This is a genomic window from Bacteroides sp. MSK.20.82, from assembly GCF_019052485.1.
GTDB classification, from domain to species: domain Bacteria; phylum Bacteroidota; class Bacteroidia; order Bacteroidales; family Bacteroidaceae; genus Bacteroides; species Bacteroides thetaiotaomicron.
In genome coordinates this window covers 56,886-287,571 of the sequence record NZ_JAHQUN010000003.1, presented here as the reverse complement: position 1 = coordinate 287,571, position 230,686 = coordinate 56,886, and the positions used below count along the sequence as shown (strand labels likewise).

The window sequence follows — 230,686 nt, the reverse complement described above, 5'->3', positions numbered from 1 at the left end:
ATATTCGGGCTGTTGTTCGTACCGTAGCCGAAAGCATAAACCTCGTTGGCCGTAATCTTCAGCACGTCGGGGGTGTCAGCAGCCGTACGTGCCAGATAGAGGTCGATGTTGTCACTGGTGAAATTGCTCGTGCCGTACTTGGCATCCAGAAGGGCGAAACGATTACGCACGAAATATTCACGGTGCGCACGGTTACTGCCCTGAAGGGCGTAGATGAACGGCCACACCTTGCCGTACATCTCCTGCGTGGCGGGCAGGATGTACTTCAGCTCGCCGCTCTTGTTATAGGCACGGTCGCACCAGTTGCCCGCCTGCTCCACGTTCAGCATGTCCAGGACACGGCTGGTGGTAAGTACACCGCGAAGAGCCTGCGCCTGTGTCTTCAGGTCAGCGTCCAGGTTGGCCAGAACGAGGTTCCAAAGCCAGCTGTCACGGCCTTCAAAGGCATATTTCCCGGCCTCGGCATCATAAGTGTCGCGGTCGGTGGTGTAGTCATACACCAGGAAACAGTCGTTGCGTTTTCCCATCTGGGTATCACCGTCGTAGTAGGTGATGTACCATATCAGGCCGTCCCACGTGCGCAGCATCATGTTCTTCGCACGCTGGTCAACGGCAAGGAAATAGTCCGTCCAGAGGTAATACGTCAGCAGGAAAGCCTTGTCGAAATAGTCACTTATCTCGTCCCTGAACTTCTCGCTCTTAAAAGTGGAGAGGTCGGCGCTCGTCGCACCGTCCGGAACACACGAGCGTATCCATGCGTACAACCGTTTCACGGCCGTACGCTGCGACTCGTCAAGGCCCGCCCATTTCACATCATCCGGAACGTTGGTCTCGGCACCGGCATCAAACACCTCCTCCAGATGAGCGTCACTTGTGGTCTTGAAAAGGCACATGGCCTCGGTATTGTTCAGCATTTCCAGAGTGAGGGGACAGGCAGGATCGTAACCCTCCACGCCACTAAGGCCGAACAGGTCGCCGCTCTTGCTTTTCTCGTTGTTGAAGTTGTACTGCCCCACATAGTCGTTCTCACCGTCCTCCGCAGCCGCCACAAACATGTCGATAGGCACACCGTCGATAGCGGTACGCACGGTGACCGCGTTCAAATCGCTGCCGCCCGTCTCGTACTGGTAACGCTGCGGAGGGGTGAGAAGCCCCATCTCCTTCAGCACGTCGTTGAACAGTTTGGCACCGCCTGTATTCAGCGACATGGACGAGTCGGAATAATCACTCTTCAGACAGATCAGGTTCATGGCGATGCCACCGGGACGGACGGGATATTTCTTTTCCGCCTGCTCCTTGCCGCCAACGGTGAAGCTAAGGTTCGTGCCGCCCTTGCTGATATAGATACGGATGTTCTTGCTCGGATATTTCGTGGAACTGGTACCCTGAATACGGATATAACAGTCACGAAGCACGAAGTCGTATTCGGATCCGAAAGGGGAGTAATAGAAGATATCCGCCGAAAAGTCCGTCTTCTTGTTGTTCTCGGCATACACGTCATCGAGTTTGTTCTGGCGCACGATACGCAGCACCCCCTTGCCCTTGGCACGCAGCTTGTCCATATCCACAGTGTCGGTATCACCCAGGATATCGTTCTCCTCGTACAGCGCGATCATCTCCTCACCGTCCGCACTGTCCACCATCCGGTTCTCCAGTTCCTCGTCGTCACTCAACCGGCGGGTATAGATACGCACGCTCTTTACCTCCACGTCCGCCCCGGCGCTGTCAATGGTGATATATTTCGGATTGTCCTGGCGGAAGCTGAAGGCGTTGTCGTAGATGTCGGCACCGGTACGGTTGCCGTCCACATAAAGCTCCATCAGACGGCTCTCATTGCGGGTACCCACCATGAGGGCCACCTTGATCCACCGGTCTTCCACATAATTCGTGCCCAGCTTGATCTCACGCTCCACCAGCTCGTCGTCCTCGTTGGTATAGGACACTTTCTCACCGGTCTTGAAACTCGCTTCCGAAGGGGTGATATAAAGCCCCTTGCCACTGTCGAGACAGTCCACAACTGCGGTATCGCTGTCAGTGGGATTGCTTACCCGGAGGGTCAGTTCAATGGTCAGTCCCGTACTTTTCACATCGGTGGCAAAGGGCCGGTAGCCGATGACGGCTTTCGCACCGTTGGTCAGCTTCAGCGCCTCACCCGTCCAGCCGTTGCTGCTCCAGTCAAAACCCTCGAACGTGGTCTCCACGCCGTTCGACTCCCATGTTCCGGGGTTACTCTCCCCGTTGCTGCGGCCCGCCGCGTCAAGCTTGACCGCCAGGCCGTAGGTGGCCTCGCTGATATCGATACCGCTCTCACCCACGTCGATGCGCAAAGTGTACCCGGTCGGACCGGCTTTCAGGACAAGCGTCTGCGTGCCTTCCTCGGTAAACCGGTTACTGTAGGTCATCATGCTGCGGGGAGCGCTCACGGTACTGCTCTTGACGCCGTTTTTCCAGAACTCCACTTCAGCGGGCACACGGTCGGGATCATAGGCCACCCAGTCGAAAGTGAGCTTCTCGTAGCGGCCGGCTTCAAGGACCGGCTCCAGATGCTCGTCCCGTCCGAGGATATGCCCGTCGGCATGAATGAGCTTCAAACCGATGAAGGGCGCGCCGGTTCCGGCCTTCAGCAGGTCGATATGGATGCTCTCGCTTTTCAGCGTGAGGTCGTCAGTTTCCATCTCGGCCACCAGCTGGGCGGTATGCCGCCCCACGGACAGGCCGGTCATGGAAACCTCGAAACTGCCGTTCGTCGTGCCGCTGCGGGTGACCGTATGCGCGTTCTGCTGTACACCGTCCACGTACAGGCTGACGGTTTTCGTGCCGGTACCGCTCACGGCGTAGGGTATACTCGCGGAATCATAGGTACCGTAACCGCCGTTCTGGATGGTGGCCGCCAGGTTGTAACCGCAGGAAAGGGACAGGGTGACGCTCTTCACGCTCACGTACGCCTGCTTCTTCTGCGCCTTGCCCGTGGTGGGATCGGTAGTCTCGGCAATGACGTAGATGTCGCTCGTGCCCACCAGCAGGTATTTGGTCAGGTCAAGGGTATAGGTACCCTTGCTCACTTCCTTCAGCGAGGAGGAATAAGTGGTGGTCGTCCCGCGCTTCACCTGGATGGTGACGGTCGCTTTCTGTCCGGTACTGCTACCCTTGTCATCACCGCCGGCAACCTGGTGGTCATAGGTATAGGTAAGTTTCACCGCTCCGCCTTCCTTCACGGTTTTCTTGTCGGTCTCGGCAAGCAGCACGATCTTGGTGGTGGAGGACTCACCGCCGCCACCGCTGCCGGCCGGGATGTCAACGCTCGCGATCTCCGCCCCGCTCTTGTTGGTCAGCGCAAGGCGGACACTGCTCTCGTCGTCGCTCACTTCCGCGCTCATGCCGAACACGGTACCGGCTTCCACCTCCTGGAATTTGGCGGCGACGGTCCTGTTCTGGACGGGATTGGTACTGTCAGCATCCAGGCTCTCGTCCACTTCCAGCTTGTCGATGGTCAGATCCACGTTGCCCTCGCTGTCGGGAACTTTCTTCTCGCCGTTCACCGTCAGGCTCTTCATCGTTCCGGCACCGCCGAAGTCCTCCCAGCTCGCCTCCTGCTCCCAGCTCGACAGACTTGTCCCCACGAACTGTTTGGTCTCCCATTTGCCCTGCGAGACTTCATAGGTGATGCAACGGCCCTTGTAACGGTATTTCTCATCCACGGCACCGATCGCGGAGGAAAGGACATAATAACCGCTCTCCAAAGGGACTTCCGCCGTCACATTATACGTGTTACCGCCACCGCCCGTACCACCGGGAATATCAACGGAGGCAATCTCCGTCCCGGTCTTCCCCAGCAGGGTGAGTTTCACCGTGTCGTTCTCCTCATCAGGGACGGCCGTCATGCCACCGACCAAGCCGTCGTTCACACCGGCGGCGGCATCCTCCGCCTGTTTCGCAGCCGCGGATGCCGCTGCCGCGGCGGAATTTGCAGTTTCAGCAGCCTGATTGGCGGTACCGGCCGCATCAGACGCCATACCCGCAGCTTTATTCGCCAAAGCCGCAGCATTATCCGCTTTCGTGGCAGACGCATTCGCCGTGGCAGCGGCATCATCGGCCGGTTTACGCAAAAGGGTAAGCGGAGCACTCACCAGCTCACTGCCGCGAAGGGCGGGGAGACTTTTGATATTGTCAAGGGAGCTGACCTCCACAAGTTCATCAACGCTCTGGCTCTCGGCCTTGATAGCGTTCAGGATCTCCTGTTTTTCCGCATTTGTCATGGCTAATCCTCCATTACCCTTCTATCTGTTTCACTATTTGGGAATAACAGCCCGGAGTAAGACCGGTGACAGCTTCCTTTATCAAAACCGCATCCTCCGATGTCAGATCCACATCCGCATCGGAACCCATAATCCTCATGCAAAGACTGTAAGCATGTAATTTCTTTTCATTATCCGTCTGAATATTACCGCTCGGACGGAAACCGGTACCGTTGAACAGGCACTGGGAGACTATGACTCCCATACACTGGGGTTTCTTATCAATCAACAGCACGCTACCGTCGAAATCCTTAAAATACACATTAAAATTTACTTTCATATCCTTTATTTTTAGATATATGTCATCTTAACGACAATTCCATTAACAACCTCAAGGGTATAGTTATAAGTTATAAAATCACTCTTTACAGCCCACTGGAAGGTACCTGAAACACCCTTTCGGTAACTGTATGTCCCATCGCTGGCCAGGCTCCATCCCGTACCGTAATTGTTCGACAGGATATCACCACAATACACCGCCCCGTTCACATGCACACCACCGTCAAAATAGCCGGCATAAGTATTGGCACTGATAGGATAGCTCTGACCAGAGGACTTGCTGGAGGCATAGATAGCGGCACCACCCAGATTCGAGCCTACGGCCTTGACACCGAACCGTCCCTGCGTGGCGGCATTAAAGGACACATCCACAATACCCTCCATGTCCGTTTGTGAGACACCAAGTTTCAGACTGCGGGAATCATTGCCGAAATAATCACCGGCTTTCCAGTACAACCGTCCGGAATCAATCGTAAAACCGCCGATTTTACCCTCATAGGCATACACTGTACCATAAATCTTGGCGTTGCGCGTCTCAATACTACCGTCTTCCAGAATCTTGAAATTATCATTAGCCGTAACAAGCCCCTCCAACGTGATATTATCGCCCTTGATTTTTACGCCGTCACCCCCAACACCTACAAGGGATTTCAAATTTCCATCACCGTCAATGGCATACAACCCGGAATATTTGGAAGTAACCATCAGGCCGGTCTCTTCCAGCAGGTTCTCGTCTTTGTCGAACACCGCCGCCGAAATCTTTACCAGACGCTCCGACTGCTCGAAAAGGGTTTTATAACGGTGTGTCAGGGATTCAACACGGTCGGTGCTCAATATGAGCATATACAGGTAAATATCACCGGTAAAACTCAATTTAAAATCACCTGTACCGTTCCAGAGTCCGCTACAGGTGTACTGTACGTACCCGTCGGTCGCGGACAGTTCTTCCTCCACCTCCATGCTGTTGAAATTGGCAAAGCCTGTCTTATCCACACCCACAAACTCCACACGCAGCGTGCCGGCCTTGGCACAGCGGTAAAAGAAAGTCAGGAACACCGGGACGGCTTCCTTCTCCCCACTGTCATTTTCAGGCATGGAGGGAATACTTTTCAGGTTCTCACGTTTCTGGAGGATGTACTTGTTACGAATCCGGACAACCGTACGGCCGTCATCCTCGGTCACGCTCGCGCTGTCACCCTTCCTCGTCAAGACGTTACCGTTCGCCCAGATCCACCGGTTGCCCACAAGGAAGAACACGGTCTCGTTCTCCGTGTTCCACTTCATAAGGCCGTCATCAAAGGCGGGGTTATTCAGGTAGCCGCGCTCGGTGGCGAAGTCATTCCGCAGGGCGGTGACGGAACTGACGATTTTCCCCTCGACTATCTCGAACTTCGTCTTGATATCCTCGCCCGTTACCAGAAGGAACGTACCACGCAGGTAGGCGTTGTCGCTGTACAGGCCATCACCGTGAGGCTGGTTGTCTGAAGGGAACCAGTCGTCACTGATACCGTCAAGGTTGCCCAGACGGGCACGCAGGCAGCCGGTGAAGTTCTTCGCCTTCACCACGTCCATCACGTCCACACGGGGCTGCCCGTCCTCGGTGGCGGAGATCAGGATCAGGTTCTGGCGCAACGGATTCTCCGTGTTGCCCATCAGCACGCACTCGTCACCAGACTCCGGAAGAGAAGCGCCGAACTCGTCCTCGCCCACGAGGATGGAACCACCCTCCACGCCGGCCACCTCAACCCAATAGCTTTTCAAATTCCCGCCGCTGAAGGTCTGGCAGCGCATGAGGTCATGGGCCACGAAAGTGTTCTCCTGCTCGAAGGTGATCCTCCAGTAACCGCCCTCAAGAACAGCGGTCTTTATTTTCCCGTTGGCGGCACTGACACAAAGCTGGCCGCCGACGCTGCGTACCTTCTCGATAAGCAGCTCCAATACTACCATGACCTGGCGTACCGTCAGCTTGTCGATGGTCAGATGGGACAAAGCGTCCTCCATCCAGAGCCGCCAGCCCTCACCGAAAAGACCGTCCACGAATTTCGGACTGCGAAGAAGCTCACGCACGACAAGGGTCAGCAGCCCGGCATTGCCCTTGTCATCAATACCCGCATTATCCTCCTGTCCGAAAGAGGCTCCCGCTTCGAAGGTGATCTTCCCCTTTGCACGGTCATTCTTTTTTTTGCTGATGTGTTCCGCCTGACTTCTCCGCGCGGAAAAAAGATTGTTGTCCGTAGGCAGTGTCTTGTCCCAGCTACGGATAATGTCAGGAAGCGCGGCACCCTCCGCCTTTGACTTCGTATAGTTTTTCAGTTCCCCGATACTGTCATTCACCCGTTCAAACGCACCACTATGCAGGGCATCGCTGATCTCGATGTCCATCTCCCCGGGTTGGTTCACCTTCCGGGTAATTTTCGTGATGCGGCTGCTGCGATAACCGGTTTCGGGGAAATACTCCTCGCTTTCAAGTCTCACACGGCGGCCTACGGACAGGGAAACACCGTTCTCCTCAATCCACACATGGTCGGTCGGGGCCTTGTAAACGGCAAGATCCTGCCAGCATTCGGTATTGAACTGTTCCACCGCCGTAAGAAACTCCTCCTCGGCAAGCGGGTAATATTCGTCCGGCATACGGATATTCCAGAGAATATAACGGTCACCGGATTTCGGAATAAGTTTGCCGCCGGGGAGTTGCGTGTCATCATCATAGGGCCATATCGTAATAATCTCGAACTCACGGGTGGCACTGTTGAAATTCACCTCGAAATAGTGGTCCTCACCCTGCCCCAGTCCGGAAAGGTCACCGTCCTGGAACGATACACGTTTGGTCTCGTCGGGCAGCTCGTAATCGTTCGGATCGAAGTTCAGGCTGTCGTCCCTGAAATAATAGACCGTGAAAGGGTTGCCGTCGTCATCTTTCACATCTTCGCTGCGCACACTGCTGACAGCCCCGATCCTGCGGGGATAAATGCCGCTGAAGGCGTCTTGCTCGTAACGGTCATAGATGCCGTACTCCTCCGTATGTATCTCGACATATTGCCTGCCCCCCGGAAGCATCAGGCGGCTATGCCCGTATTTTGACGGATCTATGTTCCGCGTGCTGCCTACCGGGAACAACCGGGTATAAAAATTGTCGGTACCCGTCGTGTCGCGTTCGATTCCGGTCAGTCCCTTCCCGTAGCCCAGCGTTATTTCCTCGCCATGCTCACACCGGCACACGTTCACGGTCTGGCCTTCCACCCACCATTCAGCCTGCCCGCCGACCGCTTCGGCTATCTCTTTCAGGGCTTCGTTGCAGTACTTCCCCTCGTAATCGATGACGATAAGGTCCGTACCGTCCACCCGCCCCACTTTCCAGTCGGTGGTGTGGTTCATTCCGTCATTGATACACTTCACGATCATGGCCACGTGTTCACGCGGAGTCGCTGTCAGCGTGAACACAGGCTCGGTGTTCCCGTCGGTGGTTTCCAGCACAAGAAAACGTCTCACCAGGCTCTCGATACCGTAAAACTTCAAATCATATACCCACTCCTGGCCGCTCTTCTGCTTCGGGGTGTACCGTTCGGTCAGCCAGTAGCGCTCACCCTCAAAGTCCACCCGGTCATTCACGTCCAGGGCGATATATTCGTAATGCGTGAAAGAGAGTGTCAGGACATTGTCACCCTGCACCTCCTTCACCTGGGTGGAGCTGTCGCCCGCCTCGATATCGGTCCGTCTGTTGCCGTTGCTGTCATAGATGGTCAGCATGTCTGTATCTTGTTTAAACGTCGTTTGAATAGGGTTTGAATCACATTTATATGACCGGGACAGGTTCCCGGAACTTCACCTTGAACTTGCCGGCGTGCACGCCTTCCTTCCAGAGATAGGTCAGAGGCTGGAACTTGCTGCAATCCGTATATTTCACACGGAGAGTCAGGGCAAGTTGGGGAAAGGAAATCTCAAGCCACCCGTCACGGCCTTTCTTCAGGAAATTGATGAACTCGAAATACTTCTTCAGCCAGCCGGCCTGCGTTTTGCCAAACAGGGCGAAATGAAGCGTCACGTCACGGGCCTCGTTCCTGGGCGTCAGCACGGAGGAATATTTCTCCCCGTCCTCCTCCCGGATATTCACAGCCGTGTCCGTTTTCGTCTTGCTCGGGGTCAGGATGGCGGTCAGGTTATCCATCCCGCCGCGCTTGTCCTCAACGAGGAACACCCCGTATGTACTCCAGATGTCGGTACCGTTGACAAGTACCAGACCGCCTAATATCTTTTCCATATCATTTGCATTTTACTCCGTCACGATTGATTTTACGAATCTCTTCCTCTATTTTGCCAAGGTGCGACGCGCTCGTGCCGGTGTTCTCCTCGATACGGGCAAGATGCCCCTCGGCGGTGTTCATCTTGTCGATGACGCTCTCCATCTTCTCATCGATGCTCGACCAGTGTTGCAACCCGCTGGTGAACATGCCGTCCAGTTTTGTACCCTGGTCCTGTGTCATGGCTGAAAAACCGCCGGTTTTGGCGCTCTGGCTCGTACCGCCCGAGTTATCGTACCCGGTGGCCGCGGCAAGATTGTCACGAAGAGCGACGGCTTCCTCGACATACTTCATGTACTCGTCCTGGAGGGCCTTACGCTCGGCTTCTGTAAGGTCATTGTCTTCCATCGCCTTGCCGAATTTCTCCCACCAGCCTTTCAGCTTGTCGGAATACAGCTCACCGATCTTGTTTGACAGCATCGCACGCATGAAATACTCGGATATGTCCTCCGCCGCGGCTGCGGCATCATACTTCATATCCATCAGGTTATCCACGAAACTGCTGTACATGCTGTCGAAGGAAATACCGGTGAGACCTTCATACAGCTGGTCGGTAAGTTCCTCCAGCTTGCCCGCCTGGTCGATATAGTCATCCAGCTTCTCGGTCAGACGACCTCCATATCCGCCCTTGCCGGTATCCTGGATCTGCGTCCACATGTCCACGTTACTGCGCAACTTCTTCATTTCCTCCGGACTTAGGTTCCAGATGTCACCGTTCCAGCTACGCCCGATCTGACCGCTCAAACGGTCAATCTGTTCCTGTGAGAAACCGCCCCAGTAATAATTCCAGCTGTGATGCGAACCGTGATAGCCGGCCTGCGACATGGCCATGTCCAGATAGTTCGAGTTCGTCTCCTGCTGGAGCCTGTAGGCATCCCGGTAGGCGGCCACGGACTTTGTACCCTTGCTCGCCTTGATCTCCTCCGTCAGGTCCTCGATAGCCGTCTGCAAGGTCTCGTTGCGCTCGGTCAGCCGGTCGATGGTTTCCTGGACCTCTTTGGCATTGCTTGAAGTCGTCCAGGAGGAAAATCCGCCCCAGGTCAATGCGTCGAATATCTTGCCCACACCGGAAAGCAGCGATTTTCCGATAGTCACAAAAAGATCACCGGAAAGCACATCGTCAAGAATACCGCTCACGGCATTGAACACCGCGTCGAGCAGGCCACCGATGACCACACTCAAACCATCCTTGAAAAGGTCTATAATACTTACAATCCAGCCGACAACAGGCACATCCTCAAGTGTTTCGGAAACCTTTCCGAAAGCCTCGCCCAGTTTGCCGTCCACTTCCTTGGCACCTTTGCCGAGTGTGATCAGGCCATTATACGCCCCGCTGATACTGCCGGAGGCAATCTGCTGCAATCCGTCCCTCACATTCTCCATACTGGCCTTCAGACCGGAGGCAGTATTCGAGAGGGACTGCCGGGCACTGTCAGCCGTTTCCTGCAAGGCGTTTATATTCTCACTCGCGGCATCGGCATTGGCCTGCGCCGTTTCCAGGGCTTGCCGGGCGGACTCCTTCTCCTGTTCGGTTCCGGACTGTTGCGCCTCAATGTATGATTTCTGGGCGGCAATGAGTGCCGTATAGGTGTCCGCATACACCGCCTGTGCCTCCTTCAGGTCTGAAAGGGCTTTCTGGTAGGCAGTAACCTCGGCACCCAGTTTCTTGAAACTGACCTTGCCGGAACCGCCCAAAGCCCTCTCCATCTGCTGGACGGCAGAGACAAGCGCGTCCTGGCTGGCATGGTCGGCATTTCGGAACTCGTCAGTGAGCATGTATTTTCTGGCATCCGCCAATACAGGCTTTATCATATCGGAAAACATCCCGCCGAATTCACCGAAGACAGTACCCCAGTCAATACGGGCTTTCAGTTCCTGCACTTCGATGCCGGCAAGTTTGCTGTCACGTTCAACACCGAGAGAGAGCTTCTCGCTGCCGGATGTCGTCTTTTGTATCTTTTCCGCATATTCGGTCGCGATGGCGAGTTTCTGCTGCTGGAAGGTGCCGTAGGCCTGCAAATATTCCTGCATCACTCCGAACTCTTCCCGATAAGCTTCCGCTATTTTTTTCTGTCGGCCGGACTCGTTCAGCTCACGGGCCTTGTCTATTTCGGACTGCTGATCTTCCGACAGCGAACCGGACTGCCCCGCTTTCGCGTTGTCACGTTTCCAACCGGCTTCCTGCCTGGCTATTTCATCCTTGCGTGCCTGGTATTCATTGTCTATCTGGCGCAGCTTCTTCTCCAGCCCCTCGGTCATCATCTCAATCTCCGCCTCGTCATTCTTCCTTTGCAGCCCGGCGAGTTCCTGGCCCAGCTTTTCAGAAACCTGTTTGCGGCGTTGGGCTTCTTTCTCCGCCTTGTCCGCCTTCTTCCGTTCGGCCTCGGAATCCTTATCCTCACCGGGCTTGACCTTGTCGTACTCCTTTTTGGCGGTATCAACGGCATCCTTCAGTTCTTTCGCCTTCTTCTCAAACTCCTCACGGGAAAGGCTGTTGGACGTTTCCTGAAGAAAGGCGTTATAAGCCTTGAGCGCGTCCTGGTATTTCTCTTTTGCCGCAGCCACCCAGTCAGTGCTTGAATCCGTGGGCAGGTTACGCCGGTTTTGTTCCGAAACCAGTTTGTTCAGCTGATACTTCAGTTCGTCACGGGAATAAGTTCCGGTAAGATTTTCGTCACCCTGCGTAATCTTTCCGTATTCCTTCTCCTGGACAGACATCCGGGCAAGCAGGGTTCTACGCTGCTTTATCTGCTGTGCAAGGGTCTCGTTACTCACACCGGTCAGGTTTTCGAAATAGGCATTTACCTCGTCCTTGCGGATTTGTCCGTTCAGGCTCTTGCGTTTTCCGTACAGATTCTGAAGCTCTGCCTCCTCATCCCTTGAACGTGCGGATTTCTGGACATATCGGGCTCTTTGCCGCCCGTAGCTGTCCTGGTAATATTCGGTTGCCAACCGGGTCTTGCCTTCAAGTTCTTTTATCCTGTCATCCACACGTTTCAATTCATTGGCGGGATTGGATATGGACTCACCGGCTTCCAATCGGGCTATCTCTTCCTTGATTTTCTTGATATTCTTCAGTTTCTCATACTCGGTGTCGTATTTGAAGAATATATCCGGATATTTCTGTTCCAGCTTGTTTAGCGCCTCACGCCGGGCATCCGTGGACACGGCTTCATCCCCGGCAATGGAACACAGTTCCTCTATTTTGCGCCTGTGCTCTTCCTCGGCCTCTATGGTTTTCTGCTTCTGCTGCTGATACCTTTCCTCGGATTCCTGCAAACGTTCGATTTCCGTCTTCATGGAGATCAGTGCCACGGCAACACCGGCAAGCAGGGTCGCAACCAGCACATAGGGATTGGAAAGCATGGTCCGGTTGAGCATTTTCTGCGCTTTCTCAACCAGCAGGAGCCAGTTGTAATGCAACGCCTCCGCAGCCACCGCCCAGCCTTTCACGGCCGTGACTGTCATGACGGCAGTCCGGTACACACCATACGTGCCGACAAGCCCGAGCAGGATACGGCCGAAACGTTCGTAATGCTCCACCATGTAGGAAACACCGGAAAGCGTGGTGTTGATGACACCTTCCGACTGCTGCCCGATTTCATTGAACATCATTGAAACGGCATCCTCTATATTGGAGATCTGTCCGGTTATCGTTTTGGATTGTGCCTCCATCAGACCACCGAATTTTCCGCCCTCGTCCGTCAGGCTCTCTATGACCTTCTGCACTTCGGGAAAACCGACCTTGCCTTCCTCCACAAGCTCCTTCACCTTGCTTTCAGCCACGCCGAACTGCTTGGCCAGTTCGGCGATCATAGGGATGCCCCGGCCGGTGAACTGGTTCAGGTCCTGTGTATAAAGCCGTCCCTGGGACATGGTGGTGCCGTAAAGATAGACCAGATCGTTCAAAGGGATGGAAAGTCCGGCAGCGATGTCACCCAAGCGGATCAGCGTCTCGTTCACTTTCTCCGCTTCAAACCCGTAGGCAAGAAGCTGCTTGGCACCCTGCGCGACATCCTCCAGGCCGAAAGGAGTGGTCGCGGCCGTATGTACCAACTGCTGCATCAGGGTGTCGGCCTTCTCCGCACTGCCGAGCATGGTCTGAAACGACACCTCCAGCTGCTGGAACTCGCCACGTACCTTGGTGATGTTCGACACCAGCTCCTTGATAGTAAAGGCGGCCGCCAGCTTGCCGACGGTGTTGTTCAACAGGGAACCGCTCCTGTCAAGTTCCCGGATCTGTCTGTTGGCGGACGATGCCTGCTGGGACATCCGCTCGATCTTGCCCACGGCCTTGTCAAGACGGGCGCTCAAATGGTCCACCATAAGGAATTCTATTTGTACCGGTTTCATCTATTTTAGCTTGCTTTGAAAAAATCCTACTATTCCATCCGCTTCATCCTCGGCGCTCCGCTCATCCGCAGGACCGGAAGATCCGGACTTGTCACGGACATACCGGGGAGCGTCACTAAGCATCATGATCAGGGTCTGGTAATTCACCTTGTTCAGTATATAGTCCACGCTCCAGCCGGTGGCACTGGCAATCTGCCACACAAAACCGAAAGGGCTATGGGAGCCTTCATAACGGCTCTTTAACTCCCCTTCTTTCTTTGGCTCAGTCTCAAGCTCATCGGATTCGTCCGCTCGGCTGATCTGATAATAGGTATAAAAGGGTCGGTACCCATCAGGCTGACAAAACGCTTGATCGCACCCACCAGATAACGCTGTTCCATGAAGTTCCTTATGAGCCATGCCACCGGGCGCAAAAGCACGCGGCGGCTGAAAGGGCCACGACAAAGGGTATAGGCCACCATACGGCTCACCGCCTTGCCGTGAGAGGCCAGAAACTGCATTTCCTCCTCCTTGCTGAACCCCCACATCTCCTCACTGGTGATCCCCATCGACAAATATGTCCGGGCAAAAAGAATCTGACCGGACATATAAGGCCGCCTCATGGTCACGCGCAGCTCCAGCGGGGATTTCCTGAAAGGGATATGAAACGCTTTCAGCGGGACGCTCACACCGATATCCAGCAGCGCGTCCGCACCCTCACGCTGGATCTGCTTGATGACAGCTTCGTCCATACGCTACTCCTCGGCCGGGTTAGTGGAAGCAGCAGCGGCAGATTCAGCAGGAGGCAGTTTATACTGTTTCCACTCTTCCGGGATAGAATCCGTATTGAATACGCCATGGGGCTGGGAGCCGTCTTCCGGCATGGCCACTTCCAGCGTGCATTCGATTTTCGCCGTTTCTGTCAGGGTCAGCTTGCCGCCGAGATTGGAAAGTAGCGTGCCATTGGGAATCAGGATGCTCTGCCCCGAAACAAGGGCTATTTCCCACGGACCGGTCAGCAACACGGCTGCCGTTGGGGCCGTCCAACCAATCGGGGTTTTCTTTTCCGAGTCCTCTTCCTTGTAGTGCATGGTACCACCCAGCAAGCTATGCAGGTTTTCGTAGTTCAGCTGGATAACGTTGAACGTGGGGGCGATGCTGCCATTCGACTGGGGAATGATAAGCACCGGGGTTCCCGGCACCTGCTCCGCCTCGATTTTGGCGGATTCGGGTTTCTGCCCGCCCATGTCAAACGAATTCTTCTCTATGTAACCCACCACAAAGTCCTTGTATTTCACGGCACCGACGCCGTACATGAAATTCTTATTCATTGTTTCTTGATTTTGAAAGTTAATACTATGCCGGCAACACATCCGGTTATAAAAGCGGCCAGCGCTATTTTAACGGGACTAAAGCGACGTTCAAATTCCGTTTCAACTGTGAATGAGTCCTCATGTGTCTCATTACGGATACGGGTCAGTTCCTCCTCATAACACAGTACCAGCCGCTGGAGGCTGTCGCAGGATGCCTCCGCTATGATATTGCCGGTCGCATCGCTCTTCACCGTCAGGCCCGCCTGCCCGTTCCTGGAATGGTAGGACGAACCGGAGGGAAGTTTACGGAGGCTGTCCGGAGGAATCATCAGGCTCACCGCCGATTTCGGAATCCCCGTCATCAACAACCCCCGCCTCACGTTTGACACGTTGTCGGCGCTTGACGACAGGCTGCTGTTCCGGTTCACCTCCGTCCTGCTCTTTCGAGTACTCGCGCATCCCGTAAAGAACAGGACAATCATCATGATGCCTGCAACTGTTGGCAGTATCAATGGCTTTCCGGAGGCGTGCCATTTCACGCCGGGTCGCCTGCAAAGCTTTCCTGTTTTCATTCAGTTCCTCTTTTAAGGGTTCTACAATATTCTCGATCAGGATACGGGTGGCATGTTCGGTATTGTCAATCCGTACCGTCTCGGCTTCGGCGGTAGCCTTCTCCGCTTTCGCCCTCGCTTCCCTGACCGTTGATTTCAGGGTGATGATGGCTATTATCGTGGCTACCAGACCACCGCCCAGCACCAGATTCATGACAGCACTGAAGTCCATACGCACACTGGTCTTTCAGGTCAAAGCCTATTTACCGGCATCCTTACCCGCAAACAGTCCGATGAGCCACTGGACAAATCCCGTATCGGCAACACCATTGGACACAAGGGACGCACCGAACCCGTAACACAACGCGATATACCACGTGGCATCAGCGACAAAGCCCGCATCCAGCCACCATAAAAGCATGGCGGCCACAATGCCCACACACCAGCTGACAATCTGTGTCGCCAAGCCCTGCATTTTTGGAAACAGAGCCTTGATCCCTTCCGTGAGCAACACCACGCCACCGACAAAACCGGCAAAGGTGGTGATCATCGCGCTATAATCGACTTCCGGTACTGTACCGGTCTGGGCAAAAGTTGCTGACACGAATCCGAGTATCAGCACAAAGAATAAAAGAAATCTTTTCATGTTGTTGTTGATTTATTGAGTTATACCTATTTGTTTAAGCCATCTCTGTACATCAAAACTGGGGCAGGCTTTGGCCGCCAGTTCATTGTGACCGACGATTCTCACATCGGGAAAACGACGATGGAAATCCTTCACGTACTTCTCAAGCGCCTTTTTCTGCCAGGAGGTACGGGTGTCCGCAGGCGTTTTACCATCCTTTGCACACCCGCCGGCATAGACGATATGGCGGCTCACGGAATTGTAACCGGCCACGCCGTTGGTCACTTCCCACGGGTCCACATTCGCGTCCTCGTTATTGTTCACCAGGCGTTCCACTCCGCCGTTCAAATGGAACAGGTCGGTATAGCCCACCTGCTTCCAGCCGCGGCCGCCCTTTGAGACGGGGTTCGTATGCCAGGCGCGAATCTCCGCACCGCTTACCTCACGCCCTTCAGGAGTGGCCGTGCAATGGATGACAAGATACTTCAGCTTTCCCATCACTCACCGCCTTCCTCTTCATCAACGGCCGCCTGGGACAGTGCTATCTCCACCTTCTTCTCCGGATCGGCGTCCAGGCCCAGTACAAGTGTGCCGGATACCGCCTTGCCGCTACTGTTCACACCGGCGGTGACCGTCAGAGAGCCATCGGTACCGACTGCCGTGAAACCGGCAGGAATGGAAACCACGCTGTAATCACCGGAGGCAGTGACCTTCACCTCCTTGCTCTCACCGGCGGCCTTGAAGGAAAGAGCGGCCGGGTCGGCAGAAATGCTGCGTTCCACTGCCTTGAACACCGGAGTCTCACGGGTGTCAAGCACCACGAACTCCTCGCCGAAGGCGATTTCCGTATCGGCCTTCATCAGCAGCTTGAAGAAGTACAGCTCGCTGGAGTTCATCCACTTGTCAATCTGGATCACCTCCTCGTCGTCCTGGAGGTTCACACCGGCAAAAAGGTTGCCGTCAGCGCTCATCGAGCAGAGCGTGGCTACGATAAGGCCATCAGGCCAGGAATTCAGCGTCTCGATGGTGATGCCCTTGTAACGCTTCTTGTTGATGTCCGTCTCGCTCGTGTTCTTGTACTCGCGTTCGGTCAGCTCGTCATCGTACTTGTCGAAGTCGTCAATACTCATCAGGATACGCAGGTTCGGATTCTCACGCAGGGCTTTTGGAATAGCCTTGCGGACAGCCTTCAACTTGCCGATCATGGAAGTATCGGAAGGAGCCGGAACCACGATCACATCCGGATCTTTAGCCGCCTGGGTCAGGATACCGTTGAAAAGGTGGTCGTCGTCCGAACCGAACTCGCCGTTCAGGTAATGCCAGCCCAGCTCGAACTTCACACTCTTGCTAAGTTCATCCAGAAGCGTGTTCTGCGCTTCGGGGGGAAGTTCGGCAAACACGAGGTTGCCCTTCGGCTGCCACTTGCGCCAAACATGCTCGAAGGCACGGGGATTGAAAGTCGTGAACGCCATGAAGTCCTCCGGATCCAGTGATTTCTCCGAGTAATTGAAATTGCCTTTCGAGTCTTCCAAAGTCGGGTTCTCCTTACGCTTCTGGAGCATCTTGCCGGTCTTGATACGCGGCAGGCTGATTTTTTTCTCCACACCGGGGATCACCATGATCAGACCTTTTTCTACAAGGTCATTCCCGGTGGTGGCCAGGACCAGTATTTTCTCCAGTACCTCGCCGTTGTAATTCGTGTTTCTTACTACTATTGCCATGGCAAATGTTTTATTTATGGTTCAACTTGTCCTTAATCTCGCTCATGCGCTTGTTCCAGGGGCTTTCACCCGTCGGATTCACACGAAGGTCGGTCATGACACTACGTTTGGGGGAAAGCTTCTCCAATGCCTTTTCCCCGTTCTCCCGGTCTTTTGCCAGAAGGTTCTCATAGATGGGGCGGGTGGCGGCATCGATACGGCCGTCCTGTTCCGCATCATCAAGCAGTTTCTTACGCGCGGCAGCGTCATCCGCATCCGCCTTGTCCTGGAACACCTTCAGTTCGCCCTTCAGGCGGGTGACCTCGGCATCAAGGGCCGGGACTTTGCCAGCCTCCGTTTCCAGCAGTCCGATTTCACGCAGGAAATCGTCATCCGTCGCACAGTTCTTGAACCGCGGACGTCTCTTGAGTTCGTCTAAATTCATGCTATTCTCGTTTTGTGGCTTGTGCAGCCGGTTATTGAATATTTGAAATACTTGTTCGGGGGTACTGTCCTCCGGTACCGGGTCAGCGTCATAAATACCGTCGATAAGCCCCAGCGCCAGCGCCTCGTCGGCACGCAGCCAGTGATCCTTGCCGTCAAAATACATCGCGCGGATTTCCTCCTTGTCCTTGCCCATACGGGTGGCATACATCTCGCAAAGGGTATCCTCAAGCGCCTCGATCTCACGGATGCAGTCCTTCATCTCATCCTTGTTGCCGTAACAGCCGCCCTGGACACTGTGAAGCATCAGACGGGCATAACGGCTCATCTGCACGGGCTTGCCGCAAAGGGCGATGACGGAGGCCATGCTGGCGGCGATGCCGTCCACGTAGATGGTAATGTCGGCCTTGCTGTTCTTCAAGGCATTGAAAATGGCGATGCCCGAATAAACCTCGCCGCCGTTGCTGTTGATACGCACGTCCACCTTCCCGGTCAGGGCTTCCGCTTCCAGAAGTTCACGGGCAATATCACCGCTGCGCACGTTATCATCGTACTCACCGATGTCACCGTAAAGAAGGATGCAACAGGCATCGGTTCCGGGTATCATATTGAAAAATCTACTCATGTCACTATCGTTTTGGCAGGTCCTTCCCTGCAAAGTTTACGGTGCGAAATTAGGGGGATTAAAAGCCTTTTTCAAACCGCGTTTTCATCATGGAGACTTTAAAGGATTGCCATGACGCTTTAAAATGTCATCATGCGGAGCGCGTTTTTTTTCGCTCCTTTTCCTTATCAATTTTGCACGTAAAAAAGGAGGTAATATGGCCGAACTTACAAACGAGCAGAAAAAGGCATGGGCGAAAACGCTCTACACCCGCGAAACGCTCACGCAGGCGGAAATAGCCGAGCGTGTGGGGGTTTCACGGGTGACTGTGAACAACTGGATAGGCAAAGGAAACTGGGAGCAGCTGAAGGCTTCCATAACCATCACACGGGAGGAGCAGCTGAAGAACCTGTACCGGCAGCTGGCGGAACTCAACAACGCCATCATGGGAAAGCCGGAAGGGGAACGGTTCCCGAACGCCGCGGAAGCGGACACCATTTCCAAACTGTCGAACGCCATCAAGAAACTGGAAACGGAAGTGGGGCTGGCGGACATCATCTCCGTGTTCTCCGACCTGCTCAAATGGGTGCGGACCTACGATTCCACGCAGGCGAAGGAGATCACCCCGCTTCTGGACGCGTTTGTCAAATCAAAATTATCCTGACATGGCAAAGAAAAGACTCACACCCCAGGACAGGATCGCACTGGACAACTGGAACGAGCTGGTGGCATCCGTGCGAGAACATTCGGACATCAACCCCACGGACACGGAAACGGAAATCAGGCAGAGGCGGGAAAGGCTGGAGAAGAACGACGAGGAGTGGTTCAAATACTACTTCGCCATGTATTGCACCTGCGAGTCCGCCGCCTTCCACAAAAAAGCCACCGGGCGGCTGATGAGGAACAACCGCTGGTACGAGGTAAGGGCCTGGTCACGCGAGCTGGCGAAATCCGCACGCTCCATGATGGAGATATCCAAACTGGCACTGACAAAAAAGATACGCAACGTGCTGCTGATCTCCAACTCGGCTGACAATGCGGAAAGGCTACTGCTGCCGTTCATGGCGAACTTCGAGGAGAACCAGCGGATCATACAGGACTACGGACAGCAGAAAAAACCGGGAGCGTGGGAAACCGGGGAGTTCACCTGCATGTCCGGATGCTCCTTCCGCGCCATCGGAGCCGGGCAGTCACCGCGCGGTACGCGTAACAAGAACTTCCGGCCGGACTTCATTCTGGTGGACGATATAGACACCGACGAGGAGTGCCGGAATCCGGAACGGATCAAAACCAAATGGAAATGGCTGGAGGAGGCGCTGATACCGACCATGTCCGTATCGGGAAACTACCGCATCCTGTTCAACGGAAACATCATCGCGCCGGACTGCTGCATCAAAAGGGCCATCGAAAAGGCCACCGAACTGAAAGCGAAAGGAATCGGGCACGTGGATATCATCAACATCCGGGGAAAGGACGGACTGTCCGTATGGCCCGAAAAGAACTCCGAGGAGGATATCGACCTCTTCCTTTCACTGGTGAGCGCGGCGGCGGCACAGAAAGAGTTCTTCAACAACCCGGTGGTGGACGGCGGCGTGTTCGCGGAAATCACCTACGGGAAAGTGCCGGCACTCTCCAGGTTCAAGTTCCTGGTGATATACGGGGACCCCGCACCGGGAGAGAACAAGACGAAAAAAAGTTCCACCAAAACGGTGTGCCTGCTCGGGAAACTCGCGGGAAGGCTTTATCTGATAAAAACGTTCCTGGACAGGGGGCTGAACGCGGAATTTGTAGAGTGGTACATCAAGCTGCTGGAGTTCGTGGGCGGAAAAACCACCGTGTACTGTTACATGGAGAACAACAAATTACAGGATCCTTTTTTCCAGCAGGTATTCCAGCCCATCGTGCGGCGGATACGCAGGGAAAGGAAAATATCACTGTACATCACCGGAGACGAGGAGAAGAAAACCGACAAGGCCACACGTATCGAGGCGAACCTGGAACCGCTCAACCGGGAGGGGAACCTGATACTCAACGAGGCCGAAAAGGACAACCCGCACATGAAACGGATGGCGGAACAGTTCAAGCTGTTCAACCTGCAACTGACCTATCCGGCAGACGGACCCGACTGCGTGGAGGGGGGAAACAGAATTATAGACCGCAAGGCCAGACAGTCGGAAAAGCCCGTCATTGTCACAAGGAAAAGCACGCGGTCACAAAACAAATACAGAGTGTAAACTTCAATACCTATCATTATGAGCAAATTTATCGAACTTTCAGACTACGACGCGAGCATACACCGCGAGATTCTGGACGCACTGACAAGGGAGGACGACGCCGTCGTGGAGATATGCGAGGACCGCGCCGTCGCCGAGATGCGCTGCTACCTTTCCAGACGTTACGACTGTGACAAAATATTCACGGCAACCGGTGACAAACGCAACCAGCTTGTCCTGATGATGGCCATCGACATAGCCGTGTACCACATTTTCTGCATACATAACCCGAGGAACCTGTCACCGCTGCGGAAGGAACGCCACGAAAGGGCGGTTGAATGGCTGAAAGCCGTGGCGGCCGAGGAGATATCGGTGGACGGCCTGCCCCTGCTGTCCGAAGAGACGAGGGCGGCAAAATCCAATTTCCTTATCAAAAGCAACCGTAAACGTGTAAACCATTGGTAATATGAGCAAAAGAAAGAAAGGGGCCGGAAAGATAACCCAAAGCGGGAACCTGCCGAGGCCCGGGCAGAAAGGACCCGCAACCATCATACTGACACAGCCCAGAAGGTTCGGTATAGACATAGCGGACTACATGCTCGCGGTAAGGGCTTTCGAGAATGTGGACTACTCCAGACGCTTCAGGCTGTACGACCTGTTCAGCGACATACTCATGGATACGCACCTGACAAGTGTCATAGAGAAACGGAAGAATGCCGCACTGGCATCTTCCATAGAATTCCGCAGGAACGGGAAGCCGGACGAGAAGGTGAACAAGCAGATCAGGTCCCCATGGTTCCGGAAGTTCATAGGGGACATCCTGGACGCCAAATTCTGGGGGTTCTCACTCGTGCAGTTCTACCGCAAGGGGGAATGGGTGAACTACGACCTGATACCGCGCAAACACGTCGATCCCGTGCGCAGGCTCATACTGCGGCACCAGACGGACACCACCGGGACGTCCTGGGACGAGTACCCCGACCTGTTGTTCATCGGTTCACCCGACGATCCCGGACTGCTGGTGAAAGCAGCCATCTGGGTGATATACAAACGTAACGACGTGGCGGACTGGGCACAGTTCGCGGAAGTGTTCGGAGCGCCCATCAGGGAGTACACGTATCCCACGGATGACGACGAGGCACGGCAGAAGGCGCTGGACGACGCGGACAGCACCGGAAGCCTGTCGGTTTTCGTGCACGCGGAGGATACGGTGCTCAAGCTCGTGGAAGCCGCGAACAAGACAGGGAGCGCGGACCTCTACGACAAGCTCTGCGAGCGCTGCAACAACGAAATCTCAAAGCTATTCCTCGGAAACACGCTCACCACCGAAGCCTCCGACAAGGGCACACAGGCACTGGGAACCGTACACAAGGACGTGGAGGAGAAAGTGACGCTCTCCGACAGGCAGGACATCCTCGACGTGCTCAACTATGACATGGCCGACATATTCGCAATGCTCGGAATAGACACCACAGGCGGGGAGTTCTGCTATCCGGAAAAGAAGCTTATCGAACCGGAGAAAAAGATGTCCATCCTCACACAGCTGCGCACGAACTTCAACCTGCCGGTAGGTGACGACTACCTCTACGAGGAATTCGGGATCGAGAAACCGGCAAACTATGACGAGCTGAAGAAACGCCAGGAGGAGAAAGCGGCGGAAATCGAGGCGGCGAAGGCCCGAAAGACCGAAAAGGCGGAAGAGGATGAACCGGATCCGGAAGAAGAACCGGAACTGGAAAAGCACGGTAAAGGAACACCCAAAGAAAAGAAAAATGCCCTTAAAAACGCATACAACTGGCTGAAACGTTTTTTCGGGAAAGCCCCGGGGAGAGACGGGGCAGCTTTAGAATGGTGATGAACGACCTCTACAGAATGGAGGACAAACAGGTGGAAACTTTATTCTCGTTCGATGAAGAGGTACTGAAGAAAGCCCTGAAGAACATATACAGCAAAGATTTCCATCCAATGACCGACATCGAGGAGAACCTGTTCGAGGCCACGTGGAAAACGATGAACAAAGCCACCGACAAGGGGTTTGGGACACGGAAAACCGATGATCCGGATTATGACTTCTACCGTGAAATCCGAATGAACAACGCCGTGTTCGCAGCTTTCAAGGTACACAGGGCACAGAACGACATGGCAGCGCTGCTGCTGGACAAAAACGGAAGTTTAAAGCCGTTTGAACAGTGGGTGAAGGAAGCCATGCCCATAGCCGACCACCAGATGATCCATTGGCTGCGTACAGAATACGACACGGCCGTCATACGGGCACACCAGGCCGCGGACTGGAGACAGTTCGAAAGGGAAAAGGACATATTGCCGAATCTCAAATGGATGCCGTCCACATCCATACATCCGGGAGCCGACCACAGAATATTCTGGGGAACCATACGCCCCGTCGATGATCCGTTCTGGAACGAGCACAGACCGGGGGACCGGTGGAACTGCAAGTGCACGCTCTCATCAACGGATGAAGCGCCGACAGCGGTACCGGACGAAAACGGGCAGAACAAGGCACATGACGGTCTGGAAAACAATCCGGGAAAAGACGGCAAACTGTTTTCAGACAAACACCCCTACGTTACTGAAGCGCATCCGGGAGCAAGAAAAGCCGTGGACGCACTGACCAGGCGCATCAACGAAATGATAGCCGAAATGCCGGACAACCTGACGCTGGAGGAAAAAACCGACATCGCCCGCAACAATCTCAAGATAGAAAAGGCACTCGGCGTTACCAAAGGCAAGCCGATGACATACGAACAGGCGAACAAGGGAAAGGAGAACCCTAAATTCGGAAAAGAGGAAGGATACCGCGTGAATTGCCAGACCTGCACCGTGACACACATGCTCAGAAGGTTGGGGTTTGACATCGAGGCAAAACCCAACATCAGACAAAGCGCATACAATGAAATGGCAAAACAAGGTATCACATGGGAAGAACGTTTCCTGAACCGGGACGGAACAAAGCCGGATTATGACTATACCTATAAATGGCAGGTCAGAAAGGGATATCAAGTAATGAATGCAAACCGGCTGAAGGAATACTTCAGGGAAAAATTCAGAGAGGATGGAATATACGAGATATATTGTGCCTGGAAAGGCGGCTCCGCACACGTGTTCTGCGCGGAGGTGACTGAAGGAAAGACAAGGTTCTTCGACCCGCAAACCGGAAAGGATGATGCAAGCAATTACATACAGAGCATGAAAGCGGGCCGTGTGGGAGTGATAAGAATAGACAACAAACTGGTAAATCCCAAAATCATGGGACTATTCATCACCAAATAAACGGGAAGAAAGTGCCAGCCCCTCCTCACCGTCCACCAGACGGCAGGACTGGCCGTCGAACAGAATAAAGGCGGGAAGACCGACAGGCAACTCAAAACCATCCCCGTCAACACAGCCCACGGAATAGATGCTTCCTTCAGGGGAACTGGCTGATAAGACAACGGAGTTGTAACCGCTACTGTTTGCTAATTCCGACACTTGTTTAGGTATTTCCATAACGCAAAAAGGCACATAAAAAACGCCTTGCTGCAAAAGTATAAAATTATTTTTTAATTCAGTCATTCATGGACATAAAAGAATATTCAAAGCTGCTAAAAGCCAAACGGAAAGAACTGGATGGACTAATGAAACGGAAGATGCCGGTTATCGCCGGACGAATGGCAAAAGACCATTTCCAGGACAATTTCCGGCAGGGAGGATTCGTAAACGGGGGATTACACCCGTGGCCGAAAGCGAAAAGGCTGTCCTCGGGACGGACCGATGCGGCAGGGAACTACGGGACGCTGCTCTCCGGAAGGAACCATCTCTTCAGCTCCGTCAAATACATGCCGGGAGAATACCGGGTGAGGGTGGCAAACGAACTCGTCTATGCGCCGGTCAATAACTGGGGAGGAGAAGTGCATCCGACCGTTACGCCCCAAATGCGGCGTTTTGCATGGGCGAAGTATTACCAGGCTTCAGGCAAGGCTAAAAAAGCCGCCACGGGCAAAAGAAAAGGCAAAAAGAAGGGTTCTGCCGCAAACAATGAACCGCAGGAAAATCAGGAAGCGCTGAAATGGAAAAGGCTGGCGCTGACCAAAAAGAAAAAGCTCCGGATAAAAATACCGCAACGCCAGTTTATCGGGGAAAGCCGGGAACTGTCCGAAAAGATAGACCGGAAAATGGAGAATGAAATCAGAAATATTTTAAACTTATAACAACATGGAAGAAATTTTTATCGCAATCATGGAACGCATCGCCGAAAAGATACCTGAACTGTCATACATTGACGAGGACTACGGACAGCTTGAAGCCGGGGCGGAGGAGGACCACTACCCGGTAACCTTCCCCTGCGTGCTCATCGGGAACGCCGAATCGGACTGGAATGACCTCGGTTACGGGGTACAGAAAAGCGAGTCACTCATCACCATACGACTGGCCATTGACTGCTACGATGACACCCACTACACCTCCGGAACCTATGACAAGGTAAGGGAACGCCAGCTCAAGGCTAAAGAGCTGTACAAGGCCTTACAGGAGTTCCAGTGCACGGAAGAGACCAGCCCGCTGGTCAGGGTAAAGAGCCGGGACTATTCGCTGCCGGGAAACATCAAGGTGTACGAGACGGTTTATTCCTTCACGCTGCATGACGAGTCGGCCATGCAGTAAGGGGAAGGTTCATTCCCCCGTGAACAGGGAAAGCTGGACGGCTGTCAGGCGGGGTTTCTTAACCTTCGGGACGGGCTTCACCTCCAAGTCCTTCAGTTCCCGACACTTGCGCCGGATAATGGACATGATCCGCTCCTCGGAAATGAAAAACTCCTGCCGGGACAACACTTTCAGGGCATCATCAAAACGCAGGCGCTGCACCTCCGTCCAGTAATAGTAACGGCGGCACAAGGCTTCATCACGGAGTTCTATCAGGTTCTTGTCTCGTCCTTTGGCCATAAGTTCAGGTATATGCTGCAAAATTAGGCATTTAACCGGGGATGTTAATAAAAAAACGCCGCATCGTGTATGAATGCGGCGTTTTTCTGTTTAGAGTGTGAACAAAATCACATGGTCATCAGTTCGGTGTCATCCTCACCCGGGACAAACGGCTCGATGCGGGTGATCACCTTGCTCTGTACCTTCACCCGTCCGCTGCCATTACAGACCGGACATTTTGCGGATAAAGGAGCTCCTCCCTGGTCCAGGTAAAAGATACGTCCCTTGCCTTCACAACGCTTGCAGGCCATGACGTGCGGCGCGATGTTCTTCGTCTTTTCCATAACTACAACCGGCAGAATGAAGGCTCGATACGGCGCCAGACACCGTTCTCGTCACGTTTATGAAAATAGTAGTTCACCGCGGTCTTGTACACCACATTGCTCTCACGGAAGAGGTCCATGATCTCCGTGTATTCGCTGTCGAAACGGTCCTCCAGCTCATACAGCTTGCTCACCGACTTGTAGTCCAGATCACCCTGGCGGTTACGCTCGATCATGGTCATACCGAGCTGGTACATCGGATCATCGGTACCGAGTTCCCGGCTCATGGCGTAACGCTTCAGGTAATCCACCAGACGCTCGGCGGCGAGGTTGGCACGCTCGTCGAAGCTCTTCACCTTGTTACTCCTCACTTCCAGCTTCATGTCACCGTCCACGATGGTGAAACTCGCCTGGTCATCCTTGCGAAGTTGCCCATAGTCACGCATCAGGTCACGGAAAGAGGCGGCTTCCTTCTCTACCCAGTCACGGAAGGCCTTCACGTCATCCACAACTGGAAACAGCCTGTTCTTCACTTCAAGCATGAACTGCGCACGAAGCCCTTCGTAGGCATCGCGACGATTGCGCTTGTTTTCCTTCTCTTCCTGCTGGAGCTGTTTCAAAAGCTCCTTTCTGTCCTGGACGGACAGGCTTTTTAATTGTTCTTTCAAGTCCATAACTAAAAAATTAAATGGTTATTACTGTTGTTTATTCTCACGTTTGCGGCGGATGGCGCGCAGCTTCACCTGCAACGTGTCCAACGCCTCACAGTCAAGTTCACGGAACTCCATACCAGCGATACGGCTGTCCAGGCAGAAAGCGTTCACCTTGTCCCAGTCGGCCGTATTGATGCCCAGCAGCTGCATCTGGTGCAGTACCGCGGAACGCTTCTGACGGAGAATCTTCCGGAGTTCTTCCTGGTGAGTGGGCGGCACCAGCTTACGCATCCCGGCTATGGCCGCACTGTATTCCTTCAGTGTCATGTCGCGCAGACTCGTGGTACGTCCGTCCGTGTACTGGGAAACTACGCTTTCCTTCAAAGCATCGCGGTCAGATGTCGGAAGGCGGTTCAAAAGACTATAAAACACCGCATAATTCTCGGGTTTATTTAACTGCTTGCGGCTGTTGATGTCTATCTGCATGGCTATGCTGTTTTTTTTTGTTTATTTTAAGGTCATTAATTTCCTTAATCACTCTCTTTACTCTGATAGTACACAAATAATCAAGAAGATGCTCTTTTTCATTTTTTGTACACTTATACTGGTCGAAAAATTCAAGTATGCCCATTCTATTCAGATTTTCATTAACTCAAACTATTCATACCACATCAGCACAACTCTATTATTTCACCCACGGCAGCCTGCAAAAGGGTACGCAAGACCGAAGGGTTTCCGCTATCATAGATGACTTCCACACAACACTCATGGCGTGCGTTACGTGACACAACCAGCTCGCAAGTCATATTCTCACAGAGCCATTTTTCCACTACTTTACGGACACCAACGGCGGTGACCACAATTACCATTTTTTTACTCATAATATTGACCGTGCTGTATGTTATTCAACTCTTATCCTCCCGGTGTACTGGTTTCCCCGAAACTTCATCCCCTTGGTGAAGCCGCCCGGATATCCCAGTTCCTTGCTTCTCGCGTTTGCCAGCAACAAATGTTCCCGGCTAAGGGAGGCTACAAAACTTTTGTCCTTTTCCAGTCCCATCTCTCGGGCCTTCCGGGTGACGCTGCGTTCGGAAACACCGAGCATTTCAGCCAGCTCCCGGTTGAGGGTATTGTGATAGTGGCGCCGCATGATGGAAAGCATATTACCGTTCCAAAAGATACGGGTGGAATATCCCTTATGCTCGACGAGCCGTCCCAGTGTCCGGTGCATGAAAGTACCGTCAGCAACCTTCCGGTGCTTGCGGTACTGTTCACGCTTGTACGCCAGCACACATTCATGACACCAGGAACTCCGTCCCCCATTCTTCAACGGATAGAACTCACGCATCCACAACTTTCGGCCGCAATGCGGACAGACACGTTTACGTTTCTGCTTGTTGTTATTTTCACTCATAGCTGTTTATGCTACATTCATCAGTTCATATTCAAATTTTCACCGAACGGAATAGTATTAATGTCAGTCTTTCTCGTGTAGGCCTGCATGAGTGCCATGGAAAGTAGCATATAAACACGGCTGTCGGCCTTGACAGTCCCCGAAATGGCGCCGACAACATACTCACCCTTGCCGGTGATGATCGAGCCGGTCATCTGTTCAAGACCATCCGGATGGTCCTCACTGGCCGTAACGCTCATAAAGGCGCTAAGGTCGTTCTCCTTACAAAAGTTCTCCACATACCGGCAAAGTTCCTGTACTGCCTCTTTCTGTTTTTCTGTAATCATTTCAGTAAAATTTTAAACGTTAATAATTATATGTTGAAATAGCGAAATCTCTTTTTGAGCACTGCTCGAACATCGTCTCCTCCCAGTCCGGCTCATCATCCTGGGGAAGATCGTCCTCATCAAGTTCCACCTCCCCCCGGTAAATCAGGTACCGCGCCTCCAGGAAGAAGAGGACCACGCGGCGCAGGAACTCACGGGCCGAGGCGATGCCGTGCCTTTCCATGAAGACGGCGATACGCTCCGGGCCGATGGTGTTCGTGCGGATGTTCACCAGACGCTGCCGGCGGAAGTCCTTCAGCGTGCTGCCCTTTATTCCGAGCACGCTGTCAGCGATACGACCGAGGTTCTCCGGGATATGGTAACCGGAACCGTCATCATCCGTCCCCACCAGCAGTTCGGCGGCGGCCGTCAGCATACCCTCCACGCTCATGCGCTGGGCGGCGGCCGTCTCCTTCAGGAACACGTACTGGTAGTTGCTCACGTAGGTATGTATGAGGTAGCCTTCCGGGCGGCGGAACACCTCTTCGGAGGCAAGCTCCATCGAAAGGTTGTTCAACGTCACACCGGCACCGCAACAGAAGGCGCACACCAGGCGGACGGCAAGACGCTGGCGGTTGCCCCAACCGCCGGCGATGATGGCACGCTGCAGGCTGCCGGCAACGGCCGGATCCATCTCGAAGAACAGCACCGACTTCTCCTGACGGCGGAAGAAGAACGACATGTCCGGAATACGGTCCATGCAGAGGAGGATGCGCCGGGTGGCCGTGGAGACCCTGCCACCATCCGTCATGCGGATGTAGGACTTCACCAGGTGGTTCATCACTACCGTCATGTCGGAAAAATGATAGTCGGCAACCTTCCCGCGGAACAGTTCATGAAGCAGAACGGGCAGCTTCACAACGTAGTTGTAATACTCCTTTCTCATGGCTCACTTGCTTGAAGGTTTCCAGTCCACTGTTATAATCGCATCCAGCTCACCGCTGCCGCCACACACCGGGCAGGACACATGCACGTCCTCGCGGCTGCCCTCTTCCGTTCCCCAGAACCAGCCGTTGCCCTTGCAGTAACCACACTTGTGGCCGGTACTGACGAAGTTCTCACGGTTAGGCCCCTTACACATATAGGCGGGAGGACAAATCTCCAGCTGTTTCTTTATCCTGCTCATGCCTGGCCTCCTTTCTGTTTCGGTCCCGCCACATTCCAATAGTCATAGGCGCCCTTCTCCCAGATTGTGTATTCACCAGTGGCCCCCTGATAACGTCCCTTACTGAAGGCGACGTAGCCCTCTACCCATATCTTCAGGTCGGCATCATACATCACGCTCGTGGCCGCATCACCTTTAGGATTCTTGCCGCGGGCATGGCTGATGAAAACAAACAGCTTGTCCGGAAACTCCTCCTTCAGCTGGATATAGTCACGATACGTCATCTGTGTGTATTGGAAGCTGTCAATGATCACGATGTTGAAACTCTTATGACGCCGGAGCCTGATCTTCAAGGTGGGGATGTCCTCCTTGATGAACGCCAAATGGCGGCTTACCTCGGCCATACCAAAGCGCCGCAGGTTATTTTGGACTGTCAGAGAAGTTCCTTCCTCCAGGGAGTTGAACGCCACACGGTCATACTTGCAAAGTTCCTTGCAGAGCTGCATCACGAAAGAGGTCTTGCCGTTACCACTGTTGCCCCACACGAACCAGCAGCCCCGGACTTCCGGAGTGTCGAAGGCATCCTTCCATTTCCCCTCAAAAGGGAATACGTCATACTTCTTGTTCAGAATGTCCCTGACATTCAAGGCACGTCTCATGCCCGCTTTTTTATTATCCTTTTTCTCTTCTTCCATGGTCAGAACAGTTTTAGTTGTCGGATATTGTCTATTTGATCAAGCACGGCCTGCCGTGCGGCACCCCGCAGTTTCTCGTGGCAGAGCATCCTGCCGAGCGCCCACAGAAGGGCATTCTCACGGGTGGAGAACTGTCCCCATTTACGTCCCGGGTTGAAACCGCCACCGGAACCGCCCACCTCCATGTGAACGCCGGCAACCCACCAGCCGTCCTGCTGTCCCACAAGGGCGTCCAGGTAGTCGCGACCATTCCGGTAAACGGTCACCGTCTCGTATTCCCTCAAGACTGGGTAATCGCTCCAGGGAGCAGGAAGCTGCTCGCGACCGTCGATCTTTAAGTATTCAAATTTGTTTTCCATATCCTTAAAATTACGTTTGAACGGTATTTGAACGGGAGTCATTCCCCCACCATGCGTTTCACCTTGTGAATGGACTTCCTCACACGCCGCAAATCAAAGTCACATGTCGAAGCCTCCTTTATCACCTTATCGATGTCTTTCTTGTCAGTCACACCGTTGGCGGAACAGATCGCGAACACGTCGTTCACGTCTGTAGGCTCCAGCTCATAAAATTTCCGTCCGATACGGCTGTAGAACTCCTTGTAGCCGGGCTTCTGGTATCGCAGACCATTGCTGATGCGTTTGGCAATATAATCGGTACTCAAAAACACGACGCCGCATTTCTCCTCCAGTTTGTTGTACAGGCTGATGAAGTAGTGGAACACCGGTTCGGTCAGCTTGTCCGCCTCGTCGAACACCAGCAGGGGCGCGTCCATCTGGATGATGTCATCCAAAATAAGTCCCCACACCTCACGGATATTATACCCTTCGGTCCGGATTCCGACCGTACGGGCGATCTCGCGGACAAAGTCGCCCTTCTTCATGTCCTCCGAGCAGAGGATATAGAAAACCTCCCTGTGCTCCTGAAGGTAAACACGGGCGGTGGTGCTCTTGCCGCAGCCGGCCTCGCCGGTCACCCAGGTGACGTTACGCCAGCGCTGCGCGTCGGAGAGTACAGCCGTGATCTCCTGGTAAGCACCGGTCTCCACGATCTGCCAGCCGGTAGCGCTTACACCACCGACCTGCGAGGCGACATTACGGAACATCTCGTCGCTGATATTCTCATAACGGCCATTCAGGATATTGCTAACAGTACCTACACTAACCCCCTTCAGGCTGCCAGCAGCCTTCGTCTGGCTCGGGTATTTCGCCACGTAAGCCCGGAGGCTTTCACTGATGGCGTCCTTTTCTTTCATTGTAATTTCCATAATCAATATTTTTTATCTTGTTATAAATCTGTTCCTTATAATTTCCCGACCACCTTGCGGATGCTCACTTCCTTCTTCTCAAAGCTGTCCCATGTCACGTTGCTGATGACTTTCATGTCTCGGCCGATGGAAGGACGGGCCGGCTGGCTGTATTTTCTTGTGCGACGGTCAATCTGGCGTTGCGCCTCCTTTCCGAGACCTTTCAGGTCAGGGGTACGCAGACCGTTCTGTTCCGGTGCGACACCATGTTCGTACTCGATGTCCTTGGCAACGACCTGGCGGTTTATACGCTCGTTGATGACGGCCTCCTGCTGGGCGCGGATGAAACGTTTCTCGGCTTCCGTCTGCTCCTGCTGGGCACGGTGGATCATCAGCGGGAACGAAGCCACACACTCAAAGCGCATCGCTCCGCCCTTATCCTTGTACAGCAGACGTACGCTGCTCATGTCATAAGGATCGTACTGGACATAGAACTTCTTGTAGGTGTTACGTCGGCGCCATTCCAGATCAGGCTCACCGGGAGCGGAGAAAACCTCGTAAGGGTATTTCTTTCCCTGTACCGTGATCTCGATACCGTTGGCGGTGAACAGCGACGGTTTCTCGGTCGTGTACCAGAACATCTCCACCATATCCGACACACTTACCGCATCGGTAGCCTCGTTCACGCTGGTATTGTACATCTCAATCCGGGAGATGCCGGTGGCAGGGTGTTTCATTGAATTCCACTGCTCACGGGCGGCGGCATACTGTTCCTTCAATTCCTCCAATGTGGGGAGGGAGTCGATGTTCGCGTTGATGAATTCCAAATTCGGACGGCTTGTATCTCTCTTTGCCGTAATATTCTGCCCGGTGAAACCGAAACATTTCTTCAATACCTGGCTCTGGAAGCGGTAGAAAATGTTCTCAATCGTCTTAGATTCGCCATTATACGGAGCTGTCGGGCGGTGGATACGGCTGATCTTCGAGAAAAGGCCCAGCGCCGCGTTCTTCTTATGACCGCCCTGGTTGTCGCACACGATCTCGTAGGGTTTGTGCCGGCTCGTCTGGATAGCCATGCGGAAAGCATGGTACTGGGCGATATAGTCCTCGTTGTCGCTGATGTAATAACCGAGCAGGACTTCACTATAGGCATCCACCACCTCGTACACGCTTGTAGTGCACTTGTTTCCGTTCTCGTCACGATAGTAGAGGTTCAGCTTCGTGCCGTCGCCATACCAGAGGCTGTCACGACGGCCCGGAAGGATGGTCCGGTGCTTGCGGTCATAACGCTGGTGTGCCTTCATTTCCCCATAAACGGCATCGTACCACAGAGGTTCGACACGCGGGCTGTTGAACCATTCGCGGAGGCTGCGGGGACTCTTCAGGGGCTTCCAGCCACGTTCCGGAGCGACACGGTTGTACTCCTCGAAGATCTCCATGTCAGTATAAACCGGAACGCGGCTGCGTTTCAATGCAACAAGGTAACGCCCGCCGTCCTCCTCGATCTTCAGCGTGTTGCTGTTGCCGTATTTACCGCTCACAAGCACACCGTAGTTGTCGGGACGGAACTTGTTTATCAGGGCTTTCAAACGCCCCACACTGCCCGGAAGACTGTGCCCGTACACCGGACGCCATTCCTCACTCGTGACAAGCAGAAGTTCCCAAAGGTTACGGCGGAAACCAGTCAGCTTGTTATTGGATGAACTCAAGCGTTTGAACTCTTCCATCAGCGCGTTCAGCACCGAAGCGTTCCAGGTGTATTCCTTCTTCACATCCTCGGGAAGAGCGACCATCTCACCGTTCTTGTCGTAACGGTAATCCTCGAAAAAGTTCTCGGCCTTCTCGTCTTTCTTCACTATGTTACGGATCATTTCCTGTCTCATTTGTTTCTCGGGTTCGCCATGACGCTCAACCCAACGTTTCTTGTATTTCTCGGGAAGGGAGGAATAGGCATACAGAGCCGGATTATTTTCACCACCGCCACGGGAAACGACATCCAGTTTTTCTCGGGACAGCTGGCTATTCAAAGTGCCTTTGGGCATTATATCCAGCAACTCTTTGTAAGTTACACACAATATATTATCAAAGTATTCCATCTCCCAGCTTGATTATCAATCCTCTAAATCATTCAAAGGGACATGCTTCTTCAGCAGCCGCACGGAGATCCCGAAATTCAACACTACGAGAAGTTCCAGCAGCGGATTAATAAAAAAAATAGAGAGCAGGATCCCGAAACTCATACAGAAGTAAAGCACGCAAAAGCGCTGTTTTCGTTTCAGACGAGCAAACCAGTGCAGCTGGTCGCTGAACAATGTCATCAAATCATTTTTCATGGCTACTTGTATTTTGAGGATTACCACCTACTTTGGATCCACCGCGCTCAATGGCGAGCTTACGAATGGAACGGGCCAGTTTGCTGTTCTTACGGAAGGCAAGCGCATGACTCACCATCACGTTTGTACAGCCCATCAGTTCGGCAATTTTATTCACCTCACCGTATTCTACAACTATTCGTTCTTTCATACTATCTAATATTTAAATTATCGTAGTGGGCAGTCGCGGATTCGAACCGCGGACCATAACCTCTCCACTATAGGAGTTTAGTTTGTTCTACCAGCTGAACTAACTGCCCGAGAAAATTATTAAAGCTCCTTTATCGCATCCTCCGGAACACATATTACAGTCCAAACCTGACCATTTTTCATATAATCGATATTATATTCCCGCACGAACGTACAAATGTTATAATCCCAGTCACGAACTATACCATCAATGATCTCACCATTTCTCTTGGTGATTCTCACACTTTGTCCCTTTTTAAATTTTACTTCCATTTTGCTTCTTTTTAAATTCTCATTGTTACCTCAAGCCTTTTTTGTAGCTTTGGGGCGTGTTTAAACTTTAATCACGTGGCAAATATAGTCTAAGTTTCTTAGACAACAAAGTATTAATCCAAATAATTTAGATTTATGAGCGTTTTTTCTAAGAATCTTAGATATTTAAGGGAGAGTAGGGGACTTAAATTAGATGAATTTGAGTTTCTGGGCATCAAAAAAGGTACAATGTCAAACTATGAACTGGGTAATACAGAACCTAAATTGAGTTTGTTATGTGAAATATCTAAGTTTTTTAGAATATCAATCGACGACTTTCTTTTAAAAGATATAGAAGCCGAAAAAATTACACCAGTAGTAACGGAAACAGCTCCTCCAGAAACAGCTAACAATAATTTTAGGGAGCTTCTGGATGTTTTAAGGGAAAAAGACTCCACCATTCGAGAAATGGCAGAGGAAATAGGGATGCTCAAACAGACAATTACACAACTTAAACAGGACAAGTCGGGGCGTGTTTCGGATGCAAGCGATTCTACGGTTGCCAATGCCATCTAAAACGTGTTTTATGGGGAAAGGGAGGTAAAAACAGTTAAATCACTATTTTACAGCAGAATATATAAAAATACAGGGGAGTAAATAAATATTATCTATATACAATTTACCCCCTACAATATTATAAAAACCGATGAATACCAAATAAAAAAAAGATATTTCCCCGTTTTATTAGAACAAAATAGGCACAAAAATGAATAACCAAATGAATAAGCAATCAAAACATTTCGTTTTTGTAATAGCTTAAATGAATAACCAAATGAATAAGCAAGTGAATAACCTTTCCACTTTTTAAGACGTTCAAAGCGTTCAAACGGATAAATACAGCCTTCCATCATAGTTTGACACTTATAAGGGCAAAAAAAGCCGCTTTTGCGGCTTTTAATTGCGTTCTAAGGCATTTTATCCCTTTCTGGTACATGTTATCAAGCGAGACTGAATAATCATTGCACGTTTCGTGTATTTGGCAATGTCATCAACCAGTCCAGCATGTAAAAGACTACTCTTAGTGATTCCGACCTGTTTCTCCGTCAGAGTTTCAAAAATGGCCGATATACTACCAAAGTAGATGTTCTTTTTCTCAAAAATCAAATGTACATGGATAACTTTACTCATGATATATAGTATTTATTTCACTGCAAATATACCAAATATCAGCTATATGGAATAATTTCAATAAATAAAAATAGGAGAGAAGCGAAGCGCTCCCCTACTCCACTTGCATAAATCACACCATTTGGTTATCTTTGTATATGGAAGTATGGCCTGGGCAAAGCATCGGAGTGAAATAATACCATACTGCCTGAATTCTCCCCTACTCCACTCCTAATGTAAAGAGATTCATTTGAACGGCGTTCAAACAAGGTTCAAATGTAAGCTCGATGTAAAGCGATGTAAACGCTTCGTTTTTCCACCCAGCTCACTCCTACCCCGTTCTAACGCTTTGAAAACCAAAGCAATCAGATATTTTCAGACCGACCAAACTTTGACACGCATCGTTTCTTCCCCCTTATTTGCCGGACGATTCGCCGGAGCTATATATCTTGGAGTAGAATCCCATCCCGGAGCTACAGCCGGAACATAAGGAATATCAAACTGACCATGATGTTCATCCCATAACTTAAAAGCCACATCAGCTGCCACTGTTCCATAATCCGGCAATTCGATTTCTTTGGGTTGGAAGCGACCTGCAATCCAATCCATCGGATTATAAGAGCCTACAGTATCATATCCCTCTTCTTTCATATTTCCACAACTGAAACCTGTCACATGAAAATGCAAACCTTTATGTCCCAGTTTTTTTGCATAATCCGTCAACTCCGCAAATAACTGTTTCACTCCTGCTATTCCCAATTTAGATTCCAAACGCCGTGCATCCCAAATACAAATCACCGGCTTATCATCAATTCTCCAATAATTCTCCAAATGGCAATAGCGTGAAATCATATAAGAAAGGCTTTTCCAACACTCTTCTTTAGAGAAATCGGGAGCATCAAAACTTGGAGGATAAGCATTACTTCCATCAGTACGCTTCGTTGGATACAATACATACCAAGGATGATTGGTCCACATACAAGCAAACTTTACGTCTTTTGTATTACTAGCTTCCAGAAAACCATTTTCCAATGCTTCATGCAGACATGGTTTACCATCATACCAATACCAATCCCAAATCAAAACATCAATGCCACTTTGTTTGCAAAGCTTGTTATATGTCTCCCAAGTAGAAGGCTTACTCTCATCAAGCTCCCCTAACAAGGGCGTACGTGGCTGTTGATGCCCTTCAAACCAAGGACGAGCGCTACGAATCAAATTATATTCAGTCCAGCCCTGAGAATATATTTTATTATGCAAAGCCGAAGCATGATAATTAGGAAAAGCATAAGCAGCCACCGTTAATCCTTCCGGTTTCTTTAACAAAGCAGGATCACCTGCCAATGTTTCAAGATCATCAGGCAAACGATAAATCTTCTCTTTACTTTTTTTCTGTGCATAAACAGGCAATACACCTATTATCAACAATAAAAACAATAACTGACTAATACATTTAACAAACTGGTTTTTCATTTTCTTTCTTATTTAAAGTTCAACAAATTCAATATTAAAAAAATCCATGTATCTGATGGTTATCAGACTTTCCCACGGCTTCAGCAAGCGCATCAAGCATTCCATATCCAAATCGGTTATCCGGCAATAAGTAATGCCCTTCAGTCCATTCATTAAAACAGGCAATAGTGAGGATCGGAGGAACATCCTTATGCTTATTCAAATACGCAAAAGCCGACTGAACAAGTGCTTTGAAAGATGCAGGATTTTCATTATCCAAAATAACGCAATTAGGCCATGCATCGCGATTGGGTTGATCCGGTCTGCTCACCGGCGGAATATATCTGGGAGTAGAGTCCCACCCTGGCGAAAGAGATGGAAGATACGGTATGGCAAAGTCATCATGATGTTTAGGCCATAATTTGAAAGCCACATCAGCAGCAGCCACTCCATAATCCGGCAGTTCGATATTCTTGGGCTGGTAATTATCAGCTACCCAAGTAAACGGATTGTAAGAACCGGCAGTATTATAACCAACCTCTTTCGAATTAGGAGAATAAAAACCTGAAGAATGGAAATGTAACCCTTTATGTCCCAACTTACGGGCAAATTCCGTTAATTCAGCAAACAACTGTTTAACCCCGTCAACCCCAATATTCTTCTCCAAACGATTAGGGTCCCAAATACATACCACAGGCTTGTCATCAATCCTCCAATAATTTTCCAAATGACAATATCTGGAAATGATATAGGACAAACTCTGCCAGCACTCTTTCAAGCTACCATCTGCCGGTGCAAAACTTGGAGGATAAGCTTTATATCCATTGGGTAATAAAGTTGGATACAATACATACCAAGGGTGGTTGGTCCACATACAGGCAAACTTCACATCATTACGGTTTGAAGCTCTCAAAAAGCCATTCTCAAGAGCTTCATGCAAACATGGCTCATTATTATACCAGTACCAATCCCAAATCAGCACATCAATACCACTCTGCTTGCACAGCTCATTATATTTTTCCCAAGTACCCGGCTTACTTTCATCCATCTCCCCAAGCAAGGGACCTCTAGGCTGAGCATGCCCCTGGAACCAAGGACGGGCGCTTCTCACCAAATTATATTCCGTCCAACCCGGCCCATAAATCTTATCATGCAATGCAGAAGCATGATAATTCGGAAAAGTATAGCAGGCAACTGTCAGGTTATCAGGTTTTCTCAACAAAGAACTATCTTTTACAAGCTCTTGTAAATCTTCCGGTAACCGTTTCGCTTTTGGAGCATTCCGCTTTCCTGACGCAACATCAGAAGCCCCTATGCTCTCCGCTGCATGAAGCATTTCAGTACCCACAGCAGAAGCTGTAACAATGGCAGTACCTTTCATACTCGCAGATTTAAGAAAAGTTCTTCTATCCATAATATTATAGTATTTAGTTATCACTTAAAAATTTAGTTATTATCTTATTGTTGATTATTCAACTACTTTCCCCGATACGACAAATCTGTCAACCTCTATATGACCGGATACTACTTTTACAAAAGGTTTTCCGGAACGAAGTTCTATATTACCAAATCCAGACTCCGTACTGATAAAGCTAATAAAGTCTCCTATTTTTGAATTAATATACAGTGTTTTATCTACAGCATCATATCGGACTCCTGTCAATCCTTGAAGTAAGCCATAACTGGATAACGCTCGTCCGTACCAATGTCCACACTCATACTCATTAAAAGGGTTACGGACGCTTCCATCATAACGTTGCCTACAGGCACGTACGATCTCAAGGCCTTTTTCTACTTCTCCCTGTAGCATCAAATGTGAAGCTACTTGATATTCTATTCCTGTCCAGACTTCATTACTATAGACAAAAGGTAATGACAACTTGCCCCCTTTAGGCCAACTTCCTAATAATAAGCCTCCTTCTTTGCCTAAAGCGTAAGGGGAACGTTGAGGATTGGCGTGATCAGTCAGATCTTTCTTAAAATTATATCGATGTACTGATAATAAATGGCTCTTCACTTTTTCTGTATTCAGAGTTTCTTCCATCCCACACATTCGGGAGAGCCACGACCCCAAAACTCCATCAGACAGACAACCGTTCCCATACTGATACTTAGGACCTTCCTTCTCCAGTATTTCTTTCGCTTCGGGAGAATAAGAACTATGGAAACTTTGTGCAACAGTCGGATCTTTTGCATTCAATCCCCTCCACTCTATCTTTTGGATAAAATACTCACCATTAAACAAGCCTGTTTCAGTAAATTTTCGTCCTTTTTTCAATAGTTTCTTATATTCAGTAACGTCTTTATCGAGAAACTCACTCATACGAATGAAAGCTGATAAAGCTCCATAATAGAAACTATTATGCATACCATCCGGCCCCCAGAACTCAATATCATAAGTATTATGGTGTGGTTCTTCAATACTTCCTACCCTACGAGGATCCCAAGTTGAGATACAGTAGTCCAAACTCTTTTTTACTTTTGGATACATAGAGATAAGGAACTCATTTTCACCTGAAATTCTCCACTCACGATATACTTTCATTATACCTCCCAATTGCCCGTCAGCAGCTGAGTGAAAATTGTGCCGGGTAGGACGAATCGGTAAATTGACACGAAACACTTGATGGCCTTTCAAATCTTGCCCTTCTTCAAATTCTGTATGCCTTAACGAACGTTCCAAAGAAGGAAATAAGTGTGGAATAGCCTGTGCATAATTCCAGACGTGAGTACATGAGCCATGACACGATCCCCAATTATCGGCACATCCCTCCCAAGTCCATAAGCGTCCGTCATATTGCCGCATCACCGTTGGAGACTTTAAAATACTTAAGTTAGCAGAAACAGCTTCAATCACTTCAGGCGGTAAGGTAGAACGATAAAAAGAGTCTGTGAACCTTTCTGTCTGATTGCGCAAAATCTTATAATGAGACAGAAAATAATCAATAACCTCATTTACTCCTGTAAAGCGGCTACTATACCAAGGTTTATAATTACCCTTATCTGCCTTTTCTACAGCTAGTCTTGCGGAGTCAACATTATTGTCATTCCAGTCTTCCGGTTCCTCTCCAAGCCTCAAAGTCGAGTTAGGAACATACCATGCCGTATAAATCCTGATTGTTTTCTTTTCCCCTGGCATCAATGTTACCGGGACAAACATAGAAGCTCCTGGTGCACCTTTCTCTATTGCTGGACATTGTGGCATTAAACCTGCCTCAATAGCGTTCCAGACCATCGTAAGACTATCAAACCATCCTCCACGAAACCAACAATAATTAATCTTTAAAGAATCCTGATCCGTAAAGATAGCAAAATCACCCTGCAAATGAGGCTCCGTTTCTGTACCTGACTGTGAAAGGATAAACCCATGAGGCATCGTTTTTATAGCATCCAATCCTTTACCCCAACTCAGAAAGTTACGAGCATGGTAGGAGAAAATAGTTTCCTGAACCTCTTTACTAGTATTCTCTAAACTATATTCCAATCCTCCTACCGGTAAACTGGAATTATCCGGATCACCCGGAATAAAAGGACTCCACCCCAAAATGGTTACCTTAACGGGAATATCTTTATCTGTTAATGAAACCTTGGCAAACGGAAAACGTGCTTCAAATTCGACTGTATCAAAACGGGGAAGTCCTAATATTGATCCCATACTACCTCCTGTTCCGTAATTGGGCATTCCAAATTTTCTCCAATCAGATACAGGTCCTTCAAGTACCTTAGCCCCATTACATACCCCCTTCACATACAGAGCAGCAAACATTCCCGGTTCATGAAAAACTTCCGGTCGATGCCATACTGACATATGAGATATATAGCCTGTTCCTTCCAGACAATACATACCTGTACCAATTCCCCCTATAGGAAAAGCGATTCGATTATTATATTTCCCACTATAAGAACTATTGTATATACGGTTCCTTTCGTCATCGATGTCATTTGCCGACACCCATCTATTGGAAATAGCCAGAATCGAAATCATAAACAAAAGAGAATACTTCAACTTTTCCATAAAAAGAGTTTTAAAGCATTATTCAACTACTATTATTGGAATATCCAGAAGAAATGCCAGTTTCTTCAGTTCAGAGACTTTATGTCCAATGCCAATCGCACAATGATGTGAAGGTCCCGCTTTACTCCATTGATCCATAAACCGACGAGCACCACACGGAAAGCGATAACGACTATTTGTATTGCCAATATGTAGAGTTTCTCCTTGTACAGCCTCTCCCTCAGCAGCAAGTAGAAAGACTCCGTCTCTTCCCTCACATACCGACAAAAGTGTAACATCACCTGGTTTAACACTCATCTGGATGGACAGACCTTTACCCGGTTTACCGTGATATAATGGAAGAGGCACTAGTTTCACTTTCTCTTCGGCGATTGCAAAATGTGCCGGGCCATCATGTCCTAGTAATACAATATCATCCTTAAAATCCATTGCATAAAATTCAGAGAAAGAACCACCAGCTTTTAATAGTGACATAATTTTCATCGCCTGTGCATTTTTCACTTCACATTCTCCGGCAACGGGTATTCCATATCCTGTCAACAACGTATTACCTGCAATAACAGAAGTTACAATATTCTCATAATCATTCCCACAGAATCCTTCGTAATAATAAGCCATCGCTCCCAGTTGATGCACATTCACTAATTTATCCAAAGCCACAGAAGTACGTGCAGCCCTCACTAGCTCTTCCGAACTACATGATGCTTCCACATTAAACTTATCATAAAATTCGTCCAGTTTTCGCTTCAGTTCCCCATCGCTAACTTCTTCTCTATAAGCTTTTAGCTCACACATCTCCAGCAACTCTATATGAGTACCAAACACTGCGCTCTGCTTCATAAGATCAGTATATACATCTAGCATACCACAATAGTAATGCCCCAAAACTCCCAAACGGCTTGTGCGCATTCCATACATTACACGTACAGCGTCAACCCAAGAGGCTATTTCCTCCCAAACATAATCTTCTGATAAATAGCCGGTGATAATATCATATCGCACACCGGCTCTATTCAAAACACTCGCAAACTCCGGAACAGAACATGCCTGACAATGTGCCAACCATTCACCTGTCATTCTTCCTCTATCCCCCATTGAATTGAGTTTTTGATAATCTATTGCTGATGCAGGCTGTATATTTAATATAATAATAGGCTTGCCTACTTGTTGAGCTACAGGTAGTATCGTAGAAGAAAGAGCATAAGTAGAAATAAACAGAAAAACCAATTCTACATCAGCTTGTTTTAATTGTAGGACACATTCATTAGCTTTTAGAGGCGAATCCACCATCCCCGTATTGATAACTTGTACGTCCATTGCCTCTATTTTGGCAGCTATTTCATCCTGATAAGTTAACAGACGGGGAAGAAGCCCTTCAAATTGTCCCCAATAAGTATCCAATCCGACTCCTAAAAGTCCCACTCTTACTTTTTGTTGTATCATAGCATTATTCATTTTTTAATTATGATACAAACTTAGTCATCTTAAAAGAGAAAGACTTTCGATAATTGCCAGAACACTATCATTATTTGATACGAAATTCTTCTCGATATTCTATAGGTGATTTTCCTGTTTGTTTCTTGAACCGGGCAGAGAAATAAGCCGGGGATTCAAAATCGAGCCTATATGCTATCTCTTTTACCGGAATAGTAGTAGTAGTAGTCAACAACTCTATGGCTTTCTGTATTTTCAGATTCTGGAAATATTGCACAGGTGCATAATTCTTCTGTTCCTTAAACAACTTTCGAAAAAGAGAATATCCCATACCTGCTTTTTTGGCAATCTCTTGCATAGAAACTGGTTGATCTATCAATTCCTTCATGAGCACACAAGCATAATCTATTTTAGAAGAGAAATCATCATTCTCTACCTGAAGGTTCTTATCGATACTACACATTAGTGCTACCAGATAGGTCACCAATCCACTCAATACGCGTTGATATAAAGTAGGTTCTTCGTTAGCAACATCAATAGCTTTTCTGAATAAAGAAACGATCTCATCATTGATACCGACCTTAAATACAGGACTTTCTTTCGAACAATACTCATTCGTCATCCAGCTATCAACTTCCGGACCGCAAAAGCCGATCCAATAATGACTCCAACCTGTTTGATAATTAGGATAATAGGTGTGCCATTCGCCCGGAAAAAGAACAAAAATCATACCTCGCTTGATAGTAAACACTCCCCCACTTCTTGTTTCAAGCACTCCTTCTCCCTCTGTAATATAAATCAGTTGATACTCCGTCAGTATACGTCCTTTATCCGGATTAAAATAATAACCGGCAGAATGATTCAAAGTCGGATAAGAAGTATTTGGGGGAATTTCTTCAAAGCCGACTGAAGAAATGTTCCGGTCTGGTCCCAAACTATTATTATTCACGAAATATTTAATGGACATGCGTTCCATAGCAACTAGTATTTAGAAAAAGTAGGGCGGAAAGTTATCAAGAAAATCCTAAAACTGCAAGAAAGAAAGAAAAAACATGGTTTCCCAATACTTCTTTTTCATAGTAGATCTCTTCCAATAGCATTCTTCCACTCCTACGCCATGTCCTTCTATTGTAAGATAACATATAAAGATACACACTCTTTCTTTATATCAGAGTCATATTAATCTATATAAATAGATATCCCCACATGTACGACTCGGTAATACCAAGATGTACAACTGGGTAATACCCACATGTACTACTGAGTATTACCGAGATGTACGGCTGAAACGTATTATTTATATATGTTATTGCATTTATGTTAGTAGCTTATAGGCCAATACACTGCATAACGTTCAAAATGTACTTTATAAAACGGTTCTACAACTACATTATCAAATTCCTTCAAATCTATTTTAAATTTTAATGTATCTGTAGAAATTGATTTCACATAAGCAGGAATCTGCTTAAGTGGCATCCTAAATACCGGAATCTTGTTCAAATCGATCTTATTCATTGCCGTATTGTTCATCTTTCCCCAAAAAGTAGTAGGCAAATTCTCAGTTCCCATGCGCCCGGCAAGTACGTATGGACCATATAGTAATGCAGCATAACGGTCAGAACCCATCAAACTTTCGACATATACATGCATCGGAAGTTGCAATATGATTTTATTCTTTCGTGCCCAAGTTCTGTTAACCACCCAATATCCATCCTTATCAAGGATAGGATATTCTACTTTTCCATTAATAATGAAAGTTACTTTATCCGCCCAATCCGGTTTACGAATACGAAGTATCAATTCTTGCTTTTTCTTTAAATTCAGCATAAAGCTCACTTGCTCCGATTCAGGGAGTCGGTTTTGCTGAATAAGTTCTATTCCTTTTTCTTTCCAGAAAAGAATAGAAGGTATAAACAAATTGACTCTAATATCAGGATCTCCATCAATAATTCTCTTTGAATGACTATAAATAAACTTGCTAAGTTTTGCCGGACTCTCCAGACCAGTATGTCCACAGCACCAAAAAGAACTGTCACGTGAAGCATAAATTCTATAATGCCCCGGACGCATAGAGGTGAAATAGCAACACATGCCCTTTTCTGGATCGTAGGCTGACAAAATATGATTAAACAATACCCGCTCATAATAACTTGCTTTGGCTGCATCAGGATACTGACAGAAAAGAGATTCAGTCAAACGTAGCATATTCACTGAGTTACAAGTTTCCGGACCTCCTACCAAAAGTACCCGATCAGCGAACTCCTCTTTCGGAAAAAAATGTTCCCCAGTACTGTTTCCCCCTATTACCCATGTATGATTCTGAGTTACAATATTCCAAAAATTAGTTGCTGCTGTCAGGAAACGTTCATCACCCGTAAACTGATAATACTTATGAAATCCTGTAAACTTTGGAATCTGCGTGTTAGCATGCCATCCAAAAAGAATATCCTTCCCCTCAGACAGAGGACCCCACATCGCATGGTCGTTCAACCGACGCGCCCAATCAAGAAAACGCTTCTCTCCGGTTAGTTCATAAGCCTCCACATAAGATTCATTGATAGAGCCATGTTCGCAGATAAGCAACCGCTGAATCTGATCATCTGTCAGTTTGTCCAACACTTGATATCCAAACCAATCAGCCAATCGGATTAATATAGGTAATGCCTCTTCCATTTGACATTGCGTATAGGCAGCAGAAAGCCCAAGAAGCATTTTATTAATCAGATAAACCGGAGCCCATGCACCGTTTACTGTAGGATTATTTGTTTTTATCTTTCCAGAAGCAACTTCAGCAAATAGCTTTCTACCATCTTTGAGCCCTAGTAAGAAACCATCCTTCCCTGCTTTTTGGCATAGTTCAAGCTCTTTCAGTACATACTTTAAACGTTTTAATAACCTTTTATCATCGGTTGACTGATACATCATAGATACAGAAGAAAGATAGAATCCTAAGAAACCTCCGCGCAAAGGTCCGGCACCCCATACATCTTGTGATTCCCAACCTGCATAGGGTGCAGCTTTTGAAGGTAATCCTGCCTCTATTCGATAAAAATGCAATAATGAATCAGGATTCAACCATAGAAGATATTCCTTTCCTTTTCGTTGTAAATCAAGAAAAGGACTGTCCAGCAAACGTACTTCTCTTAATGGAAAATAAGATTCAAAAGTGACATCTGCAGGTTTACTCCCTCCATATGACGCAGATACAACAGGCTCAAATGATCCAATAAGCAATAATAAGCTCAAAAGAACTTTTATAGATGTCTTTGTCAATACACCTTTGCGCATAAATATATCAATTATTTTAATTCTATCTTCTTTGCAAAAACTAATCGGACAGGGCCTATCAAACCCGATTCCAGCAAAGGTGAATCTTTCCGATAATGTTTCCAGGTAGTGAATGCTACTCTTCCCCCTTTCGGCTTATTCACACCATTCTTATACCAATCCGGTAATTTTTTGATAGCACCACGACTCAATGCGGCAATACCATTTATACCACCTCCAGGTACATATTCATTCTCTTCCGGTAGTTGTTCATCACCAATCAAACGATTAGTCCACTGATTGGTTACTTTTATTTCCAATGTATTTTTGCCCGGCTTTAATACATCAGTAACATCAATCGAATACGGACGAGCCCACAAAATCCCTTTATTCACTCCATTGACAATCACTTCTGCCATCACCTCTACCGCTCCCAAATCAAGAAAGACAACTTTTTCATCAGACAATATAGAAGCCTTTATAACAAAGTCCGTCATATAGGTAGCTGTACCTGAGAAATACTTAACTCCTTCGTCTTCGTGTTTATGCAGAGAAAATAGTTTAGGCAGAGTAATCTTCTCTGGTGCCCCACAACCATCAGGAAAAGTAATCTCCCATTTCTGATTGAGCATTACGGGAGTTCCAACTTTTTCAACCTTTATTTTCTTCTTTACACCATCCGATGTTATAAAATCATAGTTTCCATCATGCCAAGCCAGCAGAAAACGATTATCTGCGTAAGGCACCCAATTCAAGGCTCGTTCATCTGCCTTTTTTACATATCCTTCAGCTGCCAAACGGGAAATTTCCTTGTTCGATAACACTCTCTGAAATAATACCGGAACAGACATATCTCCATTATAATAAGAGGCTCCTTCTTTCAAAGTAGTAGGATTCAACCCCGGATGAATTGTCTGCAGAGATCTCGTTTTATAAGTTACATACTCACCATTTATATAAATATGCGGAGCACCCTCTTTATATACCAAGCAAATATGGCTCCACCCGGAAATCGGCTTCTCTACTGCCATCTTAAACTCAGGGTATCCTTTTGCATTCTCCCACACAGCAACTCCGTTTCTACCTATAGCCATTCCACAAGTAGCATGTCCTGTGCCATATAGCAATTCCCCATGCGACGGATAGATAGCATAATATTCTGTCCAGGGATATGATATATATCCCATTGGATTATCCGTATTCAACATAGCATCCGATTCCGGTTTTACCCATAATGATATCGAGAAATCATCTTTTACACCAAAATATTTAGCCTGTTCCTGCTCTTCGACAGAAACAACTGAAGCATCCACCAGACACTCACTATCTTTATAAATAGAACGAATAGCTGTCTGTTCAGGAAGATCTGAACGAAATACAACAAAAACAGAACCGTATTCATCCAACTGGATAGGAACAGAGGTCATTCCTTCATTTTTCTGATATACCAAAGCACGTGACCTTTCGCCTGTTAGAGGATTCCAGAATTCCGGAACTTTTCCTTCTACACGAAAGTTACAAATTATGTCTTCCGGAGTCCGTCTCTGATTAGTTACAAAGTAGACATCCGTATCTCCTATTTGTCTATGAATATACCGTATCGGAGCACTATTCGGATTATCTCCAACTTCAAAGTCTGGTTTTAACTGAATCTGCCTGAATACCTGATTCAAATTCAAAGAGATTTCCCAAAATACTCTACCTTTTCCAATATTACGGTCTATCATTGTAGCCATATTCTTTCCCCATAATTCATCACAAAGCTGTTCGAATTCTTTTTCCTCTGTAATAGAATAAGACTGCAATCCCACAGTCTGATGAGGACGGGCACCAACAATAACCAAGCCCTGCTCTACCATCTCCCGAAGTTTCCTCAACAAACCCAATGTAATATACGACTGTTCTTGTAGAACAAGAATGCGGTAACTCATCCCATCCGGAAGTCTTAACCGTCCCTGTTCTATCCATGCTCTATTCAGCAGGGTTTCCGTATTCATCAGATCATAGTCATATCCTTCCGGTGGCACCGGGTTCAATTCATTACGGTGTACTTTAGTATAGCCCACAACATTATCCCCCGTAAAGTATGCCAGATCAGCAACAAATAAGCCTTCTTGCAAGAGAGTTTGACAACGATTCAGATAATCCATCCAAGCGCGCGCCGGTTCCCACCAAGTGTTCGTCCGGTCGAAGTGTATTCCCCAAGGTCCTAAAGTCATAGCAGGAACAGCATTTGAATGAGGCTGCATCGCGTAACGATGAACTACCATCCGGTTAATTCCCTCTGTAAACGCCTTATCACCAACAGCCTTCAATGCAAACGGATATTCCTGCCATCGCCCCGATTCCGGTTCAGAAGTATATGCCTCGGCACCTACTACTTTCTGTCCATTGATATGGGCAATAGAAGATGCCAATTTAGCGGTACGACGCATCATCAAATTGTTTTGGAAAATAGCGGATAGCCCATTCCAAAACTCTCCCATCACTCCATCCACTCGCGAACCTATCTGTAATTCTTCCATCGGTCCGCGATCATAAGGCTCACAATACGATACCAAACCATATTGATTACATAAACTCCTGAACTCACCATAATAGTTATCAGCCAGTAAATCAGCCTGTATACGACGAATATCCCATAAAAAGCGTTCTGTTATCTCTTTACTTCCTACAATTTTACCAGTCATAGCCGGCAAATATCTAATCAAATCGTATCCGGTTCTCTCACAGAATTCATCCTCAAATCCCGATGTCCAGTTCTGCATACCGACCTCCCAACTATCTATTTCCAAACCGATCTGAATTTGATGAACATATGGTTTGATTAATGGATATAACAGGTCCATCATCTTATTAAAATGAAGTTGAATAGCCTGCTTACTAAATTTATCACATTCAAGTCCCACACCTGTATCCGGAGCCGCACAATTCTTTCTTCCCGTAGAAGTATGTCCCATACGAATGATCGTCCAATTTCCCGAAGGTGCTTCCCAACTCAAACATCCGTTTGAATCAACCTGTTTAGTTAAATCAATCACATCCTCCGGATGAATAACTTGTTCTTTATCATACTCCCGTATATCAATCAGACCTTTATGATTGAAAACACTATTATTTAGTAATTGCCAATCAGAAAAACCTATTGGCTTTCCATTCCTAAAAGAAGGAAAAGCCAATATAGCAACATCTTTATAATATCCTAACTCCATAGCAGGCTGAGGCAACAAAGTATCTATCTGCTCTCCTCCCACCACTTCTATCTCACTCCAAGTTAATTTCTGCATTGAATATTCAGGAGTAATCCAAGGTCCTCCACTCGATGACCATCCCGGACAATTATGCATCACATAATCGATCCCCAAACGAGCAGCTTCTTTTACGGCATGTGCTTTTAACTCTGACCATTCCGAACTCAAATAAGTAACAGCCCCCTTCGGAATACCTGTGCCTCCTTCTAAATTAAAGACACCTCCTACTCCGATACGATGCATAGCCTCTAAGTCTTTGGTAATACCTTCCTTTGTTATATTTCCATTCATCCAGAACCAATATGTATAAGGACGGGCAGTCGAAGAAAGCTCAGTAAAGTCTTTTTCAAGATCAACCATTGATTTAGCTTTCACTAAATGAGTAGTCCCCGAAGGTAAAGGTAGTTTCTCGCCTACCGAGACAGGTTTACCGAAACAAGGAACACCAGATGCATCAAAAGTGAACTTCTGTAGACGGATATCACGTTTCCAACCAGGTGTTTTCTCTCTTTTCGAATGATAACAGATATAATATTCCCTATCATCAGGTGAAGTTGTAAAGCTAGCATGTCCAACTCCAAGCACTTGATTAGTTCCCTCAAATGCCGGCTTCTCACTCTTAATCCAACTCTCTGGGTCTAAGAGGTCTGCATCCGAATCTTTCAGACGCAAATAAGATAGTTTATATGTATCCAGCCACGACTGACCACACGAATAAACAATAAATACATCTTTCTCATGCTTCAATATTTGCGGTCCCTCATTCAATGGCAGTTCTCCCTGTTCATAATAACGATCCGGTGAAGATATTTTCACTCTTCCGGAGGCCATAGTCCAGGGATTTAGCATTTTGGCTATGTAAAGGTGTTGCTGAGTTTTGTCAGTTAATTCATTACCTTCCCAACCAGACCAGACTGCATATAGTTGTCCTTTATGATCCAACAAAGTCATATCAATCGCCCATCGATTATTTTCCCAATCCCCTAGAGCATCACCTGTAAACAGCATTCCTTTATCAACATACTTCCCCATTGCATCTGATGTAACGGATTCCAACACACCTGCTTTCTGATGAATGAAAGGAGGACCACTATATCCTGCGGCATAATAGATATACCATTTACCTTTCCAAAAATGAAGTTCAGGCGCCCAAACACAAGTTGAGTTCCATTGTCCTTTCTCTGGTACCTTCCATACACGCACTGGAGGATTTATCTTATGAAGATCACGCGAACGAGATACTCCTATACCACCCGGGACCCCACTACAATAATAATACCATCCTTCATGCTTTATCACCCAGGGATCAGCACCCGAAGATAGGATCGGATTTGTATAATCACCATCATGTTCTTGTCCATAGACCATCGTCGAACAGATAATCATTATTATCCAAAAAGATAATCTTTGTATCATTTAAAATAAGATTTTCAATTCAGCTTTTCTTTTAAAATATCTCTTTTATAGCGCACTAAAGCCTCAACATAATAATAATCGGCATAGGTTAATGGTACATCAACTTCTGCCTTACCTGGATTATTACCTACAGAATGCTTTAGGATAAAATTGCAATTTGTGCCAGGCTCCGCCAAATATTCCGGCGAAGAAAGGGTTTTCAACTGTGTTTCTGCAACAGAGAGACATTGCTTCGAAAAATCCCCTTCTGTATACAGACTGAGTTCAATAAAAGCAGAAGCCATCAATGCACCAGCAGAGGCATCGCGAAGTTCATTAGGTATATTAGGAGCATCAAAATCCCAATATGGAATCTTATCTTCAGGCAAACGGGGATGATTTATTATGAATTTAGCAACATTGATGGCATGCCGCAAATACTTCTCCTGCCCTGTTTCACGATACATCATAGTATAGCCATACAATGCCCAACCTTGCCCACGCGCCCAACATGACTCATGTGCATATCCCTGACAAGTATTCTTCTTTTCCGGTAAACCGGAAATAGTATCATAAGAAATTACATGATATGAGCTATAATCTGATCGGAAATGATATTTCATCGTCACATCCGCATGTGACTTAGCTATTTCCTCAAATTTAGGATCATCAGAGTTCTTGGAAGCCCACATTAACATCTCCAGATTCATCAAATTATCAATAATTACCGGATACTCCCACACCTTCTGATTCCAGTCCCAAGAACGAATGCAACCCACCTGTGGACGAAAACGGGTACTCAACGATTCAGACCCCTGCAATAATGTCTTTCTATAATCATCATTACCTGTCAAGCGTAATCCATTACCAAAGCTACAATACAACATAAATCCCACATCATGATTATCAGTAGTATATTTCTGGTTTTCTATCCGTTTTGTATAGTTCTCAGCATACATTTTCAAAGAATCATTGCCATTCACCTCGTACAGATACCATAATACACCGGGAAAAAAGCCACTTGTCCACCAATTGGATTTTGATGTCATCAACTTACCATCCTTGCCGATTGTACGAGGTAGTTTTCCTTCTTCATTCAATAAATCCTCAGCCATAAGCTTTGACTGTACAGTTGCCGTTTGTAAACTGTTATTCACGAGAGTACTCATTTCGCTTTTCGGAGTTGAACAACTACAAACTGTCAAAAGCAAAAGAGATGCAATGATAGATGAACTTACTTTCATTTATATATTCTTTTAAATTATTTCTATAATTGAGATTTCCGGATCTTAATCTGAGCCTCAAGTTTATCTCTTTCTCTACTCAAATATGGGCAATGCACCTTGTTTTCATTCTCCGATGCATCCAATTGGCGATCAAATATCATCCGGGCTACAACCGAATCTCCTTGCAGCCATATAGTGCTACTATATTGCTCCGAAACAATATTATACCCACCTTTCCACTGAATAAAGGCGTATTGTTTTGTCTTTTTCCCACTGTCTTGCAAAATAGGCACAAAACTCTTTCCCTGTAATTGGTCCTTAGGCATTGGCACTCCACACAACTCGCACAAAGTTGGATAAATATCGACAAATTCTACAATTCCTTTTGCTTTGCCACCTCTACAATGAGGAACACGAACAATCAACGGAGCACGAGTTGCATGATTCATTAGATTATGTTTTCCCCAGAATCCATGTTCCCCTAAATGCCAACCATGGTCACCTAATATTACCACTATTGTGTTCTCAGACAGTCCCAAACGATCAAGTTCGTCAAGTATCAGACCAATCTGTGCATCAATATAACTCACACATGCATAATAGCCATGCTTAGCTTCTCGCTGGAAAGTCTCATCTTTAGTTGTAACAAATTTCCCATACCCACGAATTTCACCGGAAGAAGTAACCTGTTTAGGTAAAGCTTTCGGTCTATAAGGATTTTGGGCGAGGTGTATTTCTTCTCGCCGATATAAATCCCAGTATTTTTTGGGAGCATTGAAAGGCAAATGCGGTTTCCAAAAACCGCATGCAAGAAAAAACGGTTTTTCCTTTTTATGCAAACGCCTTAAATCCGCAATTGTCTTTTGCGCCACTCTACCGTCTATGTAAGTTGTATCAGCAACATCAGCCGACTCACAGAAAGGACCTCGTAAAGTTTTAGGATGAACATAACGGGAAGACTCTTCATTCTGCCATAATTCCCACTTGTTATATTCAGCCCAATCCTTACCATATCCATCAGGATGCACTCTCCATGGAGCTTCCGACCAACTATCAGCATGATCCGTTATATTATGAAATACTTTTCCATTAGAAACGACATAATATCCGTTCTTCTTAAAGCATTCCGGAAGTGAAAGAGCCTCCGGACAATCTTTCTCCGCACTGGCATCAAACGCAGTAAAACGATTCGGGTAACGAGGATACATTCCTGTAAACAGACTTGCCCTGGAAGCCCCGCTTACAGGAATGTTACAATATGCATTCTGAAAGACCGTAGCATACCTTGCCAAGCTATCCAGACGGGGAGTCACAATATCTTCTATTCCATAACATCCCAATTCAGGACGCATATCATCGGCAATAATAAGCAAAACATTCATCTTATTATTCTGTCCATGGAGATAAACAGAAGACGACAAAACAATCACACTTACAAAACAAAAAGATTGAGTGTATTTCATAGCCACATCCTCCAGAATACTAAAACTATATCATTTAAAGTTTACCCCTTCGAAAGAGAATTTATTTTTAACATCATTCTTATATTCCTTCAGATAGGGAGAATAAGTTTTTACTCTGACTTGCTGTTTCTTCACGTCTATATCCACAATACGCAAGAAACCGGTTTGCCCTCTGTTCGTCCCTTTCACTCCATCTTGAAAATTGGCTAACATCTGAAACACTTTATTACCATGATCACCTATACTGACTAAGGTCCCAACACCGCTATTCAGTACATGCCCACTGAATACAAAAAGAATATTAGGATATTTACTAACCAACTTATCCCACATTTGCTCACCGTTATTCACCGCATTTTCACCGGTATCTTTGCCTAAACCGTATTTCTGCGGCAGCCAACGATCGCCTTCTCCCATACGTGTATCATCCGAGTACATATATGCATGCGTATTGATAATCACCTTATGATGCGGATGTTTCTTCACAATCTCACCTGCCCAGTCAAGCACACTAGTACGAGGTCCAAATTCCAAACAAAGAATCAGCCATTTCAATCCGGCAGCCTTGAAAGTATACCACACATTATCCATTTTCCCTTCTTCAAATGCACCACCGAAATTTCTCGTCTTACTGTATTTATCATAAGGAAAATATCGATTGAAGAGTTCCGAATCTCTTTTATTCGAATTTTTACCTAAATCGTGATTTCCCATTACAAAAGCATAAGGAACTTGGTTGTCCATAGTATTCAAAGCGGCAGCTGCAACCTCCCACTCCTTATCGACATTGTGATCAGTCATGTCCCCCTGTTGCAAAACAAAGTCAATACTATCTGCATGATCTATTGCCCATTGAGTTTGCGATTTTAAAATATCGGGATAAAGCCGTGAATAAGTTTGTATATCCGGCAACAAAACCAGTCTGACCTGTTTTTGTGTTTTACAACCCGAGAAAATAAAAACTGCCGTAGTCAATAAAGCTATCCATTTCATTTGATTTTTCATCTGTTTCTACTCTTTATTCAACTTTCTCAGAAGTTTATTTAGTTACATCTACTTTCTTTTCAATACTTCCCTAAGATTTAATCCTAGTTTTTAATAGAACCGTCCTTCTTTATATCTCGGCTCCCACTCCATATTTTGACTGAGGACCATTCTTCAGGTTTGGCCGTCCAAAACTCATCATCCGCTTGCAAACCTAAAGGTAGAAAAATAAACGTACACAGATAATTACTGCCTGTGGATACATATCTATCGGCTATCTCCGGTTGATGTCCACAGAATCCCAAGTTCAACCATCCGTCTTTATCAAATGTTCCCTTAATTAACTGTCTTTTCATCACCTTAGTCAATGCACAGCGTACCTGTGCTGGTTTGATATGTTCCGGTAATAATTTCATCCAGGAAACTTGAGCTAATACCTGAAAAGCCCCAAAACGATATCCCATCGACCTGCCCAACACAGGATAAGTACCTTCCGGAGAGATCATCTTTTCTTGTTGATCGGCATAACGGATCAATCGTTGTAACTGTACATCATAAAAATCGGCTCCTTCAACTTCATGCTTCTTCATAACTGACAATACATCTATCAACATAGGCTGGATCACATAACTATTATAATAATCCAGATGGAAGTTGCGTCCGTCACCATACCAGCCATCTCCTTTGTACCATTCTTTATGTCTTTTTAATGCATAATGAATCGGGTTCAATTCACATTCACCTGTAAATTCCAATAGAGCAGCCTCAATTGTAGCAGAAAACATCAACCAGTTAGATTCTGAGGCTTTGATTCTACGGGAAGCTTTCAGTTCTTTGATAATTCTCTCCTGAGTCACTTTATCCAACTTCGGCCAGATCTGATCCTTCGAACGTAATAACCCCTGTGCAAAAAAAGCCGCATCTACCAATGGTTGTCCACCAGGTCCATCAAAACGCATATAATCCGAAGAATCCGGATTCACAGCATTGGATATAGATTTCACCACCAGGTCAGTATATTTAGCACGGAGTTGTCCTTCTTTTGTGCCATCAGGAGGTAAGTTTAACCAAGCAGAAATGCCATTAAAGGAACGCCCTAAAGCTTCCAAATGTGTTACATTCTTTCTAGTATTGCCATTATTCAATCCATCAAAGGTTTCAACAGGCATGTTCTTTCTCAGAGTATTCTGACTCAAGTTTGTATAAAAAGGATCAATGATTTTAATCATTGTCTTCACCCAGTATTCACGGTCCTTGCCCGGTTTTGCCTGAGCAAAACCGGTAAACAATAACTGGACCAAATATAATAATATTACTACTTTACGCATTCTTTCTATCCTCTTTATTTAATTTCAAATTCATCCGATTCACTATAGAAATAATCGATAGCAGTTTCTTCCGGCAAATAAACAGAACGATAAATAATACGATCGCCTGCAAAATCATCTATCTTAATCTGCGTCTCGGGTGCTTTCAGAATCACCGTTTTATCCCCTCCATCAATGCTCGTATAAGTAATTTCGGAACCAAAGAAAGTCGGTTCAAGCGAAGCTGCAAAAGTAATGGTCAACACATCGTTTTTTAAAACTGCCGTCTTTACTTTTGTATTAAACAACAACTTCTCATAAACATCACCATATACAGTACAAGGAACTTCTGACATAATAGAAGAATTACCATGAGTATCATATGTGCAAACTTCAAATACATACGAACCTTCCGCCAAATCCTTCACTATAACCTGTGTTAGACCAGCCTTATCAGTTAATTGTAATTCAGTGGACCTCGTTCTGTTTTCCCAGAAGATTTTAGCTGTTTTAGCACGTGGATCAAGCAACTTCTGCCACTCAAGCATAGCTCGGTTACGTCCGGCATACGCTTTCAACGAATCCACTTTTCCTATATAAACAATAGGTCCTTCTTCAATAAACTCTTTATATGTTGCATCCATGCCATCACAAGACGCCAAAGTACCTATAAATAAAAATACAAGAGCAAAATTCTTAAATAGTCTCATAGCATTATTTCTTTTTACTTATTACTAATTATGCTTTGCACCGAAGAATGTTAGTTCGTGAAGATGCATGTAGCGTGTATTTCCCCAAGTGTTATTCGTCCTGAAACGAATGTAACGAACAGCAGGAGCATTATCCGGAATAATAAAATTCTCACCATTCTTTGCAGCTTCCTGATCTTCAGCTGTTAGAGCATCATTAACACCACCACCTGAAGGTTTCACTGATTCATATTCTGATAGCAATACCCACGAATCATCAAAGCTTCCATCCGGATTCGGATTAATACTTCCCCAAATTTCAAAATGTTTCGGATGACCAGCCTTGAACGTATTGCCATATTTACCCGGATAATAACGTGAAACCATCACAAAACGACTTAATTTATAATTCTCTCCCATATCAAAAGTAAACCATTGAGGCATTACCGTTGTCGTCTTAGTCTGAAAGCAGGGGTCTGCATCTGTTATTCCATCCCAAAGTCGTGTCATATCATTCCCTTTTGTGACCTCATTCCATGAATGGCATTCATAAGAGTCGGTCGGTAAAGCCATCTTTCTGAACAAAGACTTATCACATTGTTCTTCATAAAGAGGAGTTTCAGTTACATACAATGTATCCGAAAGGTGCCCCCATCTATCCCTGACAAATATACCAAAATCTGTAGTAACAGCATCAAGACCACGTACATAAAAATCTCCACCTTTAGCTTCAGTATAATGCATATATACCTGTGTCCAAATACCCTCTGCTTGTTTTTTTATAACGCCCAGTCCAAGTTTCGCTTTTTCCGGATTATCAAAATTCACTCTGATACCGCCAAATGTTTCGGCAGAAACCAATGTTCCACGAACTTTCTGATAAGGAGGTGTATCAGGATTCACTTTCACGACTAACGGAGAAGACACAACCTCACCATAACTAACAGAATAAAGCTCAATATCATATTCCCCCTTAGTCGGGAAACCTTCCACTACCAAAGAATCTGTGTAGAAAGAAGCATTAACTGTGCGGACCATGTTATCAACCTTATAACTGGCCCTAACATATTTCAGATTCTGATCATCCGGTAAGTCATAATAGATAATTGCCGCACCAGGCAGATTCTTTACCGTTGCGTTCAACACCTGTGCCGGAGGCGTTGTACTTCCTGCCGGTTCATTCAAATCAGCATTATCAGCACAAGCAGCTAAAGCCACTCCTATATAAAGCAAACCATATTTATATAATTTCTTCTTCATAACGTCTTAAATTTAAAGTTTACCACCCATAATTCTGTACCAGATTTTTATTCGAATATAATTCTTTATCTAATATCGGCCAGAAATAGTTTCTTATTCTGAATTCTTGAGCATAAATCAATTGTTCTGTATAGTAATCCTCATTTGTACTATATTGAGTATTCCATCCTGTAATAGGCTTATTTTGTTCCTGATATGCCAACTTCCATCGACGCAAATCCCAGAACCTCTGAGCTTCAAAGGCTAACTCAATACCCCGTTCTTGCTGGATAATCTCACGTCTGCCGTCTACTGTTTCATATTTCTTGTTATTCGTGTATGTATCCCAACTCTCTTCTACTCCTTCCAAACCTGCTCTTTCTCTGATCAAGTCGACCCAGGTCAGAACATCTGTTTTAGAAGCACCACTCTCATTCAAAGCCTCGGCATACAACAAGTATAAGTTTCCTAATCTCATCACTGGGAATGGATAAGTAATCTTGGTAAACCCACTAGTCTGTCCTACAACACTTTTAAAGTGAACTAGTTTTTTAGGCCATATACCAGTTTCATTCCATGAGTTTGATATCTGATTAGCAGCAGACTGTCCTTGCTTACATTGTACATAAATCGGCTTCGTTTCATCCGTTACACCCTGACCGAACCAAACTGCACCGTCAAATCCTAAACTTGCATAGTAGCGAACTTCTCTGTCAAAATTGATACTGGCTGTTGTATATCCTTCTTTTATAAAGTATTTATCATCAGATGTTGCCTTTCTCAATTCTAAGCGATCATCATAGTTCCAGGTTTTATCTTCCGTGATAGGTACTCCATTTTTTGTGTAGAATAAATCAGCTATTTTCAGAGGAACAGCCAGATTACCACCAACACTTGCATTCCCTTCTTTTCCTGGTTCCAAACCGCGTGGAATCGCATGATCCTGCAATTGACCGATAATACTATTTGAATTAGCCCAGATAATTTCCTGATTCCATTTCTCTGTTACAATATTACGGATATTCATTTTTGCCCGTGTCTGATCAGATATAGTGTACTCAAGAGAAGTATATTTATATAAATCATGTCCCTGAGCCTTTAAAAATTCAATAGCTTGTTTACATGCTTCTGCTGCATCTATCCAACGTTGCTTCTTATCTTGTTCCGATTTGTTAGGATTAAAGATCTCAATGCCCCTTGAATCGGTATATCCTTTATAATCCGCGTTTCCATTAAATAAAGGACTGGCAGCAGTTACCATCACCTCTGCTCTTATAGCCATTGCAATTCCTTGAGTAATTCGTCCCAGTTCTTCCGCCTCATTCATTATCTTATCTGGTAAATGGTTGCTGTCGATAATTTCAGTCAATGTGTTAATCACATAATCAAAACATTCATCTATTGTATTTCTAAAGACCTTTACCTCTTCTTCACCAGCATTCACCGGAATATTCTGGTCCATAATAGGAATCGGACCATACATCCTGATCAACCAATAATGATAATAGGCTTTCAGAAAACGCACTTCAGCCGCCCAACGATCCTTTTCAGCCTGTGTCATATCAGGCACCTTCTGGATATTCTCTAAAAAAATATTACAGTCACTGATTCCCTGATATAAAGACTTGTTGTTTTGCTGATCGGCTCCCGTCCAGTAATCACAACGCGGTCTTGCCGAACTTTGCATATTATGTGAAATATACCAGGCATGCACGTGTGCTGCACTACGGAAAGACTCCGTAATATACAATTCATCACCACCGGCAATCGCAGGATTTGCCTCCAATAGTCCATGAGCTGGAAGATAGTAATAACAGGTAAACAGATATTTCTCTGCTTGCGCTCTCATTGTAAATGCATTATCGATTGTGGCGATATCATCCGGAACGATATCCAGAAATGAATCACAGGAGGATAAAACGATAATCAAACAATTCAATATTAATAATTGTAATTTTTTCATTTTATATCAGATTTAGAATGTTAAATTTAGTCCAACATTATATACTCTCTGCACAGGGTAACCTAAACCGGCACCTGCCATTTCAGGATCCCAAAGTTTAAACTTGCTGAAGCACAATAAGTTGTTTCCTGTAACATAGAATCGAAGATTCTTAATACCGACTTTATTAGTTACCTTTTCAGGAATCGTATATCCGATTTCTAACTGTTTCAGACGCAAGAACGAACCATCACGCATGAACCATGTGCTCGTTTTACTATTATTTTCAATAGAAGTCGGGCTTAATCTCGGCCACACAGCATACGCATCTCTATTATCTTCCGACCAATGACTATCTGCAATAAACTTAGCAAGTGCATTATGGCCTACCCTATTTCCTACAACTTTCGTATCAACTGTATTAAAATACGGAGAAACATTATTATAGTCAATCCAGAATGATTCTCTGGCCAATCCTTGGAAGAATACAGATATATCCCAATTCTTATATCCATAAGATGCACCAAAACCATATACAATTTCCGGCTCTTTCGGATATCCGATAGGTACTTGGTCGAGATCAGTAATCTTTCCGTCCTTATTTACGTCACGATATTTAATATCACCCGCACCATATTCTCCGAATTGTACAGGAGAGTTAGCCACTTCGTTATCGTCTACAAACAAACCTTCTGCAATATATCCCCAAGTTTGATTGGTAGGATAACCGACTTTTTGTTTCCACCATGCTCCCGGATATTCATAGTCTTCGTACACCATATATTCGCTAGTTGCATAAGTAAAGTTTCCTCTCAACTGCAACCATGATTTGTTTGCAAAATATTTATTATAGTCCAGTGATAAGTCAACGCCACTTCCTTTAGCTTCACCTAAGTTTGCATAAGGCTGCACCCAAAGTCCCATAGATGCCGGAATAGAAGCGCGTTGCTGCAAAATACTCTTACGGCGTTCTGTATAGTACTCGGCTGTCACATTCAAGTCATCAAACAGAGTAAATTCAAGTGCAAAGTTGGTCTTAGCAGATTTTTCCCATGTAATTTCAGGATCAGAATAACGTTTCACTGAGATACCATCACGATGATAATCAAAGTTATATCCGAAATTTGCTCCATATTTACTATCATTCATGTTAATATCGGACAGATACAAGAAACGCCCACTTCCGATAGCATCATTACCGACTATACCATAAGAAGCTCTCAACTTCAATTTTGACACAACACTTTTAAACGGGTCCCAAAAAGATTCATTAGAAACAACCCATGCCAGACCAGCAGAAGGGAAGAAGCCAAATCGTTTACTTTTATGAAAGCGTTCAGAACCATTATAACCAAAGTTGAACTCTGCAAAATAACGATTATTATATGCATAAGTGAAACGACCGGATAAACCGACATTGCGATAAGGCAAAGATGCCTGAAGCGAGCCTGCATTTGGCTGAAGATTATTTCTCAACTGATAAACCAACAATCCGCCTACTCCGTGTTTTCCAAAGTCACGATTATAATTCAATGCTGCTTCAATATACATATTGGCTGTAATGCTTTTGCCTCCCGGATCATAAATCAAATACTCCGAACCTTCATCCGGATTGATAATATCAATAGCATAATCACCAGTCAGATAATCATAATTAGTCATCTTATAATAATACGGATTCAGCTTACGTGAAACATCATAACTGGAAATACGGGAAGTATTGAACAATAAGCGGGCGGATAAACCTTCTGTCAAGAATTTCAAGTCTTGCTTTACTTCAAACTGTGCACTCAAGTTAGAACGTCCTGATTCTTTATATCCTCTTACCATTTCTGCATATGGATTCAGATACTGTCCATTTTCAGCATTACCAAACAAAGTATGCTTAGTGTATGCATGAGCCTCATCTTTGGGATATTTGGCAGGAAACAATACCGGGTTACTTTTCATAATCAGATTATACATAGCAGAACCACCATACAATGGACCATTATAATCATCAAATACACCACTTAAACGAACAATCAATTCTGTAGTTTTAGTAGCATTAATATTCACATTAGAGCGAAGAGTATAAACTCTCTGTTTAATATTATTATTAAAATTACTATTCTTATCAACCTCCAGAATACCATTATCCTGACTATAGGAAGCTGCCACATAATAACGTGCCACATCGCCACCACCTGTAATATTCAAGTTTACACGCTGGTTCATCGTAAAGTCCTTCAATAATTCCTTTCTCCAGTCCGTAGCCGGATAAATCACAGAACCGGAGCCAGATACAGTATTGTCTATTTTCTCTTCGGAGTACATCAACGGCGCTAACGGATTACGTGTCAAATAGGCCTCATTGTGCAGACGCATATAAGTAACAGGATCTGCCAACTCAATCTCCTGAGTTGGAGCAGATATTGAATTCTCAACTCTCAAGCTTAATCGCGCCTTACCTTTCTGACCTTCTTTTGTCTTGACCAAGATAACTCCATTCGCACCACGAGCACCGTAAAGCGCTGTAGCAGTAGCATCCTTCATAATAGAAAAACTAGCGATATCATCAGGCTGCAAACGGGCTAAGTCAGTAGAAGTCAATTCAATACCATCAATTAAGATTAAAGGGTCCTTTTTATAACCGAAAGTAGTAACACCACGAACGAAGAAAGAAGCATCATCTACACCGGGTTCACCTGTTCTTTGATAAGAAATCACACCAGCAATACGTCCGGCAAGTGCATTGGTCAAGTTACTCGACGGAGTTTTCAGTTCTGCAACTTTTACCGTTGAAATAGCTCCGATAACGCTTTCCTTTTTCTGTGTACCGAAAGCCACAACCTCAACTCCCTCCAGCATCTGGGAATCTTCATACAAGATTGCATTTATCGTTGTTTCACTCCCTACTGTTTTAGTCAGTTTCACATAACCGACATAACTAAATTCCAGAATAGCGCCTTTAGAAACGTTAGCTAATGTATAATTACCATCCAAATCAGTCACGACTCCGGTAGTCGATCCCTTCACCAATACAGACGCACCAATAATAGGTTCTCCATCTGTACCCAAAACCTTACCTTTAATCGTCATTCCTTTCTTTTGCTGCTGAACAGTCTGGATATCGTCAGCTGCATACACAACAGATACAGAAAGAAAAGAAAAAGCTGCCAGACATACGCCGGCGATCCATAGCCGCCTTTTCAGGCATGCACTTAAATCTCTTGTTTTTGTTTTCATAATTATTAATAAAAAGGTTATTTCATTTTCAACATTTCAATACCAGCCATCAGAAATGCACCAACACCATACACTTCGGTCATGTCTTTAGTGACTTGTTCGGGAGCAGCGCTGACAGGCTGAACATATCCAAGCATACCATCCTCATGAACATAGCTCTTCAATGCTTTCCATCCCTTTTGAGCAGCTTTCTTGTACTTCTTACCTTTCAGTATCCCCTGATTAATTCCCCATCCCAAACCATAGACAAAGAACCCGGAAGCACTGTTTTCCGGCGAGGGATACGATTCAGGATCAAGCATACTCGCATGCCAAGAACCATTCTTATCCTGGCATTTGATGACGGATGAAGCCATCTCTTTGTAGATATTCAGATAATAATTATAAGTCGGATGCTCTTTGGGAAGTGTTTGTAATAACAAAGGCAGTCCGGCAAATACCCAACCATTACCTCTACCCCAAAACACTTTCTCACCATTCTTCTCCTTTTTCGGGATGTACCTTCTGTCACGGTAGTACAATCCTGCATCAGCGTCATATAAGGAATCTGTAGCTTCTCTAAACTCACGGTCCATAAAATCCAAATAGTTTTTTTCAGGATGCAGTTTGTTCAACTGTCCATAGACAGGAGGAGCCATAAATAAAGCATCACACCATGACCAACGCTCCGACCAGTTTTTTGCACCCAACCATAAACGAGCTTTCGAAGGCTTAGCCACTATCGAATCTACACGTGCGATAGTAGGCTGAATCATTACCGGATCATGATACTTCTCATACATACGGATATACATCTGTGCTATCACAAGATCATCCGCATGGTAGAGCCTTTTCAAGAATCCCCAACGATGCTTTTTCCCAATCTGCATCAGAAAGTCATAATAGCGGGAATCTTGTGTGTAGTCTGCCCATTCCACCATGCCACGAAACAAAACGCCATTAGTCCATGCAAGATCATGATGCTTTACTTTCGTCTGATGATCGATCTGCCACATGGCAACTTTGTCGATTAATGCGCGGTCCTGGTCTTTCTTACTTCTAGCATCAACAGTCGTAAAGACTGCAAACAAGGTTAAAATCAAAATTAGTGTCTTTCTCATAAGTATAATATATAGTTTTGCTATTTAGTTGTTATTTTAAAGAATTGCAAATCTCTGTGTTCATCTTCTTCAATTTTGACTCATCGAGTTTTATCACTTTACGGTCATAAGTCATTAAACCATTTACTTCAACTTCAACATCAGTAGTTTGTGTATAGACAGCTGCAGAAAATCCACGGGAAATCATATCTTTCAGTATTCCGGCATATTTCAGATATTCTGCTGTAGCTTCTGCGGAAGTATTGAACTGGATATATCCCCAATTACGATTCGGCTCCCAGAGATGATCTTTCAACACCAGGCCGATACCTCCGTATTCGCCTAAAACAGTAGCCCTTTGCGCATCATACAGAAACATTTCCGGTCCCGGATAGTGATGCAGATCAAGCATATCACCACATGTATAATGATTGCCTCCACTTGCCGGATTTACCAACCGGGAAGGGTCATATTGCTTTGTCCATTCGGCAATTTCCCGTGTCTTGAATTGTCCCCATGCTTCATTGAAAGGTACCCAAGTACCAATACAAGGATAAGAATAAAGACAATCAATCACTTCCTTCCATTCTTTACGATACGTCTCTTCCGATTCAGCAGAACGAGTCAACTCCGTTCCCTCAAAATATTTTCGGTTTTGCCACTCCGGGCTTTTATCTCCACTAGGCATATCCTGCCATACGATAAGCCCTATCTGGTCACAGTAAGTATACCAACGTGCAGGTTCTACTTTGATATGTTTACGAATCATATTGAAACCAAAATCCTTAGTTTTCTCAATGTCATAGCGTAGAGCTTCATCTGTAGGAGCCGTATATAATCCGTCCGGCCACCAGCCCTGATCTAAAGGACCAAACTGGAACAAGTCTTTATTATTCAACTGTAAACGCACAATACCATGTTCATCTCTTTTCATCGAATACTTGCGCATAGCAACATAGCTTTTTATTTGATCCACCAGTTTCCCCGCAGAAATCAAAGATACTTCCATCTGATACAGAAAAGGACTATCCGGCGACCAGAGCTTTGCATCAGCAGGCATGGGAATCTCAACCGGCAAACCATTTATAGAGGTTCCCATAGCCACCAGATGCTTTCCATCAAACACTTTTACCTCCAGCCTATCCGACTGTCTATTGCTATCCGTTTCAACTTTTACCTTTATCTTATTTGTATCTATGTCGGGAGTTGTCTTTACACCTGCAATATAATGCTCGGACACCGGTTCCAGCCACACAGTCTGCCATATACCGCTTACCGGAGTATACCAGATGCCACGAGGGTTACTAACTTGCTTTCCCCGAGGTTGAAATCCTTTATCTGTAGGGTCCCAGACTTTAACCGTCAGGGTATTCGTTGATTTCTCCAAAGCTTCAGTCACATCAAAAGTAAACGGAGTAAAACCACCGGTATGTTCACCTACTTTTATATTGTTTACCCACACTTCAGTTTTCCAATCTACTGCGCCAAAATGGAGCAATACTCTCTTGCCTCTCCAACTGGAAGGAATATTAAATACACGTTGGTACCATAATTCTTTTTCCATCCCCAAAGTTTTTCCTACACCGGAAAGACTTGATTCAATAGCAAAAGGAACTAATATCTTTCCATCAAACGTAGTCGGAGCAGATTGTCCTAAAGGTAATACGGCATAGTTCCATAGCCCATTCAGATTCTGCCAATCCGAACGTTCCATAATAGGACGCGGATATTCCGGCAATACATTATTCACATCGACCTTTTCTGCCCAAAAAGTTCTGATTTTATCTCCCGCAGGTTTCCACTGCGCCAATAAAATTTGAGAAGAGAATAAAAGAACTGTACCCAAAAGTGTTAAATGTTTGATCATATATAATTAGATTATTGTTTCGACTGATTGACACAGGCAAAATTAGCGGATGAGATAGTTTTTGGGTAATATAAATATCCCAATAAATCGCAATAATGTCTCAAATAGAAGAAAGAATAGCAAATCTATACCAAATGAAACAGGAATGAGATAATTGTTTCATATACCACATAAAAGCACATAAAATATTGCAATAAAAAAAGAGGCAGATAAGCTATATATACGCAATATGCAGGATCTATATGCCCTGTACATTGTGTATATATGCGCAATGCAACGGGGATATATATCCTGCATGTACGAGATACTATCTAACCGGCAAAGTCTTTCGGCAATACTCCAAACTGTTTCTGGAAACATTTAGAAAAATAGGAAGGCGAGTTAAAACCTACCATATAACAAATCTCATTCACACGCCCATTCCCCTCTTTCAATAATTGGGCAGCTCGTTTCAACCTTTCCAGCCGCAAGTATTCATTCGGGCTCAGATCAAGTACTCCTTTTATTTTCCGATAAAAATTAGAGCGACTCATATTCAATGAATCGACTATATCATCCATACTAAAATCAGGATTATGAAAGTTACCCTGAATGATTTCATTTAGTTTTTTCATAAATTCTTCATCAGCTTTTGTCAAAGCCATCGTATTGGCCGCAACAAAAGGCGATTGTGCAAAAGCCTGACGCAGTTTCTCACGACTATTAATCAGATTGGCGATGCAAGCCTGTAGATATTCAACAGAGAAAGGTTTTTCAATATACGCATCCGCCCCTAATTCCAATCCCTCTATCTTAGATTGAATATTTGTTTTAGCAGTAAGCAGAATCACCGGAATATGACTATAATCCAGTTTAGACTTAACCACCTTGCACAACTCAAATCCATCCATACGAGGCATTACAACATCACTTACCACCAATGTGACTTCCTGATTATCCAGCACTTCCAATGCTTCCAATCCATCTTTTGCAGTCAAAACGATGTAATTATCTTCCAATTGACGAACAACAAAAGACAGCATATCCTGATTATCATCCGCTACCAGTATTACAGGCCTATTTGTCTTACTTTCCCCCTGTTCTATCCGACGTTCTACCGTTTTACTCTCTTCCACAGATTTATGTTCTGAAGCTAGTTTTATCACACTATCCTGTTCTACAGGCAGCGACAAACAAAAAACGTTGGCTTCTTCACTTTCCAACATCGTCAAGTTTCCCCGATGCAATTCAGCCAATGAACGCGAAAGAGCCAATCCAATTCCCGTTCCGGTAGTAACTTTACCATCTTCCTTCTCATTGAAGCGAACAAAAGGTTTAAAAATCTCTTCCTTCATTTCATTCGGGATAATAACTCCGTCATTCACAGAACGAATATAAAACATCTTATTTTCTCCCGTCCCATTTATTTCCAAGTACACATGCACATACGTTTCTGCATATTTCACAGCATTATTCAGCAGATTACTAACAATTTTAGTAAATGCCTCCTTATTTACATGAGCATAGAAATCCTGTACCGGTACATTTAGAATGAAATCCAATTCTCTTTGCTTCGCCAAAGAAGTAAAACGTTTATGAGTTTCTTTCAATACCTCCGTAATATTACATTCAGCAAAGTTCAATCGGAAACCCTGACTCTCCGTCTTGCGGAAATCCAACAATTGGTTCGTCAGACTTAGTAGCCGTTCTGTGTTCTGCTTCATTATATTCAAGTCTTCACGCGTCTCCGAGTCCACTGACTTTTTCAAAAGAATATTTTCCAACGGACCATTAATCAACGTCAAAGGAGTACGTATCTCGTGTGCTACATTAGTGAAAAAATCTATTTTGGCATTATACACTTCCCGTTCCTTTTCCTGCTCAAATTTCTCCATTTGACGACGATGTTTTCTATTGGTGCGACGCTTAAAATAAAGAACCAAATAGACAGAACATCCAATAATCAAAAGTACATAAATGCAATAAGCCCAAACAGAAAGATAAAAAGGAGGTAGAATCTGGATACTTAACGAGATTTCATTACTATTCCATACACCATTGCTATTGGCGGCCTTTACCCGAAATATATAATGACCATAACGCAGATTAGAATAAGTTATCAGCGGGCTTTCGCCTACAGATAGCCACTCATCGTCAAATCCTTCTAATTTATACTTCAATTTATTCATTCTCGGAGCTTGATATCCTAGAGCTGAAATACGAAAAGAGAAGGAGTTCTGATCAGCCCGAAGTACTATCTTATCAGAGAAAGTTATACTCTTTTCCAAAGGAGAATTTGGTTCATCTGCATACACTTCCTTATTAAACAACAGAAAATCAGTTATTACTACTGTAGGAAGATTCTTATTCTCTGAGAAATCTTTAGGATTAAAAGCGATAAAACCGTCAATCCCCCCAAAGTAAATCATTCCATTCTCATCTTCAAAACTAGAGCGATAGTTGAACTGATCTCCCAACAAGCCATTCGCAGTAGTATACACTTTCATAGCCTCAGTATTTGGCTGGAAACAAACCAGACCATTATTGGTTGTCAGCCATAGCTGCCCTTCTTTATCTTCTACAATCTGATAAACAACATCACTAGGCAATCCATTAGTAGAGTTATAACTCGTAAAAGTCTCCGACTCCGGATGAAATATACAGAATCCTCCCCCTTGAGTCGTCAACCAGATTTGACGATGGGAATCTTCAAAAACACTCGATACTTTATTATACGGAAGACTTGTATTATCTTTATCATCATGCACATAGTTCTTCCATTTCCGATCGTTCACATTATAACAATATACTCCGTTAGCATAAGTTGCCAACCAGATATTACCGGCAGAATCTTCTTTTATATCATATATAAATTTCCCGTTTAGTTCCGGTATGCGATCAAAGTCATCCGATTGCTTATTGTATCGTACCAACCCAAACATAGTTCCCAAATAAATATCACCTGTAGCTGTTTTACAGATTGCAAAAATGCTATTATCAATCAAAGAACGGGGAGAATCATTTTTTTGATATGTTTTTAAAACAACACCTGAACGGGTGTCTATCACCTTTAGCCCCTTAGAGAATGTACCTACCCAAAGTTTATCATCCACTAAACAAAGCCCATGTATATTCGTAAATCCTGCACTAGGAGCAAAAAAAGAAAAGTCTTTCGTTTTCAGATTGAAACGATTTAATCCACCATCCTCAGTACCAATCCATAATATACCTTGACTATCCCGACAAAATTCACGTACCCGCTTACCATGCAGACTATTTTCTATTCCTTTCGGATAATACTTCTCAAAATAAGTATACGAACGAGGATAGTAATTTACTCCTCCAAAATATGAACCAATCCATATCCCATCTTCACGGTCCTTACAAAACGAATAAATAGCATTGTCTGATAAAGAATAAGGATCATATTCGGAACTACGCAAATGCGTATACTTTTCCGTACGAAGATTATAAATATAAACACCTGATTCCGTCCCTATCCACAACTCATTATCAGTATAGACAAGTAGAGTCCGACAATAAATAGCCTCATTATTCTCATCTTTCAGCAACAGGTCCCTCAATTTGCCCGAAGTCAAATTCAGTTCTTTCACCCCTCCTTTTAAGGAACTGATATATAAACAATTGTATGCCCCTAATACTATTTTACTAACAACATCATCATTATAAGTTTCTTCATTATCAACAGGTGACAGATAGGGGTGAAGAGTTTTCAAATTATCTTTCGAATAAAATAGTCCATCTCCGTAGAATCCAATCCATATAGTACCGCTATTATCAACTGTCAAACATTTCACGTTAGTAGAGACCAATGAATGTTCTGTCAAAATATAGTTCCGTAAACTTTGTTCTTTTAAGTCATAACAAAATAGATTTTGCGCCTCCGAAGCTATCCAGATACGTCCTTGCCTGTCCCCTGAAATCATGGCAACAGCGCGTTCTATCCTTGTATTTCTATCACTTAATTCTACAAAATGACGAAAAGTATCTTTTTCAGGATAGTAGATATATACTCCTACGTCTGTCCCTATCCATATATTTCCCTCAACATCTTCATAAAGAGAAGTCACAAAATTATTACCGAGACTTCGCGGATTGGTTCTATCATATTTAAAATGCCGGAACGATACACCATCATATCTGTCCAATCCATCTTTTGTACCAAACCACATAAAGCCTTTCGAATCCTGCAAGATAGCACTTACTGTATTTTGCGACAATCCATTCTGGCTACTAAGACTCTTAAAATAATAATTCTCATCTACGGTCTGTGCACGGCAAATAAGACCAATTATTAAGGCAACAAACGTTATAATATTTTTTTTCATATATTCAGTTTTATAAGGCTCCTTTATTCAACTAATCAAATGTAGACAAAATAACAACTGAATAATAGAAAATATGTCCCAATGAATAGAAAAATAGTCCTATTTTTCTATTCGGATACGCGCATCCACCGCTATAACCGCCTTCTCAGTGGCCAGGAGCGGGTTTATATCCATTTCTTTAATTTCTGTTGCAAACCGGAGCAAGGTAGACAAACGAACGATAATCTCAGCAAATTTATCCTCGTTTACTCCTTTTTGTCCACGTGTTCCCTGGATAATTTTATAGGCACGCAAGGAGCGAATCATTGAATAAGCCTCTTCATAAGAAAGGGGCGCCAAGCCGGAAGATACATCTTTCAAAACTTCCACAAAAATGCCCCCCAAACCGCAAAGTACCACGTGCCCGAACTTTTCTTCATATTTTGCACCAATAAAAAGTTCCGTGCCTTTGAGCATAGGTTGAACCATGATCGCTTTTGCATCGGGAATCTGCATCATACGGTCAAATTCAAGTGCCAGATGCTGTTCCCCTTTAATGTTCAGTACTACGCCGCCGACATCCGATTTATGTACAGGACCTACTACTTTGGCTACTACCGGGAATCCACATCGACGGGCAAAATCCACGACTTCCTCCTTTTTATTGGAAACAAATTCATCGACCAATGAAATACCGGCTGCGTGCAGCAATGCCTGCACATAATGAGGTTCGATGTATCCATTCTCCGGGATGGAATCAATGATACGACGGATTCTCGGTACATCGACTCCGAACAGTTCAATCTCAGGCACCGCCGGCTTCGGGGCGTTGACAATACGGGACAGTGCAGTTCCCAAAGTCACTTCGTCGGAAAAGTTCACGTGTCCTTTGGCAAGGAATGCCGCCACTTCCGCTCCTGCTGTATTGATGGAGGGAAGAACAGGGAATATAGGCTTATGACAGGTCTGCATCTTTTCATGAAGGACATCGTACATTTCAAACATGGTCACCAGTCCGGGGGTGCCGAAGATAGCCAGGATAGCATCTATATTGTCTAATTTTTCTTCGCAATAGTCGATGCAGATACGCAAATGATCCGGTGTACCGGTGGCAAGGATGTCAATCGGATTTCCTACGGAAGCTCCGGGAAAGAGTTGGGCTTTCAGTTCTTCCGCCAGTTCACCTTCCAGCTTAGGGACATTCAGTCCGCCTTTGCTCAAAGCATCCGTCAGCATTACTCCCGGACCTCCGGCATGAGTAATGATGGCAAAGTTCTTCCCTTTCAGTTCGGGGAGGGTGAAGATACAACCAACGGTAGTCAGCTCTTCGCGGGAAAAGCAACGCACGATTCCGGCTTTACGGAACAGCGCCTCTACAGCCGAATCGGAACTGGCAATCGCTCCTGTATGTGAAGAAGCCGCCCGACTTCCGCTTTCCGAACTTCCTGCTTTTATCGCTGCAATCTTACAACCTTTCCTTATTAATGAAGAGGCATGGAAGAGCAATCTGTCCGGATTGTGAATACTTTCAATATAGAGTAACTTGATACGGGAATCTTTCTCCGGATCAAAATTCTCGTCCATAAATTGCAGCACATCTTCCACACCAATCTGCTTGGCATTTCCTACCGACCAGACAGAATTGAACTGCAATCCTTTTGTCACCGCACTTTCAAGAATAAAGACCGCCGTAGCACCGGAGCTGGAGATCAGATCGACTCCTTTTGAGTTCAAGTTCGGAATAGGCTGGCTGAAGACGCTATGATGCCATGTATTCATCAGTCCGATGCAGTTCGGACCAATCAGTGAAGCACCGTATTTGTTGACAGTTTCCAGTATACGTTCTTCCAACAGCGCTCCTTCGCGTGTCTCTTCACCAAATCCGGCAGAGAGTATGATAAATGCCCGCGTCTGCTTCTCGCTTGCCAGTGTCTCTACTATATCTGGACACATCACAGCCGGAACAGCCAACACAGCCAAATCGGTATCAGGCAATTCTTTTACATCTGCAAAGGCAGGAACTCCCTGCACTTCTGTCTCCTTCGGGTTCACAGCCCGGAGTTCTCCCTGATAACCTCCGTTTATCAGATTCTTCAATATAGCGCCACCCGGCTTATGTACATTATTCGAAGCCCCTACTACAACTATACTCTCGGGACGAAGCAACTGGGTTGTTATCATATCATACACTGGTTTTCGTTTAAACTAGGATACAAATATATTCTTTCCTGCGAGAAAAAAGAAAGAAAAAGAGGAGAATTATGGGTGGAAGTTTTTAGAAACAGAAGAAAACATTTGGGTTATGCTATCATAAGCTAACTTTTTGGTCAGTTCATGTTCATTCACTACAATCCTGTTATTTCCATAGCTCTATCTTGATATCAATCAATTACTGTTTTTTTCTAAAAGAAAAGAAGACAATATCAAGGTTCAATATAGTTGTTATTAAAATGAAAGACAGCACTAGTAGAATTAACTGAAATGCCCTAATATAGTTAACTTTATTTAGCCAATCCATATCAGGGCAAACAGAAACGGCATAAACTTTACTTATACAAATACGATTGAGGCAAATTAGTAACAAATTGAATCATTTGCAGATTTCGGTTTAAAAGAAAAGTATCCAAAGCACATCCTAGTTCTTTAAGGTAAATATTTTCCTTAATCTTATTTTTCGAGGGATAATATAGCTGATATCCTTTAATTCTATCAAATCTCAGGAGACACGTGTGAAATTCACTCCACAATTAGTATCTGGTACGCATTTATCACGTACTTCCTTTCTTATTTTTTGAAAATCTTCTTCATAGTCAAAATCCAGACTGTAATTGCCTTGTGTATCATAGAAGTAAGCAAACTTATAACCATTATCAGCTATCATCTCACCTAAATCAAACTCAATTTTAAACCATTTTTATTCTTCCAAAAAACAAACATTGCTCCTTTCTTAAATTGGAACGAAATTTCCTTTTTATATAAAGATAAATGCTGCAAAAACTCTTCCCGACCTGATACATTTTTATATGCCGCCTTATCAAAGTCATCAAATGATAAAAATGTGTCATCATTAACTTCATTCGTTATTTTCCAACAATAGTTCCAAAGTTCATTCACAGTAGGGTACTTCAAATTCGCACGAAAATACATCTTTACTTGACTGTATAAATCAAATTTAAAGTCATAATCAGTAGAAGTATCATATAAAGCTATACTTTTACAACTATATAGGACTAATAATAGTACGATTAATAAAATCCTAATTATCGGTTTCATTTATGATATAAATTAAAGATTTATAGGAATATTGCAAAATCTAATATACTCTCACTAAAAATCTTCTTCAGTTGTTGCTTCGCACTATTCTTCAAACCATTTATAGCGATGCTTATCCATCGCATATCCAGCTACTTCACCATTAGGATATATGTCGTATATACTGTCATTTACAAAAAAATGATACCAGCTACCAAAAGGGAAATATGCTGTAAATTCTTTATTCCAAACAATCCCTTGAATAGTATCAGGCATTTGAATAGTAGGTGCAGGCACATAACAAATGGAGTCGTAAAATAAATCATATAATTTGTGAACATATTCATGTGGAGACGTATCTTTCAATTTAATAGGTTGTTGTGCAGTGCTAAGATAAAAACTCATTCTTCCATGAGGAGCAATGAAATATAAACCGGGAGAATATTCATGAAATTCACCAAAATACCTATTGACTTCTACATCTGCCATAAGTGGCATTGAATATTCTCCGTTTTTTATTATAAAGCTACCATATAAATCAGGATTCAATCCTATCAAAAGACTAGAATCCGATTTATTATAGACAGACATATTTAATGAAATCTTATCAGGCGAAGAAAACTTTTCAGACTTCCCTTTTTCTCCATGAACACTTATATCATAAATTGCAATATCAATTACAGCGGAATCTTTATCTCCACCATTAAAATATCGTAAATTAGGATATTCCCAAATTTTAGTTCCATATTCAATTTGCTCAAAAGCAGATTTACCCGATTCCTTGTCTTTTACATATATCCAAATCCGTTGATCAATTTCGCGAGAATCAGGCATATCATCCTGAGACGATATGCCTAATAGTCTACTAATTTCCTTTTCACTTAGTCTCTTTTTACCTTCCAGATAAAAAAGAATATATTTATCTTTATATCTCATAGCATTTGTAGGCAAAATTAACCTAAGTTCATCCCCATTTTGACCAGTATCAAACCAAAAGCCACTTTGCTTAGGCCACATACTATATACATGAGTTTTTCTAGAATCAAACTGAGAAACTTTTAAAGTCTTCCCACAATCAGGATAGAAATCTATCACTGATTTTACATGTTCCAAAAGTATAGGATCTATACTATCGTCATTTGCCCCCTGACAGGCAACTGCCAGGGGAATAGTCAATACTATTGATACATATATCAAAGAAATAATCACTTTTTTTCTCATTATCATCTTAATTGTTGAAATATATATCGCATTAAATCATTCATGGAATTAACTTTAATAGAATATGTGCTATTGTTTTGATCAGTATAATTAATAATATTATCTTTATAATAAATACCATATCGTATATCTCTCAGCAATCTAGCATTATCCATATCCTCAGGTGAAGCAAAGGGATTATAAGGATGAGAATGGATATCTATTATTGGTATAAAGGTAGGAAATAAAGCCTCTTGCACTTTAGTTAATCCATACATACTTGAAACTCTATTCCTATTGTTATTTGTACCTAATATAAATGTTCTCTTTCCATCCATATAACCTCCCTTAAGAGTCCATTCCACACTTGTATTATCCGCAACAAATAAAAAAACATTAGCAGCATTATATACCGAGTTTGTCGTAGTGTAAAGCTTACGATCCCAATAGTCTCTCCCCTTTTCCCCTTTACTCGCCGTTAATCCCTGCAACATAGATTTATCAAACACCCGAATACTTTTCCAATTTGGATCAGGCTGCGTCGCTTTTTGAGAGGAATTAATACCACTTGCATATAAAACATCTACTATCCTATCAGTCTTACGCATCAAGTAAACTGCTCCATTTGCATTTACAACATAATCATCTTTTCCATCAGGGTCAATTCGTATTATTGGACTATTTTTACAGTAAGCATATAACCCCAAAGCAGGATATTTTTCTCCTGAAGGATCTACTGCATGCCATCTTCCCAACGAAGCATCATACATTCTCGCCCCATAATCATACCAATCCAAACCATTATCTCTGTTCAGTTCCTTGCCGTTATACTTATAAGGCTGAACATTATTAGACAATGATGAAGAAAGCAACCCTCCGAATGGATAATAGTCATTCACTTCCTCCACCGTACCATTTTGAGCGACAACCACACGATTATTACCTTGATGATCCTGAATAAAGTAATGAAATTGATTATTCGAAACGGTAATGTAACCATCTTCTGTCAACACCTTTATCAACACACCATTTTCATAGATCGCATTGCCACAATAGTCTGTTATGGTAGTGGCGTTTCCTGTCTTATACGTAGTACGGAGTTTTGTTCCATCAGCCGCGTAGAGGTAAGAAATACTGTTACCACCTTCAAACTGCACCTTCTCCGGCAAATTTAAACAATTGTATTGAATGTCAGCTATCTTTTTATTCAAATCTTTCGTCAAATTACCATTTACATCGTATTCATATTCTATCTCTTTACTTGCGCCATCCTTGAATTCCATACCGTTACCGAATACATGGCCCGTAGCATTGTCGTTGACAGACTCCAATTGGTTACCGTTGTAAACCAAGTTTAAGTTATCAATCAAGCCATAGCTCATTGTATTGGTTTGCCCGTAGCGGAGTAAACCGAGGATGTTTCCGTTCTTGTCATAACCCGTTACCTGTTCATTGAAACGATTCAAATTATTGCTTAATTGCTCTCCTTCACCGTAAATGGCATCTTTCAAGCGAGAAAAGCCGTCATATGTAAACTTATAGCCACGTAATCCGGCCTCACTTCCCGAATGCCAGATCATACTACTGATATTGCCATTATAACAGGGAACACCTACTCCATCAACATAGTGTAACGTTTGAGAAAAGTGCTGACTTTCGATTCCAGTCAGCCAGCCACGGATATTATAGGATAAACTCTCAGACACCTTATCACCATAATTCCTGCCAGTCAGACGCCCCAATGCATCGTATACATAAGTGATTTTATCGGTAAAACGCCCGTTCCAAGTATTGGCTTTCGTTAGTAACCTTGCACGATCATCGTACGTATAAACGGTTTCAAGGATATCCGTACCAATGTTATCCTGCTTTCTCAAGACATTACCTGTGAAATCATAAGCTGTATGACGATATCGCAAACCCTTTTCAGGATAATGACAGAGCGTTTGAATGACACGGCTACGATCATCGTAGTAGATTGTCTCTGTCAGCCAGTCATCTGTGCCAAGCAAACGTGTTTTCGTACTTGTGGTCAACCCCGAAGGATACAGAGTATACGGCGTATCATAGCCAACGGCTGCTACAAACGGATGAGCAGTCACATTCTCCGTTGGTTTGTAATTGTCATATACCGTATATTGCAATGGAGTGCGAGTTCCCGAAGGAAGATAATGCTCATTTTCCCAAGCGGCCAATTGCAGTTCGCCGCACGTTTGCTCTGCCGATAAAAGTATTTCACCGCTTTCTATTACACGATCATGAGAATCATAGAGAAAATAGCTCCATTTTTTTGTATCGGCAGTCCGGCGTGTTCCGTCCTGGCTCAAAACCAGACGGTCACGACAGTCATAAACCATATAAATGGGAGCGCAACCCGGGAGACGTTTGGAAATCATCCGGTTCAGTTTATCATATTCATAGCTGTATGCTAAGCTATGCAGCACGGAGATATCCGTCGTACCGGCCTCCGCCAGCCGATGGCTGGCTTCTGGAGGCAGTACATAACGGAGACAATTGCGGTCATCGTACACATAGTAGGTTGCCAAGCTATCTTCACCGTTGACAGATACAGTCAGAAGAGTTCGTTCATTGGAGTCGGTATAGGTTTTACTCCGATGCCCATCTTCGTCTGTTTCAACAATGACTTCCAGTTTCCCCGCTCCATAGAATCCTGAAGCGATCAATGAGCCGCTGGAAGAAACCTTATAGCACCTTACCTCATTTGTACTGTTCATCCCGTAAGTCACACGGACACTCTTATCACTGGTATGCCACGCCTTGCCTGGTCCCATCTTCCGGGAAACACGCATCAGTGGACTATCCTCATATTGAGTCAGATTATAAGCATATGCCTGTTCTCCCGTACCGTAGACACTCCAACGCTCCGGGGAAAACTTATCAAAGGCACCGTTGTTACCGGTCTTTGCATACGGAAGGTATTCCTTCTCTACTTGACCCATCATATTGTAGGTATAAGAAAGTACCAGATCCGCATTACCCCCAGGACTGCCGCCTACCTGTATCTCCTGTTCTTTACGGCCAAAACAGTCGGTATAGACAATATCACTGACAATTCGTGCCCCACCGCTACCCGTTTGGCTACTCGCATCCATATAAGTTCGCTCTGCCGTATAATTACGTGTTTTCGTATAACCTGTCGCTTGCTGCCCGTTCATGAAAAGGGAAAACGACAGCAGACAGAGTATTGACAAAGTTCGTTTCATCTCTATTGTTTTCATATTCTGTATCTTGTTTTATTAGTTATTAAGCTTGTTGTACTCATACGTTTTTAAAATATTACCATATTGGTCTTCCACTTTGATAACTCGTCCGGCAGCATCGTAAGTGTAATACTCTACATTTCCGCTCTGGTCAAATCGGGCATACACCGTACCGTCAGGATTATAAGAAGTGGCCTTAAAATTTGCTCCTTCAGGGACCAATGCCATATAAGAACCTTGAGTATTGGCAGTTACAGAGGTTATGTCTGTGTATTTACTTAGGTCAATATCATATATTTTCAATTTAGAAGAAGAAACGCTCTCAACGGTATATGGAACCTCACTTCCTGCATGGGTGATGCTTCCTGAAGCAGTTGCATTTCCGTCCAAAATATACAATCGCAAGTTTTTCATACCGGAAGCCGGAGTTAATTTGGGGAGATAAGCAAATTTGTATTTATCTACTTCACCATACAATCCGTACAAGTAATCGAATAATGATAGTCCATCAAATTGCATCATTGCCTCCATTGCACTTATAAATTGTCTCAAAATCTCAAACTTTGGATAGAGTCCTATCATCCGTTCATATTCTTGTTTAAACACATTAAATAAATCATAACATACAATATGTTCATAATAATATCTCGCCTGACTCAAATCCGGCTTACTTTTCACTATTTCTTCAGCAAATGAAGCTATAAAGGAATGGTCTTGCGAGTTCAGAAAGCGAAGAAAATGCTGATTATCCACTTCTTCTTTAAGTACTTCTATTCCTGACGCAAAAGTCCGTTGTTGTTTTCTCAAATAATTGATAGCAAATTTAAGATCAGCCTCATCTATCGCCTTTCCCACTCCCTTATATTTATCACTTGCCGTAGTTCCTATTACATCACACTCCAGTAACAGTTTCCCATAGCTGTCGTAAACACGGCTCTTCCGTTCTGTCCTCCCGTTGGTTTCCACCCACATCTTTGAGGCATATCGATAAGAAGCTTCTGTAGTATAGTTACTTTCCCCATGACTAAACAGTATTGTATCAACTACGCTCTGAGCATAAGCTTCCGGCATATCAGGAACATAAGTCAATACCTCAACTGGAGCTATGAAACCAATTTTTGATTCTCTGTCAACCTGATAGCGACACACAGTCTCATGTACTAATTTTTCATCAACAAGGATAAGTGACTTCACAACAGGCGAAAGAAAATTGGCTTCTTTCATCATAACAAAGACAGAATCTGCAGTGTCTGCCATATCCATCGCACGCTTCAGAACTTCAGTCCGTTCAATACCATCAGAGCCAATACGAATGACACAGGTGGGATACATCGACATCGGATTATCATAATAATATTTCGTCCGAGAATACGGAATATTTTCGTCACTTCTGTATTCTACTTCTTCTTTTAGAGCAGTTCTCCAGCCATATTGCAGATTGTAGAACTTGTCAGTATTAGTAGGAGATAATCGTGGTTTGATATTATACTCATAAATCTCTTTTCCTGTAAGATACGAAGTTCCCTGATTTCTATAAAAAGATTCCAAAGACTTCCCATCTAAATAAAAATCAGAGGGTTGCATTTGCGGAAGTTTATCTTCATAGTTGACATCAGTTTCATAAATGTATTGAATTTTCTTTAGCATCTCTCCATTAGTATCATACACTGCTTTCTCCCTCAACAAACCATTCTCCCAATATGGATAATCAGATTCGTTCACTGACGTAGGAGGAGATACTTGATAACTATAGACAGTAGAACCCCTACCGGATATAGTCTCCGTCACACATGAATAGTAAAGACCGTTATTACCCATATTTATCACCGGATAACCTTCCTGTATCACTCTGCTATACTCAATCCAGTCCGTGCATTCTGGATAAGAGATACTGACAACATTAGATAAAGGCTTATACACACTCACGCCTACTCTCGGATAACCGTAAGAAATGGTATCACTACGTCCATTTAATTCGTTACTGAATACCAATGACTTCAAACGAATTCCTCCGACTATACCCTTTCTCCCATAGTTTCTTTCATATTTGACTTCGATTTTCCCTCCATCCGATAAGACTATATTTTTCAGCGAGTTAAGAGTAGCATATATCTCATAATCTGTACACTCTTCATCCTCATCCTCCGCATAAGGATATCCCCACAAATCTACTCCTGTCTCCTTCCAAACTGGAAAATCAGACTTTTCATAATAATTGAATTCAATACCGGATGTTTTCTTGCCGTTTTTATCACAGAAAGCCAATCCTCTCGCTAATGCTCCTCCCGTGGACGAAACAGACGAAATTAGTTCCATATTTCGGTTGTACAAACTGATAGCAGATAAGCTAGAGGAAGACGAAAAATAGGCAAATTTTACAATATATTCAGGAAATACGATTCTGTTGAGCAATGGAGAATGAACTTTATAGCTTTTTCCTCCCCATATCTCTTTTGTTTTAACGTATTTAACCTCAGATAAACAGGCGTATATATAGTCTGCTGCTTCCTCCAAATACGAACCAGCCATATCCGCATTAAATCCGCCTATACGTTTACAATATGCAGCGAAACCTCTCAGACTTTCTCCCAATTCTTTTGATACACCATTCATTTTCGAAATGTTGGACAATACACCGACAATTCGATTGTTAGTTTTTATATATTCACTTTGTAGAGGTTGAATATTTATCCGGCTATATCTTTCAAAATCTTTTATTTTAGAGTCCACATTTTTAAAATCCAGCAAAAGAGAACACATATTCAAATAGTTTTGGGCTACCTCAATAGCAGAATAAAACCGAGATTTATACTGGTCAAAATCAAACGGTTGTTCTTTCACAGATTGACCATAGTGGTAAATCATCTTATATGAATCATAGATTTTCATAGTATGGATACTATCTAATGATAGATTTCCAAAATCTAAATCCATTACATCACCTTTATAGCAGAAATCAATCGGTGCTCCATTGTATGGAAGAATACGGGTAAGATGCCATGCCGAGGTATAACCGGAATCTGAAATAGCATTGGAAGTGGAAACATCCACATACTCAACATCTGCACATATTTCTCTCTGCCGGTAGATATAACGGTCACCATTATTATCTGTAATAGTCCAGCCTGTTATCTCTGTGGAAGTCCCTTCACACTCAATGCGAACATCTGTCTGTCCCAACGGCAAAGCATATATCTGTCTTTTTTCATTCATACGGATGATAAAATCCACCTTCTTCCCATTGAACACGACAGTAAAAATATCGCTTTCCCCATCCCGTTTACGAAGCCCCACAGTCCTTGCATCCTGTTCCAATGGAGTAACAGCATTTTCTGTCCACAGGTAGCCGTAACCTGATTTCTCATCGGCAAATCCACCACGCATTGTTCGGGTAACTATACCACCAACGTTAAGTGTCCAATTTTGACCTATTAAACCTTCAGGATCACTCACCTTCACTCCCTTTGCAATATAATCCAATGAAATAGGTAATTCATAATCACCTGACTTTAATTGATACAGAGGTACGGTGTAGTGGAACAATCCTGTTGCATAGTCCACCGTTACGTTCTTTCTTTCGGTCAGGTTCTGGGCTTCCGGACCAGGATTGAAATCCTGTGCCTTTCCGGATATAGTCACCAATAAAAAAATAATAATGTATATAGTTTTTCTTTCATAATCATTTGTATTTAATATCTCTAGTTTAGTTTTTCCGTTTGCCGGATCGCTAATCGATACCGGCAAACGGATAGTAGCTGCCTTACAAACTCATCGCATTAGCCCCCAAAACGCCTGCTACAGCCGACGCCACCGCGATAACCACCTTTAGGATCATATCCCATACTGATTTCTTCATTGCCATCATTTACCTCCTTTCTCGTTCTTTAAATAGTTTAGTTTACTCTGTGTTCCTACCGTATTTTCCTCCGGAGAAAGCGTACGATTCCCCTGCGTGGCGGAACAATGCACCACGATCAAATTGATAGTTCTCATGTTAATTGATAATTCTCTGTTTAGTTGATTGTCTTATTAAAGTCCTAGTCTTTAACCAATTATCATTAGTTAGTCTTTTGCTGGTTATCCTTAGTTAGCTCTAGTTTGTTTCTTGTTTCTTTATTTTTCTGTTTTACAGTTACAGTTCAGTCGTTAGTCTTATATTTCTTCCCGCGAAGCAAGAAACAAATTATACTGTCGGGTCCGGTGCTTCTCCATCATCTCCGCCATCGCTGCCACCACCAGGCTTGTCATTCGGATCATCAACCGATCCGCCGTCACCAGGCGCGGAGACCAGCTTGTCATAGCGGGCACACTTGGCACCCGTCACCATAGAACGGGTAGCGGTGGTACGGTCCAGATTCTTCGTCGTGGTAGGCTGGAAGCGGACGGTAAGCGTAGCCTGTGCAGCACTCACCTCATCGGCGGTCTCAACACCCCGGCCACGGGCACTCATCACCATGCGGAACGTTCCCAAGCCATCCACACTGACGCTTTCGGACGACTGAAGATGCTGCGCCATCACCGTCACCAGATTGTCAAGCGTATTTTTTACATCACCCGGAGAAAGGGAAGAATATGCGGCAATCTCTTTGGAAAGCTGTGCGGAATTGATATTTCCTGTACGAACTACATGGGGATAAAACAGTTTCTTCCCACTTTTCTTATCTTCCAGATTAGACTGGAAAGGTTTATATAATACTGGCATAATTGTAATAGTTTTTAGTTATTAATCTTTTTGTTAGTTTCTGTCGTTAAGCTTATTGACACTGCAAATATAAGGGCTTATTCTCAGCTATACAAGCGATTTCGGAAATGTGCGTTAATAAGTTAGTTAATACAAGAAATAAGCATATAACATATTGATATACATATATTTATCAAATTCATATTATTTATTCAGCACACTCAGCAAATAATGTCCCGGCAGTTTAATCTTCCCACCGCTTCCACGAATGACGCTAAAGCCTTTCCATATATCACCACCGATTTCACCGTAATTACTTTTCAGCACTATAGCATACTGTTCAGCAGGAGGAACACGAAAGAGTCGGAGATTCTCCAGCAGACCGGAAAAATTGCGGGGACATCCGTCCGGGGGAACCTGCATCCGGTCGATATCTTCCTGCGTCAGATTCCGTTTCCTCGTGGCAGATCGCTGATCGCATTCTTCTCTCATCCCGCCTCCGGCTCCTTCAGCTACTTTCTCTCCTTCACTCCCTTCTTCTTCTTCATCCCCTCCTTTTGCGAAAGGAGGGTTAGGGAGGATGTTTTCTTTCTTTTCTTTTTCTTTTCTTTTTATGAGAGCTGTTTTTGTTGCAGTATCCCGGGATGCCGTTGCAATATTCGGGGATACTGCAACATTTTCCCCTGTTGCGGCAACAGTATCCGGCTGCTCATCCGTTGTTTTCCCTTCCGGCAGCAGACAATAATCCGGACAGATATGGTGACGACTGCGACGTTTGGTGATGAAGAGATACTGCCGCTGGACATCCTCAGAAGTCAGAATGCTGTAACGCTCATAAAGCGCAGAGTCAAAAAGCCCGTATTCAAGAAACAGACGGATGACACGGCGGACGGTATCGTTGTCCGTACTGAAAAGCTGATCGGAAAGTTCGTCACAGAAATCGGTGTCGGCACGGACATAGTAGCCCTCGCCCGAATAAAGATAAGACATAATATAGATTAAAACGGTGAAAGCGGAATCGCCCTCACGCTTCATGACACGACGAACGATACGGTCGTGCATGAAGTCGGTGCTCAGGGGAAAGTAGTCCAGTCCCTGTTTGATTCTTCCCATAGTTGTATTGTTTTTATAAATAGTTTATCAGTCAGTTTTTTCATTTTGTTAATCAGTCAGTTCCGCTTCCACTTCACAAAGTTTCTGCTTTTTCCGCTTGATACTTGCCCTTACAGTCTGCAGGGCGGACAGAATCAGTTTCTGACGAAGATCGGGGTCTTTCGTAGAGGTGATAACGGGATAAGGTTCACGGTCATCACGTGCCAGCGTGCGCTTCTCGGTCTTCCTGTATTTCCGGCTGGCAGATTTGCGGCATTCCTTGCAGTAGTTGTTTGAAAGGCCGGTTTTCTTATCTACGTAAAAGGCTTCTGAAGGAAGCGTGTGTTTGCAACAGCCGCAAACGTAAAGTGTTTGTTTTTGTAATGTTTCCATTCCGGTTATTCTTTTTGATATACTTGATATGTTTTCAGATAAAAGGTAAGGCAGCCTGCGCACAGGAGGTTCACATCCTACACAATGATCATTGGCAACTTGCCCGTCAGATGTTAACAGCCATCACGTCAGCTGTTAATACCCAATATGACAACTGTTAACTCCTGACAAATCAACTATTAACAGCTGACAGCTCTCTTTTCGAAGGGGGAGAATGCGGTTTTTGAAAGTATTTCGCATCTTTTTCTTGTTTTCTCATGGTTTATCTAATTTTTATTTCTAATTTTGAAATCAAATATTCATTTCGAATACCACAAAGGTATAGAAAGTCGCATATATAAAACAAATGATTTTAGATATTAACGCTGAATTATTTTACAAAAGACTGTATATGAGGCGATAAGACAAGAATAAATATTAACATATAAAAAAGTAAGCAAAAACATGAATGAGAAACAAGCGGATACACTGCTGAATGTACCGGAAATCGTAAAGCGGGCGAAAATAGCGTTGAATCTGAAACGGGACAGTGAACTTGCATCATATTTAGGAGTAGCCAGAGCGACACTTTCCAATTGGTGCGCGCGAAACAGCATAGACTTTCCCTTACTGCTGAACAAGCTGCATCATGTAGACTATAACTGGTTGCTGACCGGAAAAGGAAGTCCGCTGCACGACCCGAAGTCTTTTGACAACGGAAAGATACGGGGAGAAGTAGAGACTATTCACAATTCAAAAACCACAGAAGCCATAGACGACCGGAGTGTGACGCTCTATGACATCACTGCCGCCGCCAATTTAAGAACCCTGCTTTCCGACAAGCGCCAATATGCGCTAGGCAAAATACTGATTCCGAGCATACCCGCGTGTGACGGAGCCATCTTTGTCAACGGAGACAGCATGTATCCCATTCTCAAATCGGGAGATATCGTAGGGTTCAAGGGGATCAACAATTTCAGCAACGTCATTTACGGAGAAATGTACATCGTGGCGTTCCACCTCGACGGAGACCAGTATCTGACGGTGAAATACGTCAACCGCTCGGAGAAGGAAGGGTACGTCAAACTCGTCAGCTACAATCCGCACCACGAGCCGATGGACTTGCCTGTAGACACCATTCAGGATATGGCAATAGTGAAGTTCTCCATCAGAAAGAATATGATGATGTAAAAACGGCACAGGCTAAACAAGCCTTTTCCACAGATTTCCTGTCACATTTCTTCCTGAAATCTGTGGAAAGCATTATCTTTGCACGTTGCAAACCGTATCTTTGCACATTGCAAGCAGTAAAATCATAAAATCACTCTATATCAATGGAAAAGAAATTCAAGAGAACCACCGTCACATCGGCACTGCCGTATGCGAACGGACCTGTACACATCGGTCACCTGGCCGGCGTATATGTACCGGCAGATATCTATGTGCGCTATCTGCGACTGAAGAAAGAAGATGTATTGTTTATCGGAGGTTCGGACGAACACGGAGTACCTATCACGATTCGTGCAAAGAAAGAAGGAGTCACTCCGCAGGATGTAGTAGACCGTTACCACTATCTGATCAAGAAATCGTTCGAAGAATTCGGCGTTTCGTTCGATGTATACAGCCGCACCACTTCGAAGACGCATCATGAGCTGGCTTCGGATTTCTTTAAGACGCTATACAACAAAGGAGAGTTTATCGAAAAAACATCCGAACAATATTACGACGAAGAAGCGAAAACATTCCTCGCCGACCGCTACATCACCGGTGAGTGTCCTCACTGCCATTCGGAAGGTGCCTATGGCGACCAATGCGAGAAATGCGGAACCTCCCTGTCGCCCACCGATCTGATCAACCCGAAGAGCGCCATCAGCGGCAGCAAACCTGTGATGAAGGAGACCAAGCACTGGTATCTTCCCCTCGACAAACACGAAGGATGGTTGCGCCAATGGATTCTGGAAGACCACAAGGAATGGCGCCCCAACGTATACGGACAGTGCAAGAGCTGGCTCGACATGGGATTGCAGCCGCGTGCCGTCAGCCGTGACCTCGACTGGGGTATCCCTGTGCCCGTAGAAGGTGCGGAAGGAAAGGTGCTGTACGTGTGGTTCGATGCTCCTATCGGATACATTTCCAATACCAAGGAATTGCTTCCCGACAGTTGGGAGACATGGTGGAAAGACCCCGAAACGCGTCTGCTCCACTTCATCGGAAAGGACAATATCGTATTCCACTGCATCGTATTCCCCGCCATGCTGAAAGCGGAAGGAAGCTATATCCTGCCGGACAACGTGCCGAGCAACGAATTCCTGAATCTGGAAGGAGACAAGATTTCGACTTCCCGCAACTGGGCGGTATGGCTGCACGAATATCTGGAAGACTTCCCCGGCAAACAGGACGTACTCCGCTACGTACTGACCGCCAATGCTCCGGAAACGAAGGACAACGACTTCACATGGAAAGACTTCCAGGCACGCAACAACAATGAGCTGGTAGCCGTATACGGCAACTTCGTGAACCGTGCAATGGTGTTGACTCAGAAATACTTCGACAGCAAAGTACCCGCCTGCGCAGAACTGACGGATTACGACAAAGAAACCCTGAAAGAATTTGCCAACGTAAAGGCAGAAGTAGAAAAGCTGCTCGACGTATTCAAATTCCGCGACGCGCAGAAAGAGGCGATGAACCTGGCACGCATCGGCAACAAATACCTTGCCGACACCGAACCCTGGAAACTGGCAAAGACCGACATGGAACGTGTAGGCACCATCCTGAACATCTCTCTGCAACTGGTTGCCAACCTTGCCATCGCTTTCGAACCGTTCCTGCCTTTCAGCTCGGAGAAACTCCGCAAGATGCTGAACATGGAAAGCTTCGAATGGTCGGAACTGGGAAGGAACGACCTGCTCCCGGTAGGACATCAGCTGAACAAGCCGGAACTGCTGTTCGAAAAAATAGAAGACAGCGTAATCGAGGCACAGGTACAGAAGTTGCTCGACACGAAGAAGGCCAACGAAGAAGCCAACTATAAGGCAAACCCGATTCGTCCGAACATCGAATTTGATGATTTCACGAAACTCGACATCCGTGTTGGTACCATCCTTGAATGTCAGAAAGTGCCGAAAGCCGACAAGCTGCTGCAATTCAAGATTGACGACGGACTGGAAACACGTACTATCGTATCGGGCATCGCAAAGCACTACCAGCCGGAAGAACTGGTAGGCAAACAGGTTTGCTTTATCGCCAATCTCGCACCGCGCAAGCTGAAAGGTATCGTCAGCGAAGGTATGATTCTGAGTGCCGAAAACAACGACGGTAGCCTGGCAGTTATCATGCCTCAGAAAGAGGTGAAGCCGGGCAGCGAAGTGAAATAAGCAATAAGCTAATAAGCCATCAACAAATGAGGAATGGAAGGATGGGGTGTCAAAATAGTAACTAAACTCTCCTCCTTCAGGAAGGAGGAGTACCCGCAGGGGGAGGTGGTAGGTGAATACATCAACTGATGATATTCACTTGTGCAGTACACCTACCACCCCGGCTTTCAGCCACCCCTCCTTCCTGAAGGAGGGGAATTTAGTTACTACTGACTTTTGACACACTCTCCTTCACCGATTATAATAATATGAGTGAAGAACAGTCACTGAAACAAAAAACAGCAAAAGGGCTATTTTGGGGAGGCCTCAGCAGCAGTGTACAACAGCTGTTAGGACTTCTTTTCGGAGTAGTGTTAGGAAGATTACTGGACCCTGCCGATTACGGTATGATCGGTATGCTGGCTATCTTTCCGGCCATTGCTTCCGCCCTGCAGGAAAGCGGATTTGTCGCAGCACTCGCCAATCGCGAGAAAGTCAGCGATAAAGACTATAACGCTGTATTCTGGTTCAGTATCTCTTTTAGTGCTGTTCTTTATATTTTGCTCTATTCTTCAGCTCCGCTGATTGCTAAATTTTACGATACTCCGGAGTTAACGTCGCTCGCCCGTTTCTCTTTCCTCAGTTTCTTTATAGCCAGTTTCGGGATAGCTCCGCGAGCTCTTCTCTTCCGTAATCTCAAAGTGAAGGAGAATACCATCATTTCTCTTTCAAGCCTGTTTCTATCCGGTATTGTGGGGATTATTCTTGCCGCAAACGGATTTGCCTATTGGGGTCTGGCTATACAGACAATGACCTTTGTCGTCATAGGCACGGCACTCAACTGGTACTTTGCCCACTGGAAACCCAGTTTCCGCATTGACTTCTCTCCCATCAGGGAGATGTTCGGATTCAGCAGTAAAATGCTGATTACGCAAGTCTTTATTATTATCAACCAAAACCTGTTCTCCGTCCTGCTGGGTAAATTCTACACTAAACAGGAAGTCGGAGACTTCAGCCAGGCCAACAACTGGAACAATAAGGGACACGCCCTCATCACCGGAATGATCAACGGAGTCACCCAGCCCGTACTGGCAAGTGTAGCTAATGACCCGCAGCGTCAGGCGGCCGTGTTTCATAAAATGCTGCGTTTCACGGCTTTTATTTCTTTCCCTGCCATGTTCGGGCTCAGCCTCATTTCCAGAGAGTTTATTCTGATTGCCATCACGGACAAATGGCTCGCTTCCGCACGGATCATGCAATTACTTTGTATATGGGGAGCCTTTATTCCGATCAACAATCTGTTCTCTTTATTGCTGGTCAGCCGCGGACGGTCTTCCATCTTTATGTTCAACAGTATCGCACTGAGCGTGTTGCAGCTGATCACTGCCTGTATCAGTTATCCATACGGCATCACCACCATGATTTATCTGTTTGTCGCTATCAATATACTTTGGCTGTTTGTCTGGTACTGCTTTGCCCGGAGAGAGATTCCGCTGACGCTGTTCAGCATACTGAAAGATATCGCTCCTTATTTTCTGCTGGCAGCTTCGCTGACAATCGCAGCCCATTACATAACGTCGGGCATCACTAATCTGTATTTGTCACTTACCATCAAAGTGTTTTTCGTGGCTTCTCTATATGCACTTGTTTTGTGGAAAATGCAATCAGTCATTTTCAAGGAATGTATTCAGTTCATTAAAAAGAAAAAGATATCATGACGACACCTACCAATTACATAGCGACCTGGTTCTACAAGGAATCCAAAGAAGATGCCAGTTTCTATCCGCAGGCAGGCAAACGGGGAGATTCCGCCCTCGTCCATTCCATTTATATGCAGATACAAGTGCCGTTCTTTACCACTTTCAGGCATTATCATCCGGATGACAAGTTGCTTTTCTTCAGCAATCTGGATCAGTTTCCCGATTATCTGGAACGATTATTCAAGGAGTTACGGATTGAGACTGTTACCCTGCCTTATCTCTGCATCCCTCCCAAAGGATGGTACGGGGCATGGAGAAATCAATTCTACCTGTATGATATCCTGCGCTATATGGAGAAAAGGATGCAAGCGGACGATACGTTGCTCATCTGCGATGCGGACTGTCTCTGTATGCGTCCGTTGGAGCAACTATTCAGCGACACACGGAAATACGGTTCCGCCCTGTACGATGCATCCGACCGACCGGACCTCAAAGTGAACGGAATCACACTAAAGGAGATGACAGATATCTATAATGACTGTTACGGAGAAAAAGAGAAGAGAGAAAAAGAGAAGGAGGCAACGAAGAAAACAGAAGCGGAAAAGGAAGAAGCAGAGCAGCAAGATACGAAAAACGGAGTCACAAGAACAGAGCTTGTCCATTATTACGGGGGAGAATTTATCTCGCTGCGTGGTGATGTAGTGGCACGAATCAACGAAGCGTATCCTGCTTTATGGAATTATAATCTGGAACGTTTTGCCGCCAATCAGCCCAAACTGAACGAAGAAGCCCACTTCCTGAGCGTAGTGGCTACGAGGCTCAACATCCACAACAATATCGCCAATCAATACGTCAAACGCCTCTGGACCTACCCCAAATACAATACGGTAGAAAAAGGAGACGAGCAACTGGCGGTATGGCATCTTCCCTACGAGAAGAAAAGAGGATTGTATCTGCTGTACAAACACTTTGTGAACCACCCCACTTTCGACGATGAAGAGGCCTTCCGCAAGAAAGCCTCCGCCTACACCGGTGTGCCGACCGTTACTTTCGGCAAACGCATCCGCGATTTCATCACCATTCTTTCTCTAAAAATAAAAGACAAATGCATATACTGATACTTCCAATGTACTATCCTGAGAAGGACTCCTCCCCGCACCGGGGATATATGTTCTTCGAGCAGGCTATGCAACTGGCTAAATCAGGCTGCAAGGTAGGACTTGCCTTCACGGAGCAAAGACCTCTGAAGAACTTCACATGGAAACGGTTCCGCAAAGAGAGTCATTTTCAGATATCGGCAGAAGATAACGGCAGTTTCGTCACCATGCGCCTGCACGCATGGAACCCGAAACTAAGCACCCGCGCGGGAGGAATCATCTGGTCTCTGCTGACCGTCTTGTTAGTACGGAAGTATATCCGCACTTACGGTCGCCCCGACCTGATTCATGCGCACTTCGGCACATGGGCAGGGTATGCCGCCCGACTGGTTTATAAATGGTATAAGGTTCCCTATGTCATCACAGAGCACGCCTCTTCCATCAACGGCAATCAGACGACACCGTCACAGGCAGTGATACTGAAGAAGGCATACAGCGAGGCACGCAAGATCATCTGTGTCGGCACGAAACTGAAACGGAGCCTGTGCGCATACGTCAGTGACCCGGATAAAGTGACCGTCATACCGAACTTTGTAGATACGAACACCTTTGCATTCAGTCCTCACCGGACAGAGAAAAAGAAACATTTTACTTTCATCAGCATCGGAAACCTGAATAAGCGCAAAGGATTCTGGGATTTGCTGACTGCTTTTCACTGGGCATTCAAGGATATGCCGCACGTCTCTTTGATCATTGCTGGAGACGGGGAAGAAATGCAGCCACTCAAAAAGTTAATTCAGTCTCTCCACCTGCAAGAGCAGGTAAAACTGACCGGCCGCCTGTCACGGGAAGAATTGTCCGGGTTGCTGGGTACTTGCGATGCTTTTGTACTGGCCTCCTTTGCGGAGACATTCGGCATCGTATTCATCGAAGCAATGGCAACAGGCTTGCCCGCCATCGGCACCATATGCGGAGGACCGGAGGACATCATCACTCCCGAAAGCGGCTTCCTCATCCGACCGGGAGATGTGGATGCGCTCGCCGCTAAGATGAAAACATTGTACGATACCTACGAGTCGTTCGACAAAGAGAAAATCCGCCAGTCCATCGTCAGCCGTTTCGACTTTCAGTTGGCAGGGCAGAAGTTACGGCAAGTTTATTCAGAAGCATTAGAAATGTCCAAGCCCCCAAAAGCATCGGAATCATGAAAGTTACAGTCATAGATTGTTCAGTATCAGGCCATCGGGAAACGTATTATAAACAGTTTGCTCAGACATGGGCGGGCATGGGGTACGAAACGTCGCTCATCGCTCCCGACGGGAAAGGCATACAGGAGGCCGTTGCCTTTCAGCCTGTCTCAGCGCTTCCGCTACTGCCGCTTCCTGCCGGAAAACCGTTGCAGAAAAAGCTGGTTGTACTGCGCAATGCAGTGATTCGACTGCGAAATCTGTACAGGCTGCGCCGGAGTCTTCAACGGCTGAATCCCGATCTGGTCTTCTTTGCCTGCCTCGACGATATGCTGCCTACATTGGCTCCCTTATGGCTGTTCAATCTTTTGCTGCCCTATCAGTGGAGCGGCCTGCTGGTTCAGTCCGCCCTGCCGCCTTACCACCGAGGGATGCCCGACACCCGCCCTTTCCTGCGAAGCAAGAACTGCGTAGGAGTAGGCATACTGAACGAATATTCAGCGAAAGGCCTGGAAACATTTCAGCGCCACATTCTGCTGTTTCCCGACTTTGCCGATCTTTCGGCTCCCGCCACAAACTACCCGTTGCTGCGCAAACTGAAGGAGAGAGCCAGAGGAAGGAAGGTGATATCCCTGCTCGGTTCCATCAATTTCCGCAAGGGGATAAAGTTACTGTTAGAGAGTATCCCTTTATTGCCAAAGGATGAATATTTCTTCCTCATTGCGGGGAAATCATCTCTCACCGCACAACAGGAAAACGACCTGCGGGCGTTCGGGGAGTCAAGGAATAACTGTCTGTTCTCATTGGAGAAGATTCCCGATGAAAGCTGTTTCAATGCCCTGATAGCGGAGAGCGACCTTATTTTTGCCGCATACAAGCAGTTCACCGGCAGCAGCAACCTCCTGACCAAAGCTGCCGCCTTCCGCAAACCGGTCATAGTCAGCCGCGGCCTCTGCATGGGCCGGAGGGTAGAGCAGTACGGAACAGGCCAAACCACCGGAGAAGACAACGCCGGAGAATGCAGCGCAGCTATCCGCTCGCTGTGTACCGAAACAAGGATGGACACTCAGGCTTTCGCCCGGTACGCCCACGAACACGAAGTGGAGAAACTAATCACATGTTTTAATCAAATCAGCAAGCATATACAATGAAAGTACTTTTTACATTCGGAGGAATCCCCCACTACCTGAATGCCATGCTCAACAGGCTACAGGCAAAAGGAGTAGAAATAACCGTTGTCAGCCCGAAGAAAGGGAATACGACCATCGGCAAAGGGGTGAAAATGGTAGAAGGAGGAACCTACAAGCATCTGACCACACCGGAGAAAAAGATGTTCTACGGAAAAAGCGCTTTCCCCGCCCTTCCCGAAATCATTGCGGAAGAAAAACCGGATATAGTGGTAGTGGGATGGCCCTACTTCCTGCAAGTATTCTTTCAGCCCGCACTGAGAAAGGCTATGAAGTCCTGCAACGCCAAGCTGGTGATTCGTGAAATCCCCTTCCAGACTCCTCCCTACGGAAAGATCAAGGAATATTTCAAAGCCAATCCGATGCACGACGAAGGTATGCGCCTGCTCAGCAAGGGTATCGGCTTCTATCTGCGCCAATGGATAACGGCAAGGATACGGAAATACTGCTACGCCCAAGCCGCCGGAACGCTGAACTACTCGACAGCCGCCTACGACATCCTCCCCTCTTACGGAGTAAAGAAGGAGCAGATACACGTCACCTACAACTCGACCGATACGGAAGCACTTCTCAAAGAAAAAGAATCCGTACTGGCTTCCCCCTCCATCCTTCCCCCGTGCGACCGTCGCCTGCTGCACATCGGACGGCTCGTAAAATGGAAACGGGTAGATTTATTGATAGAGGCTTTCCGGAAGGTAGCCACCGACTATCCGGAAGCGGAACTGGTGATCGTAGGAGACGGACCGGAACTGGACAACCTCAGACAACAGGCAAACGACCTGCAACTGGCAGACAGCATCCGCTTTATCGGAGCCGTCTATGACCCGAAGACACTGGGCGCCTATATGAACGAATCGAGTATCTATGTGCTTGCCGGCATGGGAGGGCTTTCGATCAATGATGCCATGACGTATGGTATGCCCGTCCTTTGTGCCGTATGCGACAGTACGGAACGCGACCTGGTCATGGAAGGCAAGAACGGCTATTTCTTCAAGGACGGAGACGCCGATAGCCTGGCAGGTAGAATCAGAGAGATGTTCGAATCTCCCGAACGCTGCAAGGAGATGGGAAAAGAATCGGAACGGATGATCCGGGAAAAGATCAATATGGAGACGGTCAGCGAACGCTACCTGAAGGCTTTTCAAGAGATTCTTCGTCTCACTCATCTTCGCGATTCCGGTAATTAGCCGGTGAAGTCCCCAAATGCATCTTTACGTACTTCCCGAAAAAGGACTGGTTGGGGAAGTTGAACTCTTCCGCTATTTCCTTGACGGACTTGTCCGAACGTTTCAGCCGGTACTTGATATGTTCTATCGTCGTTTCATTGATCAAGTCCAGCGGAGTCCTGCCACACGCTTGCTTGATGACTTTCGAAAAATGCTTCGGAGTGTAGCAGAGCGCATCCGCATAATAACTCACAGAACGGTGCATACCCTTGTCTTTCGATAATAGCTCCACGAATTTCCGCAGGGTATAATCCGCCTGTTTGATGCCTTCTTTCGGACTGTCCCCCTTGTCGGGAGCATCGATTTCCTTGTGAAGCTGTCCCAGCATCTCACAAAAAAGGGCGGAGAAGAGATGCTGCATCACTTCCCTGTGATAATAATGAGGTTCATCATTGATCTTCGCCACAATCAAATCCCGATAAAACCTGAAAACAGGATCATCCCCGCCTTCGCTGATAGACTTCACCGGATTGTTGTGGATATGAGCAGCGGTATTCCACGTTTTCTTCTCCATTTTAATAATGCGTTGCAGAAAACGGGTAGAGAATCCCGCCAGCCTTATCTTATATTTAGGACTCAGCATCGTACGACTGATCAGTGTATTGGGAAGACCGAGCAGCAAGTCGCCCGCCTGCAACTGATACGTCCGGTAGTTGATATCCAGCTGGATACACCCTTCTGCACAGACAGCAATAAGGAAACAGTTCAGCCGGACTGTATCATTACTATACGGAATCCCGTCCAGACTGTTGACTATCGCAAAGTCATCGTCTATATAATCAAGGATATGCTGACTCTTCTTAAAGTCTTCTATATCTACTGTCATAATGTTCTCTTTTTCCATAATCTCTCCTTTTTTACTTTTTGCAAAGTTGGTAAATAATAGGGAAAACAGAATGTCCCAAACTCCTTTATAATTGTTTGATATATCGTTTATACGCAAATAGTTAGCCACAAAAAGCACAAATAACGAAAACAGGACATTCATAGAGAAAAATCGGTCACCATTGACTTGTTCTTTTCTCCTACTTTTGTTCTGATTTTAATAAAAGACAAAAAGAGTAAGTATGATTACAGTGAACAAAAAATGGATACGGCTGATAGGGATTGTCGGTTGTACAGTGTGGATGGCATCGTGCAAGCAGGCACCGGATGCAGGAGTGAAATCTTCTTATGCAGTCATGCAGATAGAACCAACGGACAAAGAACTTTCTTCCTCCTATTCGGCGACCATACGCGGGCGACAGGATATTGATATCTATCCGCAGGTGTCGGGAACAATCGAGAAACTCTGCGTGACCGAAGGTCAGAAAGTACGCCGGGGACAGTTGCTTTTCATCATCGACCAGGTACCTTACAGGGCCGCGCTCAAAACCGCCACCGCCAATGTGGAAGCGGCACGCGCTGCTACGAGCACCGCCGAACTGACTTACAAGAGCAACAAGGAACTGTATGCACAGAAAGTCGTTTCAGAATTTAGCCTGAAGACTGCCGAAAACTCTTATCTCACCGCCAAGGCACAACTGGCACAGGCTGAAGCTCAGGAAATAAGCGCACGCAACAACCTCTCTTATACCGAAGTGAAAAGTCCCAGTGACGGAGTTGTAGGCGCATTGCCCTATCGTGCAGGCGCATTGGTAAGCGCCAACATTCCTTATCCGCTCACTACGGTCAGTGACAATTCGGATATGTACGTCTATTTCTCGATGACCGAAAACCAACTGCTCGCCCTTACCCGACAGTACGGCGACATGGACGAAGCGTTAAAGAATATGCCGGAAGTGGAACTGATTCTGAACGACAACTCAGTCTATCAGAAGAAAGGTACCATCGAATCCATCAGTGGAGTGATCGACCGTCAGACAGGGACCGTAGTGGCACGCGTAGTGTTCCCCAACGAATCACGGCTGCTTCATAGCGGAGCATCGGGCACGGTAGTAGTGCCGAGCATCTACAAGAACTGCATCGCTATCCCCCAAACAGCCACCGTGCGGATGCAGGACAAGACGATTGTATATAAGGTAGTGGATGGCAAAGCAGTCTCCACCCTGATCACCGTAGCCGGAATCAACGACGGACGCGAATATGTAGTGCTGGACGGCCTGAAAGCCGGTGACGAAATTGTATCGGAAGGCGCCGGACTGGTGCGCGAAGGCACACAGGTTAAATAAGAAGGAGACTGATTATGAAAGGAAATATATTTATCAAACGGCCGGTGATGGCTATCTCCATCTCCGTGCTGATTCTCGCCATAGGGCTTATCTCGCTCTTCACCCTGCCGGTGGAGCAATATCCCGACATCGCGCCTCCCACGGTCTATGTATCCGCCAGCTATACGGGCGCCGATGCCGAAGCTGTGATGAACAGCGTCATCATGCCGCTGGAAGAGAGCATCAACGGGGTGGAAGACATGATGTATATCACGTCCAGCGCCTCCAATGCAGGTCTGGCTATCATACAGGTTTACTTCAAGCAAGGCACCGACCCCGACATGGCGGCTGTCAACGTACAGAACCGTGTAGCCAAAGCACAGGGACTGCTGCCCGCCGAAGTAACGAAAGTCGGCGTAAGCACGATGAAACGCCAGACCAGCTTCCTGCAAATCGGCGCGCTGGTCTGCACCGACGGTCGCTACGACCAGACCTTCCTTGCCAATTATCTGGACATCAACGTCATCCCGCAGATCAAGCGTATCGAGGGAGTAGGAGACGTCATGGAGCTGGGCGATACCTACAGTATGCGTATCTGGCTGAAACCGGAACGGATGGCACAATACGGGCTGGTGCCTTCGGACATCACCGGCGTGCTGGGCGAGCAGAACATTGAAGCCCCTACCGGCTCACTGGGCGAGAGTTCGCAGAACGTCTTCCAGTTCACGATGAAATATCGCGGAAGACTGAAGAGCGTGGAAGAGTTTCAGAACACCGTTGTCCGCTCTCGTGAAGACGGCTCGATACTCCGTCTGAAAGATGTGGCGGATGTGGAACTGGGCACTATGACTTATAGTTTCCGCAGTGAGATGGACAGCCAGCCTGCCGTGCTCTATATGATCTTCCAGACAGCGGGTTCCAATGCGACCGCTGTCAATAAAGAAATTACCGCCCAGATGGAGCGGATGGAGAAAAACCTTCCGGAAGGAACGGAGTTCGTCACCATGATGAGTTCGAACGACTTCCTCTTCGCTTCCATACACAACGTGGTGGAAACACTGATTATCGCCATCATTCTGGTCATCCTCGTGGTATACTTCTTCTTGCAGGACCTGAAAAGTACACTCATCCCGTCTATCTCCATCATCGTGTCACTGGTAGGTACGTTTGCCTGTCTGGTAGCTGCGGGATTCAGTCTGAACATCCTGACCCTGTTTGCCCTGGTGCTTGCCATCGGTACGGTGGTGGATGATGCCATTGTAGTAGTAGAAGCGGTGCAGTCCAAGTTTGATGCCGGATACAAGTCGCCCTACCTTGCCACCAAAGATGCGATGGGCGACGTGACGATGGCTATCGTCTCCTGTACCTGTGTCTTCATGGCCGTATTTATCCCCGTCACCTTCATGGGAGGTACTTCGGGCGTGTTCTATACCCAATTCGGTATCACGATGGCAACTGCCGTAGGTATCTCCATGATCTCGGCTCTGACCCTGTGTCCCGCCCTGTGCGCCATCATGATGCGTCCGTCGGACGGAACCAAGAGCGCCAAGAGTATCAACGGACGGGTACGCGCAGCTTACAACGCTTCGTTCAATGCCGTGCTGGGCAAGTATAAGAAAGGGGTGATGTACTTCATCCGCCATCGCTGGATGGTATGGACTTCACTGGCTGCTACCATCGTCCTGCTGGTTTATCTGATGAGCACGACCAAGACGGGACTCGTGCCGCAGGAAGACCAGGGCGTTATCATGGTGAATGTCAGCATCTCACCGGGAAGCACGCTCGAAGAGACAACGAAAGTAATGGACCGGCTGGAAAACATTCTGAAAGATACGCCCGAAATAGAACACTACGCCCGCGTAGCAGGATACGGTCTGATCTCCGGTCAGGGAACTTCTTACGGTACGATCATTGTCCGCCTGAAAGACTGGAGCGAACGAAAAGGAAAGGAACACGGTTCGGATGCCGTAGCTTCCCGCCTCAACGCACAATTCCAGTCCATCAAGGAAGCGCAGATATTCAGTTTCCAGCCCGCCATGATTCCGGGATACGGTATGGGTAACTCCCTCGAACTGAACCTTCAGGATATGACAGGCGGTGATCTTGCTACGTTCTATGACGCGTCCACACAGTTCCTCAATGCCTTGAACCAGCGCCCGGAAGTGGCTATGGCTTATACATCCTACGCCATCAACTTCCCGCAGCTCTCGGTAGAAGTGGATGCCGCCAAATGTAAGCGTGCAGGAATTTCGCCAAGCGCGGTACTCGATGCGGTAGGCAGTTATTGCGGTGGAGCATATATCTCCAACTACAACCAATACGGTAAGGTATATCGTGTAATGATGCAGGCATCGCCCGAATATCGTCTGGACGAGCAGGCATTGAACAATATGTTTGTGCGCAACGGTACGGAAATGGCTCCGGTGAGCCAGTTCGTTACACTGAAGCAGGTACTGGGACCGGAAACGGCCAACCGTTTCAATCTCTACAGCACCATCACAGCCAATGTGAATCCTGCCGACGGTTACTCTTCGGGTGAAGTGCAGAAAGTGATTGAAGAAGTGGCCGCAGAATCGCTTCCGATAGGCTACGGATACGAATATGGCGGTATGGCACGCGAAGAAGCAAGCAGCGGTGGTGCGCAGACGGTTTTCATCTACGCCATCTGCATCTTCCTGATCTATCTGATTCTGGCTTGTCTCTACGAAAGTTTCCTCGTACCGTTTGCCGTTATCTTCTCCGTACCGTTCGGATTGATGGGCTCGTTCCTGTTCGCCAAGATACTCGGACTGGAGAATAACATCTATTTGCAGACGGGTGTGATCATGCTGATCGGCTTGCTGGCCAAGACGGCTATTCTGATTACGGAGTACGCCATCGAACGCCGCCGCAAAGGGATGGGCATCGTAGAATCGGCCTACTCTGCCGCACAAGTCCGCCTGCGTCCTATCCTGATGACGGTGCTGACAATGATCTTCGGTATGCTTCCGCTGATGTTCTCTTCCGGTGCGGGTGCTAATGGCAACAGTTCGCTGGGTACGGGTGTCGTAGGCGGTATGGCTGTCGGAACGGTGGCATTGCTCTTTGTCGTTCCGGTCTTCTACATCATCTTTGAGTACTTGCAGGAGAAAATCCGCAAACCGATGGAAGAAGAAGCAGATGTACAAGTGCTTTTAGAAAAAGAGAAAAGTGAAGCTGAACGTGAACGTTAATAAATAAAAGAAAGAATGAAGAAAAATATCATCCTGTTAGTTGCCATGAGTCTGACGCTGAGCGGTTGTGGCATCTATACCAAATACAAGCCCGCCACTTCCGTCCCCGACGATCTTTACGGCGGGGAAGTGGTGACGGAAGACACTGCCGGTCTGGGGAATATGGACTGGCGGGAACTCTTCACCGACCCTCATCTGCAGTCCCTCATCGAGACAGGGTTGCGGACCAATACCGACTACCAGTCCGCCCAGCTTTGTGTAGAAGAAGCTCAGGCAGTGCTGATGTCCGCCAAACTTGCTTTCCTGCCCGCCTTTGCGCTTTCCCCGCAGGGGACAGTGAGCAGCTTCGATACGAACAAAGCTACGCAGGGTTATTCGCTACCCGTTACCGCCAGTTGGGAACTGGACGTATTCGGCCGTATGCGCAACTCCAAGAAGCAGGCGAAAGCGCTGTATGCACAAAGTGAAGATTACCGTCAAGCAGTCCGCACGCAGCTGATAGCCGGTATAGCCAATACTTATTACACGCTGCTGATGCTGGACGAACAGCTCATCATCTCCCGACAGACGGAGGAGGCATGGAAAGAAACCGTAGCCTCTACCCGTTCCCTGATGAACGCCGGACTGGCGAACGAATCGGCTGTATCGCAGATGGAAGCGACTTATTATCAGGTACAGGGTTCTGTGCTCGATTTGCAGCAGCAGATCAATCAGGTGGAGAACAGTCTTGCTTTATTATTGGCAGAGACGCCCCGCAACTACGAACGCGGAACGTTGGCAGACCAACAGTTTCCTACGGACTTTGCCGTAGGAATCCCTGTCCGGATGCTTGCCGCCCGCCCCGATGTCCGCTCGGCCGAGCGGACACTGGAAGCAGCGTTCTATGGCACCAATGCGGCACGTTCGGCTTTCTATCCTTCCATTACTTTAAGCGGAAGTGCCGGATGGACGAACTCCATCGGGTCTATGATTCTCAATCCGGGCAAGTTCCTGGCATCGGCAGTAGGTTCGCTCACGCAGCCGCTCTTTAATAAAGGGCAGGTGGTGGCTCAGTATCGTATCGCCCGTGCGCAGCAGGAAGAAGCGGCTCTCGGCTTTCAGCAAACATTGCTCAACGCCGGCAGCGAAGTGAATGATGCGCTGACTGCCTATCAGACCAGTCAGGGGAAAAGGCTGTTGCTGGACAAGCAGGTCACTTCCCTGCAAACGGCCCTGCGAAGTACTTCCCTGCTGATGGAACATACGAATACAACCTATCTGGAAGTACTTACCGCCCGACAGTCATTGCTCAGTGCACAACTGTCACAAACGGCCAATCATTTTACCGAAATACAAAGTTTAATTAACCTATACCGTGCTTTAGGGGGAGGTCAGGAATAAAGAATATCATACTTCCTCTGTTTTTTTGATCCTAATGAAGAAGGGCTGCCGGAGAAGTGATTCTCTGACAGCCCGTTTTTCGTTAGAGGGCATTCCCGATTTGAATCAATAACAGACCAGGAACGGAAAATACATTCCTGATGTGCATTATAGCCTGTATGCTATTCATAAACAGAAAACATATTGCAAACCGAATTGGCCAAATGCCGCAACCCTTCTCCGCCGGGCAACTGAAATAAAGTCATACACCAATTATCGTTTCCTTCCAACATATAAGGACCGGTTTCGGTTATCGCAACATCCCATCCGATACTTCTCACTTTCGGAATTCTCATAGCAGCTTGTTTGGCTAATGCTATTGCCTGATCGTAATATGGGATTATGCAACCTGTTATTTTTTCACCACTGACAGGATGTATATGAAACCGTTCTCCTGACGGATGTTTTATTATAGCAGGTTGACAGACGACACCCCGATGATCAACAAGGGCGGCAATTCCTCCTGTAGCAAAGTTGTCTGTGCAAGCCTTTATTCCTATACGTAAAACAACACTCCACACATCGACCTTATTTATACTTTCATCATAATATGTCACAATTCTCAATGTGTTGAGACTTGACGGATTCAGTTTATTCAGGGCGCTATGTTGGATAATACGTTCTTCGTACAAATATTCATCCGGCTTTTTTACAGTAGAAATAACATAGTCATGTAGTTGTCGCAATGATGTAAAGTTTTGCATCGGAAAAATAATCCCTTGACCGGCTTGTCCTTTTATGGGTTTAATGACGACCTCATTTATGGATATGGAGTAAGGATCATGCATTTGCCTTTTTATCTCATCAAACGTCATTACCCGGCGCCCTAGAATGTCCTCAAAAACTTCGGAAAAACGCACTTTATCTTTTAACACTAACGCTTCACAGGGATCGTTTACTTGACGTGTCAATTCATGACGTAACGAAGAAGTGAGATACTGCCGACATTCTGTTCTGCTTTTCTTAAAGAACTGCAACTCGTAGTAGTTTTCGAATGATGCACCGTACATCCAACTATGTGACAATAGCTCAAGGAACATCAGTTTCCTTTTTCCGAATACGTAATGATTATATTCTCTCAGCTTTCGAAAATCTGCAATTCGTATATGGTACAATAAATTTCTTATCTTTGACTTTAACTTGAAAGCATTATTACTGTTTTTTGTAATTGAACGGGCAGGAACTCCGGCAACAGTAGTATGGCTGTCGATATTTCGCGTCACTACAGCGCCTGCACCTATTTTGCAGTCAGCACCGACAATGACATCAGGAAGTATTACCGCATTAGCACCTATCTCCGTCCTGTCACCGATAATGGCACGTCCCAAGATTTTTGCACCGGGAGATACTTCACAATATCGTCCAATACGGACGTCATGACTGATAACAGTGCTTTTATTGATAAATGTCCCCTGCCCTATACTTACATTACAAGTAATAGTTGCCCCCGAAAGAATCACAACACCTGGTTCGATAGTATTGTCATACCCGCCCACAAGGGCTTTTTGGGAGATAAAAGTGGTCAATACTCCTCCAAGACAGGCAATCTTTCGTGCCAGTACCTCTCTACGCTGTCCACCTCCGACACCAATAATAACCTTACTGTCTGTTTTCAGATGTTGCTCCAGTTCATTCCAGGATTTAATAATGGGAAAGTCATAATATGCATCGCTAATATCTGTATTTATATTGTCAAACAAAGATACAGTTTCTTCTACATTATCCCACTTGAGCGCTGTCAAAATCTCCTTAGCACATCCTTTACTCCCGATTATTACCATTTTACACTTTTCTATTTTCGACGATATTCAGCCAAGACCATGTCAATTTGATTAATTTCATCATCTTTTAAATCCACGTGCACCGGCAGACAAAGCATCTTCTCAGCATTCATCCCTATTTTGTAATAGAGCGGCTTTCTAAAAATGACACTACAAAATAAAACCATTTATAGCGAATAAACACTATCAAAAAGTACGATAATATCCTCCTTTCATACAGCACTGATATTTCTTTTTAGAAATTTCATATCTCAGCTTGATAACAGTCTATTAATTGCTTTGGAATATATTGAAATTGTTACTGCCTAATAAACCGACTGATATGACAATATACGAATAGTTCATAATAACAGAATTATGGAGGTTTGTATGTTATATGCGGATAAAGTGAAATGTCTTTCTATAAGGTGAAAGCGATGAAAGCGGAAAAATGGGGCAAAAGCAGAAAAGGTTCGCCCTATATTACTTTATATATCGGCACTTATGATAGTAAAATAAACCAATAATAAAAAAACAATAATAGTGGGAAGTGTATGTGATTAACAATGCTTCTTAGATCTCGTTTCAAGCATTATTAGATGTCACAGCAAGCATTGCTAACCAGCTTCTCAAGTATTAATACCTAACTTCTCAGATATTAATACCTATCATATCAAATGTAATACCTGACTACTCATGTGTTAACATCTGAGCGCAGCTATGATTCTTTCGCAAGCCTGTCCGTCACCGTAAGGGTTATGCGTTTCGGACATCCGCTTATACATTTCTTTATCAAGGAGCAGGGCAGTGACATTACTGACAATTGCCTCCGCATTCGTGCCGACCAGCTTCACCGTACCCGCCTCAACAGCTTCCGGACGCTCGGTCGTATCCCGCATCACCAGCACGGGTTTGCCCAATGAAGGGGCTTCTTCCTGCACACCGCCGCTATCCGTCAGCAGCAGAGTAGAATGTTGCATGGCATAGATGAAGGGCAGGTAATCCAGAGGAGAGATCAGATAGACATTGCTCAGACCGGAAAGCAGTTCATACACTGGCTTCTGCACATTAGGATTCAGATGAACGGGATAGACAATGTCCATTTCCGGGTGAAGAGCCGCCAGTTCTTTGATCGCTTTGCAGATATGCAGGAAACCATCTCCGAAGTTCTCGCGACGATGTCCGGTGACGAGGATATACTCACGATCACCTACCGTGTAGCCTTTCTCCTGAAGTTCCTTCGCCATCTTTTCTTTCACACCGGCGGTGGTGGAAATGATATCGACCGCCATCAGCAGGGCATCGATCACCGTATTTCCGGTAATAAAGATTTTCTTCGCATCTATATTCTCTTGCAGCAGATTTGCCCTTGACTGTTCCGTCGGTGCAAAGTAGTAAGTGCAGATACGGTCTGTCACCTGACGGTTCATTTCTTCCGGCCAGGGAGACAACATATTATAGGTACGCAACCCGGCTTCCACGTGCCCCACAGGTATCTGCATATAGAATGCCGCAAGGGATGCCGCCATCGAGGTAGTCGTATCTCCATGCACCAATACGGTATCGGGACGGAAGTCCTTCAGCACTTCGCGCAGTCCAAGGAGTACCTTAGCGGTAATGTCATACAAGTCCTGATTGGGAGCCATGATATTCAGGTCATATTCGGGAGTGATGCCGAACACTTCCAATACCTGATCCAACATCTGCCGGTGCTGTGCCGTAACGCAGACACGTGTCTCAAAATGTTCCGTATCTTTCTGGAGCGCCTTTACAAGCGGAGCCATCTTTATCGCTTCGGGACGGGTACCGAAAACGAGCAATATCTTTTTCATCTGCTTTATTTAATAGAGTCTATACAACCTCTTCGCAATTAAACTACATTTTATCGTCTCACGCCGCAGAAGTCCAGTTCTATCTTTCCTTCTTCTTTGGGCAATGCAAGGAAGACATCGTGGCGAACCAGCCAGACGATAATATCCGCTTTCTCGTATGCTTCCCGATAATCTGTCAGATGGAAGCTCTTATGAGTGCTTATATTAGGCTCGATAATCAGCACGTCCGCTCTCGATTCGGAGATGATGCGGGAAGCGATATATTTGGCGGGAGATTCCCGTAAGTCATCGATATTCGGTTTGAAAGCCAGTCCCATGCAGGCAACGACCGGTTCGTGCTCGTTCTGTTCCACAAACTTCTGACAGGTTTCCAATACTTTGTTCGCACACCAGTCCGCTTTGTAATCGTTCGTTTCACGGGCACGCTTAATGAGCTGCGCCTGTTCCGGATAGTCGGATACGATGAACCAAGGGTCTACCGCAATGCAGTGACCGCCTACTCCGCAGCCCGGTTGAAGGATATTCACACGCGGATGCTTGTTGGCAAGTTCGATCAGTTCCCATACATTGATTCCGGCTTTGTCGCAGATCATGGAGAGTTCGTTGGCAAAGGCGATCTGTGAGTCGCGGGAGGAGTTCTCCGTCAGTTTGCACATCTCTGCCGTGCGGGCATTGGTGCCGTGCAGTTTGCCTTGTACGAAAGCGGAATAAAACTCAATGGCTTTTTCGGTGGATGCCGGATCGATGCCGCCTATCACGCGATCGTTGTGCACCAGTTCGTATAATGTATTTCCCGGCAATACGCGTTCGGGACAATAAGCGATATGTATCTTCCCTTTCAGTTCGGGACGTTCTTTATAGATCACTTCCGCCATACGTTCGGTGGTATATACCGGAGAAGTGGATTCGATGACAAACAGGTTACCCTCCTGCAGATAAGGGATCACGGAACGGGTGGCCGCCTCCACATAGGTGATGTCCGCCCGATGGTTCTGCTTGAATGGGGTAGGCACTACGATAAAGAAAGCATCCGCCGCTTCCGGCTTGCATACTGCCCGTAACTTTCCACTCTGCACTACGTCCCTGACTACCTGACCCAGTTCAGGTTCTACAATATGTATCTTTCCCTGGTTGATCGTTTCCACCACAGAAGGATTGACATCTACTCCTATGACTTCGAAACCGTGAGCGGCAGCAACGGCTGCCGTAGGAAGGCCGATATACCCTAATCCTAAAAACACAACCTTTTTCATGTTCAATATCTCCTTATTAATAAGTGTGGCAAAAGTACAAATAATATGTGACTTTGTACGGATTTTCACTGAAAACCACTACTTTTGTGCAAACATTTTGAAAGCATGAGGGTACTAATCATCAATACTTCCGAACGAATAGGTGGTGCGGCTGTCGCTGCCGGACGACTGATGGAATCGCTTAAGAACAACGGCATCAAGGCGAAAATGTTGGTACGTGACAAACAAACAGACCAAATCAGCGTCGTCGGCCTAAAGCGCAGTTGGCTGCACGTATGGAAATTCATGTGGGAACGCATCGTCATCTGGAAAGCCAACCGTTTCAAGAAGAATGATCTCTTCGCCGTAGATATCGCCAATACCGGTACGGACATCACTTCGCTTCCCGAATTTCAGCAGGCAGATGTCATCCATCTGCACTGGATCAACCAAGGGATGCTGTCACTCAACACCATCCGCAAGATTCTGACTTCCGGCAAACCTGTAGTATGGACCATGCACGATATGTGGCCCTGCACCGGCATCTGCCATTATGCACGCGAATGCAGAAACTACGAACAGGAATGCCACCACTGCCCTTACATCTACGGAGGAGGAGGCAAGAAGGACTTATCTACCCGAATCTTCCGGAAGAAGAAAGAAATTTATAGTCAGGCATCCATCACGTTTGTAGGCTGTAGCCGCTGGCTGGCGGAGAAGGCCAAAGTCAGCGGACTGCTCACCGGACAAACGGTTATCAGTATCCCGAACGCCATCAACACGAATCTGTTCAAGCCTCACAATAAGCAGGAAGCCCGCAGAAAATGCAGGCTGCCGCAGGAAGGGAAGCTCATTCTTTTCGGTTCTGTCAAGATCACAGACAAGCGAAAGGGTATCGACTATCTGATTGAAGCCTGCAAACTGCTGGCAGAGAAACATCCGGAATGGAAAGACTCATTGGGCGTGGTTGTTTTCGGCAACCAGTCGCAGCAGTTGCAAGACCTGATTCCTTTCCGCGTCTATCCGCTTCCTTATATTAAGAATGAGCATGAGTTGGTGGATATATACAATGCCGTAGACCTCTTCGCCATCCCTTCTCTCGAAGAGAATCTGCCGAATATGGTGATGGAAGCAATGTCCTGCGGTGTGCCCTGCGTCGGTTTCAACACCGGAGGCATACCGGAAATGATCGATCATCTGCACAACGGATACGTAGCTCAGCGCAAGTCTTCCGAAGATCTGGCCAACGGCATCCATTGGGTACTGACGGAACCCGAATATGCGGAACTTTCCGCACAAGCCTGCCGCAAAGCCATAGGCAACTATTCGGAAAGTATCATAGCGAAGAAGTACACGGACGTTTACAACAAAATAACAGGGAAATATGCATAGTGTCCATCCTACTCCCAAGTTCTCGATTATCACGGTGACCTACAATGCCGAGAAAGTACTGGAAGATACCATCCAAAGTGTTATCTCGCAGACTTACCACCACGTAGAATACATCATTGTGGACGGAGCCTCCAAAGACGGTACTCTCTCTATCATCGACAGATACCGCTCACGGATAACTACCGTCGTCAGCGAACCGGACAAAGGATTGTACGATGCCATGAACAAGGCGATCTCCCTTGCCAGCGGCGACTATCTCTGTTTCCTGAATGCGGGCGACTGCTTTCACGAAGACGACACCTTGCAGCAAATGGTGCACAGCATTCATGGGAGTGTTCTCCCCGACGTCATCTACGGGGAAACTGCGATTGTTGACAAAGACAGGCACTTTCTGCATATGCGCCGCCTTTCCACGCCCAAAAAGCTGGACTGGAAGAGTTTCAAACAAGGAATGTTAGTCTGCCATCAGGCTTTCTTTGCCAGACATACGCTGATGGAACCTTATGACTTAAACTACCGGTACTCCGCTGATTTCGACTGGTGCATCCGCATCATGAAAAAGGCGCGTACCCTGCACAATACGCACCTGACAATCATCGACTATCTGGATGAAGGAATGACTACGCAGAACCGGAAGGCTTCTCTTAAAGAACGGTTCCGCATTATGGCAAAACATTATGGATGGATAAGTACCGCAGCACATCACGCTTGGTTTGTACTGCGGTTGATTATCAAGCCGGGACAATAAACAGTGTATTTCAGACTGACTGACCCAGCCAGTCTGAAACTATAAAATATAGAATTATATCTAATTCACCTCATAAAGCATTACCTGATCCAGTATCACTCCCTCATCCAATGCCTTGATGACCAATTGATGTGATTTCCTGCCCAGAACGGGAAGTACGATTTTCCGGATTGCCTGATTACGAAGCACGTTCTCTTTCCATTCCTCGCTGCGCCCCTTCGTTTCGTACGCTATCACTTCAGGCTCGGCACCATCCAGAGAAACCGAGAAACGCAACTTATCGTCCTGCACCGGATGATTGGGAAGTAACCGGATATCCACCTCTACCGAGTCCGTTTTCAGATTACCGAAAGAGAAAGTCAGCGCATCGCCTTTTCTTATCTCTGCGGCTTTGCCTTCATATCCCAAACCTTCGCAGACAATAGCGTTGCCCTTCTTTGCCTCCGCCCCATTCCATTGACAGGCTGCTTTACGGTCCGCTGTCATCGGAGCAGTAGCCGCATTTCTTTCCACACGGTTGAATACAGGGAGCTTGCGGGGTTTGAAGTCCATCATGCGATTCCATTTCCCATTCTCCAATGAGTTATAATGTTGAGTCAGTGCAGCAATGCTGTCGTAAGCGGCATCACTCTTTTCCCAGTCTTCCTTATCGTGGCGTGCCAATTGGGCGTATAACAGTTTGCGATTCATTTGTGTCGCAGCCTGTACGGGATATTTCACCAGTTCGAAGTAAGCGCTCTGTCTGTCGGCGGGTACTTTAGAAGCAGCTTTCTCTACCATTTCCGAAAGTTGGCTGTAAGCATTCAGACGTTCGTTTATCTCCCTTTCGCTCCACGGCAAGTCTTTCACTTCCCGATAGACCGGATTCTTTTCTTCCTCCCGTGTATTTCCCATAAATTCGGGTTTGCGGATATGTGCCAAGCGATAATGTTCCTGCATAACGGGAAGGATGGCCTTTGCACAAGAGGTTCCCAGTTCCCGTTCCAGCCAATGTTTCAGATGTGCGGTCACTCCTTCGGAAGATACCTTATCCAGATTCCATGCCATATCCATGAACAGCTCAATCTGATACTCGGCAGGTTTGATGTCGCCGACGTTCAGTATCCACATTTTTTGTATTCCCTGATCGTAAGCCTGCTTCATCTGTTGATAAATGAGCGATGGACTCATGGTGCTCAACCATAAATGATCGTGCGGGCGTCCCCAGTAGGAAACATGATAATAGACTCCGTTGCCGCCTTTACGGGCACGCTCTTCGGCAGTGGGGAAATGGCGGATATAGCCGTAGTTATCATCACACCACATCAAGGTCACGTCTTCGGGTACTTGCAGCCCCGCATGATAAATATCGAGCACTTCCTTATAAGGAATAAAGACCTGCGGCACTTGTGTTACGTCTTTATTCACGTACTTTTCGAGCAAGCCGCGCTGGTCAACAAACACCCGGTCCAGGACGGCTTTCTGTTCTTCTACCGTCTTGGCTCCCTGCATCTTTCCATCGTGAACGCCACGCATACCCAGCGTGTAAAGTATCTCTTGTCCGGCAACTTCTTTCACACGATCTTCCCAAAACTGATAAACGGCCGGACTGTTATTCACGTAATCGTATGCTCCTTTTCCACGTATTCTCCATTCGCCGGCAGCACTGCACGCCATCGGTTCGCAGTGGGAAGCTCCCATAAAGATGCCATACTTTTTCGCTGCTTCCCGATTGCCCTTCGTCAGAAAGAAAGGAAGGGTACACTCGTGCATGGCAGGCCAGTAGGTATTGGCCCGCAAGCGAAGCAGCAATTCAAAAATACGTTCGTTGGTACGCGGTCCGATTTCTCCTTTCACGTCCGACGGTTCGTAAGTCTTGTTACTCCAAGGCATCAGTCCCCAGTCTTCATCATTAATAAAGATGCCCCGATACTCCACAGAAGGAGACTGCAACTCTCTAAACTTGCCCGAAAGGCGGAATGTCTCTTTTTTCTCCGGAGTCACATCCGCCCACCATTCCCAAGGGGAAACGCCTAGCAAACGGGATATTTCAAGTATGCCGTAGGCTGTACCGTGACTGTCGCTGCCGGCTACTACCAGCTTTCCATCTTCTGAGACGGTGAGCAGGAAAGCCTGCTTTTTGTTTTTTAATGCGGAAATATCGATACCTGCCTGCTCAATCAGCTTGCTCTGTCCGATCGTTCCTACTATGATGTTTCCGGTGTTTGTGTCTACATGGGCAGTTGCCGACAATACAGTCTGAAGGTCACGGGACAACAAATCCAGCGAAGTATGCACCACCGGTGCTTCCGAACCGCTGCAAGCTATCACAACCGGTTGACCGGACTGCAAGACAAAATCTTTTTGTTTACCTTGAGCGAACAAGGTCACTGCTACCAAAGCAAAGACGGAAAATAAGATTCTATTTTTCATAAATATTACAATTTTACAATATCAGTAATGGTCACAAAGCAATCGTCGCTGCCATAAATTCTCTTCGTTTTATCAGTCCATGTGGGGCTGATGCCCGTAACTTCAATCACTAGTGTATATTCTCCTTTTGCCAATTGGGGAGTCATAAAACGCATTGCATGATCATTCGCCTTACTATAGAAATCGACCAGTGAAGAATATATTTTCTCCCCTTTCTTATCGAGGATATTCATACGCGCATATCCGCTATGACAGTTCGTTTCGCCCATAACAGCCACACAAGAGCCACTGAAGGGAATACTCAGCGTACTTCCTTTTACATTGGAAGATATTCTTCCTTCCTCCACTTTCCAGTCAGCTTCTTTACTGAACGTTATCTGCTTTAAATCGACGGTTTTTCCTTTGCGCAGAGGATTTACGGGTTTCAACTTATCAATGTCCCAGGAAGGCCAGTATTCCGGAATAGAAAGTTTTGTGCCATCCACCTGCATAGGCATCCACACATAGGTGGCGGCCGAAGCCTGATGCGGATAAGACCAGCGGTCGCCCATAAACATCGGAATCGTATCTTCGCCACACTTTAAAGGAAACACAAAAGTGGTCTGTGAATTATAGGTCAGGCTTCCTTCGGGAGCAAACAAACCTTGTCTGGTCCACGGCCCTTTGACGGAAGGGGCTGTAAAGTAGAAATTATCATTCTTTTCCCAGCTGGTCAGATTGGAGAACAAGAAGAAATATGTACCGTCTTTTTTAAACATTGCCGGAGACTCTCCGTGAGAACCGCCCACTCCCGATACCACTTTTTCCTCTGCCGTACGGTAGTCTTTACTCAAACGATAGACAATTCCTCCGTGCAACAGCAAATATCCGGTACCGTCCGCATCCTGATAAGTCCCCATATCCCAGCGGCGAATGGGCTTGCCTTCATACAACAGAGGTCCGTGAAGTTTATATTCACCTGCTATAGTGCTGCAGGTAGCATAGCCGATATGGGGATCTTTATAGTTCATATCGTCCGCATGCATATACATCACATACTCGCCGGTAGAAGGGCATTTCATGACTTTCACACGCTCGCCTACACGATTAGGGCCAAGAATTCCGCTTGGCTGCACCGGCAGAACAACACGTTCGAACTTCCAGTTCACCAGGTCATCAGACGAATAGCAACTGAAACCCGGAAAAGCATTGCTTTTGTCCGACTTATATTCTCCGAAAAGATAATATCTGCCATTCTCTTCCACAATGCAGGCACCGTGCGCATTGACAATCTCTCCCCTGTCGTCAAACCAGGGAATTCCGTTATTTACTACTTTTTCCGTTTTCCGGGCCATGCCCGTTCCGTAAGATACCCACAAAAAGGCAAACAATAACATCCAGTATTTCATGATATTCTTCTATAAATTCTTATAAAAAATATAAGGCACAATCAAATTACAAATTTACGCTTAACTATCTATATTCCTATGGAGAATAGTACAACAAGCATGGAATATTGTACTATTCTTCTTCAAAACAACATCCCGCAAAGCAGCCACGCACTTTTCACCTCCGCCGTGCATATCATGCAGCATACTTCATCATTAAAAAGAATAAGAATATTTAATGCACAAAAATAGAGAGAAGAGCACAATGAGACAGGAGGTAAATCGGGCAGATATAGGGGGTAAATCGGGCAATAAGGTAAAAGATTATTGTGTTACAATAATTCGCAGTATGCAGAGTCAAATAAAAGAAAACTCTCTACGGCCTCTTCTGACGTATAGAAAACTTTTTACCCTTAATACTAAAATCGCAGTTGAGTTTATAATAAATAGTTTCATCGTTTATAATAAACGGTCCCCCCGTTTATTATAAACTCAAATACGCCTTTTAAGCATATATCTTTTGATTTTATGCAACAAAAAAGGCTGCAAACCCTATAAAAGGTTGCAGCCTTAAGCTTAGCAGCGGTTCACAGATATGCTGATTTGCATAAGATCCCCTGTGTATTTTGTTATAATATCACACTATTTCTCCTGTTTGGTTTCGATGATTGACATGGTACATTTTGTTTTATTTCTTTATGGGTTGTTACTTTATAGTCTGTATGACACCTGCAAATATACAACAAAAAAAAGCCTTTGTCAAGTCCTGCGGAAATTTGATGTTAATATAGTAGTTCGAACCAATCGTATAATGCCTGATTTCCGGAAACGTCCCCATTGCTCGTGGCATACATACCTACACAGGTACCATTGAACTTATTGAATTTGTTGTCCGCTACAGGAACCAGACTTTGCCCGCCACCAATGGTGGTCAATGTATCTGGTGTTTCACCAAAGCTGAATACGGCTTCCATCCCCCTGACTGTGATTTTCAGGCAAACTGCCTTCTGATCGTACGGCATCTCCGCAACGATCTCTTTCTTTCCAAGATGCTTCTTCACCAGGCGAATGCCTGCCTTTGTCCTTAGCAAAGAATAGTAACCGTTTGCCGTGCGGTAGAGCACCAGTCCGGCAGATTCGTTTTCCTTCTTCGCCTTAAATTCCAGTCGGGTCATTGCTACATAATCCGGTTGTTCTACACGGCGAACTATCATGGCAGCATTCGTCAGACTATCGATTACTTGCGGACGCAGAGATAATGCCAGTCTGCCTTTCTTCAACTGATAAAACCTGGTCGACGGAATCCGCACAAAATGCCATTTCATATCCAAAGAATCGGCATCGAACTCATCTCTAGGGTGCGTGGGAGCTACGGGCGTCCAAGGCAGATCGGGGCGCTGTAATTCGCTTACATCACTTCCTTTCCCCGGATTAAAAATGGGGGTCTGTCCGTCAAACTTCACTTTGCACAGGAATGTCTCACGAGCTAACGGAAAAAAACCGTCAATGTTACGGTTACCCAGAAACACTGCCCACCATTCGCCGTTCTGCGTCTGTACCAAGTCGGCATGCCCGAAATTCTGATAACAGTATTCGCTCCCCATGTGGCGCGTGGTAAGCACCGGATTGACAAGTCCGGCAACATACGGCCCCATTACCGACTTGCTATGATGCACTGTCAAGGCGTGGTTACGCCCCGATCCACCTTCGGACATCAGCAACAGATACTGTCCGTTAATCTTATAGAGATGAGGTCCCTCCGCATACTGGGCATTATAGGCATGTCCGGTAGAAAGAATCTTCATCGGACCTGTCAGCCTCCCTTCTTTCAGATCCAGTTCCTGTGTCCACACAGAACATTGCGCCGGCCAGTTATTTTTGAGATCCCAGCGGTTGCCAGTATAGTAGCACCGGCCGTCGTCATCCCAAAAGAGTGACGGATCTATACCGGGGGCTTCTTTCAGCCACACTGGATCGGACCACGGACCGTGCGGATCCGTAGCTGTGATATAGAAATTCCCGCCACAGTGATAAGCTGTAGTAATCAGATAGAACTTGCCATCATGATAACGTAAAGTAGGCGCCCAGATGCCATCGTTATCATTTATCCCGCTGAAATCGATCCAATCGGGGCGATTGAGGGCATAGCTGATCAGTTCCCAATTGACCAAGTCTTTGCTATGATAAACGGGAAGCCCTGGATAGCAGACAAAAGAAGAAGTGACCAGATAATAGTCATCACCTACCCGACAAACTGAGGGATCGGGATTAAAACCCGGCAGAACGGGATTCCTGAATGTATAAGGAGCTTCCTGCCCATATACATTCAGAAAAAACAGACTCAAAAAGAATAACCAAAGTAACTTTTTAAATTTTATCATATACAAATTAGTTGTTTTTAAAACAGACCGTTCGGACAATGAAGTCTTTTAATTTTCAGAAGTCTCCAATGTCACAGAAACATACATTTCCTTATTGCTACTATTGATATAATTATACTCTATCACATATCTCCGTGTATTGATTCCGTAGTTTCCCGATATGACTTGATAGGTACCACTTCCGCTATTTTCTACAACTGGCAAACTCTTCCAAGGTCTGACACTCACTTTTCCGGTGCTCTTATCCACCGTCAGAGTAATACCGTTATCATCCAGATTGGGCATTTCTTCGTTGACCGACTTATGGAAGAAACGAACCGTGTTTTCATCCACTGCTGTCAGAGTCCGGGCTATTTCTATCGGAGTCCCGCTTAACAAATCTGGAGTTCCATTTTTCATCGGATACTCGGTGCCCTTCATCATATAATTGCCCGAATAGTCATTGATCATTTTCACCTTCACCAGCAACACTGTGTCAGCCTGTTCGTTCACAGGATAAGGGCTTGAGTCTACGATCTTCAAAGGAATCAAATACCGTGCATCTGTATCTATTTTTTCGGTATCTACACGTACGGGGAACCGCACATAACGTTCGCCGGCCTTAATGACGCTTGTGTAGGAAGGAATCGTATACCAGTCTTTAGGCAGCGCCACATATTCGATTTCGCCTTCCAGCACGTTTTTATAGTTGTAATTATCGATGTTACTTTGATCTGCTTCTCCCAAAGTCACTGTCACGTCATCTTCGTGCATCTTTGTTCCGCCACAATAGACGGTAACGAAGAACTCTCCGTCACTTCCATATTTTACCTCTTTCTCCTGCAACTCATCTTGTGCACCTACTAAAGTCAACTTTTTAGTATATTGCTCGTCAGCCAAAGGGTCGCTCACGCAAGCCGACACGAACAAACATAAAAGTCCACCCAGCATCAGTCGAATAAAGTCATTATTATATTGTTTCATATCTTTTATTCTATTTGAATTATCTTTTCTTGAATCACTTCTCTGTTTTCATTTAATAACCTTGATTCTGGTCTATCCGCGGATTCTTGTCGATAATACCTTGACGAATAGGATAGAAATTCATCCGTTGGGTTATATTGAACTTGGAGAACTTACAATCCGACTCAGTGACAATCGTACGCATATAGTAGTTCTTACGATCTTTCTTCATCGCCTTTATATTCATACCGGTAAAGGGCCTGCTTGTCGCTTTTACCAAATCTCCCCAACGGCGGAGGTCGTATGCGCGCCGTCCTTCAAATGCCAGTTCTATTCGTCTTTCGCGCTTGATGGCCTCTCTCATCTTTTCAGGATTATCCAGTTCTTCGTCGGTGATGCCCGGCTGACCGGAACGATAACGTATCATATTGAAATATTTACGCATTTCTTCCTTATTGCGTGACACAGATATTCCGGTCGTTTCGTCAGTGTAGTTATCACCATCTCCCATCTCATTCATCGCTTCTACATAATTCAGCAGGATTTCAGCATAGCGGATAAGCGGAAAACTTTTAGATAATACTTTCCCGCTTCCTGCGGGGGAATCCATTTCATTGACATACTTCACGCAAGTATAGCCGGTGACACAGACCGTCTCTTTTTGGTATTGATCGGGTTTGCCCGTTCCATCGCTATAATAAGTCACTTTCAACGCTTTTTTATTCGCCGGGTCAGGACCATTGTAAGAAGAAGCCGGCCATATTCTATGGTTGAATCCTATCGTAGCATAATAACGCATCTCACGGTTGTAATCCATCTGTGCCATTTCAGGATCCAGGTCGAATCCTGAGAAGGAGGTTCCCAGCAAGGTTTTCTGTGCATCATCCAGATTACTGATGGGTTGCCATGCCTTTTCTTCCGTTGGATAAGGATATTCAGCACTGGAAGCATTGATATCCCGTCCGTCTATCATGCGGTATGCATCCGCCAACTCTCCATTCACACTGATAGCATTCGTACCGTCCATCGCATAAGGGAAAACAAGTCTGGTATTGTTTTCCGTCTGACTCTTGGTCCAGATAAATTCGGAGATGCTGAATCCCTCTTCTTCTCCCGTGAACATATCCCTGTAAGATTTAAGCGGATCTATACCATGAGGGCCTTCCGGGAATTTATTGTTTTTGTTATTGAATTTGAGGTCATAAGTATTGGCCGGCAATTCAGGTGTGTATGCCGTACTGCGAACTGTGTAAAGGTTGTACAAATTCAAATCAATCACTCTTTTGGCGGCAACTGCTGCGACAGCCCACTTATGCGAGTCATAATTCTGAGGGAAATAGGGCTGATTGTCCGAGCTTCTCAGGAAGTCATAATAGTATTTATTTCCATTGAACCAGGGGCTTGCCGCTTCAAGCCGTACACGTGACATCAGAGCTAATGCAGCTCCGGACGTAGGGATGCGATAGGTTGACGCATCGCGTTCGTCCGCTGCCTTCAGCAAAGAAGCTGCCTGCTCGAAATCACTGCATATCTTTTCCACACATTCGGTGTAAGTAGCTCTCGGATAAGACATCTGATCTACACTCGCATTGGTAGGAAAAGCCTGATCGGGAACGATAGGCACAGGACCATACTGCATCACCAGAGTGTAATAGCTATAAGCACGGATAAAGTAAGCACGGCCCAGGAAGTCACGTCTTTCAAAATCTGTAATATCCGTACACTCTCCGATCCGGGCAATCACAATATTCGCCATTCGGATAGATACATAGAGTTCTCCCCAACGGAAAAAGTCGTTGCTATATTTGTCTACCATCTGCCCCATCGCAAAAAAGAGACCTTTCCATGAATCCTTTTCACTTTCCTTGATAGATGCGAACGCTTCATCGGATGCGAATCCCAAAGGCAATGGAGTCGATTTCCATACGTTGTCAAAAGCAGGGAAGTTATTGGCTGCAGCACTGATATACTTCTCAAGCTGACTCTTTCTCGTAAAAATAGAGTCAAGGCTCGTCATATCATATACATATTCATCAATATCCAGGAAAGACTCACAAGATGTGAAAGTGGTTGAAATCGCAGACGCCATAAAAACACCCGCCATCATTATATTCCTTAATTTCATAATTCGTTCAATTTTAAAAGTTCAAACTCAATTGCATTGAATAAGTGCGCTGAATAGGATAAGCAGCACCGTTCGCAGATGCCTGTCCCGGGTCCCACAGCTTGATGCTGTCCCATGTACAAATATTATGCATAATGAACGACAGGCTCATTGAACTGACACCCAGTACATTCTGCAGCCAGGGGTTGCGATAGGTATAGCGTATATTCAGTTCTTTGAAACGCAAATAGCTGTTGTCTGCCAACCAATATGTTGATGCCTGATTATTGTTCTTATTACTGCCATAAGTCATACGCGGGAAACGAGCATTCGGATTCTCTGTGGCTGCCGTACCCGATATTTCACGCGGAGTCCAGCGGTTATTCTGATCTGCCACGATTGTCAGCAGGTTTCCTGTCGAACCGCCACTGAAAGGGTAATAGCCTGTACCTCCCAAAAAGTAAGTACTATGTCCTGTTCCTTCGAACAGCATTCCGAGAGTCAGGTTTTTCCAGCTCACTTCTCCGGCAAAACCGTATTGAATCTCCGGTACATTAGAGAAAGACAAAGGTACTCTATCGTCCACATCAATCACACCATCAGCATTTACATCCACATACTTGATATCGCCCGGATATACTTTACTCTCAAAGTTTTGCTTAGGACTGGACTCTATATCTTCCCAGTCTCTGAACAAGCCTTCGGCTATATATCCCCTCTGTACTCCGCTCGGATATCCGATTCTCGATTGATAAGGATAGTGTATATCAGACTCCTCGTAATGCAATACCTTGTTGCGCGAGAAAGTAAAGTTACCACGTATGGTAGCCCGCCAGTTTTTTCCAAAATCCTGTTTGAAACTGAAGTTTCCATCCATACCCCAGCTTTCCATCGAACCTGTATTGGCCCACGGCATAGAGATGAAACCGGCTTCTTCCGGTACAGTGACACGCTGCTGGAAAATGTCAGTACGGCGATCTTTAAAGTAGTCAACAGTCAGCGAGAATTTATTATTGAACAGGTTGATATCCACACCGACATCAAACTTCTTCGCTTTTTCCCAGACAAGTCCGTCAGTACCTAACTGTCCTTCCCGAATACCGCCTGTTCCCCAGCCGCCATCACCTGTGCTGGTGACTGTTGTCAGATATGGGAAACGTGTACCACCGATACGGTCGTTACCGACAAGTCCATAAGAAGCACGTATCTTCAGATAATCAAGGAAAGGAAGTGCCTCTTGCAAACAAGCATATTGAGAGGGAATCCATCCTCCGGATACTGCCGGGAAAAATCCGAAGCGTTTATTTTTCGGGAATTGTTCGGAGCCTGTATATCCGATATTGAATTCGGCAAAGTAAATCTGTTTGTAGTTGTAAGTTACACGTCCCGAAAGCGCCTCATAACGTCTGGGGATAGGTTTCAGAACGGCGCTGACGTTCTTGTCTTCGTCCGAGTCTTTTGATTTCGTTCTGCTCTGCAGGTAAAAGTGGAGCAGTCCGCTTATGGCATGATCACCAAACGTACGGTCATAATCCGCATTCAACTGCCAATAATAGGTACGGTCGGTATCCGTAGACCTTGATAATGACAGGTCCTTCTTTTCCACCTGTTTCGTCATGACCAGTGTGCCTTGGGCATTTCTTCCGTTCGCCCAATACAGATCCGGCATTTTAGAACGTGTAGTATAAAATTCAGAGTTGGTGGTGAAGGAGAATAAGCCTCTAACCTTCAGTCCTTTCGTAATAAAATCCAAATCCTGACTCAAATCCACCATCAAGTTGGTAGTCAGATTACGGGTCTCTGTGAAACCTGTATAGTTCAACTGTACATAAGGAGACAACAGCTCATAGCCAGACTCCGCATTGGCTCCTTTCGACGCCAGCTGACCTGTGGAATATTTCACCGGCAGCGATACAGGTGTCAATGCTGCCTGCGCATTCCATAACGCACTGTTATTTCCCAATCCCGGTGAGTTCTGGTTAGTCATTACTTGGTAAAGCTTCAGCCCCAATCTTGTTTTCTTTGTTAAATTGGCATCAACTTTGGTCAGAAAAGAGTACTTCTGATAATTGATGTTGGGATCATATTTGTTGGCAGACTTGTCGGGACGGAAAACGGCATCCTTATTCTGCATACTGAGCGACATAAAATACCGTGCGTTCGTACCGCCACCGGAAACACTGAAATAATGCTGATTCTGCCATACACGGTCTCTCAGAATCACATCACGCCAGTTGGTATTCGGAGCAAGGTCCGGATCAAGCCCTGTCTGAAACAGTCTTAACTGAAGAGCACTGTAAAGCGGATCATCTCCCCTGCTCAGTTTTGCTTCATTAGCCAGTAACGCATACGTATAGGCATCGCAATACTCAGGCATACGTGCAGATTCGCTCAATGTGATACTTGATTTATAGTTAATACGGAGTTTCCCCGCTTTTCCCTGCTTGGTCTTCACCACTACTACGCCATTGGCTCCGCGTGCTCCGTAAATGGCTGTTGCCGAAGCATCTTTCAGTACCGAAAAGCTTTCAATATCCGCCGGGTCAAGTTGATTCATATCACCTTCTACACCGTCTATCAAAATCAATGCGGAGGAATTGGCACCAAATGTACCAATACCGCGTACCCAGAATTCGGAAAAGTCACTACCCGGTTCTCCGCTTCGGGTCACAGCGATGATGCCGGGAACGTTACCACCCAGCATATTGGATACAGAAGTAGCCGGCACATCTAATGCCGCAGGCTCGATAGTGGTAACCGCACCCGTAAGGGAAATCTTCTTCTGGCTTCCCTCGCCCACAATGACAACCTCATCCAAATCGCTGACCTGTGGTTCCAGCACAATCTTAATATTCTCCTTACTCATCGTCACTTTATAGCTATAAGGCTTATAGCCTATAAAAGTAACAGTCAGTACTTCACCTTTAAAAAGACCTTGCAGACGAAACTTACCGTCCAGATCTGTTGCAGTTCCTTTCGAACGGTCTTTGTCTACAGTGATCGAGGCACCGATAATCGTTTCCCCCTTTTCGTCCATCACCGTTCCGGCGACCATATAACCTTTTTCATTGGTTTGTGCTGATATGGTGGCAGAACACACAAAGAGCAGCAACATCATGATTACATTTATTGTCAATTTCATATCTATCTGGTATTAGATTTACTGAATGGTAAATTTCCGGACCATACCTGCGTTACATTCAACAAAATACAGAGATCCGTTTGAGTCAAAGCCGAGATCATAAGGCCATTTTAACGATGATTCCAAGGGTTTTCCGTCAACAACAGCCAGATTTCCCTTACGCCCTGCGACAGTTGATACGATGCCATCCTCCAATTTCCTTAATAAACCGTTTCCTGTATCGAGAAAGTACAATACGCCCGAATCATCTACTGCAAGACCTGTAACTGTACTCATCATGGCATCTTCTCTGTTCCCGTCCATAAATCCGTTTGTTCCGTTACCAATATAATCCTCAAAAGACTTGCCATCGGAAGAAATCTTCAGGATTTTATTACTTAGATTGGCAGATACATAGAAGCAGTCATTTACTTTATCCCTCGCTATAAAACACCAACTGGTAAGTCCCCCCAGGTTTCCTAATTCAGCATTGAGTATTTCCACTTCAAGGCTTTCCAAATTGACTCTGCCGAATTTACCGCTGGTATCACAAAAATAAAGGAACTGATCGTCATCGCTTAAAACACAGTCAGCCACTCTTCCCGTTACCTCCGTACCCAGAGTATTCAGTATCTTCGACATCTGCCATCCTTTTGCCCGATTGAAAGCGTAAACAGCGTGTGTGCCGTCATACTGGATGCCATAAGCTGTTTCACGATTTTTGGTAGCACCCAAACCGCCGAATTTTATTCCCGAACAAATGGTCGTAACTCGGTTCTCTTTCTCAGAAACCAGCCGCACATTGGTCTGATCGGTGCTTACAAGTATATTATCGTCAGCTATCATACACATTCCGCGTATTACTCTGAATTTAGCCTCAGCCAATGTACCGTCTGCATTTTCACCGGTATTACCGGTTCCGGTTATGGTCGTAATCTGCTCCATCCTGGTATACTTGAACAGAGAGGGCAGTTCGCCTTTGTACTCCGAGCCGATCACTACAGACACCTTGTTCTGTCCGTCATTTTGCTTAGGAGTCATACCGTAAATACAATCTCCGTTAGAGCTGATTAGTCTCGCAGTGTCTTTCTCTCCGAAATATACTTTTATGCGGGACAGGTCCGTTCCAAAGTTTTTTCCGGAGATAACAAACTGAGTGTTGTAAACACCGGAATCAGGTTCGATCAGAGATACGATTACAGGCTGATTCGGATCAAAAGCTTTTGGAGGTATCCCTTCATTGACAAACTTGTAGTCGTCCGCACATGAAGTGAAGAAAAGCAAGGAGCAGAGACTCCAATGTAACAAATTGTTTTTCATGTAATAATAAAATAAAATTAATATATAAGATCAACTATTTCTCCTGAAACCCTGGAAGCAGGTGACACTATCCTGATGTCTCCCCTCAAAGAGAACGAGACAAAATTAGAGGTATTCCACTAGAATTATAAGAGGTAAATCGGGCAAAAATAGGAGGTAAATTAGGCAATAGACCAGGGGAAATCGACATGAACGATTCACTGCACTCCACATCAAAGCACTAGTTATCAGCGCCATACCCACTAAGCACTTCAATAAAGCCATTTCCCATTTTGTTCTTCATCCAACGTATATGCAGTTAGCTTTTTCCATTTTTTATTGTATTTTTGTCTTAAAGATTACCTCTATTACAATGTATATGCAAAAAAAGTACTTTATACTCATTGCTTACATATTGCTTGGTTTTTACAACAGCTATGCACAGCCTTATCTACTTAAACATCTTGGAGTAGAAGACGGATTATCCAACAATTATGTGACGAACATCACACAAGATAAACAAGGATATATCTGGATCGCAACAGAATCCGGATTGAGCCGGTTTGACGGACGCAACTTTACTACCTACAAGGATAACAATTCAGAAATCAGCAGTAATGCACTAAATACCCTGCTATATGATGAAGAAGAAAACGCCTTATGGATCGGACTTAAGAATGGACTGAGTAAACTGGATTGTTCGACTTACAGATTTACAAATCACATCGCAGACAGTATAGCTACCAATGTTGTTGCGCTGGCACATTCTACAGATAATAAAGGTATATGGATTACCAATCATTATGGAGGAACTATATATTTCGACAAACAAACCAGACAATTCACCTCCTTTTCATATAAGAATATCAAAGATCTGTATGACTCAAGCTGGTGTTCTTTTGACGACGGGAAAGGCAATCTATATATAGGACACGCACAAGGAGGATTAAGCATTATTGATATAAAAAACAGAACTTGCAGGAATTATCATAACGACCCACTAAATCCCAAAAGCCTTCCGGGCAACAGTATATATTGCATTTACGTAGATCACTCCGGCAACACATGGGTGGGAACCAACCAAGGACTTGCCTTATTCAATACTCAAACAGAAGAGTTCATCACTTTCAAACATGAGTTCGGCAACCCTCATTCTCTGATAGCGGACCATATTTATTGTATCAAAGAAATGAATGACGGAACATTATGGATAGGAGCTGACATTGGAGGAATTAGCATACTTGATTTACACAATATTACTTTCATGAATCCCAAAAGCGTAAGATTCACCAATATTACTGCTTCGAACGATGAAAATGGACTCTCATCCGGTAATATAAGAAGCCTGCTACAAGACTCATTCGGCAATATATGGATTGGCAACTACAGCAGCGGCATCAATTTCATAAGCCATACTAAACCAACCTTTCACACACTTCCTTATACAACTGAAAAGGGAAGAACATTAAAAAACAAGCCAGTGTGGGGAATCTACACAGATAAGGAAGATCAGGTATGGGTGGGCAGTGAAAATGAAATAGCTATTTTTAAGAACTATCAGTTAAGGGAAACACTAAATATAGCCTCTTTCTTGAGCAGGCCCTACGGACAAGTATTCTCACTCCGAAGTGATCAAAAGCAAAATTTCTTTTTAGGAATTTATGATGATGGATTATTGAAACTGGATAGATCTGGTAATCAGATCACGCGTGTTCCTTTAAACATGAACAACATTGATATTCTTACGTTTTACGAAGATATTGACGGAACTATGCTGATAGGTGCCGAATATGGTATATATATGTATAAGAACGGTATAGCTATTACAGAAGAAGAAATTACAAGCCAGCTTACTGCCCGTTCCGTTTATGGTATCCTCCGTGACCGACAAGGGAAGTTATGGATTGGAACCTATGGAGGAGGTATCTCCGTCTTCGATAAAAACAATAAACTTATCACTCGGCTCACCGCGGAAAATGGCTTTTGCTCCAACTCAATCAACCATTTTTTTATGAATCACAAAGGACAAATATGGGTGGCAACACGTGATGGCATTGCCTGCATTAAAGATACGACCCAACCGGAGCGCTTTGAAGTATATAACTCCAGACATGGTCTGGATGATAATTTTGTCCGCGCCATTCAGGAAGATAAAGCAGGCAATATCTGGATAAGTACCAATGACGGCATTTCTCGCTGGAATTCGAAAAAACAATTATTCGAAAACTATAATCATCACGATGGCATACCGGCAGGTAACTTTATAGAAGGATCAGCCTGCTCCACCGAAGACGGAATACTTTATTTTGGCTCATTAAACGGAGTCTGTTACTTTGATCCTAAAGAACTGATAACCGAACATCAGGTAGCTCCCGTACAAATTACCGAATGTAAAGGATTCAACAGACAGATAGAAAGCCACAACGCCGGAGTTTTAATTCCTACAACTAACGGAAACATTGATTTGCCTTATAATCAGAATTCTTTCCGAATCTCATTCACAGTCCCCGACTACTCTCAAAGCCAGCTGGTAGAATATGCCTATATGATAGAAGGATTAGAAAATGTATGGGCCAACACCCAAGGAGAGAATCAGGTTACATTCCGTAATATTGCTCCCGGAGAATATACTTTCAAAGTAAAAGCGAAACTGAAAAATCAGGATTGGGATGAAGGGCATATCGCCTCCATGACAGTACATATCCACCCTCCCTTTTGGCTTACATGGTATGCCAAACTGTTTTATTTCATTATTATATGCATCGCCATATATTTATCTCTCCGCACCTATAAACGCAAGTTAAACCTGGAAAGCTCTCTTGAACTGGAAAGGAAAAACAGCCAGAACAAACAAGAACTAAACAATGAACGGCTACGATTCTATACCAATGTCACTCATGAACTACGGACTCCATTGACACTGATTCTGGGCCCTTTGGAAGATTTGCTGAACGACCCCGATCTGTCTCCACGTTATAATCAAAAGATCAGCATCATCCATAGCAGTGCTATTCGCCTGTTAAACCTGATTAACGAGTTACTTGAGTTTCGTAAAACCGAAACTCAAAACCGACAATTAACAGTCAGCAAAAGTAATCTTGCCAATCTGATCACTGAAATTGGATTACGCTATAAGGAACTGAATCAAAACAAAAAAGTAACATTCCACATTGATATTGAAACAGAGAAGACCCAACTCTATTTTGATACAGACATGATTACGAGTATCGTTAATAATCTGCTATCCAATGCTATAAAATATACACCAGAAGGTGATATCAGACTTGCACTTCGCACTATCACCGAGGAGAATAATTTATACACAGAAATAGAAGTCAGCGACACCGGATATGGAATAGACTCCGAAGCCCTTCCACATATATTCGATCGCTACTATCAAGCCAAAGGCAAGCATCAAGCATCCGGAACCGGTATCGGACTCGCACTGGTAAAATCACTGGCAGAGCTCCATCAAGGTATTTTAAACGTAAAAAGCGAAACCGGAAAAGGAACGTCTTTTACTTTCCGCATCCTGACTGAGAACACATATCCTGATGCCTTACACAAAGAAGAGGGAGAAGAGCCACTCAATATGACAGAAAATGATGTAGACACGGAGGATAGCAAAGAAGAAACAGATACCCGCCCTATCATACTCGCAGTAGAGGATAACGATGATATCCGTGAATACATCGCTTCTTCCTTTCACGCTAATTATCAAGTCATAACCGCCATCAATGGTAAGGAAGGATGGGAACTGGCACAGAAATATATTCCCAATATTATTATCAGTGACATCATGATGCCTGTCATGGATGGTATTGAGCTCTGTCGCTCCATAAAGGAAGATATGCGCACCAGTCATATCCCTGTAATCCTGCTGACAGCCAAAGATTCCATTCAGGACAAAGAAGAAGGTTACGATAGTGGAGCCGATTCTTATCTAACAAAACCGTTCAGTGCCAAATTACTTAACAGCCGTATCCATAATCTACTGGAATCCCGCAAGAAACTGGCACAGCAAATAACAGCCCATACACAGGAGCTAGAACCCAAAGCCTTACAGGAGCCTATGGAACCTATAGAACTCAACAAACTCGACAGAGAGTTTCTTGAAAAACTAACTCACATCATCGAAGAAAATCTGGATGCAGAACTTGATATTCCTTTCATGACAAGCAAAATAGGAATGAGCCATTCCACCTTCTACCGGAAAGTGAAAGCATTGACCGGGATATCCGCCAATGAATTTATCCGTAAAGTAAGACTCAAGAACAGTTTGCAATTGCTGCTAACAGGAACATACAATATCTCGGAAGCCGCCTACATGACAGGTTTCAACAATGTTTCTTACTATCGCCAATGCTTTAAAGACGAGTACGGAATGTCACCTACCGAATATTTAAAAAGTTGCCGGTAACGCAAGTAACTGATACATCAAAGTGCGTGCCATACGCTCCTGCCCTTTGGTGTCGGGATGCAAACGGTCATAGCCGGCATCATAGAAATAAATAAGCTGCTCTTCAACCATCGGATTCATACCTGTCACTGCATTAAAGTCTATGACAGGTATTCCCCATATATTTCCTGCCTCCTTAATAGCCTGCACATAAGCATCTATATATTCTCCGCAACCATTCTGATAGCTTTCATCCGGCTGGACATTCTTATCGCCGAAGTTAGCCAACGAACGATGCAAAGGAGTCAGCAGAACGATCTGCTTATCCGGGAAAAGTTTCTTCAGTTGAGTGATTCCTATATTAATACGACCTCTATAAGTGTCTTGAGTCATGACAGGCGTACGCTTTTTCCGCGTCACCATCTTCTTCATCTCACCGTGAGCAGACAGCACTTGCTCTTCTTGTTCCGTAAACCACTCACCGATAGGCACACTACTATTATAATCGTTTGTCCCCATAAAAACCAGGATAGCATCGACTTCTCCGCCATGTTCTTTCTTCAGCTTTTCCGCCTGACGGGGTACATCATCCCACTGCCTTCCACTAATGCCGTAAACAAAAGGAGTGATCCCCAGCCATTCTTTCAGAAAGTCCCAGTACTTCTTTATATTATCACCGTAGCAATTCGGGTCTGTGATGGAATCTCCGATGTATCCTACTTTCTTGCCTTGCCAGGGATGCTGAATACAACCTTGTTTATTTTCAGAAAAGTCATTTGTTACAGATACTTGCTCTTGTCCATACGCCAAACAAGAGGAGAGAAACAAAACTGTGCATATGATCAGAAACCTGTTTTTCATTGTTTTATTCTATTAATAATGAGGTACTCGTATTCAAGTATGGAAATGCAGCCTCAAAAATAGACAGTTTAAGCGAAAGTAGCAAGAATAAAAACAAGAAGATAAAGATAGTACCTTCTTCCCCCGTTTGCAGGGCAACTATAATCTGATTGCAGGACATATATAGCCAATGTGCAGGGTAACTATCTCCTGCACGTTGGACATATATGTCCTGCACGCTGGGCATATATGCCCTATAAATACTTCATATATCTAATACACAGACTTATTTTGTGTACATCTTCAATCGGATATATCCTTCCTTCGACTGATTTTTCAATGCAATCCCGATACGTGTATATGCCGGAGAGTTCACTTCAATCGTTTCGGAAGTAAACGCCACTTTACCGGATGCCTCAATAGCTACAATCATCTGTTCGGAATCAGTAGCCAGCAGAAGATGTGTATCGTCCAGGATTTTCCAGTCGGCTCGTGTCGTTATGGCTGTTTCGAATCGGATCGGTGTTTTCGCTGTAAATTCATCGCCGACCGTAAAGCTGCCTTTGCCCTGACGGTCGTAAACGAAAGTACGAATGAGCTTATCCAAATTGGGGGTGGAATAAGCAGAGGTATAGTTAATACTGAATACATCTTTTTCGTTCGTAAATTCTTTCTGTAGCACAACACCTTTCGCTTTCCCGCCCGAGGACTGTGTTCGTCCGTCTACTACAGGAACCGGATGGCCGAATGATCCTTTTATCTTATATTTCTGAGGAGCGTCTCCGTTAAAATAATCTCCGGGATAGGAGTTCGGACCGCCCTGATCGCCAACCATCGTTTCACTTCCCAAAGCTACGGCATAAGAACCGACATCATTGTGGTTATGATTCTCCGCATTGGTTCCGCCCTTAGCGGATATGGCCAGACGACAGGAAGTTCCACCGGCAGGACGAGCAATCAAAATACCTGCCTGCTCATAATAAGCGCGCAAAGCATCCGACTCTTCCTGCAATACCTGACGGATTCCGTCTGTCATTCCAACCTTTGCAACCCGGCTTGTGAAAAGTTCGAGAAGGTGAAGGGACAAGTTGTTTCCTTTGGGTAAAACAGGCTGTTCTTCTGCAGAAGTAATACCCAGCGCCCGGTCGCAGTAACTGAGAATAAACTTGTCCGGTGACAAACCGATGCGACAATCCGAATAGGCGGGGCACACTCCTTCATTCATCTGTATCTTCTTCCCATACCGGGCGATACGGACAAACTTGGGAGTCTGAAAGAAGTCGATCTTTCCCTGCGTTGCCCGGTATACTTCTTCACGCAACAGAATGTAGGCACAGAAACCATAATTATAATAACCTACACCTTCACTACAGTAGCCGTCGTCAGCGTACCCCTTCATTCCATACACGTTATACTTTTCGGCTGCCGCAACAAAGTAAGCACGTTCCTCCTTATCGGGCAACAAGGCAAGAGCCGCACCGGTAACACCCGCCAGACACACAGAGTTCCAGTTATTGGTAGCGGTGAACCACCAAAATGGTTTTGTCTCTTCCAGACAACGGTAGACCGGACGGAAAACCTTCTCACGGAAAGCACACTGCACCCGTGCCCTTACCTCCGGCGACAGACGATCGTCCAGCATGGTAACACACTGAGCAATACCGTTTCCGGCAGTAGCAACCACCAAGTCTACATAATAATCCGTTCCTTTATAATTCTTCAGACCGCGGTCGTGGGCAGGAATAGACCAAGGCTTCTGACTGCAAAGAGCCACCAGAGCTTTTTCGATGGCAGGGACATAACGCCTCTTATTTTCAAGGCATTCAGCCAAAGTCAGCCTGTACAGATATTGATAACGGGCATTCATCATATTCTCTCCGGGCAAACGAACGTTCGTCTTATTCAAATGCAGGTACAGTGAATCGACAAAAGGGGGCATCCCCTGCTTTAACAAAGCAGGAGCTTCCTTTTCCAGAAGTTGTTTAGCGTCGTCACTCTCTTTTATCTTATTCCAGAAAGTTCGGTCTTTATAAGACCTTCCTATCCCCTGCGGTCGATCGGGAAGCATAGCTGCAATTTCCTGAATACGGTTCTGCGGGATAGTAGCATTCTGTTTCGGAGCGTCTTCTGCCATACGATACATTTCCGTTCCGGCAAGCAGGAAAGCACCCGGTCCGTATACTTCTGTCATATTGCGGGTCACTTTCTTTGGGTCGGCACCGATAGGTTGTACATATCCTAGTTTACCGTCTTCTTCTACCGCAGAAAGCAGTGCTTTCCATCCTTTCTCTACTACAGGCAGGAACTTTTCCTTTGGTAAAAGTCCCTCGTTCAGTCCATAGGCAAGGGCATATACGAAGAAACCGCTACAGCTTGTTTCTGGTGATGGATAAGCGTCCGGATCGAGCAGACTTGCACGCCAGAACCCGTCGCTGCTCTGTAAATTAGCGATGCGGTAACAGAGTTTCTGAAACAGTTCCTGATAGAACGGACGATATTTGCTCTTGGCAGGCAGTTCACGTAGCATTTCTACCAGTCCGCCAAGCACCCAGCCATTGCCCCGTCCCCAAAAGACTTTGGCACCATTACTCTCTTTCATATCAAAATAACGGTGGTCACGGTAGAAGAGATTTTCTTCTTTATCGAACAGGAACTCGTAAGTCGCTTTGTACTCTTTATCCATAAAGCGAATGAATTTCTTATCACCAGTGATATTATAGAGTTTCAGATAAACGGGGGGTGCCATGAAAAGAGCATCACACCAAGTCCAGTGTTCTAATGTCGTGGCATCTCCGTAAGTCAACTGAAACGAACCCGAAGGAGGATTGGCGACCACCCACTCCGTACGCGCCAGAGTAGGAACAATCATGTCCTTTTGCTTGTACTTTTCGTACAGATACAGATAGGTTTGAGCAATACAAATATCATCTGCATGATACATCCGTTTATCTACCTGCCAATAGTTACGACTTCCCAGGCGGGTCAGCCATTTATAATAGAAGTCATCCTGATCGTCCTTCTCGGCGATCTCTGCCCAATAAGCAAGTCCCAGGAAAAAGGTGGCATTCACCCAGTTGAGATCACCATAAACAGCTCTGTTGTAATGACCGATCTGCCAATCGGCTACCCTACGCATCGATTGCTTCACTTCGAGTTTAGTAAACGATTGTGCATGTGTCGTGCATAAATAAGCTATGCTTAGAAAAAGAATCAAAAGTAATTTCTTCATAATATATTTTTTAATTTATATGCTTTGGATGCACCGGCATAGATACCGGTATTTCTAAAATCACATAAAACAGTCTTTCGCTCGCTGGATATTTCAGGAATCAGCAATTCAACTTTAATACAAGATTGTGTCTGCCCAGGATCAGCAATATGCAGTTCGGCATTACCACTGTGTCCATCCTTAATCATCAATGCACAGGCTTTATCCACACTTACAGAAAGCTCTCCGTTACGGAATGTACCCTCTTTATAAAATACCATTTGCCATATTCCCAATTTCGTATGCCTCACTATCTGCATAGAATCCGTATTCGCCAGAATTTCGACGGGACTCTTCCTGTAGTTATTCATCTTGCGGGCAGAATGAATCCCAGGCACCACGATATAGGCATAGGTAGCATTCCGAGGATTACAACCATGATTAAATCCCAAAGTAAAGACCTCTTGCTGCTGCTCATTTTTAGATTCAGTATGATTAATGCTGTACCACGATCCCGTCTGTATCTTCTTGCTCAAAAAGAGATTTCCGCCGGCGGGAAAGACATAACCAATTCCATTGTGCAATACCCATTCGGGAGAATCATAGACGAAATCTCCTTCTTTCACCATCGACTGCTTCTTACTTTGTGACAATATGACCTCCTTTTTCGAAAGCAAACATTGATTGATAGTAGTACATACCGGTACACCGGCTGTCGAATTAACCCCCGCTCCCAAACAAATGATTTCATCATCGAAAAAGAACCAGGACTTTTTAGCTGCGGTATTTATATCAGCATAGGTATCAAGATATGAATAAACAGATACGCCATAAAGACTATCAGAGACTCCTCCTGCAAATACGGAAGTTCCCTTCGTTTGCCAATCAATTACAGTTCGTGGAATGGTATCCAGTTGAGGAGCAGTCACTCCAGGAATACGATTCCAGTTCCATACCGGAAAGATGCGGGCGTACTCGTCCCCTTCGGTCACGATGTTTGTACATCCGTCGGACATAAAATAGGTTTTCAGATTTTCACCATTCCCATATTCGCATCGCATGGTACGATTGGAAACCATACGAACGTCAAATGTATAGTGGGGACGGACATGAAGAGCATAGTCTCCTCTGAAATAATGAGTGTGTAACGGCTTTATTCCATAGTTGGCGGACTTCTTGCCTTCCAATCTGGCTATAATCGCATTGTATTCATCAATATGTGCCGGGTCGAGCTCCAGCATTCGTTTGGCAAACAAGGCGGCATGACTCTTTTGGGTAGCATTATTACGGCTCACTCCTCTTCCCAATACATCGAAAAGCATGTATTGTCCACGTATAACCTGATAATAAGTGCCGCACATAAAATGCCTCAGAAATTGTATTCTCTCATCATCCAATGCATATTTCGTTCCTTTAGTATATAGAGCTACCTGTGTTACTCCTTTCAGTATTTCGTCTCCATAACCACCGATATAAAGCTGCACGCCATGCTGAAAATAGCTGTTGTCATGCTGAAATCCTTCTTTCACAGTATATGATAGAGGACTATAAACATTCTCAACAGCCGTTTTCAAGTCAACATCATTCTTCTGAAGGCAAGCTCTATAAATCCAATGTAAAGCAATATCCGTCCGGTTGGCTCCAGTCCATCTGGCAGGATGTCCGCCGTCCTTCCGCATACGTTGCAAGACCTTTGTCTCCAATACTTCCGGAATCTGCCTTTTACCAACACGCATCTGAATAAGCAGAATACCGAGTTTCTGCGGCTCGGCAATCTGATTATACCACCAGTTATTACAATGTGGATTACGATGATGCCAATACTCCAAGCCCTTTACTATCTTATGATACAAATCTTCATTCTGATAATAGGAATTCTTTGGATGAGTATAAGCAAATACAAAGTCATACAACCGATCCACATGAATAAGTGGCATCCAGTTAGTACGATCCCGGCGGGCATAATCTATATCTATAAAACATCCTTGGACGTCATCATACAGTTCCAGAGCTTTATCAATATTCGGATTTTCTGCAACCCCATCCCGAATCTTCTTCATTAGAATATCAAAATCATCATTCTGCAAGGCAGACGTACAAATAGAGGGACAAGGTAAAACCAAATCCCAAGGACTCCATGCCAGCAATAATAGAATTATGATTTTATAATGTATCATTTTCATATATGCATGTTTATCATTTGGAGAATAAGGGGGTATGTCAAAAGTAACTAAATTCCCTTCTTGAAGGAGGAGAGCTTAGTTACTTTTGACACACCTTCTCATCCTTAAAATACAATCAGGCCGACCACTCAGGCTACTTCGTATATTTAACAGGTTTCGACCAGATTTTATCCAATACGTTTTCCTGCGGAGCATACAAGGTTTCCATTATAAAAGAATCGCCTGTAAAATCTTCTAAAACGTCCTGTCCTTCCTTATTATAATAAGAAATTTTTGTTGTTTCTTCTCCTCCCTTGTTCCAAGTTAGCCTGGATGCCACTAATGTGCTGTCCAGCAACATGGAATATTTGATGACCAGATTACCACTCTGCATACTCTTAGAAACAATGGAACGATTTAACAGATAGCTCTGGTACTGTGTCCCATAAATGGTTCCTGTAAAGTCTGTAGCCAATGATTTATTCAACTCATCATCTTCCAGCCAGGCGGAAAAAATGATAGACCCCTCCCGCATATTCTCTAAAAGAATATCCGTCCTCTTATTTTTGGCCAACTCATATCTGACAGTATCACTTTGATTCAATGCAAGAGCAATCTTTGTAGATCTCCCGTCTTTCACTATCGGAAATGAAATCAACACTCTTTCCCACCCATTACGCACGGTTATTGAATCTTTCGATAATCGTGTAAGATACATGATTGGACCATCCTTAACAAAGTCCTTATAAGTCGCATCCATTGACTCGCAAGATATAATGGAACAAAATATCAAGATGCTGACTGATATAAATATAAATTTCTTCATAATATTTGTCTTTTATATAGCGATTACTGTATTATTTTATCCTCCGGTGTTCCAAAGAAAGTAAGTTCTGCCACATTGATACGAGATGTTCCTACATTATAATTCTTGATACAAACAAACGTCACATATCTATATGCATCCAGATCTACGGAAAATTCGAGTTCATTGCCGTCTCTTGCCAGTTCCTTATCAGCATCAGTTAACGGGACAATAGCCGCCGGAATAACAGAACCGTCGGCTCTGGGCAATACTCCTTGATATAACCGTACCCATCCTTCATCATTTTCCGGATCAAACTTGGTTACATTATTATCATTTCGTCCCCAAATTTCTATTTCTTTCGGATACAGACCGTCAAATATAGATGAATAATCAGTTCCATTTCTTCTTCCATAGACAATCATACGGCTGAGCTTAAACTTCTTCCCTAAGTCCAGTGTCACCGAACTCGGCTTGGTAAAATCATATCCCGCCGTTGTGAGGGTCATAAAAGTATTATTGCTTCCAATAATTCCGTCATACAGATTCTTTGGGGTATTAGCATTCGGTGCCAGATAACCTTTGTATTCGCCAATGGCCAAGTATCCCATTTTTTTCTTATCTACTTCCTCTTCATAATATGGAGTCAGAGATATCTCCTTACTTTCAGAAAGATGTCCCCACCTATCCTTCACCACCACACTAAATTCTGAAGGAACGGCTTCCATACCACGTATGGGCTCATTAATCTCTTGCTTTTTGGTATATAAAGCTCCGGCTTCCGTCCATTTTCCAGTAGCATCCTTCCGGTACACATAAAAAGTAAGAGTCTCATTGCTGGTGTTGGATGTCTTTATCCGGATACCGGCAAAATCCGGTTTTATTTCCATCTCCTTATAAGCAGTGATATAAGGCGGCTCTTCCGGATTTATTTTTACTTCCAGAGGTTCAGAATAGGCTTCACCCGGACTTACAGAATACAACTTCACATTATATTCACCAGCTTTTTCAAATCCTTCCACCACTACAGAGTCGGCAAAATACGAAGCATTGGTCGAACGTTCTCCTATCTCTGTCATATATACAGCCTTCATATAAAGAAAATTCTTATCACTGGGCCGTGTAAAATAGATTATAGACTTTCCCGGCAGATTTTTGACACCATTCAATACTACCTGTTCAGGCGGAGTCGTACTTCCATGGGGAGAATTCATATCACTATCGTTATCGCAAGCACTAGGCAGCAATGTGATGGCTAGTACTAAAAGGCTACTGTATATTATCTTTTTCATAAATCAAATGTCACTTTAATTACTTACCAACCATAATTTTGAACTAAGTTAGGATCTTTTCTCAACTCACCGATATCAATAGGCCAGAAATACATTTTGGGAGTGAAATCCCGGACAAGCACTAAGTTCTCACTATAATAATCTACATCAGTTTCTCCATAACGGACTTTCCAACCGGTCAATGGCTGTGTCAATTCTGTTGTCGCAGTTTTCCACCGACGGACATCCCAAAAATAATGTCCTTCAAATGCTAACTCAATACGACGCTCCTGCATGATGATTTGTCGTAGACCAGTCTGAGTAGCATACTTGCTGTTTCCTACATATTGGTCCCAACTTTCTTTTACGCCTTGAAGTCCCGAACGTTCTCTCACCATATCGATCCATGGCAATACCGTAGCATAATCCTCTCCTTTTTCATTTAAAGCTTCGGCATACATCAAATACAAATCAGCCATACGGATAACAGGGAACGGATAAGTGACCGATGTAAATCCGGAAGCCGCATCGGACATGACCGTCTTGTAGTTAACCACTTTCTTAGGCCAAATACCAGTCAGGTTCTGAGAGTGATCTGCCGGAATGGGAGACACATTTCCTCCTTTACGCGCATTCACCGAATACAAGCCCGAAAGTCCCGTCTTTCCTTGTCCGAACCAAATACCGCCGTCAAAGCCTAAGCTGGCATAATATCTGTGTTCACGTTCCAGATTCAATTTGACTGTTCCCGTTTTATAATTCAGCATAATAGTATTCTCATATCCGGGCTCAGCTTCCACCGGCGTGGGAGCCTGCACTTCAAATCTATTAGCATAATCCCATGTCTTATCTTCTTCTATAGGAACCCCATGTTTAGTATAAAATGAGTTAGTCAGTCCAAGAGAAACACCCAGATTGGTTCTGTTCGTAGCATTCTTAGCATTTCTGCCGGGAACCAAGTCACGCGGCATTGCCTGTATCTGATAGTTGTCATAAGAACCCGAACCGACCCATGACTGAGAGTTTGCCCATACCACTTCTTTGTTCCACTTCTCAGTGACAGCACCTCGCAAATTCATCATCAGCTTGTCGGACTCTGTCATGACCACAGTGGGATCATCAAAATAATATAAACCGAATCCCAAATCTTCGAGATAAGTAATGGCTTCTTTACACGCTTCGGCAGCCTTTACCCATTTCTGCTTCTTCTCCTCTTCCGTTTTAACCGGATTAAAGATTTTCACACCTCTATTATCTGCAATTACCTCATAATCCATATTTCCATTGAACAATGGACTTGCAGCGGTTACCAGAACTTTCGCTTTCAATGCTTTAGCCATACCTACGGTCACTCGTCCCAGTTCTTCAGCTTCATTCTCTATTTTAGCCGGAACATCCGGATTAGCAATCACCTTGTCCAAAGTTTCTGTCACATAATTGAAACAACTGTCCAATGTCTCCCGATAAGGATGCATTTCCTCCGTACTACTACTTACCGGAACATATCGATCCATAATAGGAATCGGTCCATACATCCTGATCAGATAGAAATGATAATAAGCTTTCAAAAATTCCACTTCACCGATCCATCTGTTTTTCTCGCTATCATCCATATCCGGTGTAGTATGTATATTCTCAATCAGAATATTACAATAAGCAATTCCCTCATATAAATGTCCCCATTGAGCACAATATGGTGAATCGGACTTTTGCAATCCTTGGGCTATATACCAGGCGCTGGTTCCCAAATAGCTCCGGAAAACATCGGAAATACAAAAATCACCGGCACCAAGCAAAGCTACATTATTTTTGAGACTTCCGTCACTAGGCATATACCTGTAGCAAGTAAACAAGACTTTTTCCGCTTCTTTTCTCAAGGCGAAAGCATGGTCTTCAATGGTCGGTATGTTATCCGGGACGATATTCAGTTCACATGATGTCAATATAAACACCGACAAACATGACAATATACATATTTTGATTTTTTTCATAACCATTCTTTTTAGAAACTTACATTTACACCAATATTGAATACACGTTGTAACGGATAATTAAGACCATTACCTGCCAATTCCACATCCCAATCCTTGAACTTACTCAAAACAAAAAGATTGGTAGAAGACATATAGAGCCTCAGATTGGACATACCCCATTTGCTCACAATTTTTTGAGGTACTGTATATCCCAGTTCAACCAATTTCAGTCGTAAGAAGGAACCGTCTCTCATGAACCATGTACTCAGTTCTTTATTGTTGGCAACAGAAGTGGTTGACAATCTGGGCCATGTTGCATAACGATTGCGGTTACTTTCCGACCAATAGCTATTTGCAATAAATTTCACTAGTTGATTATTAGTTTTCTGAGACATCTTCGAATCTTTAAAGAATGGAGACATCTTATCATAATCAATCCAGAAAGAAGACTGCGCCGAGCCGTGGAACTGGAAATTGATGTCAAAACCTTTATAGCTAAATGTTGATCCAAAGCCATAGTTGATTTCCGGACTAGTCGGATGTCCAATAGGAACTTGATCCAATGAATTAATTACTCCATCTCCATTCATATCCCGGTATTTGATATCTCCGGCTTTATAATCACCAAACTGTACAGGAGAGTTGGCCACTTCCGCATCGTCTATAAATAGCCCTTCCGCAATGTATCCCCACTTCTGGTTGGGCGAGTAGCCTATTTTGTATTTCCACCATTCCTTATCATACGTGTTATCTTCATATTTCAGATATTCACTATGCGCATAGGTTAAGTTTCCGCGTACTATCAAAAAAGCGTTTTTGTTAAGGTTCTTTTGATACTTTAAATCAAGATCCACACCGTGTCCTTTGGTCTCGCCAATGTTAGCATATACGTCTGCCTGATATCCCATTACGCTTGGAATACTGGCTCTTTTCTGTAATATGTCAGTACGATGTTCTGTGAAATATTCAGCTATCAGGTCAAATCCGTAGAAAGAAGCTTCCAATGCGAAATTAGCTTTACGGGATTTTTCCCATCCAATGGCAGGATTAGCATAACGTGAAACATTTACGCCCGGTCTGCTATATTTGTTTTCATACCCGAAAGATGCTCCACCTGCATTCATATTCACATTAGACAGATATAAGAAACGTTCATCGACTCTGCCAATCTTATCATTTCCCACCAAACCGTATAAGGCTCTTAGTTTCAATTTCGTAATTTTTGAACTGAGCGGTTGGAAGAATGGTTCGTTCGAAATCATCCAGCCACCACCGACGGACGGAAAGAATCCCCATCTGTGTTTCTTATCAAAGCGTTCGGAAGCATTGTATCCAAAATTGAACTCCGTGAAATAGCGGTCACTATAGGCATAAGTAAAACGTCCCGACACACCCATATTTCTTGAAGGCAAGCTCTCCTGCAAAGTTTTGTAGTTTGGATTCTTACTGTCGATATACTGAGTAACGATAAGACCACCTACGGAATGATCACCGAAAGTCTGATTATAACTGGTTCTCGTTTCGATTGTCATTACATTGTTGACAGTCTTGTCACCGGGACTAAAATCAAGGTATTCCGTTCCGGAGTCAGGATTGATGTTTTCGATAGAATATTTCTCTGTCATGAAATCATAAGAACTTAAAGCATAGTAATATGGCTTATATTGTCTGGTCTGACCGTAATATGATTTACGAGAAACGTTGAAGAAACCTTCAAATTTCAAACCTTTAGTGATAAAGTTCAAGTCCTGCGTAACACCTAATGTAGCAAGAAGAGTCGTATTCTCATATTCCTTATATCCTTTTACCATTTCAGCATACGGGTTAAGATAACTTCCGTCATCGCTGTTTCCAAAAAGAATGTGTTTGATATATTTATGTTGTTCATCGGTAGGATATACAGCGGGAAAAAGTACAGGATTAGACTTCATTACCATCTTATAAATATCCGATCCCGAATAAATAGGACCTTCATAAGTGTCAAAGATTCCACTTAAGTTTACTCTTACCTGGGTCGTTTTTGTCACATTGATGTTGACATTAGCCCTCATCTGATAAGTCTGAAGATTGATATTGTTGTTGAAGTTGTTCTTGCCGTCTACGTTGAGCAAACCCTGGTCTTTGGTATATCGCAGAGACACGTAATACGTAGCCGAATTTCCTCCGCCACTGATGCTCATGTTGGCTCTTCCATTCCAGGTCGAGTTCTTCATTAGTTGCCTTCTCCAGTCATTTGTAGGATAAATGATAGAACCAGATCCCGGAACGGTTCTGTCTATTTTATCATCACTATACATGACAGGGGCGGAAGGATCACGTGTTAAGATGGCTTCATTATGCAATTTCATGTAAGTGACAGGGTCTGCCAACTCAATATTACTGGTCGGACGAGAATTACTTCCCTCTATTCTTACATCAAACTTAGTTTTTCCTCTCTCTCCCTCTTTTGTCTTTACTAGAACGACTCCATTAGCTCCTCTCGAACCGTAAAGGGCCGTTGCCATGGCATCTTTCATGATTGAAAAACTTTCGATATCATCGGGATTCAAACGCCCTAAGTCCGTACTTGTAGATTCAATGTTATCAATCAGAATCAAAGGACTGGTGTTAAATCCAAAAGATGCGATACCACGTACAAAAAAGCTAGCATCGTCCGCACCCGGCTCTCCTGATGTCTGATAAGAAATAATACCGGCTACCTGACCTGCCAATGCAGTTGTCATATTACTGCTCGGCACTCTCAGGCTCTTTGGCGAAAGTGTAGTGATAGAACCAATCACACTCTCCTTCTTTTGTGTTCCGAATGCCACAATTTCCACCGCATCCAGTTCATTTACGTTTTGTGAGAGTTGGATGGTAACGTTTGTTTTCCCTTTCAGTGGAAATTCTTGTGTGTTATATCCAATAAAGCTGACTACCAGCACATCCTTTTGAGGAGAAGCCATCAAAATAAACTTACCATCCAGATCTGTGACAGTTCCACTGGTGGGATTACTTTTAAGAGTAACATTCGCTCCAGGTATTCCTTCACCGCTCTCATCAAAGACCTGCCCGGTAATCTTAACTTTTGCATCACTTTGCTGCTGACTCTTTTCATCACCAGTCATTTTCTGTTGCCCATCTTGCGAATATGCTCCTATCGCGACAAAGCAAGCTAGCAGAAACAAATAAAACTTTTCAATTTTCATAAATTATTAGATTAGTTAATGATAAATACTTGTTTTCCATTTAAAAGAGATTCTTTCTCATTTCATTCATAGGCTTTTATATTTTAGATTCAACATTTTTCAGATTACATACAGAAACGTCTCCGATTACCAACCTGCGTGCTCTTCTTTGTTTTCACTCCAATCGGCACTTCGCTTCTTTTCGCCGGTATAGTTCCATTCAATCTCGTCAGTGTATTCTTTTCCATTATATGTTGCAACGGTTTTAATTGTATTCTTACCTTGTTCCAAGGTTACATCAGCCAAGACATAGTGCACATCCGTGTAGCCTTGGCGTATACCCGTCAGTTCTTTTCCATTAAGATACACTTGCGGTGTACCTATGTTAGAATAAACAGTGACAGAAGTATGTTTTCGTTCGCGGTCGATGTTGCGACGCTGGGTCAGGTAGAGTACGGGATCTTTGCTCCAGTTAGCTTTATACCAGTAATAGGAGTCCTTTTTGATTTTCCGGTCAAAAGTGATCAACCCCTTCAAGTTACGGGCAGGTACACCGCCACGGCTCCACATCGGTACACCAAAGTCAAACATATTCCAAAGATAAGAAGCGATGATATAGGGATGCTTTGCAATGACACTCCATTGGTATTCATGCGTCTTGGTCTGAAAAGTTTCCGGATAGAAAGACTTTCCCCAGTTCAGAGCATCACCCAGATATTCTGTCTGATGGTCCAGATTTGCATCAGCACCATATTCCGTCAACATCAGTTTCTGCCACGGGTATTTCTCCTCCAGCCCTTTTACCCAAGGCTCGATATCCTGCAACTTTTTCTCATACCATCCGAAGTAGCGGTTCATTCCCTGAATATCCGCATTTTGATTGACCGGATGCTCTGCATGGCCATAACCATTTACAGATACAGTGTAGCGGTCAGGGTCCTCTGTCTTGGCCAGGTTATGCAGAGTTTGTGTCAGTCCTGCCGTATATTCGTGAGGCTGGTATACTTCATTGTGCAATCCCCATACATAAATGGAAGGGTGATTGAAACTTTGACGAATCAGTTCACGAAGCTGAGACTGTGCATTTTCGGCTTCATATCCCGTCACCCGATTCACAAAAGGAATCTCTGCCCAGATGACCAATCCCAAAGAATCGCAACGGGAATACAGGTAATCCGACTGTTGATAGTGGGCGAAACGGACAGTAGTTGCTCCGATATCCATAATCTGAGCCAAGTCGAAATCATGTTCTTTGTTGGTAAGCGCACTACCCAGTCCCCACCAGTCCTGATGACGGGTTACCCCATACATCGGGTATTTCTCACCATTCAAGTAGAAACCTTTGCCTGCCACAATCTCATATCTACGAACACCCAATGGCTGTACCACCTCATCAATTACTTTTCCGTCCGCCAGTAAGCGGGAAATAACCTTATATAAATAAGGGTCCTTACGTCCCTGCCACAGATGCGGTTTATTCAGTTTGAAGGTAGAAATGTAAGTCTGTGTTCCCTGCGGAGTGAGTACCAAAGGAAGGCGATGGGAAGTGACCTTCTTGCCATTCTGCGTATAAATGGTATTTTCGAGTACCAAGTCAGCAGGAGTAAGACTTCCATTGTCCAGCTTCACTTTCACTGTGATATCGGCAGAGCGTTTCGATACATTCTTTTGAGTAATATACACACCCGGAGAGGCACAATCGGTAACTGTAATGTTATTCTGTTCAGTAATAATCAGCCATACCGGACGATAGATACCTCCGTAAACCCCAAAAAGATTGTGATTTACCGGAATCACATCAGGACGTGAAGCATTATCCGCCTTTACCATTATCTCATTCTCAGCTCCCAGTTTCAATGCGGTTCCAATTTCAAAAGCAAAGGCGCTGTATGCTCCCCGATGCATTCCGACAAGTTTACCGTTGACATACACTTCTGTGTTGGCGCCCACACCTTCAAAGCGAAGAAATACACGCTTCCCTTTCAAGTCATTGCCAAAGAATTGTGTTTTCCTGTAATAACCAACTCCTTCATAGAAAGCATCAGCTTTTACCTGCATATCTTTAGCGTTCCAGGTATGAGGCAAGTTTACAGTTTCCCAGTCCGCATTCCATTGAGCAGCGACCTTCACCGGGTCCTGTGAAAAAGGCCCGCGTTTGAATAGCCATCCTTCATTGAAAGAGGTCACTTCCCGGGCAGAGAGTGAAAGAATCTGCCCGATAAGCGCTGATAAAATGAGTATATATTTAAACTTCATAGAATCGTTTCTTTATCATTTATGTTAAAGCATCTCGATAAATACTTTTTGTTCCTTTAGCTGCACGAACTTTAAGCTGAATTACATAAGGTTCACCCGGATTCTTTTTAGGAACAGATACGTTATATTCATTGCGGGTTGTCTCAACAACAGTGATATCTTCACCGGTAGTCAGCAAAGTGGCTTTTTCTACTGTAATGCCTTTCGGAGTCTTTACAATCAACCGTTCACTATAAGGCTGATTGAATACTACCATATAAACTTCATCGTTTTTACCACGTGTATAATATCCCCAGTCTTGTTTTTCAAATCCGGCATAATCGCAAGCATAAACAGCTTTTCCGTAACGATTCATCCACTTACCAATCGCTGTAGCCATTGCTTTCTCTTCGGGACGAAAATCACCATCTGCCTGAGGCCCGAAGTTGACAACCATGTTTCCACCCATGGAAACAGCGTGTACAATGCGGTCAATGACTTCAATCGGAGTTTTCACATAGCTCAATGACCAGTCTTTGTGATATCCCCATTGATTTTCGGGTATAGTCATACAGGCTTCCCAGTCCCACTGTGTAACTTTGAGATCTTTCACCGGATCGGGCAAGCGGCGTTCGTAGCCGGATTCGTAGTCACCCATCAGACGACCATTGCTATCAAAATGACGCTTTCCTTTGTCATCAGCACGCAAGCGGCTATTGATGGCAACACCCGGAACGAGTTCCTTCAACATTTGCTCTGCATGAGCTGTCCACCAACCATTCTTTTTAATGCTGGCATCCCACGTACCATCAAACCAGAAGTCTTTAACGGTCGGGTAACGTGTTGCCAGTTCTTTCAGTTGATTGTCGGTAAATTCCAGGAAACGGCTGAAGGCGATGCTATCTTCTTTTGATTTTATATCATAACGATAATCCGGATTACTCCAGTCCATCACTGAAAAATAGAAGTGTACATCAATTCCTTCGTCATTATAGGCTTTCACCAACTCGCCTAATATATCACGCTTATACGGGGTATTTGCTACAGTATATTTAGTATACTTACTAGGCCACAGACAGAAACCTTCATGATGTTTCGTTGTAATCTTGACATACTTAGTACCCATTTCTTTGGCCATCTTTGCCCATTTCTTCGCATCGAATTTCGTAGGGTTCCATTGATCCATCAGTTTCAGCCATTCATCAGCAGGTACTTTTGCCCAGCTTTTCAACCATTCGGCAGCTCCGCCATATACTTTTCCGTTCCATTCTCCCCCGGGGATAGCATACAGTCCCCAGTGGATGAAAGCACCCAGACGGTTGTCACGGAACTTCTGCATGGCAGGGTCTTGCCGTTTACCTTCATTTGTAGCTCCATATTTCAAAGGAATTTCCTTCTTTGCTTCTTGAGCAAACGTTACAGAACTGACAGTAATCAATAATAAAAGTAATGTTATTAATCTGCTTTTCATGCGATAAATTATTGTGTTTTTCATACTTATTTTATTGTCTTTGATTCTATGTATTAAAACAGAATGAAAGCATTGCAAAAATAGGAGACCTACATGACATCTATAAACACAAATTTTGCAAAAAGAACATTTCTGCATCCACATGGAAGATTTGGTCACCTATAATGGAAGATTTGGATACATCGCCCTTCTTTTTCTGCACAAATGATGTTATCCAACGTATAGCAACCTATAGGCGGACATTGGGGGGACTAATACCTGGTTTGTCAGGTATTAACAGCTGACATATCAGGTATTAACAACTGAATTGTCGGATATTAATAGCTGATATGCCAGATATTAATACTTGAGAAGTCAGGTTATGAAACAACTACTCCTTCCTACTCCTGACTCCTTGCGGAGCAATTCCGAAGAAGGCTTTAAAGGATTTGCTGAAATAACGGGGAGAAGAAAAGCCGAGCCGAACGGAAATCTCTGTTATATTTAGTTCCGGATGATCTGTCAGCAAAGACATAGCTTCATCCAGCTTCACTTTCAAGATGAACTTATTCGGAGTCAACCCGGTCATTTGTTTAAACTGCATATATAATTTGCTGCGTCCCATACACAATTCTGAAGCAAGCGCAGTAACATCAAAATCAGGGTTCTCAAAATTCTCTCTGACAATATTTACACATTTCGTCAGCAGTTCTTTATCTTTCTCGTTAATAGCTTCCGCTACAGGAGATTCCGTAATGACCTTACCCGCATAATGTGCAATCAGACGCTTCTTGTTTTTTATCAAGTTATTGCAACGGGCCACCAATACCTTTATATTGAACGGCTTCGTTATATAATCATCCGCTCCGAACATCAAACCTTCTACAACATATTCCACAGAAGTCTGTGCTGTCAACAGAACGACAGAAATATGAGAAAGCTCTACATTAGTCTTGATTTTATAACACAAGTCCTTGCCTGACATCTCAGGCATAATCACATCACTTACTATCAGATCCGGTTGTATCTGTTGCGCCATCTCCAGTCCCTCGCGTCCATTACACGCAGTATATACATTATACATCGGTAAGAATATATCTTCCAGCATGGACAATAATTCGGTATTATCATCTACCAAAAGAATCGTAGGCTTATCTTCCTCATCTATATTTTTCTGCGATTCAGATTCTTTTATCTCTTCCGCCATCAACTGTCCATAAGAAGATACAGAAGTTTCCGGAATAATCAGTGACTCCCGACCTTCCGTCACAGCCATCTCTTCATCACTGAAATGCCGGTTTCCCAGAGGCAGAGACAAGATAAACTTAGTACCCTCACCAACAGTACTTTCTACCTCAATCTTTCCATGATGCATATTCATAATTCCTTTTGCCAACGCCAATCCGATGCCTGTCCCCAAAGTAAAGGAGGAGGAAGAAGAGGCATTATCCGTCTGATAGAACCGGTCGAATATCTTCGAAATATGTTCAACCGGAATCCCAATACCCGTATCACACACTGAAACTACGGCCTGTGAAGCAACTTTCCTTACTTCTACAGTTATATTTCCCTTATTGGATGTATACTTAAAAGCATTCGACAATAAATTAAAAATAACTTTCTGTAACTGTATTGGATCAAACCAGACAGAAATCGTTTCTTCTACAGAATCAAAGCGATATGTGATCTCCTTTTTTTGTGCATATTCATAAAAACACATATAAATCTGACGAGTAAAAGTAACCAAATTCTGTTCTTCGACCCTGAGTTTCAAATAACCCTGCTCCTGTTTGCGAAAATCGAGCAACTCGGAGATCAAATTCCGCATATGCCAGGCGTTTTTATATATACGCTGAATACGATTATAAATGGTTGTGCCCAAATCCATTTGCATCAATACTTCAATTTGCCCCAGAATAAGCGTTAATGGAGTACGAAATTCATGAGAAATATTAGTAAAGAAGCGCAATTTTACTTGATTGAGTTCTTCAATCCTCTCTTTTTCTTTTCGCTCAAACTCCAATGAAGACCTCAGAGCCGCCTGCCGTGTTTTAAAACGAACAAATGCGACCATCAATGCAGTCAGACAAAGGACATAAAACAGATATGCCCATATGGTAGCATAAAAAGGAGCGGAAACATGTATATTCAAGCAGATTGCATCTTTCAAACTCTCCTTATTTTCCATCGAACGGACTTTGAGCGTATAATCTCCGGGAGGCAGATTGGTGTAAGTAACCGTAGTGCCCGAAGTCTGGGTCCACACCTTATCGAAGCCATCCAGATAATATTCAAACAAACGATTACGGTCACTATTATAATTAAAAGTAGCAAATTCCACTGTTACGTTATTCTGTTGATAGCTTAAAAAGATATCCGATGTTTTCGCCAATATCTCAGTCAGGATGCCGGACTCATCACCAGGAGCTATTTCGTCATTGAAAATAAACAATTTATCAAAATTCAAGAAGCTTTTGACCTGAGATTCATAAAAGGACCGCTCTTGAAACATAGCCAATCCATTGGTACCACTGATATAAATAATCCCATTTTTGCTTCGATATAAAGCGGACCCCAAATTATAAGTCTGACGAAACAAGTGATAAGTCTCTTCTGTAACCTCTTTTTCACGATCAAAGATAGAAAGCCCTTTCCCATGCAAAACGAGCAGACAATTATCCCTGGCAGACTCGCAGATATAATAACAATAATTACTCGGAAGTACTCCATTGGTAGTTCCGTAAGACTTGAAAGTATCCTGTTTCTCCTGATACTTGAATATCCCCGCGCCAATCGTACTAAAATAAATATCTCCTTTATTATCTTCAAAAATATGCACGGTTTTGTATCTTCCTACCGTCAACGTGTCTTTCTCGCTATCCGCCAAATATTGAGTCACTTTTGAAGAAGATAAATTGACGCACACTATCCCTCCGCCACCAACAGCAAGCCACATACGCTGCCGGCTATCGATCAGAAACGTTTCAAAAGCATATTCCCGACTGATCAATTTCTGAACAGACGGATCATCCGTAAGCGGTGAGAATTTCTCGGTCACCGGATCAAAAAACACCGGACCACCTTGTGTCAACATCGCAATGCCATCCTTATACTCCTGAATATCGTTCACAATCTCATGAGGCAACGAAGCAGGGTCACCGGTAACATGATGGAGAGTGTGTCCCTTGTTCGATTTTAAATCCAGAACAAACAATCCTCCTATATGAGTCCCTGCATACAATCGATTATTCTCCTTTCTATAAAAGACCGACTTGACATTATTACTCCCTAATGTCCCCTGATCTCCTTTATGATACATATATCGGGAGAAAACGCCAGTATCCCCATGATAACAATTCAGCCCTCCACCTTCAGTACAGATCCACACATTTCCTGCACTATCTTCAGTCATTTTACCAACTACCGGAAAGCTGAGGCAGTCTTCACGTAAAGGTTCGGCACAATAAAAGCTATGATTATTCTTATCGGGATTGAATACATTCACTCCTCCATAATAAGTCCCGACCCAAATATTACCTTGCATATCTTTATGAAGAGAGAGAATAGAAGTATGGCTTAAAGAATTTGAAGAACTTCCATAACGCGTATAATGACTCCACGTATCAGTAATCGGATCGTAACAATCGATTCCCTTGAACGTACCTACCCAAATATGCTTAAAATCATCTTCCAGCACGCATCGGACCTGATTATCGGATAATTCACCCATTCCCGAATGACTAACATAAGCGGTTGTCTCCCGATTGGGAGAAATACGGTACAAGCCGTTCCAAGCTCCCACCCATATATTTCCGGAACTATCGCCTAAAATACAATTGCCCTTATCAAGGGTAAGTAAAATCTCTTGCCGAAGAGGGTCTTCACGTGATATTGCGACCAAGTATTTTCTGGTAACCACCCATACAGTCTCTTTGTCTACATAGAGTGCTCTCCCCACAAAACCTTTCTGCACACGAGCAAAGAATGTCAGCTCTGTACCCTGTCCCGTATAATAATAAATGCCGTCTGCACAACTCACCCAAAGTGTATCTTTCTTACAAAACAGTCCATACACACCTTTCTGTCGCAAACAAGTGAATTGCTCCGTATAAATATCCAGTTTAATCAGATCGTTTCCCGAACGAATATACATTCTTCCGTTTTTATCTCCACATAATTCGTTAATCTCATTATTAGTCAGTCCATGATTACTTTCCGAAGGCTGGAATACTTTTACATCCTTACCGTTGTATCTATTCAGTCCCTCAGTAGTTCCCAGCCAGACTGCCCCTAACTCATCCTGATAAATTGATGGGATACACACCTGAGATAATCCATCAGATACTCCCAAATGCTTAAAATAATGATTAGTGGCTTCCGCCATCACCATAGATAAAAGACTTAAGAGAAAGGTTATTGTTCTTCGCCACATTTTACACATAATTATATTGCGGGTAGCAAAAATACAAAAAAAACATAATTATTGGTTAAGAATCTCTTTAATTTATACCCTTCCAGCCGAAATGCAGTTTATTCATTTGACGATTCTTGCTAAAATACAGTCCCACAGTATTTTTTCAAGGAAAAATCAATGGTGTTTTTAGGTTAAAACCATATCTTTGCCACAAACTAAAAAGAATAATTGGATGTTAATCACATTTACATTCCGCAAGGATCTCGTTCTGTAAATAATCTGTAAGTCTTCCTCTCATTACAGATTATCCCTTACATTTTCTCCGGCATATTCATGTCAGAGTTGATTTCTATTTTCTAAAAAATAACAACTATTGTAGGCTCAAATGGTTTTATGCATCCTCGTATGCCTCCATTTGACGTACACCTAAAACATTAAAAACAATGAGTAACAATAATACATCTATACATGATTTCGATTTTTCTTTCATATGTAACTACTTCAAGCTGCTGAAACGTCAAGGTCCCGGAAGTCCGGAAGCCACACGCAAAGCTGTAAGTTTCATCAACGAACTGACCGATGATGCTAAGATTGCCGATATCGGCTGCGGCACAGGCGGTCAGACACTGTTTCTGGCTGACTACGTGAAAGGACAGATTACGGGCATAGACCTCTTTCCCGATTTTATCGAAATATTCAATGAGAATGCGGTGAAAGCCAATTGCGCCGACAGAGTAAAAGGAATCACCGGATCAATGGACAATCTCCCGTTTCAGAACGAGGAACTCGACCTGATCTGGTCGGAAGGAGCAATCTACAATATAGGATTCGAACGTGGGATGAACGAATGGAGCAAATACCTGAAAAAAGGCGGTTTTATCGCAGTGAGCGAAGCATCCTGGTTCACTTCGGAACGCCCTGCGGAAATAGAAGACTTCTGGATGGACGCCTATCCGGAAATCAGCGTGATCCCGACATGTATTGACAAGATGGAAAGGGCCGGATATACTCCAACAGCCCATTTCATCCTACCGGAGAACTGCTGGACAGAACATTATTTTGCCCCACAAGATGAAGTACGGGAGACATTCATGAAAGAACACGTGGGAAATAAAACTGCGATGGATTTCATGAAAGGTCAGCAGTACGAACGAAGCCTGTATAGTAAATATAAAGATTACTATGGCTACGTATTCTATATAGGACAAAAAAGATAATCATTATCTGTGCCGGAGAAGTTGGCAAGATAGGACAACTCTCCGGCTCTTATTATTCTTTATTTTGCATTAAAATGGAAACGAAAGAAATAAATAGGCAGGAATATAAATTACGGATCGACAAAGTGACCGAATATATTCATCAAAACATAGACCAACCTCTATCATTGCATAAGATGGCAGGAATCGCGTGCTTTTCTCCTTTCCACTTTCATCGCGTTTTCACGTTTCTGACGGGCGAAACACCGACGGAATATATCAAACGCACCCGGATTGAAAAAGCAGCACTGCTACTACAGAATGACAGGCAACTGTCTGCGACCGAAATTGCCAGTCGCTGTGGTTTCAGCAGTTTATCACTCCTCAGCCGCAACTTTAAGCAACATTTCAATATCACTATCCGTGAATTTCGTTCACAGGAATAAACACCTAAAAAGACATGGAAAATCAGATTCTAATTTTTCGGACCTCCATCACGAAGAGACGCGACATCAAGCTCATCGGAAGTCTCCTGGCAAAGTTCCCGCAAATCACCCGATGGAATGTAGATTTCGAGGACTGGGAGAAGGTATTAAGAATCGAGTGCAGCAATATCACCGTACTCGAGATTTCGGAAACACTCCGGAATAGTCATATCTTTGCTACGGAGCTGGAATAAGCAGTTGTTTCAGTTCCTCCACCCCTTCAGAAGCTCCTTTCCGAAGGACGTGTATCGAACGGGAAGTATGTGTATCCACCGGCTTCGGGTCTATCAGATACACCTCTGCTCCTCTCGGTACATAATGCAGCAAACCTGCCGCAGGATATACATTGAGCGATGTGCCGATGATAACGAATATATCCGCCTTTTCTACATATCGGACAGCTGTCTCAATCTCCGGCACCGCCTCTCCGAACCAGACAATAAAAGGACGCAACTGAGTTCCGTCACCGGCCTTATCTCCCATTTTTACTTCATACTCTTCCGGCTTCAGTTCCTTTATATAATGAGGGTTATACGGGTCTCTGCTGGAGCAGACCTTTGTCAACTCACCATGCAGGTGAATGATATGGCTGCTTCCTGCCCGTTCGTGCAGATTATCCACATTCTGTGTGATAACCGCCACATTGAAATTCTTTTCCAGTTCCGCCAGCAGTTCATGTCCGCGATTCGGCTTCACTTCCAGCAATTGTTTCCTTCGTGCATTATAAAAGTTAATCACCAATGCCGGATCACGCTGGTATCCTTCGGGAGTAGCTACCTGCTCCACAGGATATTTATCCCACAAACCGCCCGCATCGCGAAATGTACTGATTCCACTCTCGGCACTCATGCCCGCACCTGTCAATACTACCAGATTCTTCATAACCGCTCCTCCTTATTATTAAAAGATATACAAATGTAATCAGAATCATTGAATAAAAGAAAACTTCCGCCCGCATAATCTAATCCAAGGTATACAAGAATTTAATACCGTCCATACGAAGACTTCGTGCCGGATATACTAAAATCTATTCGTCTGACTATAGTAATTCTTTCGTCTGACTATAGTCAGACGATAATTCAACTGTAGTCAGACGCAAGTTTAACTATAGTCAGACGAATAAATTCCAGCATAAACGAACTTAAACAGTAAGAACATAAAGATTAAATCTTAGGAATGAAGGAATTAATTCCTTAAAGAAAAGAGACTAACTTTCACGGATATAAGAATTTTTAAATACTAAATGCTAAATCATTCAAATAAAACGTGTACTTTTGCGATTCATAAATTTGCAATTGATTGAAAGCTAAAACCATGAAGGTGATATGCTTCGATCTTCAACAAAAACATTATATGGATAAATTCAGTTACGCTATTGGCCTCGGAATCGGTCAAAACTTATTAAGCATGGGTGCAAAAGGCATCGCTGTAGATGACTTTGCACAAGCAATTAAAGATGTATTGGAAGGTAATCAGACGGCTATCAGCCATCAGGAAGCCCGCGAAATAGTGAACAAGTATTTCGAAGAACTGGAAGCTAAGATGGGCGCTGCCGCCATCGAACAAGGAAAAGCTTTCCTCGAAGAAAATAAGAAAAAGCCGGGCGTGGTTACGCTGCCCAGCGGACTGCAATACGAAGTGATCAACGAAGGCACAGGCAAAAAAGCGAAAGCTACCGATCAGGTAAAATGCCACTACGAAGGCACACTGATCGACGGTACACTGTTCGACAGCTCTATCAAGCGCGGAGAACCGGCTGTATTCGGCGTCAATCAGGTAATCCCGGGATGGGTGGAAGCATTGCAACTGATGCCCGAAGGTTCCAAATGGAAACTCTATATTCCGTCCGACCTTGCTTATGGCGCCAGAGGTGCCGGAGAAATGATTCCTCCCCACAGCACATTGGTATTTGAAGTAGAATTACTCGAAGTATTATAAATAAAAAATTTCAAAGCAAAATGAAAAAAGTTAGTATTTTTATGGCAATCGCCGCTGCTGCAAGTCTTGCTTCTTGTACAGCTCAAGCTCCTAAAGCAAATCTGAAAACAGACATCGACTCACTGTCTTACTCTATCGGTATGGCTCAGACTCAAGGTCTGAAAGGCTATCTGACAGGCCGTCTGGACGTTGATACTGCATATATGGCAGAATTCATCAAAGGTTTGAACGAAGGTGCAAACAAGACCAGCAAGAAAGACATCGCTTACATGGCAGGTCTTCAGATCGGTCAGCAGATCAGCAACCAGATGATGAAAGGTATCAACCAGGAACTGTTCGCTGGTGACTCTACCAAAACGATCAGCAAAGACAACTTCATGGCTGGTTTCATCGCAGGTACACTGGAAAAAGGTGGCGTGATGACTATGGAAGCTGCTCAGGAATATACTCGCACAGCTATGGAAACTATCAAAGCGAAAGCTATGGAAGAAAAATACGCTGACAACAAAGCTGCCGGTGAAAAATTCCTTGCTGAAAACAAAGCTAAAGAAGGTGTGAAAACTACTGAAAGCGGATTGCAGTACAAAGTAATCACTGAAGGTAAAGGTGAAATCCCTGCTGACACTTGCAAAGTGAAAGTGAACTATAAAGGTACTTTGATCGACGGTACAGAATTCGACAGCTCTTACAAACGTAACGAGCCTGCTACTTTCCGTGCCAACCAAGTAATCAAAGGCTGGACAGAAGCTCTGACTATGATGCCTGTAGGTTCTAAATGGGAACTTTACATCCCGCAAGAACTCGCTTACGGTTCAAGAGAATCAGGACAGATCAAACCGTTCTCTACTCTGATTTTCGAAGTTGAACTGGTAGGTATCGAAAAAGATAAGAAATAAGAAAGTATCTTTCTAAATAGAAAAAGGAAAGGGGTGCAAAGTCTTTGCACTCCTTTTTTTTGCTTTTTCCTATTTTTTTTCCCGTAAAAGAAGAATAATTAAAATAAATCTCTATATTTGCTTACTATTTGATAACAACAGGAAATTATAATTTATTATTATGGAAAAAATAGACAACCTCGACAGGCAGATTCTAGAGATTATTTCACAGAATGCCCGCATCCCTTTCAAAGACGTAGCAGCCGAATGCGGAGTGTCACGTGCAGCTATCCATCAACGCGTACAAAGACTGATCGACTTGGGCGTCATCGTAGGCTCAGGCTATCATGTAAACCCGAAATCACTGGGTTACAGAACTTGTACATACGTGGGAATCAAACTGGAAAAAGGTTCTATGTACAAATCAGTGGTGGCCGAGTTACAAAAGATTCCGGAAATTGTGGAATGCCATTTCACTACCGGTCCTTACACCATGCTGACCAAACTCTACGCATGCGACAACGAACACCTGATGGACTTGCTGAATAACAAAATGCAAGAAATACCGGGTGTGGTTGCTACAGAAACACTGATTTCTCTGGAACAGAGTATCAAAAAAGAAATTCCTATCCGCGTAGAAAAATAACAGAATGGAATTCCTGAATGAATATCACCTTGCCGGGTTATTTATCGGAATTTGTACCTTTTTGATTATCGGCCTTTTTCACCCTGTCGTGGTAAAGGCCGAATATTATTGGGGCACCAAATGCTGGTGGATATTCCTGATACTAGGCATTGCAGGTGTCGCAGCATCGCTGAGCATCGACAATGTCATTCTGTCTTCTCTGTTAGGCGTATTTGCCTTCTCTTCGTTCTGGACCATCAAAGAGGTCTTTGAGCAGGAAGATCGGGTGAAAAAAGGCTGGTTCCCCAAGAACCCGAAACGCAAATATAAGTTCTGAGAAGAGAAAGTATTGTAGTTTTTTATTGTTAGGACTTGCATATTTCAATAGAAAATACTACTTTTGTCACCGCATCCAGTAAACGGATACACCGGACTTGTAGCTCAGTTGGTTAGAGCAACAGACTCATAATCTGGAGGTCCCTGGTTCAAGCCCAGGCTGGTCCACAAAAAAGGTTGTAACACAAGTTGTTACAACCTTTTTTTTATATCCGGTATCGGAACCGAATCTATTGCTTCCTCTAATTTTTGCCCCCTTTCAGAGAATTTATTCCATGCCCAAAGTATATGAGAATATACTAGTTCCCACAAAATTATGATTTTAAAGATACGGAAGAGGTAAATAAAACGGGCATCATTAAAGAAACCCTAGATAGGGACTAACTAAAAAGGCAATAGTATCTCCAATTCCCCTCCCTTCGGGAAGGGATGGCTGAAAGCCGGGGTGGTAGGTAAAACAAGGTTGTATCTATTTTACTATGAATGAAAGAATTGCGTATTCACCTACCACCTCCCCCTGCGGGTACTCCTCCTTCCCGAAGGAGGAGATTTAAGATACTACCGACTTTTTAATCAGCCCAAAAAAATCCCATTTTGAAAACCACTCTTGGCACCAAAATGGGATAACACAAACAAAACAAACAATATTGGAGCGATTTTCACAAACAGCTTCCTTTTCTTAATCTATATTTCATAACACTTATTAGTTCTCTCTAATGTGAAAGTAATATTTCACCGCAAAAATATTATTTCTCCATTACATATAAAAAAGCTATATAATTGTAGTTATAAAAAATAATTTATTTAGATATAAAGATCTATCTAAAACTATTAAGAATAATTTTTAATAATCGATCAACTCTTTATTTATCAGCAATATACAGTAAAAAATCATTTATACTGAAACAAAAAACAATCCATAAAAGCAAACACTGACTTTCGCATTCAAAACGCAAAAGCGAAGCAAACAACCTAAAATATTTCACTTTATAAAATCACAACCCCAGTATCACAAACAGAGTAAACTACTCAACAACTTTCCATTCTGAGATTTAATTTCTATATTTGGGAAATGTCCAACAAGCACTTATATATTTATCTATGACCGATACTATTTCATATCAATACGCTGCTCCGTCTGTCTTACAACGTTCGTCTGATCAGGACGAATTATTTCTGGCAAAATACAGTGAAATAGAAAAGAAAGAAGCTCCCTGTTTCTTTTGGGGGAAGTTGACACAACCTTATATGACGGCACGCTGCCTCATTGCGTTGTCCAACGTAGTACAATCCAGTTTTAATCTGACTCCTGCCCAGCTTTCCATGCTGAAAGACCCGATTGTGACGGCAGGAAATGAACGTTTACGCTTCGAAGGATTTTCGAATTGTGCAGGTGTATATGCCAGAGTCGACGTACTGCCCGACGGACACGACGGAGAGTTCCTGGAGAACGGAACAACGAATGTTGACTTCAATGCCGGTATGATTTCTGCACTGGGAAGCATCAGCAAACAAGAAAAAGTAGTGATGTCAGTCGGACCTAAGGAGGTAGGGCTTTACAATAAAGGTGAAAAAGTAATAGAACGCAAAGTACCGCTGCCCGTAAAATGGATAAAGGGGCTGACCACGGTACAGATTTACCAGTCTGTTGCCGAACGGATGTATTCGTTCAATCGCATACAGACTTTGCAACTCTTTCAGACACTCCCCAAAGGAACCGTGAAATGTGACTATTATTTGGTGATGCGCGGACAAAAACCGGCCTTTTCACCGGTGAAAAGTCTGAATGCCGTTTGTGTCGGAGGGGTACATCGTCTGCGCCTGCTCGAACCCCTGTTGCCGTTTGCCGACGAGCTGAGAGTCTTTGTCCATCCGACAATGCAATCGACCATTTGGCAACTCTATTTCGGTCCGGTTCGTTTCAGCCTTTCCCTGTCGCGGGAATGCTGGCGCGGATTCTCCGGAGAAGGTGCAGCATTGGACGCCCTGCTTGAAGACGTCCCGGAGAAATGGATAGCAGCGATGGATAAATACAGTTACGCCAACCAGCAGTTCAACCCCACTCTTTTCGCTATTGAGGAGCACATTGATCTCGATAAGGTGGATTCTCTGTCTGCACGACTGGCAGCTATGGGGTTACTGGGCTTCGATCTGGATGATAATAGTTTCTTTTATCGTCGCCTGCCCTTTAAGACAGAGCGTATCCTGAGCCTCAATCCGCGTATGATAGCTGCCGAGAAGCTATTGGAAGAAGAGAAAGTGGAAATTATATCAAATGACGGAAATCGGACCGAAGCACGTGTCGCTGGGAGCGGAGGAGTAAGACATACGGTTATTCTGGACAGGGAAGGTGAGAAAGAACGCTGCACCTGTACCTGGTTTAGCGGCAATCAGGGAGAACGGGGAGCCTGCAAACATATTTTGGCAGTAAAGAAACTTGTACAATGGAAGAACTGAAACGCGAGTTGGAGAAATTATCCAAAACTTATGTGGATACTCCGGAGAAAGAAGAAAAGATATTGATACCTTTTATCAAAAGGTTGTTAGAACTTTCAGTGAAAGAACGGAGAAAATTCCTGCCCACCATCCGGGAACTGCAATGGATAAAAGGCAAGTTTAGTGAAACTTTTTGCGATCATCACCGGGCACGCTTTCTGGGTGCCGTACAGTTCGTATGTGGCAACAAACGAGAAATGGACCTGGGATACCACATAGACTTCAACTTACTTTGCAAATTGCTTTCTCTTTATACTCCCAGTTGGCTGGCAGAGTATATAAATGATGCGGAAAGTTACTTGAATTTCAATATATCCTACGAACAGCTCATGCAGCTGATAGATATGGGCTATATGCAAGAACTCTCTCCAAAACGTATCGCACAAATATTGCCCGGTTACATCTGTATCAGATCTTCCCTTCCTAAAGGGAAAGACACTTTTAACAGCGATTTACTGTTAAAAAGAGAAATCACCCTAAAAGAACACATTTGGTATCTTTTCGAACAGGAATCATCCATTGGTTATCATAATGACCGTGCCCAAACAGCCTATAAAGAAGGGACCACCTCACGGGATGAAAGCTTTAGCGCCGCTTTCTATCGTTTCTCGCTCGACGGACATCTGGACAGAAACCGGCTTCTGCGAGCAACACTTTCCACCTTCAACCGAAGTTTTAAAAAAGACATGGTAAATTGGTTTGCCGGACTCTTTGAAGAATTGCAGCCAAGGGCGGAAGAACTCATATCCCTACAAGAGGAAATCATGCAAGTGTTCACCTCTCCATACACCAAACCGGTGAATGTGATGTTACAACAACTAAAAAAGATTGCCTCCGAAGGCGGGTTCCACTATCAGGAGTTTATCGAGCGTGCGACTACTCTTTTCTTTTCCAGCCCCAAAAACTCATTGCTCACTATTTATTCCATTTTTGAGCAGATCGTTACCGGGCACCCCGAAATGAAAGAAGCATGTTGCATCCCACTCTGCCAACTATTCCTGAAGAAAGATGAAAGCCTGCAAAAGAAAGCTGCCAGCTTTATATCAAAATACGGAGACGCATCCTCTTCTACATTGCAAGAGACATTGCTATCTTACCAATCCGAGATGTTCCAGAGCGTACAGGATATACTTGTTTCTTTCATGAAGCAGCCTGCGGAAGAAGCCGGCCTTCCCGAAACAACCTTCCAAGAAAAGGTTCGTATTTGTCGGGAAGACAACCGCATCCCGTTTCCTGCCAATAAAGAGGATTTTCTGTTCCAGCTCAGCCGCCTGTTCGACATGAATGAAAGTTGGGAAACAGACACAGCGATTGCCGCCCTCATCGCCTTCCATCCTCAGTTGGATGAAGAAGATTTCAGCCGGATGGAGCCTGTATTCCAACGGGCAGCCAACATCATTATCAATAGTTGGGCGGTATACGAGAACTTTCTTGCCACTTTCCTGCTGGAATATCAACGTTTATGGACACAAAAAGACACTGCCAACCAAGGATTCCTAAGTAAGCTCTTCACCCGTCTGGAAGAAAGACTTAAAGGGATAGACGCAAACAGAGGAGCCTACGACGAACGTGCTTTCAAGCGTCTTGCAGACTGGCAGCCAACTTACAGCAATAGAACCTGTTTTGAACCTATCAAACAATTGTGGCTGGAAGTAATCCATAAAATCCAAAAAGGCGACTCATTACCTTTACTCTCTACTCCGACACATAGCCCGGCATACATCCAGAGCACCGAACTTATACGACGGCTCGCCGTTTATCAGGAAGCGAATGTAAAGCCTTGTTCATGGGACTTTCAGCTGGCCATAGCACGCTGCGCTCTAGAAGACAAGGAAGAAGCCATTGCTGTCGCCCGACAATTATTAAATAATGAATATCTGCATCTTTGTCTCTTTTTATTAGATAAAGAGACGCAGCCCGAACCACCGTACAATCATCCATCTGCCTGGCTTGCAGCCGGACTGGTGAAAGAGCCGGATACAGAATTTGAAGCATTCAAAAACTTCTCTTGCAACACGCTGCCCCACAATTACCTGACAGGAAATTACGGCTGGAAAGAACCGGCACAGAAAGAAAATCAATATGCAGCAGATACACGTCTGCTCCAGCTCGATTTCTACAAGTGGCATGAGTATGCAGAACACAACAGCCACCAGCTTTGGCAAGAACATCTGGTCATCAACAGCAGATACAATATAGGCGATTCCGACTATATGGAACGTCTGTTCAGCTTCTTCCCCAACCAACCGGAACCACTGGTTGCACAAATCATTAACTGCTACATGGATTTCGGTTCACCGCAGGAAGAGAGCAAACGCAGTGTAGCCAATGCTTTACGTATGTTATTGTCTTTTCACTGTCCGCTTCGGGAGATGAGTTTACTGTTGCTGGGCGGAGGCCTGCTTTTTGTTGACAAAACCGTCCGTTCATACGCTGCGGAGCTATGGGTGGAAGGCATCGCTAACAACAGAATAGACAATCACCGGCTAGGAGAAATAGTAGCACGAATTATCAATATGGGCATTGTTCCGCTAAAACGCTTCACCACAGAAGTGTATGAAAGCATATACAAACGAAGCACCTTTCACAATCAACAACTGGAAGAGTTACTCACTGTATTGATCGGCGGATTGCCCGACAATCCGGTCACCGGACAAAAACAGTTACTCGAACTCTACGCGGAAGTGCTTCGCATGAACGGTCATTGCGTAACTGACGAAAAAGTCCGCAAACGCCTGGAAATGTGGAAAAAGAATGCTAATCTAAAAAAAGTAGTTACTGCATTAGAAAGGTGATAAGTAATAGGTAACAGGTAATAAGTAATAGGTAATATTGCTTGGTATCAGGTTTTTATCATTTCAGGTGATCTTAATTGATTTAAAGTAGACTAATTTATAAACACGGATATTGTTATCATATATCCTTCAATCAAAATTATAACCATGACTGCACTAGAAACACAGCTTACCGAGATAGTAGAAAAAGAGCAAGGGCAGAAGATCATTCCTTTTCTGCAGAAACTGACACAGGAGGAGCGGAAGAGCCTCATCCCTTGCCTCAGCCAGTTGGAAGAATACTATAATAAGTTTGTCCAGCTGGAAGAAAGGACATATGGTACGCGTGCCACGTCGGGCCAGCATCACATTATTGATCTTGCCGCCCTTGTGATATTTCCCCTCAAGGAATTTCGCAAACACGAATGGGGGATAAACACAGCGCATCTGAACGAGATAGCCGCATGGCATATTCCCACGTGGCTGGACAGTTATTTCGTTGAAGGTGAAGGTAAGGAGTTCGGAGGCTTCTACAATATGGACTATGAGATATTGATGGACTGGATAGAAAGGGGAATTCTCACCGTTTCCCCCTCTCCGCAGACGATAGCAGGTTATCTGGTTAACTATATCCACACTACCCCCGTATTAGAAAAGCGGGATATTACAATCAACGAGCACATCTGGTATTTGTTTGAATACGACTGCGGGCAAAACTGGCACGCCAATCCGGCCAAAGGATATCCTTATTATACATTCCAGCACTTCACCGAGAACGGAAAGTTAGACCGTATGCGTGTACTGAAAGAGTCTTTGCTGGCAATCAACCGGAACTTCAACAAGAACCTGTGCAGCTGGTTTGCCGGTATGTTTACGGCACTCAATCCCAGCGTTGAAGAACAACTGACATTGCAGCCGGAAATGTTTGCCGCACTATCTTCTCCCCATAGCCGTCCGATCAATATCATTCTCGGTCTTCTGAAGAATCTGTGCAGCCATCCACGGTTCCTGACAGATGATTTTCTGGATCAGACCACTGTCCTCTTCGCTTCGGACGTAAAAGCTGTCCATCAAAACACGCTGGGAGTTCTCAGCAAACTGGCGAAAGAGAAAAAAGAATATCATAATGCCATCTGTTGCGCTGCCACACAAGGGTTGATGAGTCGCGACGAATCTACTCAGAACAAGATAGTGAAACTGATTCAAACATTTGGAGAAACAGAGTCGCCCACATTGAAAGAAGCACTCTCTGCTTATGCAGAAACAATGCTGACCAGCACTAAAAAAGAGTTGGCAGCTTATCTGAAAGACAATGTTTCAGATGCTTTATCTACCGATAAAGTCTTGCTGACTACTCTTGACGAGCAGGTAAATGTCGCCTCCTTCGACTATGAACCGATGCCACCCATCCTTCGGGAAGACAACCGGATACAGGAAATTACTTCCATCGAAGACCTGCTATTTCTGGCCAGCCAAATACTAGATTCCAATGAGCTATACCACTTCGACCTTTTCCTGAATGCGTTGGTAGAATGGAATGAGCAACTGGAAGCGAAACATATCACCCAATGGACACCTGTTCTTCAACGTGCCTATAAGTTACTTATCAATGGCGGAAGTTCACGCAACGGAATATCGGATTCTATGATGGCAACGTTCCTTATCGACTATGCAAAACTATTAATCAAGCGTTTCCCCATAGAAGCAAAAGAACTGAGCACCCTGCACGAGAAAATGGTGCAGAAAGACGAACTTCAGAAAGGTCAGTGGAGATATCGCAATCTGCAGAAAATAACCATCCGCCAGAAGAGTAATAAAAGAATGGAATTTCCTATTCACAAACAATTACTGTGCCGGACATTAGACCTTTTGGAAAGCAACGAGAACCGACTTCCCATGCTATCCACTCCTACGCATACGCCTGCATTTATTGACCCCATAGTTCTGATAAAAAGACTCGGACAATATCAGCAGGCCAATGCCGAGCCGGACGATATGGATATGCAGATAGCCCTGTCGAGGATGGCATTGAATGATTATCCCTCGCAAGACCTTCCGACTGTCCTTCAGGAATTGGAAGGGGAATACCTAAGTTTGTTTTCCTTCTTGATGGGAGCAAAAGATGCAGTTCCACAAGCTCCCTTCGCCCACCCTTCATGGTGGATGACAGCAGGATTGATCAAATCACCGGAGACGGTTTATACTGAATTCAAAGGTTTCTCTTATAGCAAAAGCTCACGCGAATTTCTGACGGGAAACTTCTCATGGTGGACTTTCCAAACGCCTCATTCATATACTGATTATCACAACAAAGTGGTCAACTGGACATCTTCAACCCTTAGTTTCAATGTTCCGGAAGGAGAGAACATCCACATCGTCAACAAAGGAAAGTATGATGAGAGAGTGAGTTATCACTCATATGACCCGCATCCGCTACTGGTGGAAATGTATTCACAGATAGAACGTTATGACGATATACAAAACGATCTGCCCCGCCTTGTATGGCTAGCTCCCAATACACCGGAACCATTGTTTGTATGGTGCATCCGCTGTGCCATTTATGATCCGATGCTAAATGAAGTGAGAGAAGTTGGTATCACCCAAGCCACTATAGAGGCACTTCACCAATTAAGGCACGAATGGCATGAGACCTCTTATCTGCTGGAAGCGAGTTGTATGCTGGTAGCCGACAAGACTTCCCGTTCTTATGCCGCCGGAATATGGACGGACCGTGTCAGCACAGGATGTATAGACAGTGCACGTATCGGCAGGATACTGGGTTCACACCAACGTACCGGATGGGGACCTCTGAAAAGACTTACCGACTTGATACAACAGCAAATGATAAACGTCAGCCCACTGCACAACCGGGAACTGGAGCTGCTGCTTACATCACTGATTGCCGAACTTCCGGAACAGCCTGTCAAGGAACTGAAGAAGCTGCTGGAAATATATTCGGAACTGCTGTCTGTCAATAACAGCAGAGTAACGGATGAACGTATTCTGCAACTACTCGAAATATGGAAGAATACGGCCAATCTAAAAAAAGTAATAGTCAGTATCAACCGCTGAAAATCCGGATAAATCACAGAAGAAGGTGTGCCGGTATTCAGACTATATTTGCATATAGGGTATAGTTACCGTTCATGCAGGATATATATGTCCAACGTACAGGGGATATATATCCAACACGCAGGGCATATATGTCCAACGCGCAGGATATATAGATCCAACAAACAGCGTAAAAAAGGCTTTTTATTGGTGCTAAATTCAAAAAGAAGTATCTTTGGCACACAAAACCCAAAGGAGTAATGATGATGCTGAAATATAGTTTATCTGTCTTTTGCTTTCTGCTGGCAGGGTATTCCTGTGTACCGGGGCATAAGGAGACGAAGACATCTGCAAAGGTCGAAACAACGTGCACAGACTCTATATGCGCAGGACCCGGAGATATAAGCCCCGAAGGTACAGCATCCGACTGTATATCCTTTGCTCATGCGGACTCCATTGATGCAGATTCTATTTATACATCCCCCTCGCAGAAAAATGAATCCGCCAGCACACTGGTTCCAAAACATCAGAAAAGCCCGATGGCTCTTTACATGGATTCTCTGGGACTAATAAATATAGCGGAGCTGGACAACAGCATCGCCATCAGCCTAATGTACACAAAAGCGGATAACTTCACCGGAGAAATTCTTTATGACAACCTGTCCGAAGCCTATCTGCATCCTCATGCGGCGTATGCCCTCTTAAAAGCACAAGAAGCACTGAAGGCACTGCATCCATCTTACAGTCTTATTATTTACGACGCTGCACGTCCGATGTCCGTACAGAGAAAAATGTGGGATGTGGTCAAAGGAACTTCCAAATACAGATATGTCTCCAACCCCAACCGTGGAGGCGGACTTCATAATTACGGCCTGGCGGTAGACATCAGCATTCAGGACTCGCTGGGGCGACCGTTGCCTATGGGCACAAAGGTCGATCATCTTGGAGTAGAAGCGCACATCACCGAAGAAGGCGAACTGATACGCAACGGAAAAATCACCGAAACAGAACGTCAGAACCGGATATTATTGAGGAAAGTAATGAAAGCCGCCGGATTCCGTGCATTGCCCAGCGAATGGTGGCATTTCAACTTCTGCAGCCGGGAAGAAGCCTGGAAGAAATACAACGTAATACCATAAACAAGTCCACCATATAACGCCGAATATAAACAACCTATGATGCAAATCTCCCCCGAAACCCAGCTCTTTATCCGCGAACATCAGACGGATGATGTACGTGCTCTGGCCCTGCAAGCCCGGAAATACCCGAACGTAGATATGCCGACCGCCATCACACAGATAGCAGGAAGGCAGGTTGCTGCCGAAAAAATTCCATCATGGAGAGATACGGATGATATATGGTACCCGAAGCACCTGTCACTGGAGCAATGCTCGTCAGAAGTCACCGCCCGCTACAAAGCAACCCTTTTAAAAGGTAACTCCCTGACGGACCTGACCGGAGGATTCGGAATAGACTGTGCTTTCCTTGCTGCCAAATTCAAATCCGCCACTTACGTAGAACGTCAGCAGGAACTCTGCGAAATAGCAGCCCACAATTTTCCCATCCTGAACCTAAACCATATCAACGTAAAGAACGAGGACGGAGTGAGTTATCTGCAAGCTATGTCTCCGGTAGACTGTATCTTCCTCGATCCTGCCCGTCGCAACGAGCACGGAGGAAAGACGGTTGCCATCTCGGACTGTGAGCCCGATGTAGCCGAACTGGAAGAACTCTTACTGAACAAAGCGGAACAGGTCATGGTCAAACTCTCGCCCATGCTGGACTTGTCATTGGCACTGAAAGAGTTACAACACGTACAGGAAGTCCACATCATATCTGCCAATAATGAATGCAAAGAGTTGCTACTGATACTCGGACAAGCATCGGTAGAAGAAATATCCATCCATTGCGTAAACCTCCCTACCAGGGGGACGCAGGAAGAACAGCATTTCGTATTCACCCGCGAACAGGAACAGTGCAGCGAATGCAACTATACCGACACACTGGAAAATTATCTCTATGAGCCGAACGCTTCACTCCTGAAAGCCGGAGCTTTCCGCAGCATCGCCTCCGCATTTCCTGTTAAAAAACTGCATCCTAACAGTCATCTTTATACTTCTGATGTGTTGGTCGAGAGCTTTCCCGGCAGGGCTTTCCACATCATTAGTCAGTGCAGCCTTAATAAAAAAGAACTAAAAGAAAGTCTCGGAGACTTGAAAAAAGCAAATATCACAGTACGTAACTTTCCGGCTACGGTTGCCGAACTCCGTAAACGAATCAAATTGTCGGAAGGTGGAGACACTTATCTGTTTGCCAGTACCTTAAACAACGGACAAAAAGTACTGATCCGCTGTGAGAAAGCCTGAGTCTGTAATAGCATTACAACACAGCCCCTTCCTGCACCATTACATCAGTATATGAAACAGGAACGATAAAAAGGATAAGGATCACTCAGCTGTCCTTAAAATCCCAGACTGAATTTCCCGAAAAATAAATGAGAGTGTAAAAAGTCAAAAGTAACGAAACTGGGGCTGACAAAAAAGTCGGCAGTATCTTAAATCTCCTCCTTCGGGAAGGAGGAGTACCCGCAGGGGGAGGTGGTAGGTGAATACACAAGCTATTGCTACTGACTTTTGACACCCTCATTAATAAGTAATATTATTACCGAAGAGTTACACTCAATTTATTCCCCGAAGGTACATCCGAACTATTGCCATACATGATTTCATATTTTCCGGGCATAATACGCATGGTATTTGTAGTCGGATCAAAGAACTCAAATGTAGTTGGCAAAAGATCGATAGATACGACACAAGTCTCTCCCGCCTTCAGCGGTACCCGACGGAAAGCGCGCAAACTCTTTATCGGTCCTTCCGCATCATCTACTTTGCGGACATACACCTGAATAACTTCAGCTCCATCATACTTCCCTGTATTCTTCACATTGACTTTAAAATTCAAACCCTGTCCGGCAGATATAGTTTTCTTATTCAAACGTCCTTTGGAAATATCAAAAGTAGTATAACTCAATCCGTATCCAAAAGGAAACAAAGGAGCTTCCGTCATATATCTATAGGTACGATTCTTCATACTGTAATCTTCAAAATCCGGCAACTGGTCCGTATTCTTATAAAAAGTAACGGGCAGCTTTCCACTCGGATTAAAATCTCCAAACAGAACGTCCGCCACAGCCAGTCCGCCAGACTGCCCGGGATACCATGCCTGCAAGATAGCATCACAAGACTCCATCTCAGGAACCAATGCGACTGCCGAACCAGAGCAGTTTACAAACACCACCTTCTTCCCTGCTTTCTTCAATGCTTTCAGGATATCACGCTGCACTTGCGGTAGTTCAATTGAAGTACGGTCGCCGCCAGCAAATCCGGGACTGTTAACGGAATACATCTCTTCGCCTTCCAAACTCGGCGAAATGCCACCTGCGAAAATAACAATATCCGCTTCTTTGACTCTATCGACAACCATCTCAGGTGAAATATGACGATAAATACCCAAATCAAATCTAAGCAATGCCTCCGCACCTGCCTGCATATATTCTATTCTGATCTTATAATCTGTTCCCGCAGTCGCTTTCAGTGTATAGTCTCTTTTAGCACTGGCATGTTCTCCCCAATAGTCAATCACCTTTTCCCCGTTCACATATACCCGATAGCCATCATCTCCTTCAATCAGCAACTCATAAGCTCCACTCTCTTTCGGACGAAAACTTCCTTCATAAACAGCAGTAAAATTATATAAGCCCACACCTGTGGCAAAGGCCGTATTCCCACCATTACTCAGATTAATCGGAGAAGTAATCTGACTTGTAGCCGCTACATCACCACTCAAATTCATATTATTCCAGTAGGTAGCCGTCAGACCGGGACGCCCATTGTTGGAGATCTCATTAAAATAAGATTCAAAAATCCGATTATCCAGCAACTCACATCCTTTCTCAAAAGGCACATCGCCTATCTTGCAGCGAATCCCTTCCAAAATAGTATATGTATGCGAGGGTACACCTTCGTAGTTTCCCCATTGCATCACCGAATCAACCGCATTCGGTCCCATCACTGCGATACGTGCCCCTGTTTTTGCCAACGGAAGCACACCATTATTGTGAAGCAATACCATAGATTTACGTGCCAGATCCAACGCCATCTGTTTGTGCAAATCACAATCCACAGTATCTATACTAATTTTGCTCCAGGGGACGATAGAGTCCGGATCCATCTCGCCCAAAGCAAAACGGGCTTTCAACAAACGGCGCAAACTTGTGTCTATACGTTCTTCTGTAATTAGTCCCTGCTTCACAGCTTCCTCCAAATGCGAATATATCGAACCACATTCAAGGTCAGTTCCATTAATCACAGCAGAAGCACTGGCATCCGCAGCATCTTTATGTGTCTCATGGCGGCCTTTCACAAAGAAATCATCAATAGCACCGCAATCACTTACAACCAAATGTTTATATCCCCATTCATCCCTCAATATTTGCGTTAACAACCGGTTGCTACCACAACAGGGCTCTCCTTCCAGGCGTTGATAAGCGCACATCACTTCCTTCACGTCTGCCTCTTGCACCAAAGCCTTGAAAGCCGGAAGGTAAGTCTCCCATAGATCACGGGGAGAGAGGTCTTCTACATCAAAAGAGTGACGTTTCGCCTCAGGACCACTATGCACTGCATAATGCTTGACACACGCATGAGCCTTGTCATATTCGGCATCTGCCGGCCCCTGCATTCCCTTTACTACAGCTACTCCCATACGGGTAGTCAGATAAGGGTCTTCGCCGAAAGTCTCCTGTCCCCTTCCCCAACGCGGATCACGGAAAATATTCACATTCGGATTCCAAAAAGTAAGCCCTTCGTTTCCATATCCATAGCGATTACGGCGATGGGCATCGTGGAATTTAGCACGTCCTTCATCACTAACGGCAACATACACTCTTTCAATTGCTTCATCATCAAAGGTAGATGCCATACCCATAGTTATCGGAAACACTGTAGCCAGTCCATTACGGGCAACACCATGCAAAGCCTCACTCCACCAATTATAGGGAGCTACTCCTAACCGTTCTACCGCAAAAGAAGAATTTTTCATTAATCCTATTTTCTCTTTCAAAGTTAATCTCCCTAATAAGTCTTCCGCACGCTCTTCGGGAGTAAGTTTCGGATTCTTATAAGGTTCATTCTGCGCGAAGCTGCCCATCGACGCAACGATACTCAAACTTAAAGTTAACAGTACTTTTTTCATTTTGTCCAAATTAATTAAAGCTTTATTTATTATGTTACCTTGCAATTTCACATTGGAAAACTACATTCTAATCATTGCTTTCAAATACAATAACTATGATCGGGGAATGCTGTCTGATTTATCTGTTCAAATGGAAACGCCTAACTTGAAACAGCGATGAATGATAAATGTAGTGCAAAAAAAGCTGCTATACCAAACTTTTTTCCAACTATTTTTATTACTAAATAATTTTTGCGAATCAAAGCTTATTACTATCAGCCTCCAAACTTGATTATAGCCAAAAGTACATGAGTTTCTATTACATCATTAATAATCTGACTACTTCAGAAAGTCTATCTGAAAAGAAAAGAGGCTATTGAAAATACAGATAAAGTAACAGCCTGCTAAGAACAGCAAGAAAGAAGATAAGTATATTCCGACACTATATAAATAATGAGAAAGAAGGAATGTCTTATTTTTATAACTAAAATGAAAGAAGCGACAATAGAATCTCCCAGCCTCGCTTCACCTTATCTTTCAAGAATTTCAAGGCCTTACCCATATGTATTTCTACAGTCTTCTGACTAATACCAAGCCTCTCGGCTATCTCCTTGTAACTCAGGCTTTCTTCACGGCTCAACAAGAAACACTTTCTTTGTTGTTCAGGAAGTGAATTGATTAACCGATCAATGAATATTTTTAGTTGAGAAGCGCAATAATCTTCCTCCACAGTAGTGGAGTTATAATAACCTTCGTTTCCATAGGCTACCAAAACAGAGGTTTTGAAAAGATTCTCATTTACTCTCTTCTTATTTTTATTAAATACGATGTTTCGGGTAACAATAAAGAGAAAACCTTTGATATTTTCATCTTCCTTCAGTAAATGCCTTGATTCCCACAACTTCACAAACACATCCTGAACAATTTCCTCTGCATCAGCAATTGTAGCGATGTACAATCGGCTAAAGTCATAAACCTGACTCCAATACTCGTTATACAAATCTATAAACGCTTGATGATCACCGCCCTTAATAGCCAATACTCTTTCTCTTTCGTTCATATTTGTGCAAATATTAGTGACAACAAAGCTATACATTATTTAAAAGATACAAAAATAAAACACATTTTTTTTATATCCGATAGGGGTAAATGTAATATGGGGAGTATTTAGTATGTAACCGAAGTCAATAACGATCATTATCACTAATATACAAAGACGTGAATTCAATAGAACTCATTAATATTATAAAAAAGATGTTAGCCGACAGACTGACAACTTCCGAAAGGGAACAGCTTCTCAATGAGAAGCCTATGGTTAACTTTCAGTCTCAACAATGGGATAAAGCTCCTAAAGCTCATATACAAGATCATGTTCCCCCGCACACCATACTCAATAAGATTATGGTCAGATGCCGGAACGAAAAACAGCCTTTAGAGAGAAACAAGAAATACTATCGTATCGGATATTCCATCGCTGCCACTGTTGCCATCTTCATTATCGGCTTTTGGATTGCCAACAATATTTCATCATCCGACATTAATATCAGTGCTCCAATGAATGATAAGCTGGCAGTCATGCTGCCGGACAGTTCGGAAGTATGGCTCAACGCAGCTTCTCAAATTCGCTATCACAAGTCATTTCTGAACAACAGAGAAATCTTCCTGGAAAAAGGAGAAGCTTTCTTTAAAGTGAAAAAAGCTCAGGGAGCACCCTTCAGGGTTTATTTCCGGGAATCGCGTATTGAAGTGACCGGAACGGAATTCAACATCAAAGCCGGGCACATGGAATCGGAAATTACCTTATTCACCGGCTCCATCAAATTCCAGGCAGAGGAAGGACAGCGAGAACTGCCGATGCAACCGAACGAACGAATCGTATACAATACCCAGGCCAAATCAGTTGTACGCACGAATATAGATATCAACGAGTATGACTGGCGCTCAAGTAAATATCGCTTTACCAACAAGCCATTACAGGAATTCATCGATTTTATCAACCGTTCATACCATGTAAACATCATAATTAAAGAAGAAAAGCTCAAAGAGCTGAAGTTTAACGGAACTATACGTAAAGACGAGCCGCTTACCAATATCATCGAAAAGATATGTATCAGCCTCGATTTAAAAGAAAAACAAGAAAATAACAACATCATATTATATTAATACATAAGAATCAATTATCAATATATTCACTATTAACCTTTTAGAAACATGAAAAACATGCATTTTAGTAACAGCATACTCAGATATGCCGTTCTATTGATTTGCTTCCTTCCAATGGCTCTCTACGCTCATGGCGCACAAGGAAAGAGAATCATTCTCAAGGGTCAGTCTATCACCATGCAACAGGCTATTCAGCTGATTGAAGAAAATAGCCAGTACACTTTCTTCTTCAAGTCCGGTGTTATCGCCAATGACGAGAAAAAGGACTACGATTGCGAAGGAGACATTAATGAGATTTTAAGAAAAGTATTCAGTAACAGCGGAATCGACTATGTCATCAAGAACAATGAGATTATCTTGAAAAGCGCGAAAGCAGAGGCTGTTCAGCAAAAGAGTCAGGGACCGAAAAAGTCGGAAATCGTAGGTGTGGTAGTCGACGCCAACACAGGTGAATCCATCATCGGTGCTTCCGTACAAATCAAAGGGGCTGCTACAGGAGTAATCACCAACATTGACGGAAAGTTCACGATTATGGCTGCTCCTTCGGATGTTATTCTCATTTCTTATGTAGGATACACTCCCAAAGAAATCAAGATCGGTTCACGCAAAGTGTTATCCATCGATTTGAATGAAGATGCCAAGCAGTTGGAAGAAGTAGTCATCACAGCTTATGGTACAGGACAAAAGAAAGCCAGTATGGTAGGCTCCGTTGAATCTATTAAACCGGCTGAATTAAAGGTACCTTCTACCAATCTGTCTACTGCATTTGCCGGACGTCTGGCAGGTGTTATTGCCGTCCAGAAAAGTGGTCAGCCGGGAGCTGATGGCGCCAACTTTTGGATTCGCGGTGTTTCGACCATGAACGGAGTCACCGATCCACTAATTATTCTGGATGGTGTACAGGTAAGTTCAAGTGACTTGAATAATCTTGATCCTGAAATTATCGATAGCTTCTCTATCCTGAAAGATGCTACCGCAACAGCGATGTACGGTACCCGTGGTGCCAACGGTGTGATGATTGTAACCACCAAATCGGGTATGAATCTGGATAAGCCGATCATCAACTTCCGCATGGAAGCACAGATGTCTCAACCGACCAGCACTCCTAAATTCGTAGACGGTGCTACTTATATGGAACTTTTCAACGAGGCCGTAAACAATGACAATAGCGGTGACGTGCTTTACAGTCAGGATAGAATTGACGGAACACGTGCCGGATTGAACCCTTATATCTATCCGAACGTAAACTGGTATGACGAACTATTCAAAGACGCTTCTTACAGCGAAAAGTTCAACTTTAACATCCGTGGCGGTGGTAAACGTGTAGACTACTTCTCCAGTATCTCTGTCAACCACGAATCCGGTATGTTGAAAAATCGTTCAAAGGATTTCTTTTCCTATAATAATAACATTGAAATCATGCGCTATAACTTCCAGAATAACATCAATGCCAAATTGAGCAATTCTTCTAAGTTATCCTTGCGCCTGAACGTACAATTGCGTGACATGACTACTCCTAACCAGGGAGTAGGAGCCATCTTTAACAATGCCATGAATACATCACCTGTTGAATTTCCAGTATATTTCCCGGATGACGGTGAAACACCTTATATAAAATGGGGAGCTACAGAACGTGTCAACGCCGACTATCAGACCAACCCGGTGGCTCAGGCTGCTACAGGCTACAACAAAGGATTCCAAAGCACAGTCATTGCAGCACTGGAATTTAACCAGAAGTTGGATTTCATCACCGAAGGTCTGAGTTTCAAAGCACTGGCTTCATTCAAGAACTGGTCGAGTTCCGAGAACAAACGTGAAGGGAAGTGGAACAAATTCGCACTGACCGGATACGAAGACGATGGCAATGGTGGCTACACCTACACAACAAGCCGTATTGGAGACGAATATACGACAAACCTGACCGCAAAGAATACAAATTCCGGCGACCGCCGTTTCTATTTGGAAGGAATGGTCAATTACAGCCGTACATTCGGTGAACATGACGTCAATGCGATGCTAATCTATAGCCAGGACGAACTTGTAAACAACACACCGGGCGATGGGAACTTTATCGGTTCATTGCCTCAACGCAAACAAGGTCTTGCAGCACGCGCCTCCTACGCTTATGCCGGAAAGTATATGGCTGAAGTGAACGTAGGATACAATGGATCGGAGAATTTTGCCAAAGGACACCGTTTCGGTCTGTTCCCCTCCATTGCCGCAGGTTATAACATCAGTGAAGAATCTTTCTTCAAACCTTTGAAAAACGTTGTTTCTAAATTGAAGCTACGCGGTTCGTGGGGTCTGGTAGGTAACGACCAGATTAATGGCAGCCGTTTTATCTACATGTCTCAAATTGACCTGGGCGGCAAAGGATTTACAACAGGTGTCAATCAGAATGTAACCTACAATGGTCCCGTTTATCAACGCTATGCCAATGAAGATATTACATGGGAGGTAGGAGAAAAGATTAATTTTGGAGTCGATTTACAATTGTTCCACTCTTTAGACCTTACTTTTGATATCTTTCGCGAAAATCGTCGCGACATCTTCCAGGAGAAAGGGACCACTCCGACATATATGGGTACAGCTACCACTAAAGTATACGGCAACCTGGCAGCTATGCGCAATCAGGGATTTGAATTAGCAGCCAGCTATAACAAGCAGTTCAACAAAAACTGGTTCGTCAGCTTCAAAGGAACTTTCACATATGCGCATAATGAAATCACCCAATATGATGAATCACCGAAATATCCATGGCAGTCAAAAATCGGAGTCAGTGCCAATAAGAATGCCATTTATATTGCCGACGGACTCTTCATTGATGCAGCAGATATTGCCAACCACCAACAACAATTGGGAGCGGCAGTGATTCCAGGAGATATCAAATATATCAATATTTCAAGAGACTGGTACGGATATGATGATAACCTGACAGATACAGACGACTGGGTATGGGCAAAACATCCCGGCGTACCGGAGATTGTATATGGCTTCGGTCCCTCTATTAAATGGAAGAATCTGGATTTCTCCTTCTTCTTCCAGGGAATAGCCAGAACCTCCTTCATGGTAAAAGATTTCCATCCCTTTGGTGACAGTATGCTGCGCAACGTACTTTCATGGGTGGCAGACGAACGCTGGAGTCCCGACAATCAAAACACCAATGCGACTTACCCGCGCTTGTCACGCAAAACCAATAACAATAACAACAAGTTGTCCAGCTATTGGGAGCGTAACGGTGCCTTCCTGAAATTAAAGAATGCTGAGATCGGATATACCTATAAGAATATGCGTTTATACATCAGCGGTTCTAATCTGATGACCTTTGCTCCGTTCGATCTGTGGGATCCTGAACAGGGTGGTGGCAGTGGTCTTTCATATCCGACCCAGCGCGTATTCAACATTGGATTCCAAATGACTATTAACAACAAATAATACCTTAAAGATATGAAAAAGAATACACTATATCTATTTATCCTCTTATTGATTACAGGGCTGAATACTTCCTGTAACTATCTGGATATCGTTCCCGACGAAACAGCCACGGAAAAGGATGCCTTTGCCAATCCCCGTGCTGCACTGCGATATTTATATTCCTGCTACGGATATCTGCCTCAGTCAAACATGGTTCAGTCATGTATGGACTTTACCGGTGACGAAACGATCAGCCCGTTTGCCGAAAGTTACGTAAAATTCGCTGAAGGTTCTTATGACTCAAGCAATACAATTATCAGTTATTGGAATACACTGTTTCAGGGAATACGTCAATGCTATTTGTTGAAAGAAAATATCCACTCCGTTCCTAAGATCAGCCAGGAGGAAGTCGATCTTTACACGGCAGAAGCCGACTTCCTGATCGCCTATTTCCACCTCCTTCTGATCAAATGTTACGGGCCGACCATTTTGGTAAAAGAACTTCCGGCACTCGACACTCCCGCAGAGAATATGCTTGGACGTCGTCCGTACGATGAATGTATCGACTGGGTTGCCGACTTACTTGACGATGCAGCCACCAGACTTCCTGCCACACGCAATAGTTCGGATTATGGGCGTGCCACGAGCGTCATTGCCAAAAGCTTAAAAGCACGTATGTTGCTTTATGCCGCTTCACCATTATTCAATGGGAACCCTGATTACACAGACTTTAAGAACCCGGACGGCGAACAGCTCATGTCGACCACTTATTCGGAAGAAAAATACAAACGTGCAGCAGATGCAACATGGGATGCCATTCAGGCTGCATCAGGAGCCGGTCACGAGCTCTATATAGCCAGTACTACAAGTAATGCTTATCCGGAACCGACCAACCTGACAGAACGCACACTTCGTATGACCTTTATGGATAGCGAAAACTACAAAGAAGTCATCTTCCCCGAAACCCGTAAAGCAGGTGCTTATGGTATTCAACGTAAATCCATACCTTTCTTCCCACGTGGCTCGTGGAATGGTATAGCCCCCACTATTACCATGCTCGACCGCTTCTACACAGTCAATGGATTACCGATTGACGAAGACCCCGAATTCAATACAAACAACAAACTGGATATCGTAACCATCCCTGAAGGCACTACCTATGCCGAACCGGGAAAAAGAACATTATACATGAACATGAACCGCGAACCCCGATTCTATGCGTGGGTTGCATTTGAGAACGGTTATTATGAATGTCGTACAGACGATAAAAGATATGCTTATCACAAATTCTGGGGTGCTGAGCGTTCTGAAGGAGACAAGTGGTTGACCGGATTTCTGGCAACAGAAAACTGCGGTGTCAGAGCCGATGACGGAAAGATAGTCACTGCGGCACGCTCTCAGAACTACTCCAAAACAGGATACCTGAACAAAAAAGGTGTACACCCAGGGATACAAGCTACCGTTGGTACCCCCGGACCAACGGTAGAATATCCATGGCCTGTGATACGTCTCGCCGAACTTTACCTGAACTATGCCGAAGCCTGCGTAGGATATGGTAAAGAAGGATATCCCGAAAAAGGAATGGCTTATCTGGACAAAGTACGCGAACGCGCCGGACTAAAACCGGTACTGGAAAGCTGGGCAAATGCCAAAGTTCCTTTGACAAGCTATGACGGCCAATGCGGTCCCGACGGCAGAGTGATGAAAATCGTCAGACAGGAACGTATGATCGAGCTTTATCAGGAGAATCATAATTTCTGGGACATCCGCCGCTGGAAAATGGGAGAAACTTATTTCAATGTCAAGGCACGTGGTCTGAACATCCTTGCCGAGACAATGGAAGACTTCGCCAAGATTGTGGAGATACAGGACAAGCGTACATTCGATGCACCCCGTCAGTATCTGATGCCTATTCCGGCAGGTGAAGTAAGCAAGAACCCGAACATGGTGCAGAATCCGGGCTACTAATCAATGATGAATAACAATTATTAAAAATAATCTGATCATGAAAAAGATACTTATAACGATATGTCTTATCGGAGGATTAGCCATGCTCTGGTCTTGCAGCGATGACAAAGATTCCTATCCGGTACCCAGCGACATCGAAAATCTAAAAGCGACTCCCGCTCCGGGACAGATTACCCTGAGCTGGACCAACCCTGCCGATGAAAACTTATATTATGTACAGATAGAATATACAATCGGAGCCACAGGAAAGTCATACAGAAAACAAGTCAGCCAATACGCCAGCGAATTGGTAATAGACAATCTGCTCCAAAAGTACGGTGAAATAGACTTTACTGTACAAGCCTTCAATCGTGGCAATACGGCAGGGCCCAGCCACCAAATAACGGCTCAGGCAGAAAAAGCCAACCCTACTTTCGGCACTCCCGTAAAGATAGATCTGGACTATAAGAAAATATGGACGAATGCTCCATTTCCTACCCGTCCGATAAAAGACCTGGTAGACGGAAATATAGCAACCTTCTTCCACTCGTGGTGGAGCTCACTAGTGGAAATGCCACATTATCTGGTAGTAGATTTAGGCGAAGAAGTCAGCGCTATTAAATTCCGTTCGACTAATACCAACCGTGCGAACGATAGTTCATGGAAAACGATCAACTTATATACAAGTGATAGTTATAATCCAGCAGAATGGTTTGATGGCGTCGAGAAAATTGATGGCAATACAGTGGATATCTCACAGGCAGGCACCCACAAGGAAACTACCTTAACAGGGCTTCCTAACGGAGTGAGCGAAGTGTATAACTCGGAGATAATTCCGCTGTCAAAACCTTCCCGCTATCTTTGGTTCGAAGTGACAGAGACCACGAAGGGAACCCCTTATTTTGCTTTAGGAGAACTAGAAATCTATCAATGTTCAATGGTCGTACTTGAATAAAAAAAAAGAATGAAGAAATATATACTGCTTTTCTTTCTATTATCGTTGCTGCCATGCCTGTCTACGGCATGCTCTGACGATGACGGCTCTTCAACCCCCAATTTAACCGTTGGAAAAGAGACAGTTGATTTCAATAGTGAGTCCGGTAGCCAGAATGTAGCTGTCACTACCAATGTGGATACCTGGACTGTCAAATCAGATAAAAATTGGTGCCACCCGTCAGCAGACGGGAAGGCACTGAAAATATCTGTAGACGAAAGCGACGAACGGTACGTGCGCAAAGCAACCGTTACCGTGATAGCTGCCGACCAGACAAAGACAATCACAGTACGCCAGTTGGGATACGAAGCAGCCATTCTGGTTGACCAGTCCAGCTTTGAGGTAGGTGTTATCGGTGGAGAAATCCAGTTTGACGTGACGACAAATGTAGAAGTAGCCATCACTTTGCCGGAATGGATTACCGCAAAACCTGCCAGCCGTGCACCGGCCACAGTCACCACCCCCCATACATATATGGTGAAAGCAACCGGACTTGACAGTCAGCGTCATGGCAACATTGAAATAACGGAAGTATTACCGACTATCGATCCCGATACGGAACAGGCAGAACCTGTAAGCGCATCCGTATTTGTTACTCAGAAAGGACTCAACGAATTTGCCGAAGGCAACGGAGAAGACGTAAAAGGTGACATCAAGATCAAAATAGTAAGCGGAACGGCTTCTTCTTTTCAATCCGGCAGCAACATCGAAAAATCTTTTGACGGAGATTATTCGACACTTTATCATTCCAGTTGGAGTAATGGCGCAAGCAACTATTTCCCCATCACATTAACCTATAATTTTGAAACAGTCACAGATGTCGATTATTTGATTTACCATCCGCGCAACAACGGAAATAATGGTAGATTCAAAGAAACAGAAATACAATATTCAGCAGACGGTCACACATTCACAAAACTTATTGATAAGGATTTTCAAGGTTCGGCTACGGCAGGCAAAGTAACATTTGACCAAACGATACAGGCAAAGTCTTTCCGTTTCATCGTAAAAAGCGGTTCCGGTGACGGACAAGGATTTGCTTCGTGCGCCGAGATGGAGTTCTTTGCAAAGAATCCCGTGAACTTTGATTATTCGACTCTCTTCACAGACGCAAGTTGCAGTGAACTGAAAACCGGTATTACGGAAGATGACATAGCGCAGTGCGAATACCCGTTCTTTAAGAATATAGCCTACTATATGATTAAAGGCAAGTATCCCGCAGAGTTCCGTATCAGCGAGTTCAAGGCATACCCCAATCCGGATATCCAGTCGGAAACCCACAAGACCAACCCTTACAGCCAGTTGGACAATCCGACCGGAATATCGGTCAAGGCAGGTGAAAACCTGATTGTACTGGTGGGAGACACACACGGATATGACATCGGACTGCGGGTACAGAATCTGGATGCACCTGAGAATGACGGTTTTGGCGGAGTGACCTACTTACTGAATCAGGGAATCAACAAGCTTACTATCAGCGAACAAGGACTGGTGTACGTGATGTATGTCACAAAAACGCTGGACGATCCGGCAGCGGCCCCTGTCAAAATCCATTTTGCATCGGGAAAGGTGAACGGCTACTTCGACTCACAAAACCCGGAGCATAACGGACGCTGGTCGGAACTGCTCAACAAAGCAACCAACCGGTATTTTGACGTACTGGGGAAATATGCCCACCTCACTTTCGAGACGAGTGACCTACGGACGTACACAGGTTCCAAGGGAGATGAACTGATAGACCTTTATGACAAGATCGTGTACAGCGAGCAGCAGTTGCTGGGCTTGGAGAAATACGACAAGATGTTCAGAAACCGGATGTATCTGAATGTCATGTATAAGTCCTATATGTACGCCACAGCCTATCACACAGCCTACAACCGAACAACAATGAATGAAATCTGTAGTCCGGAGAAACTGAAGACAAGCGCTTGCTGGGGACCGGCACACGAGATAGGACATTGCAATCAGACCCGTCCGGGAGTATTGTGGGGCGGCAACACGGAAGTGACGAACAACATCATGTCCGAGTACATACAGACCACCATTTTCGGCCAGCCCTCCCGCATACAGGTCGAAGACATGGGAATCACCTACCGAAACAGATACTCCAAAGCATGGAGTGGGATTATCGCTGCCGGAAGTCCGCATGCCGACTTCCAGAATCTGGGAAAGAATAATGCCAACGATGTATTCTGTAAGCTCGTTCCCTTCTGGCAACTGGAACTCTATTTCGGGAAAGTGCTGGGCAGGACTCCGTTGCAACAGGCGGACAAAGGAGGTTTTTATCCGGAAGTATATGAATACGCCCGCAATAAAGACTACACGGGAATGACTCACGGAGAAATTCAGCTTGACTTTGTATATACCTGCTCCAAGATTTCCGGTATGAACTTACTCGACTTCTTCACCAAATGGGGATTCCTGACTCCGGTCGACAAGGAACTGGACGACTACGGGAAAAAGCAGCTGACCGTGACACAAGACATGATAGACGCTCTCAAACAGAAAGTGAACGCACTGGGAGGCACCCGTCCGGATGTCGCTTTAGAATACATTTCGGATAACACGTACGAACTGTATAAAACGAAAACCGCCATCATCAAAGGAGAGAATGCCACTCATGCTCCCAAGACATTTACGGTAGGTTCCGGCGATAATGCGGTGACTTACAACGGTGAGACCATCACGATCAAGAACTGGACCAATGTAGTGACGTACGAAGTGAAAGATGAAACCGGCAAATTCATCCTCATCTGCAGCGGCGAAAATGCCCCTTCGTCTGTAGACACATTCACGATTCCGGTTCGCTGGAAAGATGGTTTCCGGTTAAGCGCCGTTTCCGTTACGGGCGAACGTATCGACATTCCAATGAATTGATCGTATCTCAGATACATTCAAGATAACTTTTTATCGGGTTAGGTATCGAAGGGTGTCCGCAGGCGGGCGCCCTTCTTGCGTAACACAATCGTAGCATATTTGTTACGCGTTCTTCAATCAACTGTAAAAAGCAAGAAACGTCAAACCTCTACTTTTGCAGCAAATAATTAACGCACGCTAACATTTATGAAACGATTTCTCAGATTAGTCTCTTTGACTCTTTTAATCATGAGTACAAGCGGAAATACTTTTGCAGAGGAAAAAGTAAACGTAGCCCGACAGGGTACGATCCGCGGACGCATAGTAGACACTTCCAAGCAAATTCTTCCGGGAGCCTCCATCTACATCGAAAAACTACATACCGGAGTGACAAGTGATGTCAACGGTTATTATACATTCGCCAATCTCACACCGGGCACATACACCGTGAAAGTCAGCTACGTAGGCTACTCTCCCGTCGAAATGAAAATCACCATTCCGGCAGGAAAGACACTCGAAAAGGACGTCGTACTCAATGAAGGGCTCGAACTGCAGGAAGTAGTGGTAGGCGGCGCCTTCCAGGGACAACGCCGCGCCATCAACTCACAAAAGAACAACCTCGGAATCACCAATGTCGTTTCAGCCGATCAGGTCGGAAAGTTCCCCGATTCCAATATCGGCGACGCCCTCAAACGTATCAACGGTATTAATGTACAATACGACCAGGGGGAAGCCCGCTTCGGACAAGTCCGCGGTACTTCCGCCGACCTCAGTTCCGTGACCATCAACGGCAACCGCCTCCCTTCTGCCGAAGGCGATACCCGTAATGTCCAGCTCGACCTCATCCCCGCCGACATGGTGCAGACAATCGAAGTGAACAAAGTCGTTACCTCGGATATGGACGGAGATGCCATCGGCGGCTCCATCAATCTGGTGACGAAAAGCACTCCTTACAAACGGATGTTCAGCGCCACAGCAGGAACCGGCTACAACTGGATCAGCCAGAAAGCACAGCTGAACTTAGGATTTACCTACGGCGACCGTTTCTTCAATGACAAACTGGGAATGATGGCCGCCATCTCTTATCAGAACGCTCCGTCAGGATCGGACGATGTGGAGTTTGAATATGACGTCAACAAAAAAGGCGAGGTAGTCATGGTGGAAGCACAGAAACGCCAGTACTACGTGACCCGCGAACGCCAAAGCTACTCCCTGGCTTTCGACTACGACATCAACCCGAACCACCGGCTGACGCTGCAAGGTATCTACAACCGTCGCCACGACTGGGAAAACCGCTACCGCGTCACCTATAAGGATTTGGATAAGACAGGACTAGACGACGAAGGAGATATGCAGCAATCCGCCCAGATCGAGACAAAAGGAGGAACACCCGACAACAGAAATGCCCGTCTGGAATTACAACAGACAATGGACCTCAGTCTGAGCGGTGAACATCAGTTCGGCAAACTATCCGTCAACTGGGGAGCTTCCTACGCCCGTGCCAGCGAAGACCGTCCGAACGAAAGATACTTCAGCCTGAAACAGGACTTCCTCGGCTTTACCGTCGTAGATGCCGGCGACCGTTTCCCTTACGTGACTACGGACGTCAGCCTGCACAACGGAGAAGCGGACGGCGAAAGAGGCAAATGGAAAGTGAAGGAACTGACCGAAAGCAACCAGGAAATCTACGAAAAAGACCTGAAGTTCAAAGTCGACTTCGAACTTCCGCTGACAAACGGCATCTATGGCAACAGCCTGCGGTTCGGAGCAAAGTACGCCTCCAAGACCAAAGACCGCAACACCCTCTGCTATGATTACGCAGATACGTACAAAGACACCTTCGACAAGGATTACATGAACAACCTCACCAGCCAGATTCGTGACGGATATATGCCGGGAGACCAATATAAGCCGACCGATTTCGTATCCAAAGAATACCTGGGCTCACTCGACCTCAGCAGTATGGAAGGCGAACAGGTGCTCGAAGAATCATCCGGCAACTACCACGCCCGTGAGAACGTAACTTCCGCCTTCTTCCGCTTCGACCAGAACTTGGGAAAGAAGATAAAAATGATGGCAGGCTTACGCATGGAAGCCACCCACATCAAATACAACGGCTGGAACTGGAACGTAGCCGACGACAAAGACGAGACAGAAACCCTCGAACCTACCGGAAACCATAAGAACAGCTATGTCAACTGGCTCCCCAGCCTCTTGTTCAAATACGATGTGAACGACGACTTAAAGCTCCGCGCTTCGTTCACCGAGACACTGAGCCGCCCGAAATACTCCGCATTGATCCCCTGTGTCAACATCAACCGCAGCGACAACGAACTGGTGATGGGTAACTCCGACCTGACCCCGACCATCTCCTACAATCTCGACCTCAGCGCAGACTACTACTTCAAAAGTGTCGGTCTGATCAGCGCAGGTATCTTCTACAAGAAGATCAATGACTTTATCGTCGATCAGGTCATCGGTGACTACACCTATCAGAACAACGAATACAAGAAGTTCACCCAGCCCAAAAACGCCGGCGACGCCGACCTGCTGGGCGTAGAACTGGCCTATCAACGCGACTTCGGCTTCATTGCTCCCGCACTGAAATGTATCGGTTTCTATGGTACGTACACCTACACCCACACCCAAGTGAACAACTTCAACTTCGAAGGTCGTGAGAACGAGAAAGACCTGTCCCTGCCGGGATCACCCGAACATACAGCCAATGCTTCCCTTTACTTCGAAAAGAAAGGTTTCAACGTACGTTTCTCCTACAACTACGCTTCGAGCTTCATCGACGAAATGGGAGAAGTGGCAGCTCTCGACCGTTACTATGACGCAGTGAGCTACATGGACCTGAACGCCAGCTACACCTTCGGCAAGAAGATAAAGACCACGTTCTATGCAGACGCCACCAACCTGCTGAACCAGCCTCTTCGTTACTATCAGGGAACCAAAGACCGCACCATGCAGGCGGAGTACTACGGTGTAAAGATTAATGCCGGCGTAAAAGTTAACTTCTGACAGCACGCAAAGCGAAAACCTCCGTTCCTAAGAATGGAACGCCCCGTTGGTTTTAAAGGAACGGGGTCTTGGTTTTAAACCAACGCCTCGTTCCTTTAAAACCAAAAGAACAGAGAATTTCAGTCTTTCATTAACGACAATTATAAACAACTAATAATCAATATAATATGAAGATAAAAAGCTTATTCATTCTTCTTTTCCTTTCCGTCTTTACATTCGCCCACGCACAGCTCACGGATTATTCCATCTTTGACAAGAAGTTTAACTTCTATGTAGCCAATGATTTAGGTCGCAACGGCTACTATGACCAAAAGCCAATCGCCGAACTGATGGGCACAATGGGCGAAGAGATAGGTCCCGAATTTGTATTAGCCACCGGAGACGTTCACCACTTCGACGGAGTGCGTAGCGTGAACGACCCTTTGTGGATGACCAACTACGAGCTTATCTACTCCCACCCCGAACTGATGATCGACTGGTTCTCCATCTTAGGCAACCACGAATACCGTGGAAGCACTCAGGCAGTACTGGACTATACGAACATCAGCCGCCGCTGGTCGATGCCCGACCGTTACTACACCAAGGTATTCGAAGAAAAAGGAGCTACTATCCGCATCGTCTGGATAGACACCACTCCGCTGATTGATAAATACCGCAATGAAAGCGATAAATATCCGGATGCCTGCAAGCAGGACATCAGCAAACAGCTGTCATGGCTGGAATCTGTACTGGCAAGTGCCAAGGAGGACTGGATCATCGTAGCCGGCCATCACCCCATCTATGCCTACACCCCGAAAGAGGAAAGCGAGCGGCTTGATATGCAGAAACGCGTAGACAGCATCCTGCGCAAGCACAACGTAGATATGTACATCTGCGGTCATATCCACAACTTCCAGCATATCCGTGTACCGGGAAGCGACATTGACTATGTAGTCAACTCCGCCGCCTCTCTCGCACGCAAGGTAGAACCCATCGAAGGTACAAAATTCTGTAGCCCCGAACCGGGTTTCTCCGTTTGCTCTATCGACAAGAAGGAGCTTAACCTGCGTATGATAGATAAAAAAGGAAATGTACTTTATACAGTAACCCGAAAAAAATAAGTTCTCTATTAAAGAAAGAAATTCTACTCTCAGAAAAAACACACACGACAAAGGGCGTCTCCTTCGCGATGAAGGGGGCGCCCTGATTTATTATAGTACTCCTTTGCCCCGACAGATGCAAAGAAAATCACAAGTTCATTAAGTAACGAGCTTATATTATTCTGATTTGTTACTCTGACTAGCAGTATCCGCAGTGTTACTCTTGCTTAGATCATTCTTGGGAGTCGTCGTTGCGTTCCCATCACGGACAGCCATGTAATGCGGAGACATAATCTCAATTCCCGCTTCATTAAACTTATCCTGAATAGTCTGATGCAAATCAGAATAAATCTGAGACATCTTATGCGCCTCCTTGATATAAGCATTGATCTGATACACCGGATACCAGTCGCTCAACGAAGTTTCCAGCACGAACGGGCGCGGGTCATCCACTACTCCGGGCGTATTCAACGCAGCATCAATCAGTATCTGATTGACCTGGCGCCAGGGGACATCATAACCGATGGATACCTCCGAATGGATAATCAAGCCATACTCCCGTGCCGATGTACTATAATTCACGGTATGTGAAGACATGATAAAAGAGTTGGGCACCGTCACCACCTCATTTTTCGGAGTGCGGATACGGGTGACAAGCGGCGTCTTCTCTATGATATCGCCGGTGGTATCGTTCAGTTTAATCCGGTCGCCCATCTTGAACGGGCGCATATAGGTAATCACCAGCCCGGCAATAATATTTCCGATAACGGTACTTGATCCAAGAGAGACAATCAATCCGACAAAGACCGAAATCCCTTGGAATACCCCAGAATCAGAACCCGGCAGATAAGGGTAAATCATCGCGATCATAAATGCGTAGAGCAGGAACCGGACGATGTGGAAGGTCGGCATGGCCCAATCCGGGTAAAAACCGTTGAATTTAAGACGCCCCGCTTCTATCTCACGAGCCAGATAAAGCACCATACGTACCAGATACTTCACCGCATACCAGATAACAACAATTGTAAACAGATTGGGGACATAGTCTATTATATCCACAAAGATTTTCCGAATCGGATTCCAGATATAACCCAGCAAGCGGTATGCCAGTCCTTCGGTCTGCGGGAAGATGATAAAAATCAAAGGGACAGTAATCAACAGTTGTATCCCCATAAGGATATAACGTCCGATGCCTGCCAAAAAGACTAACAGATTGGCTTGTTTTTGAGCATCCAGCAACTCATATCCCTGGATAGACACAGGCTTTATCTTTGTATCTTTCAGACGCAGGATACGTACTTTCAGTTTGCGAAATGCCCAGTTGGTCAGACGGAAAAGGAGATACTGACCGACAATCACCAACAGAAAATAAAGGATACGCTTCGCCATTCGCCAAATGCTGTGCTCCGCTTTCATCTCATGCAGTTTGGTGATTACATTCTGCCGCCTCTCTTTGGCAAGGGAGTCACGGGAGACTCCTTCCCACAAAGCATCCTGATCTGTAAGAGATAACAATACTTTATTGCCATACATCAGGTCGGAAACAATATCCGAATGGTCGATGGAAACGGAATCGGGACGGAGATTAAAACGCTTTCCTATCTCTTCGATAGCGGCACCGGTCATCTGTGCCCGTTGCTGGGGAGTGTATCCGCCCCGTTTTGTAAAAAGATAAAACAGGGTATCCCCTTCGGCAACTACCGGTATTCCTTTCGTGAATTGACGCAGTGAGTCGATACGCTGCCGTTGCTGGGAGAATTTCACCGAATCGGCGGACAGCATCTGAAGCCTCATCTGCTCCATCTCCATACGCATATTGGCTTCATTGAGCCGCGCTTCTTCCAATGATTTCTGCAGATTTGCCACACGGGCAGAATCAGAATCCCGATGCAAAGAGACTGGATGCGTTGCTACTGTATCTCCGGCGAAAATCTTCTTGACTGCCTGCTCCAGTTGCGCCTGTACATTGACTGCAAGGGAAGCCATTATGAGCAGCAATGCAAACCGTTTTATTTTTTTCATATCCATATAGAATGATTCCAAGTTAGGTGAATTAACTTTAATTTCACTTTTTAATAAACATGGCAAACATACGGATTGTTTTTGACATAACAATTCCCTAAATGATTATCTTTGCCCCAAAAGAGAAAAATTATGAATATACTATTACTTATCGGAGGATTAATTCTCATTTTACTAGGAGCTAACGGACTGACAGACGGTGCCGCTTCCGTAGCCAAACGTTTCCGCATACCTTCCATCGTTATCGGACTGACCATTGTCGCTTTCGGCACGTCCGCTCCGGAACTGACGGTGAGTGTCGCTTCAGCCCTGAAAGGAAGCGCGGACATTGCCATAGGTAATGTAGTAGGAAGTAACATATTCAATACGCTGATGATCGTGGGATGTACGGCACTGTTCGCTCCGATTATCATCACCCGGAACACTTTACGAAAAGAGATACCGCTCTGTATCCTTTCGTCTGTGGTATTGCTGATATGCGCCAATGACATATTCCTCGATAATGCCACAGAAAATATACTGAACAGAGTAGACGGTCTGCTTTTACTCTGCTTCTTCGCCATCTTCATGGGGTATACGTTTGCCATCGCTTTCCCAAAATCTTCCGCTGCACCGGAACCGGCAGCACCGGAACACACGGCACCGGAAGAAGAGATCAAGCTGCTTTCGTGGTGGAAATCCATTCTCTATATCATTGGCGGACTGGCGGCACTCATCTATGGAGGTCAGCTGTTCGTCAACGGAGCTACAGAGATTGCCCGCAGCATGGGAGTCAGCGAATCCATTATCGGATTAACGCTGGTAGCCGGAGGAACTTCCCTGCCGGAGCTTGCCACTTCCATCGTCGCCGCACTGAAAAAGAATCCGGAAATGGCTATCGGAAATGTAATCGGCAGTAATCTCTTCAATATCTTCTTTGTATTGGGGTGCAGCGCCAGTATCACTCCCCTCCATCTTAGCGGAATTACAAACTTCGACCTGTTCACACTGGTAGGTTCCAGCATTCTGCTCTGGCTGTTCGGGCTGTTCTTTGCCAAGCGGACCATTACACGGATAGAAGGAAGCATTATGATACTTTGCTATGTAGCGTATACGGTGGTACTGATTTATAATTCTTAATAAAGTAATCCATACCCAACAATAAAAGGCTACCGGTAATCATACCCGAAGCCTTTCACTTTTATCATAGAAACAAATCATTTATTCCACTTCAACCGCAGTCAATACATTCACGCCATACTTTCCATCCTTAGAAATCCACCAGTCCGTATCCCCATTGGCACAATGGATGGCATAACGAGGATTATATCTGAGTCTGTCCGATCCGTCCGGTATCCACAGACCTAACTTATAAGTTCCGGCAGTCACCGAGGCAGGGAGTTCAAGAGATACATCCACTGTATGCATCAGCGAAGTATAAGCAGAATCCTTTGGTTCGAACGGTTGCCAGTTCTTTGGATTGGCATCGGTCGGAAATTCCGTAACCTCTCCTGCATCATCAATCAATACAAAATAAACAGGATGTTCACCAAATACGGTGGCAAAACCTCTGTTCTTCAAGCTCAGTTTCAAGACGTTCTCCTTTCCACTCACGAATTTGGAGGGAAGCTGAAGTGATTGCAGCTCAATCCGGTAACCCAGATGATCACGTATATAATCGAACATATTGCGTTTTACCTTCGTTCCGTCTTTCTTCCGGAAGTAACTGTCGGACACCGGCATATGATGCTGGAGAAGGGAGTCTTCCGTTATCATCGTTTTCTTCCAGACCACCATGGAATATTCGGGCGGATTATTCTCGTCAAACCGGTTGTTGGGATGTTGCTCCTTATAATTATGTATGATACTTAGCGAAGTATAATGCTGGAGGAATAAACGTCTCGCCGCCTGCATACCGTCAATAATCCATCCGGCAGAAGGACTGTCCGGATCAGCGCCCACGCTCCAGAATCCCCAGGGCAGTTCACCGTCTACTACGAGGTAAGGAGATTCCGCCACTATCTGATCGAACTTCGGTGTCCCTTCGTGCATATCGGCATCCCATCTGTCGGGGCGTATGACAATGAAGTCATCATGGAAAGAAAGTCTCTTATAAAGTTCCGGTTTATCTTTCAGCAGGTTCTTAAATTCCGGGAGTCTGACTTGTACATTTCTCTCCGCAGGAACCACAGAAAGCAGTTTTTCCAATACGGCAGCCTTTGTTTCTTCCGAGTTTTCCAGTCCCTGAACCGAACTGTGCCATTCGCCCCACGCGCCAATCATTCCGGCTTGTACGACCAGAATCAAGTCTTTATTTTTCTCCAGGAAAGGTTTTAATTGATCCAAGTGCGCCAGTATCTGTTCGCCGGTAGGACCGACAGGCGACCGTCCCATAAAGTCGCGTTCGTAGGCAAAGCGCAGTACGGCCTTTTTTCCTTGCTTTTGCAGTTCATCAAAATATGCCTGCATGGTCCGGAAGTTTTCTTCAGACAGCTCTTTACCTATTAAATAAGTCAGATAAAAGTAGCTCTGTGAGAGTGAAACACTATCTGCTACATACTTAGCAGACAATTCATTCAGTTCTTCGGTAGGAGTGTCTTTTTCGTGCAGCACATCCACCGCGGTTTCCAGCCGGAATCCCCTGCCCGGGTTATATAATCCATTTTCTCCCTGCGGGTCATCTACACAGATTCCACGAAACTCCAGCGTCCGTTGACTATGACCGCATCCGCTTGCCAATAAAGCAAAGAGTGCAACTATCATGCTGCTACCTATCCAATTCCTTTTCATAGTAATAATTTTGTTTACCGGACAAATGTATGACAAATCCGGTGACAAGCATTATTTACCGGTCATTTTGTATAAGAAAGTATCAGCATCTGATAAATAACGCAAAAGTATTAGTTAATGCTAAAATTGTATTTGCCCTGCTGTCGGAATAATTCTACCTTTGCCATACGCTTCAGCTATGCCTCCATAGCCGTAGATTTAATCTTAAAAATAAGGCAATACATGAAAAGACTTCATTGGATCTTACTATTAATGATTCTGCTGATCCCGACAGAAAGTATCAGTGCCAAAAAGAAAACAGAGAAAAGTGACAGAGAAATCTGGTGCGACGTAATGTACCGGATGGCTGCTCCTGTATTAAGCAACATGAGCGAAGGTCTGCTGAAACAGAATATGCTCGTAGAATTAAGTCCGACATGGGACGGGCGCAATCAGAACGTCACTTATATGGAATGCTTCGGTCGTCTAATGGCGGGACTGGCACCGTGGCTGTCATTGCCCGACGATGAAACTCCGGAAGGACTCCAACGCAAACAACTGCGGGAATGGGCATTGAAAAGCTATGCTAACGCGGTAGATCCCGCTTCCCCCGATTATCTGTTATGGCGTCAGGAGAATCAGACCTTGGTGGATGCCGCCTTCCTGGCAGAAAGTTTCCTGAGAAGTTATGATGCCTTATGGATGCCATTGGACAGCATCACCAAGCAGCGGTATATCGCCGAATTTACGGATCTCAGACGGGTCGATCCTTCCTATAGCAACTGGCTGTTGTTCAGCGCCACCGTCGAGTCCTTCCTTCGGAAAGCTGGTGCGCCCAGTGACACTTACCGCATCAGTTCCTCTCTGCGCAAGATAGAAGAATGGTATGTAGGTGACGGCTGGTATTCGGACGGACCTCGTTTCGCATTCGATTATTACAATAGCTTCGTCATACATCCTATGTATATAGAAGCACTGGAGATAATCACCGAAGCCGGCAAACGTGAGAAGATAGGAAATATGCCCGGCTGCAACTTCCATGAAGCGATCAGACGTGCCCAACGATTCGGAGTAATCCTCGAACGCCTCATCTCTCCGGAAGGTACGCTACCTGTTTTCGGACGTTCTATCACTTACCGTACCGGCTCTTTGCAGACATTAGCGCTGCTTGCGTGGCGCAACTGGCTTCCCGAAGAATTATCAAACGGACAGGTACGCGCAGCCATGACGGCTGTCATCCAACGTATGTTCGGAGACGGCCGCAACTTCAATACAGCAGGCTTTCTGACACTGGGATTCAACGGTTCCCAGCCCGGTATCTCCGATTATTACACTAATAACGGCAGCTTGTATATGGCATCGCTTGCTTTCCTCCCGCTAGGTCTGTCTGCCGATGATCCCTTTTGGACGGATGCTTCACAATCCTGGACTTCGAAAAAAGCATGGGAAGGAGAAGAGTTTCCGAAAGATCATTCTTATCATAAAGAATAAGTGAGAATCAGCGTCTTATAATAGTTTCCAGTCGCACTGGAAACTATTGTCCATTCACACCGGAAACTGTTTTATCACAGCCAGCTCTTGACTTTTCCTTTTTTATTTTGTATCTTTGAAGGTAGTAAAAAGAAGAAAAGCAATATGAAACGTATAAAATATAAGACATAACAGCAGTCAATAAGGCATCTGTTTCCATCTATAAAGGAATGGAAAAGGGAGAAAATCAGCACTGATTTTCTCCCTTTTTGTTTATATAATTCCAAGGTTACTCAGAAATTTCCCAAAAATAGTTTTTAATAAACTTGGATACCGTTTATAATAAACCCTTCAACTATTTATTAAAAACGCTCAAACGGTTTATTATAAAACTGTAAGGATATTATTGTAGCCAAGCCGAAAGGATATTCATATTTGAGCAGAAGAATCATTAAAACGGTCAATATTATAGACAAATAGTCAACGACAGAATTTGACAGCCAAAGAAACAACGCCAAGCAAAAGACAAAATTTTAAAAGAAATACCATAAAAGTATTAGTATCTGCTAATATTATATTTGTCTCCCCCTTAAAATAGTCTTACCTTTGCTCATCATTAGTTATGGCCTTTGATTCAATAACGAATAAAACATTAACCATATAAATAAAAGTATCATGAATAAACAAACCTTTTTAACACTACTTGCTACATTCGCACTCCTCTTCAGTTTCACTTTCTCCTGCCATGCCAAAGGAAAAGACAAAGCTAAACACGTTGTTTTCATCGGTTTGGACGGCTGGGGAGCCTACAGCCTTCCCAAAGCAGATATGCCAAACGTAAAGAAACTGATGGAGGACGGAGCTTACACACTGAAAAAGCGTTCTGCCCTCCCCTCTTCCAGCGCCATCAACTGGGCATCCATGTTTATGGGAGCCGGACCGGAACTTCACGGATACACCGAATGGGGATCTAAAACACCGGAACTTCCCTCACGCGTATTAAATAAGAATGGTATCTTCCCTACTGTTTTTCAATTACTGCGCGATGCCCGCCCGGAAGCGGAAATCGGTTGCCTGTATGAATGGGAAGGAATTAAATATTTAGTAGATACGCTGTCTTTAAGTTATCACTATCATGTTGCCGACTGCAACAAGACTCCGAAAGAACTGGGCAATATGGCTTCTTCTTATATAAAGGAGAAACACCCCGCTCTTGTAGCCATCTGCTACGACGGTCCGGACCACACCGGACACACTGCCGGACACGACACACCGGAATATTACGAGAAACTTAAAGAACTGGATATGTATGTCGGCCAAATCGTTCAGGCGGTAAAAGACGCAGGAATGCTGGATGATACCATTTTCATATTAACTTCCGATCACGGAGGTATCGATAAAGGTCATGGCGGAAAAACCATGCAAGAAATGGAAACTGCTTTCATCATATCCGGCAAGAATATTAAGAAAGGACTCCGGTTTGACGATGTAAGCATGATGCAATACGATGTGGCGTCCACCATCGCCCGCATCTTTCATTTAGAACAACCACAAGTTTGGATAGGTAAACCCATGGAGATTGTTTTCAAATAATCATTTAGGATGATTAACAGGAAGGGAAAAGGAGAAGCTAAAATAACTGGCTTCTCCTTTTTTATTTATCTATCCACGCTCATAAGATAGGAGATTATAAATACTATTTCTTATAAGTAACAAAATGAGCAGTCATAATAGTTTTATTTCCTATAAGTAATAGAAATCACACCTCCACAGCTGTTAATTACCGAATAATACTTGCATCAACATACATATCCTTATACCTTTGTCCCCCGGTAACACAACATAATATAACTTCAATCATAAAATGTACTCTTTTGACATTCTTAATAAGCAATCCAACTGATTAAAGCAGCATTCAAACACTCTGATAGGACATCTTATCTTTTGTTTATTCAAATTAAAATACAATACGATAGAATTGTATTAGTAAATGATAAAATACTACTTGTCTGACGGAGCATTATCGCCTACTTTTGCATCATCAGTTATTGGTTGAAGTTTCCATGGATCAATCAACAATTGAATAGAGTTTATAATCTAATACAATAAATTATGAGAAGAAAAATTTATTTTCTACTATTCTTTTTTCTTTGCCTGACTAGCATTCCACTGGCAGCCCAGGATATTGAAATAAAAGGAATGGTAACAGAAGCTACAACAAATGAACCCTTACCAGGAGTCACAGTCAGAGTGAAAGGTAAAGACACCGGCACAGTAACAGACATGGATGGTAAATACTCCATCAAAGCGAATAAAGGGAATATACTGATATTCTCAACAATAGGTATGAAACAAATAGAAAAAGCTGTCACGTCCGGAACTCCAATCAATGTATCTATGGAAGAAGATAATATCGCTCTGGAACAAGTAGTAGTGATTGGTTATGGTACAGTGAAGAAGAGTCATCTTTCGGGGGCTGTAGGTTCGGTTAGTGCAAAAGAACTTAACGGTCAGGTTGCTTCTAACGCAGCCACAGCCTTACAAGGGAAAATACCCGGAGTATCAGTAGCCAGTTCCAGTGGTGATCCCAATGGAAGTATGACGATCAATGTTCGTGGTATCAGCTCTTTATCCAACAACAATCCACTTTATGTAGTAGACGGAGCATTTGGAGATATCAGTATGGTCGATCCTAACGATATTTCCTCTATCGAAGTTTTAAAAGATGCTGCTGCGGCAGCAATCTACGGTTCACGTGCAGCAGGTGGTGTTGTACTGATTACCACTAAAAGCGGTCGTAAAGACATGCCGACTAAATTAGATGTCAATTTCTTCACAGGAATCAGCCAGACTCCCAAAACACTGAAAGTTTTTAATGGAGAAGAATACAGCCGCTTCGCACGCTACTACAAATTAGCAGGCGACGGTTATGGTGCAGAAAACGGAGCTACCCCTTTCATTGGTGAAGGAACAGACTGGCAAGACGTGATGTTGCGCACAGCCATGACTTATAAAGCCAATGCTACCATCAGCGGCGGTTCCAAAAGCGGTTCTTACAGTTCATCTGTCAGCTACCTTAATAAAGAAGGTATACTGCGCAACACTGATCATGAATCTTACAATATCCGTTTGAAAAGCGATTATTCTTTCTTCGACAATCGCTTGACAATAGGTGAATCTATGATTGTAAATCTGACAAAAGGTAGTGGATACATTCATCAGGATACCATGTTCGATATCTTTCAGTTCCCGTCAGTAGTACCGGTATACGATCCTACAAACGCAGGGGGCTGGGGTACTTCCAATGACATCAATTTACCGAATCCATTGGCTGAAATGACAGTCAACGACGAACGGACAGAAACAACCAAGATTTTCCTCAATGCCTATTTACAGGCTGAAATCATCAAAGGACTAAAGTACAAACTCAATGTAGGTATCAGAAAAGAGCATACTAAGTGGCGTTATTACAAGGATGTATACGATTTAGGAACATTCGGTAAAAACGACAAGCCCGACCTTGAAGAAAAATCGTCAACATGGGAATCATGGGTATTAGAAAACACCCTGAATTATGACCGTACATTCGGCAAACACAATTTGTCACTCCTTGCCGGATACTCTGCCCAGAAAGACAAAAGTTACAGCCTTTATGGTAAAAATGGAGATATGCCCCAGTTCATTGAAACAATGCCGGGCAATGTAGATCCTTCCAACCTGAAAGCATCCAGTTCGCTGAATGAACTTGCATTGGTATCTCTGTTCGGACGTGTCATGTATTCCTTTGACGACCGTTATTTATTCTCGGCATCTATTCGCCGTGACGGTTCTTCACGTTTCAGAAGTGGACATCAATATGGTGCATTCCCTTCTGCTTCTATTGGATGGAACATCAACCGCGAAAAATTCTTTAAACCTTTAGAGAATGTATTCGATCAGTTGAAGCTGCGTTTTAGTTATGGTAAACTCGGTAATCAGGAGATGACCAGCTACTATCCGACACAAAGTGTAGTATCGGACGGCATGAACTATGTGATGAATAATTCGCCTTGGTTTGGTTCTATGCCATATGTGCAGGCAATCTCACCCGCCAATTTAACATGGGAAAATACGGAGACCTATAACATCGGTTTAGATGTCAGTCTGCTAAACGGACGATTGACGCTTACTGCTGATGCTTACGTTAAGAATACAAATGATGTGCTATTACCTATTCCTTCTACCGCATCTACCGGTATCAGCGGAAACTCTATTCAGAATGCGGGACAAGTACGGAACAAAGGATTCGAACTTGCGGTCAACTATCGCGGTGCCATCAAGGAAAAGTTCAACTATTACATCGGTGCCAATATCGCAGCCGACAAGAATGAAGTGACCAAAATAACATTAGGCGGACAAAACCTGATGATCTCCGGATACAGCGCACACGGTGCCGGTGGTCGCGGTATCAATATGTTTGCAGAAGGGCACCCGATGTCATATTTCAACCTGATCGAAACAGACGGATTATTCCGCTCGGCAGAAGAGATCGCTAATTATAAAAACAAAGACGGTGAACTCATCCAGCCCGCTGCACAAGTTGGTGATGTCCGCTACAAAGACTGGAACGGTGACGGCAAAATAAACACAGATGACCAGCATGACGTAGGAAGTCCGTTCCCCGATTTCACTTTTGGCATAAGACTCGGCGGCGAATGGAACAACTTCGACTTTAACCTTTTCTTTGACGGAATGGTAGGCAACAAGATATATAATTATCCCCGTTATCGCCTGGAATCAGGAAACTTCAACGGAAACATGAGTACCGTATTGGCCAATTCATGGAGACCGGACAATCAGAACACTGATATTCCTCGTTTCTCTAAGACTGACGGTGCAGACAACAAATGGGCATACACCGACAGATGGCTGGAAGACGGCTCGTACATACGTTTGAAAACATTGGACATTGGCTATACATTACCCAAAGTTCTGACAAAGAAAATCAAACTTGAAAACGTAAGAATATACACTTCAATGGAGAACCTGTTCACATTGACCAAATATTCCGGCTATACCCCCGACCTGGGTGAAAGTTCTGTCGCAGGTGTTGCTTACAATGTATTCTCAAGAGGTATCGACCAGGGACGCTATCCATTGCCCCGTACTATTTCTTTCGGAATACAAGTCAACCTGTAATACCTTAAATTAATATTAAACATTAAACAGTTTATGAACATGAAAAGAAATTGGTTATCATATATGTGCATGGCAGCTCTTTTTTCCGGAGCGCTGACATCGTGCAACGAATCCAGCTTTTTGAATCTGTCGGACCCCAATTACTTCACGGAAAGCAACTTCTGGAAAGATAAAGCAGATGCAGAAAGTGCTTTGGCAGCCGCCTATTCTCCGATAAAAGGAGCCATGTACGGATACTTCGGCGCATTTGACGGCTGGCTAAACTTAAACGGTCGTGGTGACGATATCTACACAATCAAAGGAGAAGAAGTTCCGATGTGGAATATTGCAAACTTCCTGAACTCGCCCTCTACCGGAAATGATCCTTACGGAGCGCTTTATTCAGGCATCCAGCGTGCCAACATCGTACTGCGGTATATTGATCAGATACCTGCATCAGGTATTACTGAAGAAGACCGCTCGATGATCAAAGGCGAAGCACTCTTTCTGCGTGGCTATCAATACTTCCTGTTAGTCAACAATTACAAAGAAGTGCCTTTGAGACTGATTCCATCCAACGAAGATGAAACCAATAAAGCCGCTGCTACAGAAGCTGCATTATGGGCACAAGTAGAAGAAGATCTGGATAACGCCATCAAATGCAACCTGCCAGTAGAACGCTCTACTGCCAAAGAACGCATAACTAAAGGTGCAGCTATTGCAATGCTGGGCAAAGTATATGCCACCCAACACAAATATCCGGAAGCCAAACAGCTATTAGGTACATTACTGAAAGCTCCTTATTCTTACGAATTGATGGACAACTTCGAAAAGAATTTCACAAATGAAGAAGAGTTCAATAAAGAATCCGTATTTGAACTGGCATACAGTCCGGACGGAGACTACTCCTGGAGCAATGAAAGCGGTATCTGTTTAGGTTGCTACATTCCTCAGTTTATCGGCCCGGTAAAATCCGGCGGATGGGCTAAATTAATGCCGAACTCCCTGATCGTAGGAGAGTTTACAAAAGAAACACGTCCGAGTGATGCAGATACCAAGTTTGACAAACGTATGTATGCCAGCCTCTTTTTTGATGCTGCCAACTATGGAGATAAAGTTCCTAACGAGAAATGGTATGGAAATAATTACTCCATGGATGATCTTTGGGAAGGCAATGAAGGAAAAATGGCAGGCGGAGCACCAAGTTTCAACGTCAATGGAACAGCAGGTAAATTCCTGATAAAGAAAAATACCGCATATTATGTGGATGACAAGGCACCGGACAACATGGGCAACAAAGAAGGAAGGTCCAGCAATTTGCGCGTAATGCGCTTTGCCGAGGTACTGTTGCTTTATGCTGAAGCATGCGCCAAAACCAATGATCCGGATGGTGCCAACTATGCTTTAAAGCAAATCCGCCAAAGAGCAGGACTTACGGAAAAGACTTTTGCACAAGCTGAATTAATGAATGAAATAGAACACCAATGCTTATTGGAGTTCTTTGCGGAAGGACATCGTTTTGACGATTTGAAACGTTGGTATTCGCCCAGCGAAATTCAGTTGATCTTCAAGGCGAATGGAAAACAAGGTGCGGAAAACTTCCAGGAAAAACACCTTTATTATCCTATACCGACAAGTGAACTAAACAATAATACTGCCATGGAACAAACCAGTTTATGGAAATAAAAAACCTAGCAAGATTAACTTAATAAAGAAACAACATGAAAAAGATATATTCATTATTATTCGTATCCCTCTTTCTATTCATTGGATACTCTTGTGACGATGGAAGTCTGAGTCACAGTGACGTCTACATCCCGGACCCGGTAGAAGAAACAGACGAGGATGACGGATTCTCAGCCGAACCCACTACAGAAGCTGTCATCAAAGTACAGTTCGGAGAAGGGCACGAACATCAGATAATCGATGGCTTCGGATGTGCCTTTGCAGAGTGGTCACATCGTATATGGAACAACATGATGCGCGAAGATGTAGTCAATGACCTTTTCGGAGAAAATGGCTTGAAGCTTAATATTTTCAGAGGTGAGGTATTTCCACACTATCAGAACCCTACCACAAACGTCATTGACTTCGGAATGAACCGTACCTTCAATCTTGCAGCCAACGACCCTTCTATGATCAATGATTACTGGAGAGACTTTAACGGTTCCGGATGTGGCGAACAAGTACAATTAGGTCAAATGTGGCTGGTAGATATCCTGCAGAAAAAATATAAAGATGTGAAATTTATATTCTCTACCTGGAGTCCTCCCGGAACTATGAAATCTAACGGAAAGCCCTCAGGCGGTAGCCTGGCGTCCGGTTCGGAAGACGCATATGCTAACTATCTGATTGACTTCATCAAAGCATACACTGAAAAGTTCGGCATTGAGATATATGCAATATCACCATCTAATGAGCCTAACAGCAGTGGAACGGGATGGAACGGTTGTAGCTGGAGTTATACCAATCTGGCTAACTTCTGCCAGAAGAATCTTCGCCCGGCTTTAGATAAAGCAGGTTATCAAGACATGAAGATTATCTTTGGAGAGCACTCGTGGTGGAAAGCAGGAGTCACTTTTCTTGAAAATGGCTTGAAAGCCTGTCCCGATCTGGTTAACTCCAACATTATTGCAGCAGCTCACGGATACACATTAATTGGCAACACTGAGTTTGTACAATCACCACTCTGCGCTGAAAATAATATTCATTTATGGAATACGGAAACCAGTTCTACAGACACATACGATCCATCCTGGAAAAACGCGATGCAATGGGCTACTACTTTCCATAATTATCTGGCAGTTTCCAACCTGAACGCATTTATCTGGTGGGCAGGTGCACGTCCTTGTACGAATAATGAAGCGTTGATCAGACTGGAAGAAGCACTTCCCGGAACCAATTATGAAAGAGCGTCCCGCTACTACAGTTACGGACAATTTACTAAGTTTATCCCGGAAGGAAGCCGACGTGTGGATATCAAGACTGTTGCTCCCGAAGGTGACGAAGAAGCATTCCCGAAAGAACTGTTGATGACAGCTTACATCAAGGACGACAATTATACGATCGTACTGGTAAACAATTCTACAAGCAAGGCCTTCGAAACCAAACTGGAAATTGAAGGAAAAGAGTTTCAGACCATGATCTCGTATACATCAGATGAAGGAGTTAAGTGGCAACGCAAAAAAGTAAATCCATCTCTCAGCGGATTGCGCTCCATTACAGTCCCTAAGTTTAGTGTAGTAACCATCACTGGTAAAATGAAAGATATTGAAGCTGAATAAATAGTCTAAATAAACAATGAATATCATGAAAAGAAATCTATTATATTTGGCAGGATTCCTGCTTGCAGCCGCTACTGTTTTCTCCGGCTGTAATGACGATGATCCATCCTATCACGACTTAGTGCCGAATACGCAGGAGTTGATCATTAATTTGGATGAGACCCCGGAAGGAATCATTCAAATAGTTCAAGGCAACGGCAATTATAAAATTACAAGTTCCAATGAAGATGTAGCAACCGCCATTGCCGAAGGTAACAAAATTAAAGTAACAGCTCTGAAGGCCGGTAGTACCGACTTATCTATTACCGACTGGGCTAAAATGAGTACCAATGTCAAAGTCATCGTCGATCAGTTAAGTGAACTGGTTTTGTCCAATTCGGCTACAACAATGTATCCGGGTGAAAACAAGACAGTCAATGTTTATACAGGAAACAGAGGCTACAAAGTAACAGTTGACAAAGAATCTGTCGTGAAAGCTACAGTAGATGAAGAAGGACATATACAGATAGAATCTCTGGCACCAGGCAATGCAACAGTTACAGTGACCGACAGACTGAACAAGAGTGCGGAATTTTCAGTAAAAGTAATAAAGAAACTTGTAGTTGACAATAGTGAAGAAATTGCTTATTTGACAGTCGGTGAACCTTTGACAATCAAGATTCTGGACGGTAACGGAGGCTATACCTGCACAAATAATGGTTCTGCCACTTATCTGAAATGCACGATAGCGGAAAATGGAACAGATGTTATCATCGAAGGTCTTAAAAGATATCGTTTCAACAAGACGGTAACAATCAAAGACCAGGAAGGAGAGTCAATCAGCATCAATATAGTCTATATCGACGACCTATATCTGGAGAATCCATCATATCGTTACTTAATAGCAGGTTCATCTTCTTATCAGTCTGTCTCTACCTCGGCAGTGGGTTCCATTACTCATTCGGAAGAGTTCAATATGTCCGAAATTATTATAAAAGGAACAGGAACTTATGCCAGCGGTTTTGCAGTTCAGTTTACAGGTGATTTGACGAAAGGCAACAAAGGTGATGCGGTACTGTATAAAGTAACAAGAAATGCAGTGGACAAAAAAGTGAAATATCCGATAGAAGATTGCCGGATCGATAAAGTGGAAGATGGTTGGTACTGGGTCAGCTTCTTAGAACCCAATTGCACCATCCGCTCTTATATGATTACCAAACAATAGTTTATAGACTTGACACATGTATTTTTTGAAAGTACCCCCATACTTTCAAAATGACAAAAGTACAAAGAGACTGTCCCTACAACACCGTATATCTCAGGTATGTCTGGCTTGCAAACAGTCTCTTTTGTCCTGTCAAGTAATACAAAAAGGATCGCAAGCCGATGCTTTACTCTAATTTTATGAATTGATATGAATAGATATGATAACAGACTACATATTCTCACGAAAGAATATGATGAGCTCATCTCACGTGAAAATGAAAAGATACTGCCCGGCAATGGTGTTTTTGAACGATACAAATATCCCATTCTGACAGCAGAGCACCCTCCGCTGGAGTGGAGATACGACTTCAATCCGGAAACAAATCCCTATCTGATGGAACGTTTCGGCATTAACGCCGTATTCAATGCAGGCGCTATCAAATTCAACGGGAAATATCTTGTTATGGCACGGGTAGAAGGACATGACCGCAAATCATTCTTCGCCATCGCAGAAAGTCCCAATGGTATCGACAACTTCCGCTTTTGGGAATATCCGGTACAACTGCCGGACCTATATCCGGAAGAAACGAACGTCTACGATATGCGTCTGACAAAACACGAGGACGGATGGATATACGGTATCTTCTGCTCGGAAAGCAAAGATCCGGACGCACCCGCAGGAGACCTCACCTCGGCCATTGCAGCAGCAGGAATCATACGCAGCAGGGACCTTAAAAACTGGGAACGCCTGCCCAACCTCGTCTCCCAAAGCCAGCAACGGAATGTAGTGCTGCACCCAGAGTTCGTAGACGGAAAATATGCATTGTACACCCGTCCGCAGGACGGATTCATCGATGCAGGCAGCGGAGGCGGTATTTCATGGGCATTGATAGACGATATCACTCATGCAGTGATCAAGAAGGAAATCGTCATAGAACAGCGCCATTATCACACGATCAAAGAAGTGAAAAACGGTGAAGGGCCTCATCCCATCAAGACTCCCCAAGGATGGCTACATCTGGCACACGGAGTCCGTGCCTGTGCTGCCGGGCTCAGATATGTCCTATATCTGTATATGACGTCTTTAGATGATCCAAGGAAGGTGATAGCCCAGCCGGGAGGTTACTTCATGGCACCTGTGGGAGAAGAAAGAACCGGAGATGTATCCAACGTGCTATTCTCCAACGGATGGATCGCGGATGAAGACGGAACGGTATACATCTACTATGCTTCCTCCGACACACGGATGCACGTAGCGACTTCTACGATCGAACGACTAATCGATTACTGCCGGCATACACCGGAAGACAGACTCCGTTCCACGACTTCCGTGAAAAGCATATACGATATCATAGAAGCCAATAAGCTCGTGATGTCGGAAAATGCCGTTGTATTATAGTTCCGAAAGCAGTATTATCATCTGTCTTTCAGGATGTTCCATTCTGCATGATGGATGTTAACAACTGAGTTGCAGGGTATTAACAGCTGACACGTCAAGTATTAACACCTGACGTGTCAGCTATTAAAGCCTGAGAAGTCAGATAAATAGTATCAGTATGAGTTAAAATAATATTTGTTTCTTCCCCACATTCGACCTACTTTTGTACCTGATAGATTATTAATGTACAAAACCTAATCAAAATAGCAACATGAAATTACACACATCCGATCTTCTGATCATCTGCGCCTACCTCATTGCCATGATTGTCATCGGACTCATACTGAAGAAGCGAGCCGCACAGAATATGGACTCCTATTTCCTGGGAGGCAAATCACTGCCCTTCTATATGCTTGGCCTGTCCAATGCATCCGGAATGTTCGACATCACCGGTACGATGCTAATGGTTTACTGGGCATTTGCCTACGGATTCAAAAGTCTCTGGATTCCCTGGCTGTGGCCGGTATTCAATCAGATATTCCTCATGGTTTATCTGTCGGTGTGGTTGCGGCGTTCCAATGTGCTCACCGGAGCCGAATGGATCAAAACCCGCTTCGGTAAAGGCAAGGGAGCGACACTCTCTCATACCATCGTTGTCGTATTTGCGTTATTAAGCGTACTCGGATTTCTGAGTTACGGATTCATAGGAATAGGCAAATTCATGGAAATCTTTATTCCCTGGGAAGTCATTTCACCCTACATTCCTTTCACGGTATCACCGGAGTATGTTCCGCATGTATACGGTATCTTCTTCACAGCTATCGCCACCTTCTACGTCATGTTGGGGGGAATGCTGAGCATCGTATGGACAGATGTCGTACAGTTCCTTATCATGACGGTGGCAGGCATCGTTATCGTAGTGATCGGTATGCAGATGGTGGCGCCGGATATGATACACTCCTTTGTACCTGCCGGATGGGATTCCCCTTTCTTCGGATGGACGCTCGATATTGACTGGAGCAGCCGGATGAGTTTGCTGACCGAACGAATGGCGAACGAACCTTACAGTCTGATAGGTATCTTTGTCATGATGGCGTTGCTCAAAGGCATCTTCATGAGTATGGCAGGGCCTGCGCCCAACTATGATATGCAGAAAATTCTGTCCTGCAAATCTCCCAAAGAAGCGGCGATGATGAGCGGTTCCGTATCCGTCGTGCTGTTAATTCCACGCTATCTGATGATTATGGGATTTGCATTACTTGCCATCTATTTCTTCAAGGAAGACGGCGGACTGACACAGATGGAGGTGACCCGCACGGACTTTGAGACAATTCTTCCCCATCTGATCACACGATATGTTCCGGCAGGATTTGCAGGATTATTATTGGCAGGTCTACTGGCAGCTTTCATGTCGACCTTTGCTTCTACCGTCAATGCAGCCCCTGCATATATCGTAAATGATATTTATCTGAAATACATCAACCCGAAAGCGAGTGTGAAGACACAGATACGCAGCAGCTATGTCATTTCCGTTGCAGTAGTGGTGGTGAGCACCGTCATCGGATTCTTCCTGAAAGATATCAATGAAATCTTTCAGTGGATTGTTGGTGCACTGTTCGGAGGATACATCGCAGCCAACGTACTGAAATGGCATTGGTGGCGTTTCAACGGTGAAGGTTACTTCTGGGGAATGACTGCCGGAGTAGTGGCCGCTATTGTGATGAAATTTACCGTTCCGGATGCATGGGTACTTTATTTCTTCCCCGTACTGTTCGGCGTCTCTCTGATCGGATGTATCATCGGGACTTACAGTGCTCCGGCTACAGATGAAGAGACTCTGATCAACTTCTACGTCAATGTACGCCCATGGGGATGCTGGAAGCCGATTCAGGAGAAAGCAATCGCCCGTTACCCGCATATTCAGGCGAATAAAAACTTCAAAAGAGATGCCTTCAATGTGGCGATAGGAATCATCTGGCAATGTACGCTTACCATCATTCCAATGTACCTCGTTGTCCGCGAACAGTTAGGGCTCTGGAGTTCTATCGCTTTGCTTCTGATTACCACGCTCATACTCAGAAAAACCTGGTACAAGCCTTTGTGTAAGGAAGAAGCGAGATACAACGAAGAGATGAAACAAATACGATAAGTATCAGCATAATTAATTTATATCATAAATTTAGGCACGGATGACACGGATTTCACGGATTTAAGAGATCGGTCAATTAAAAACCGCGTTAATCCGTGTCATCTGTGCCTAATAAAACAGAGAACCGATCATGAAAAGACTATCCGTAATACTCTTGTCATTTTTACTATATCTTCCGCTGTGCGCACAATTTAAAGGAACCGTCTATGTCGACATCAATCAATCGGGCACATTCGACAAAGGAGACAAACCGCTGGAGGGAGTGATGGTAACAGACGGAATGAACGTAGTAAAAACAGATAGAAAAGGCCGGTTCTCCTTATCGGGATTCGAGAAAACCCGATTTATCAGCATCACTACGCCTGCCGGATTCGAGACACAGCAATTCTACCTCCCTGTCAAGGAGGACAGGAAAAGCTATGATTTTATAGTGACCGAAAGCGAACGGACCAAGGGCAGAGAACACTCCTTTATCCATATCACCGACACGGAAGTGACCGGAGGAATGGGACGTTGGGTCACCGACCTACAGCAATACATAAAGAACGAACAACCGGCTTTTCTGATTCATACCGGAGACATCTGTTACGAACCGGGACTCACAATGCACAATCAAGTAGTGAATGCACAAACAATGGACTGCCCCGTCTATTACTGCATAGGCAACCACGACCTGGTGAAAGGCAACTACGGCGAAGAACTTTATGAATCGATTTATGGCCCGACATGGTATTCGTTCGATATCGGCAACGTGCATTACGTCGTTACTCCCATCGACCACGGAGACAACCCGACCGATTACACGCAAAGGGATGTATACAACTGGCTGAAGAATGACCTCGCCCTGATGAAGAAAGATCAGGCGCTTGTTCTTTTTAACCACGACCTGTTTACTCCCAGCGATAACTTCGTATTCAAGGCAGACAAAAAGGATATCCTCGACCTCCGTACGTTCAACACGAAAGCACAAATCTACGGACATATGCACTACAACTACGTCCGCAATCAGAAAGGCATTTATACCATCTGCACCGGCACACTGGACAAAGGAGGTATCGATCACTCCCCTTCTTCTTTCAGAGACATAAAGATAGATGCCAACGATCACCTCACAACGCAACTGCGCTATACTTTCATCGAACCGCAAATCGCTATCGTTTCTCCGATGAAGAACCAAGCAACCCCCATACATCCGGAAACCGGCTATCAGCTTCCGGTCTCGGTCAACACCTATAACTCACAGGCAAAAACATCGTCTGTTTCTTATGTGCTGAGCAATCCGGAAGACAACCGGGAAATAGCCAAAGGCAACCTGTCGCCCCTCACCGACTGGAACTGGAGCGGAAATATTCAAATACCCGCTAACGAAAACGGAAAGAAACTGAACCTGACAGTGACTTCATCCTTCAACGACGGAAAGGAAGCGACTGCCACCAGTCAGTTCCTTTATCAGAAAGATTTCAAATCGACTGCTATCGCAGGGAAGGACTGGAATACCCTACTTCAGAACGCAAGTCACTCCGGTGGAATAAATGACTCCCAAATCAAACTCCCCCTGCAACTACAATGGACAGCGAACACAGGAAGTAACATCTTCATGACCTCCCCCCTCATCGCCGGACAAAGAGTATTCATTGCCACTACCGATGATAACACGTCGCTCAACACTTATATCTGTGCATTCGACTTCCATTCCGGCAAACAACTATGGAAGTTCCGCACGGAAAACTCGGTAAAGAATACCATTGCCTGCGAAAATGGAATCGTTGTAGCCCAGGATGCCTCCTGCAATCTGTACGCCCTCGACGCAGCATCCGGAAAACCACTGTGGCAACAATACATCAACTTAAAGAACTATCCCTATCTGAGCGAAGGACTGACAGTTGACAAAGGAATCGTTTATGCCGGAATCGGCGCCGGACTTTCAGCCTACGACCTGAAAACAGGAAAAGTGATATGGACCAACACGGACTGGAAACAACGGGAAGGCTCGACCACCACGTTAACCATCGCCGGAGACGTACTAATCAGTGGCACCCAATGGGGAGGACTGTATGGCAACGACATCCGCACTGGCAAACAACTCTGGAAACTCTCGGACAACGGACTCGGCAACCGAGGTGCCTCTCCGGTCTACAGAGACGGAAAATTATGGATCATCTCCTCCAAAAGCTTTTTCCTGATAGAACCTCAAACCGGTAAAGTACTCCAGCAAAAGGAACTGTCCGCCAACCTGGACGTGACATCTACCCCGCTTGTCACCGAACATGAGATTATCTTCGGCAGCGCAGACCGTGGAATCTTCGCTCTCGACAAACCGACTCTTTTCATCAAATGGAGAGCCGAGACTTTACCTTCTCTTGTATACACTGCTCCTTATTCTTCTACGCCGCAGGCGGGAGTAGAAACAAGCCCTGTATCTTCACAAGGAATTGTCTATATCGGAGCTTCCGACGGGTATTTATACGCCATCGACCAGTCAACAGGGATTATCAAAGACAAGTTGTACTTCGGAGCACCAGTTTTCTCAACGATAGCCGTATCGGGAAACAGAATGATAGTTTGTGACTTTGCCGGCAATGTTTACTGCTTTGCATCTAACTAAATTTGCCGGCCTCTCACTCTTCCTTATCATAATGAACGAAACCAATCGGTTTACGTTTCTTATGCTGGGGTACTTGTTTCTGTTTATCAGCCAATTGCGATAAAGCTAAATAGATGCCGTCCAATTCTTTGCGGGTATCTTCGCTAAGGTCGTTGATTGCCTCCAATGTTTCCTCACCTATCTGATTGATCATTGCGAAAGCTTTGCAACCTTGATTCTCCAACTCTTGTATGCGCTGTTTCAGCTCTTCTATTTCTTCATTCTTGGCTTCACTAGCCAATACATATTGGCGGATACTGACAAAAGCACGCATAATATTGATATTTACCCTAATGGCTACTTCCGAATGCAGGACACTTGAAAGCATGGCTACACCCTGTTCGGTAAAAGCAAACGGCTTGTAAGCACTGAAGTTATACTGGGGTGTCCCATTTTGGGATACCCTACTGGATAACAAAGAGTTAGCCTCTTCTGTCGAGAGTTCAAACATAAAGTCAATAGGAAAACGGTCAATGTTACGTCTTACGGCACGCTTTAACAAGCGGGTTTCTGTTGCATACAATTCCGCCAAATCGAAATCGAGCATCACCTTCTGCCCTCTGATCTCATATATTTTATTCTGAATAATCTGCAGTTCCATTTGTGTTATAGTTATTTCTGACAAAGGTACTCCAAATATCAGTCCAAGCAACGATTCACTACCTTTTTATTTTCCGGAATCGGGCCTCCCCCTGTACAGTTTTTCCCACCCGTAGCGTTGTAATTTAAAGATTATCACGTATCTTTGCCCCTCAATCATAAATACGAGATATGGCTATTACAATCAAGAAAGTCTCTACAAAGAGAGAACTTAAGAAGTTTATTCGCTTTAATTACAGGATGTATAAGGGCAATCCATATTCCGTGCCCGACCTTTACGATGACATGCTCAACACATTCAACAAAAAGAAGAATGCGGCATTCGAGTTCTGTGAAGCAGATTACTTCCTGGCATACCGGGACGACAAAATCGTAGGTCGTGTGGCCGCTATCATCAATAACCGCGCCAACGAAAAGTGGGAATGCAAGAACGTCCGTTTCGGATGGATAGATTTCATTGATGACCCCGAAGTATCATCCGCACTCATCAAGACCGTCGAAGACTGGGGAAAAGAGCGCGGCATGACTCACATCACAGGTCCTCTGGGATTCACCGATTTCGATGCGGAAGGAATGCTGATCGAAGGATTCGACCAGCTCAGCACAATGGCTACTATCTACAACCACCCGTATTACCCCGTACACATGGAGAGACTCGGTTTCGAGAAAGACGCCGACTGGGTGGAATACAAAATCTACATCCCCGATGCCATCCCCGACAAGCACAAGCGTATCTCCGAACTGATTCAACGAAAATACAACCTGAAGATAAAGAAATACACCTCCGGAAGAAAAATAGCCAAAGACTACGGACAGGAAATCTTCGAACTGATGAACGAAGCATACAGCCCGCTCTACGGCTACTCCCCGCTGACGCAACGGCAAATCAACCAGTACGTAAAGATGTATCTCCCGATTCTCGACTTACGGATGGTTACCCTCATTACCGACGCCGACGACAAGCTGGTATGCGTAGGCATCTCCATGCCGTCTCTTGCCGAGGCCCTGCAAAAGTCACACGGCCGTCTGCTCCCTCTAGGATGGTTCTATCTGCTGAAAGCACTGTTCATGAAACGCCGTGCCAAAATGCTTGACCTGCTGCTTGTAGCAGTCAAACCGGAGTACCAGAATAAAGGTGTTAACGCTTTGTTATTTTCCGATTTAATTCCGGTTTATCAAAAATTAGGTTTTATCTTTGCGGAAAGCAACCCCGAACTGGAACTGAACGGAAAAGTTCAGGCACAATGGGATTACTTTGAGACTAAGCAACATAAGCGCCGCCGTGCGTTCACCAAAGAGATTAAATAACAGCTATGGAAGAGAACGAATTGATATCTGTAGACAACAACAATGCAGTAGAGTACACTGACGACAACATCCGCCACCTGAGCGACATGGAACATGTGCGCACACGCCCCGGTATGTACATCGGTAGGCTGGGCGATGGCGCGCACGCCGAAGACGGAATCTATGTCCTCCTCAAAGAAGTCATTGACAACAGTATCGACGAGTTCAAAATGCAAGCCGGTAAGAAAATCGAAATTACCGTTGAAGAGAACCTCCGCGTCAGCGTACGCGACTACGGACGAGGCATCCCGCAGGGAAAGCTGGTAGAAGCCGTAAGCGTACTGAACACGGGTGGTAAATACGACAGCAAGGCATTTAAGAAAAGCGTCGGACTGAACGGTGTCGGTGTGAAAGCCGTCAACGCATTGAGCTCTCGTTTTGAAGTACGCAGTTACCGTGACGGTAAAGTGCGTATCGCCACATTCTCCAAAGGAAACCTGCAGACCGACGTGACGCAGGACACCGAAGAGGACAACGGAACCTTTATCTTCTTCGAACCGGACAATACGCTGTTCGTCAACTACTGCTTCAAGCCCGAATTTATCGAGACCATGTTGCGTAACTATACGTACCTCAACACGGGACTCGCCATCATTTACAACGGTCACCGCATCCTGTCGCGCAACGGTCTGGTAGACCTGCTGAACGACAACATGACGGCAACCGGCCTCTATCCCATCGTCCACCTGAAAGGAGAAGACATCGAAATCGCCTTCACTCACACCGGACAGTACGGAGAAGAATATTACTCCTTCGTCAACGGTCAGCACACCACACAGGGGGGTACCCATCAGAGTGCTTTCAAAGAACATATCGCCCGTACCATCAAAGAGTTCTTCAACAAGAACATGGACTATACCGACATCCGTAACGGACTGGTTGCCGCCATCGCCGTCAATGTGGAAGAGCCGATCTTCGAAAGCCAGACCAAAACGAAACTGGGATCTACCAACATGACTCCCGGCGGCGTGACAGTCAACAAATACGTAGGCGACTTCATCAAGTTGGAAGTAGACAACTTCCTGCACAAAAACGCGGACGTAGCGGAAGTAATGCAGCAAAAGATACAGGAATCGGAAAAGGAACGGAAAGCCATCGCAGGCGTCACGAAGCTGGCACGCGAACGTGCCAAGAAGGCCAACCTGCACAACCGCAAGTTGCGCGACTGCCGCATCCACCTCAACGACCCGAAAGGGAAAGGAATGGAAGAAGACTCCTGCATCTTCATCACCGAGGGAGACTCGGCGAGCGGTTCCATCACCAAAAGCCGTGACGTAAACACTCAGGCAGTATTCAGCCTTCGCGGTAAACCGCTGAACTCGTTCGGACTGACGAAAAAGGTAGTCTACGAAAACGAAGAGTTCAACCTGCTGCAAGCTGCGTTAAATATAGAAGACGGCATAGAAGGACTCCGTTACAACAAAGTGATCGTTGCCACCGATGCCGATGTGGACGGTATGCACATCCGCCTGCTGCTCATCACGTTCTTCCTGCAATTCTTCCCCGACCTCATCAAGAAAGGTCACGTATATATTCTGCAAACGCCGTTATTCCGCGTGCGCAACAAGAAGAAAACGGTGTACTGCTACAGCGAGGACGAACGGGTGAACGCCATCAACGAACTAAGCCCCAACCCGGAAATCACCCGATTCAAGGGACTCGGAGAAATATCACCGGACGAATTCAAGCACTTTATCGGCAAGGATATGCGCCTGGAACAAGTGACATTGCGTAAGACAGATGCCGTAAAAGAACTGCTGGAGTTCTACATGGGCAAGAATACAATGGAACGACAGAACTTTATTATAGACAATCTGGTTATAGAAGAAGACTTGGCATCATGAGAAAAGCAATATTTCCGGGTACATTCGACCCCTTCACCATCGGTCATTATTCGGTAGTGGAACGTGCACTCACCTTTATGGACGAGATAATCATCGGGATCGGTATCAACGAAAACAAGAATACCTATTTCCCCATCGAGAAAAGAGAAGAAATGATCCGGAATCTCTACAAGGACAATCCCCGCATCAAAGTGATGTCTTACGACTGTCTGACGATAGACTTTGCCCAACAGGTAGAAGCACAATTCATCGTTCGCGGCATCCGCACGGTCAAGGATTTCGAGTACGAAGAAACAATCGCGGACATCAACCGCAAACTGGCGGGCATCGAAACCATCCTGCTCTTCACAGAACCGGAACTGACCTGCGTCAGCTCAACGATTGTACGCGAGCTGCTGACTTACAACAAAGATATCAGCCAGTTTATCCCCGAAGGAATGGAGATAAATTGAAAGTCGGTAGTATCTCTATTGAGGCTGACTTTAAAGTCAGCCTCAGGGGAATGAAGATAGTTTGGATAACGCAAAGGTAACTTGCGAAACTTGAAATAATAATTAATGATGATGAAGAAGATTAAAGTATACGCCCTCCTGGTTTGTCTGTTGGCAACGTCTGCTGCACAGGCCCAAAGTTTCGGCTCTGCCGCCATGCGCAAACTCCAAATGGCGGAATTCGCGATTTCCAACTTCTACGTAGACAAAGTAGATGAAGACAAACTGGTAGAAGAAGCTATCATCAAGATGCTGGCACAGCTCGACCCGCACTCCACTTACTCGGATGCCGAAGAAGTGAAGAAGATGAACGAACCGCTTCAAGGCAACTTCGAAGGTATCGGCGTACAGTTCCAGATGATCGAGGACACCCTGCTCGTCGTACAACCCGTCAGCAACGGCCCCTCCGAGAAAGTGGGCATCCTTGCCGGCGACCGCATCATTGCCGTCAACGACTCCGCCATCGCAGGAGTAAAAATGAGCACGGAAGATATCATGAAGCGCCTGCGTGGCCCGAAAGGTTCGAAAGTCAACCTGACCATCGTCCGCCGTGGAGTACAAGACCCGCTCGTGTTCACCGTGAAAAGAGATAAGATACCTATCCTGAGTCTCGACGCTTCCTACATGATTCAGCCAAAGATCGGATACATCCGCGTCAACCGCTTTGGCGCAACCACCGCCGAAGAATTCAAGAAGGCAATGAAAGACCTGCAACAGCAAGGCATGAAAGACCTCATCCTCGACCTGCAAGGCAACGGCGGAGGATATCTGAACGCCGCCATCGACCTTGCCAACGAATTCCTCGGACAGAAGGAACTGATTGTTTACACCGAAGGCCGGACCGCACAGCGCAGCGAGTTCTTCGCCAAAGGAAACGGAGAGTTCCGTGACGGCCGCCTCATCGTATTGGTAGACGAATACACCGCTTCCGCCAGCGAAATCGTGAGCGGCGCAGTGCAGGACTGGGACAGAGGTATCATCGTAGGCCGCCGTTCTTTCGGCAAAGGACTGGTGCAACGTCCTATCGACCTGCCGGACGGCTCCATGATCCGACTGACCATTGCACGGTACTACACCCCTGCCGGTCGTTGCATCCAAAAGCCTTATGACAGTTCGACCGATTACAACAAAGACCTGATAGACCGCTTCAACCACGGAGAACTGATGAATGCCGACAGCATCCACTTCCCCGACTCGCTGAAAGTGCAGACCAAGAAACTGAAACGTACCGTCTACGGCGGAGGCGGCATCATGCCGGACTACTTCGTTCCGATTGATACGACTCTCTACACGGACTATCACCGGAAGCTGGTCGGCAAAGGAGTCATCATCAAATTCACGATGAAATTCATCGAAGACCACCGCAAGGAACTGGCCGATAAATATAAGAAGTTCGACAGCTTCAACGAAAAGTTTGTTATCGACGACGATATGCTCGCCACCCTCCGCGAAATGGGCGAGAAAGAAGGGGTGAAGTTTAACGAAGAGCAGTATCAGAAGGCACTTCCGCTGATCAAGACACAGTTGAAAGCACTGATAGCCCGCGACCTCTGGGATATGAACGAGTATTTCCGCGTCATGAATACGACGAACGAAAGTGTGCAGAAAGCATTGGAAATCCTCCGTTCGGGCGAGTATCAGAAGAAGTTGAAATAAACATCGAAAAATAAAACGGATCAACCGTACCCGATCAGACACCTTGGTTGTAGTATAAGTAAAATCATTAAAACAGAAGTATGATACGACAGTTTGGTTTTACTTGGACAGCAATCAGCTGGTTACTGATGGGATACGGTTTATTTTTTGCCCTCTCTCCTTTGCAGGCGCAGACCGCCATCAAGAAATTCTCACTAGAGCTAAAGAACGAAAGCCTGCCCGAAGCACTGAAGCAGTTGGAAAAGGCAGGAGGAAAAAACATCCTCTTCACCTACAACGGAACAGAAAGTTATCGGGTGACCGTCAGCATCCATGAAAAGACGGAACGCGAAGCCATCGACCTTGTACTGACCGGCAAACCCTTCCTTTGCATCGAACGGGAAGAGTATTTCGTCGTGCAGCGGAAGAAATCGGACAAAGCCATCGCCATAGCAGGCAAAGTATATGACGAAAAAGGAGCCCCCCTGCCCTTTGTCAACATTCTCGCCCTTGCCGCCGATTCCAGTTTCCTTGCCGGAAGCGTGACCGAAGAAGACGGCTCCTTCCATCTGCCCCCGGTAGCGGGAGAAGACTGTCTGCTGAAAGCGACCTACATAGGATACCGTCCGCAAATCATCCCCTGCCGGCAACAAAACACCATCCACCTGCAACCCGACACAGAGTTACTGAAAGAAGTAGTCGTCACCGCCTCCCGCCCGCTGATAGAACGGAAAGACGGAACGTTGAAGGCCAATATAGCCGGAACACCCCTTTCACTGATGGGATCGGCCAAAGAAATGATCTCCCACCTCCCTTTTGTCACCGGCTCGGACGGAGAATTTACCGTACTGGGCAGAGGCACTCCTGAAATCTATATCAACGGCCGCAAAGTCAGAGACAAGACCGAACTGGACCGTCTGCAAGCCAATGAAATACTATCGGCAGAAATCATCACTACACCGGGCGTACAATATGGCTCTTCGGTAGGCGCCGTCATCCGTCTGCGCACCATCCGCAAACGCGGACAGGGAATGAGCGGCAGTTTCTACACCGACTACTCGCAAGGACGCGAACCGATCGGCAACGAAGGCATATCCCTGAACTACCGTACCGGCGGACTGGATATTTTCGTAAAAGGAGACTTTGCGGAAATCAACAATCACACAACCAACATCTCCAGCCAGGACATTTATGCTTCGTCCGACTGGAACCAATCGACAGAAAACAAAAGCAAACAAACCTACCGCACCTTCAACGGCGAACTGGGATTCAACTACGAAATCGACGAAGACCAGTCATTCGGTATGCGCTATATGCCCGGCACGAACATAGGCAATGCACATACTACCAATGAAGGGACCACCCTCATCCTGCAAGACGGCAAAGAAGTAGACCACCTGCACGCTCTCCGCCAAACAGATGCCCACACCGGCTGGTGGCAGGCAGCCAACGGATACTACAACGGCACTTTCGGCAAATGGAACATCGACTTCAACGCCGACTACCTGTACGGCCGGGACCGCATCCGTCAATATGCCGAAAACAACGGAATCGAAGACGCCACTTCGAGCAACCGCGTACGCAACCACCTCTATGCCGCCAAACTCCTGCTCACCGCCCCACTCTGGAAAGGCAAACTCAGTTTCGGCACAGAAGAGACATTCACCAACCGCCACGACGTATTTCTCCAAAGCGGCTTCTCCGCCGATGCCGACGACCGCATCAAACAAACGATGCTCTCCGGCTTCATCGACTACAGCCTGCCATTGGGAAAGTTCAACATCCTTGCCGGACTGCGCTATGAATTTCAACAAACAGATTACTACGAGAAAGGGATTCACCAAGACGACCAAAGCCCCACCTATCGCGACTGGATACCGGTAGTCAGCATCAGATACACCTCCGGCAACTGGTTCTTCGCCCTTTCTCACCGGACGCTGAAATACAGTCCCAGTTATGACATGCTCACCAGCGCCGTCACCTATCAGAACAAGTACTCCTACCAGAGCGGAGACCCGTTTCTCGTTCCTCAGATACATCGTGCGACTTTCTTTGATGCCGGATGGAAATGGATCAACTTCAGCCTCAACTACGACCATTGCTGGAATATGTACACCAGCTACACCCGACCGTATGACGACATCAACCATCCCGGTGTATTGCTGTTCGGCAGGGCAAGCATTCCGCATTCCAACCGATACGGAGGCAGCATCGTCCTTTCGCCAAAGATCGGCATATGGCAGCCTCAGTTCACCACCGGTATTGACTGGTTCAACTCTCACGCAACCTCCATAGGCATCACCCAAAACTGGAATGAACCGCGATTCTATTTCATTTTTGATAACAACTTCAGTTTCCCTAAAGGTTGGTTCTTCAACATCAAAGGAGAACTGGCGCCCGGCGCCAAACAAAGTTACGCCATCTGGAAAACCGAAGGAAGAGTAGATGCCCAACTGACCAAATCGTTCCTGAAAGACCAGGCGCTGAAAGTATCGCTAACCGCGAAAGACATCTTTCACACCGCCCACAGATACTTCACCATCTATGGTGACCGTACCTTCAGTTCCAGTCGTGAATATACCGATCAGCAGCGCTTCGGTATCCGGCTGAGCTATCAGTTCAACGCCACAAAGAGCAAATATAAAGGAACCGGAGCCGGAGCAAGCGAAAAGTCACGTTTGTAATTCCCGGTTTCACAAAGATGACCAACAAGTCGGTTCCATCACAAGAGAGGCTGACTAAAAAGTCAATAGTATTCCCAATCTCCTCCTTCGGGAAGGAGGAGTACCCGTAGGGGGAGGTGGTAGGTGAACACATTAAAGTTACTACCGACTTTTTAATCAGCCCCCTACTTAGGTTACTACTGATTTTTTAGTCGAACTCAGGGAAAAGTACTATTTTTGCAGCTTCAGAATCCAGATAAAGAATGTTCCTGTTCCATAAAAACCAGACAAAACGAGAGGCCTTCGGGCAAATGTTTACGGAAATGTACCCGCGAATGGTCCGTTACGCCTCACAACTGATGGGCGACGGAGAGGAAGCACGGGACATCGTAAGCGAAGTGATGGAACAGGCCTGGAAACACTTCGACCAATTGGACGAGGCCGACCGCGGAGGCTGGATTTATACAGCAGTCCGCAACACCTGCCTCAACCGGATGAAGCATCTGCAAGTGGAACGGGACAATGCGAAAGCACTCTACGAAGCGACGCTGGCCGATGTAAAAAGTAACTATCGGGAACACGAAGCACTGTTGCAGAAAGCGGAAACGATAGCCCGAAGCCTGCCGGAACCGACTTGCACCATCCTGCGGCTATGCTATTACGAACATCTCACCTATCGGGAAGTCGCCCAACAACTCGGCATCAGTCCCGACACGGTAAAAAAACATATATCCAAAGCATTGCGTACACTACGCGAAGCCATGAAAGAATAAAGAAGGAGGACACGCTATGGAAGAAAAAGAAAAACGTACCAGCAAAGAAGAAGGTTCCGGCTACGGACTGACAGCAGACAACGACAGTTGCAGGCTGGCAGACAGCGATAGTTCTGAACCGACAGACAGCAACAGTTGCGAACCGGCAGACAGCAACAGTTGTGGACTGGCAACGGACAACCAAACCCCATTCTCTGAAAACGCAGAAATACGCCGTCTGCAAAATGCCTTTGGTGAAGCGTTGGGTGATCTGCCTCTGCCGGACGAAGTCCGGGAAGAATGGAGCACATTCCTGCAACGGCAGGCACAGCAGAAACGCAAACTTTATCTCCGCATCTGTCTATCCGGTGGTGTGGCAGCAGCCATTGCCCTGTTATTGTTACTTTGGTCCCCTTGGCACATCACAGACAAGGACGGCATCCTGCAGAACATCGAAATCTTCACCGCCCTCCATGCACCGGAACAAATTACCACTATCGAAGAGAACGGCAGAATCATCGTATCTACCCCGCCCGCCACAACCACCCGCCTCACATTGGAGGACGGAAGTCACGTCCTTTTAAGTGCAAACAGCCGTCTGGAATACCCCAAAGAGTTTTCCTCTCAGGGAAGCCGCACCGTAAACCTCACCGGAGAAGCACGCTTCGAAGTAACCAAAGACGCCCACCGCCCCTTCATCGTCTCTGCCGATAAAATGCAGACACAAGTGCTGGGCACCGTATTCGACGTAAATGCCTATCCCGGCAATGCCCCCGCCGTCACCCTGTATCAAGGACGAGTAAAGGTCGGCAAAGCAGCCTCTCCCATTGAGAAAGAAATAGTACCCGGACAATGTGCCACACTGACCACAAGCGGCGACATTCGTCTGGCGAAAGCCACACGGACAGAAAAAGAAGGATGGACCAAAGATGAGTTTTATTATGACAACACCGAAATGATAACCGTACTGCAAAATATAGGGACCTGGTATAATATCAGCGTCATCTGCCATTCTGCAGACCTTTTACACAAACGAGTCCATTTCCGTTTCAGCCGGAATGTTCCGATAAAGACTCTACTGAATGTACTGAATGATTTAGGCATCGCACACTTCCAGTATAAAGATAAACAAATAGTAGTAGAATAAACACAATCACTTCCTGGCGAAAAAACGAGCTTTCATCTGTCATCTTTCACCATTGGTCGTCAAACTCCTTATTCATCGGAGCTTCCGATGAGGCTGACTAAAAGTCGGTAGTATCTCTATTCTCCTCCTTCCTGAAGGAGGAGAATAGAGATAGCATACGCAATATGGCACCATAAAAAACAGAAATCCCTCTTCTCCGGATATTGTTCTTCCTGCTCAATCCGTTCTTCTTCTCCCTTGTACAAAAGCCCTTCACCAACTTCGAACGTATTTCTTCTGTCTCGCATAGCTCACACCTATTCTGCACATAGGTACGTGTCAATACCAAACGAATGATTTCCCGATTCGGACAGAAGCATTCATCTTTAGCCAAAGCAGCCAGCACCACATCCAGCAGGCAAAGGGTACATCGTAATTCTGTTTCCGATAATCGGTCGATACTCTCAATCTGTCCAAAGCTGGGCCAGTTGTCTTTCAAAAAGGCAAGTTTATTGGTGGAGCTTTGTAAATCAAGCTTCATCAGGCAGGGACGGGGACAAGTAGAATCATTCATCACTACTATTTTTTATTTGTTTGTGTATTTGCGTATCTCCAAAAAGAAGGCGCAGAAACTATTACTATACTATCTCATGAGAGGCTCTGGCAAGCCCGCACTAGAATAATAAGCAATAGCTCCACGCCCATTGAGATATATAACAAATATATATACAATGTGGACGTGGAGACTGACCGCCTATTACCTGCTAGTGCTAAATGTGCCAGATTTACGCATTATATGTATAGAATGAAAACAACATCCAATAAATTGATAACAAATATCCTGTAAATCAAAGTTTTATAATCTTATTTTTATTTTCGGTTGTTTTCAGTACTTTCAGTAGATTGGCTCTTGTTTGGTGCAATTTTGTTTCTCATTTGTTTCTCAAATTCGATACTTATTCGTATATTTGCAGTAGAAAAAATGAGAAAGGAATCCCTATGGCACGAGTTAAGAATCATACAAAAGTCAAAGAGCCAATTCGTCTTCGGATGAAGTCGCTGAGCAATGGCAGCAAGAGCCTGTATCTGGATATATACCGCGACGGAAAGCGGACATATGAATACCTCAAGATGTATATTATCCCGGAAACGGATAGCAACTCCCGCAGGCAGAATCAGACGACAATGGACGCCGCCAATGCCATCAAGTCGAAGCGTATTATCGAACTGACCAGTAATGAGGCCGGGATTGTATTCCGTAAGGACAAGACTTTCCTGCTGGATTGGATGCAGGTTTATATGGAGGCTCAAGAGAGTGCCGGTAAGAAAGATGGCAGTCAAATCAAGATTGCCATGCGCATACTGAAAGACTATGCCGGAGAAATGGTCACACTGGATCAGATTGACGGGGACTTTTGTCGTGGCTACATCACTTATCTGCTGACGGAATATCATCCGAAAGGCAAGGACATATCGAACTACACGCTTCACAATTATTACCGTGCGTTGAACGGTGCGTTGAACTCTGCCGTCAGGAAGAAAAAGATGAAGGCCAACCCTTTCAACGAACTTGAGAAGTCGGAGAAAATCCGCAAGCCGGAGAGTATGCGGTCGTACATGACCATCGAAGAGGTACAGGCGTTGATTGACACTCCTATGCCCCACGAGGAATACGAGATTGTAAAATGCGCATATCTGTTCTCCTGCTTTTGCGGATTACGCATCAGCGATATAATCAAGCTGAAATGGAATGACGTGTTCGTTGACAGGGGACAGTACCGTTTGGCCGTGTCCATGAAAAAGACCAAAGAGCCTATTTACCTGCCCCTCTCTCCTGAAGCGTTGAAGTGGATGCCGGAACGTGGGGGCAAATCATCAGAAGATAATGTGTTCGACCTGCCGTCCGCCAATACAATCAGAATGCAGCTCAAACCTTGGGCGAAAGCAGCCGGAATCTCCAAGCGGTTCTCCTACCACACCAGTCGCCATACGTTTGCCACCATGATGCTGACGCTCGGAGCGGACTTATATACTGTCTCGAAGCTGCTCGGCCATGCCGATGTGAAAATGACACAGGTGTATGCCAAGATTATCAATAAGAAAAAGGACGAGGCTGTGAATCTTGTAAACGGTTTGTTTCACTAATTGAAGGCATTCTGTGGTCCATGTCTAATTTACAAACATATATTTACGGCATTTCTCCGGTTGTAAATGCAACCGAAGTTAATGCTTCCATCACATATTATAAACTCAAAAAGGTAAATCGACATGAAAAGACCTGAAGACGGCCTTCTCTCTTTTTGGAGGGAGCCAACACCTGCAGCACTTCGCTGCGGACAAGGATGTGGCGAATGAACTTTTCGCCCTGCTTACCGAAGCAAAAACAGTTTATCTCCACGATGTTGTGTTGGGTGGTAAACAGTACCACCGCTATGTGGACGATTTCGTAAACGGACACCGGTACATAGACTGTGACCATGCGGCCTGCCGGAACTGCCACGAAATGAACATCCACATTGTCAAGGGGCTGCTGACCGAGTGCGCCAGTTCCGTCCAGCCCTGCTTTGCCGCACCGGATTTCACGTTTAATGAGTGCATGAAGTTGAAACGGATGTATGACACCTCGGAATCGTTGTCTCCGCTTGGTCCGCCCCGTATCAACCGACCTGCGGCTCTCTCTCTTTCTTTTGGTTGTAATTTTACCCCGGAACAGATGAAAAGTATAGTGGCTTGCGCCAATACTTATCATCTGTTCTGTGTTTCTGTACGCATTGAAGACATGGAGGCTCTCTTCGCCTGCAAGAAGGGCTTTTCCATCCGCGTGAACAATATCCGCCGTGTGGTAATCCTGTTCGATGCGCTTCTTGAAAACTCGTTCATCCAATCTCGGTGGCAGAATGTTCTCGGCAAGGGCGCATTCCTGCAGTCCAAGGACGGGACACGCTCCGTTTCGGTGTCAACCCTGTCTTCCGCGCTGTCATCCATCAAGAACAACATGACATCGGTCGCATACAGCATCCGAAAGGTCATTGATCGGCTGAAAGAATGACAGAAAGTGACAAGAAGCGAAGTATGTGAAAGGTAAAAGCATGAGAGTTACAATGACACGTGCATAGTATCATTCCCCAAATCACGGCATCTTCGTTTACAGGACATACCTTTGACCTCCGTTAGCGCGCTGCATAACGGAGGTTTCATCTCCATTGTCAAAAATCAAACTGTGTTATTATGCCGAATAGAATGACATTCATGGAGCGGATGAGCGGACGGCTCGCCGCCATCGAATCGGTACTGAAGAAATTGGAACCGGTCGAAAGTCTCTTGGAGCGTATTACGCTGCTGGAAAATACCATCTTCACGACCAAGAGAGTTTTCACATTTCAGGAAGCCTGCATGTATATCGGGGTTTCTGAAAGTATGCTGTACAAGCTCACATCGAGCAAGGAGATACCGCACTACAAACCGCGCGGTAAAATGGTTTATTTCGCCAAGGAGGAATTGGACGAATGGCTGTTGCAGAATTATGAACCTACCATGAACGAGGCAGTGCGCAGGGTGACGGAAGCCGCCGCCACAGAACCGTTCCTTAACAAGAGACGCTATGGAAAACGAAAGAAGGATTGACCGCACAACCAGCATGGGGATGGATGAACACCGCCTGTCGGACATCCTCCATGCCTCGCAAATCAAGGCGACGGACATTTATGAGACCCCTCCGCAAATCATCTGGATAGATAACTCAACGATTGCCACGCTCGGCAATTTCAGTGCATCGACTGGCAAGGCGAAATCGAAAAAGACGTTCAACGTCTCTGCGCTTGTCGCCGCATCATTGGCGGGGAAACAAGTATTGAACTACCGTGCACATCTGCCCGAAGGCAAACAGCGTATTCTGTACGTCGATACGGAACAGAGCCGTTTCCATTGCCGCTCGGTATTGGAGCGTATATTGCGGCTGGCCGGGTTGCCCACGACGACCGATCCGGAGAATCTCGATTTTTTCTGCCTGCGTGAATATTCGCCGTCGGTGCGTATCGAGGTCATCGACTATGCGCTGCGCCAACAGAAAGGCTACGGACTGGTCATCATCGACGGCATTCGCGACCTGATGCTCGACATCAATAATGCCGGTGAATCGGTGGAAGTCATCAACCGGATGATGGAATGGTCTTCGAGATACGACCTGCACATCCACTGTGTGCTTCATTTGAACAAAGGGGACAACAACGTGCGCGGACATATCGGAACGGAGATGAGCAACAAGGCGGAGACCGTGCTGGTCATCAGCAAGAGTAACGAGAATCCCGGCATCAGCGAAGTCCATGCGCTCCATATCCGGGAAAAAGAGTTCAAGCCGTTTGCATTTACCATCAATGAAACAGGACTGCCCGTCATTGCGGAAGTACACTCGTTTGGCGAGCCCCCGAAGCCCAAGGCAAGAACGGGGTTTACGGAACTGAGCATCGAACAGCACCGCGAAGCTCTCTCTGCCGCATTCGGGGAAAAGCCCATCCGGGGATTCGACAACCTGCTGCAGAGCCTGATGGTCTCCTACGAGGCAATCGGGTTCAAACGCGGCCGGAGTGTCATGATAAAACTGATGCAATACCTGATAGACAACCTCAAGCTCATCATCAAACGGGACAAGTTGTTCTATTACGACATGACGCCTACCGAGGCCATGCTTTTTGATGAAGAATGAAGTCGTGCGCGGGCTTATATCATTTAGTTTACTTTAGTATTTATATATATAGGGGAAAAACTAAACTAAACCTTTTTTTGAAATCAAGTGAAAGAAAAATAGATGACCATAGCAGAAGCAAAACAAGTACGCATCGTGGATTTTCTGGCACAGCTCGGCCACCATGCACAGCATATAAAATCGGAACAATACTGGTACTTCTCACCGTTACGGAACGAGCGTACCCCGTCGTTCAAGGTGAATGACCGAATCAATGAATGGTACGATTTCGGCGAGGCGACCGGCGGCGACCTGGTGGAACTGGCAAAATACATTTGCCGGACGGACTGCGTGAGCGAGGCACTGGCGTATATCGAGAGGCTTGTGAATGGCGCATCACTACCGAGAACCCGTATGCCGACCGCTCCACCCCGACCGGTGGAGGCTGAAATGAAAGACGTGATCGTGATTCCACTCCGCCATCACGCCCTGTTCTCTTACCTCCAATCCCGGCTTATCGACGCGGACATCGGCCGTATGTATTGCAAGGAGGTGCATTATGAACTGCGAGGCCGTCATTATTTCGCTCTCGCATTCGGCAATACCTCCGGTGGTTACGAGGTGCGCAACGCCTATTACAAGGGATGCCTGAACAACAAGGACATCTCATTGATAAGACATCTGACAGAAGAGACACAGGAAAATGTCTGTGTTTTCGAGGGCTTCATGGATTTCCTTTCCTATATGACACTGAAACTGGCAGGCGACCGAACGGTCTGTCTTGCCATGCCATGCGACTACCTCGTGATGAACTCGGTAAACAACTTGAAAAAGACGCTGGCACGTTTACAGGAATATTCGGTCATCCACTGTTATCTCGACAATGACCTTGCCGGGCAGAGAACCACAGAGACCATTGCCGGGATGTATGATGGACGTGTCAGCGATGAATCCTGCCACTATGCGGAATACAAAGACCTGAACGATTACCTGCGCGGAAAGAAACGCTGATATTCAGTGTTCTCCTTTGCCACCTAAAGCTCTCCACCACGAGAGCTTTTTTTATGCCCCGATTTCTCCATTTCCCTCCATAGAGACTGCAATATAGTACGATTTAATAGTTCGATTTTTGGAAATTACATAAATCTCATTAACGAAATAGATGTTTAATGCTCAATTATTTTATGGTTTTATATTTCGTGCGTTTCTTTGCAAAATCATACTAATACAAATTTTAATATTCATACTAAATACATGAACTCATATTTCATTTTTGCCATCGTCCTGACGGTTGCCTACATCATTTACTACGCCGTCATCATAGCGCATGACATCTACGGGAAAAAGGGGACGGACAAACCGAACGAGGAAGTTTTCGACCTCGGCGCACCGGAAGAGGAAGAGAGTGTGGCTGTCACGGAAAGCGAGACCGGCTTCAGTATCGGTAGCGAGAACTACGAGACGGAAAGTACGGCTACCTCTTCCGAAACATCCCTTGAGGATGTCAAGGACAAACCGGGAACGGCGCAGGAGAAACTGGAACGGCTGAAGGCCGAGGCGGAGGAACAGATGGAAGAGACCACGCCTTACCTGTCGGACGCACGCACGTCGGAGGAGATGTACAAGGCTATGATTTCCAAGGGACGGTTAGACAACCGACCGGAAATAAAGTGGAACCCAATTCAAGACCGGTTGTGAGATGTCGAAAGCTAAAAAGATTCTATGTGCGCTGTGCCTCCCGTTCCCCTACACGACTTTTGCCAAAAGCGGCAGCGTGAACTATAGCTGGGGAGCGGATGCGTTGGCCACGATGCACGACTTCGTGGTGACGATGATGCTCTATGTCCAGTATATCTGTTGCGCTATCGCCGGAGTTTACGTCATCGTGTCCGTCTGTCAGATATACATCAAGATGAACACGGGCGAGGACGGCATCACCAAGTCGATAATGACGCTTGTAGGTGCGTGCCTGTTCCTGATCGGGGCATTCTATGTTTTCCCGGTTTTCTTCGGCTACCGCATATAACCTTACTTGTATCAGGTCGCAGACAAATAAAGTATTCACTAAAAAAGTAAACGTATGTTTCAGAAAACCAAACAACTGTGCCGCAAGGCATTCGGATTCGTCAACGGAATCCCTACCAAAGTAATGATGTTCTCCTTCATGCTGCTGTCCGGCATGGTGGCGAAAGCGCAGAACTCCGCAGGCGACTATTCCGCCGGTACGAGCGCATTATCCACTGTCGCGGAGGAGATTGCCAAGTATGTGCCTATTATGGTGAAATTGTGCTACGCCATTGCCGGCGTTGTGGCCATCGTGGGTGCAATCTCGGTATATATCGCCATGAACAACGAGGAGCAGGACGTCAAGAAGAAGATCATGATGGTCGTGGGAGCCTGTATCTTCCTCATTGCGGCGGCCAAGGCGTTGCCTCTGTTCTTCGGTATTGCCGCTTAAACATCAAGGATAAGTATGAAAGGCAAGGACGAACGCTATCCGGACTACCCGCTGTTCAAGGGACTGCAACGGCCTCTTGAGTTTTTGGGCATCCAAGGCCGGTATATATATTGGGCGGCGGTGACGACGTGCGGAGCCATTGTCGGCTTTGTCGCCGCCTACTGCCTGCTCGGTTTCATTGCCGGGCTTGTCGTGCTGGCAGCCGTCGTATCGGCCGGTATCGTGCTCATCCTCCTCAAACAGCGGAAAGGACTGCATAGCAAGAAGGTCGTTCCGGGTGTGTATGTGTATGCCCACTCGCGCAAGATCTGACGAAAGAAAAACCATCACGGCAATGTGCATGGCTTTATTGATTGTTGAACGCGGGCGGGTTTGTCTTGAAGCAAGGCGAACCTGCCCCTATTTAATTACACGTATATCGAAATGACCCTATACATCATTTTATGTTTTGTCGCTTTGTGCGCGGGTATGGCCTTGTCGGTCTATGCGTTCGGTACGGGCGGCAAGCGCAAGCGAATCTTTCAGGACATCTATTTCTCGGCGGAGGAAACGGACGGTGTGGGTGTGCTGTACACCAAGACCGGCGAATATTCCGCCGTACTTAAGATAGAGAATCCGGTACAGAAATATTCGGCGGACATTGACAGTTACTACGACTTCACACACTTGTTCACCGCCCTTGCGCAGACGTTGGGCGAAGGGTACGCCATCCACAAGCAGGACATCTTCGTCAGGAAACAGTTTGCGAGCGAACCGACTGACGGTCAGGAGTTCCTGTCTTCATCCTATTTTCGTTATTTCAAGGGACGTCCTTACACGGACAGCCTTTGCTACCTGACCATCACGCAAGAGGCGAAGAAAAGCCGTCTGTTCTCGTTCGATAGCAAAAAGTGGCGCGACTTCCTTGTGAAAATCCGTAAAGTACACGACCAGTTACGTGACGGCGGCGTACAGGCCAGATTCCTGAACAAAGCCGAAGCGAGCGAGTACGTCGATCGTTACTTCGCCATGAACTTCAAAGACCGCACCGTGTCGATGACGAACTTCAAGGCGGACGATGAAACCGTGTCGATGGGCGACAAACGCTGCAAGGTGTACAGCCTTGTGGACGTGGACTGTGCCGCACTGCCCTCACAGATACGTCCGTACACGAATATCGAGGTCAACAACACGGAAATGCCCGTCGATTTGGTGTCGGTGGTGGACAGCATCCCGAACGCCGAGACGGTGGTCTATAACCAAATCATCTTCCTGCCCAACCAGAAGCGTGAGCTGTCGCTGCTCGACAAAAAGAAGAACCGCCACGCGAGCATTCCCAATCCGAACAACCAGATGGCGGTCGAGGACATCAAGCGTGTGCAGGAAGTCATCGCCCGTGAGAGCAAGCAACTGGTATATACACACTTCAACATGGTGGTGGCCGTGTCTGCCGGTGCAGACCTGCAAAAGTGTACGAACCACTTGGAAAACGCTTTCGGGCGTATGGGTATCCATATCAGCAAGCGGGCATACAACCAACTGGAACTGTTCGTCGGTTCGTTTCCGGGCAACTGCTACACGCTCAATGAGGAATACGACCGTTTCCTGACCCTTTCCGATGCGGCGATGTGCCTGATGTACAAGGAGCGTGTGCTGCACAGCGAGGAAACGCCGCTGAAGATTTACTACACCGACCGTCAGGGCGTGCCGGTGGCTATCGACATCACGGGAAAAGAGGGAAAGAATAAACTGACTGATAATTCCAATTTTTTCTGTTTGGGGCCTTCGGGCAGCGGCAAGAGTTTTCATATGAACTCGGTCGTGCGCCAGCTCCATGAGCAGGGAACGGATGTGGTGATGGTCGATACGGGGAACTCATACGAGGGACTGTGCGAGTATCTGGGCGGCAAGTATATCTCCTATACCGAGGAACGGCCTATTACGATGAATCCGTTTCGCATCAACCGGGAGGAATACAATATCGAGAAGATAGACTTCCTCAAGAACCTTATCCTGATGATTTGGAAAGGGTCGGACAGCCAGATTCCCGAAATCGAGTTCCGCATTGTCGAGCAGATAATCATAGACTACTATGATGCCTATTTCAACGGATTTACAAGATACACCGACGAGCAACGGGAGGTACTGCTGAAAAACCTGTTTGCGGCGGCCAGCCGAAAGAACCCAAACAAACCACCCAGAGAGGTGGATGAGATGGTGCGCAAACAGATAGAGGTGCTTGAGGCACGGCGGGCGGCTCTCAAAGTGTCGGAACTGAACTTCAACTCATTCTTTGACTACTCATTCGACCGTCTGGAGCAGATCTGCACCGAAAATGACATCACGACAATCAGCTACTCGACCTATTCGACCATGCTGCAGCCGTTCTACAAGGGAGGCGCATATGAGAAGATTCTCAATGAGAATGTGGATTCGGCACTGTTTGACGAGACATTCATCGTCTTTGAAGTGGATGCAATCAAGGAAAACAAGAAACTGTTTCCCATTGTCACACTGATTATCATGGACGTGTTCCTGCAGAAAATGCGCATCAAGAAGACCCGTAAAGTCCTTGTCATCGAAGAGGCGTGGAAGGCCATTGCCAGCCCGCTCATGGCGGAATACATCAAGTTCATGTACAAGACCGCCCGTAAGTTTTGGGCTTCTGTCGGCGTGGTGACGCAGGAGATACAGGACATCATCGGCAGCGAAATCGTGAAGGAGGCCATCATCAACAACTCGGACGTGGTGATGCTGCTTGACCAGAGCAAGTTCAAGGAACGCTTTGACGAAATCCGAAAGATTCTTGGTCTGACCGAGGTGGATTGCAAGAAGATATTTACCATCAACCGCTTGGAGAACAAGGATGGGCGCAGCTTCTTCCGCGAAGTGTTTATCCGTCGGGGGACGACCAGCGGCGTGTACGGCGTGGAAGAGCCGCACGAGTGCTACATGACCTACACGACCGAACGGGCGGAAAAGGAGGCACTGAAGCTTTACAAGAAGGAACTTCGGTGCAGCCATCAGGAAGCTATCGAGGCATATTGCCGGGACTGGGATGCCAGCGGTATCGGGAAGGCCCTGCCTTTTGCACAAAAAGTAAACGAGACGGGGCGTGTGCTCAACCTCCGTCCCGTGCATGAATCCAAATAAACATTGCAGCCATGAAACGACTACTCCTTATCCTGACCATCGCCTCGGTCACACTCTGCCAGACGGTTCACGCCCAGTATTACAGCGTGAACTACGACACCCGTACCGTTGCGGCGATGGTGGCTGCCTTCGGTACGGAAGCGGTCGCCGAAGGGTACTACCGGGAGCAGGTCGATGACGTCCTCAAGCACTACACGGCAGCGGAGGTCGCTACCGCCGGGATATTCGCGGCCAAGTTCTTGGAGCATAAAGCCCTGAGCGACCTCGGCATCTGGAACAGCCGTACGGAAAACTACTACTACCGGCGCATCTACCGGATGGTGGCGGAGAAAATCATGCCCAAGATATGGGTGGTGGCGAAGCAGATGCTCCATTCGCCGCAAACGGCTATCTATTGGGGCAGTTACCTGATGAAAGTCTGCGATGATACCAAAAGTCTGTGTATGCAGTTCGAGAGCGTGGTGACCAACAGCACGCTGACCTTTTCGGACATCGCCTTTCTCGAAATCAATCCGGAAATTGCCCCCTTGCTGAAACTCTCCGAAACGGGAAACATCGACTGGCAGCGGATGATGGACAACTTCGCCCGCATACCGGGCAACTTCACCCACGAGAACCTGAAAAGCGACCTCGACAACCTTTATAACACGGGGGTCGGCCTTGCAACGGCAGGCATTGCCAATCTTGGTGACGCCCTGTTGCAAAGCAGCTCGTTCCATGACCTGCTGGGTGGAAAGGTTGAAGAAATCGGCAACCTGTATGAACACTACGGGAGTCTATTCGAGCAGGCGGAACATGACATCAGCGGCTTGCTGATTGACATGGTGGGTGGTCCGGACAACGTGGCCGGTCTGTTCAACTTCAGCAACTACAACCTCACGGCATGGATGACCGACTACCTGGACGAAGCGATGGGGAACTATTACACGCAGCGGTGGTACATTGCCCGGCGTGACCAAGGGAGCGTATCGCTGTGCGACTACTATCCTCCGACGGACGACAACAGCATCCTGAACGGGGGCGCATGGGTGCGGTTCAACACGAGCGACCCGAATTTCTATCCTGATGCCTCGCAACGGGAACAGGTACTTGCCAACTCGGAAGGATATGCCGGTTGGTCAAGAAACCGCGTGCAGCAGTTGAACAACCAGAACGACGGGTTCAGCTACAGCATCAACTATTGGATGAGTGCCTATATCATCAGCAAGAAAAACAAGCAGACCAAAAAGGCATACGCATACGAAATCCATGTGAGCAAAAACTGGAACAAAGAAGAGGTCGTCTATGAGGAAGTCTTCGATTCCTACTCGATGGACTTGAACACGTTTCGGGCGCAACTGAATGTCCGGCTTGCGGAGTTCAACGAGAACGAGGACGGCTACACCTATTATATATCTTCCGGTGCGCGGAACTATTACCAAGCAACGGACGCAGCCAAATTGAAGGGATGCGAGAGCGTGACCATCAGCGTGACCTGTTCCGACGGGGTTACGCTCGGACAAGGCTCGACACAGTACAAGTGCCGCAAGTGCGGCAGCTCGTTGAATGCCCACACCAAGGAGTGCGCCATGCAGACCTCGGTGACGGAAAACGACCTCGACCTTTCGGAACTGGACGCGCTATTGAACGAGGCGAACAGCCAAGCGGCCAATATTGAAGCGCAAATCGGGGCATTGGAAAACGAGAACGCTGTCCTGCTGAAGAAAATCAGTACGGCGAGCATTGAGGATGCGGCGAATTACCGGCAGCAGTACAACGCGAACAAGACACGGATAGACCGTCTGAAAGGAGAACTCGCGGAATGGAAGAAGAAACAGTCCGACTATGCCCAAGCAAAGTCGGATGCCGCAGACGACAACAGCGTGGCGACGGATGACTATTACCGCATCCCTGCCATCATGCAGGACTGCAAGGCGGCATACGGTCTTACTTGGCAGGACGGCGGAGCATGGAACGGCTACTCGTATGTACGCAAGGCGACCATGCCGAATATCAACGGTATCATCACATTCAGGGCTACGGTCTCCATTGCCCGCAAGCCGAAATATTTTCTCGGCATAAAAATACACCGTACCATTATCCAAATCAAGTGGGAACTCACTTCGGAATATACGGACACACACGTCGCTGACGTGCTGACCCTTGATCCGGGACTTTCGGATGCGGAAAAGGCTAAACTGGTAAACGACCGGATAGCCGAAATCGCCCGTGAACATCCGTCCTGTAAAATCACGACGGAATACGCCCGCAGCGCACCGACGGAAGAAACGCCATCAGGCGACGTGTACCATCTGCTGTGGTCAAGCGACCGCCTTGAGATAGCGCGAGAGGTGGACAGCAGAATCACCAAGATATATGCCGACTTGGTATCGCTGGAAAAGATGATGCACTACAAGCGGAGCATCCTTGACGTGATGAAGGATGTGCAGCCCGGACTGGACACGGACGAAGGCCGTAGGCTGACACTCGTGGAGGAATGCCATGACCGCTGGGTGGAGAATGCACGGACGCTTCGGAGCGGCAACAGCAGGAATAGCAGAAAGGAGGTACGGCCATGAAACGTACCATACAGATTGCCGTCGTGCTGTTCGCCCTGCTGCCCGGTATCGCCAAGGCGCAGTGGACTTTCGATATAGTCTCCGTCGAAGCCTACATCAACGACCACAAGAAGCAGCGCAGCCTGCTGTTGGCTCGTAGCACCTTGGAGTACAGCAACAAGCTGTTGCACGAGTACAGCTGTAAAGAAATTGGGGACTATAAAGAGTTGAATATTGACCTTGACAAATACACCCGTGCGTTCGATGCCATCGACGTCATGTACCAGTCGTTGCGCACGGTGTTGAACGTCAAGAATACCTATACATCGGTCAGCGACCGTATCGGCGACTATAAATCGTTGTTGGAGGATTTCAATGCGAAGATCTTGAAACGTGGACGCATCGAATCCGCAGATACCCTGATTATCTCCATCAATGCGAGGGGGCTGAGGGCGATTGCCCGTGAGGGGGAACAGCTCTACAAGTCCGTGAGCGACCTCGTGCTGTATGCCACCGGAGCGGCAGCCTGCTCGACCTCCGACCTGCTGATGGTGTTGGAGGCCATCAACCGCTCATTGGACAACATCGAGCGGCATCTGAACCGGGCCTATTTCGAGACATGGCGGTACATTCAAGTGCGCATCGGCTATTGGAAAGCAAAGGTATATCGCTCCCGCACCATGCGGGAGATTCTCGATGACGCCTTCGGGCGTTGGCGCGGAGCCGGAAGACTGGATTATTAACGACAAAAAGAGAAGAATATGAACAGAAAACTATTACTCATGGCAGTGGCGGTCACCGTAACGACAGCCGTACACGCACAGTATGTAACGTACAACCATGATTCGCCGAAGCAGAATCAGGTAACGGTCATGGAAACCGGTACGGGCGCACTCTCGCCCGACCTCTATTATTCCGTGCTGCACAACAAATACAAGAAGTCGGCGGCGGCCAAAAACAAGCTCTCGTTCCGCACACTTGCCGGTATCAATCTCTACAACCAGGTGGACGAAGCGGAAGCCATTGATTCGGCTTTGGTCAAGCGGGCGAAGGTCGAGGCGTTGAACGTTGCCGACCGGCAGGCGGACATCGCGTGGCTTGCCGAGGGCGATAAGGTCAGCAGACAGATGGACCGGTTCCGGCGCAACATCGACCGTATTCTCCTGTCCGGCGGTACTCCGGCCGACAAGGAACGGTGGACGGAATACTACCACGTCTATCAGTGCGCCATCAACGCCACGAAAGACGCCTATATGCCAAACGCCCAGCGAAAGAAGGAGTATCTGCGCATCTACGAGGATGTGGCACGGCAGAACGAGATTTTAGTGAGCTACCTCGCCAAGCGTCAGAACGCAACGGCAACAAGCACACTGCTGAACGCAACGGACAACCGTACCCTGCATAAGGGCGGCATTGTCCGCAATGCCATGAGCCGGTGGCAGGAATCACGCCTTGCGGTGCGTGGCTCGCAATCGGGCGGCAACGGAAACGGCGAAGATGACAACGAGAGTGTAAACAGAGGGAAATAAAAAGACAGGGCTATGGCAAACGGAGATATACTTTCGGATTTCGGCATCAACCTGTTGGAGGAGGAAATAGATGATGTCATCTTTCAGACCAACGAGTTTCTGACGGACGCGACTTTTACCGGTGCGCAGGGTCCTTTTTGGTGGATATTGCAGATGTGCATGGCACTCGCGGCACTGTTCTCCATCGTCATGGCGGCAGGTATCGCCTACAAGATGATGGTAAAGCACGAGCCGTTGGACGTTATGAAGCTGTTTAGGCCGCTTGCCGTGTCGATTATCATCTGCTGGTGGTATCCGCCTGCGGACACGGGTATGGCGGGGAGCCGGAACAACTGGTGTTTTCTGGACTTTCTGTCCTACATCCCGAATTGCATCGGGTCGTACACCCATGACCTGTACGAAGCTGAAGCTTCACAGATATCGGACAGGTTCGAGGAAGTTCAACAGCTCATCCATGTGCGTGACACGATGTACACGAACCTGCAGGCGCAGGCGGATGTCGCCCACACGGGCACATCCGATCCCAACCTGATAGAGGCGACAATGGAGCAGACCGGCGTGGACGAAGTGACGAGCATGGAAAAGGATGCGGCGAAGTTGTGGTTCACGTCTTTGACGGCAGGAGTCATCGTGGGGATAGACAAAATCATCATGTTGATTGCTCTCGTGGTGTTCCGAATCGGTTGGTGGGCAACGATTTACTGCCAACAAATCCTGTTGGGAATGCTGACGATTTTCGGACCGATACAGTGGGCGTTCAGCATCCTGCCGAAATGGGAAGGTGCTTGGGCGAAGTGGCTGACACGCTATCTGACGGTGCATTTCTACGGGGCGATGCTCTATTTCGTGGGCTTCTATGTGCTGCTGCTCTTTGACATTGTATTGTGCATCCAAATCGAGAACCTGACGGCGATAACCGCCAGCGAGCAGACGATGGCTGCCTACCTGCAAAACTCGTTCTTCTCGGCAGGCTACCTGATGGCGGCTTCGATTGTAGCCCTCAAGTGCCTGAACCTTGTTCCGGACTTGGCGGCATGGATGATACCGGAGGGCGACACGGCATTCTCTACCCGAAACTTCGGCGAGGGCGTGGCACAGCAGGCGAAGATGACGGCAACCGGAGGGTTGGGCGGCATCATGAGATAATCCGCAAAAGATAATATAAACCCAATAAAAATCATAACAACATGAAATTGCAAGAGAAAATCAAAAGTTGGTGCAAGGATGAGAAATTCATGTCCTTTGCACAGGAACGAGCGAGAAAAGAGGTTTGCGAGGTGACGGAAAACCACCGCATCGACCCGCAGTATGAAGAACTGGACGAAGCCTTCGAGTACGACGACCGGTACATCGCCCCCTTGGTGACGTACCTGACGTACAAGCTGCGTCTTGCCCTGCTGCAGCGGAACGCAGGTAAGCGCAAAAGAGGAATCTGGTGGGTGCTTGTCCACGTGGAGATGCAGGGCTATTACGTGGAGATATTCTCGGCGGAGTTCGAGAATCTTTTGACGGAACTTCGGGATGCGGTCATACCCATGCTGCACACGGAATATGTACAGATGTTGAACGGTAAAAGGGAATAACCGATGGTCATCAAGAATTTGGAAAACAAAATAAGACTGGTGGGCATCATCTGTACCGCTTTTCTCGTGGGATGTGTCATCATCAGCTTGTCAAGTATCTGGACAGCCCGGACGATGGTCTCGGATGCGCAGAAGAAGGTGTATGTGCTGGACGGCAACGTGCCTATCCTCGTGAACCGCACGACAATGGACGAAACGCTTGACATGGAAGCTAAAAGCCATGTGGAAATGTTCCACCATTATTTTTTCACGTTACCGCCAGATGACAAATACATCCGCTATACGATGGAAAAAGCGATGTATCTGGTGGATGAGACGGGGTTGGCACAATACAACACGCTCAAGGAAAAGGGTTTCTACTCCAACATTTTGGGTACGAGTTCGGTGTTCTCCATCTATTGTGACAGCGTGGCTTTCAACAAGGAGAAGATGGAGTTCACTTACTACGGACGGCAACGCATTGAGCGGCGGAGCAACATCCTCATGCGGGAACTGGTCACGGCGGGGCAACTTAAGCGTGTGCCCCGAACAGAAAACAACCCGCACGGATTGCTTATCGTGAACTGGCGAACCCTGCTGAACAAGGACATCGAACAGAAAACGAAGATCAACTACTAAACAACGGAGTTTATGAATATCAAGGGATTCAGGCGGATGCTCTTCGGTGAAAAGATGCCGGACAAGAACGATCCGAAATACAAAGACCGTTACGAGCGGGAGGTGTCCGCCGGACGAAAGTTCGCCCAAGCGACACGCATTGACAAGGCTGCCGCCAAGGTGCAGGGATTCGCCAACGCGCACCGGATACTTTTTCTGGTCATCGTCTTTGGTTTCGCTATCGGAGGGTTCACTTGGAACATCTATCGCATTACAATGGCATACCGCAACAGCCGGCCGACACGCACGGCGACGGAAATGCAGGATTCGGTGCTACGGGAAAGACACAAGAGGCTGCAAGGGGGTGAAATAAGGGAAAATCGGAACGAGAACAAGAAATATGAACCGCAATAAAGGAGTGCTTATGAATACACGATTTGAAAAATCAGTCCGCTCGTCGGACGAATGGTACACCCCGAAGGAGGTGTTGAAAGCGTTAGGCAGGTTCGACCTTGACCCTTGCGCCCCTATCCGTCCGTTGTGGCCGACCGCCGAAGTCATGTATGACCGGAACATGGACGGATTGTCCCTGAAATGGGAAGGGCGTGTATGGCTCAATCCTCCGTACTCGCGTCCCCTTATCGAACAGTTTGTCCGAAAGCTGGCGGAACACGGCAACGGCATCGCGCTGTTGTTCAACCGTTGCGATTCCAAAATGTTTCAGGACGTCATTTTCGAGAAAGCGACGGGCATGAAATTCCTGCGCCACCGCATCCGGTTTTACCGCCCGGACGGAACACGCGGCGATTCTCCCGGTTGCGGCAGCATCCTG

At 45.6% G+C, this 230,686-nt stretch carries 164 protein-coding genes and 2 tRNA genes (2 of these 166 only partly in view); 76 read left to right on the top strand and 90 right to left on the bottom strand.

What is annotated here, in order from left to right; translation table 11 throughout:
- The 14 genes in view from KTR07_RS05255 to KTR07_RS05190 are tightly spaced (at most 46 nt apart) and all read right to left on the bottom strand, a layout consistent with a single transcriptional unit that may run on beyond the window.
- Nucleotides 1–4,256: the 5' portion of a hypothetical protein gene (locus KTR07_RS05255; RefSeq protein ID WP_217315222.1), read on the bottom strand. It extends 2,464 nt beyond the left edge of the window; only the first 4,256 of its 6,720 coding nucleotides appear in the window; its start codon is at nucleotides 4,254–4,256; the stop codon falls past the left edge of the window.
- 13 nt (nucleotides 4,257–4,269) lie between these two features.
- Entirely contained in the window at nucleotides 4,270–4,575 is a 306-nt protein-coding gene (locus KTR07_RS05250) for a hypothetical protein (RefSeq protein ID WP_005943920.1), read from the bottom strand.
- 11 nt (nucleotides 4,576–4,586) lie between these two features.
- Entirely contained in the window at nucleotides 4,587–8,321 is a 3,735-nt protein-coding gene (locus tag KTR07_RS05245; protein WP_149882696.1) for a hypothetical protein, read from the bottom strand.
- Nucleotides 8,322–8,367: 46 nt separating this feature from the next.
- Entirely contained in the window at nucleotides 8,368–8,832 is a 465-nt protein-coding gene (locus KTR07_RS05240; protein WP_004326780.1) for a hypothetical protein, read from the bottom strand.
- Between the two features lies 1 nt (nucleotide 8,833).
- On the bottom strand, nucleotides 8,834–13,225 hold the full coding sequence (locus tag KTR07_RS05235; RefSeq protein ID WP_149882697.1) for a tape measure protein: 4,392 nt from the start codon (nucleotides 13,223–13,225) through the stop codon (nucleotides 8,834–8,836).
- Nucleotides 13,226–13,426 (bottom strand): hypothetical protein, encoded by a 201-nt coding sequence (locus KTR07_RS05230; RefSeq protein WP_005846360.1) that lies wholly within the window; start codon nucleotides 13,424–13,426, stop codon nucleotides 13,226–13,228.
- A gap of 38 nt (nucleotides 13,427–13,464) precedes the next feature.
- Nucleotides 13,465–13,956 carry a hypothetical protein gene (locus KTR07_RS05225; protein ID WP_004327425.1) on the bottom strand — a complete coding sequence of 164 codons (492 nt, stop codon included), beginning with the start codon at nucleotides 13,954–13,956 and terminating at the stop codon, nucleotides 13,465–13,467.
- 3 nt (nucleotides 13,957–13,959) lie between these two features.
- A complete protein-coding gene (locus KTR07_RS05220) occupies nucleotides 13,960–14,520 on the bottom strand; it encodes a hypothetical protein (protein ID WP_008667129.1) in 561 nt (186 codons plus the stop codon).
- Between the two features lie 11 nt (nucleotides 14,521–14,531).
- Nucleotides 14,532–14,846: a hypothetical protein gene (locus KTR07_RS05215; RefSeq protein ID WP_051997801.1), complete on the bottom strand. Its 315-nt coding sequence runs from the start codon at nucleotides 14,844–14,846 to the stop codon at nucleotides 14,532–14,534.
- On the bottom strand, nucleotides 14,821–15,300 hold the full coding sequence (locus KTR07_RS05210; RefSeq protein ID WP_042971660.1) for a hypothetical protein: 480 nt from the start codon (nucleotides 15,298–15,300) through the stop codon (nucleotides 14,821–14,823). Before KTR07_RS05210 ends, KTR07_RS05215 begins: the two co-directional genes overlap by 26 nt.
- A gap of 27 nt (nucleotides 15,301–15,327) precedes the next feature.
- Nucleotides 15,328–15,714, bottom strand: a complete 387-nt coding sequence (locus KTR07_RS05205; RefSeq protein ID WP_004327422.1) for a hypothetical protein — start codon at nucleotides 15,712–15,714, stop codon at nucleotides 15,328–15,330.
- Between the two features lie 12 nt (nucleotides 15,715–15,726).
- The gene (locus tag KTR07_RS05200; protein WP_004327421.1) at nucleotides 15,727–16,191 is read right to left on the bottom strand and encodes an N-acetylmuramoyl-L-alanine amidase; all 465 of its coding nucleotides are present in this window, start codon (nucleotides 16,189–16,191) and stop codon (nucleotides 15,727–15,729) included.
- On the bottom strand, nucleotides 16,191–17,414 hold the full coding sequence (locus KTR07_RS05195; RefSeq protein ID WP_005943934.1) for a BACON domain-containing protein: 1,224 nt from the start codon (nucleotides 17,412–17,414) through the stop codon (nucleotides 16,191–16,193). The genes KTR07_RS05200 and KTR07_RS05195 overlap by 1 nt, the downstream gene beginning before the upstream one ends.
- A 10-nt stretch (nucleotides 17,415–17,424) precedes the next feature.
- Nucleotides 17,425–18,462: a head maturation protease, ClpP-related gene (locus KTR07_RS05190; RefSeq protein WP_005846345.1), complete on the bottom strand. Its 1,038-nt coding sequence runs from the start codon at nucleotides 18,460–18,462 to the stop codon at nucleotides 17,425–17,427.
- Nucleotides 18,463–18,658: 196 nt separating this feature from the next.
- Here KTR07_RS05190 and KTR07_RS05185 point away from each other — a divergent pair, with 196 nt between their 5' ends.
- The 5 genes from KTR07_RS05185 to KTR07_RS05165 are packed head-to-tail and all read left to right on the top strand — an operon-like array spanning nucleotide 18,659 to nucleotide 23,942.
- Nucleotides 18,659–19,105 carry a hypothetical protein gene (locus KTR07_RS05185; RefSeq protein WP_004327418.1) on the top strand — a complete coding sequence of 149 codons (447 nt, stop codon included), beginning with the start codon at nucleotides 18,659–18,661 and terminating at the stop codon, nucleotides 19,103–19,105.
- A gap of 1 nt (nucleotide 19,106) precedes the next feature.
- Nucleotides 19,107–20,675, top strand: coding sequence for a hypothetical protein (locus KTR07_RS05180; RefSeq protein ID WP_149882698.1), 1,569 nt, complete (start codon nucleotides 19,107–19,109; stop codon nucleotides 20,673–20,675).
- Between the two features lie 18 nt (nucleotides 20,676–20,693).
- Nucleotides 20,694–21,119: a phage protein Gp36 family protein gene (locus KTR07_RS05175; RefSeq protein WP_004327405.1), complete on the top strand. Its 426-nt coding sequence runs from the start codon at nucleotides 20,694–20,696 to the stop codon at nucleotides 21,117–21,119.
- Between the two features lies 1 nt (nucleotide 21,120).
- Nucleotides 21,121–22,509, top strand: a complete 1,389-nt coding sequence (locus KTR07_RS05170) for a DUF935 family protein (protein WP_005846339.1) — start codon at nucleotides 21,121–21,123, stop codon at nucleotides 22,507–22,509.
- A gap of 17 nt (nucleotides 22,510–22,526) precedes the next feature.
- Complete coding sequence (locus tag KTR07_RS05165) at nucleotides 22,527–23,942, top strand: toxin glutamine deamidase domain-containing protein (protein WP_042971669.1); 1,416 nt, start codon at nucleotides 22,527–22,529, stop codon at nucleotides 23,940–23,942.
- Here the strand turns inward: KTR07_RS05165 and KTR07_RS05160 are convergent.
- A complete protein-coding gene (locus KTR07_RS05160; RefSeq protein ID WP_005846335.1) occupies nucleotides 23,925–24,158 on the bottom strand; it encodes a hypothetical protein in 234 nt (77 codons plus the stop codon). The genes KTR07_RS05165 and KTR07_RS05160 overlap by 18 nt on opposite strands.
- 68 nt (nucleotides 24,159–24,226) lie before the next feature.
- On the opposite strand from KTR07_RS05160, the gene KTR07_RS05155 reads away from it, so the two are divergent.
- Together KTR07_RS05155 and KTR07_RS05150 are read left to right on the top strand one after the other, a co-directional pair.
- Complete coding sequence (locus tag KTR07_RS05155; RefSeq protein WP_042971665.1) at nucleotides 24,227–24,859, top strand: hypothetical protein; 633 nt, start codon at nucleotides 24,227–24,229, stop codon at nucleotides 24,857–24,859.
- A 4-nt stretch (nucleotides 24,860–24,863) separates the two neighbouring features.
- Nucleotides 24,864–25,310 carry a hypothetical protein gene (locus tag KTR07_RS05150; RefSeq protein WP_005846330.1) on the top strand — a complete coding sequence of 149 codons (447 nt, stop codon included), beginning with the start codon at nucleotides 24,864–24,866 and terminating at the stop codon, nucleotides 25,308–25,310.
- 9 nt (nucleotides 25,311–25,319) lie between these two features.
- On the opposite strand, the gene KTR07_RS05145 is transcribed toward KTR07_RS05150, so the two are convergent.
- From KTR07_RS05145 to KTR07_RS05065, 18 genes are all read right to left on the bottom strand, one after another.
- A complete protein-coding gene (locus KTR07_RS05145) occupies nucleotides 25,320–25,589 on the bottom strand; it encodes a hypothetical protein (protein ID WP_007750722.1) in 270 nt (89 codons plus the stop codon).
- 107 nt (nucleotides 25,590–25,696) lie between these two features.
- On the bottom strand, nucleotides 25,697–25,879 hold the full coding sequence (locus KTR07_RS05140) for a hypothetical protein (protein ID WP_005846328.1): 183 nt from the start codon (nucleotides 25,877–25,879) through the stop codon (nucleotides 25,697–25,699).
- Between the two features lie 35 nt (nucleotides 25,880–25,914).
- On the bottom strand, nucleotides 25,915–26,565 hold the full coding sequence (locus KTR07_RS05135; protein WP_042971666.1) for a DUF3164 family protein: 651 nt from the start codon (nucleotides 26,563–26,565) through the stop codon (nucleotides 25,915–25,917).
- A 21-nt stretch (nucleotides 26,566–26,586) separates the two neighbouring features.
- Nucleotides 26,587–27,030 (bottom strand): hypothetical protein, encoded by a 444-nt coding sequence (locus tag KTR07_RS05130; RefSeq protein ID WP_007750725.1) that lies wholly within the window; start codon nucleotides 27,028–27,030, stop codon nucleotides 26,587–26,589.
- Complete coding sequence (locus tag KTR07_RS05125; protein WP_081449074.1) at nucleotides 26,993–27,175, bottom strand: hypothetical protein; 183 nt, start codon at nucleotides 27,173–27,175, stop codon at nucleotides 26,993–26,995. Before KTR07_RS05125 ends, KTR07_RS05130 begins: the two co-directional genes overlap by 38 nt.
- Before the next feature lie 40 nt (nucleotides 27,176–27,215).
- On the bottom strand, nucleotides 27,216–27,425 hold the full coding sequence (locus KTR07_RS05120; protein ID WP_227238811.1) for a hypothetical protein: 210 nt from the start codon (nucleotides 27,423–27,425) through the stop codon (nucleotides 27,216–27,218).
- A gap of 20 nt (nucleotides 27,426–27,445) precedes the next feature.
- The gene (locus tag KTR07_RS05115; protein WP_008025221.1) at nucleotides 27,446–27,958 is read right to left on the bottom strand and encodes a hypothetical protein; all 513 of its coding nucleotides are present in this window, start codon (nucleotides 27,956–27,958) and stop codon (nucleotides 27,446–27,448) included.
- A 20-nt stretch (nucleotides 27,959–27,978) separates the two neighbouring features.
- The gene (locus tag KTR07_RS05110; protein ID WP_196015749.1) at nucleotides 27,979–28,284 is read right to left on the bottom strand and encodes a hypothetical protein; all 306 of its coding nucleotides are present in this window, start codon (nucleotides 28,282–28,284) and stop codon (nucleotides 27,979–27,981) included.
- A 19-nt stretch (nucleotides 28,285–28,303) separates the two neighbouring features.
- Entirely contained in the window at nucleotides 28,304–29,209 is a 906-nt protein-coding gene (locus KTR07_RS05105) for a hypothetical protein (protein ID WP_217290777.1), read from the bottom strand.
- A 3-nt stretch (nucleotides 29,210–29,212) separates the two neighbouring features.
- Complete coding sequence (locus KTR07_RS28710; protein ID WP_004326987.1) at nucleotides 29,213–29,449, bottom strand: hypothetical protein; 237 nt, start codon at nucleotides 29,447–29,449, stop codon at nucleotides 29,213–29,215.
- On the bottom strand, nucleotides 29,446–30,123 hold the full coding sequence (locus KTR07_RS05100) for a hypothetical protein (RefSeq protein WP_004325648.1): 678 nt from the start codon (nucleotides 30,121–30,123) through the stop codon (nucleotides 29,446–29,448). Before KTR07_RS05100 ends, KTR07_RS28710 begins: the two co-directional genes overlap by 4 nt.
- Nucleotides 30,124–30,125: 2 nt before the next feature.
- Complete coding sequence (locus tag KTR07_RS05095) at nucleotides 30,126–30,524, bottom strand: hypothetical protein (protein WP_005846315.1); 399 nt, start codon at nucleotides 30,522–30,524, stop codon at nucleotides 30,126–30,128.
- Nucleotides 30,521–31,390, bottom strand: a complete 870-nt coding sequence (locus KTR07_RS05090; protein WP_149935296.1) for an AAA family ATPase — start codon at nucleotides 31,388–31,390, stop codon at nucleotides 30,521–30,523. Before KTR07_RS05090 ends, KTR07_RS05095 begins: the two co-directional genes overlap by 4 nt.
- A gap of 35 nt (nucleotides 31,391–31,425) precedes the next feature.
- The gene (locus KTR07_RS05085; RefSeq protein WP_196015747.1) at nucleotides 31,426–33,465 is read right to left on the bottom strand and encodes a kinase; all 2,040 of its coding nucleotides are present in this window, start codon (nucleotides 33,463–33,465) and stop codon (nucleotides 31,426–31,428) included.
- Nucleotides 33,466–33,480: 15 nt separating this feature from the next.
- On the bottom strand, nucleotides 33,481–33,702 hold the full coding sequence (locus KTR07_RS05080; RefSeq protein ID WP_005932418.1) for a hypothetical protein: 222 nt from the start codon (nucleotides 33,700–33,702) through the stop codon (nucleotides 33,481–33,483).
- The gene (locus KTR07_RS05075; RefSeq protein WP_004327297.1) at nucleotides 33,692–33,892 is read right to left on the bottom strand and encodes a hypothetical protein; all 201 of its coding nucleotides are present in this window, start codon (nucleotides 33,890–33,892) and stop codon (nucleotides 33,692–33,694) included. Before KTR07_RS05075 ends, KTR07_RS05080 begins: the two co-directional genes overlap by 11 nt.
- Before the next feature lie 26 nt (nucleotides 33,893–33,918).
- Nucleotides 33,919–34,001 (bottom strand) — tRNA-OTHER (locus KTR07_RS05070).
- 10 nt (nucleotides 34,002–34,011) lie between these two features.
- Nucleotides 34,012–34,203 carry a hypothetical protein gene (locus KTR07_RS05065; protein ID WP_004327296.1) on the bottom strand — a complete coding sequence of 64 codons (192 nt, stop codon included), beginning with the start codon at nucleotides 34,201–34,203 and terminating at the stop codon, nucleotides 34,012–34,014.
- A gap of 135 nt (nucleotides 34,204–34,338) precedes the next feature.
- Between KTR07_RS05065 and KTR07_RS05060 the strand changes: the two genes are divergently transcribed.
- Entirely contained in the window at nucleotides 34,339–34,758 is a 420-nt protein-coding gene (locus KTR07_RS05060; RefSeq protein ID WP_004327295.1) for a helix-turn-helix domain-containing protein, read from the top strand.
- Nucleotides 34,759–35,157: 399 nt separating this feature from the next.
- On the opposite strand, the gene KTR07_RS05055 is transcribed toward KTR07_RS05060, so the two are convergent.
- The 29 genes from KTR07_RS05055 to KTR07_RS04915 form a co-directional block, all read right to left on the bottom strand.
- Nucleotides 35,158–35,370, bottom strand: a complete 213-nt coding sequence (locus tag KTR07_RS05055; protein WP_004327294.1) for a hypothetical protein — start codon at nucleotides 35,368–35,370, stop codon at nucleotides 35,158–35,160.
- A 354-nt stretch (nucleotides 35,371–35,724) separates the two neighbouring features.
- Nucleotides 35,725–36,822 carry a glycoside hydrolase family 99-like domain-containing protein gene (locus KTR07_RS05050; RefSeq protein ID WP_254306543.1) on the bottom strand — a complete coding sequence of 366 codons (1,098 nt, stop codon included), beginning with the start codon at nucleotides 36,820–36,822 and terminating at the stop codon, nucleotides 35,725–35,727.
- A gap of 34 nt (nucleotides 36,823–36,856) precedes the next feature.
- Nucleotides 36,857–38,215, bottom strand: coding sequence for a glycoside hydrolase family 99-like domain-containing protein (locus KTR07_RS05045; RefSeq protein ID WP_008767192.1), 1,359 nt, complete (start codon nucleotides 38,213–38,215; stop codon nucleotides 36,857–36,859).
- Nucleotides 38,216–38,269: 54 nt separating this feature from the next.
- On the bottom strand, nucleotides 38,270–40,816 hold the full coding sequence (locus KTR07_RS05040; protein ID WP_011108530.1) for a non-lysosomal glucosylceramidase: 2,547 nt from the start codon (nucleotides 40,814–40,816) through the stop codon (nucleotides 38,270–38,272).
- Nucleotides 40,817–40,834: 18 nt separating this feature from the next.
- On the bottom strand, nucleotides 40,835–42,259 hold the full coding sequence (locus KTR07_RS05035; protein WP_008767194.1) for an L-fucose/L-arabinose isomerase family protein: 1,425 nt from the start codon (nucleotides 42,257–42,259) through the stop codon (nucleotides 40,835–40,837).
- A gap of 82 nt (nucleotides 42,260–42,341) precedes the next feature.
- Nucleotides 42,342–43,226 carry an AraC family transcriptional regulator gene (locus tag KTR07_RS05030; protein ID WP_217315220.1) on the bottom strand — a complete coding sequence of 295 codons (885 nt, stop codon included), beginning with the start codon at nucleotides 43,224–43,226 and terminating at the stop codon, nucleotides 42,342–42,344.
- A 344-nt stretch (nucleotides 43,227–43,570) separates the two neighbouring features.
- Nucleotides 43,571–45,538 carry a glycoside hydrolase family 127 protein gene (locus tag KTR07_RS05025; RefSeq protein WP_008767196.1) on the bottom strand — a complete coding sequence of 656 codons (1,968 nt, stop codon included), beginning with the start codon at nucleotides 45,536–45,538 and terminating at the stop codon, nucleotides 43,571–43,573.
- 11 nt (nucleotides 45,539–45,549) lie between these two features.
- Entirely contained in the window at nucleotides 45,550–50,184 is a 4,635-nt protein-coding gene (locus KTR07_RS05020; RefSeq protein ID WP_113748065.1) for a glycosyl hydrolase, read from the bottom strand.
- A 14-nt stretch (nucleotides 50,185–50,198) separates the two neighbouring features.
- Entirely contained in the window at nucleotides 50,199–51,407 is a 1,209-nt protein-coding gene (locus tag KTR07_RS05015; protein WP_008767198.1) for a glycoside hydrolase family 88 protein, read from the bottom strand.
- Between the two features lie 23 nt (nucleotides 51,408–51,430).
- Entirely contained in the window at nucleotides 51,431–52,852 is a 1,422-nt protein-coding gene (locus tag KTR07_RS05010) for a sulfatase (RefSeq protein WP_113748064.1), read from the bottom strand.
- A 30-nt stretch (nucleotides 52,853–52,882) separates the two neighbouring features.
- Nucleotides 52,883–53,857: a metallophosphoesterase gene (locus KTR07_RS05005; protein WP_008767200.1), complete on the bottom strand. Its 975-nt coding sequence runs from the start codon at nucleotides 53,855–53,857 to the stop codon at nucleotides 52,883–52,885.
- 83 nt (nucleotides 53,858–53,940) lie between these two features.
- Nucleotides 53,941–55,164 (bottom strand): DUF2264 domain-containing protein, encoded by a 1,224-nt coding sequence (locus tag KTR07_RS05000; protein WP_008767201.1) that lies wholly within the window; start codon nucleotides 55,162–55,164, stop codon nucleotides 53,941–53,943.
- A 14-nt stretch (nucleotides 55,165–55,178) separates the two neighbouring features.
- Nucleotides 55,179–55,853, bottom strand: a complete 675-nt coding sequence (locus KTR07_RS04995) for a DUF4998 domain-containing protein (RefSeq protein WP_008767202.1) — start codon at nucleotides 55,851–55,853, stop codon at nucleotides 55,179–55,181.
- A 24-nt stretch (nucleotides 55,854–55,877) separates the two neighbouring features.
- Nucleotides 55,878–57,092, bottom strand: a complete 1,215-nt coding sequence (locus tag KTR07_RS04990; protein WP_008767203.1) for a DUF5000 domain-containing lipoprotein — start codon at nucleotides 57,090–57,092, stop codon at nucleotides 55,878–55,880.
- Between the two features lie 19 nt (nucleotides 57,093–57,111).
- Nucleotides 57,112–59,034, bottom strand: coding sequence for a RagB/SusD family nutrient uptake outer membrane protein (locus tag KTR07_RS04985; RefSeq protein ID WP_008767204.1), 1,923 nt, complete (start codon nucleotides 59,032–59,034; stop codon nucleotides 57,112–57,114).
- Nucleotides 59,035–59,046: 12 nt separating this feature from the next.
- The gene (locus KTR07_RS04980; protein ID WP_090612833.1) at nucleotides 59,047–62,241 is read right to left on the bottom strand and encodes a TonB-dependent receptor; all 3,195 of its coding nucleotides are present in this window, start codon (nucleotides 62,239–62,241) and stop codon (nucleotides 59,047–59,049) included.
- 17 nt (nucleotides 62,242–62,258) lie between these two features.
- Nucleotides 62,259–63,341: a glycoside hydrolase family 88 protein gene (locus KTR07_RS04975; protein WP_055229186.1), complete on the bottom strand. Its 1,083-nt coding sequence runs from the start codon at nucleotides 63,339–63,341 to the stop codon at nucleotides 62,259–62,261.
- A gap of 31 nt (nucleotides 63,342–63,372) precedes the next feature.
- The gene (locus KTR07_RS04970; protein WP_113748063.1) at nucleotides 63,373–65,187 is read right to left on the bottom strand and encodes a glycoside hydrolase family 2 protein; all 1,815 of its coding nucleotides are present in this window, start codon (nucleotides 65,185–65,187) and stop codon (nucleotides 63,373–63,375) included.
- A 311-nt stretch (nucleotides 65,188–65,498) separates the two neighbouring features.
- Nucleotides 65,499–69,515, bottom strand: coding sequence for a hybrid sensor histidine kinase/response regulator transcription factor (locus KTR07_RS04965; RefSeq protein ID WP_011108531.1), 4,017 nt, complete (start codon nucleotides 69,513–69,515; stop codon nucleotides 65,499–65,501).
- A 99-nt stretch (nucleotides 69,516–69,614) separates the two neighbouring features.
- Entirely contained in the window at nucleotides 69,615–71,675 is a 2,061-nt protein-coding gene (locus KTR07_RS04960) for an acetate--CoA ligase family protein (RefSeq protein ID WP_016269009.1), read from the bottom strand.
- 705 nt (nucleotides 71,676–72,380) lie between these two features.
- Nucleotides 72,381–72,767 carry a hypothetical protein gene (locus KTR07_RS04955; RefSeq protein WP_008767211.1) on the bottom strand — a complete coding sequence of 129 codons (387 nt, stop codon included), beginning with the start codon at nucleotides 72,765–72,767 and terminating at the stop codon, nucleotides 72,381–72,383.
- A gap of 84 nt (nucleotides 72,768–72,851) precedes the next feature.
- Complete coding sequence (locus tag KTR07_RS04950; protein ID WP_008767212.1) at nucleotides 72,852–73,967, bottom strand: hypothetical protein; 1,116 nt, start codon at nucleotides 73,965–73,967, stop codon at nucleotides 72,852–72,854.
- 2 nt (nucleotides 73,968–73,969) lie between these two features.
- Nucleotides 73,970–77,185 carry a JAB-like toxin 1 domain-containing protein gene (locus tag KTR07_RS04945; protein WP_008767213.1) on the bottom strand — a complete coding sequence of 1,072 codons (3,216 nt, stop codon included), beginning with the start codon at nucleotides 77,183–77,185 and terminating at the stop codon, nucleotides 73,970–73,972.
- An 18-nt stretch (nucleotides 77,186–77,203) separates the two neighbouring features.
- Nucleotides 77,204–80,806, bottom strand: coding sequence for a hypothetical protein (locus tag KTR07_RS04940; RefSeq protein ID WP_162303087.1), 3,603 nt, complete (start codon nucleotides 80,804–80,806; stop codon nucleotides 77,204–77,206).
- A 121-nt stretch (nucleotides 80,807–80,927) separates the two neighbouring features.
- Nucleotides 80,928–81,023 carry a smalltalk protein gene (locus tag KTR07_RS04935; protein ID WP_008767215.1) on the bottom strand — a complete coding sequence of 32 codons (96 nt, stop codon included), beginning with the start codon at nucleotides 81,021–81,023 and terminating at the stop codon, nucleotides 80,928–80,930.
- 5 nt (nucleotides 81,024–81,028) lie between these two features.
- Nucleotides 81,029–81,160 carry a hypothetical protein gene (locus KTR07_RS28615; protein ID WP_255309861.1) on the bottom strand — a complete coding sequence of 44 codons (132 nt, stop codon included), beginning with the start codon at nucleotides 81,158–81,160 and terminating at the stop codon, nucleotides 81,029–81,031.
- Between the two features lie 190 nt (nucleotides 81,161–81,350).
- Complete coding sequence (locus tag KTR07_RS04925) at nucleotides 81,351–81,869, bottom strand: HU family DNA-binding protein (RefSeq protein WP_008767216.1); 519 nt, start codon at nucleotides 81,867–81,869, stop codon at nucleotides 81,351–81,353.
- 183 nt (nucleotides 81,870–82,052) lie between these two features.
- Nucleotides 82,053–82,961 (bottom strand): DUF4373 domain-containing protein, encoded by a 909-nt coding sequence (locus KTR07_RS04920; RefSeq protein WP_008767217.1) that lies wholly within the window; start codon nucleotides 82,959–82,961, stop codon nucleotides 82,053–82,055.
- A gap of 48 nt (nucleotides 82,962–83,009) precedes the next feature.
- Nucleotides 83,010–83,333 (bottom strand): hypothetical protein, encoded by a 324-nt coding sequence (locus KTR07_RS04915; protein WP_008767218.1) that lies wholly within the window; start codon nucleotides 83,331–83,333, stop codon nucleotides 83,010–83,012.
- A 444-nt stretch (nucleotides 83,334–83,777) separates the two neighbouring features.
- On the opposite strand from KTR07_RS04915, the gene KTR07_RS04910 reads away from it, so the two are divergent.
- The 7 genes from KTR07_RS04910 (at nucleotide 83,778) to KTR07_RS04880 (ending at nucleotide 93,023) form a co-directional block, all read left to right on the top strand.
- Nucleotides 83,778–84,503 (top strand): S24 family peptidase, encoded by a 726-nt coding sequence (locus tag KTR07_RS04910; RefSeq protein WP_008767219.1) that lies wholly within the window; start codon nucleotides 83,778–83,780, stop codon nucleotides 84,501–84,503.
- Between the two features lie 143 nt (nucleotides 84,504–84,646).
- Complete coding sequence (gene metG, locus KTR07_RS04905) at nucleotides 84,647–86,686, top strand: methionine--tRNA ligase (protein ID WP_008767220.1); 2,040 nt, start codon at nucleotides 84,647–84,649, stop codon at nucleotides 86,684–86,686.
- A 248-nt stretch (nucleotides 86,687–86,934) separates the two neighbouring features.
- Nucleotides 86,935–88,383 (top strand): lipopolysaccharide biosynthesis protein, encoded by a 1,449-nt coding sequence (locus tag KTR07_RS04900; RefSeq protein WP_113748061.1) that lies wholly within the window; start codon nucleotides 86,935–86,937, stop codon nucleotides 88,381–88,383.
- On the top strand, nucleotides 88,380–89,483 hold the full coding sequence (locus KTR07_RS04895) for a hypothetical protein (RefSeq protein ID WP_113748060.1): 1,104 nt from the start codon (nucleotides 88,380–88,382) through the stop codon (nucleotides 89,481–89,483). The genes KTR07_RS04900 and KTR07_RS04895 overlap by 4 nt, the downstream gene beginning before the upstream one ends.
- Nucleotides 89,471–90,670 (top strand): glycosyltransferase family 4 protein, encoded by a 1,200-nt coding sequence (locus KTR07_RS04890; RefSeq protein ID WP_008767224.1) that lies wholly within the window; start codon nucleotides 89,471–89,473, stop codon nucleotides 90,668–90,670. The genes KTR07_RS04895 and KTR07_RS04890 overlap by 13 nt, the downstream gene beginning before the upstream one ends.
- Nucleotides 90,667–91,800: a glycosyltransferase gene (locus KTR07_RS04885; RefSeq protein ID WP_008767225.1), complete on the top strand. Its 1,134-nt coding sequence runs from the start codon at nucleotides 90,667–90,669 to the stop codon at nucleotides 91,798–91,800. Before KTR07_RS04890 ends, KTR07_RS04885 begins: the two co-directional genes overlap by 4 nt.
- Nucleotides 91,797–93,023 carry a glycosyltransferase family 4 protein gene (locus KTR07_RS04880; RefSeq protein ID WP_011108541.1) on the top strand — a complete coding sequence of 409 codons (1,227 nt, stop codon included), beginning with the start codon at nucleotides 91,797–91,799 and terminating at the stop codon, nucleotides 93,021–93,023. The genes KTR07_RS04885 and KTR07_RS04880 overlap by 4 nt, the downstream gene beginning before the upstream one ends.
- Here the strand turns inward: KTR07_RS04880 and KTR07_RS04875 are convergent.
- Nucleotides 92,995–93,906 (bottom strand): helix-turn-helix domain-containing protein, encoded by a 912-nt coding sequence (locus tag KTR07_RS04875; RefSeq protein ID WP_008767227.1) that lies wholly within the window; start codon nucleotides 93,904–93,906, stop codon nucleotides 92,995–92,997. The genes KTR07_RS04880 and KTR07_RS04875 overlap by 29 nt on opposite strands.
- A gap of 223 nt (nucleotides 93,907–94,129) precedes the next feature.
- Between KTR07_RS04875 and KTR07_RS04870 the strand changes: the two genes are divergently transcribed.
- From KTR07_RS04870 to KTR07_RS04860, 3 genes are read left to right on the top strand one after another with little or no spacing between them, the layout of a single operon-like run.
- Nucleotides 94,130–95,233 (top strand): efflux RND transporter periplasmic adaptor subunit, encoded by a 1,104-nt coding sequence (locus tag KTR07_RS04870; protein ID WP_008761836.1) that lies wholly within the window; start codon nucleotides 94,130–94,132, stop codon nucleotides 95,231–95,233.
- Nucleotides 95,234–95,247: 14 nt separating this feature from the next.
- Nucleotides 95,248–98,424, top strand: a complete 3,177-nt coding sequence (locus KTR07_RS04865) for an efflux RND transporter permease subunit (protein ID WP_011108542.1) — start codon at nucleotides 95,248–95,250, stop codon at nucleotides 98,422–98,424.
- Between the two features lie 15 nt (nucleotides 98,425–98,439).
- Entirely contained in the window at nucleotides 98,440–99,804 is a 1,365-nt protein-coding gene (locus KTR07_RS04860; RefSeq protein ID WP_113748059.1) for an efflux transporter outer membrane subunit, read from the top strand.
- Between the two features lie 161 nt (nucleotides 99,805–99,965).
- Here KTR07_RS04860 and KTR07_RS04855 read toward each other — a convergent pair whose 3' ends face one another.
- The 3 genes from KTR07_RS04855 to wecC form a co-directional block, all read right to left on the bottom strand.
- Nucleotides 99,966–101,624 carry a NeuD/PglB/VioB family sugar acetyltransferase gene (locus tag KTR07_RS04855; protein ID WP_113748058.1) on the bottom strand — a complete coding sequence of 553 codons (1,659 nt, stop codon included), beginning with the start codon at nucleotides 101,622–101,624 and terminating at the stop codon, nucleotides 99,966–99,968.
- 680 nt (nucleotides 101,625–102,304) lie between these two features.
- On the bottom strand, nucleotides 102,305–103,435 hold the full coding sequence (wecB, locus tag KTR07_RS04850) for a non-hydrolyzing UDP-N-acetylglucosamine 2-epimerase (protein WP_061472942.1): 1,131 nt from the start codon (nucleotides 103,433–103,435) through the stop codon (nucleotides 102,305–102,307).
- Nucleotides 103,436–103,485: 50 nt separating this feature from the next.
- Complete coding sequence (gene wecC / locus KTR07_RS04845; RefSeq protein WP_061473052.1) at nucleotides 103,486–104,688, bottom strand: UDP-N-acetyl-D-mannosamine dehydrogenase; 1,203 nt, start codon at nucleotides 104,686–104,688, stop codon at nucleotides 103,486–103,488.
- Between the two features lie 105 nt (nucleotides 104,689–104,793).
- On the opposite strand from wecC, the gene KTR07_RS04840 reads away from it, so the two are divergent.
- Both KTR07_RS04840 and KTR07_RS04835 read left to right on the top strand, forming a co-directional pair.
- On the top strand, nucleotides 104,794–106,059 hold the full coding sequence (locus tag KTR07_RS04840; RefSeq protein WP_032814124.1) for a glycosyltransferase family 4 protein: 1,266 nt from the start codon (nucleotides 104,794–104,796) through the stop codon (nucleotides 106,057–106,059).
- Nucleotides 106,052–106,807, top strand: a complete 756-nt coding sequence (locus tag KTR07_RS04835; RefSeq protein WP_113748057.1) for a glycosyltransferase family 2 protein — start codon at nucleotides 106,052–106,054, stop codon at nucleotides 106,805–106,807. Before KTR07_RS04840 ends, KTR07_RS04835 begins: the two co-directional genes overlap by 8 nt.
- A 60-nt stretch (nucleotides 106,808–106,867) precedes the next feature.
- Here KTR07_RS04835 and KTR07_RS04830 read toward each other — a convergent pair whose 3' ends face one another.
- The 7 genes from KTR07_RS04830 to KTR07_RS04800 form a co-directional block, all read right to left on the bottom strand.
- Complete coding sequence (locus KTR07_RS04830; protein ID WP_113748056.1) at nucleotides 106,868–109,219, bottom strand: glycosyl hydrolase 115 family protein; 2,352 nt, start codon at nucleotides 109,217–109,219, stop codon at nucleotides 106,868–106,870.
- Nucleotides 109,220–109,224: 5 nt separating this feature from the next.
- Nucleotides 109,225–110,607 carry a family 43 glycosylhydrolase gene (locus KTR07_RS04825; RefSeq protein ID WP_113748055.1) on the bottom strand — a complete coding sequence of 461 codons (1,383 nt, stop codon included), beginning with the start codon at nucleotides 110,605–110,607 and terminating at the stop codon, nucleotides 109,225–109,227.
- Between the two features lie 761 nt (nucleotides 110,608–111,368).
- Entirely contained in the window at nucleotides 111,369–112,967 is a 1,599-nt protein-coding gene (locus tag KTR07_RS04820) for a glycoside hydrolase family 43 protein (protein ID WP_113748053.1), read from the bottom strand.
- A gap of 48 nt (nucleotides 112,968–113,015) precedes the next feature.
- Nucleotides 113,016–113,930, bottom strand: a complete 915-nt coding sequence (locus tag KTR07_RS04815) for a BT_3044 domain-containing protein (RefSeq protein ID WP_113748052.1) — start codon at nucleotides 113,928–113,930, stop codon at nucleotides 113,016–113,018.
- Between the two features lie 52 nt (nucleotides 113,931–113,982).
- Entirely contained in the window at nucleotides 113,983–116,034 is a 2,052-nt protein-coding gene (locus KTR07_RS04810; protein ID WP_225659349.1) for a RagB/SusD family nutrient uptake outer membrane protein, read from the bottom strand.
- Between the two features lie 13 nt (nucleotides 116,035–116,047).
- A complete protein-coding gene (locus KTR07_RS04805) occupies nucleotides 116,048–119,155 on the bottom strand; it encodes a TonB-dependent receptor (RefSeq protein ID WP_113748050.1) in 3,108 nt (1,035 codons plus the stop codon).
- An 18-nt stretch (nucleotides 119,156–119,173) separates the two neighbouring features.
- Nucleotides 119,174–120,454, bottom strand: coding sequence for an IPT/TIG domain-containing protein (locus KTR07_RS04800; RefSeq protein WP_113748049.1), 1,281 nt, complete (start codon nucleotides 120,452–120,454; stop codon nucleotides 119,174–119,176).
- Between the two features lie 358 nt (nucleotides 120,455–120,812).
- Here KTR07_RS04800 and KTR07_RS04795 point away from each other — a divergent pair, with 358 nt between their 5' ends.
- Nucleotides 120,813–124,853 carry a two-component regulator propeller domain-containing protein gene (locus KTR07_RS04795; protein WP_165938084.1) on the top strand — a complete coding sequence of 1,347 codons (4,041 nt, stop codon included), beginning with the start codon at nucleotides 120,813–120,815 and terminating at the stop codon, nucleotides 124,851–124,853.
- On the opposite strand, the gene KTR07_RS04790 is transcribed toward KTR07_RS04795, so the two are convergent.
- From KTR07_RS04790 to KTR07_RS04745, 10 genes are all read right to left on the bottom strand, one after another.
- Entirely contained in the window at nucleotides 124,836–125,693 is an 858-nt protein-coding gene (locus tag KTR07_RS04790) for an SGNH/GDSL hydrolase family protein (RefSeq protein WP_113748047.1), read from the bottom strand. The genes KTR07_RS04795 and KTR07_RS04790 overlap by 18 nt on opposite strands.
- A 265-nt stretch (nucleotides 125,694–125,958) precedes the next feature.
- Nucleotides 125,959–128,901 carry a glycoside hydrolase family 88 protein gene (locus tag KTR07_RS04785; RefSeq protein ID WP_113748046.1) on the bottom strand — a complete coding sequence of 981 codons (2,943 nt, stop codon included), beginning with the start codon at nucleotides 128,899–128,901 and terminating at the stop codon, nucleotides 125,959–125,961.
- Nucleotides 128,898–131,057: a polysaccharide lyase 8 family protein gene (locus KTR07_RS04780; protein WP_181981987.1), complete on the bottom strand. Its 2,160-nt coding sequence runs from the start codon at nucleotides 131,055–131,057 to the stop codon at nucleotides 128,898–128,900. The genes KTR07_RS04785 and KTR07_RS04780 overlap by 4 nt, the downstream gene beginning before the upstream one ends.
- A gap of 139 nt (nucleotides 131,058–131,196) precedes the next feature.
- On the bottom strand, nucleotides 131,197–131,868 hold the full coding sequence (locus KTR07_RS04775; RefSeq protein ID WP_008767252.1) for a DUF4998 domain-containing protein: 672 nt from the start codon (nucleotides 131,866–131,868) through the stop codon (nucleotides 131,197–131,199).
- Nucleotides 131,869–131,891: 23 nt separating this feature from the next.
- Nucleotides 131,892–133,139: a DUF5126 domain-containing protein gene (locus KTR07_RS04770; RefSeq protein WP_217315218.1), complete on the bottom strand. Its 1,248-nt coding sequence runs from the start codon at nucleotides 133,137–133,139 to the stop codon at nucleotides 131,892–131,894.
- Between the two features lie 23 nt (nucleotides 133,140–133,162).
- The gene (locus KTR07_RS04765; RefSeq protein WP_008767254.1) at nucleotides 133,163–135,109 is read right to left on the bottom strand and encodes a RagB/SusD family nutrient uptake outer membrane protein; all 1,947 of its coding nucleotides are present in this window, start codon (nucleotides 135,107–135,109) and stop codon (nucleotides 133,163–133,165) included.
- A gap of 11 nt (nucleotides 135,110–135,120) precedes the next feature.
- On the bottom strand, nucleotides 135,121–138,279 hold the full coding sequence (locus KTR07_RS04760; protein ID WP_217315216.1) for a TonB-dependent receptor: 3,159 nt from the start codon (nucleotides 138,277–138,279) through the stop codon (nucleotides 135,121–135,123).
- Nucleotides 138,280–138,405: 126 nt separating this feature from the next.
- Nucleotides 138,406–140,514, bottom strand: a complete 2,109-nt coding sequence (locus KTR07_RS04755; protein ID WP_117981753.1) for a glycoside hydrolase family 2 protein — start codon at nucleotides 140,512–140,514, stop codon at nucleotides 138,406–138,408.
- Nucleotides 140,515–140,533: 19 nt separating this feature from the next.
- Entirely contained in the window at nucleotides 140,534–141,964 is a 1,431-nt protein-coding gene (locus tag KTR07_RS04750; RefSeq protein WP_032814131.1) for an alpha-L-fucosidase, read from the bottom strand.
- A gap of 370 nt (nucleotides 141,965–142,334) precedes the next feature.
- The gene (locus KTR07_RS04745) at nucleotides 142,335–146,375 is read right to left on the bottom strand and encodes an ATP-binding protein (RefSeq protein WP_254306542.1); all 4,041 of its coding nucleotides are present in this window, start codon (nucleotides 146,373–146,375) and stop codon (nucleotides 142,335–142,337) included.
- A 425-nt stretch (nucleotides 146,376–146,800) separates the two neighbouring features.
- Between KTR07_RS04745 and KTR07_RS04740 the strand changes: the two genes are divergently transcribed.
- The 3 genes from KTR07_RS04740 to KTR07_RS04730 all read left to right on the top strand — a co-directional run bounded on the left by KTR07_RS04740 (nucleotide 146,801) and on the right by KTR07_RS04730 (nucleotide 148,232).
- Nucleotides 146,801–147,574 (top strand): class I SAM-dependent methyltransferase, encoded by a 774-nt coding sequence (locus KTR07_RS04740; RefSeq protein ID WP_008767259.1) that lies wholly within the window; start codon nucleotides 146,801–146,803, stop codon nucleotides 147,572–147,574.
- A 74-nt stretch (nucleotides 147,575–147,648) separates the two neighbouring features.
- Complete coding sequence (locus KTR07_RS04735; RefSeq protein WP_011108549.1) at nucleotides 147,649–147,999, top strand: helix-turn-helix domain-containing protein; 351 nt, start codon at nucleotides 147,649–147,651, stop codon at nucleotides 147,997–147,999.
- Nucleotides 148,000–148,013: 14 nt separating this feature from the next.
- On the top strand, nucleotides 148,014–148,232 hold the full coding sequence (locus KTR07_RS04730) for a hypothetical protein (RefSeq protein ID WP_217315214.1): 219 nt from the start codon (nucleotides 148,014–148,016) through the stop codon (nucleotides 148,230–148,232).
- On the opposite strand, the gene KTR07_RS04725 is transcribed toward KTR07_RS04730, so the two are convergent.
- Entirely contained in the window at nucleotides 148,216–148,920 is a 705-nt protein-coding gene (locus tag KTR07_RS04725; RefSeq protein WP_008767261.1) for an NAD-dependent deacylase, read from the bottom strand. The genes KTR07_RS04730 and KTR07_RS04725 overlap by 17 nt on opposite strands.
- 471 nt (nucleotides 148,921–149,391) lie before the next feature.
- Here KTR07_RS04725 and KTR07_RS04720 point away from each other — a divergent pair, with 471 nt between their 5' ends.
- The 10 genes from KTR07_RS04720 to KTR07_RS04675 all read left to right on the top strand — a co-directional run bounded on the left by KTR07_RS04720 (nucleotide 149,392) and on the right by KTR07_RS04675 (nucleotide 162,499).
- Nucleotides 149,392–149,976 (top strand): FKBP-type peptidyl-prolyl cis-trans isomerase, encoded by a 585-nt coding sequence (locus KTR07_RS04720; protein WP_008761811.1) that lies wholly within the window; start codon nucleotides 149,392–149,394, stop codon nucleotides 149,974–149,976.
- 20 nt (nucleotides 149,977–149,996) lie between these two features.
- The gene (locus KTR07_RS04715; protein ID WP_008767263.1) at nucleotides 149,997–150,872 is read left to right on the top strand and encodes an FKBP-type peptidyl-prolyl cis-trans isomerase; all 876 of its coding nucleotides are present in this window, start codon (nucleotides 149,997–149,999) and stop codon (nucleotides 150,870–150,872) included.
- Between the two features lie 160 nt (nucleotides 150,873–151,032).
- Nucleotides 151,033–151,497 carry an Lrp/AsnC family transcriptional regulator gene (locus KTR07_RS04710; RefSeq protein ID WP_005928359.1) on the top strand — a complete coding sequence of 155 codons (465 nt, stop codon included), beginning with the start codon at nucleotides 151,033–151,035 and terminating at the stop codon, nucleotides 151,495–151,497.
- Nucleotides 151,498–151,501: 4 nt separating this feature from the next.
- The gene (locus KTR07_RS04705; RefSeq protein ID WP_008767264.1) at nucleotides 151,502–151,813 is read left to right on the top strand and encodes a DUF4491 family protein; all 312 of its coding nucleotides are present in this window, start codon (nucleotides 151,502–151,504) and stop codon (nucleotides 151,811–151,813) included.
- A gap of 93 nt (nucleotides 151,814–151,906) precedes the next feature.
- Nucleotides 151,907–151,980, top strand: a tRNA-Ile gene (locus KTR07_RS04700).
- Nucleotides 151,981–152,913: 933 nt separating this feature from the next.
- On the top strand, nucleotides 152,914–154,269 hold the full coding sequence (locus tag KTR07_RS04695; protein ID WP_117981445.1) for an SWIM zinc finger family protein: 1,356 nt from the start codon (nucleotides 152,914–152,916) through the stop codon (nucleotides 154,267–154,269).
- Nucleotides 154,257–157,103, top strand: coding sequence for a DUF6493 family protein (locus KTR07_RS04690; RefSeq protein WP_117981446.1), 2,847 nt, complete (start codon nucleotides 154,257–154,259; stop codon nucleotides 157,101–157,103). The genes KTR07_RS04695 and KTR07_RS04690 overlap by 13 nt, the downstream gene beginning before the upstream one ends.
- A 147-nt stretch (nucleotides 157,104–157,250) precedes the next feature.
- Complete coding sequence (locus KTR07_RS04685; RefSeq protein WP_117981447.1) at nucleotides 157,251–160,154, top strand: DUF6493 family protein; 2,904 nt, start codon at nucleotides 157,251–157,253, stop codon at nucleotides 160,152–160,154.
- Between the two features lie 239 nt (nucleotides 160,155–160,393).
- Entirely contained in the window at nucleotides 160,394–161,272 is an 879-nt protein-coding gene (locus tag KTR07_RS04680) for a M15 family metallopeptidase (RefSeq protein ID WP_117981448.1), read from the top strand.
- Between the two features lie 36 nt (nucleotides 161,273–161,308).
- Nucleotides 161,309–162,499: an SAM-dependent methyltransferase gene (locus tag KTR07_RS04675; RefSeq protein WP_181981949.1), complete on the top strand. Its 1,191-nt coding sequence runs from the start codon at nucleotides 161,309–161,311 to the stop codon at nucleotides 162,497–162,499.
- A gap of 295 nt (nucleotides 162,500–162,794) precedes the next feature.
- On the opposite strand, the gene xyl3A is transcribed toward KTR07_RS04675, so the two are convergent.
- The gene (gene xyl3A / locus KTR07_RS04670) at nucleotides 162,795–165,386 is read right to left on the bottom strand and encodes a xylan 1,4-beta-xylosidase (RefSeq protein ID WP_117981449.1); all 2,592 of its coding nucleotides are present in this window, start codon (nucleotides 165,384–165,386) and stop codon (nucleotides 162,795–162,797) included.
- Between the two features lie 463 nt (nucleotides 165,387–165,849).
- A complete protein-coding gene (locus KTR07_RS04665) occupies nucleotides 165,850–166,425 on the bottom strand; it encodes an RNA polymerase sigma-70 factor (protein WP_011108581.1) in 576 nt (191 codons plus the stop codon).
- A gap of 194 nt (nucleotides 166,426–166,619) precedes the next feature.
- On the opposite strand from KTR07_RS04665, the gene KTR07_RS04660 reads away from it, so the two are divergent.
- From KTR07_RS04660 to KTR07_RS04630, 7 genes are all read left to right on the top strand, one after another.
- Nucleotides 166,620–167,528 carry a FecR family protein gene (locus KTR07_RS04660; protein WP_008767289.1) on the top strand — a complete coding sequence of 303 codons (909 nt, stop codon included), beginning with the start codon at nucleotides 166,620–166,622 and terminating at the stop codon, nucleotides 167,526–167,528.
- 57 nt (nucleotides 167,529–167,585) lie between these two features.
- Nucleotides 167,586–170,963: a TonB-dependent receptor gene (locus KTR07_RS04655; protein WP_011108582.1), complete on the top strand. Its 3,378-nt coding sequence runs from the start codon at nucleotides 167,586–167,588 to the stop codon at nucleotides 170,961–170,963.
- Nucleotides 170,964–170,975: 12 nt separating this feature from the next.
- On the top strand, nucleotides 170,976–172,910 hold the full coding sequence (locus KTR07_RS04650; RefSeq protein ID WP_011108583.1) for a RagB/SusD family nutrient uptake outer membrane protein: 1,935 nt from the start codon (nucleotides 170,976–170,978) through the stop codon (nucleotides 172,908–172,910).
- Nucleotides 172,911–172,947: 37 nt separating this feature from the next.
- The gene (locus KTR07_RS04645; RefSeq protein WP_008761774.1) at nucleotides 172,948–173,844 is read left to right on the top strand and encodes a DUF4959 domain-containing protein; all 897 of its coding nucleotides are present in this window, start codon (nucleotides 172,948–172,950) and stop codon (nucleotides 173,842–173,844) included.
- Between the two features lie 9 nt (nucleotides 173,845–173,853).
- On the top strand, nucleotides 173,854–176,760 hold the full coding sequence (locus tag KTR07_RS04640; RefSeq protein WP_011108584.1) for a M60 family metallopeptidase: 2,907 nt from the start codon (nucleotides 173,854–173,856) through the stop codon (nucleotides 176,758–176,760).
- A gap of 186 nt (nucleotides 176,761–176,946) precedes the next feature.
- A complete protein-coding gene (locus KTR07_RS04635) occupies nucleotides 176,947–179,763 on the top strand; it encodes a TonB-dependent receptor (protein WP_011108585.1) in 2,817 nt (938 codons plus the stop codon).
- Between the two features lie 167 nt (nucleotides 179,764–179,930).
- Nucleotides 179,931–180,863: a metallophosphoesterase gene (locus KTR07_RS04630; RefSeq protein WP_008767295.1), complete on the top strand. Its 933-nt coding sequence runs from the start codon at nucleotides 179,931–179,933 to the stop codon at nucleotides 180,861–180,863.
- A 156-nt stretch (nucleotides 180,864–181,019) separates the two neighbouring features.
- Here KTR07_RS04630 and KTR07_RS04625 read toward each other — a convergent pair whose 3' ends face one another.
- Nucleotides 181,020–182,870 (bottom strand): mechanosensitive ion channel family protein, encoded by a 1,851-nt coding sequence (locus KTR07_RS04625; RefSeq protein ID WP_011108587.1) that lies wholly within the window; start codon nucleotides 182,868–182,870, stop codon nucleotides 181,020–181,022.
- A 126-nt stretch (nucleotides 182,871–182,996) separates the two neighbouring features.
- Here KTR07_RS04625 and KTR07_RS04620 point away from each other — a divergent pair, with 126 nt between their 5' ends.
- A complete protein-coding gene (locus KTR07_RS04620; RefSeq protein ID WP_117981451.1) occupies nucleotides 182,997–183,983 on the top strand; it encodes a calcium/sodium antiporter in 987 nt (328 codons plus the stop codon).
- 81 nt (nucleotides 183,984–184,064) lie between these two features.
- Here KTR07_RS04620 and KTR07_RS04615 read toward each other — a convergent pair whose 3' ends face one another.
- Nucleotides 184,065–185,633: a DUF4832 domain-containing protein gene (locus KTR07_RS04615; protein WP_008767298.1), complete on the bottom strand. Its 1,569-nt coding sequence runs from the start codon at nucleotides 185,631–185,633 to the stop codon at nucleotides 184,065–184,067.
- A gap of 222 nt (nucleotides 185,634–185,855) precedes the next feature.
- Between KTR07_RS04615 and KTR07_RS04610 the strand changes: the two genes are divergently transcribed.
- From KTR07_RS04610 to KTR07_RS04570, 9 genes are all read left to right on the top strand, one after another.
- The gene (locus tag KTR07_RS04610; RefSeq protein WP_008767299.1) at nucleotides 185,856–187,103 is read left to right on the top strand and encodes a DUF2264 domain-containing protein; all 1,248 of its coding nucleotides are present in this window, start codon (nucleotides 185,856–185,858) and stop codon (nucleotides 187,101–187,103) included.
- A 654-nt stretch (nucleotides 187,104–187,757) separates the two neighbouring features.
- On the top strand, nucleotides 187,758–188,675 hold the full coding sequence (locus KTR07_RS04605) for an alkaline phosphatase (RefSeq protein ID WP_217315212.1): 918 nt from the start codon (nucleotides 187,758–187,760) through the stop codon (nucleotides 188,673–188,675).
- A 519-nt stretch (nucleotides 188,676–189,194) separates the two neighbouring features.
- On the top strand, nucleotides 189,195–192,260 hold the full coding sequence (locus KTR07_RS04600; RefSeq protein WP_008767301.1) for a TonB-dependent receptor: 3,066 nt from the start codon (nucleotides 189,195–189,197) through the stop codon (nucleotides 192,258–192,260).
- A gap of 39 nt (nucleotides 192,261–192,299) precedes the next feature.
- The gene (locus KTR07_RS04595; RefSeq protein WP_008767302.1) at nucleotides 192,300–193,925 is read left to right on the top strand and encodes a RagB/SusD family nutrient uptake outer membrane protein; all 1,626 of its coding nucleotides are present in this window, start codon (nucleotides 192,300–192,302) and stop codon (nucleotides 193,923–193,925) included.
- Nucleotides 193,926–193,960: 35 nt separating this feature from the next.
- On the top strand, nucleotides 193,961–195,523 hold the full coding sequence (locus KTR07_RS04590; protein WP_016269077.1) for a glycoside hydrolase: 1,563 nt from the start codon (nucleotides 193,961–193,963) through the stop codon (nucleotides 195,521–195,523).
- 25 nt (nucleotides 195,524–195,548) lie between these two features.
- Nucleotides 195,549–196,727 (top strand): hypothetical protein, encoded by a 1,179-nt coding sequence (locus KTR07_RS04585; RefSeq protein ID WP_181590407.1) that lies wholly within the window; start codon nucleotides 195,549–195,551, stop codon nucleotides 196,725–196,727.
- A 189-nt stretch (nucleotides 196,728–196,916) separates the two neighbouring features.
- On the top strand, nucleotides 196,917–198,107 hold the full coding sequence (locus tag KTR07_RS04580; protein WP_011108595.1) for a glycoside hydrolase family 130 protein: 1,191 nt from the start codon (nucleotides 196,917–196,919) through the stop codon (nucleotides 198,105–198,107).
- Nucleotides 198,108–198,357: 250 nt separating this feature from the next.
- Nucleotides 198,358–200,235 (top strand): sodium:solute symporter family protein, encoded by a 1,878-nt coding sequence (locus tag KTR07_RS04575; protein WP_011108596.1) that lies wholly within the window; start codon nucleotides 198,358–198,360, stop codon nucleotides 200,233–200,235.
- Between the two features lie 130 nt (nucleotides 200,236–200,365).
- Nucleotides 200,366–202,840, top strand: a complete 2,475-nt coding sequence (locus tag KTR07_RS04570) for a PQQ-binding-like beta-propeller repeat protein (RefSeq protein ID WP_217315210.1) — start codon at nucleotides 200,366–200,368, stop codon at nucleotides 202,838–202,840.
- Between the two features lie 13 nt (nucleotides 202,841–202,853).
- On the opposite strand, the gene KTR07_RS04565 is transcribed toward KTR07_RS04570, so the two are convergent.
- The gene (locus tag KTR07_RS04565) at nucleotides 202,854–203,480 is read right to left on the bottom strand and encodes an ORF6N domain-containing protein (RefSeq protein WP_011108598.1); all 627 of its coding nucleotides are present in this window, start codon (nucleotides 203,478–203,480) and stop codon (nucleotides 202,854–202,856) included.
- Between the two features lie 170 nt (nucleotides 203,481–203,650).
- Here KTR07_RS04565 and KTR07_RS04560 point away from each other — a divergent pair, with 170 nt between their 5' ends.
- From KTR07_RS04560 to KTR07_RS04530, 7 genes are all read left to right on the top strand, one after another.
- A complete protein-coding gene (locus KTR07_RS04560) occupies nucleotides 203,651–204,787 on the top strand; it encodes a GNAT family N-acetyltransferase (RefSeq protein ID WP_008761753.1) in 1,137 nt (378 codons plus the stop codon).
- 5 nt (nucleotides 204,788–204,792) lie between these two features.
- On the top strand, nucleotides 204,793–206,670 hold the full coding sequence (locus KTR07_RS04555) for a DNA topoisomerase IV subunit B (protein ID WP_008761752.1): 1,878 nt from the start codon (nucleotides 204,793–204,795) through the stop codon (nucleotides 206,668–206,670).
- A complete protein-coding gene (gene coaD / locus KTR07_RS04550; RefSeq protein ID WP_008761751.1) occupies nucleotides 206,667–207,122 on the top strand; it encodes a pantetheine-phosphate adenylyltransferase in 456 nt (151 codons plus the stop codon). The genes KTR07_RS04555 and coaD overlap by 4 nt, the downstream gene beginning before the upstream one ends.
- Before the next feature lie 111 nt (nucleotides 207,123–207,233).
- Nucleotides 207,234–208,817: a S41 family peptidase gene (locus KTR07_RS04545; protein ID WP_217315208.1), complete on the top strand. Its 1,584-nt coding sequence runs from the start codon at nucleotides 207,234–207,236 to the stop codon at nucleotides 208,815–208,817.
- 80 nt (nucleotides 208,818–208,897) lie between these two features.
- Nucleotides 208,898–211,480 carry an outer membrane beta-barrel family protein gene (locus tag KTR07_RS04540; protein ID WP_217315206.1) on the top strand — a complete coding sequence of 861 codons (2,583 nt, stop codon included), beginning with the start codon at nucleotides 208,898–208,900 and terminating at the stop codon, nucleotides 211,478–211,480.
- Between the two features lie 242 nt (nucleotides 211,481–211,722).
- Nucleotides 211,723–212,232 carry an RNA polymerase sigma-70 factor gene (locus KTR07_RS04535; RefSeq protein WP_008761748.1) on the top strand — a complete coding sequence of 170 codons (510 nt, stop codon included), beginning with the start codon at nucleotides 211,723–211,725 and terminating at the stop codon, nucleotides 212,230–212,232.
- Between the two features lie 16 nt (nucleotides 212,233–212,248).
- The gene (locus KTR07_RS04530; protein WP_103877595.1) at nucleotides 212,249–213,358 is read left to right on the top strand and encodes a FecR family protein; all 1,110 of its coding nucleotides are present in this window, start codon (nucleotides 212,249–212,251) and stop codon (nucleotides 213,356–213,358) included.
- 97 nt (nucleotides 213,359–213,455) lie between these two features.
- On the opposite strand, the gene KTR07_RS04525 is transcribed toward KTR07_RS04530, so the two are convergent.
- Nucleotides 213,456–213,911, bottom strand: a complete 456-nt coding sequence (locus KTR07_RS04525) for a hypothetical protein (RefSeq protein WP_008767310.1) — start codon at nucleotides 213,909–213,911, stop codon at nucleotides 213,456–213,458.
- A gap of 425 nt (nucleotides 213,912–214,336) precedes the next feature.
- Here KTR07_RS04525 and KTR07_RS04520 point away from each other — a divergent pair, with 425 nt between their 5' ends.
- From KTR07_RS04520 to KTR07_RS04435, 18 genes are all read left to right on the top strand, one after another.
- On the top strand, nucleotides 214,337–215,482 hold the full coding sequence (locus KTR07_RS04520; RefSeq protein ID WP_004320429.1) for a site-specific integrase: 1,146 nt from the start codon (nucleotides 214,337–214,339) through the stop codon (nucleotides 215,480–215,482).
- A gap of 199 nt (nucleotides 215,483–215,681) precedes the next feature.
- Nucleotides 215,682–216,386 carry a hypothetical protein gene (locus tag KTR07_RS04515; protein ID WP_005679961.1) on the top strand — a complete coding sequence of 235 codons (705 nt, stop codon included), beginning with the start codon at nucleotides 215,682–215,684 and terminating at the stop codon, nucleotides 216,384–216,386.
- A gap of 179 nt (nucleotides 216,387–216,565) precedes the next feature.
- Nucleotides 216,566–216,961: a helix-turn-helix domain-containing protein gene (locus KTR07_RS04510; protein ID WP_004320431.1), complete on the top strand. Its 396-nt coding sequence runs from the start codon at nucleotides 216,566–216,568 to the stop codon at nucleotides 216,959–216,961.
- On the top strand, nucleotides 216,939–218,039 hold the full coding sequence (locus KTR07_RS04505) for an AAA family ATPase (protein ID WP_007487638.1): 1,101 nt from the start codon (nucleotides 216,939–216,941) through the stop codon (nucleotides 218,037–218,039). The genes KTR07_RS04510 and KTR07_RS04505 overlap by 23 nt, the downstream gene beginning before the upstream one ends.
- A gap of 102 nt (nucleotides 218,040–218,141) precedes the next feature.
- Nucleotides 218,142–219,029, top strand: a complete 888-nt coding sequence (locus KTR07_RS04500; protein ID WP_004320436.1) for a toprim domain-containing protein — start codon at nucleotides 218,142–218,144, stop codon at nucleotides 219,027–219,029.
- Nucleotides 219,030–219,272: 243 nt separating this feature from the next.
- Complete coding sequence (locus KTR07_RS04495) at nucleotides 219,273–219,716, top strand: hypothetical protein (RefSeq protein WP_004320438.1); 444 nt, start codon at nucleotides 219,273–219,275, stop codon at nucleotides 219,714–219,716.
- A gap of 1 nt (nucleotide 219,717) precedes the next feature.
- Nucleotides 219,718–220,044: a DUF4134 domain-containing protein gene (locus KTR07_RS04490; RefSeq protein WP_005679963.1), complete on the top strand. Its 327-nt coding sequence runs from the start codon at nucleotides 219,718–219,720 to the stop codon at nucleotides 220,042–220,044.
- Nucleotides 220,045–220,098: 54 nt separating this feature from the next.
- The gene (locus KTR07_RS04485) at nucleotides 220,099–220,476 is read left to right on the top strand and encodes a DUF4134 domain-containing protein (RefSeq protein WP_004320444.1); all 378 of its coding nucleotides are present in this window, start codon (nucleotides 220,099–220,101) and stop codon (nucleotides 220,474–220,476) included.
- A 15-nt stretch (nucleotides 220,477–220,491) separates the two neighbouring features.
- Nucleotides 220,492–220,788 (top strand): DUF4133 domain-containing protein, encoded by a 297-nt coding sequence (locus KTR07_RS04480; RefSeq protein ID WP_004320446.1) that lies wholly within the window; start codon nucleotides 220,492–220,494, stop codon nucleotides 220,786–220,788.
- A 111-nt stretch (nucleotides 220,789–220,899) separates the two neighbouring features.
- Nucleotides 220,900–223,608, top strand: a complete 2,709-nt coding sequence (locus KTR07_RS04475) for a hypothetical protein (protein ID WP_004320448.1) — start codon at nucleotides 220,900–220,902, stop codon at nucleotides 223,606–223,608.
- An 11-nt stretch (nucleotides 223,609–223,619) separates the two neighbouring features.
- Nucleotides 223,620–226,166 (top strand): hypothetical protein, encoded by a 2,547-nt coding sequence (locus tag KTR07_RS04470; RefSeq protein WP_004320450.1) that lies wholly within the window; start codon nucleotides 223,620–223,622, stop codon nucleotides 226,164–226,166.
- Nucleotides 226,163–226,888 (top strand): hypothetical protein, encoded by a 726-nt coding sequence (locus tag KTR07_RS04465; RefSeq protein ID WP_004320452.1) that lies wholly within the window; start codon nucleotides 226,163–226,165, stop codon nucleotides 226,886–226,888. The genes KTR07_RS04470 and KTR07_RS04465 overlap by 4 nt, the downstream gene beginning before the upstream one ends.
- Before the next feature lie 18 nt (nucleotides 226,889–226,906).
- A complete protein-coding gene (locus KTR07_RS04460; RefSeq protein WP_004320453.1) occupies nucleotides 226,907–227,674 on the top strand; it encodes a DUF5045 domain-containing protein in 768 nt (255 codons plus the stop codon).
- A gap of 12 nt (nucleotides 227,675–227,686) precedes the next feature.
- Nucleotides 227,687–228,820: a membrane protein gene (locus KTR07_RS04455; RefSeq protein ID WP_008645383.1), complete on the top strand. Its 1,134-nt coding sequence runs from the start codon at nucleotides 227,687–227,689 to the stop codon at nucleotides 228,818–228,820.
- A gap of 41 nt (nucleotides 228,821–228,861) precedes the next feature.
- Nucleotides 228,862–229,257 (top strand): hypothetical protein, encoded by a 396-nt coding sequence (locus tag KTR07_RS04450; protein ID WP_004320474.1) that lies wholly within the window; start codon nucleotides 228,862–228,864, stop codon nucleotides 229,255–229,257.
- A 3-nt stretch (nucleotides 229,258–229,260) separates the two neighbouring features.
- On the top strand, nucleotides 229,261–229,875 hold the full coding sequence (gene traK, locus KTR07_RS04445; protein ID WP_004320476.1) for a conjugative transposon protein TraK: 615 nt from the start codon (nucleotides 229,261–229,263) through the stop codon (nucleotides 229,873–229,875).
- A 12-nt stretch (nucleotides 229,876–229,887) separates the two neighbouring features.
- The gene (locus tag KTR07_RS04440; RefSeq protein WP_004301338.1) at nucleotides 229,888–230,268 is read left to right on the top strand and encodes a hypothetical protein; all 381 of its coding nucleotides are present in this window, start codon (nucleotides 229,888–229,890) and stop codon (nucleotides 230,266–230,268) included.
- A gap of 10 nt (nucleotides 230,269–230,278) precedes the next feature.
- Nucleotides 230,279–230,686: the 5' portion of a DNA N-6-adenine-methyltransferase gene (locus tag KTR07_RS04435; protein ID WP_004320479.1), read on the top strand. Its footprint extends 75 nt past the window's final position; 408 of the gene's 483 nt are visible here — the first part of the coding sequence; it begins with the start codon at nucleotides 230,279–230,281; its stop codon lies off the right edge, out of view.

What these genes read in the sequence shown, in the direction of transcription:
- KTR07_RS05250 (WP_005943920.1), bottom strand. Translation starts at nt 4,575, where the DNA reads ATGAAAGTAAATTTTAATGTGTATTTTAAGGATTTCGACGGTAGCGTG.
- KTR07_RS05245 (WP_149882696.1), bottom strand. Translation starts at nt 8,321, where the DNA reads ATGCTGACCATCTATGACAGCAACGGCAACAGACGGACCGATATCGAG.
- KTR07_RS05240 (WP_004326780.1), bottom strand. Translation starts at nt 8,832, where the DNA reads ATGGAAAAGATATTAGGCGGTCTGGTACTTGTCAACGGTACCGACATC.
- KTR07_RS05235 (WP_149882697.1), bottom strand. Translation starts at nt 13,225, where the DNA reads ATGAAACCGGTACAAATAGAATTCCTTATGGTGGACCATTTGAGCGCC.
- KTR07_RS05225 (WP_004327425.1), bottom strand. Translation starts at nt 13,956, where the DNA reads ATGGACGAAGCTGTCATCAAGCAGATCCAGCGTGAGGGTGCGGACGCG.
- KTR07_RS05220 (WP_008667129.1), bottom strand. Translation starts at nt 14,520, where the DNA reads ATGTACGGCGTCGGTGCCGTGAAATACAAGGACTTTGTGGTGGGTTAC.
- KTR07_RS05215 (WP_051997801.1), bottom strand. Translation starts at nt 14,846, where the DNA reads ATGATTCCTCCGGACAGCCTCCGTAAACTTCCCTCCGGTTCGTCCTAC.
- KTR07_RS05210 (WP_042971660.1), bottom strand. Translation starts at nt 15,300, where the DNA reads ATGGACTTCAGTGCTGTCATGAATCTGGTGCTGGGCGGTGGTCTGGTA.
- KTR07_RS05205 (WP_004327422.1), bottom strand. Translation starts at nt 15,714, where the DNA reads ATGAAAAGATTTCTTTTATTCTTTGTGCTGATACTCGGATTCGTGTCA.
- KTR07_RS05200 (WP_004327421.1), bottom strand. Translation starts at nt 16,191, where the DNA reads ATGGGAAAGCTGAAGTATCTTGTCATCCATTGCACGGCCACTCCTGAA.
- KTR07_RS05195 (WP_005943934.1), bottom strand. Translation starts at nt 17,414, where the DNA reads ATGGCAATAGTAGTAAGAAACACGAATTACAACGGCGAGGTACTGGAG.
- KTR07_RS05190 (WP_005846345.1), bottom strand. Translation starts at nt 18,462, where the DNA reads ATGAGTAGATTTTTCAATATGATACCCGGAACCGATGCCTGTTGCATC.
- KTR07_RS05185 (WP_004327418.1), top strand. Translation starts at nt 18,659, where the DNA reads ATGGCCGAACTTACAAACGAGCAGAAAAAGGCATGGGCGAAAACGCTC.
- KTR07_RS05180 (WP_149882698.1), top strand. Translation starts at nt 19,107, where the DNA reads ATGGCAAAGAAAAGACTCACACCCCAGGACAGGATCGCACTGGACAAC.
- KTR07_RS05175 (WP_004327405.1), top strand. Translation starts at nt 20,694, where the DNA reads ATGAGCAAATTTATCGAACTTTCAGACTACGACGCGAGCATACACCGC.
- KTR07_RS05170 (WP_005846339.1), top strand. Translation starts at nt 21,121, where the DNA reads ATGAGCAAAAGAAAGAAAGGGGCCGGAAAGATAACCCAAAGCGGGAAC.
- KTR07_RS05165 (WP_042971669.1), top strand. Translation starts at nt 22,527, where the DNA reads ATGGAGGACAAACAGGTGGAAACTTTATTCTCGTTCGATGAAGAGGTA.
- KTR07_RS05160 (WP_005846335.1), bottom strand. Translation starts at nt 24,158, where the DNA reads ATGGAAATACCTAAACAAGTGTCGGAATTAGCAAACAGTAGCGGTTAC.
- KTR07_RS05155 (WP_042971665.1), top strand. Translation starts at nt 24,227, where the DNA reads ATGGACATAAAAGAATATTCAAAGCTGCTAAAAGCCAAACGGAAAGAA.
- KTR07_RS05150 (WP_005846330.1), top strand. Translation starts at nt 24,864, where the DNA reads ATGGAAGAAATTTTTATCGCAATCATGGAACGCATCGCCGAAAAGATA.
- KTR07_RS05145 (WP_007750722.1), bottom strand. Translation starts at nt 25,589, where the DNA reads ATGGCCAAAGGACGAGACAAGAACCTGATAGAACTCCGTGATGAAGCC.
- KTR07_RS05140 (WP_005846328.1), bottom strand. Translation starts at nt 25,879, where the DNA reads ATGGCCTGCAAGCGTTGTGAAGGCAAGGGACGTATCTTTTACCTGGAC.
- KTR07_RS05135 (WP_042971666.1), bottom strand. Translation starts at nt 26,565, where the DNA reads ATGGACTTGAAAGAACAATTAAAAAGCCTGTCCGTCCAGGACAGAAAG.
- KTR07_RS05130 (WP_007750725.1), bottom strand. Translation starts at nt 27,030, where the DNA reads ATGCAGATAGACATCAACAGCCGCAAGCAGTTAAATAAACCCGAGAAT.
- KTR07_RS05125 (WP_081449074.1), bottom strand. Translation starts at nt 27,175, where the DNA reads ATGGGCATACTTGAATTTTTCGACCAGTATAAGTGTACAAAAAATGAA.
- KTR07_RS05120 (WP_227238811.1), bottom strand. Translation starts at nt 27,425, where the DNA reads ATGAGTAAAAAAATGGTAATTGTGGTCACCGCCGTTGGTGTCCGTAAA.
- KTR07_RS05115 (WP_008025221.1), bottom strand. Translation starts at nt 27,958, where the DNA reads ATGAGTGAAAATAACAACAAGCAGAAACGTAAACGTGTCTGTCCGCAT.
- KTR07_RS05110 (WP_196015749.1), bottom strand. Translation starts at nt 28,284, where the DNA reads ATGATTACAGAAAAACAGAAAGAGGCAGTACAGGAACTTTGCCGGTAT.
- KTR07_RS05105 (WP_217290777.1), bottom strand. Translation starts at nt 29,209, where the DNA reads ATGAGAAAGGAGTATTACAACTACGTTGTGAAGCTGCCCGTTCTGCTT.
- KTR07_RS28710 (WP_004326987.1), bottom strand. Translation starts at nt 29,449, where the DNA reads ATGAGCAGGATAAAGAAACAGCTGGAGATTTGTCCTCCCGCCTATATG.
- KTR07_RS05100 (WP_004325648.1), bottom strand. Translation starts at nt 30,123, where the DNA reads ATGGAAGAAGAGAAAAAGGATAATAAAAAAGCGGGCATGAGACGTGCC.
- KTR07_RS05095 (WP_005846315.1), bottom strand. Translation starts at nt 30,524, where the DNA reads ATGACTCCCGTTCAAATACCGTTCAAACGTAATTTTAAGGATATGGAA.
- KTR07_RS05090 (WP_149935296.1), bottom strand. Translation starts at nt 31,390, where the DNA reads ATGGAAATTACAATGAAAGAAAAGGACGCCATCAGTGAAAGCCTCCGG.
- KTR07_RS05085 (WP_196015747.1), bottom strand. Translation starts at nt 33,465, where the DNA reads ATGGAATACTTTGATAATATATTGTGTGTAACTTACAAAGAGTTGCTG.
- KTR07_RS05080 (WP_005932418.1), bottom strand. Translation starts at nt 33,702, where the DNA reads ATGAAAAATGATTTGATGACATTGTTCAGCGACCAGCTGCACTGGTTT.
- KTR07_RS05075 (WP_004327297.1), bottom strand. Translation starts at nt 33,892, where the DNA reads ATGAAAGAACGAATAGTTGTAGAATACGGTGAGGTGAATAAAATTGCC.
- KTR07_RS05065 (WP_004327296.1), bottom strand. Translation starts at nt 34,203, where the DNA reads ATGGAAGTAAAATTTAAAAAGGGACAAAGTGTGAGAATCACCAAGAGA.
- KTR07_RS05060 (WP_004327295.1), top strand. Translation starts at nt 34,339, where the DNA reads ATGAGCGTTTTTTCTAAGAATCTTAGATATTTAAGGGAGAGTAGGGGA.
- KTR07_RS05055 (WP_004327294.1), bottom strand. Translation starts at nt 35,370, where the DNA reads ATGAGTAAAGTTATCCATGTACATTTGATTTTTGAGAAAAAGAACATC.
- KTR07_RS05050 (WP_254306543.1), bottom strand. Translation starts at nt 36,822, where the DNA reads ATGAAAAACCAGTTTGTTAAATGTATTAGTCAGTTATTGTTTTTATTG.
- KTR07_RS05045 (WP_008767192.1), bottom strand. Translation starts at nt 38,215, where the DNA reads ATGGATAGAAGAACTTTTCTTAAATCTGCGAGTATGAAAGGTACTGCC.
- KTR07_RS05040 (WP_011108530.1), bottom strand. Translation starts at nt 40,816, where the DNA reads ATGGAAAAGTTGAAGTATTCTCTTTTGTTTATGATTTCGATTCTGGCT.
- KTR07_RS05035 (WP_008767194.1), bottom strand. Translation starts at nt 42,259, where the DNA reads ATGATACAACAAAAAGTAAGAGTGGGACTTTTAGGAGTCGGATTGGAT.
- KTR07_RS05030 (WP_217315220.1), bottom strand. Translation starts at nt 43,226, where the DNA reads ATGGAACGCATGTCCATTAAATATTTCGTGAATAATAATAGTTTGGGA.
- KTR07_RS05025 (WP_008767196.1), bottom strand. Translation starts at nt 45,538, where the DNA reads ATGCGCAAAGGTGTATTGACAAAGACATCTATAAAAGTTCTTTTGAGC.
- KTR07_RS05020 (WP_113748065.1), bottom strand. Translation starts at nt 50,184, where the DNA reads ATGATACAAAGATTATCTTTTTGGATAATAATGATTATCTGTTCGACG.
- KTR07_RS05015 (WP_008767198.1), bottom strand. Translation starts at nt 51,407, where the DNA reads ATGAAAGTAAGTTCATCTATCATTGCATCTCTTTTGCTTTTGACAGTT.
- KTR07_RS05010 (WP_113748064.1), bottom strand. Translation starts at nt 52,852, where the DNA reads ATGAAATACACTCAATCTTTTTGTTTTGTAAGTGTGATTGTTTTGTCG.
- KTR07_RS05005 (WP_008767200.1), bottom strand. Translation starts at nt 53,857, where the DNA reads ATGAAAAATCAAATGAAATGGATAGCTTTATTGACTACGGCAGTTTTT.
- KTR07_RS05000 (WP_008767201.1), bottom strand. Translation starts at nt 55,164, where the DNA reads ATGCGTAAAGTAGTAATATTATTATATTTGGTCCAGTTATTGTTTACC.
- KTR07_RS04995 (WP_008767202.1), bottom strand. Translation starts at nt 55,853, where the DNA reads ATGAGACTATTTAAGAATTTTGCTCTTGTATTTTTATTTATAGGTACT.
- KTR07_RS04990 (WP_008767203.1), bottom strand. Translation starts at nt 57,092, where the DNA reads ATGAAGAAGAAATTATATAAATATGGTTTGCTTTATATAGGAGTGGCT.
- KTR07_RS04985 (WP_008767204.1), bottom strand. Translation starts at nt 59,034, where the DNA reads ATGAAAAAATTACAATTATTAATATTGAATTGTTTGATTATCGTTTTA.
- KTR07_RS04980 (WP_090612833.1), bottom strand. Translation starts at nt 62,241, where the DNA reads ATGAAAACAAAAACAAGAGATTTAAGTGCATGCCTGAAAAGGCGGCTA.
- KTR07_RS04975 (WP_055229186.1), bottom strand. Translation starts at nt 63,341, where the DNA reads ATGAGAAAGACACTAATTTTGATTTTAACCTTGTTTGCAGTCTTTACG.
- KTR07_RS04970 (WP_113748063.1), bottom strand. Translation starts at nt 65,187, where the DNA reads ATGATCAAACATTTAACACTTTTGGGTACAGTTCTTTTATTCTCTTCT.
- KTR07_RS04965 (WP_011108531.1), bottom strand. Translation starts at nt 69,515, where the DNA reads ATGAAAAAAAATATTATAACGTTTGTTGCCTTAATAATTGGTCTTATT.
- KTR07_RS04960 (WP_016269009.1), bottom strand. Translation starts at nt 71,675, where the DNA reads ATGATAACAACCCAGTTGCTTCGTCCCGAGAGTATAGTTGTAGTAGGG.
- KTR07_RS04955 (WP_008767211.1), bottom strand. Translation starts at nt 72,767, where the DNA reads ATGAAACCGATAATTAGGATTTTATTAATCGTACTATTATTAGTCCTA.
- KTR07_RS04950 (WP_008767212.1), bottom strand. Translation starts at nt 73,967, where the DNA reads ATGAGAAAAAAAGTGATTATTTCTTTGATATATGTATCAATAGTATTG.
- KTR07_RS04945 (WP_008767213.1), bottom strand. Translation starts at nt 77,185, where the DNA reads ATGAAAACAATAGAGATGAAACGAACTTTGTCAATACTCTGTCTGCTG.
- KTR07_RS04935 (WP_008767215.1), bottom strand. Translation starts at nt 81,023, where the DNA reads ATGAAGAAATCAGTATGGGATATGATCCTAAAGGTGGTTATCGCGGTG.
- KTR07_RS28615 (WP_255309861.1), bottom strand. Translation starts at nt 81,160, where the DNA reads ATGAGAACTATCAATTTGATCGTGGTGCATTGTTCCGCCACGCAGGGG.
- KTR07_RS04925 (WP_008767216.1), bottom strand. Translation starts at nt 81,869, where the DNA reads ATGCCAGTATTATATAAACCTTTCCAGTCTAATCTGGAAGATAAGAAA.
- KTR07_RS04920 (WP_008767217.1), bottom strand. Translation starts at nt 82,961, where the DNA reads ATGGGAAGAATCAAACAGGGACTGGACTACTTTCCCCTGAGCACCGAC.
- KTR07_RS04915 (WP_008767218.1), bottom strand. Translation starts at nt 83,333, where the DNA reads ATGGAAACATTACAAAAACAAACACTTTACGTTTGCGGCTGTTGCAAA.
- KTR07_RS04910 (WP_008767219.1), top strand. Translation starts at nt 83,778, where the DNA reads ATGAATGAGAAACAAGCGGATACACTGCTGAATGTACCGGAAATCGTA.
- metG (WP_008767220.1), top strand. Translation starts at nt 84,647, where the DNA reads ATGGAAAAGAAATTCAAGAGAACCACCGTCACATCGGCACTGCCGTAT.
- KTR07_RS04900 (WP_113748061.1), top strand. Translation starts at nt 86,935, where the DNA reads ATGAGTGAAGAACAGTCACTGAAACAAAAAACAGCAAAAGGGCTATTT.
- KTR07_RS04895 (WP_113748060.1), top strand. Translation starts at nt 88,380, where the DNA reads ATGACGACACCTACCAATTACATAGCGACCTGGTTCTACAAGGAATCC.
- KTR07_RS04890 (WP_008767224.1), top strand. Translation starts at nt 89,471, where the DNA reads ATGCATATACTGATACTTCCAATGTACTATCCTGAGAAGGACTCCTCC.
- KTR07_RS04885 (WP_008767225.1), top strand. Translation starts at nt 90,667, where the DNA reads ATGAAAGTTACAGTCATAGATTGTTCAGTATCAGGCCATCGGGAAACG.
- KTR07_RS04880 (WP_011108541.1), top strand. Translation starts at nt 91,797, where the DNA reads ATGAAAGTACTTTTTACATTCGGAGGAATCCCCCACTACCTGAATGCC.
- KTR07_RS04875 (WP_008767227.1), bottom strand. Translation starts at nt 93,906, where the DNA reads ATGGAAAAAGAGAACATTATGACAGTAGATATAGAAGACTTTAAGAAG.
- KTR07_RS04870 (WP_008761836.1), top strand. Translation starts at nt 94,130, where the DNA reads ATGATTACAGTGAACAAAAAATGGATACGGCTGATAGGGATTGTCGGT.
- KTR07_RS04865 (WP_011108542.1), top strand. Translation starts at nt 95,248, where the DNA reads ATGAAAGGAAATATATTTATCAAACGGCCGGTGATGGCTATCTCCATC.
- KTR07_RS04860 (WP_113748059.1), top strand. Translation starts at nt 98,440, where the DNA reads ATGAAGAAAAATATCATCCTGTTAGTTGCCATGAGTCTGACGCTGAGC.
- KTR07_RS04855 (WP_113748058.1), bottom strand. Translation starts at nt 101,624, where the DNA reads ATGGTAATAATCGGGAGTAAAGGATGTGCTAAGGAGATTTTGACAGCG.
- wecB (WP_061472942.1), bottom strand. Translation starts at nt 103,435, where the DNA reads ATGAAAAAGATATTGCTCGTTTTCGGTACCCGTCCCGAAGCGATAAAG.
- wecC (WP_061473052.1), bottom strand. Translation starts at nt 104,688, where the DNA reads ATGAAAAAGGTTGTGTTTTTAGGATTAGGGTATATCGGCCTTCCTACG.
- KTR07_RS04840 (WP_032814124.1), top strand. Translation starts at nt 104,794, where the DNA reads ATGAGGGTACTAATCATCAATACTTCCGAACGAATAGGTGGTGCGGCT.
- KTR07_RS04835 (WP_113748057.1), top strand. Translation starts at nt 106,052, where the DNA reads ATGCATAGTGTCCATCCTACTCCCAAGTTCTCGATTATCACGGTGACC.
- KTR07_RS04830 (WP_113748056.1), bottom strand. Translation starts at nt 109,219, where the DNA reads ATGAAAAATAGAATCTTATTTTCCGTCTTTGCTTTGGTAGCAGTGACC.
- KTR07_RS04825 (WP_113748055.1), bottom strand. Translation starts at nt 110,607, where the DNA reads ATGAAATACTGGATGTTATTGTTTGCCTTTTTGTGGGTATCTTACGGA.
- KTR07_RS04820 (WP_113748053.1), bottom strand. Translation starts at nt 112,967, where the DNA reads ATGATAAAATTTAAAAAGTTACTTTGGTTATTCTTTTTGAGTCTGTTT.
- KTR07_RS04815 (WP_113748052.1), bottom strand. Translation starts at nt 113,930, where the DNA reads ATGAAACAATATAATAATGACTTTATTCGACTGATGCTGGGTGGACTT.
- KTR07_RS04810 (WP_225659349.1), bottom strand. Translation starts at nt 116,034, where the DNA reads ATGAAATTAAGGAATATAATGATGGCGGGTGTTTTTATGGCGTCTGCG.
- KTR07_RS04805 (WP_113748050.1), bottom strand. Translation starts at nt 119,155, where the DNA reads ATGAAATTGACAATAAATGTAATCATGATGTTGCTGCTCTTTGTGTGT.
- KTR07_RS04800 (WP_113748049.1), bottom strand. Translation starts at nt 120,454, where the DNA reads ATGAAAAACAATTTGTTACATTGGAGTCTCTGCTCCTTGCTTTTCTTC.
- KTR07_RS04795 (WP_165938084.1), top strand. Translation starts at nt 120,813, where the DNA reads ATGCAAAAAAAGTACTTTATACTCATTGCTTACATATTGCTTGGTTTT.
- KTR07_RS04790 (WP_113748047.1), bottom strand. Translation starts at nt 125,693, where the DNA reads ATGAAAAACAGGTTTCTGATCATATGCACAGTTTTGTTTCTCTCCTCT.
- KTR07_RS04785 (WP_113748046.1), bottom strand. Translation starts at nt 128,901, where the DNA reads ATGAAGAAATTACTTTTGATTCTTTTTCTAAGCATAGCTTATTTATGC.
- KTR07_RS04780 (WP_181981987.1), bottom strand. Translation starts at nt 131,057, where the DNA reads ATGATACATTATAAAATCATAATTCTATTATTGCTGGCATGGAGTCCT.
- KTR07_RS04775 (WP_008767252.1), bottom strand. Translation starts at nt 131,868, where the DNA reads ATGAAGAAATTTATATTTATATCAGTCAGCATCTTGATATTTTGTTCC.
- KTR07_RS04770 (WP_217315218.1), bottom strand. Translation starts at nt 133,139, where the DNA reads ATGAAAAAGATAATATACAGTAGCCTTTTAGTACTAGCCATCACATTG.
- KTR07_RS04765 (WP_008767254.1), bottom strand. Translation starts at nt 135,109, where the DNA reads ATGAAAAAAATCAAAATATGTATATTGTCATGTTTGTCGGTGTTTATA.
- KTR07_RS04760 (WP_217315216.1), bottom strand. Translation starts at nt 138,279, where the DNA reads ATGAAAATTGAAAAGTTTTATTTGTTTCTGCTAGCTTGCTTTGTCGCG.
- KTR07_RS04755 (WP_117981753.1), bottom strand. Translation starts at nt 140,514, where the DNA reads ATGAAGTTTAAATATATACTCATTTTATCAGCGCTTATCGGGCAGATT.
- KTR07_RS04750 (WP_032814131.1), bottom strand. Translation starts at nt 141,964, where the DNA reads ATGAAAAGCAGATTAATAACATTACTTTTATTATTGATTACTGTCAGT.
- KTR07_RS04745 (WP_254306542.1), bottom strand. Translation starts at nt 146,375, where the DNA reads ATGTGGCGAAGAACAATAACCTTTCTCTTAAGTCTTTTATCTATGGTG.
- KTR07_RS04740 (WP_008767259.1), top strand. Translation starts at nt 146,801, where the DNA reads ATGAGTAACAATAATACATCTATACATGATTTCGATTTTTCTTTCATA.
- KTR07_RS04735 (WP_011108549.1), top strand. Translation starts at nt 147,649, where the DNA reads ATGGAAACGAAAGAAATAAATAGGCAGGAATATAAATTACGGATCGAC.
- KTR07_RS04730 (WP_217315214.1), top strand. Translation starts at nt 148,014, where the DNA reads ATGGAAAATCAGATTCTAATTTTTCGGACCTCCATCACGAAGAGACGC.
- KTR07_RS04725 (WP_008767261.1), bottom strand. Translation starts at nt 148,920, where the DNA reads ATGAAGAATCTGGTAGTATTGACAGGTGCGGGCATGAGTGCCGAGAGT.
- KTR07_RS04720 (WP_008761811.1), top strand. Translation starts at nt 149,392, where the DNA reads ATGGATAAATTCAGTTACGCTATTGGCCTCGGAATCGGTCAAAACTTA.
- KTR07_RS04715 (WP_008767263.1), top strand. Translation starts at nt 149,997, where the DNA reads ATGAAAAAAGTTAGTATTTTTATGGCAATCGCCGCTGCTGCAAGTCTT.
- KTR07_RS04710 (WP_005928359.1), top strand. Translation starts at nt 151,033, where the DNA reads ATGGAAAAAATAGACAACCTCGACAGGCAGATTCTAGAGATTATTTCA.
- KTR07_RS04705 (WP_008767264.1), top strand. Translation starts at nt 151,502, where the DNA reads ATGGAATTCCTGAATGAATATCACCTTGCCGGGTTATTTATCGGAATT.
- KTR07_RS04695 (WP_117981445.1), top strand. Translation starts at nt 152,914, where the DNA reads ATGACCGATACTATTTCATATCAATACGCTGCTCCGTCTGTCTTACAA.
- KTR07_RS04690 (WP_117981446.1), top strand. Translation starts at nt 154,257, where the DNA reads ATGGAAGAACTGAAACGCGAGTTGGAGAAATTATCCAAAACTTATGTG.
- KTR07_RS04685 (WP_117981447.1), top strand. Translation starts at nt 157,251, where the DNA reads ATGACTGCACTAGAAACACAGCTTACCGAGATAGTAGAAAAAGAGCAA.
- KTR07_RS04680 (WP_117981448.1), top strand. Translation starts at nt 160,394, where the DNA reads ATGATGATGCTGAAATATAGTTTATCTGTCTTTTGCTTTCTGCTGGCA.
- KTR07_RS04675 (WP_181981949.1), top strand. Translation starts at nt 161,309, where the DNA reads ATGATGCAAATCTCCCCCGAAACCCAGCTCTTTATCCGCGAACATCAG.
- xyl3A (WP_117981449.1), bottom strand. Translation starts at nt 165,386, where the DNA reads ATGAAAAAAGTACTGTTAACTTTAAGTTTGAGTATCGTTGCGTCGATG.
- KTR07_RS04665 (WP_011108581.1), bottom strand. Translation starts at nt 166,425, where the DNA reads ATGAACGAAAGAGAAAGAGTATTGGCTATTAAGGGCGGTGATCATCAA.
- KTR07_RS04660 (WP_008767289.1), top strand. Translation starts at nt 166,620, where the DNA reads ATGTTAGCCGACAGACTGACAACTTCCGAAAGGGAACAGCTTCTCAAT.
- KTR07_RS04655 (WP_011108582.1), top strand. Translation starts at nt 167,586, where the DNA reads ATGCATTTTAGTAACAGCATACTCAGATATGCCGTTCTATTGATTTGC.
- KTR07_RS04650 (WP_011108583.1), top strand. Translation starts at nt 170,976, where the DNA reads ATGAAAAAGAATACACTATATCTATTTATCCTCTTATTGATTACAGGG.
- KTR07_RS04645 (WP_008761774.1), top strand. Translation starts at nt 172,948, where the DNA reads ATGAAAAAGATACTTATAACGATATGTCTTATCGGAGGATTAGCCATG.
- KTR07_RS04640 (WP_011108584.1), top strand. Translation starts at nt 173,854, where the DNA reads ATGAAGAAATATATACTGCTTTTCTTTCTATTATCGTTGCTGCCATGC.
- KTR07_RS04635 (WP_011108585.1), top strand. Translation starts at nt 176,947, where the DNA reads ATGAAACGATTTCTCAGATTAGTCTCTTTGACTCTTTTAATCATGAGT.
- KTR07_RS04630 (WP_008767295.1), top strand. Translation starts at nt 179,931, where the DNA reads ATGAAGATAAAAAGCTTATTCATTCTTCTTTTCCTTTCCGTCTTTACA.
- KTR07_RS04625 (WP_011108587.1), bottom strand. Translation starts at nt 182,870, where the DNA reads ATGGATATGAAAAAAATAAAACGGTTTGCATTGCTGCTCATAATGGCT.
- KTR07_RS04620 (WP_117981451.1), top strand. Translation starts at nt 182,997, where the DNA reads ATGAATATACTATTACTTATCGGAGGATTAATTCTCATTTTACTAGGA.
- KTR07_RS04615 (WP_008767298.1), bottom strand. Translation starts at nt 185,633, where the DNA reads ATGAAAAGGAATTGGATAGGTAGCAGCATGATAGTTGCACTCTTTGCT.
- KTR07_RS04610 (WP_008767299.1), top strand. Translation starts at nt 185,856, where the DNA reads ATGAAAAGACTTCATTGGATCTTACTATTAATGATTCTGCTGATCCCG.
- KTR07_RS04605 (WP_217315212.1), top strand. Translation starts at nt 187,758, where the DNA reads ATGAATAAACAAACCTTTTTAACACTACTTGCTACATTCGCACTCCTC.
- KTR07_RS04600 (WP_008767301.1), top strand. Translation starts at nt 189,195, where the DNA reads ATGAGAAGAAAAATTTATTTTCTACTATTCTTTTTTCTTTGCCTGACT.
- KTR07_RS04595 (WP_008767302.1), top strand. Translation starts at nt 192,300, where the DNA reads ATGAAAAGAAATTGGTTATCATATATGTGCATGGCAGCTCTTTTTTCC.
- KTR07_RS04590 (WP_016269077.1), top strand. Translation starts at nt 193,961, where the DNA reads ATGAAAAAGATATATTCATTATTATTCGTATCCCTCTTTCTATTCATT.
- KTR07_RS04585 (WP_181590407.1), top strand. Translation starts at nt 195,549, where the DNA reads ATGAAAAGAAATCTATTATATTTGGCAGGATTCCTGCTTGCAGCCGCT.
- KTR07_RS04580 (WP_011108595.1), top strand. Translation starts at nt 196,917, where the DNA reads ATGAATAGATATGATAACAGACTACATATTCTCACGAAAGAATATGAT.
- KTR07_RS04575 (WP_011108596.1), top strand. Translation starts at nt 198,358, where the DNA reads ATGAAATTACACACATCCGATCTTCTGATCATCTGCGCCTACCTCATT.
- KTR07_RS04570 (WP_217315210.1), top strand. Translation starts at nt 200,366, where the DNA reads ATGAAAAGACTATCCGTAATACTCTTGTCATTTTTACTATATCTTCCG.
- KTR07_RS04565 (WP_011108598.1), bottom strand. Translation starts at nt 203,480, where the DNA reads ATGGAACTGCAGATTATTCAGAATAAAATATATGAGATCAGAGGGCAG.
- KTR07_RS04560 (WP_008761753.1), top strand. Translation starts at nt 203,651, where the DNA reads ATGGCTATTACAATCAAGAAAGTCTCTACAAAGAGAGAACTTAAGAAG.
- KTR07_RS04555 (WP_008761752.1), top strand. Translation starts at nt 204,793, where the DNA reads ATGGAAGAGAACGAATTGATATCTGTAGACAACAACAATGCAGTAGAG.
- coaD (WP_008761751.1), top strand. Translation starts at nt 206,667, where the DNA reads ATGAGAAAAGCAATATTTCCGGGTACATTCGACCCCTTCACCATCGGT.
- KTR07_RS04545 (WP_217315208.1), top strand. Translation starts at nt 207,234, where the DNA reads ATGAAGAAGATTAAAGTATACGCCCTCCTGGTTTGTCTGTTGGCAACG.
- KTR07_RS04540 (WP_217315206.1), top strand. Translation starts at nt 208,898, where the DNA reads ATGATACGACAGTTTGGTTTTACTTGGACAGCAATCAGCTGGTTACTG.
- KTR07_RS04535 (WP_008761748.1), top strand. Translation starts at nt 211,723, where the DNA reads ATGTTCCTGTTCCATAAAAACCAGACAAAACGAGAGGCCTTCGGGCAA.
- KTR07_RS04530 (WP_103877595.1), top strand. Translation starts at nt 212,249, where the DNA reads ATGGAAGAAAAAGAAAAACGTACCAGCAAAGAAGAAGGTTCCGGCTAC.
- KTR07_RS04525 (WP_008767310.1), bottom strand. Translation starts at nt 213,911, where the DNA reads ATGAATGATTCTACTTGTCCCCGTCCCTGCCTGATGAAGCTTGATTTA.
- KTR07_RS04520 (WP_004320429.1), top strand. Translation starts at nt 214,337, where the DNA reads ATGGCACGAGTTAAGAATCATACAAAAGTCAAAGAGCCAATTCGTCTT.
- KTR07_RS04510 (WP_004320431.1), top strand. Translation starts at nt 216,566, where the DNA reads ATGCCGAATAGAATGACATTCATGGAGCGGATGAGCGGACGGCTCGCC.
- KTR07_RS04505 (WP_007487638.1), top strand. Translation starts at nt 216,939, where the DNA reads ATGGAAAACGAAAGAAGGATTGACCGCACAACCAGCATGGGGATGGAT.
- KTR07_RS04500 (WP_004320436.1), top strand. Translation starts at nt 218,142, where the DNA reads ATGACCATAGCAGAAGCAAAACAAGTACGCATCGTGGATTTTCTGGCA.
- KTR07_RS04495 (WP_004320438.1), top strand. Translation starts at nt 219,273, where the DNA reads ATGAACTCATATTTCATTTTTGCCATCGTCCTGACGGTTGCCTACATC.
- KTR07_RS04490 (WP_005679963.1), top strand. Translation starts at nt 219,718, where the DNA reads ATGTCGAAAGCTAAAAAGATTCTATGTGCGCTGTGCCTCCCGTTCCCC.
- KTR07_RS04485 (WP_004320444.1), top strand. Translation starts at nt 220,099, where the DNA reads ATGTTTCAGAAAACCAAACAACTGTGCCGCAAGGCATTCGGATTCGTC.
- KTR07_RS04480 (WP_004320446.1), top strand. Translation starts at nt 220,492, where the DNA reads ATGAAAGGCAAGGACGAACGCTATCCGGACTACCCGCTGTTCAAGGGA.
- KTR07_RS04475 (WP_004320448.1), top strand. Translation starts at nt 220,900, where the DNA reads ATGACCCTATACATCATTTTATGTTTTGTCGCTTTGTGCGCGGGTATG.
- KTR07_RS04470 (WP_004320450.1), top strand. Translation starts at nt 223,620, where the DNA reads ATGAAACGACTACTCCTTATCCTGACCATCGCCTCGGTCACACTCTGC.
- KTR07_RS04465 (WP_004320452.1), top strand. Translation starts at nt 226,163, where the DNA reads ATGAAACGTACCATACAGATTGCCGTCGTGCTGTTCGCCCTGCTGCCC.
- KTR07_RS04460 (WP_004320453.1), top strand. Translation starts at nt 226,907, where the DNA reads ATGAACAGAAAACTATTACTCATGGCAGTGGCGGTCACCGTAACGACA.
- KTR07_RS04455 (WP_008645383.1), top strand. Translation starts at nt 227,687, where the DNA reads ATGGCAAACGGAGATATACTTTCGGATTTCGGCATCAACCTGTTGGAG.
- KTR07_RS04450 (WP_004320474.1), top strand. Translation starts at nt 228,862, where the DNA reads ATGAAATTGCAAGAGAAAATCAAAAGTTGGTGCAAGGATGAGAAATTC.
- traK (WP_004320476.1), top strand. Translation starts at nt 229,261, where the DNA reads ATGGTCATCAAGAATTTGGAAAACAAAATAAGACTGGTGGGCATCATC.
- KTR07_RS04440 (WP_004301338.1), top strand. Translation starts at nt 229,888, where the DNA reads ATGAATATCAAGGGATTCAGGCGGATGCTCTTCGGTGAAAAGATGCCG.